We start from the raw sequence: 227,276 nt of genomic DNA, 5'->3' as shown, positions 1-227,276 counted from the left end.
GCGCATCACGCTCGAGACGCGCGTATCGCACGCGCGCGTCGAGCTGTCGGTGAGCGACGAAGGCCCCGGCATCCCCGAGGATCAGCTGCCGCTCGTGATGCGGCCGTTCTACCGCGTCGACACCGCCCGCACCAAGGCGGACGGCACGGGCCTCGGGATGGCGATCGTGCTGCGCCTCGTCGGCCGCTATCGCGGCGCGCTGCGCCTGCGCAACCGTAACCCCGACGCGGGCCTCGAAGTCACGCTCGAATTCCCCGGTGCCGGCAAGGCGCGTGCGACTGCGTGACGCGCTCACGCACGCCTTCCGCGCGCCACACTATCGATCCGGTTGAAAAAAACTATGAAGATCGTTAGTCAAAATCTATTGAAGCGCTTTACTAATAGTGTTATAGTTTTGCCCATGCTGTCACATCATCGTTGCAGCACCGAGGTAGCTTGACTCAGTCTTCTTCCCAACTCATACAGGAGTATCCGCATGAAAACCGTGGGCGATAAACTCGAAGCTTTCACCGTCGTAGCCGCGAAGCCGGGCTTCAACAATCACGAGGAAAACGGCCAGTCGGCGTTCGAGACCGTCACCGAAGCGTCGTTCCCGGGCAAGTGGAAGATCATCTACTTCTATCCGAAGGATTTCACGTTCGTGTGCCCGACGGAAATCGTCGAGTTCGCGAAGCTCACGAAGCAGTTCGAAGAGCGCGATGCCGTCCTGCTGGGCGGCAGCTCGGACAACGAATTCGTCAAGCTCGCATGGCGCCGTGAGCACAAGGACCTGAACAAGCTGAACCACTACTCGTTCGGCGACGTCAAGGGCGAGCTGATCGACCAGCTCGGCGTGCGCGACAAGGAAGCCGGCGTGGCCCTGCGTGCAACGTTCATCGTCGATCCGGACAACACGATCCAGCACGTTTCGGTGAACAACCTGAACGTCGGCCGCAGCCCGGAAGAAGTCCTGCGGATTCTGGACGGCCTGCAAACGGACGAACTGTGCCCGTGCAACCGTGCAGTCGGCGGCGCAACGCTGTAAGCGCATCGATGCACGAAGCCCGCGGCGCACGTCCTGCCTGCGGGCTTTTTTAACGGCCAACCCATAGGAGATATCAATGGAATTCATCGACTCGATTAAGGCACGTATTCCCGACTACGCGAAGGACATTCGCCTGAACCTCGACGGCACGATCTCGCGCTCGTCGCTCGAAGGCACCGACGCGGTCGGCGTCGCGCTGGCGGCAGCGATCGCGGCGAAGAGCACGGTGCTCATCAAGACGATCCGCGAAGCCGGCGTCCTGTCGCCCGAAGAGACGAACGCCGTGCTGACGGCGGCCGCGCTGATGGGGATGAACAACACCTGGTATCCGTATGTCGAGATGGCCGACGACGCCGACCTGAAGACGCAACGCGCCGAGCTGCGGATGGGCGCGTATGCGACGCACGGCGGTGTCGACAAGCGGAAGTTCGAGATGTACGCGCTCGCCGCGTCGATCGTCGGCAAGTGCCACTTCTGCGTGAAGTCGCACTACGCGCTGCTGAAGAACGAGCAAGGGATGACCGTCACGCAGTTGCGCGACGTCGGCCGCATCGCGTCGGTGATCAACGCCGCGGCGCAAGTGATCGCAGCAGAAGGCGAATAAGCGGTACGCCGCTCGGCCGGCCGCCGCGCCGGCCCGGTGGTCGCTCCAGACGAAAATGCCACGCATCCGCGTGGCATTTTTCATTGCTGCGACGCGGCGCGCCGGGCGAACCGCGCACCGCTGCCACCGGGCGTCAGCCGCCCTGCTTCACCAGCAGCGCGGCGGCCTGGGCCTCGATCCCCTCGCCGCGGCCAAGATAGCCGAGCTTCTCGTTGGTCTTCGCCTTCACGTTCACGCGATCGAGCGGCAGCCCGAGATCGGCCGCGATGTTCGCGCGCATCCCGTCGATATGCGGTGCCAGCTTCGGCGCCTGGGCGATCACCGTGCTGTCGATATTCTGGATCGTGAAACCGGCCGCCTTCACGCGCTCGGCGCACGCGCGCAGCAGCACGCGGCTGTCCGCGCCCTTGAACGCCGCGTCCGTGTCGGAGAAATGGCGGCCGATATCGCCGAGCGCCGCCGCGCCGAACAGCGCGTCGGTGATCGCGTGCAGCAGCACGTCCGCGTCCGAGTGGCCGAGCAGGCCGCGCTCGTACGGAATCGTCACGCCGCCGATGATGAGGGGGCGCCCCTCGACGAGCTGGTGCACGTCGTAGCCTTGTCCGATTCTGAAATCCATGCGTGTTCCGATTGAGAGGGGGTGAAAGTCAGGAAGCGTTCGCGGGGCGCGCGAGGATCGCTTCCGCGAGCGCGAAATCTTCCGGGTACGTGACCTTGAAATTGCGCAGGCTGCCCTGCACGACGCGCGGCGTATGGCCGGCCCATTCGATCGCGCTCGCTTCGTCGGTCAGGTCGTGCCCTTCGCGCTGCGCGCGCAGGATCGCCTCGCGCAACATGCCGATGCGGAACATCTGCGGCGTCTGCGCCTGCCACAGCGCGTCGCGCGACTCGGTGCGCGCGATCGCGTCGCCGCCGGCCGGCACGCGCTTGAGCGTATCGGCCACCGGCAGCGCGACGATGCCGCCGACCGGATCGTCCTTCAGCGTCGCGACCAGCGTGCGGATCAGCGCCGGCGTGATGCCCGGGCGCGCGGCGTCGTGCACGAGCACCCAGTCGTGGTCGGTCGCGCCGAACTCGGCCAGCTCGAGCAGACCGTTCAGCACCGACGCCTGGCGCGAGCCGCCGCCGCAGCGGCGCACCGCGAAGCGCAGGCCCGCGAAGCGGCGTGCGTCGAAATGGGAATCGTCGGGCGCGAGGACGACGAGCGTCTGCGCGAATTCGCTGCACGCGTCGAACGCGGCGAGCGTGTAGTGCAGCAGCGCGCGGCCGGCCAGCGTGCGGTATTGCTTCGGCACGGCCGAACCGGAACGGCTGCCCGTGCCGGCACAGGGAATCAGGGCGAAAAGTCGGGGAGTCACGAAGGGAAACGCCGGAAAGATGAAATCGAGAAGCGGATTTTATAATAGGTCTTTCGTCTCGACCGGCGCACCGCGATGCGCCCGTGCACGCCACCCCTGTCGTCCCTATGCCAGATAACGCTTCCACCCCGTCCGCCTCGCCCGTTGCCCGCGTCAAACCCGGCCAGCGTTTCGCCTTCGACGGCGCGCATGGTTCCGCCGACGCGCTCGCCATCGCCCGTTATCTCGCCGACAACCGCCAGGACGTGCCGCTCCTCGCGGTGATCTGCGCGAACGCGGTCGACGCGCAGCGGCTCTCGCAGGAAATCCGCTACTTCTCGCCCGATACGCGCGTGCGCCTGCTGCCGGACTGGGAAACGCTGCCGTACGACACGTTCTCGCCGCACCAGGACCTCGTATCCGAGCGTCTCGCGACGCTGCACGATCTCGGCGAGGGCCGCTGCGACATCCTGCTCGTGCCCGCGACCACCGCGCTGTACCGGATGCCGCCCGCGTCGTTCATGGCCGCGTACACGTTCGCATTCGCACAGGGCGAGCGGCTCGACGAAGCGAAGCTGAAGGCGCAGCTCACGCTGGCCGGCTACGAACACGTGAGCCAGGTCGTGCGGCCCGGCGAATACTGTGTGCGTGGCTCGCTGATCGACCTGTACCCGATGGGCTCGCCGCTGCCGTACCGGATCGACCTGTTCGACGACCAGGTCGACTCGATCCGCGCGTTCGACCCCGACACGCAGCGCAGCCTCTACCCGGTGCGCGACGTGCGCCTCTTGCCCGGCCGCGAGTTTCCGTTCGACGAAGCCGCGCGCACGGCCTTCCGCAGCCGCTGGCGCGAAACCTTCGAAGGCGACCCGAGCCGCGCGCCGATCTACAAGGACATCGGCAACGGCGTGCCGTCGGCCGGCATCGAGTACTACCTGCCGCTGTTCTTCGACGAAACCGCCACGCTGTTCCACTACCTGCCGCAGGACGCGCACCTCGTGTTCGCCGGCGATCTCGAAGCGTCGATCCGCCGCTTCACGGCCGATACGAAGCAGCGCCATGCGTTCCTCGCGCACGATCGCGAGCGGCCGATCCTCGAACCGCAGCGCCTGTTCCTGTCCGACGAGGATTTCTTCGCGTTCGCGAAGCCGTTCGCCCGCGTCGTGCTGCCCGCGCAGCCGGCCGGCGGCTGGGCGACGGCGCTGCCCGAGCTCACCGTCGATCGCCATGCCGACGATCCGCTCGCGTCGCTGCGCACGTTCGTCGAATCGTCAGGCAAGCGCATCCTGCTGACCGTCGAATCGGCCGGCCGCCGCGAGACGATCCTGCAACTGCTCGCCGAACACCATCTGCGCCCCGCGTCGAACGACCACTTCGCGGGCTGGCTCGAGAGCGACGAACGCTTCGCGCTCGGCGTCGCACCGCTCGCAAATGGCTTCGCGGTGCCGGGCGAAGGCTATGCGGTCGTCACCGAAACCGAGCTGTACGGCGCGCTCAGCCGCCGCGCGGGGCGCCGCCGGCAGGAACAGGCCAGCAACGTCGACGCGATGGTGCGCGACCTGTCGGAACTGAAGATCGGCGACCCGGTCGTCCACGCGCAGCACGGCATCGGCCGCTACATGGGCCTCGTGTCGATGGATCTCGGCGAAGGCGAGACCGAATTCCTGCATCTCGAATACTCGGGCGACAGCAAGCTCTACGTGCCCGTCGCGCAATTGCACGTGATCTCGCGCTACAGCGGCGCCGATCCCGACAGCGCGCCGCTGCACGCGCTCGGCTCCGGCCAGTGGGAGCGCGCGAAGCGCAAGGCCGCGCAGCAGATCCGCGATACGGCCGCCGAGCTGCTGAACCTGTACGCGCGCCGCGCGGCCCGCGAAGGCCACGCGTTCTCGCTCGATCCGCGCGACTACGTGAAGTTCGCCGAAAGCTTCGGCTTCGAGGAAACGCCCGACCAGGCGGCCGCCATCGCGGCCGTGATCGGCGACATGACGAGCGGCAAGCCGATGGACCGCCTCGTGTGCGGCGACGTCGGCTTCGGCAAGACCGAGGTCGCACTGCGTGCCGCGTTCATCGCGGTGCTGGGCGGCAAGCAGGTCGCGCTGCTGTCGCCGACCACGCTGCTCGCCGAGCAGCACACGCAGACCTTCGTCGACCGCTTTGCGGACTGGCCGGTGCGGATCGTCGAGCTGTCGCGCTTCAAGACCACGAAGGAAGTCAACGCGGCGATTGCGCAGATCAACGAAGGCAGCGTCGACATCGTGATCGGCACGCACAAGCTGCTGTCGTCGGACGTGCAGTTCAAGCGCCTCGGGCTCGTGATCATCGACGAGGAACACCGCTTCGGCGTGCGCCAGAAGGAAGCGCTGAAGGCGCTGCGCGCGGAAGTCGACGTGCTGACGCTCACCGCGACGCCGATCCCGCGCACGCTCGGGATGGCGCTCGAAGGGCTGCGCGATTTCTCGGTCATTGCAACCGCGCCGCAGAAGCGGCTCGCGATCAAGACCTTCGTGCGCCGCGAGGAAGAAAGCGTGATCCGCGAGGCGATGCTGCGCGAGCTGAAGCGCGGCGGCCAGGTGTACTTCCTGCACAACGAGGTCGAGACGATCGAGAACCGCAAGGCGATGCTCGAGGCGCTCGTGCCCGAAGCACGCATCGTGATCGCGCACGGCCAGATGCACGAACGCGAACTCGAACGGGTGATGCGCGATTTCGTCGCGCAGCGCGCGAACGTGCTGCTGTGCACGACCATCATCGAGACCGGCATCGACGTGCCGAGCGCGAACACGATCATCATGCATCGCTCGGACAAGTTCGGCCTCGCGCAGCTCCACCAGCTGCGCGGCCGCGTCGGCCGCTCGCATCACCAGGCGTACGCGTACCTGCTGGTCCACGATCCGCAGGCGCTGACCAAGCAGGCGCAGCGCCGGCTGGAAGCGATCCAGCAGATGGAGGAACTCGGTTCGGGCTTCTATCTCGCGATGCACGACCTCGAGATCCGCGGCACCGGCGAAGTGCTCGGCGACAAGCAGTCGGGCGAGATCCACGAGATCGGTTTCCAGCTCTATACGGACATGCTGAACGACGCGGTGAAGGCGCTGAAGAACGGCAAGGAGCCCGACCTCACCGCCCCGCTCGCCGCGACGACGGAAATCAACCTGCATGCGCCGGCGATCCTGCCGGCCGATTACTGCGCGGATGTACAGGAGCGGCTGTCGCTCTACAAGCGTCTCGCGAACTGCGAGCACGGCGACGCGATCGACGGCATCCAGGAAGAATTGATCGACCGCTTCGGCAAGCTGCCGCCGCAGGCGCACGCACTCGTCGAGACGCACCGGCTGCGGATCGCCGCGAAGCCGCTCGGCATCGTGAAGATCGACGCGAGCGAGGTTGCGATCGGGCTGCAGTTCGAGCCGAATCCACCGATCGATCCGATGCGGATCATCGAGATGGTGCAGAAGCACCGGCACATCAAGCTCGCGGGCCAGGACAAGCTGCGCATCGAGACGCGCTCGCCCGATCTCGCGATCCGCGTGTCGACGATCAAGGAAACGCTGCGCGCGCTCAGCCCCAAGCAGGGAGCGGCTGCCGCGGTGCGCTGACGCGATACCGGCGGGTGCGGCGTTGCTGCACCGCATCGCGTCCGGCGAAGGCGGGCCGACGCGTTTTTGAGTATGATTTTCCCATTCATCAGACGGAGTTTTGCCATGTCCACTCTCGACGCGACGGCGCCGTCCGCCGCCGACCAAGGCGACGCGTCGCTCGTCAGCCTGCCCTGGATCAAGCAACTGGTGTCGATGGACACGACGAGCCGCGTGCCGAACCTCGGCCTGATCGAAACGGTGCGCGACGCGCTCGCCGCGAAAGGCATTGTTTCGACGATCACGCACGATCCGCGCGAAGGCTGGGCGAACCTGTTCGCGACCGTGCCCGCGCACGACGGCTCGACGAACGGCGGCATCGTGCTGTCGGGGCATACCGACGTCGTGCCGGTCGACGGCCAGCAATGGGACAGCAACCCGTTCGCGCCGGAAATCCGCGACGGCCGCCTGTACGGCCGCGGCACCTGCGACATGAAGGGCTTCATCGGCGCGGCGCTCGCGCTGCTGCCCGAGATGCAGGCGACGAAGCTCGCGAAGCCGATCCATTTTGCGCTGTCCTACGACGAGGAAATCGGCTGCGCGGGCGCACCGCTGATGATCGCCGACCTCGTCAAGCGCGGCGTGCAACCGTCCGGCTGCATCGTCGGCGAGCCGACCAGCATGCGGCCGATCATCGCGCACAAGGGCATCAACGCATACCGTTGCTGCGTGCGCGGCCACGCGGCGCATTCGTCGCTGACGCCGAAGGGGCTGAACGCGATCGAGTATGCGGCGCGCCTGATCTGCCACATCCGCGACATCGCCGACCGCTTCCGTGCCGAAGGCCCGTTCGATGCGCTGTACGACGTGCCGTTCACGACTGCGCAAACGAGCACGATCCAGGGCGGCAACGCGATCAACACGGTGCCGGCCGAATGCCGCTTCGACTTCGAGTTCCGCAACCTGCCAACGCTCGATCCCGAGCAGATCTTCACGCGCATCGAAGCGTATGCACGAGACACGCTGCTGCCGCAGATGCTGCGCGAGCATCCGAATGCCGCGATCGAGTTTTCGAAGATCGCTGCGGCGCCGGGCCTCGACGCCACCGAACAGGCCGCGATCACGCAGCTCGTGCGTGCGCTGACGGCCGACCAGGACAAGCGCAAGGTCGCGTACGGCACCGAGGCCGGCCTGTTCGAACGCGCGGGCATCCCGAGCGTCGTATGCGGGCCCGGCAACATCGAGCAGGCGCACAAGCCGAACGAATATGTCGAGCTCGCGCAGCTCGCCGGCTGCGAGCAGTTCCTGCGCAAGTTCATCCGCAGCATGTCGGTCGACGCGCACTGACTGCCTCCCGCCACGCCGGCCCGCGTGTGCGGGCCGGCCCACTCCGCCACCCGCCACGTCATGTCGACTGAACAACAGGGCATCGCCCATACGACGATCGACGGCGAGCCGATCCCGACGCTCGACGAAATCGCCGCGCAGCATTTCGCGTTGTCACCGTGGGTCGCGCGCACGCCCGTGTTCGAACGCGCCGACCTGCCGTCCCTCGAAGGCACGCACGTCAACTTCAAGTTCGAGCTGCTGCAGGCGAGCGGCAGCTTCAAGGCGCGCGGCGCGTTCACGCATCTGCTCGCGCTCGACGAGGCCCGCAAGAATGCGGGTGTTACCTGCGTGTCGGCCGGCAATCATGCAGCGGCCGTCGCATATGCGGCGATGCGGCTCGGCAGCAGCGCAAAGGTCGTGATGTTCCACACCGCGAGCCCGGCGCGCATCGCGCAGTGCAAGCAGTACCGTGCGGAAGTCGTGCTCGCGGGCAGCGCGTCGCAGGCATTCGATCTCGTGCGGCGCATCGAGGCCGAGGAAGGCCGCTTCTTCATCCATCCGTTCAACGGCTATCACACGATCCTCGGCACCGCGACGCTCGGCTACGAATGGGCGACGCAGACCCCCGACCTCGACGCGGTAATCGTGCCGATCGGCGGCGGCGGGCTCGCGGCCGGCATGGCGACCGCACTGCGGCTCGCGAATCCGCGCGTGCACGTGTATGGCGTCGAGCCGGAAGGCGCCGATGCGATGAGCCGCAGCTTCGCGGCCAATCACACGATCAAGATGAGCGCGATGCAGACGATCGCCGATTCGCTGATGGCGCCGCATACCGAGGAATACAGCTACCAGCTGTGCCGGCGCCACGTCGACCGCATCGTCACCGTGTCCGACGACGCGCTGCGTTCCGCGATGCTGTTCCTGTTCTCGCAACTGAAACTGTCGGTCGAACCGGCGTGCGCGGCCGCCCTCGCCGCGCTGCTCGGCCCGCTGCGCGAAACGCTGCAGGGCAAGCGCGTCGGCGTGCTGCTGTCGGGCACCAATACCGACCCCGGCACGCTCGGCATGCATCTCGCGCACGCGAAATTGCATCCCTGACCCCGCATCGGGCACACGCGGACAAACCTAGGGTTATCCCCAGATTATGTTGACAGCCCTGTTGATAACCCGCCGGACGAGCACGCAAGTGGTTGAGCGCGCAGCGTTTTGCGTGCGCGGAGGTCGATCGACACGAAATGGGCAAATGCAGCCGCCAGCCACATGCGCCGCGACCTGGCGGCACCGCGCGGTGCCCGTGATCGGCGGCGTCGCGATCGCGCTGCTCGCCGGTTGCGCGGCACCGCCCTCGCCCGTCGTCGGCGCACCGTCGGCCTGCACGCAGCCGGGCGAGAACCGCATGCTGCAGGCCGACCTGCTGTTCGGGCGCGACATCGCCGGCCGCGGCCCCGTCACCGATGCGGAACGTGCAACGTTCCTCGCCGACACGGTCACGCCGCGGTTCCCCGACGGCCTCACCTACTGGGACACGCACGGCCAGTGGCGCGACCGCGCACGCGGCGGGATCACCCGCGAAGACAGCTTTGTGATCCGTATCGTTGCCGACGATACGCCCGACACGCGTGCGCGGCTCGCCGCGATCCGGCAAGCGTACACGGAGCGATTCCATCAGCAGGCGGTCGGCATGACGCTCATACCGGCCTGCGCGTCGTTCTGATTCCGCTTCTGCCGCCGTCTGCCGGTGCCGTAAAAACAAACGGGCGCCCGAAGGCGCCCGTCGCATACCGGAACAGCGGCGTGCCGCTTACTTGTTCTCGAACATGTCCATGATCTGCTGCTTCTCCTGCGCCGTCACGGGAGGCGGCGCAAGGCCCGCCGCACCAGCCGAGCCGAGTGCGTCGTTCGCGCTGATCGCGTTCTCGGCCGGGTTGATGTCGACGTTCGCGACGAAGCCGTTGCCCGGCGTGCGATCGGCGTAGTACAGCTCGCCGTCGATCGAGGTCAGGCCGTCCGGCATCGGCATCTGCTGCTCGGGCACGCCGTTCAGCGCGGTGCGCATGTAGTTCACCCAGATCGGCAACGCGAGCTGCGCGCCGAATTCGCGGCTGCCGAGGCTCTTCGGCTGGTCGAAGCCCATCCACGCGACCGCGACGAGCGACTGCTGGTAGCCGGCGAACCAGCCGTCCTTCGCGTCGTTCGTCGTACCCGTCTTGCCCTGCAGGTCGCTGCGGCCCAGTGCGTTGGTGCCCGCGCCCGTGCCGGCCGTCGCGACCGAATGCAGCAGGCTGTTCATCACGTACGCGTTGCGGCCTTCGATCGTGCGCGGCGCCGTGCTGCCCGCGAGCACCGGCTGCGACTTCTGCAACGGCTGGCCGCGTGCGTCGTCGACCTCGGCGATCAGGTACGGATCGACCTTGTAGCCGCCGTTCGCGAACACCGCATAGCCGGTCGCGAGCTGCAGCGGCGTCACGAGGCCCGCGCCGAGCGCCATCGGCAGATAAGGCGGCGTCTTCGCGGGATCGAAGCCGAAGCGCTGCGTCACGTACTGCTGCGCATACTGCGTGCCGATCGACGCGAGGATCCGGATCGACACGAGGTTCTTCGAACGCTGCAAGCCGGTGCGCATCGTCATCGGGCCATCCGGCTGGTCGTCGTCCTTCGGCTCCCAGGCGGTGCCGCCCGGCACGCTCGGCGGGAAATACAGCGGCGCGTCGTTGATCATCGTCGCCGGCCCCATGCCCTTGTCGAGCGACGCCGAATAGATGAACGGCTTGAACGACGAGCCCGGCTGCCGCCATGCCTGCGTCACGTGGTTGAACTTGCTCTTGTTGAAGTCGAAACCGCCGACGAGCGAACGGATCGCGCCATCCTGCGGCGCGATCGCGACGAGCGCGCCTTCGACCTGCGGCAGCTGCACGACCTGCCAGCCCGTCTTGCCGTCCTTCAGCACGCGCACGACCGAGCCCGGCTTGATGCGCAGCGTGTCGTTCGCGCGGGGCCCGAGCGCGGCCGCGACGAAGCGCAGCCCGGCCGGGCCGATCGTCGTGGTCGCGCCGCCGACGAACTGCACCTCGACCGCGCCCGGCGACGCCGACAGCACGACCGCCGACTGCAGGTCGCCGTTGTCCGGGTGATCGGCGAGCGCGTCGTCGATTGCCTCGTCGCGGTCGTCGCCGGCCGCGGGCAGCTTGATCGATGCTTCCGGCCCGCGATAGCCGTGGCGGCGCTCGTAGTCGAGAATGCCGCGACGCACGGCCTGATACGCGGCTTCCTGGTCGGACGAGTTGATCGTCGTCGTGACAGTCAGCCCGCGCGTATAGGTTTCATCCTTGTACTGCTGGTACATCATCTGCCGCACCATCTCGGCGACGTATTCGCCGTGCACCGCGTACTGGTTGCCCGGCGTACGCACGTGGATCTCTTCCTTCACGGCCTCGTCGTACTGCGGCTGCGTGATGTAGCCAACCTCGAGCATGCGCTTCAGGATGTATTCCTGGCGCACCTTTGCACGCTTCGGGTTCACGACCGGGTTGTACGCGGACGGTGCCTTCGGCAGCCCGGCGAGCATCGCCGCTTCCGCGACCGTGATGTCCTTCAGGTCCTTGCCGAAGTACACGCGCGCGGCGGCCGCGAAGCCGTACGAGCGCTGGCCGAGATAGATCTGGTTCATGTACAGCTCGAGGATCTGGTCCTTCGTCAGGGCCTTCTCGATCTTGTACGCGAGCAGCATTTCATAGATCTTGCGCGTGTAGGTCTTCTCGCTCGACAGGAAGAAGTTGCGCGCGACCTGCATCGTGATCGTGCTCGCGCCCTGGCGCGCGCCGCCATGCATCAGGTCGGCGACACCCGCCCGCAGGATGCCGACGAAGTCGACGCCGCCGTGTTCGTAGAAGCGGTAGTCCTCGATCGCGAGGACGGCCTTCTTCATCACGTCGGGAATGTCCTGGAAGCGCACGAGGCTGCGGCGCTCCTCGCCGAACTCGCCGATCAGCACGTGATCGGCCGTGAACACGCGCAGCGGCACCTTCGGCTGGTAGTTGGTCAGCGCATCGAGTGACGGCAGTTGCGGCGCCATCACGACCAGCGCGTAGCCGACGATCAGCGCGCCGACGATCGCCAGCGTCACGAACAGGCCGGCGAACCACAGCACGACGCGCGAGCCGAACGAGCGACGGTGCCCGCCGCCGCCGCTGCGCTGGGTGCGGCGGTCGTCGTCGCGATCGTCGTCATCGGGGTAATAGGCTCCGGACGGCGAACGGCGCAACGTGTAGTGGGGTTCGTTCCTGTCGGAAGAAGAAGGCGGTCGTTTGATAATTGGCATGTCGGAATGGCGGGCGGTCGTGGCGCCCTCGGACGCATGCGGAAATGCAAGCGGATGAATCAGAGCAGGTACAGCGTGATGCGGCTGTCACGTCGACAGACCCCGCCGCGCGGCGATCCGTTCCCGCGACGTGACAGCGCATTTTAATGAAATCGACCGGGTGCCTTCGCGATTTTTTGTAAAAATTCCCGCAATGCCGTGATTTGAGGAACGTATTGTCGGCATCCTCTGCCTATCATGGACACGCAATATGGCGCGCACCGCCGATTTTCTTTCAATCGCGAAAGGTTCGGCATCCTGATGCGCAAGCCGCTTGAACTCGCGCGTTTAAGCCGTATTTAAGTGAACCGGTGGTGTAATATCCGCCGGCTCATGCGGGTCGGAACCGGCTCGCAGCGGGCACTGCCGCGGTCACGCGGCGCCTTTCAACCACGGAGGATTTCATGTCGCTTTTCGACTCTGTTTCGCGCACGATCAAAGGCCTGCTGAACGATGCGGCCGATTCGGTACAGGATCCGTCGCGCGACGCACGGCAGATCGTGCGGGAGCTCGACGACAGCATCGGCCGTGCCGAGAATTCGCTGATCGAGATCGAGGCACAGGTCGCGACCCAGCGCAGCAAGCGCGATGCGGCCGACGACAAGGTGAAGAAGTACGAGGACGGCGCGAAGCGTGCGCTGCAGTCCGGCGACGAGGCACTCGCACGCGAGGCGCTCGGCGCACAGTCGAACGCGGAAGCCGAGCGCGACGCGCTCGCAGCCGAACTGTCGACGCTCGAGCCGTCGGTCGACAAGCTGAAGGGGCAGATCGCCGACATGCGTCAGCGCCGCAACGACCTGAATGCACGCTCGAACATCCTGCAGGCCAAGCAGGAAATCGCGCAGGCGAAGGACGTCGCGGCGAGCGCCCTGGGCGGCATCGGCGGCAAGAACCTGTCCGAAGACTTCCAGAAGCTCGAGGACAAGGTCGCGCTGCAGAATGCGCGCTCGGACGCACGCCTGAATTCGGCCGACACGTCGAGCGGCAAGGCGCTCGACGACAAGCTCGCCGCGTTGAACAAGGGCCCGTCGGTCGAGGATCGCCTCGCCGCGCTGAAGAAGCAGCTCGACACGCCCGCGCAGTAACGGAAATTGCGGGCAACCGCGCCGCCGCCCGCCCCGGGCGCGCGGCGCGAACCGATCGTCAGGAGACGGGCGCCCGCGCCCGGTTCGACCATGAAGAAATCTCTCGCCGCACTCGGCCTCTCGCTGATGTTGCTGTCGTCCGCCGCGTTTGCGGTTCCGTCGCTGCAGCAGGTCGAGCAGTCGATCGCGCAACGCAACTGGCAGCAAGCCGACACGCAGCTGTCGCAAGTCATCGATGCCCATCCGAACAATGCGCACGCGCGCTACCTGTATGCGCAGGTGCTCGACCGTGAGGGTCGCGCGTCCGACGCACTCGCCCAGCTGCAGCGCGCGAAGTCGCTCGATCCGCAACTGAAGTTCACCGACGCGACGCGCTTCGCGCAGACGGAGTCGCGCATCCGCGCCGACGCCGCGCGCGCGAGCGGCAACGTGCCGTCGGCCACGCAGGCCGGCACGCTGCAATCGTCGCTCGCGCCCGCTGTCGCACCGGCCGAGAAACACGGCCCGTCGACCGGCATGTGGATCGGCCTCGGGCTGATCGTCGCGGTGATCGCACTGGTACTGCGCTGGACGCTGCGGCGCGCACGCACGGCCGACGACAGCCGCGCCGACGACGAACGCCGCACGCAGCTCAAGCGCGCCACCGACGTGCTGAACGACATCCGTCCGCTGAAACTCGACGCGAAGCTGTCGACGGCGCCCGGCGCCGCGGCGCTCACGGGTGAACTCGAAGCGATCGAGACCGACGCGCGCACGCTCGTCGAAGCGCTGTCGAACGGCAAGAATCCGGTGCCGCCGTATCGCGTCGATGAACTCGAGCAGCGCCATGCGAGCGTGAAGGCACGCGTCGAAGGCCGTCCCGATCCGGCCGCGCAACCGGCTGCACCGGTGAACGGCAGCGGCTCCGTATACGCACAGGAAGCCGATCGCATGACGGGCGCTCAAGGCCAGCCGTATCCGCAGCCACCCTACCCGCAACAGCAACCGCCTGTCGTGATTCAGCAAGGCGGCGGCGGTTTCGGCGGCGGCATGGGCGGGCTGCTGACCGGCGTCTTGCTCGGCGAGGCGATGTCGGGCGGCCGCGAGCGCGTGGTCGAACGCGACGTGATCGTAGACGGCGAGCGCCGCCGGCAGGAGAACGACCCGGGCTTCGACCTCGGCCGCGGCGACGCGTCGAACTGGAGCGACGGCAACGGCGGCGGCGGCATGGATCTCGGCAGCAACGACGACGGCTGGACCGACGACAACACCTGACGCCACGTAGCGCGTCGATGCACCCGCGACGCGCTGCAACGCACGCCACGCTCCCCTGCATGGCCGGCCGCGCCGACGCGCGGATTTGTCAATCATTTCAAGATGGGCTACCGGCAATGGGGAGCGTTCGCTATCATGCGGCCATCGGCGTGCCACCGACCCTCATTCGACGCTCTGCATCCCTGCGCGTCGCGGCACGCCTCCCCTCGCCCCAACCAGGAGAAAGCCGCTCATGAGCATCATCAAGGAATTCAAGGAGTTCGCCGTCAAGGGCAACGTCATGGATCTCGCCGTCGGCGTGATCATCGGCGGCGCGTTCTCGAAGATCGTCGACTCGGTCGTGAAAGACCTCATCATGCCGGTCATCGGCGTGCTGACGGGCGGTCTGGATTTCTCGAACAAGTTCGTTCTGCTCGGCACCATCCCCCCGACGTTCAAGGGTAATCCCGATTCGTTCAAGGACCTGCAGGCAGCGGGTGTCGCCGCGTTCGGTTACGGCTCGTTCATCACCGTCGCGATCAATTTCGTCATCCTCGCGTTCATCATTTTCCTGATGGTGAAATTCATCAACAAGCTGCGCAAGCCGGACGAAGCCGCACCGGCCGCGACGCCCGAAGACACCGTGCTGCTGCGCGAGATCCGCGATTCGCTCAAGCAGCGCTGATCGCCGAGCGCCCCGCCTGCCAGGCCCGCCCCGTGCGGGCCTTTTTATTGCGCGCGATGCACCGCCGCATGCGGCCTATCTCACTTTTTTGTGACGGGCGAATGCACGCGCGGGAAAAGCAGGTCTATGATGGAGACTAAACGACAGTACGGGCGCCAAGACGCTGGCTGTGTCGATCATGGCGAGCAGGTCGACGGGAGACATTGATCGTCGTACTGCACGAAGGCAGCATTTTCGTGTGCTATAAAGGATCGACATGCGGCGTACATAGCCGGGAGTGGGTCGCATGAAAGTGCCGCATTTCTTGCAATTGTTTTTGAGGCGAGTGTTTATGTCCTTCCCGAAAAAACGTCGGCGTGCCCAGCAGGATGGCCAGGAGTCATTCCTCGCGGTATTGCGCCACTCGAAACCGTTTGCCCAGCTCGACACCAAGATTGCCCGCGCCCGCGCGCAGGACGAACCTGTCCTGTACGCGCATGTGCTGCCCGGTCTCGACGTGCTCCTGTGCAGCGTGCGCGGCGCCCAGCCGCCTTATCCCGCCATCGCCGAGCTGCGCAAGCGCTGCATCGAATCGATCGCCAATGCGCTCGAGCAGCCGCTGGACGGCCTCGAGAACGGCGGTTACTGGTATGAAGCGAACGGCTTCGGCTTCCTCGTGTTCGCCAGCCGTGCGCGTGCGCGCATCCTGCCCGAGTTTGGTGCAGGCACGAAAGCGAGCCTGCGCGGCGGGCTCGGCCGCCAGAACGCCGGCGACACGACACCCCGCTCTCTCGGCTGATCCGCCTGCCATTCGATGGGCCGCCTCCGGGCGGCCATCTGCCATTCACGTACCCTGCTTGCCCGTCACGATGCCTGCTGACGCCCGTTGCCGGGCCGCACGATGTCGATGAACGCGGCGAAATCGGCGCCGGCGAGCCCTTGCGCGGCACCGAGCCGCAACACCTGCTGCACGGTGGCCGACACGGGCATCACCGCGCCCGTGTCGCGCGCCGCGTCGGCGATCGCGTCGACATCCTTCTGGAACGTGCCGAGCGCGCCGATCGGCGCATGACCACCCGACGTCATGCGCGGCACAAACGTCTGCAGCAGCACCGAATCGGCCCAGCCGCCGGCCAGCGCTTCGGCCAGCCGCGCGGCGTCGATGCCGCTCGCCTGCGCAAGACCGACGGCCTCGGCGATCGCGGTCACCGTCGCGGTGACGATCGCCTGGTTGCACAGCTTCGCCGTCTGCCCCGCGCCCGCGTCGCCCATGTGCGTGATACGCGACGCGTACGTGTCGATCAGCGGCCGCACCGCGTCGAGATCGGCCGCGCGGCCGCCGGCCATCACCGCGAGCGTGCCGGCCTGCGCGCCGGGCACGCCGCCCGAGACGGGCGCATCGACCCAGCCGACGCCGAGTGCGGCCGCACGCGCCGCGTAATCACGCGTGGCGGCGGGCGGAATGCTCGAATGATCGACGATGCGCTGCAGGCGGCGCGCAGCGGCGGCGCCGGAGAGCAGCCCGTGCTCGCCGAACACGACGTCGCCCACCGCACGGCCGTCGAGCACGCACATCAATACCGTGTCGACGCGCTCCGCCAGTTCGCGCGGCGTGCCGACCACCTGCGCGCCGTCCTTCACGAGCGCCTCGGCCTTGTCGCGCGAGCGATTCCACACGCTGACCCGATGCCCGGCCGCCAGCAAATGCCGAATCATCGGCGCACCCATCAATCCCGGTCCGCAAAATCCGACTTCCACGATGTTCCTCGTCTCCGATATGGGTTGAACTTGCCGCCCATCATACCTATCACTCAAGAAGCCGGGCACGCGCGGCGCCGCTTCGGGACCACGGCTTGCACCGGCAATCCATACCGATATCCCAGGGAGCGCATCATGAGCGACCACGTGTACAAGATGATCGAACTGACCGGTTCGTCGCAGCAATCGAGCGACGACGCCATCCGCAACGCGATCTCGAAAGCCGGCAAGACGCTGCGCAACCTGCACTGGTTCCAGGTGACCGAAACGCGCGGTCACGTCGAAGGCGACCAGGTCGTTCACTGGCAGGTCACGCTGAAGGTCGGCATGCGCATCGACGACTGACGCGCCCGTCGCATCACCCGCCGCGCCGCGATCCGGATCCACGCAACGCGTGTCCGCGCGGCGCCGCGCGCTTCACTTCGCCCCCCGCTCGGGCCCCTTGTCGCGGCCCGGCCGGCGGGTAGCCGCGGGTATCCATCTCTTGACGCTGATTTTCGTTCATATTAAAAACAATATACCCACCCCATCCCTCGATCAGCCCAGCCATATAACCCGGAGATACCATGAGTCAGCAACGCGAGGCGATCGACACGTACCTCTTGCGCGTCTTGCACACCTTGTTGATGGAGCGCAGCGTCACGCGCGCGGCCGTCAAACTGAACCAGTCGCAACCGGCGATCAGCGCCGCGCTGCGGCGCCTGCGCGACATCACCGGCGATCCGCTGCTGGTGCGCGGCAAGTCCGGCATGGTGCCGACCGAATACGGGCTGCGCCTGCTCGAGCCCGTGCAGAACGCGCTGCGTGAAATCGAGCGCATCAAGTTCCAGCAGCACAACTTCGACCCGGCCACGTCGATCCGCTGCTATCGGATCGGCTGCCCCGACTACCTGAACGTGCTGTTCGTGCCGACGGTCGTCGAGCGCTTCCGCCAGGCCGCACCGAATGCGACGCTCGAATTCCATTCGCTCGGCCCCGCGTTCGACTACGAGCTCGCGCTGGAAGACGGCAAGCTCGACATCGTCGTCGGCAACTGGCCCGAACCGCCCGAGCAGCTGCACCTGTCGAACCTGTTCGTCGATGAAATCGTCTGCCTGATGAGCAACACGCACCCGTTCGCGAAGCGCGGCGGGCTCACGCTCGACCAGTACCTGAACGCACCGCATCTCGCGCCGACGCCTTACTCGGTCGGCCAGCGCGGCGCGATCGACGTGCATCTCGCGCGCGAACGGCTCAAGCGCCACGTGGTCGTCACGCTGCCGTACTTCAACCTTGCGCCTTACGTGCTCGTGAAGTCCGACCTGATCTTCACGACGACGCGCCTGTTCGCCGATCACTACGCGAAGTTCCTGCCGCTGTCGGTCGTGCCGGCACCGCTCGACTTCCCGCCGATGCAGTACTACCAGTTGTGGCACGAGCGCTGCCACTACTCCGATGAAGTGCGCTGGCTGCGCAGCCTCGTCGCCGAAGCGACCCGCACGCTGATCGAGGCGTAACGGCACACGCCGCACGCGCCGTCACGGCGCGGCGCGGCAAGGGCTGGCGGCACGCCCGGCGGCACCGCAGCCGCCGGATCGTCAGTCTTGCTTCAGCGCGATGCCTCGACCAGTGCCTGCGCGAGCGCGTTATGACGCGCGATGACGGGCGGCAGGTCGAGCGTCGCCAGCCGCCCTTCCCGCACCACCACCTTCCCGTTCACCACCGTGTACGCCGTCTGCGACGGCGCGCAGAACACGAGCGCCGCGACCGGATCGTGCAGCGCGCCCGCGAACAGCGGCTGGCGCAGGTCGAACGCGGCGAAGTCCGCGGCCATGCCGGGCTTCAGCGCGCCGATATCGTCGCGGTTCAACACCTTCGCGCCGCCGAGCGTCGCGATCTCGAGCGCTTCGCGCGCGGTCATCGCATCGGGCCCGAAACCGACCCGTTGCAGCAGCAGTGCCTGCCGCACTTCCGCGACCATCTGCGCGCCGTCGTTCGATGCGGAGCCGTCGACGCCGAGGCCGACCGGCACGCCCGCGAGACGCATCTTCTTCACCGGCGCGATGCCCGACGCGAGCCGCATGTTCGAGCACGGACAGTGCGCGACGCCCGTGCCGGTACGCGCGAACAGGCCGATGCCCGCATCGTCGAGCTGCACGCAGTGCGCATGCCACACGTCGTGGCCGACCCAGCCGAGATCTTCCGCATATTCGGCGGGCGTCATGCCGAACTTCTCGCGGCTGTACGCGATGTCGTTGACGTTCTCCGCGAGGTGCGTATGCAGCGACACGCCGTATTCGCGCGCGAGCACGGCCGCGTCACGCATCAGGTCACGGCTCACCGAGAACGGCGAGCACGGTGCGACGACCACGCGCAGCATCGCGTAACGCCCTTCGTCGTGATAGGTCTCGATCAGGCGCTGCGTGTCGCGCAGGATGTCGGGCTCGCGCTCGACGACCGAATCGGGTGGCAGCCCGCCGTCGCGCTGGCCGACGCTCATCGCGCCGCGGCTCGCGTGAAAACGCATGCCGATCCGCTGCGCGGCGCCGATGCTGTCGTCGAGGCGGCTGCCGTTCGGGTAGATGTACAGGTGGTCGCTCGACGTCGTGCAGCCGGACTGCAGCAGCTCGGCCATCGCGGTGAGCGTCGACACCTCGATCATCTCGGGCGTCAGGTGCGCCCAGATCCGGTACAGGTTCGTGAGCCAGCCGAACAGCTCGGCATTCTGCGCGGCCGGCACCGCGCGCGTGAGGCTCTGGTACATGTGGTGGTGCGTGTTCACGAGCCCCGGGATCACGAGGTGGCCGCGCAGGTCGAGCACTTCGTCGGCCGTATCGGGCAGCTCGGCGCTCGGGCCGACCGCGACGATCCGGTTGTCTTCGATGTAGAGCCCCGCGTCGCGCAGTTCGCGGCGCGTGTCGTCCATGGTCACGAGCACGTCGGCGTGCTTGACCAGCAGGGTTTTCGGGCGGGATGAGGAAGGGTTCGGCGCGCGTGCGCCTGCGTGCTGCTCGAGGTTCATGCGTTCTCCGCGTCGGTCTGCCCCCAGGGGCGGATCCTGGGGACGGTCACACAGCCGTTCGAACGCTGAATCGCGGCACGCTCCGGTGCCTGCGTCCGTTCGAACGCCCTGGCCCGGTTACCCGGCGTGCTCGCCGTCTTCGGGGTACGCGCGGGCCACCGGCCGACGCGCACGGCGGGAGGATCGCCCAAGCGCGCGCCGCACACAATGCGCGATCCGGAATACCGCGCTTCACGGTTTCGATATGGTACGCCGCGCAACGCCTCGCCGAGCACCCGAAACGCCCGCCGGAAGCCGTATCCGGCGTGCCGTCGACAGCCGCTCATGCGCGGCGCATTATCTTTGATATCGCGCCCGTATTTGCGCGGGGAACCTTTTTACAATGCCTGCACGGCGCTCGCTTCAATCTCGCCGACGGGTATGTAGCCACGTGACGTGGAGCCTCGATCCGCCGCACAGTCAATGGATCGAGTCGCCGCCGAACCTCGCATTCACACAAGGACAATTGCGAATGGGAAAGCTCACTACCCACGTACTCGATACGGCGCACGGCCGTCCCGGCGCTGCAATCAAGGTGGACCTCTACGCGCTCGACGGCGAATCGCGCCGCGCGATCAAGACCGTGCTGACCAATAGCGACGGCCGCTGCGACGAACCCCTGCTCGAAGGCGCCGCGCTCGCCGCCGGCGAATACGAACTCGTGTTCCATGCCGGCGACTACTTCGCGTCGCTCGGCGTGAAGGTGCCCGAACCTCGCTTCGTCGACCGCGTCGTGCTCCGCTTCGGCATCGCCGACACCGGCTCGCACTACCACGTGCCGCTGCTCGTGTCGCCGTGGTCGTACAGCACCTATCGCGGCAGCTGACATACGCATCGGCGCCCGCATCAAGACAAAATCTGAGTCTGGAGGAGTTTCATGGAAGGCTTCATCACCGACTGGCTGAACCTCGCGCTGCGATGGCTGCACGTCATCGTCGCCATTGCGTGGATCGGCGAGTCGTTCTATTTCGTCGCGCTCGACAACAGCCTGAAACCGCCGACCGACCCGAACCAGCGCAAGCGCGGTGTGTTCGGCGAGCTGTGGCACGTCCACGGCGGCGGCTTCTACAACATGCAGAAGTACACGGTCGCTCCGCCGGAAATGCCGGATGACCTGCACTGGTCGAAGTGGCCGTCGTACACGACCTGGCTGTCGGGCTTCTCGCTGTTCTTCGTGCTGTACCTGCTCGCACCGAACACGTACCTGATCGACAAGAGCGTGCTCGACATGGGCCCGGTGGTCGCCGTCGCCTCCGCACTCGGCTTCCTCGCGGCCGGCTGGATCGTCTACGACTCGCTGTGCCGCATCCTCGGCACCAACGACCGCGTGCTCGGCATCTGCGTGGGCCTCTACGTCGTCGTCGCCGCGTATCTCGCGTGCCACATCTTCGCGGGTCGTGCCGCGTACCTGATCGTCGGCGCCATGCTCGCGACGATCATGTCGGCGAACGTGTTCTTCGTGATCATCCCCGGCCAGCGCAAGATGGTCGACAAGATGCTCAAGGGCGAAGAGCCGAACCCGATCTACGGCAAGCGCGGCAAGCAGCGCTCGGTGCACAACACGTACTTCACGCTGCCGGTCGTGTTCGCGATGCTGTCGAACCACTATGCGATGACGTACACGAACAAGTTCAACTGGGTCGTGCTCGTGCTGATCATGCTGGCCGGCGCGCTGATCCGCCAGTTCTTCGTGATGCGCCACCGCGGCAAGCAGCTGTGGTACCTGCCGATCGGCGGCGTCGCACTGCTGGCAGGCGCACTGGTCTGGACGACGCCGAAGCCGGTCGCGCCGGAAGCGCAGGCCGCGAACGCGCCGAAGGTCGTGATCAACGACATCATGCCGATCCTGCAGCAACGCTGTGTGGAGTGCCACTCGTCGAAGCCGACGCTGATGGGCAGTGCCCCCGCAGGCGTGATGTTCGACACGCCGGACGAAGTGTCGAAGAACGCGCAGCGTATCTACGAACAGGCCGTGCGCCTGAAGGCGATGCCGATCGGCAACGTCACGCACATGACCGACGACGAGCGGACGAAGCTCGCCGCCTGGTTCGAGGGTGGTGCGAACAAGTAAGCCGCCGTGCGCCCGGGGTCGTTTTCCGGCGCCATCCTCTCCGTTCGCGGGCCCGGTGACGGGCCCGTTTTTTTCGTGTTGCTGATGCCCTTCGCGCATCAGCCGCGCATCGCGTCGCGCTGGAGCGCGACGAGCGCATCGAGCGCGCGCGGGCCGTCGTCGAACGGCACGAAGATGTGATCGTGGTACGCGGCCGCCATCACGTTGCAACTGATGCCCGCCGCGCCGAGTGCCCGCGCAAACGCCGCCGTGAGGCCGACCGCTGCGAGGTCGGAATGCACGGTCAGCGTGATCCAGGCGGCGCGGAACAGTACGGGCCAGCCGCGACGTGCGGCCCTCTCCTCGCCGACGACGACCGTCAGCCCTTCCGCTTCGCGGAACGTTGCGATCGCTTCGGATAACGATACATCTGCGTCGGGCGGCAGCGATACGAATGCGAACGCGCCGGGATGCAGTTCGGGCTGCATCGTGCTCAGCAGGACCCCGAGGTCGTTTTCAGGTTGGCTCATCGGAGGAACATGCCCGGAATCGAGCATCGCGCGGTGGAAATGCGGGCACGATAGCATGCGCCGCCACCGCTACGCGCGCATCGTCGCGACTTCGTCTGCGAGCCAGTCGCGCAATGCGACGATGCGCGGATCGCCCTGCATGCGCTCCGGATGCACGACGTGATACGCAAGGCCCGGCGCCACCTCGACGTTCACATCGAACAACTGCACGACGCGCCCTTCCGCGAGATCGCGCGCGATCATGTGCGGCTCCGCCAGACCGACCGCCGTGCCGTCCGTCACGGCCTGCACGACGTGGCTCGAATCCGGAAACGAGACGCACCGGCTGTCGTCGAAACCGTCGACGCCGGCAGCGGCCATCCAGGCCGACCAGCGCGGCCAGGTCACACCGTCGACCTCGCAATCGACGTGGCAAAGCGTGTGGCGCAGCAGATCGCGCGGCTTGCGCAACGGCAACCCGGCCGACAGCAGCGCCGGGCTGCAGACCGCGACGACCGACGTGTCGAACAGACGCTGCGCGCACGCATCGCGATAGCGCCCGGTGCCGAAGCGGATCGCGACATCGACGTCGTCGTCATCGAAATCGCGCAACCGGTCGGTGATGTCGAACGACAGCTCGAACGCCGGATGCGCGGCCCTGAAGCGCGGCAGGCGCGGCAACAGCCAGTGCGCTGCGAAACGCGCGCCGACCGATACACGCAACTCCGTCTGCTCCCGCGCGATGCGCCGTGCCCGCGCCGTCGCGCGCTGCAGGCCTGCCAGCGCATCGGCGGCCGCGGCAGCCAGCACGGCACCGGCCGGCGTCAGCCGGATGCTGCGACTCGTGCGGACGAACAGTTCCATGTCGAGCTGCGCCTCGATTTCCTTGATCTGGTGACTGACGGCTGCCGGCGTCAGTCCGACCTCGTCGGCCGCCCGCGAGAAATTCAGGTGGCGCGCCGCCGCATCGAACGTCCTCAGCGCGCGCGTACCGGGCCACATGCGTTCCATCGATCTTCAAACCGGATTTGATAACCGTTGCAAAATTACTCGTTTTTCAAGATGCCATCAATCGGCAAACAATAGACTTTCTTGAAGATGCCGCGAGCCGCACCGCGCTCGCGACCGAACCCGGAGATCCGCCGATGACCGTTGCCCCGTTCCCGTCCGTCGTCCAGCTCAACGGCGTCGCCGCCACCCCGGACGCGCTCGCCTCGCGCGCGTTCGCGGGCCATGCGCATTTCACCGCGATGCAGGTGCGCGACGGCCACGTGCGCGGCCTCGACCTGCATCTCAAGCGGCTGCGCGATGCGTCCAACACGCTGTTCGGCCAGGCACTGCCCGACGACCAGGTTCGCGCGCTCCTGCGCGCTGCGCTCGAACACGCGCCGTCGGCGCTGTCGCTGACGGCGACCGTGCATGCGACGACCGGCGAATTCGTCGCGCCGCGCGACGACGAAGCGCTCGACGTGCTGGTCCGCACGACCGCGCCGTCGTCGGGGCCGGCGGGCCCGCTCGACCTCGCGCCGTTCGAATACGAGCGCGTGCTGCCGGAAATCAAGCACGTCGGCGAAGTCGCGAAAACGCACTTCCTGCGCCGCGCGATCGCGCTGGGTTTCGACGATGCCGCATTCGTCGATCGCCACGGGCGCATCAGCGAGGGCTCGATCTGGAATCTCGCGTTCTGGACCGGCGACACGGTCGTGTGGCCGGTGGCCGGCCTGCTCGGCGGCGTCACGATGCGCATCGTGCGCCGGCAACTGGCGCGCCTGGGCGTCGCGCAGCACGATCGCGAACTGACGCCGGCCGACCTGCCGTTGATGGCCGGCGCCGTCGTGATGAATTCGTGGACGCCCGGGATCGCCGTGCGCCGGTTCGGCACGGCGACGCTGCCCGACCCAACGTCGTTCGTCGCACTGCTGCATCGTGCGTACGAACAGGAGCCGCCCGTCGCGCCGTGACGCACGCCGCCACGAACCGCGGGCGCCCTGCTCACCCGTCGACCGTCTCCGGCAGCCGCGCGATCACCTTGATCTCGAACTGGAAGCCGTACAGCCAGGTCACGCCGACGGCGGTCAGCGTCGGATGCGGCGCATCGCCCCAGTAATCGGGGACGATCTCCCAGATCCGCTCGAACGTCGCTTCCGGATCGACGAGAAACACCGTCACGTCGACGACATCGTCGAACGTACAGCCGGCCGCGCGCAGCACCGCATTCAGGTTGTCGAACGCGCGGCGGACCTGCGCGCCCAGCTCCGGCTCGGGCGCGCCGTCGTCGCGGCTGCCGACCTGCCCGGACACGAACAGGAAGCCGTTCGAGCGCACTGCCGGCGAATAGCGGTTGCGGTCATACAGCGCCTGGCGACCGGGCGGAAAAACTACGCTACGCTTGGCCATTCAACACCTCCATCGGTCTGCGGGGCGAAACCGCCCCTGTATCAACGATGAAGGCACTTTAAGGACCGTTGCACGGCGGATAAACCGGCAACCTTGTCCAACACTGTTTGCGTACCCCAAACAATGTCCGAGCGACGCGGAGCCCTGACCCGATGGATCGATTCGACGCAATGCAGGCGTTCGCCCGCGTGGTGGAAGCCGGCAGCTTCACGAAGGCGGCCGACACGCTGCACATGAGCCGCACCACCGTCACGCAACTGGTGCAGCAGCTCGAAGCGCGGCTGCGCGTGAAGCTGTTCAACCGCACGACGCGCAAAGTCGTCGTCACGGCCGACGGCGCCGCGTACTACGACCGCGTCGTGCGCTTGCTGGCCGACATGGACGATGCCGAAACGAGCCTGTCCGCTGCGTCGGCATCACCAAGGGGCCGGCTGCGCGTGGACGTGCCGAGCCCGTTCGCGCGCCTGATCCTGATCCCCGCACTGCCCGCGTTCCATGCGCGCTATCCGGATATCCAGCTCGACATGGGCGTGAGCGACCGCGTGGTGGACGTGATCGGCGAGAACGTCGACTGCGTCGTGCGCGGCGGCGAACCGACCGACCGCGCGCTGGTCGCGCGCCGCATCGGCGACCTGCGGCTCGGCGTGTACGCGTCGCCGGCCTATCTCGCACACGCCGGCACGCCGGCCCATCCTGACGAGCTGGAGGACACGCATCACCGCATCGTCGGTTTTCTGTGGGCGCGCACCGGCAAGGCGTTGCCGTTTGCGATGGCACGCGATGGCGAGCAGGTCACCGTACGCGGGCGCTACGTGCTCGCGGTCGACGACGGCAATGCGTACCTCGAAGCCGGCCTCGCCGGGCTGGGCATTCTGTGGCTGCCCGACTATATGGCGGGCGTGCATCGCACCCGCGGCGAACTGGTGCCGCTGTTCGAGCGATGGCAGCTCGAGCCGATGCCGATGTACGTCGCGTTCCCGCCGAACCGGCACGTCAGCGCGAAGCTGCGCGTCTTCATCGACTGGGTCGCCGAGCTGATGGCGCAGCATGCGCCGGTCGCGAACCGGCGCCGCGGCGGCGGCAGCTCGCGTGATACGCGCAAGACCGCGGCGACCTGAATTGCGCGGAACCGGCCGCGCATAAAAAAACCCGCGCACGATGCGCGGGTTTCGCCAGACGCTGGCAGAAACGCGAGCGACTCAGGCGGTCAGCGCGTGCAGCGCGTCGTCGGTGAGCCACAGCGATTCCTGCAGATCCTGCTCGTTCAGGTTCAAGCCGTCACCGCCGCGATCGACGACGATGAAGTCGCTGACGCCGCCGAGCGCGATCAGCGGGTGATGCCATACACCCTTCGCATAGTTGACACCCTGCCACCCGCTCGTCACGAACGCGCGGATCTTCGCCGGATCGAGATCGCCCGCGGGCGCCACGACGACGAGATACGGCTGGTCGTTCAGCGGCACGAAGGCCTGGCTGCCGAGCGGGTGCCGCTCCAGCATCTTCACTTCGAACGGCAGCGTGCGCGGCTGGCCGCGGAACAGGTTGACGAGCGTGCGGCCGTCTTCATCGGTCACGTCGACTTTCGCGAGATCGTGAAAGCGGATCGTCGTGCCGAGGTTGATCGGGATCTGCTTCGCCCCTTCCGTTTCGATCACGTCGCCGAACGGCGCGAACGCCTCCTTGGTCAGCGGCTCGATGGCAAGCGTCTTCATTTGTCGAGCGTCCCCCACAGGCGCAGGCGCGACACGCCGCCGTCCGGAATGATGTTCAGTCGCACGTGCGTGACGGGGCCGAGCGACGCGATGCCCTGTTCGAAGTAGTGCTGCTTGTCCATCTGCAGCTTCTGCTCGCCGAGCAGCACCGGCCAGAACATCGACTGCGTGATCAGCGAGCTGTCCGTGCCGCCCGACACGTACGCGGCCTGGATCGAGCAGCGATCCGGATAGTTGCCCTTGAAGAACGCCGTGTCGACTTCGATCTTGCGGATCACGCCCGGCTGCGCGAGCGCGATGATCGCCCAGTCGTTGCCCGGTTCGCGGCGGCGGCGGGTTTCCCAGCCGTCGCCCATGTTCACACCGCGGCCCGGCAGCAGCAGGTTCGACGCGACGCCGAAGTGCTGGTTGTTCGCGGCCACCACGTAACCGCCGTTTTCCATCGCCGCGAGGTCGAACTGCTCGGTCGCGCTCGCGCCGGCCCAGTCGAGCTGCGGCTGGCCGTACACGCGCAGGCGCGCAATGCCGCCGTCCGGATAGATGTTCACGCGCAGATGCGTGAACGCACGCGCATCGCTCGCTTCGACATAGTGATGGCTGTTGCCCTGCAGCGTCGTCGACGGCACGATCTCGACCCACTCGGTCGCCTGCGTCGGCGCGCCGTCGGCCACGAACGCGGCCTCGATCGACGCGGCCGGCGGGAAGTTGCCGGTGAAGTGGCTCGTGTCAATGTCGAAGCCCTTGATCACGCCCGGGCGCGCGAGCTTGACGATGCACCAGTCGTAGCCCGTCGTGCGCTTGCGGCGCGTTTCCCAGCCGTCCATCCACTTGCCGTGGTCGTCGTACTTGCCGGGGATGAAGACAGCCGGCTCGGGATTCAGCATCCGGTCCTTCGGCGCGAAGAAATCGTCGCTGGCTTCGAGCGCCTGCGCACCGAGACGCGGGTCGGCAAGATTCACGTAGCGCCGCGTGAAGTCGGGTGCGTTGGGATCGAGAAGCGGAACAGCCATGAGGTTTCCTTGTTTCAGTGAGGCGATCGGGCCGCTGCGACGCAACAGGCCGTATTGCGGTGTCAGGCGTCGATCAGGTCATCGAGGCGGAAGCGCGCGATCCGGTAGATCTGGTCGAGGCTCGCGCGCAGCTCCTCGGTGCGCGAATGATTCACGCGCGACTCGAAGTTCGCGATGATGCCGTGCCGGTCATAGCCGCGCACCGCGAGGATGAACGGGAAGCCGAACTTCTCGCGATACGTGCGGTTCAGCGTCAGCAGCTTGTCGAACTCTTCCTGCGTGCACTGGCCGAGCCCCGCGCCGCTCTGCTCGCGCGTCGACTCGGCGGTCAGCTCGCCGCGCACGGCGGCCTTGCCGGCCAGCTCCGGGTGAGCGTTGATCAGTGCGAGCTGGCGCGCTTCACCGCCCGTTTCCACCGCATCCGACATCGTCTTGTGCAGCGCGTCGATGCTCGCGAACGGCCGCTCGCCCGCGGCGGCTTCGGCCACCCACGGCGAATGTTCGAAAATCCCCGACAGTGCCGCAACGAATGCACTCGGCGCCATCGTGTTCAGTTGTTCCAACGTGTAGCGCATCGCCTTCATGCTTTCCCTTCGTTTCGATGATTGGGCTGATACGGATGATGTTCACGCCAGTGACGCGCGATATCGACACGGCGCGTCACCCATACGCGATCGTGCTTCTCGATGTGATCGAGAAAACGCTGCAGCCCGCGGAACCGGCCCGGCCGGCCGAGCAACCGGCAGTGCATGCCGATCGACAGCATCTTCGGCGCCTCGTCGCCCTCTTCGTACAGCACGTCGAACGCGTCGCGCAGGTAGTCGAAGAAGTGATCGCCGGTATTGAAGCCTTGCGGCGTCGCGAAGCGCATGTCGTTCGTGTCGAGGGTATACGGCACGATCAGCTGCGGCGATTTCTTGCCGCCCGACACGTCGACGTCCATCCAGAACGGCAGGTCGTCCCCGTAGTTGTCGGAGTCGTACAGGAAACCGCCGTATTCCGCGACGAGACGGTGCGTATTGGGGCTGTCGCGGCCGGTGTACCAGCCGAGCGGGCGCTCGCCCGTCACGCGCTCGATCGCTTCCATCCCGAGGCGCATGTGCTCGGCCTCGAGTTCCGGCGTCATGCTCTGGTAGTGGATCCAGCGCCAGCCGTGGCATGCGATTTCATGGCCCAGCTCGACGAACGCACGTGCGAGCTCCGGGTGGCGTTCGATCGCCATGCCGACGCCGAATACCGTCAGCGGCATCCCGCGCTTCTCGAATTCGCGCAGGATGCGCCATACGCCGGCCCGCGAACCGTATTCGTAGATCGACTCCATGCTCATGTGGCGATCGGGATACGCGGCCGCGCCGACGATTTCGGACAGGAACTGCTCGGAGCCCGGATCGCCGTGCAGCACGCAATTCTCGCCGCCCTCCTCGTAGTTCAGCACGAATTGCACGGCGACGCGGGCGCGCCCCGGCCAGTTCGCCTGCACGGGATGGCGGCCGTAGCCGATCAGGTCGCGAGGATAGTTGGGATCGAGTGACATGGTTCGAAGTGCGGCGAAAGCTCGCTGAAATAATGGGTTCGCATCGACCGCGCGGGTGCCGGAGGCCGGCTGCGCAAGCCGATGCGATGACGGCCCAGTGTAGCGAAAACGCCCATACGCGCCCATACAGCGGCGCAGATAGTGCATGTCAGACGGTGTGTATGTGCGGTTGCGGCAAATTCGGGACCGGTTCCGCCTCATCCCCGTCCGGCGGGCTGAAGCGGGCGAACGCGCCGTCGTAGCGCTTCGGCAGCGGGCGCGCGTAGTCGCCGCGCTTCGCGGTCGCGAGGCGCAGCGCAACGAGCGCCTCGGCCCACTTGACGGCTGCCGTGACGCCCTCGACCACCGGCGCGCCGATCTGCTGCTCGATCTCGTGCGCGAACTCGGCCATCCCCGCGCAGCCGAGCACGATCGCGTCGGCACCGTCCTCGTCGAGCGCGCGCCGGCATTCATCGACGATGATCCGGCGTGCGGCCGAGCCGGGCCGGTCGAGCTCGAGCACCGCGACATCGGTCGCGCGCACGTTGCGGCAGAACCGCTTCATCCCATAGCGCTCCGCGAGGTGCCACGCCATCCCGCAGGTGCGCGCGAGTGTCGTGACGACCGAGAAGCCCGGCGCAAGCACGCTCGCCGCATGCATCGCGGCCTCGGCAATGCCGATCACCGGCCCGCGTGCGAGCTCGCGTGCCGCGTAGAGGCCGGGATCGCCGAAGCACGCGATCACGTACGCGTCGCAGCCGTCGCGCTCGCCCTGCGCGATCTCGGCCAGCAGCCCGGGCGTCGCGAGCGCCTCGTCGTAATACCCTTCGATCGACGGCGGCCCCATTGGCGGGCTCACCGCCACGATCTCCGTGCCGGCGGCCGCGACCTCGCGCGCGCAGCGGCCCATCGCGTCGGTCATCCGCTGGGTCGTATTCGGATTGATCAGTCGGATCTTCATCGCATGCTCCTCAGGCCTTCGCGCTCACGAGCAGCCGGTAGAACACGAAGCCTAGGCCCGCGCCGATGAACCACGAGAAGTTCGCGACGCCCTGCCAGCCCGGCACCATCACGCACGCGATCGCGATCACCGCGGCCGGCAACAGCGCGGCGAGTGCGCGACGGTTCACGCCGCCCGTGTACCAGTACGTGCCGTTTTCAGACATCGTGTACAGGTCGTCGCGCACGAGGCGGCCGCGCTTGACGAGGTAGAAATCGGCGATCAGCACGCCGTACAGCGGGCCGATGAACGCGCCGAGCACGTCGAGCGTGTAGTGGATCACGGCCGGGTTGTTGAACAGGTTCCACGGCGTGATGAAGATCGATGCGACGGCCGCGAGCATCCCGCCCGCACGCCAGCTGATCAGCCGCGGCGCGACGTTCGAGAAGTCGAACGCGGGCGACACGAAGTTCGCGACGATGTTGATGCCGATCGTCGCGATCGTGAACGTCAGCGCGCCGAGGATCACCGCGGTCGGATGGTCGATGCGGCCGACCGTCGCGACCGGGTCGGTGATCAGTTCGCCGAACACCGGCAGCGTCGCGGCGGTGGTGATCACCGTGACGAGCGAGAACGCGAGGAAGTTGACGGGCAGCCCCCAGAAATTGCCGCGCTTCACGTCGCCGAACGAGCGGCAGTAGCGCGAGAAATCGCCGAAGTTCAGCATCGGCCCGGAGAAGTACGACACGACCAGCGACACGGCCGTGATCATCACGGGAATCACTTCCGCGCCGTGGTACTTCACGCCGCCGAGATTGAGGCCGATGTTGCGCCAGCCCGCGCGCCACACCATGTAGCCGGCGAGGATGAACATCACGACGTACACGGCCGGCCCCGCGAAGTCGATGAACTTCTTGATCGTCTCCATCCCGTTCCAGAACACGAACGCCTGGAGCACCCACAGCAGCATGAAGCCGGCCCAGCCGACCGCCGAGAGCCCGAGGAAGCCGTAGCGATGCACGTCCGCGTAAGGCAGCCATTGCGGGAAGAATTTCAGCACGACGATCACGAGCGCGCTCGACGCGAGATAGGTCTGGATGCCGTACCACGCGATCGCGATCAGCCCGCGGATCACGGCCGGCACGTTCGCGCCGAGCACGCCGAACGTCGCGCGGCACGCAACCGGGTACGGCACGCCGATCTGCTGGCTCGGCCGCGCGATCAGGTTGCACAGCCCGTTCACCAGGCCAATGCCGACGATCAGCGCGATCAGCACCTGCCAGCTCGTCAGCCCGAGCGCGAACAGGCTGCCCGCGAACACGTAGCCACCGACGCTGTGCACGTCCGACATCCAGAACGCGAAGATGTTGTATGCCCCCCACGTCTGATTTTTAAGGGGTGCCAAATCTTCGTTGTACAGACGTTCGCTGTAACCATTCGGCAGTGTCGGGTCGCCGCCCTCGCCGCCTTCTTCCGCCGGATAGGCGCTGTCGTGCGCCACACTGAACTGAGCCATGACTTCTCCTTGACGCGGCCGGCCGGCCGCTCCACCGTCATCGATATCGCTCCGGATCGACGCCCGGAGTCGGACCAGCGGCCCGCGGCAAACACCGCGGGCCTGCATTTCGCTCGTTCTGTGGCGCGCGGCCGGGTTCGCGTCGCCGCTCAGGCGCCGCCGAACACTTCGCGCAAATCGACCTGCCCTTGTGCGGGCCGGTCCAGCATCTTCAGTTCGACATGCTGCAGGTGGTGCGCCATCAGCGTCACCGCCCGCTTCGGATCGCCCGCCTCCAGCGCGGCGAGGATCTCGTCGTGGTCGTCGCACGAGCACGGGCTGCGCCCGTGCGATTCGTACAGCGCCGACATCAGCGTCGAGCGTGCGACGAGCCCTTCGAGGCACTCGCTGAGCGTCGCATTGCCCATCAGCGTGGCAAGCGCCGTATGGAATTCGCCCGACAGGCGGATCCAGGCCGCGAAGTCGTGCCGCTCGAACGCCTTGCGTTCCTTGTCGATCAGCGCGGCGACCCCTTTCAGCCGCTTCGCGCCCGGCCCGGTCGCGAGCCGTTCGACCACGGCAAGCTCGATGATCCGGCGCATCTCGAACACCTCGTGCACGTCCTGCAGCGTCGGGCTCGCGACGAACGCGCCGCGGTTCGGCTCGAGTTCGACCAGCTTGTCGGTCGCGAGCTGCGCGAGCGCCTGGCGGATCGCCCCGCGCTTCACGTTGAACACGTCGCAGAGCTGCGCCTCCGTCAGCTTCGCACCAGGCGCGAGCCGATGCTCGAGGATCGCGGTGCGGATCCGCTCGGCGATCGCTTCGGGACTGGCTGCGCCGGACAGGTGGGAATCAGGCTCGTTCATGATCGGCATCGTGTGATGATCCTCATCCTAGGGCGGACATAAAGATTGTCAACAATTCTTTTCCGGCATTGCGCACAATTGGCGTGCATCGATGCGACCTCGTTCGGTGCACGATGCGTCGAATCCATGCATGGCAAGGCCAATACGTACGACTGAGGCGCTTCTCGTTGTATACCCTTCAGGGAATTTTGTTGACAAAACTGGTGCAAAAATCCGCGCCGATGCGGCTGGCGTCGACGAAAATTCTTGACCGTTAGTTGCGCATTTACATAAAGAAAAAGGCGGGAAACCCGCCTTTCGATCGATCGCTCCCATCTCAGCCAAGGTGCGGATAGTCCGACAGCGTGAGCCGGAAGCCGTGCGCATTCGCGACCAGTTGCGCCTGCGCGCCGAACGGTAGCGTCAGCAGATCGGGCACGTGGCCGAACTGGAGCCCCGTGACGACCGGAATCCCGACCACTGCGCGCACCTGGTCGATCATCGCCTGCATGTCGTAGCCGTTGTCGTACTCGAACGGCCGCGCGCCGGTGAACTGGCCGAGCACGAGCGCCTGCTGGCGCGCGAGCAGCCCCGACAGGTGCAGTTGATAGATCATCCGTTCGATCCGGAACGGCTGCTCGTTGACGTCCTCGATGAACAGGATGCCGCCTTCGATGTCGGGCATGTACGGCGTGCCGACGAGCGACGTGAGGATCGCGAGGTTGCCGCCCCACAGCGTGCCCGTCACGTTCACGCTCTGCACCTGCGGCGCTTCGGCGATGATCGTCGTGCTCGGCTGCGTCAGCGTCTGCCAGAAGTGCTGCATCGTGAAATCGCTCGGCGTTTCCGCGCCGAAGTCGGCGGACAGCATCGGGCCGCCGAACGTCTTGATGCGCGCCTTCGCGTACAGCGCGAGCTGGAGCGCCGTGAAGTCGCTGTGGCCGACTAGCGCGACCGGCTGGTCGCGCAGCCTGCGTTCGAGCCCGCGATAGTCGAGCCCGTGCAGGATGCGCGCGGCGCCGTAGCCGCCGCGCACCGCGAGCGCGATGTCCGGCAGCGGCCGCTCGGGATCGGCAAGACGGTTCAGGTCGCCCGCCCGCTCGCCGTCGGTGCCGCCGAAGCGCTGGAAGCGCCGCTGCGTCGCCTCGATGTTCTCGATGCGGTGCTGCGCGGTGCTGAGGCGCTCGAGCGCGCGATTGATCGCGTCCGGGTCGTGCGGATAGCCGGACGGCGCAAGCAGGCGGATGGTGTAGGACGCAGCGGGCTGGAAGGACATGGTGGAGAAAGGTGTCGGGTCGTCAAACCTGCTTAGAGGGTCCGAACCGTCTCCGGTTCACGAAGCCGTGCGCGCCCGGTTCTCAGGGGGCGACGGGCGCGACGGGCGCGCCTATGACGCGCCGGATTCGGCGTCGCGGGCCAGCCGTGCTGCGCGCAGCGCGCGACGGCGCTCGGCGAAAAACGACTTCAGCGCGGCGCCGCACTCGTCGGCGAGCACGCCGCCGGTCACGTCGGTATGGTGGTTCAGCTGCGGATTCGCGAACGCGTCGATCACGCTGCCGCAGGCGCCCGTCTTCGGATCGGCGGCGCCGTAGACGACCCGCGCGATGCGCGCATGCATGATCGCACCCGCGCACATCAGGCACGGCTCGAGCGTCACGTACAGTTCGCAGCCGGGCATCCGGTAATTCTGCAGATGCTGCGCGGCCATCCGCAGCGCCGCCATTTCCGCATGGGCCGACGGGTCGTGCCCGCCGATCGGATGGTTGAAGCCGCGTGCGATCACTTCGTCGCCACGCACGAGCACCGCACCGACCGGCACCTCACCGGCCGCGCGCGCCTCTTCGGCGGCAGCCTGCGCAAGACGCATGAAATGCAGGTCGCGCGCCGATACGGGCGCGGCTTCGGGAACGGGAGAATCGGCGGCGGGTTCGGCCGCCGGGGCGCCTGCCGACCGGGCTGCGTCGTGCAGCGCGTCGGACGTCACATCGGCCCCGCTTCGGCGGACGCTTCGTCGAGCCCGCGCTCGCACAGGCGCTCCGCGATGCGCCGGCAGTAGTCGCGCGGCATCACCATCGGGCCGCCGCGCAGCGATTCGAGCGCCATGTCGAGCGCGAGGATTTTCGCCTGCAGCCGGCACCGCGCGGCACGGTCGCTGACCGCCTGCACTTCGTCATGCAGGTTGCGCAGCGCGCGCAATTGCTCGACGGCCGGCGGCACAAAGCCCGCATTCTTCAGGATACGGTTGGCCACCCGCACCTCCTCGGGTACGAGCAGGTCGTCATCCAGCGTCTGCGGCGCGCCGGTACCCGGCAAATCGTCGAACTCGCCCCGCGCAGCGGCGGCGGCAATACGTTGTTCGACCAGGGCGTCAAGCAATCTCATCAGTCAATTGGAACAATGCGGCAGGCCGAATTCTAGCAGGGTGACGCGGGTATGACAGGCCCTTCGAATACATGCTCGATATTGCGCTTTTAGGGGCCGAATCGTGACGCATGCGCGCCGATCGGCATCAGTTGCCGCTCTGCTGCGCCGCAGCGGGCTGCGGGCCGTCCGGACACCGGCTAACGCATGCGGTGTCGAGCCCTGTTTTTATCTGCGGCAACGCGAGCCAGGCCGCGCCGATCGGGCGAAATGGAAAGCCGCCCCGCTTCCGTCACGGGTTACGCGGCCACCGCTTCCGGTCGCGTTTTCGCAAACGGGCGGAACATCATCGCCATCAGGAACGCGCCGACGCCGATCGCGAACGAACCGACGTACAACCACCCATAGCTGCCGAACGTATCGATGATCAGGCCGCCGGCCACGGGGCCCGCGGCCATCCCGAGGCTGCCGGCCATCGCGCAGCCGCCGATCACGGTGCCCATCATCCGCAGCGGGAAGTTCTCGCGCGCGAGTACCGAATACAGCGGCATCACGCCTGCATAGATGAAGCCGAACAAGGTCGCGACCGCGTAAAACCCGTCGAGCGTGCGCACGAAGTCGTATCCGAGCGCGCCGAGCGCCTGCGCGAGCAGCCCGGCCACCAGCATGCGCTTCGCGCCGATGCGGTCGCCCAGGATCCCGAACACGATCCGGCCGCCCATGCCGGCGAGCCCTTCGACGCTGTAGATCGACACCGCGACGATCAGCGGAATCCCGCACGTCACCGCGTAGCTGACCGTATGGAAGATCGGGCCCGAATGCGTCGCGCAACAGAAGAAGTTGGTCAGCAGCAGCACGATGAACTGCGGCGAGCGCAGCGCATCCGCGACCGACATTGCTGCGGGTGCGCCGGCGGCCGCAGGCGCCGCGTGCGCGGGTGCATGATCGAGCGCCGGAGCCCGGCGCACCAGCAGCGACGCCGGAATCATCACGACGGCCGCCAGCGCCGCAATCAGCAGCATCGACGTGCGCCAGTCGCGCACCGACACGAGCCATGCGGCCAGCGGGGCCATCGTCATCGGCGCCATCCCCATGCCGGCCGACACGAGCGACACCGCCAGGCTGCGGTGCGTGTCGAACCAGCCCGTCACGCACGCCATCATCGGCGCGAATATCGCGGCCGTCGCGCCGCCGACGGCGAGGCCGAAAGCCAGCTGGAACGCGAGCAGCGACGGCGCGCGACTCGCCAGCGCCAGGCTTGCCGACAGCAGGACGGCGCCCGTCATGACGACCGGGCGCGTGCCGATACGGTCCGACAGGCTGCCCCACCCCATGCTCGCGAAAGCCATCGCGATGAACCCGAGCGTCATCGCGCCGGATATGCCGGTCATCGACCAGCCCGTGTCGCGCGCGATCGCGCGCAGGAACACCGGCAGCGAAAACATCGCGCCGATCGCGATGCAGCCCATCAGGCCGCCCGCTGCGACGATGACCCAGCGGTATCGGGAGTCCGGCATGGGGTGCCTCCTGTTCGTTATGGCGATCCTCGGGAACCGGGCGCCACCTGCGTGGCGCAATGCCCGGTCGACATGGATACGACGGGCGACGCATCGGGAAATCGACATGCGCGGCGCACGCGCCGGCGAATTTTTTCATTGTCCGCCGATCCGCTCTGCCCGCAACGTGCGGATCGTGCCGACACCGCACGCCGGATCGTCCGTTCGGCCGGCCCCCTGCCGCCGCGCTTTTCCGGAATCGGAAAGTAGAAATCAGAAATAGTTGGTTGGGACGCGCGATTGCGCTGACTACACTCGAGCGATCTTGTCATAACAAGTTGATCGATGACCTCACCCAACGTCGTGCCGCTGTCGGCGGCCCCGCTCTACGTGCAGATCAAGGACACGCTGCGCGCGCGCATTCTCGACGGCACCTATGCGCCGCACAACCGGATGCCTTCCGAGCACGAACTCTGTGCGATGTTCGACGTCAGCCGTATCACGGTGCGCCAGGCGCTCGGCGATCTGCAGAAGGAAGGACTGCTGTTCAAGCTGCATGGCAAGGGCACCTTCGTGTCGAAGCCGAAGGCGTTCCAGAACGTGACATCGCTGCAGGGCTTCGCCGAGGCGATGTCGTCGATGGGCTACGAGATCGTCAACCAGGTGCGCAGTTTCCGCACCGTCAAGGCCGACCGCCATCTCGCGACGAAGCTGAACGTGCCCGAAGGCGCGCCGCTCGTCGAGATTCATCGCGTGCGGCTGCTGAATCGCGAACCCGTGTCGCTCGAACAGACCTGGGTGCCCGAAGCCCTCGGCAAGCGCCTCGCGGGCGCCGATCTCGCGACCCGCGACATCTTCCTGGTACTGGAAAACGACTGCGGCATCCCGCTCGGCCATGCCGACGTGACGATCGACGCGATCCTCGCCGACGACGAAATCGTCGATGCGCTGCACGTCGAGGAAAGCAGCCCCGTGCTGCGCATCGAGCGCCTCACGCATGACGCATCGGGCGCACCGATCGACTACGAATATCTCTACTTCCGCGGCGACGCCTTCCAGTACCGGCTGCGCATCGACCGGCAGAAACCGCGCCAACCTGCAAGGAAACAACGATGACTACCCATGTGCTCGAATACGACATCGTCGTGGTCGGCGGCGGCACGGCCGGCCCGATGGCGGCGATCAAGGCGAAGGAACGCGACCCGTCCCTGCGCGTGCTGCTGCTCGAGAAAGCCAACGTGAAGCGCAGCGGCGCGATCTCGATGGGCATGGACGGCCTGAACAACGCGGTGATTCCCGGGCATGCGACGCCCGAGCAATACACACGCGAGATCACGATCGCCAACGACGGGATCGTCGACCAGGAAGCTGTGTACGCGTATGCGACGCACAGTTTCGCGACGATCGAGCAGCTCGACCGCTGGGGCGTGAAGTTCGAGAAGGACGGCACCGGCGACTACGCGGTGAAGAAGGTCCATCACATGGGCTCGTACGTGCTGCCGATGCCCGAAGGACACGACATCAAGAAAGTGCTGTACCGGCAGTTGAAGCGCGCGCGCATCGCGATCACGAACCGGATCGTCGCGACGCGCGTGCTGACCGACGCGCAGGGCCGCGCGAGCGGCGTGCTCGGCTTCGACTGCCGCACCGCCGGGTTCCACGTGATCCGCGCAAAGGCCGTGATTCTCTGCTGCGGCGCGGCGGGCCGCCTCGGCCTGCCGGCCTCGGGCTACCTGATGGGCACCTACGAGAACCCGACCAACGCAGGCGACGGCTACGCGATGGCCTATCACGCCGGTGCCGCGCTCGCGAATCTCGAATGCTTCCAGATCAATCCGCTGATCAAGGACTACAACGGCCCCGCGTGCGCGTACGTGACGGGCCCGCTTGGCGGTTTCACCGCGAACGGCAAGGGCGAACGTTTCATCGAATGCGATTACTGGAGCGGCCAGATGATGTGGGAGTTCTACCAGGAACTGCAAAGCGGCAACGGCCCCGTGTTCCTGAAGCTCGACCATCTCGCGGAAGAGACGATCCAGACCATCGAGCAGATCCTGCATACGAACGAGCGGCCGAGCCGCGGCCGCTTCCATGCGGGGCGCGGCACCGATTACCGCAGCCAGATGGTCGAGATGCACATCTCCGAGATCGGTTTCTGCAGCGGCCACAGCGCATCCGGCGTGTACGTGAACGCACGCGCGGAGACGACCGTGCCCGGGCTCTACGCGGCCGGCGACATGGCAGCCGTCCCGCACAACTACATGCTCGGCGCATTTACGTACGGCTGGTTTGCCGGGCAGAACGCGGCCGACTACGTGGCCGGCCGCGAGCATGCGCCGGTGGACGACGAACAGGTCGCCGCCGAGCGCACCCGCGTGCTTGCCCCGCTGCTGCGCGAGCGCGGCCTGGCACCGGCGCAGGTCGAATACAAGCTGCGCCGCATGGTGAACGACTATCTGCAACCGCCGAAGGTGACGCGCAAGATGGAAATCGGGCTGCAACGCTTTGATGCCATTACTGAGGATATCGAAGAGATCAAAGCAGACCACCCGCACGAACTGATGCGCGCCGCCGAGGTGCGTGCGATCCGCGACTGCGCGGAGATGGCCGCGCGCGCGTCGCTGTTCCGCACCGAGAGCCGCTGGGGGCTGTACCACCATCGCGTCGACTTTCCGCATCGCAACGACGCCGAATGGTTCTGCCACACCTGGCTGCGCAAGGACGCCGACGGTGCGATGCGCAGCGAGAAGCGGCCGGTCGAACCGTACGTCGTGCCGCTTGCCGACGACGATCGCGCCGCCTACACGAAACTGCGTATCCGCGAACCGGCCGCGCTCGCGGCCGCCCTTTGAGGACCCTTGCCATGCCCCATTCCCCGCACGACATCTTCCAGCGCAGCAGCGCGCCCGTCACGATCGACGAGGCCCTGTGCATCGCCGACAAGGGCTGCACCGTCTGCGTCGACGTGTGCCCGCTCGACCTGCTCGCGATCGACGTGACCAAGGGCAAGGCCACCATGCAGTTCGACGAATGCTGGTACTGCATGCCGTGCGAGCGCGACTGCCCGACCGGCGCGGTCAAGGTCGACATCCCTTACCTGCTGCGCTGACCGTGTCCCTCAACGCTTTTTCCCGTCGCCCATGACCGACTCCTCCTTCGCTGCCGCGCTGCCCCGCGCACCCGCCCCCGACGAAGCCACACGCGTCGCCCGCCTCGCCGCGCCCGATGCCTCGGTGCGCCGCATCGCACTGTTCGAACTCGCCGATCTCGAGTTTCCAGCGTTCGTGCCCTTGTTCGTCGCCGCGCTGCGCGACGATCCGTCGGCCGACGTGCGCGGCGAAGCCGCCCGCGTGCTCGGCGCGTGGGAGCAGCCCGACGTCGTCGACGCCCTATGCGTCGCGCTGCTCGATCCGGACGACGGCGTGCGTGCCGCCGCGGCGCAGAGCCTGTCCGAACTGAAGGATGCGGTATCGGGCACCGTGCTGTGTCGTTGGGCTGCGCGGCCCGAGCCGTTCGTGCGCCGTGCCGTGCTGCGCGGATTGCGCGAGTTGCGCGACCCCGACGCATTCGCGCCCGCGCTGCACGCGCTCGATGCCGAACACGCTGCCGTGCGCGCCGAAGCCGTGGCAGTGCTCGGCTGGCTCAAGGATCCGCGCGCGCTGCCGCCGCTCTCGCACATCGCGACAACCGATGCCGCAGCGGAGGTGCGGCGCGCCGCGGTCGGCGCGATCGGGTTCGCGGCACCCGACGATGCCTCCACCATCAACGCACTGTTCGCCGCGCTGCGCGACCGCGAATGGCAGGTGCGCGAGGAAGCGGCCACGACGCTCGGCAAGCTGCACGTTGCGGCCGCGCGCGAACCGCTCGTCGCCGCGCTCGACGACGACTACTGGCAGGTGCGCTTGCGTGCCGCGCGTGCGCTCGGGCAACTGCGCGATGCGGCCGCGGCGCCGGCGGTCGTCGCGCTGCTGTCGCACGCGATCAGCAACCTGCGCAAGGAAGCCGCGCTTGCGCTCGGCGAATTGCGCGACCGCGCGACGTTGCCCGCGCTGACCCGCGCGCTGGAGGATCACGATCCGGAAGTACGCAAGGCCGTGCGGATCGCGATCCGGCAAATCGACGAGGCGTCGCGATGATCTCGCCGATCGAAATCGCACTCGATCATCCGGCACGCACGTTGACCCTCCGCTGGCCGGACGGCCACACGCAACGCATCGGCTATGCACGGTTGCGCAGCGAATGCCCGTGTGCGGAATGCAGAAGGATCCGGCTCGACGGCGGTCGCGTCGAGCCACGGCCCGACCTGACGCTCGACAACGTCGAGGCAGCCGGCTACGGCATCCGCGCCGTATTCGGCGACGGTCACGCGCGCGGCATCTATCCGTGGCCGTATCTGGCGGACATGTCGGTGCGGCCGTGACGTGGCTCCCGCGGGTGCGCGGACGACATAGCAGGCGTGCGGAAACGCTGCGATACTGACGCCCACGATCGTCTCCATCCACCGTGGGAGCCAGAACATGCAAACCGCTGTCGGATTCGTCGGCCTCGGCGTGATGGGCACGCCGATGGCGCTCAATCTCGCGCGGGCCGGCACGCCGCTTGTCGTATGGAGCCGGTCGCACGGCAGCGACGATGCGCTGCGCGACGCCGGCGCACGCGTGGCCGAGCACATCGACGACGCGTTCGCGGCCTGCCGCACCGTGATCCTGATGCTCGCGAACGACGCGGCAATCGACGCCGTCCTCGCGCGCGGCACGCCCGGTTTCGCCGCCCGTGTCGGCGGGCACACCATCGTGAACATGGGCACGAACGCGCCCGAGTATTCGCGCGCACTGGCCGACGACATCGCTGCCGCATCGGGTCGTTACGTCGAAGCGCCCGTGTCGGGGTCGCGCAAGCCGGCCGAAGCCGGGCAACTCGTCGTGATGCTCGCCGGCGCGCCGGACGACGTCGACGCCGTCCGCGCGCTCGTGAAGCCGCTGTGCCGCGACAGCTTCGTGTGCGGCGACGTGCCGTCGGCGCTGACGATGAAGCTCGCCGTGAACCTGTTCCTGATCACGATGGTCACCGGCCTGACCGAAGCCACGCATTTCGCGCAACGCCACGGCATCGATCTCGCCCGCTTCGCCGACGTGCTGAACGCGGGCCCGATGGCGAGCGACGTGTCGCGCGTGAAGCTCGGCAAACTCGTCGCGGCGGATTTCTCGGTGCAGGCCGCGATCACCGACGTGCTGAAGAATGCGCGCCTCGTCGCCGAATCCGCGCGCGGCATCGGCATCGCATCGCCGTTGCTCGACCTCTGCCACGCGCTGTACGGCGAGACCGAGCGGGCCGGCCATGGCGCGGACGACATGGTCGCCGTGATCCGCGCAATCGAGCAGCGCACGCACGACGCGCGATGAATCGTCGCCGGCCGCCCCACCCACTCGAACGCGCCCGCGCGTAGATCGATCATGTCCGATTCACCCCGCTCCTCGGCCACTGTCACCGCCTCCGTACGCGCAGTTCCCGCCGTGATCGGCATCGTCCTGCGGGAACGCGACGTGCTGCTGGTACGCCGCGCCAATCCGCCCGATGCGGGCTGCTGGGGCTTTCCTGGCGGCAAGATCGAAGCGGGGGAATCGATTGCGAACGCGATCGTGCGCGAGATCGCCGAAGAAACGGCCGTCGACGTCGAGGCGCTCGACGTCTTTACCGCGCTGGACGCGTTCGATTACGATGCCGACGGCGACGTGCGTCAGCATTTCGTCATGGTCGCGGTGCTGTGCAGATGGCTGCGCGGCACGCCTGCCGCCGACGACGATGCGCTCGATGCGCGCTGGTTCGATCTCGCGGAACTCGACCGCGATGACTTGCCGATGAGCGCGGGCGTTCGCGATGTCGCACGACGAGCGATCGAGCGCGCGGCGGCCGTTGGCGACGCACGCCGTCCGGCCAATACCTGAACTGAAACACCACCGTCGCTCCCGCCTCCGTTGCGAGGGGCCCGATCGAGGCCATGACGGTACCGGCCACCCGCCGAACTCCAAATGACAAATCAAAGATGGGCCAAACCATGATCAGAATTCGCAAGTCCACCCAGGCCGACGGCGCACGCGTGCTGGATATCTGGCGCAACGCGGTCGACGCCACCCACCACTTCCTGAGCGACGACGACCGTCGCGCAATCGAATCCGAAGTTGTCGCGCTCCTGCCCGGTGCGCCGCTCGATCTCGCCGTCGACGATACCGACCGCGCGATCGGCTTCATGCTGCTCGACGGCAGTCACATGGAAGCGCTGTTCGTCGATCCCGCTCACCATGGCGCGGGTGTCGGGCGCCTGCTCGTGGAAGATGCGCTCAGGCGTCATCCCGACCTGTCGACCGACGTCAACGAGCAGAACGAATCGGCGGCGGGATTCTATGAACGACTCGGCTTCGAGCGCTGCGGGCGATCGGCGCGCGATGGCCAAGGGCGCCCCTATCCGCTGATTCATCTGCGCCATCGCGCGGCGGCGCCCTCCTTGCCGCAGCACGCATGACCGTGGCCGGCGCGGGATATCGCGCCGCCCGCCACGTCATACGCACGGGACACGCGAACCCGGCCGCCTGATACCAAGTCCGCCCTACGCATGCAGCACGCACACCGGTACCCGGCCGCATGACGCGTCATGCACGACGCATCGGCAGCACACGTTCGGCCATAGAAAAAGCGCGTTGCATGAAACCGTTGAACCGGTCGGCATCGCGTCGCAGCCCGGCCTGTTGGCCGCCGATCAGGCACAAGTGCACGGCTTGCCCGACGATCTCGGCATCGCCCGACGTGCGCACCAGCCGGCGCGACGTGTCGATCGCAAACGCGAGTCGCGCGGCGTCGACGCGCTGCTGGAATTCCGCGACCAGCGGATCGTGCAGCGCCCAGGCGCGGATCGCGATTTCACGCCCGGGCCGCTTCTCGGCCGCGACGCGCAGATAGCGCGCCAGCGTGTCGCCGGCACCGCGGCCGCCCGCCGCATACGCCAGCATGCGCGCCGTGTAGTCTGCCTCCCACGCGGTCAGCAACGTCCTGACGAAGTCCTCGCGATTGCGGAAGTGGTGATAGAACGATCCGCGGGTCACGTTCAGTCGTCGCGCGAGGCTTTCGGCTGAAATGCCCGCATACCCTTCCCCGTCGAGGGCATCGAAGCCCGCTGCAATCCAGTCGTTTCGCGTCAGTGTGCTCATCGTCATCGCCATACAGGCTGTGTATGGTGCGGCATGGACAGATAGGCTGCGAACTCTATCACGGCCGCTGCCGCTTCCGGCGTCGCGCCACTCTTCATGGGGTTCGCCTTGAAAGACATCGCGCTCATCGCATTCGACCGGTTCACCGACGTCGACCTGTTCCTGATGTGGGACATTCTCGGCCGCAACAACAACGACTGGCGCGTCCGGATCCTCGGAGCGCAGCCGGTGCTGCATTCCGCACATGGCCTGGCCATCCCGACACACGGCCCGCTCGCCGACGCCAATCGCGCCGACGCTGTCCTGTTTTCGAGCGGCAAGGAAGGCGTACCGGCCGCGCTTGCCCGTCCGGATTTCCTGCCGTCGTTCGATCTTGATCCGGAACGCCAGCTGGTCGGGTCGATCTGCGGCGGCGCCTTCATTCTCGAACGGCTCGGGCTCTTGCCGGAGCGCCGCGCCACCACGCATCCCGACGCGCGAAAGGGTTTGCAGGCACTCGAACTGCAAGTGATGGACCAGCCGCTGGTGTGCCACGGCAACGTCGCGACCGCGGGCGGTTGCCTTGCGTCGCTCTATCTGGCGGGATGGCTGGTGGAATCGATGTTCGATGCGAACAAGCGGCGCGAGACGCTGCTCCCCCTGCTGCCTGCCGGGCAACGAGAGATTTACGAAGACCTGATCGAGTTCAGCATCAGGCAGGGTGCGGGACAAACCACGGGCCCGATCCGGATGGTTGAAGGCGAAAAAGGGCTTGCGGCATGACGCGCGCGCCAATGGGCTGCCGATAGTCGGCGGCCGGCACCCTGTTGCATCGTCGCGCGGCCCGCCGAACCAACGGCGGATCGGGACGAATTCGCGGGCGGCCCGGATCGTCGATCGGGCCGGCGTTCGCCGCACGGATCGTCGTTTCTCGGGCTGAACGAGTCTGTCGCGGGCCTGGAGATGCTAACCTCTCGGCCACTCTAAACGACACCGCGTGAAGCAACAGGATTCGACCATGCAAACCGTTGCGGTACTGGACTTCGAAACAACCGGACTTTCGCCGAATATGGGCGACCGTGCGACCGAAATCGCCGTCATCCTGCTTCGGGACGGACAAGTCGTCGACCGTTTCCAGAGCCTGATGAATGCCGGCAGACGCATACCGTCCGATGTCGTCGCGCTGACCGGTATCACGAACGAGATGATCGCATCGGCTCCCCCGGCGTCGACAGTCATGAGGGAAGCGGCTGCGTTCGTCGGCAAGCATGCGGTCGTGGCCCACAACGCCGGCTTCGACAAACGGTTCTGGCAGGCAGAACTCGGGCTTCTCGGCATGTCGGCCGAGCATGCCTTTGCCTGCACGATGCTCGTCGCGCGCCGCATTTACCCGGACGCGCTGAGTCATCGCCTGTCGAGCCTGGTGGATATGCTGCGGTTGCCCAAATCGGGCCGCGCGCACCGGGCGATGGTCGATGCCGAGATGGCCGGCCATCTGTGGTGCCGGCTGCAGCAGGACATTACGCGGATGTACGGACTGGATCGCATCGATCACGCGCTCATGACACGTGTGCAGGCAACGGCGAAGGCGAAAGTGCCGACGTACTTGCGTTCGCTCGCGCCCTCGCACGCGTGAGAATCGCTCGACGGACGCAAGCGACCGCGATCAGGCATGCGACGGATTGCCGCGTCACGAATGCCGCACAACGTTTCGTGACTCAAGCAACGGGTTAACGAAAAACGGCTTGGCAATCGCCAAGCCGTTTCTTGTCCCGGTCGGCGCCGGAACAGCGAACACGCTGAACCAGCCATCCGCTCACGCCCTATCGCGACATCAACCCATGCGCAACGACGAGAGCGAAATCAAACGCTGATCCAGCACAAACGCTTATTCCCACTCGATCGTCGCCGGCGGCTTGCCCGAGATGTCGTACACCACACGGTTGATCCCGCGCACCTCGTTGATGATCCGGTTCGACGCGCGGCCGAGCAGCGCGTACGGCAGGTGCGCCCAGTGTGCGGTCATGAAGTCGGTCGTCTGCACCGCGCGCAGCGACGTCACGTAGTCGTACGTGCGGCCATCGCCCATCACGCCCACCGACTTGACCGGCAGGAACACCGCAAACGCCTGGCTCGTCAGGTCGTACCAGCTCTTGCCGACATCGGCTTCGCCGCACAGGCCCGCAGCCGCATCCTGCGCGGTCGCGGTCGTGTTGCGCAGCTCCTCGATGAAGATCGCGTCCGCGCGGCGCAGCAGGTCTGCGAACTCGCGCTTCACTTCGCCGAGAATCCGCACGCCAAGGCCCGGGCCCGGGAACGGATGGCGGTACACCATCTCCGGCGGCAGGCCGAGCGCGACGCCCAGCTCGCGCACTTCGTCCTTGAACAGGTCGCGCAGCGGCTCGAGCAGCTTCAGGCCGAGCGTTTCCGGCAGCCCGCCGACGTTGTGGTGGCTCTTGATCGTCGTCGCCTTCTTCGTCTTCGTGCCGCCCGACTCGACCACGTCCGGATAGATCGTGCCCTGCGCGAGCCACTTCGCCTTCGACAGCTTCTTCGCCTCGGCCTGGAACACCTCGACGAATTCGCGGCCGATGATCTTGCGCTTCGCTTCCGGATCCGTCACGCCGGCCAAATGGCCGAGGAACTGCTCGGCTGCGTCGACGTGCACGACCTTCGCGTGCAGGCGGCCCTCGAACATGTCGAGCACCATCTTGCCTTCGTTCAGGCGCAGCAGGCCGTGGTCGACGAACACGCAGGTGAGCTGGTCGCCGATCGCGCGATGGATCAGCGCAGCCGCGACGCTCGAATCGACACCGCCCGACAGGCCGAGAATCACTTCCTCGTCACCGACCTGCTCGCGGATCTTCGCGACGGCTTCCTCGATGTGGTTGCTCATGATCCAGTCGGGCTTCGCGCCGGCGATCTGCAGCACGAAGCGTTCGATGATCTGGCGGCCCTTCACCGTATGCGTGACTTCCGGATGGAACTGCACCGCGTAGTAGCCGCGCGCCTCGTCGGCCATGCCGGCGATCGGGCAGCTCGGCGTCGACGCCATCAGCGCGAAGCCCGGCGGCAGCTCGGCAACCTTGTCGCCGTGGCTCATCCAGACCTTCAGCATCCCGTGGCCTTCGTCCGTCTTGAAATCCTCGATGCCGTCGAGCAGGCGCGTATGGCCGTGCGCGCGCATTTCCGCATAACCGAATTCGCGGTGGTCGCTCCACTCGACCTTGCCGCCAAGCTGCACGGCCATCGTCTGCATGCCGTAGCAGATGCCGAGCACCGGCACGCCGAGATCCCATACGGCCTGCGGCGCACGCAGTTGATGGTCTTCGTACGTGCTCGCGTGGCTGCCCGACAGGATCACCGCCTTCGGCGCGAACTCACGGACGAAGTCGTCGGACACATCGTTCGGATGGATTTCGCAGTAAACGTGCGCTTCGCGCACGCGTCGCGCAATCAGTTGGGTGACTTGCGAACCGAAGTCGAGAATCAGGATTTTGTCGTGCATGGCTGCGGACGGGATGAAGAGAATAAGAAAAGCAGCGCATCATGTGCATCATGCGCTGCGTCAATAGCATGGACAGCGGCGTCGGGCGGAAGGCGGCACGCGCGACGCATGGCCGGTCAATCCTGCATCGGCGGGCGCTCGTCGAGTGCGACGGTGCCTGACGACGATTGGCCGGATGCGGCCGGCGACCGTGCGGCGGGTGCCGCGGGACGGCCGACGACGGGTTCGACACGCTGCGGTGCGGACTGCGACGCGGGCGCCATCGCCGGCTCGACCGGACGCTGCGCCGACGCGGGTGCGGGTGCGCGCGCGTCGAGCGCCTGCGCTTTTTCGCGCCGGCGCACGGCCGATGCGAGCCGCACGCCGCCGAGGCCGAGCACGATCAGCGCGACGCCGGCCACGGCCGACAACACCCTGCCGGCGGCTGCGAGCGCGGGACCGCTGCCGGTGCCGACCGACCAGACGATCGTCAGCGCGCCGGTCAGCCAGTACACGTGGCCGACCGACCGCGCGACCGGCGCCGTGAGATCCCCGTTGAACGCTGCATGAAACGCGAGCCACGCGAGCCCGAGCAACGCGATGCCGAACGCCTGGCCGAGCATCGCCGGCTGGACGTTCGCAAGCTGCAGCGCGTTGAACAGCGACTGCCAGGGCGTCAGCACAAACAGCACGCCGAACGCCAGCAGCAGCACGGCATCGATTATCAGCACGGCTCGCAGCAGCGGTTTCATCGGCGATCAGTCCACGTGGTAGTTCGGTGCTTCCTTCGTGATCTGCACGTCGTGCACGTGCGACTCGCGCATGCCCGCCGCGGTGATCTGGACGAATTCGGCCTTGTCGTGCAGCTCGTCGATCGTCTTGCAGCCGCAGTAGCCCATGCTCGCACGCACGCCGCCGACCAGCTGGAACAGGATCGCGTTGACCGAGCCCTTGTACGCGACGCGGCCTTCGATGCCTTCCGGCACGAGCTTGTCGATGTTCGCCGAGTTGTCCTGGAAGTAGCGGTCTGCCGCGCCGTCCTTCATCGCACCGACCGAACCCATGCCGCGATACGACTTGTACTGGCGGCCCTGGTACAGGAACACGTCGCCCGGCGCCTCTTCGGTGCCCGCGAACATGCTGCCCATCATCACCGCGTTCGCGCCGGCCGCGAGGGCCTTCGACACGTCGCCCGAGAAGCGCACGCCGCCGTCGGCGATGCACGGCACGCCCGTGCCCTTCAGCGCTTCCGCGACGTTTGCGATCGCGCTGATCTGCGGCACGCCGACACCGGCGACGATCCGCGTCGTGCAGATCGAGCCCGGGCCGATACCGACCTTGACGGCATCAGCGCCGTATTCGACGAGCGCCTTCGCGGCGGCGGCCGTCGCGATGTTGCCGCCGATCACTTCGACGTGCGGGAAGTTCTGCTTGACCCAGCGAACGCGCTCGAGCACGCCCTTGCTGTGGCCATGCGCGGTATCGACGACGATCACGTCGACGCCGGCCTGCACCAGCAGCTCGACGCGCTCTTCGTTGTCGGGGCCGACGCCGACCGCCGCGCCTGCGCGCAGCTTGCCGTGTTCGTCCTTGCACGCGTCCGGGTGCTCGGTCTGCTTCGTGATGTCCTTGACGGTCATCAGGCCGCGCAGTTCGAACGCGTCGTTGACGACCAGCACACGCTCGAGGCGGTGGCTGTGCATCAGCGCCTTCGCTTCGGCGAGCGGCGTGCCTTCCTTGACCGTGACGAGGCGCTCGCGCGGCGTCATGATCGACTTGACCGGCTCATCGAGGCGGGTTTCGAAACGCAGGTCGCGGTTCGTGACGATACCGACGAGCTGCGGGCCTTCGACGACCGGGAAACCCGAGATGCCATGCTGGCGCGACAGCGCGATCACGTCGCGCACCTTCATTTGCGGCGGCACCGTGATCGGATCGCGGACGACGCCCGATTCGAAACGCTTGACCTTCGCGACCTCGCGGGCCTGTTCGGCCGGCGTCAGGTTCTTGTGGACGATACCGACGCCACCCTGCTGTGCCATCGCGATCGCGAGGCGACCTTCGGTGACCGTGTCCATGGCGGCGGACACGAGCGGCATGTTCAGGGAGATGTTGCGGGTCAGCTTGGTCTTGAGGCTGGTGTCGCGCGGGAGAACGTCGGAGAAGGCGGGAACGAGGAGCACGTCATCGAAAGTGAGTGCTTTTTGGATCAGACGCATGGCAAATCCTATGGGCGCAAAAGCGAATTATACGCGAAGCGCTGCGAATTTTCACAACACGAACAACGGCTTAGCCGCTTTCCTCCGTTCGGGGGCCGAATCGTTCGGTTCGCCGTTCGGTTCGTTTTCGATCGCCTTTCGTTTCACCGCCGCATCGCGCCATTCGCGCAACCGGCCGCGAAACGGCCCATCCGCCCGTTACGGACCGGCCACGCGGCGGTAGCGGCGACGGCGAAGCGCGGCCCGGCAACGTGCCGAACGGGCCCGCCCTCCCCGCGTTACAGCAGCCCGGCCGCGCGGACGATCATCGCGATGCCGCCTCCGACCGCGACGCAGCCGACGATCCGCGCAACAGGTCCGCCGGCCGGTGCAAGGCGCTCGGCGGCGATCGCCACCGTCACGGCCGCCATCACACGCAGATCCATCATGCCCGCGGCCAGCGCGACGGCCATCAGGTTCCCGCAACATGCCCCGCATCGCACGGCGGCTCGCATGCCGTGCCGCCATGCTGCACTGGCCTCCCCGCGCGGCTGGTGCGCGCAGGTCGCCGCGTGCCGGCAGCACGCCAGCCGGCGCGCCTTCCATCCGGAGAATTGCAGGATGCCTGCAGCCAATACGACCGCGCCGGCTACGAACGGCATCGCGCGGGCGAGCGCCGGCAGCCGTGCTGCGGCGCTCGTCAGTGCGATGCCAGCCGGATACACGAGCGCTCCAAGCGCCATCCACACCGCGAAATACCCGACACCCGCGACGACGACGAGTCGGGCCGAACGCACCGCCGCTTGCGGACCGACACGCTGACGGTATCGCCAGAGCACCGGCGCCAGAACAGGCAGCATCATCGTCACCGTCATCGGGCCCCACATGCCGGCGAACGCCGCGAACGCGCGGCCGGCACGCCATCCGCACGGCCGCGACCATGCCACCGAGGTCACCCAGCCGCCGGGCACCGGCGCGCCGCCCATCGCGGCCATCGACGCGTGCTGCGCCACGGTCGCGATCGCGGCAACGGCGAACGCGGCGACGAGCGCCACCCCGAAGGCCCACGGATCGGGCCTCGCATCGCCGGTCGCAGGCCGTATCATCGCCCGTCCCCGCCCGTCGCCGACACGCTCAGCCGCGCGCGTACTCGTCATGACGGCGCCACCAAGGGCCGGTCTCGTTGCGCCCGCGCGGCGCGCGATCGAGCCACTGGTACATCCCCCACAGCCCGTCGAGCCCGCGCGCATAGGTCGAGTACGTGTGATAGACGGCGCCGTCCTCGCGCACGAACGCGCTCATGCCCGGCCGGTCGAGCGAATACGTGACCGCGTCGGTACCGCACGTCGCCGCGAACTGCACGACGGGTGCCGGCGGCGGATCCATGTCCATCGCGTGGCCCACCCGCGCGTAGTTGTACTCGACGTCGCCCATGCGCTGCTGCGTTTCGGTGAACGACACGTTGAAGTCGAAATTGAAATCGCTGCCGACCGACGACGCCCACGGGAAGCGCCACCCCATCCGCTGCCGGTAAGCGAGCAGCTTCGCGAGCGGCGCGCGCGACACGGCGCCGAGCGTCACGTCGTGGTTCGCCAGGTGTACGGCGAAGCCGTCGAACCCGTCGGCGAGCGCCGAGCACGACGGGCAGCCGGCCTTGTAGTCGGGGCCGAACATGAAGTGATAGACGAGCAGCTGCGAACGGCCGCGAAACAGGTCGTCGAGCGTTGCCTGCCCGTCTTCGGTGTCGAACCGGTAGGTCTTGTCGACGCGCACCCAGGGCAATGCCTGGCGCCGCCGCGCGAGTTCGTCGCTTTGCCGCGTCAGCGCCTTTTCCGCGTCGAGCAGCGCGCGGCGCTCGGCCAGCCATTGGTCGCGCGTTCCGGTGAGATGGGTCGTCATTGCGGGTTCCTCCTTCCGATGGATATCCGGGCACGGCGTCCGGTGCCGTGTGCGTGGTGCTAGATTAGTGGCGGGCATCGGGCCGGAGGGAGTGACAAGTGTGTCGGGATTCGGATGGATTCGCTGATCACGGCGGCCGCGCGCGCGCTCGCGGCCGGTGACGCGCTCGGCGCGCTGAACCGCGTCGCGCTGCGCGACGATGCGCCGGCGCTCGCGCTGCGCGGAATCGCGATGGCGCAGCTCGGCGATTTCGAGCGCGCGCGCACACTGGTGCGCGGCGCCGCTCGCGCGTTCGGCGCCAGGGAGGCCGTGGCGCGTGCACGCTGCGTCGTCGCGGAAGCGGAGATCGCGCTCGCGTCGCGCGACCTGCGCTGGCCGACGCGCGCGCTCGATGCCGCCTGCGCGACGCTCGACGCGCACGGCGACCGCGCGAACGCCGCGCATGCACGCTATCTCGGCGTGCGCCGGCTGCTGCTGATCGGCCAGCTCGACGATGCCGAACGGATGCTCGCGACTCTCGATCCCGCGCCGCTGCCGGCTGCATCGCGCGCCGCCCATGAGCTGATCGCGGCCGGCATCGCGATGCGCCGTATCCGCACGCAAGCCGCCCGCGCGGCGCTCGCCCGTGCGCGCACGGCGGCTCGCGACGCCGGCATTGCCGCGCTGACGGCCGAGGTCGACACCGCGGCGCGCGTGCTCGACGCGCCGGCCGCGCGCCTCATCGCGCGCGGCTTATCGCGGCTCGTGCCGCTCGACGAAGTCGAGACGCTGTTCGCATCGAACGCGCTCGTCGTCGATGCGTGCCGCCATACGGTGCGCGACGCACGCACGACCGTGTCGCTCGCGCGGCGGCCCGTGCTGTTCGTGCTCGCCCGCGCGCTCGGCGAGGCATGGCCGGCCGACGTGTCGCGAAACGCGCTCGTTGCTGCCGCGTTCCGCGCGAAACACGCGGACGAATCGCATCGCGCACGCCTGCGCGTCGAGATCGGCCGGCTGCGCGCGGTGCTGCGGCCGCTCGCGAACGTCATCGCAACACCCCGCGGCTTTGCGCTCGAACCGCTCGGCGTACGCGAGACCGTCGTCCTGGCGCGCCCGGTCGACGATCGCCACGCGGCCGTGCTCGCGCTCCTCGCCGATGGCGAAGCATGGTCGAGCTCCGCGCTGGCGCTGGCCCTCGGCGCGAGCCAGCGCACCGTGCAGCGCGCGCTCGACGCGCTCGCCGAAGCGGACAAGGTCCAGGCGCTCGGCCGCGGCCGAGCGCGCCGCTGGATGACGCCGCCGCTGCCCGGTTTCGCGACGACCTTGTTACTCCCGGCCCCGCTGCCGGGCGATTAGCATGGCTTCACCGAACGACGAGGTGACGAACATGAAACGCTCCAGTGCAGACATCCTTCGCGAATACGGCCCGTTTCCGGGCGTCGACGGCGTACACGGCGTCACGTTCGACGGACAATACGTGTGGTACGCGTCCGGCGACAAGCTGAATGCGCTCGACCCGGAACGCGGCACGACCGTGCGCTCGATCGACGTCGCCGCGCATGCGGGCACGGCGTTCGACGGCCGCCACCTGTACCAGATCGTCGAGGATCGCATCGAGAAGATCGATCCCGAATCGGGCCGCGTGCTCGGGACGATCCCCGCCCCCGGCGGTGGCGGCGATTCGGGGCTGGCATGGGCCGAAGGCACGCTGTGGGTTGGCCAGTACCGCGAACGCAAGATTCATCAGGTGGATCCGCAATCGGGCACCGTGCTGCGCACGATCGAATCGAACCGCTTCGTCACCGGCGTGACCTGGGTCGACGGCGAGCTGTGGCACGGCACCTGGGAAGCCGAACAGTCCGACCTGCGGCACATCGATCCGCACACGGGCCAGGTGCTCGAGCAGATCGACATGCCGGCCGGCGTCGGCGTATCGGGGCTCGAATCCGACGGCCACGACCGCTTCTATTGCGGCGGGGGCAACAGCGGCAAGCTGCGCACCGTGCGTCGGCCCGCGCGGGCACCGGGCAGCAGCGCGGGGGCTACGCCCGATCCGGCTGACGAATGATCCGCCACCTGCATTCGGCGCAGGGCGCAGCACATCACGGCCCCGCCCTGCGCCGAGTGCAGGAATGAACAAGACGCCGCCGCGACGGCGTCACTAAGATGCGCGCACATCAGTCATTTGTTCGGAGCGGTCGATGCAGCGCGGCGTGGTTTATGGTGTTCTGGCAGGTGCCCTGTGGGGCATGGTGTTTCTCGTTCCGCGGCTGCTGACCGACTTCTCGCCGCTGCTGCTGAGCACCGGCCGCTACGCGATGTACGGCCTCGTGTCGCTCGCGGCCGCGCTGCCGGCCGCCCGCTCGCTGCTCGCGCGGCTGACCCGCGAAGATCTCGTCGCGCTGGTGAGGCTCGCCGTCATCGGCAACGTCGCGTACTACATGCTGTTGTCCGGCGCCGTGCACCTGATCGGCATCGCGCCCAGCTCGCTGATCGTCGGCGTGCTGCCCGTGACCGTCACGCTCGCGGGCCTCGGCGACCAGGGCGCCGTGCCGCTGCGGCGGCTCGCGGCCCCGCTCGCGCTGGTGATCGCGGGCATCGTCTGCATCAACATCGACCTGTTCACGTCCGAGGCAGCGCACGCGACGACGCTCGGGCAGAAGCTCGCGGGCATCGCCTGCGCGGCGGGCGCGCTCGCAAGCTGGACCTGGTATGCGGTGGCGAACGCGCGCTATCTGCAGCGCCATCATCATTTCGGCGGCAACGAGTGGTCGGTGCTGTGGGGCGTCGTGACGGGCCTGATCGGCGGGCTTTGCTGGATCGCGATCCTCGCGCTGCCCGCGGGTACGGTGCAGGCGGCTGTCCCGGCATCGCGCTGGCAGCTGTTCTGGCTGCTGAACCTCGTGCTCGCGATCGGCGCGTCGTGGCTCGGCAACGGGCTGTGGAATGCCGCGTCGAAGCGGCTGCCGCTCACGCTGTCGGGCCAGCTGATCGTGTTCGAAACCGTGTTCGCGATGCTATACGCGTTCGTGTACGACCGGCGGATGCCGCATGCACTCGAGATCGCCGCGCTGGTGCTACTGCTCGCGGGTGTCTACGGATCGGTGCGGCAGCACGGCGATACGTCGGGAAGCGCGCCGGCAAACGCGAACGCCGCGGCCCACTGAGCACCGCGGCGTTTGATCAGACGAATCAGGACGAAAGCCCGCGGATCGACCCGCGTCAGCGGGCGTCCTTGTGCATCCACTTGCGCCCCTCGATTGAGCCGTCGCGGCGCGACTTGTCGACGCGCCGCTGGCGCGCGAGCTTCGGATCGACGATCAACGGGCGGTAGATTTCGACGCGGTCGTGGTCGGCAAGCGGCGCATCGAGCGGCGCAAGCTTGCCGTACACGCCCGTCTTCGCGTTCGCGAGATCGATTTCCGGGTGCAGCGCGAGCACGCCGCTCGCGTCGATCGCCGAACGAACGGTCGCCCCTTCGGGCAGCGACAGCGGAATCAGCGTCTGGCGATCCGGCAGCGCATAGCAGACTTCGATCGACAGCATCGCGTCACCCCTTCCCGTAGCGCTGGTCGGCGCGCTTCACGAACGAATCGACAAACGTGTTCGCGATGTGGCTGAACACGGGCCCGATGATCTTTTCGAGCAGGATGCTCGAAAACTCGTAGTGCAGCGCGAATTCGATCTTGCACGCATCGGCCCGCAGTGCCGTGAAGCGCCACGCGCCCGTGAACTTCTTGAACGGGCCGTCCGTGAACTCCATGTCGATCCGCGCCGGGCGCTGCTGCGTGTTGCGCGTCGCGAAATGCTGCTTGATGCCCTTGAAGTTGATGTCGATGCGCGCTTCCATCCCGCTCTCGTCCTGACGGCGAATCTCGACGCCGCCACACCAGGGCAGGAAATTGGGGTAGTCGGCCACGTCGGTGACGAGGTCGAACATCTGTTCCGCCGAATGACGGATCAATACGGTTTTCTGGACATCTGCCATAAATCGCGCGGCATCGCTTAAGGTGAGAACGCAAGCCGGGCGATTCTCGCCCTGCTTTGCTAAAATCGTGATTTTAAACGAGTTGGCCCGATCCTTTCATGAGCATCATCGACAACAGGAAAGCGCACTTCGATTATCACATCGAGGAACGCTACGAGGCGGGGCTCGTGCTCGAGGGCTGGGAAGTCAAGGCGCTGCGCGCCGGGCGCGGCCAGATCCGGGAAGGTTACGTCGTGATCAAGCACGCCGAGATCTTCCTGATCGGCACCCATATCAGCCCGCTGCCCGAAGCTTCGACGCACATCACGCCCGACCCGGTTCGCACGCGCAAGCTGCTGCTGCACCGCGAGGAAATCAAGAAACTGATCGGCAAGGTCGAGCAGCGTGGCTACACGCTCGTGCCGCTGAACTTCCACTACAAGGGCGGTCGCGTGAAGTGCGACATCGCGCTCGCGAAGGGCAAGAAGCTGCACGACAAGCGCGAAACCGAGAAGAAACGCGACTGGGAACGCGAAAAGGCACGCATCATGCGCGCCGGCACCTGACGCGCGCGACGCGCCTCGCAAACGACACGGCCCGCTCGAAGCGGGCCGTGTTGCTTTGGGCTGCAGAAATCGGTGGATACCGGCCGACCGGCAGAGCCTGCCGGCGGGGTTGCCCACGCCGCGCGGCTCGTTTCAGCAAACTTCAGTAGACAATACGCGCCGGCGGCACCCCGCAAGCTTCACCCGCATCAGCGCGGCAGCGCGACGATTCGCCGCATGCCCGTTCGCCCGCGGCGGCCACCTTCGCACCGGACACGCCCGACTCAACCCTTGGCGGGCGTCGACGCGCTCTTGACGATCGTCAGCGCCGACGAGATCGCGGAGCCGAGATCCGACAGGTTCGACGGCACGATCAGCGTGTTGCCCTGCTTCGCGAGATTCGAGAACGCGCTGACATACTGCTCGGCAACCTTCAGGTTCACCGCGTCCATCCCGCCCTGCGATTGCATCGCGTTCGCGATCTTCTGGATCGCCTGCGCGTTCGCCTCGGCCACCGCCAGAATTGCAGCGGCCTCGCCCTGCGCCTGGTTGATCGCGGCCTGCCGCTCACCTTCGGATTTCTGGATCGCCGCTTCGCGCGCCCCCGACGCGAGGTTGATCTGCTCCTGCTTGCGGCCTTCGGATGCGGCGATCAGCGCGCGCTTTTCACGCTCCGCGGTGATCTGCGCCTGCATCGCGTGCAGGATTTCCTTCGGCGGCGTCAGGTCCTTGATCTCGTAGCGCAATACTTTCACGCCCCAGTTCGCGGCAGCGTCGTCGAGCGCCGACACGATGCTGTGGTTGATGAAGTCGCGCTCCTCGAAGGTTTTGTCGAGCTCGAGCTTGCCGATCACCGAACGCAGCATCGTCTGCGACAGTTGCGTGATCGCGAGCACGAAGTTGCTCGACCCGTACGACGCCTTCATCGGATCCATCACCTGGAAATACAGCACGCCGTCCACCTGCAACTGCGTGTTGTCGCGCGTGATGCAGACCTGGCTCGGCACGTCGAGCGGAATCTCCTTCAGCACATGCCGGTATGCGATGCGATCGACGAACGGCAGCACGATATTGAGACCGGGCGACAGCGTCGCGTGATAGCGCCCGAAGCGCTCGAGCACCCACGCATGCTGCTGCGGCACGATCTTCACCGTCTTCGACACGATCACGATCGCGATGACGAGCAGGACAACCCAGATGATCAGCGAATCCATGAAGTATTCCCTCCTTGTTGTATCGGCGGACGATCAGCCCGCGGGTTTCGCCACGACCACGAGACAATTGCCGCGCACGGCACTCACCTGATATACGCGCGCATCGTCGCGCTCGCCGTTCGCGAGCTCGACGTCCCAGTCGGCGCCGCGATACTGCACGCGCGCGCGGCCGTCACGCCACGCGTCGACCGTGACGGTCGCGCCGATATCGAGATTGACGTCGGGATTGGTCGACGTGTCGCGCTTCTGCTTGCGGCCGAGCCCCGAACGCCGCAACGCGATCATCGCGACGATCGCGACCACCGCCGCCGCGCCGAACTGCACGTGCGGCGCGAAACCGGCCAGTTGCAGCAGCCCGCCCGCGAGAAAGCCGAGCGCGATCATCAGCAGGTAGAACGTGCCCGTCAGCAACTCGGCCACGACCAGCACGCCCACCGCGCCCCACCAGAACAGATGCCCCGACATCATTGTGGTCTCCAGAAAAACATCCCCCGCGCTCACTTGCGCTGCATGGAACCAGAGTACGCGTTGGCGCGCAACTCCGGAGCAACATGCCCGTTGCCTCCGAGGGGGCGGTCGGTACGCTTGGGGCGGCCCGGCGCGTACCGACAAACAAAAACACCCCGGTGCCTACCGGGGTGTTTATAACACGAACCTTGCATTTTGCCTTCAACGGAAGCACAGTGCGACCGTGCTTCCGCCGGAGGTGCGTTACCGACCGTTACTTCCGGTTGGCGAGCGCCTGCCACGTATCGATGATCGTGTCGGGGTTCAGCGAGATCGATTCGATGCCTTCGTCCGTCAGCCATTGCGCGAAGTCCGGGTGATCGGACGGGCCCTGGCCGCAGATGCCGACGTACTTGCCCATCCTGCGGCAGGTATCGATCGCGCGCTTCAGCAGGAACTTGACGGCCGGGTCACGTTCGTCGAAGTCGACAGCCAGCAGTTCCATGCCCGAGTCGCGGTCGAGGCCGAGCGTCAGCTGCGTGAGGTCGTTCGAGCCGATCGAGAAACCGTCGAAGTGCTCCAGGAACTCTTCGGCGAGGATCGCGTTGGTCGGGACTTCGCACATCATCACGAGGCGCAGGCCGTTTTCACCGCGTTTCAGGCCGAACTTCTCGAGCAGGCCGACGACGCGCTCCGCCTGCTTCACGGTACGCACGAACGGCACCATGATCTCGACGTTGGTCAGGCCCATTTCGTCGCGCACGCGCTTCAGTGCACGGCACTCCATCTCGAACGCCTGCGCGAAGTCTTCAGCGATGTAACGCGACGCGCCGCGGAAACCCAGCATCGGGTTTTCCTCGTCCGGCTCGTAACGCGAACCGCCGATCAGCTTCTTGTACTCGTTCGACTTGAAGTCGGACAGACGAACGATCACGGGCTTCGGATAGAACGCCGCCGCGATCGTCGCGACACCTTCCGTCAGCTTGTCGACATAGAACTGACGCGGCGACGCGTGACCGCGCGCGACGCTCTCGACGGCCTTCTTCAGATCCTGGTCGATGTTCGGGTACTCGAGGATCGCCTTCGGGTGCACGCCGATGTTGTTGTTGATGATGAACTCGAGACGCGCGAGACCCACGCCGCCGTTCGGCAGTTGCGAGAAGTCGAACGCGAGCTGCGGGTTGCCGACGTTCATCATGATCTTGACCGGAATTTCCGGCAGTTCGCCGCGCTGCACTTCCGTGACTTCCGTCTCGAGCAGGCCGTCGTAGATCTTGCCTTCGTCGCCTTCCGCGCACGACACGGTAACGAGTGCGCCGTCCTTCAGGATGTCGGTTGCATCGCCGCAGCCGACGACTGCCGGCACGCCGAGTTCACGCGCGATGATCGCCGCGTGGCAGGTCCGGCCGCCACGGTTCGTGACGATCGCGGCTGCACGCTTCATCACCGGCTCCCAGTTCGGGTCGGTCATGTCGGCCACCAGCACGTCGCCCGGCTGCACGCGTTCCATTTCCGACGGATCCTGGATCACGCGCACGGGGCCCGCACCGATCTTCTGGCCGATCGCACGACCCGTCGCGAGCACCTGCGACTGGCCCTTCAGCTTGAAGCGCTGCTCGGCCTTGCCGGTCGCCTGGCTCTTCACGGTTTCCGGGCGTGCCTGCAGGATGAAGATCTTGCCGTCGCGGCCGTCCTTGCCCCACTCGATGTCCATCGGACGCTGGTAGTGCTTCTCGATGATGACCGCGTACTTCGCCAGCTCGATCACGTCTTCGTCGGTGATCGAGTAGCGGTTGCGCTGCTCGTGCGGCACGTCGACCGTCTTCACGCGGCCCGGCTCGCCCGGCTGCGTGAATTCCATCTTGATCAGCTTCGAGCCGATCGAGCGGCGGATGATCGGGTACTTGTCCTGGGCGAGCGTCGTCTTGAACACATAGAACTCGTCCGGGTTCACGGCGCCCTGCACGACGGTTTCACCCAGGCCGTAGCTCGACGTGATGAACACGGCGTCCTTGAAGCCCGATTCGGTGTCGATCGTGAACATCACGCCGGCAGCGCCGACGTCCGAGCGAACCATGCGCTGCACGCCGGCCGACAGCGCGACTTCCGCGTGCGTGAAGCCCTTGTGCACGCGGTACGAGATCGCGCGGTCGTTATACAGCGACGCGAACACGTGCTTCATGCGGTCGAGCACGTCTTCGATGCCGACGACGTTCAGATAGGACTCCTGCTGGCCGGCGAACGATGCGTCGGGCAGGTCTTCCGCGGTAGCGGACGAACGCACGGCGAACGACAGCTCGGCCGGCGAGCCGTTCTTCAGGATGTCGAACTGCGCGCGGATTTCCTGCTCGAGACGTGCCTGCATCGGCGCATCGACGATCCACTTGCGGATTTCGGCACCGGCTTCGGCGAGCGCCTTCACGTCGTCGATGTCGAGCGACTCGAGACGCTTGGCGATGCGATCGGTAAGGTCGTTGTGCTTGAGGAAATCGCGGAACGCGAGCGCGGTCGTGGCGAAACCGGTGGGTACGCGAACGCCTGCTTCGGAAAGCTGGCTGATCATTTCGCCAAGCGACGCATTCTTGCCGCCGACGATCTCCACATCGGTCATCCGCAACTGCTCGAACGGAATTACATACGCCTGGTCCTTTGCGACGTTTGCTGCGTTAGTCATACAAGCCCCTAAGTGTGAAAAAAATGCTCGATTGCGCAAGTGGGCTTGGACGCGGGCGCTTGCAAAAAGGCGCGGCGCGTCTTGCGCAACCTGTTAGATAAACAATCGCAGCGGCGGGAAACCATCCGACCCGATTTGCAAAAATCCCGGCAGAAGGGCGATATTTTCAGACAAATCGCCAAACTTGCCGGGAATTTTGGAATCGAGCGGCAAAGCCTGGGGCGCCTTTCGCGCCCTGCCCCCGCAATTGCTTATCCAACAGGTTGCCGCTATTCTACCGTGCCGGCTGCCGGATGTGGCGCGACCTTGTCACTGCGTCTGGAGGCGAGCCTCCAGCCGCCCGCGCAACCGCCCTTCACGTTCGACGCCCAGATTCATGCTGCCTACCGTATTCATCGTCTCCGACGGCACCGGGATCACTGCCGAAACCTTCGCGCACTCGATCCTCTCCCAGTTCGACCAGAAATTCCGTCTCGTGCGCGTGCCGTTCGTCGACTCGCTCGACAAGGCCTATGCGACCGTCGAGAAGATCAACGAGGCCGCCGTGCACGACGGCCGCCGCGCGATCGTGTTCACGACGCTCGTCGACAGCGAGTCGAACGACATCGTCAAGCGCTCGAACGCACTCGTGCTCGACATGTTCCAGCGCTTCGTCGAACCGCTCGAGCAGGAACTGGAACTCAAGTCGAGCCACGCGATGGGCCGCGGCCACCAGAACGCGGACACCGAGGAATACAAGACCCGGATCGAGGCGATCAACTTCTCGCTCGCGCACGACGACGGCCAGTCGAACCGCAACCTGTCGGAAGCCGACGTGATCCTGGTCGGCGTGTCGCGCAGCGGCAAGACGCCGACGAGCCTGTATCTCGCGATGCAGTACGGCGTGAAGGCAGCCAACTATCCGCTGATTCCGGAAGATTTCGAGCGCGGCAAGCTGCCGTCGGCGCTCGCCGCGCACCGCGAGAAGCTGTTCGGGCTGTCGATCGACCCGCAGCGCCTGTCGGAAATCCGCAACGAGCGCCGGCCGGGCAGCAAGTACGCAGCGCCCGAGAATTGCCGCTACGAGATCAACGAGGCCGAAGCGATGATGCGCCGCGAGGGGATCAAGTGGCTGTCGTCGACGCACAAGTCGATCGAGGAAATCGCGACGACGATCCTGCAGGAAATCCGTCTCGACCGGCAGTCGTACTGAAACCGAGCGCTGGCGGCCGTCTGGCCGCCGCCGGAAACAAAAAGGCCGCGTCGAACGCGGCCTTTTTCGTGGTGCAGCGAATGCGCGTGCGCGGCGTCACGCACGCCGCTGCTGACGCACCTGCTCGAACAGGCAGACCGCTGCCGCGGCCGCAACGTTCAGCGACTCCATCCCGCCCGGCTGCGGAATCGTCACACGATGCGTAGCCACCTCGCGCCAGTACGCGGATACACCCGCCCCCTCGTTGCCGAACACCCATGCCACAGGGCCTGACAGGTCGCAGTCGAAGATCGCCTGCGCGCCGTGCGAATCGGTCAGCGCGACCGGTACGTCGAGGCGTTCTGCGAGTGCGCCGGCTTCGACGTCCTCGTGGATCGACAGCAGGAAGTGCGCGCCCATGCCCGAACGCAGGACCTTCGACGACCACGCGTACGCGGTACCCGGCGCACAGAACACGTGGCGCACGCCCGCGGCCGCCGCGCTGCGCAGGATCGAGCCGACGTTGCCGGCGTCCTGCACACCGTCGAGCACGACCGACGTATGCGTCACCCGCGCCGGCAGCGGCTGCGCCGGCCGGTCGACGAGCAGCAGGAAGCCGACGCCGTTGACGACGTTCGACAACTGCCCGAACAGCGTGTCGGGCAACGTGACGATCCGTTGCGCATCGATGCGCGCGACGATCGCCTGGGCCTCGTCGTGGCCGAGTGCGCCTTCGGTCGCCACGCACAGCTCGGGCGTCGCGCCCGTATCGAGGTACGCGCTTGCGAGATGGAATCCTTCGAGCAGCGCCTGGCCACTGCGCCGCTGATGCGGCGTCGAACCCGCGAGCGCCTTCAGGCGCTTGTACAGCGGGTTGTCGCGGGAAGTAATGCTTTTCATCGAATCAGGTCGAGTGCCGCACGAACCGGTGCGAACGAGCGCCGATGCGCTTCGCATGGGCCATGCTCGCGCAGCGCGGCGAGGTGTTTCGCGGTGCCGTAGCCCGCATGCACGTTGAAGCCGTACACCGGGAAGCGGTCGTGCAGGTCGACGAGCATGCGGTCACGCGTGACCTTCGCGAGGATCGACGCGGCCGAGATGCTCGGCACGAGTGCGTCGCCGCTGACGATCGCCTCCGCACGTACGGTCAACGTCGGGCAGCGGTTGCCGTCGATCTGCGCGAGCGTCGGCAGGACCGACAGGCCCTCGACGGCCCGCTTCATCGCGAGCATCGTCGCGTGCAGGATGTTCAGCGTGTCGATCTCGTCGACGCTCGCCGATGCGACGCAATACGACAGCGAGCGCGCGACGATCAGCTCGTACAGCGCATCGCGCTTCTTCGCGGACAGTGCCTTCGAATCGTCGAGGCCGTCGATCGGCTGAGCAGGATCGAGGATCACCGCGGCGGCCACCACCGGCCCCGCGAGCGGGCCGCGGCCCGCTTCGTCGACGCCGCAGACGATCTCGTCGGGACGGCTGAAGTCGAAACCGCCCTGCACGTCGCTCGACGCGCGGCGGCGTGGTGCACGTACTGCGGTCATGCGCGCCCCTTGCGTTGTTCGAGCACGCGCACGACCGCTTCGGCCGCCTTCGCGGCCGTGTTCTGCCGCAGCGAAAGATGCATTTCGGTAAATACTTCGGTCAGCGTGCGGCGGTTCGCGTCGTCGCGCAGCTGCGTGAGCGTCGCATCGGCGAGCGCCTCGGGCGTCGCGAAATGCTGCAGCAGCTCGGGCACGACGAAACGCCCCGCCAGGATGTTCGGCAAGCCAACGTACGGCAGGTAACCCTGCCGGCGCATGATCTGCCCGGTCAGCCAGGGCACCTTGTACGAGATCACCATCGGCTTCTTCAACAGCGCCGCTTCCAGCGTGACCGTGCCGCTCTTCACGAGAATCGCGTCGGCAGCCGTCATCGCAACTTGCGAGCGGCCGTCGGTGATCGTCAGCGCGAGCTGCGGATGCGCATCGACGAGCGGCTGCAGCAGTGCGCGCAGCGCGGGCGTCGCCGCCGGCATCACGAACCGCACGCCCGGCTCGCGCTGCTGCATCAGCGCCATCGCCGCGAAGAACGTCGGGCCGATCAGCGCGATTTCCGAGCGCCGGCTGCCCGGCAGCACCGCGATCACCGGGCCGTCGGCCGGCAATCCGAGCGCGATGCGCGCGCCGTGCGTGTCGGGTTCGAGCGGAATTTCGTCGGCCAGCGGATGGCCGACGTAGGTCGAGGCAACGCCTGCCTTGTCGAGAATCGCCGGTTCGAACGGGAACAGGCACAGCATGTGGTCGACGGACTTCGCGATCTTCTTGATCCGGCCGCCGCGCCATGCCCAGATCGACGGGCACACGAAGTGGATCGACGGGATGCCCGCGTCGCGCGCGGCCTGCTCGACGTTGAAGTTGAAGTCGGGTGCGTCGATGCCGATGAACGCATCCGGACGCTCGGCGAGCAACTGGCGCTTCAGCTCGCCGCGAATCCGCAGGATCTCGGGAATCTGGCCCAGCGCCTCGACATAGCCGCGCACGGTCAGCTTGTCCATCTGCCAGTGCGAGTCGAAGCCCTGCGCGATCATTCGCTGCCCGCCGATCCCGTAGTACTGGGCCGATTCGGGCAGCCGCTCGCGCAGGCCGCCGAGCAGCGACGCGCCGAGCAGGTCGCCCGACGGTTCGCCGGCCACCATCGCGAGCCGGAGCTGAGTGGTCGGAAGCGGCATCGCTTAGCGGATGATGCCGCGTTGCGACGCGTCGATGAACTCGACGAGCGCCTTCACCGGTGCGTCGCCCTCGCCGCCCGTCGCCGCCAGTTCACGCAACTGCACTTTCGCCTCTTCGAGCGACAGGCCGTTCTTGTACAGCAGGCGGTACGCGCTGCGCAGCGCGGAGATCGCATCGGGCGAAAAACCGCGCCGGCGCAGCCCTTCGACGTTGATGCCGTGCGGCTCGGCCTTGTTGCCTGCCGCGATCACGAACGGCGGAATGTCCTGCACGAGCGCCGATGCGCCGCCCAGCATCGAATGCGCACCGATGCGCACGAACTGGTGGACGCCCGACATCCCGCCGACGATCGCCCAGTCGCCGATCTCGACGTGGCCGGCCATCTGTGCGTTGCTCGACAGGATCACGTGGTTGCCGACGGTGCAGTCATGACCGATGTGCACATAGGCCATGATCCAGTTGTCGTCGCCGAGCGTCGTCACGCCGACGTCCTGCACGGTACCCGTGTGGATCGTCGTGAATTCGCGGATCGTGTTGCGATTGCCGATCACGAGCTTCGTCGGCTCGTCCTTGTACTTCATGTCCTGCGGACGACCGCCGACCGACGCGTAATGGCCGATGCGGTTGTCCTCGCCGAGCGTCGTATGGCCTTCGATCACGCTATGCGAGCCGATCGTCGTACGCGCACCGATCGTGACGTGCGGACCGACGATCGCGTACGGACCGATCTCGACCGATTCGTCGATCTGCGCGCCCGGTTCGACAATCGCGGTGGGATGAATCCTGGTCATGCGCCCTTGCCTCTCGATGTGATGTGTCGCGTTGCGTTGCCTGTCCGTGCCGCGTCGCTCAGGGCGCCACGTCGGTCGTCTTGACCGTGCACATCAGTTCGGCTTCCGCCGCCACCTTGCCGTCCACTTCCGCCACCGCCTTGAACTTCCAGATGCCGCGGATGTAGCGTTCGAACGTCACGTTCAGAATCAGTTGGTCGCCCGGCTCGACCGGACGCTTGAAGCGCGCGCCGTCGATCCCGACGAAGTAGTACAGCGTGTTCTCCGGATCCTTCGGCTGCTCTTCCGAGAAGGTCAGCAGCGCCGCGGCCTGCGCGAGCGCCTCGAGGATCAGCACGCCCGGCATCACCGGCCGCTTCGGGAAATGCCCCTGAAAGAACGGCTCGTTGATCGACACGTTCTTCAGCGCTTTGATTCCCTTGTGCGGTTCGAGTTCGAGCACGCGATCGACGAGCAGAATCGGGTAGCGATGCGGCAGCAGCGTGAGGATCTTGTGGATGTCGAGATTGATTTTTTCAGTGCTCATGATGGTTCGTCTCACGCAGAGGCTGCGCGGTGGTGATGCAAAGGCTGAAGCGGGCCGCCGTGCGGCCCAGTCTGGCAAACCGGGCCGGTTGCGCTGGCCGTGCCCGGTTCGAGGTCTCGCATGATGCGCTCAGGCGTCCGTGCCGCCCTGGGCGGCGAGCGCGGCTTCGAGCGCCTTGATGCGCTCGCGCAGCTTGTCGAGGTTGCGCACGAGCGCGGCGCTCTTGTTCCATTCGCCGTGGTCGACGGCCGGGAACGCGCTGGTATAGATGCCAGCCTTCGGCAGCGACTTCGATACGCCCGACTTCGCGGTGATGATGACATAGTCGCCGAGCGTCACGTGGCCGGCGATCCCGGCCGCGCCACCGATCATGCAGTGGCGGCCGATCGTCGTGCTGCCCGCGATGCCCGCGCTGCCGGCGATCACCGTATACGCGCCGATCCGGCAGTTGTGGCCGATCTGGACCTGGTTGTCGATCTTCACGCACTCCTCGATGACGGTATCCGCCATCGCACCGCGATCGATCGTCGTGTTTGCGCCGATCTCGACGTCCGGGCCGATCGTGACGCCACCGACCTGCGGGATCTTCACCCAGCTACCGGTACGCGCGTCGCCGTCGCCGACGAAATCCGGCGCGAAGCCGAAGCCGTCGGAGCCGATCACGGCGCCCGAATGGACGATCGCGCGCGGGCCAACCTTGCAGCCGTGGTACACCGATGCGTTCGGATAGAAGTGCGAGCCGGCGCCGATCGTCGTGCCGCGGCCGACGAATACGTTCGCGTCGAGCTGCACGCCGTCTTCGATCACCGCGCCGGCTTCGACCGTCACGTGCGGGCCGATCACCGCGCTCGCGGCGACCTGCGCGGCCGGATCGATCGTCGCGCTCGGATGCACGCCCGCGGCACGCGCCGGCGCGGCCAGGTCGATGAACATCTGCGCGACGCGCGCGAAGTACGCGTACGGATTCGGCGTCACAATGAAATTGCGGGGGCCGGCCGGGCCGCTAGCGGCCGCGCCCAGCTTCTCCAGATCCTTCGGCGCAATCAGCACCGCGCCTGCCCGGGTCGTCTCGACCTGCGACAGGTACTTCGGATTCGCGAGGAACGCGAGTTGCTGCGGGCCTGCCTGGTCGAGCGGTGCGAGCCCGCTCACCTTGCACTGTGCGTCGCCGGCGATCTCGCCGCCGAACCGCTTTACGAGTTCCTCAAGCGTCAATGCCATTCGTCGTCTGCTCCGTTCAGTTCGTCGAGCCGGACGCGAGCGCCTTGAGCACCTTGTCGGTGATGTCGATGCGCGGGCTGACGTACACGGCTTCCTGCACGATCAGGTCGTAATTCTGCTGCTCGGCGATCTGCTTGATGACCTTGTTCGCCCGCTCCAGCACGGCGGCGAGTTCCTCGTTGCGACGCTGGTTCAGGTCTTCGCGGAACTCACGCTGCTTGCGCTGGAAGTCGGTATCGAGCTGGGCGAGATCGCGCTGCTTCTGCGCACGATCGGCCGCCGACAGCGACGCGCCGTTCTTGTCCAGCGAATCGGACATCGACTTCAGACGCGCGGCCAGGTCTTGCAGATCCTTGTCACGCTTCGCGAACTCGGCTTCGAGCTTCGTCTGCGCCGCCTTCGCGGGCGCCGACTCGCGCAGGATCCGATCCGAATTGACCGCCGCGATGCGGGCGACGTCCTGTGCGTGCACCGTTGCCGCGCCCAGGGCCAGCGCAACGGTCAGCGCGCACATCACTCGTTTCGAAAACTTACCGGTTAGCAAAATTACCCTCTCGTTGCTGTTGTCATGCGTTCGGTCAGAACGCCGTCCCGATCTGGAACTGGAATTTCTGGTACTGGTCGCCTTCGTGCTTCTGCAGCGGGAAGCCGAGGCTCAGCTTCAGCGGGCCGATCGGCGAGATCCACGCGAGACCCACACCGTAGCCGTAACGCAGGCCGTTGGCGCCCGTACTCGTGCCGCCCGGCGCGTTGCCCCACACGTTGCCGCCGTCGAGGAACGTGAACACGCGCAGCGTGCGGTCGTAGCCCGTGCCCGGCAGCGGGAACGTCAGTTCGATATTGCCGACGACCATCTTCGAACCGCCGATCGGGTCGTTCGTCTTCGTGTCGCGCGGGCCCAGCGAGCTCGGCTCGTAGCCACGCACGGAGCCGATACCGCCCGCGTAGTAGTTCTTGAAGATCGGGTACGGGTTGCCGATACCGTTGCCGTAGCCACCCTGCAGGTTCAGGCCCAGGATGAAGCCGCGCGAGAACGAATAGTAGTACTGGGCCTGCAGGTCGGCCTTGTAGTACTGGATCTTGCCGACCGGCACGCCGTACTCCATGTTCGCCTGCGTGAAGTAGCCGCGGCTCGGAATCAGCGCGCTGTCACGCGCGTCGCGCGACCACGCGACCGTCAGCGGCACCGTGTTGGACACGCGGCCGAACTGGTTCACGTAATCCTGGTAGCTCTGCGGCGTGTTCGAATCGACATCGAGACGGTTCTGCTCGAAGCCGGCGCCGAAGTAGACCGTGTCGACTTCCGAGAACGGAATGCCGAACTTCAGGTTGCCGCCCGCACTGATGATCCGGAAGCTCGAGCTCGTCGAATAGTAGAGCGGCTGGTACGTGCGGTAGTAGACGTCCGTGATCCGCTTGATGCCGTCGACCGTGAAGTACGGGTCGACCTGCGTGACGGTCAGCGTACGGTAGCTTTTCGCGGTGTTGACGTTCACCGACAGGCTGGTACCCGAACCGAACACGTTGTCCTGCGACACGCCCGCCGACAGCACGACCTTGTCCGTCGACGAGAAACCGGCACCCAGCGTGATCGCGCCGGTCGGCTTTTCGTCGACCTTCACGTTCACGTCGACCTGGTCGTTCGTGCCGTCGACCGGCACCGTCGTCACGTCGACGTTGGTGAAGTAGCCGAGACGGTTCACGCGATCCTTCGACAGTGCGAGGCGGTTCGAATCGAACCACGAGCTTTCGAGCTGGCGCATTTCGCGGCGCACCACTTCGTCGCGCGTGCGCGTGTTGCCGACGACGTTGATGCGGCGCACGTACACGCGGCGGCTCGGATCGACGACGAGGTTCAGGTTCACCTTGTGGTTCGCCTGGTCGATGTCCGGCTGCGCGTTGACGGTCGCGAATGCGTAACCGTACTCACCGAGCTTGTCGACGATCGACTTGGTGGTCTGCTGCAGCTTTTCGGCCGAGAAGCGGTCGCCCGCCTTGATCTTGATCAGCTTGTTGAGTTCGGCTTCGCGATCGAGCAGGTTGCCCGACAGCTTGATGCCCGACACCGTGTACGGCTCGCCTTCGTGCAGCGTGACCGTCAGGTACATGTCCTTCTTGTCGGGCGAGATCGACACCTGGGTCGAATCGATGTTGAACTCGAGGTAGCCGCGGTTCAGGTAGTACGAGCGCACCGCCTCGAGGTCGCCCGTGAGCTTTTCCTTCGAGTACAGGTCGTTCTTCGTGTACCAGGAGAACCAGTTCGGCGTCGACAGCTGCATCTCGTCGCGCAGCGTGCTGGTGCTGAATGCCTTGTTGCCGATGAAGTTGATCTGGCGGATCTTCGCGCTCGGGCCTTCGGCCACCGCGAACAGGATCGACACGCGGTTCGCGTCGACCGGCGTGATCGTCGTCTTGACCTCGGCCGCGTAGAAGCCGCGCGTGAGGTACTGGCGCTTGAGCTCCTGCTCCGCCTTGTCGACGAGCGCCTTGTCGTAGTAGCGGCCGTCGGCGAGACCGACTGCGCGCAGTGCCTTCGTCAGGTTGTCCTTGTCGAACTCCTTCGTGCCGGTGAAGTCGATCGACGCGATGGCCGGGCGCTCCTGCACCTGCACGATCACGACGTTGCCCTGCGTGGCGATGCGTACGTCGTTGAAGAAGCCCGTCGCGTACAGCGCGCGGATTGCTTCGGATGCCTTGTCGTCCGTGAAGGTATCGCCCTGCTTGATCGGCAGGTAGGCGAACACCGAACCCGCTTCGACGCGCTGCAGCCCCTCGATCTTGATGTCTTGCACCACGAACGGTGCCGCTGCATGCGCCGCGAGGCCGTGCGCGGCGAGCGCGGCCGCTGCAACTGTCTTAGGTACAAAGCGATGAGGTTTGAACAACATGCATCCCCAATATTTAGCTGCATCAAATCAGGCGGCTACCCAGCGGCGGCCGCCTGACGCTTCAGAAATGGATTAACCGAGCCAGATCGTTGAACAGCGCGATCGCCGACAATGCGACGATGCAGATCAACCCGGCTCTTTGCAGAATCAGCTGCCAGCGCTCCGAGACGGCTTTCCCGGTCGCGGCTTCAACCGCATAATATAACAGATGCCCCCCGTCCAAAACGGGAATCGGCAACAAGTTCAGGACGCCAAGGCTAATGCTGACAAGGGCGAGGAACGACAGGAACGCCGATGGACCGAGCCGCGCACTCTTGCCCGCGTAGTCGGCGATCGTCACGGGGCCGGACAGGTTCTTCAGCGACGCGTTGCCCGTGATCATGCGCCCGAACATCCGCAGCGAATACACGGAGATGTCCCACGTGCGGTGCGCGCCGAGCCGCAAGCTGTCGATCGGCCCGTAACGCACGTCGACGGACGGCGCATGCATCGACAGCGCCGCGCCGATGCGGCCGACCTGCTGGCCCGATTCGTCGTCGCGCTGCATCTGCGGCACGATCGACACCGTCTGCGCGGCGCCGTCGCGCTCGATCTGCAGGTCGAGCGGCTTGCCCGCATGGTGTTTCACGAAATCGATGAAGCGCGACGCGCCGCCGATCGGCTTGCCGTCGAGCGCGGCCAGCTTGTCGCCGGCCTTCAGGCCCGCCTGTTCCGCCGCGCTGCCCGGCTGCACCGACGCGACCGACAGCGTGCCGCCGCCGGTCTCGAAGCCCAGGTGGGCCATGAAATCGTCGTCGAGCTGACTTTCGGGAACATTGCGGAGGTCGACGCGGAAGTCGAACGTCGTGTTGCCGTCGCGCGCGCCGAGCACGATCTCGCGGTGATCGAACGCAGCCGCCAGCAGCTTCCAGCGCAGGTCCGACCACGACCGCACCGGCTCGGACTCGCCGCCCTGCGCGTTGCGGATCGACACGATCGTCTCGCTGCCGTCGAAGCCCGCGCGCGCCGCCACCGTGCCGGCGGCCGGCGGCGCGACGATCGCAGCCGGCTCGGTTACGCCGGTGGCAAATACGATCGAAAACAGCGCAATTGCCAACAGGAAGTTCGCAATCGGCCCGGCCGCAACGATCGCGATGCGCTTGTAGACCGACTGCCGGTTGAACGCCTGGCCGAGTTCCTCGGGCGGGATGCCGGAGCCGGGATCGCGCTCGTCGAGCATCTTCACGTAGCCGCCGAGCGGCAGCGCGGACAGCGTCCACTCGGTGCCCGTCCTGCGGCTGACCCAGCGCGCGACGGGCTGGCCGAAGCCGATCGAGAAACGCAGCACCTTCACGCCGCACCAGCGCGCGACGCGATAATGTCCGTACTCATGCACGACGACCAGCACCCCGATCGCCACCGCAAACGCGATCAGTTCGACCAGCACGTTCATGAGCACCCCATTCAGACAGTGCGCTCCACGCGTGGCGCAGGCGCTTTTGCAATGATCTCGGCGGCGAGGCGGCGTGCCTCGGCATCCGCCGCCAGGACATCCTCGAGCCCGTCGGGCGTACGATTCGGCAGTGTGTTGAGCACGGCGTCGACCGTCGCCGCAATCGCCATGAAGCCGATGCGGCGCTCGAGAAACGCTTCGACCGCCACTTCGTTCGCCGCGTTCAATGCGGCGCTCGCGATGCCGCCTTCCTCGAGCGCCTTCAGCGCGAGTGCGAGGCACGGAAAGCGCGCGTAATCGGGCTTCTCGAACGACAGCTGGGCGATCTGCGCGAGGTCGAGCTGATCGACGCCCGCATCGACACGCTCGGGGAATGCAAGCGCGTGCGCGATCGGCGTGCGCATGTCGGGGTTGCCGAGCTGTGCGAGCACCGAGCCATCGCGATACGACACGAGCGAATGGATCACGCTCTGCGGATGGATCAGCACGTCGATCCGTTCGCCCGGCAGCCCGAAGATCCAGTGCGCCTCGATCACCTCGAGGCCCTTGTTCATCATCGTCGCGGAATCGACCGATATCTTGCGGCCCATCACCCAGTTCGGGTGCTTGCACGCCTCGTCCGGCGTCACGTCGACGAGCGTGGCCGGTTCGCGCGTGCGGAACGGGCCGCCCGACGCGGTCAGGATGATCTTCGAGATCCCGCCGTGCTCGGCCGCGTCGCGCGGCATGCACTGGAAGATCGCGTTGTGTTCGCTGTCGACCGGCAGCAGGATCGCGCCATGGTCGCGCACGGCGTCCATGAAGATCGCGCCCGACATCACCAGCGCTTCCTTGTTCGCGAGCAGGATGCGCTTGCCGGCGCGTGCCGCCGCGAGGCTCGGCGCCATGCCGGCCGCACCGACGATCGCCGCGACCACCGTGTCGCAGCCATCGCTCTTCGACACGTCGACGAGCGCCTGCGGCCCGTGCAGGACGGTCGTCTTGCTGCCCGCCGCGCGCAGTTTCGCGTCGACGTGCGCGGCCGTCGCGGCATCGCCGACCACCGCCACTTCGGGCGCGAAGCGCAGGCATTGCTCGACCAGCTTGTCGCCGTTGCGGTGTGCGGTCAGCGCATAGACCGAGAAGCGCTCGGGATGGCGCGCGACCACGTCGAGCGTGCTGTCTCCGATCGAGCCCGTGGAACCGAGCAATGTCAGACGTTTTTGCATAACAGAAATAATGGTTTAACCAAGCAGCAGCATCGCAAGCGGCAGCACCGGCAGCAGCGCGTCGACACGGTCGAGCACGCCGCCATGGCCAGGCAGCAGTCCGCTCGAATCCTTCACGCCCGCCTGTCGCTTCAGCAACGACTCGAACAGGTCGCCGATCACGCTGTATACGACCAGCAGCGTCAGTGCGGCCCACGCGCCGGGCATCCCGTAGCGCACGGCAAATGCGGAAAACAGGGTCGGCTCGAACACATGCGCGGCCATCGCGGCGCCGGCGACGACCATCACGGCGAGCCAGCCACCGATCGCGCCTTCCCAGCTCTTGCCGGGACTGATCGTGATGGCCAGTTTACGCTTTCCGAAGGCCTTGCCCGCGAAGTATGCGCCGATATCGGCGAGCCAGACGACCAGAAGCAGCGACAGCACGAACGGCACGCCCTGCGCACGCGCCGCGACGAGCGCATGCCAGCAGGCCGCAAAGACCACGAGGCCGGCTGCCAACAGGAACGGCCGCCATACGCCGCCCGCAAGCTCGGGCTTGCGCCGCAGCGCGAACGGGCCGACCAGCAGCCAGAACACGCCGGCTGCCATAAAAAGGGGACGGGACGAAGCCGCATCGACGCCGAGCGGTGCCGTTGCCGCGAGCGCAAGCGCCGCGACGACTGCATAGACGACCGGGCCGGCGCCGCCGAGCCTGAGCAGGCGCGCCCATTCCCACGCGGCAAACACGAGCACGACGCCGATCAGCGCGCCGAACGCGGTGAGCGGCGCGAACAGCGTCACCGGCAGCAGCACCGCCAGCATCACGATCGCCGTGATCACACGGGTTTTCAGCATGAAAGAGAGTCGGCGTTCTGCGATTGCGGTTCGAGCTGTGCGCTCGTGCGACCGAAACGGCGCTCGCGCTCCGTATACGACGCCATTGCGTCGGCCAGTGCCGCGCCGTCGAAATCCGGCCAGTATTTGTCGGTGAAATAGAATTCGGCGTACGCGAGTTGCCACAGCAGGAAGTTGCTGACGCGCTGCTCGCCACCGGTACGGATGAAGAGATCGGGCTCCGGCGCATAGGCCATCGCCAGGTGCGGCGCGAACGCGTCCTCGGTCACTTCGACCTCGCGACCCTCGCGCACGGCCTGCTCGACGAGCTTCTTCGTCGCCTGCAGGATGTCCCACCGGCCGCCGTAGTTGGCCGCGATGGTGAGCGTAAGACGGGTATTGCGCGCCGTCTTGGTTTCGGCGCGGCGAATCAGTTCGCGGATGCGCGGCTCGAAACGGTCGAGATCGCCGACGACACGCAGGCGGATCCCGTTCGCATGGAGCTTGCCGACCTCGCGCTCGAGCGCGGTGATGAAGAGTCGCATCAGGAACGACACTTCGTCGTTCGGCCGGCGCCAGTTCTCCGAACTGAACGCAAACAGCGTCAGGTATTCGACGCCGGCGCGCGCGCAGCCTTCGACCACCGCCCGCACGGCATCGACGCCGCGGGTATGCCCCGCGACGCGCGGCAAGCGGCGTTCGGTCGCCCAACGGCCGTTGCCGTCCATGATGATCGCGATGTGACGCGGCACGACACCGACGTCAGGCACGCGAACGGTAGAGCTGGTATAGGTCATGGCCGTTGAGACAGTAATGCGGGAAGAAGGCGGCGCGCGAGGACGGTCGTCAGACCGTCATGATCTCGGCTTCCTTGCTCTGCACGAGCTTGTCGATTTCGGCAACGTGCTTGTCGGTCAGCTTCTGCACGTCGTCGCTCGCACGGCGCTCGTCGTCTTCCGAGATTTCCTTGTCCTTCACGAGCTTCTTGAGCGCTTCGTTCGCGTCGCGGCGCAGGTTGCGGATCGCGACCTTGGCCGTTTCGCCTTCGCTCTTCACGACCTTGGTCAGCTCGCGGCGGCGCTCTTCCGTCAGCGCAGGCATCGGCACGCGGATCAGGTCGCCGGTCGTGGCCGGGTTCAGGCCGAGATCGGCTTCGCGAATGGCCTTCTCGACCTTCGCGACCATATTCTTTTCCCACGGCTGCACGCCGATCGTGCGCGCATCGACGAGCGTCAGGTTAGCGACCTGCGAGATCGGCACCATCGACCCGTAGTAGTCGACCTGCACGTGATCGAGCAGACCGGTGTGTGCACGGCCCGTACGGATCTTTGCCAGATCGTTCTTGAACGCTTCGATCGAGCGCTGCATCTTTTGCTCGACGCCCTTCTTGGTATCAGCGACACTCATTTCAACCTCCGAACCTTCTAACCTTCAAAGAACGCGGGCCCTGCCCGGCGCATCCGGCGCGCCGCGGCCAATGACCCGCATCCGCGGGAGTTTACACGTGGACGAGCGTTCCTTCGTCCTCGCCCAGCACGATGCGCTTGAGCGCGCCCGGCTTGTTGATCGAAAACACGCGAATCGGCAGCTTCTGGTCGCGGCACAGCGCGAAGGCCGTCGCGTCCATCACCTGCAGGTTGCGGCTGATCGCCTCGTCGAAAGTGATCGTCGTGTAACGCGTGGCCGACGGATCCTTCTTCGGATCGGCAGAATATACGCCATCGACCTTGGTCGCCTTCAGCACGACCTCCGCACCCACTTCCGAACCGCGCAGCGCAGCGGCCGTGTCCGTCGTGAAGAACGGGTTGCCCGTACCGGCCGCGAAGATCACGACGCGGCCTTCCTCGAGCTGACGGATCGCGCGGGGCCGGATGTACGGCTCGACGACCTGGTCCATCCGCAGCGCCGACTGCACGCGCGCCTCGATGCCGGCGTGGCGCATCGCGTCCTGCAGCGCCAGCGCGTTCATCATCGTCGCGAGCATCCCCATGTAGTCTGCCGTCGCGCGATCCATGCCGGCCGCGCCACCCGCAACACCGCGGAAAATATTACCGCCACCGATCACAACCGCGAGCTGCGTACCGAGACGCACCACTTCGGCGATATCGGCCACCATCCGTTCGATCGTCGCGCGATTGATGCCGAAGGCATCGTCGCCCATCAGCGCTTCGCCGGAGAGTTTGAGGAGGACGCGTTTATAGGCATTGGACATAGGGGCTTCCGAGCGACGAGAGGATGACAACCACGAACTGTAGGGGCGAAATACTGATTCGGGCAAGCGCCGACGGTCGAACCGGGTTTCCCGGCCAGCCGGCGGCGGCGCCGACCGCGGCGGAGCGGACGCCCGCCGCGGATACTGCCTGACTGCTTACGGCTTACTGCTGCTTTGCTGCTGCGACTTGCGCGGCCACTTCGGCGGCGAAGTCGTCCTGGCGCTTCTCGATGCCTTCGCCGACGACGAACAGCGCGAACTTCTGCACTGCCGCATTCGCTGCCTTCAGCATCTGCTCGATCGTCTGCTTGTCGTTCTTCACGAACGTCTGGTTCAGCAGCGACACTTCCTTCAGGTATTTCTGGACGCTACCGTCGACCATCTTCGCGACGATCTCGGCCGGCTTGCCCGATTCCGCAGCCTTCTGCTCGGCCACGCGGCGTTCCGTCTCGATCAGTTCCGCCGGCACGTCAGCCGACGACAGTGCGACCGGCTTCATGGCCGCGATGTGCATCGCGACGTCCTTGCCGACCTGCTCTTCCGCACCCGTGTACTCGACGATCACGCCGATACGCGCGCCGTGCAGGTACGTTGCGATCTTGTTTGCGGTTTCGAAACGGACGAAACGGCGGATCGAGACGTTCTCGCCGATCTTGCCGATCAGTGCCAGGCGCACTGCGTCGACCGTCGAGCCTTCGAGCGGCAGTGCCGACAGCGCAGCCACGTCGGCCGGGTTTTGCGTCGCGACGAGCTCTGCAACCGTCTTCGAGAATGCGAGGAAGTCGTCGTTCTTCGCGACGAAGTCGGTTTCGCAGTTCAGTTCGACCAGCGCGCCTGCGTTGCCGCCGACGAACGATGCGACGACGCCTTCTGCCGTCACGCGCGATGCCGCCTTGCTCGCCTTGTTGCCGAGCTTGACGCGCAGCAGCTCTTCAGCCTTGGCCAGATCGCCGTCGGCTTCCGTCAGCGCCTTCTTGCACTCCATCATCGGTGCGTCGGTCTTTGCGCGCAGTTCTGCCACCATGCTTGCGGTAATTGCCGCCATCATTCGCTCCTTGAGTCTGTATTCACAACGCCGCCCGCTTGGACGCGAACGGCCGAGATTCGTTTCCGGACCCGCACCGATTCGGCGCGATCAGGTCCGGCGCACAAGCTTAAAAAAAGGGGGCCTGTTGAGAGCCCCCTTTTTGCGCCGGCTCGGGGCCAGTTACGCGTTTTCCTCGACGTACTCGTCGTCGCCGCGTGCAGCCTGGACCACTTCGTTGACCGCGTTCGCACGGCCCTCGAGGATCGCGTCGGCCACACCTTCAGCGTACAGCGCGACTGCCTTGCTCGAGTCGTCGTTACCCGGGATCACGTAATCCACACCTTCCGGCGAGTGGTTCGTATCGACCACGGCGATGACCGGCACGCCCAGCTTGTTCGCTTCCGTGACGGCAATCTTGTGGTAGCCGACGTCGACGACGAAGATCGCGTCCGGAATGCCGCCCATGTCCTTCACGCCGCCGATCGACTTCTGCAGCTTCGCGATTTCGCGTTCGAACAGCAGCGCTTCCTTCTTGCTCATCTTCTCGAGCTCGCCTGCCTCGACTGCCGCTTCCATGTCCTTCAGGCGCTTGATCGAAACCTTCAGCGTCTTGAAGTTGGTCATCATGCCGCCGAGCCAGCGTGCGTTGACGAACGGCATGCCTGCGCGCTGCGCTTCCTGGGCGATCGTGTCACGCGACTGACGCTTCGTGCCGACGAACAGGATCGTGCCGCGGTTCGCTGCCAGCTGGCGCACGTACTTCTGTGCGTCCGTGAACATCGGCAGCGTCTTTTCGAGGTTGATGATGTGAATCTTGTTGCGGTGACCGAAAATGAACGGAGCCATCTTCGGGTTCCAGAAGCGCGTCTGGTGACCGAAGTGGACACCCGCTTCCAGCATTTGGCGCATCGTAACTGCCATGTAAATTCTCCACGAGGGTTGGGTCTTAAGCCGGCTGCCGTACCGCCGCGCGAACCTGCCCCGAAGGGCGCGAATTCCGCGCGGCCGGCACCCTGGTTGCGCCGGCTTGCGATTCGACACGTGCGAAATGCTCGTGCCGCAAGCCTTTCACCGCAATGCCGCCCCAAAACGGGGCACATCGGCATTTGGATATCGACTTAGCCAAAGAGTATAGCACGCCGATTTGTCCGCTCTCAAGTCGCTCACCACTTTCGCTTGCCGCGCGGCAGCGGGCCGGACAATCCGCGAAAACCCGCATCCGCACCGCCGGCAGGGGCTGCGACGCCTGCCAGAAGGTGCGATAATCCGTCAATTCACCGCATTCCAGGCATACCTCGATGGCTATTACGCTCAAAAACGAACACGATATCGCCGAGATGCGCGTCGCCTGCCGTCTCGCGAGCGAAGTGCTCGACTTCATCACGCCGCACGTCGTCGCAGGCATCACGACCGCCGAGCTCGACCGCCTCTGTCACGAGTTCATGCTCAACGAACAGGGCACGATCCCGGCGCCGCTGAACTACCAGCCGCCCGGCTACCCGCCGTACCCGAAGGCCACCTGCATCTCGGTCAACGACGTGATCTGTCACGGCATTCCCGGCGAGAAGGTGATCAAGAACGGCGATGCGCTGAACATCGACATCACCGTGATCAAGAACGGCTACTTCGGCGACACGAGCCGGATGTTCATCGTCGGCGAAGGTTCGATCCTCGCGAAGCGCCTCGTGCAGACCACCTACGAATGCATGTGGCTCGGCATCGACCAGGTCAAGCCCGGTGCGCACCTCGGCGACATCGGCTACGCGATCCAGAAGCACGCGGAAGCGCAGGGCTACAGCGTCGTGCGCGAATACTGCGGCCACGGCATCGGCACGGTGTTCCACGAGGATCCGCAGGTCGTTCACTACGGCCGTCCGGGCACGGGCATCGAACTGAAGGCCGGGATGATCTTCACGATCGAGCCGATGATCAACGCCGGCAAGCGCGACATCCGCACGATGCCCGACCAGTGGACGGTCAAGACGCGCGACCGCAGCCTGTCGGCGCAGTGGGAACACACGGTGCTCGTCACCGAAACCGGCTACGAGGTGCTGACCGTGTCGGCCGGCACGCCGGCGCGCCCCGTGTTCGCGCAACCGGCCGCCGCAGTCTGAGCGCCGTCGCGCCAGCCCGCCCCACCCGCACCTGAACGGCTGCCCATGAGCGCTCACGCTGCCCCCTCGCCCGAAGCGCTGTCGCGGCGCGCCGAATTCAAGGCCGCCAAGACGGCGAGGCTCGAGCGCTTTCGCCGCGCGACGAACGTCGCGTCACTGATGCACGCGCTGTCGAAACTCACCGACGATGCGCTGAAGTGCGTGTGGGACGAATGCGGGCTGCCCGCGACGCTTGCGCTCGTCGCCGTCGGCGGCTACGGGCGCGGCGAGCTCGCGCCCTATTCCGACGTCGACATCCTCGTGCTGCTGCCCGATGGGCACGACCCGGCGCTCGACGCGCGCATCGAGCGCTTCATCGGGATGGCATGGGATCTCGGCCTCGAGATCGGCAGCAGCGTGCGCACGGTCGCGCAGTGCATCGAGGAGGCATCGCAGGACGTCACCGTGCAGACCTCGCTGCTGGAAGCGCGCCGCATCGTCGGCAGCACCGCGCTGTTCGAGCGCTTCACGGTGCGCTACCACGAGGCGCTCGACGCCCGCGCGTTCTTCACCGCGAAGGTGCTCGAGATGCGCCAGCGCCACGCGAAGTTCCAGGACACGCCGTACAGCCTCGAACCCAACGTGAAGGAAAGCCCCGGCGGATTGCGCGACCTGCAGACGATCCTGTGGATCGCGCGTGCGGCCGGTTTCGGCAGCAGCTGGCGCGAACTCGACACACGCGGCCTCATCACCGATCGCGAAGCGCGCGAGCTGCGCCGCAACGAAGGTTTCCTGAAGACGCTGCGCGCGCGGCTGCACGTGATCGCCGGCCGCCGCCAGGACATGCTCGTGTTCGACCTGCAAACGCAGGCGGCCGAGAGCTTCGGCTACCAGCCGACGCAGGCCAAGCGCGCGAGCGAGCAGCTGATGCGCCGCTATTACTGGGCCGCGAAAGCCGTTACGCAGCTCGCGACGATCCTGATCCAGAACATCGAGGCGCAGCTGTTCCCCGCGACGAGCGGCATCACGCGCGTGCTGTCGCCCGACCGCTTCGTCGAGAAGCAGGGCATGCTCGAAATCGTCGACGACGGCGTGTTCGAACGTCACCCCGACGCGATCCTCGAAGCGTTCCTGCTGTACGAGACGACCCGCGGCGTAAAGGGCCTGTCCGCCCGCACGCTGCGCGCGCTGTACAACTCGCGCGAGATCATGAACAACGCGTGGCGCCGCGATCCGCAGAATCGCGACACCTTCATGCGGATCCTTCAGCAACCCGAAGGGATCACGCACGCGTTCCGGCTGATGAACCAGACGAGCGTGCTCGGCCGCTACCTGCTGAATTTCCGCCGCATCGTCGGCCAGATGCAGCACGACCTGTACCACGTGTACACGGTCGATCAGCACATCCTGATGGTGTTGCGCAACATCCGCCGCTTCGCGGTGGCCGAGCATGCGCATGAATATCCGTTCTGCAGCCAGCTGATCGGCAACTTCGAGCGCCCTTGGGTGCTGTATGTCGCGGCGCTGTTCCACGACATCGCGAAGGGCCGCGGCGGCGACCACTCGACGCTCGGGATGGCCGACGCACGGCGCTTCTGCCGCGAGCACGGCATCGCCGGCGACGACGCGGCGCTGATCGTGTGGCTCGTCCAGCATCACCTGACGATGAGCCAGGTCGCGCAGAAGCAGGACACGAGCGACCCCGAAGTCATCAAGCGTTTCGCCGAAGTCGTCGGCAACGAGCGGTACCTCACCGCGCTGTACCTGCTGACCGTCGCCGATATCCGCGGCACGAGCCCGAAGGTGTGGAACACGTGGAAGGGCAAGCTGCTCGAGGACCTGTACCGCATCACGCTCGCGGTGCTCGGCGGCGCGAACCCCGACGCGCATTCGGAGCTGAAGTCGCGGCAGGAGCAGGCGCTCGCGCTGCTGCGCCTCGAGACCGTGCCCGACGACGCGCATCGCGCGCTGTGGGATCAGCTCGACGTCGGCTTCTTCCTGCGGCACGACGCGGCCGACATCGCATGGCAGACACGCGTGCTGTACCGGCACGTAAACGCCGAAACCACGATCGTCCGCGCGCGGCCGTCGCCGATCGGCGACGCACTGCAGGTGCTCGTGTACGTGAAGGATCGCCCCGATCTGTTCGCGGGCATCTGCGCGTATTTCGACCGCAACGGGCTGTCGGTGCTCGACGCGCGCGTCAGCACGACGCGGCACGGCTATGCGCTCGACAACTTCATCGTCACGCAGACCGAACGTGACGTGCGGTATCGCGACATCGCGAATCTCGTCGAACAACAGCTCGCGTCGCGGCTCACCGAAACCGCACCGCTGCCGGAGCCGTCCAAGGGCCGCCTGTCGAGGCTGTCCCGGACGTTTCCGATCACGCCGCGCGTCGACCTGCGGGCCGACGAGCGCGGCCAGTACTACATCCTGTCCGTGTCGGCCAACGACCGGCCAGGCCTTCTCTATTCGATCGCGCGCGTACTCGCCGAGCATCGGATCGGCGTCCACGCGGCGCGGATCAATACGCTCGGCGAACGCGTCGAGGACATCTTCCTGCTTGCGGGCGCCGGCCTGTCCGACAACCGCCTGCAGATCCAGCTCGAAACCGAATTGCTGCGTGCGATCGCAGTCTGAGTGAATTCCAGCGTTTATGCGCACCAAATTAACCGTCAAGAATCCGAAGCCGGCGTCGCCGACCCGCGCCCCTGTCCGCTCCGGCAGCCACGTCGCCCGCAAGGCGGTACGCCCCGCTGCGCCGCCCGCAGGGGACAAGCCGGCCCGCCCGAAGCAGGCGGCCCCGGCCGCCGCCGGCGAACGCACGTTCAAGCCGCGCGCTGCCGCGGGCGCCGAACGCCCGGGTGCGGATCGCGCACCCGCCAAGCGTGCGCCGCGTGACGGCGGTGCCGAACGCAGCTATCGCGGCGCTGACGGCAAACCCGACGCGCGTCCGCCCCGTCGCGACGACGATGCGCGGCCGCGTCGCGCAGGTGCCGGCGAAGGCGGCGCACGTGCGCCGTATCGCGACAAGGCCGCCGGCGAAGGCGCGAAGCGCAGCTTCGGCGATCGCCGCACGTCGTCGGATCGCCCGCCCCGCCGTGATGACGATGCCCGCCCGCGCCGTACAAGTGCCGGCGAAGGCGGCGCACGCGCACCGTATCGCGACAACGCAGCCGGCGAAGGTGCGAAGCGCAGCTTCGGCGACCGCCGCACGTCGTCGGATCGCCCGCCCCGCCGTGATGACGACGCGCGTTCGCGCCGTGCAGGTGCCGGCGAAGGCGGCGCACGCGCACCCTATCGTGACAACGCAGCCGGCGAAGGCGCGAAGCGCAGCTTCGGCGACCGCCGCACGTCGTCGGATCGCCCGGCTCGCCGCAGCGACGACGACGCACGTCCGCGCCGTGCAGGTACCAGCGAAGGTGGCGCACGCGCACCCTATCGTGACAACGCAGCCGGCGAAGGCGCAAAGCGCAGCTTCGGCGACCGCCGTACGTCCTCGGATCGCCCGCCCCGCCGCGATGACGACGCACGTCCGCGTCGCGCAGGTGCCGGCGAAGGTGGCGCACGCGCACCGTATCGCGACAAGGCTGCCGGCGAAGGTGCGAAGCGCAGCTTCGGCGACCGTCGCACGTCGTCCGATCGCCCGCCCCGCCGCGATGACGACGCACGACCGCGTCGCGCAGGTGCCGGCGAAGGTGGCGCACGCGCACCGTATCGCGACAAGGCCGCCGGCGAAGGCGCGAAGCGCAGCTTCGGCGATCGACCTGCTCGCCCCGCCCGCGACGGCGAGCGTGGCAGCGCCGAGCGCCGCTCGTCCGGCGCGGGCCCGAAGACCGCACAACCCGTCAAGCGCCAGGCGGCCGACGTCGACTACGGCGATGAAACGGGCCTGATGCGCCTGTCGAAACGGATGTCCGAACTCGGCATGTGCTCGCGTCGCGAAGCCGACGAATGGATCGAAAAGGGCTGGGTACTCGTCGACGGCGAACGCATCGACACGCTCGGCACCAAGGTCCGCGCTGACCAGAAGATCGAGATCGACGAACGGGCGAGCGCCGCACAGGCCGCGCAAGTGACGATCCTGCTGCACAAGCCGGTCGGCTATGTGTCGGGCCAGGCGGAAGACGGCTACGAGCCCGCGGCCGTGCTGATCACGCGCGCGAACCGCTGGAGCGGCGACCATTCGCCGGTGCGTTTCTCGCCGCAGCACCTGCACGCACTCGCACCGGCCGGCCGCCTGGACATCGATTCGACCGGCCTGCTCGTGCTGACGCAGAACGGCGTGATCGCGAAGCAGCTGATCGGCGAACAGTCGGATATCGACAAGGAGTACCTGGTGCGCGTGCGCTTCGGCGAGCGGCTCATCGACATCGACCAGCACTTCCCCGCGGAATCGCTCGCAAAGCTGCGCCACGGCCTCGAACTCGACGGCGTCGCGCTGAAGCCCGCGATGGTGAGCTGGCAGAACGGCGAGCAGCTGCGCTTCGTGCTGCGCGAAGGCAAGAAGCGCCAGATCCGCCGCATGTGCGAACTGGTGGGCCTCGACGTGATCGGCCTGAAGCGCGTACGGATGGGCCGCGTGATGCTCGGCGCGCTGCCGCAAGGCCAATGGCGCTATCTGTCGGCCGACGAGACGTTCTGACTGCGGGCGCGCCACCTGCGCCATGCAATGAAAAAGCCCGCTTGCGCGGGCTTTTTTGTTTCCGGTGGACGGGATCTCGCGATACGGCGCGTCGGCTTGCCGGCCGCTTCGCCTGCGGATCAGTCGTCGGATGCCGGATCGAGCCCCGGGAACAGCACTTCCGTGAAACCGAAGCGCGTGAAATCGGTGATCCGCATCGGATACAGCTTGCCGATCAGGTGATCGAATTCGTGCTGGACCACACGCGCGTGGAACCCGTCGGCAACGCGATCGATCTTCTCGCCGAACTGGTCGAAGCCGCTGTAGCGCACCTTCGCGTAGCGACTGACGACGCCGCGCATGCCCGGCACCGACAGGCAGCCCTCCCAGCCCTCTTCCATGTCCGGCGGCATGTATTCGACCTTCGGGTTGATCAACACGGTCTCGGGTACCGGCGGCGCGTCCGGGTAACGGTTGTTGTTGCCAAAGCCAAAGATGATGATCTGCTGCCCGATGCCGATCTGCGGCGCGGCCAGCCCTGCGCCGTTCGCATGGTGCATCGTCTCGAACATGTCAGCGACGATCTCGTGCAGTTCGGGGGTATCGAACCGCTCGACCGGCTTCGCGACTTCGAGCAGGCGCGGATCGCCCATCTTCAGGATCTCGCGAATCATGGCGTATTGCCCTCCAGGAGTTGGTGCAGGCCGTCTTCGTCCAGCACGGGGATGCCGAGTTCCTCGGCCTTCGCGAGCTTGCTGCCGGCTTCGGCGCCCGCGACCACGTAATCCGTCTTCTTCGATACCGAACCGGCCACCTTCGCGCCCGCCGCTTCGAGCATTTCCTTCGCGGCATCGCGCGTGAGCGTCGGCAGCGTGCCCGTCAGCACGACCGTCTTGCCGGCCAGCACGCCCTGCGGCGCCTTCGGCGCGGGCGGCCCTTCCGGCCACGTCACCTTGCCCGGCGCGCGCAACTGCTCGATCACGGTCCGGTTGTGCTCTTCCGCGAAGAACTGGTGGAGCGACTCGGCGACGATCGGCCCGACGTCGTTGACTTCGAGCAGTTCCTCGATCGAGGCGTCCATGATCGGCGTCAGCGAGCCGAAATGCTTCGCGAGATCCTTCGCGGTCGATTCGCCCACGTGACGGATGCCGAGCGCGTAGATGAAGCGCGCGAGCGTCGTGTGCTTCGCCTTCTCGAGCGAGTCGAGCAGATTCTGCGCGGACTTCTCGGCGAAGCGGTCGAGCTCGGCGAGCGTCGCAAAGCCGAGATTGAACAGGTCGGCCGGCGTACGCACGAGATTCAGCTCGACGAGCTGGTCGATGATCTTCTCGCCGAGCCCGTCGATGTCGAGCGCGCGGCGCTGCGCGAAGTGCCACAGCGCCTGCTTGCGCTGCGCCGGGCAGAACAGGCCGCCCGTGCAGCGCGCGATCGCCTCGTCCGGCAGGCGCTCGATCTTCGAGCCGCACACCGGGCATTCGGTCGGCATCACGAATTCGGCCGCCTCGGCCGGGCGCCGGTCGAGCAGCGCGCCCACCACCTCGGGGATCACGTCGCCCGCGCGGCGCACGATCACGGTATCGCCGATCCGGATGTCCTTGCGGCGCACCTCGTCCTCGTTGTGCAGCGTCGCGTTCGTCACGGTCGCGCCGCCGACGAACACGGGCTCGAGGCGCGCAACCGGCGTGATCGCGCCCGTACGGCCGACCTGCACGTCGATCGCGACGAGCGTCGTCAGCGCTTCCTGCGCGGGGAACTTGTGCGCGAGCGCAAAGCGCGGCGCACGCGACACGAAGCCGAGGCGCTCCTGCTCGTCGCGCCGGTTGACCTTGTAGACGACACCGTCGATGTCGTACGGCAGCGACTCGCGCTTCTCGCCAATCTTGCGGAAGAAACCGAGCAAGCCTTCAGCGCCATGCACGACCGCGCGCTCGCGATTCACGGGCAGGCCCAGCGACTCGTACCAGTCGAGCAGCGCGCTGTGCGTATCGGGCATCGGCATCCCGTCGAGCACGCCGATCCCGTACGCGAAGAACGACAGCGGACGCTGCGCGGTGATCTTCGAGTCGAGCTGGCGCAGGCTGCCGGCCGCCGCGTTGCGCGGGTTCGCGAATTCGCGCTGCTCGGCCGCACGCTGGCGTTCGTTCAGGCGTGCGAAATCGCGCTTGAACATCAGCACCTCGCCGCGCACGTCGAGCACGGCCGGCACGTTCGTGCCCTTCAGCTTCAGCGGAATCGAGCGGATCGTGCGCACGTTCTCGGTCACGTCCTCGCCCGTCGTCCCGTCGCCGCGCGTCGACGCCTGCACGAACACGCCCTGCTCGTAACGCAGCGAGATCGCGAGGCCGTCGAACTTCAGTTCGCACGCGTATTCGACGGGCTCCGTCACCGAGCCGGCGAGATCGGTCGTCTTGTCGAGCGCGTCGGCGACACGCTTGTCGAACGCGGCGATGTCCTCGTCGGCGAAGCCGTTGTTCAGCGACAGCATCGGCGCGTCATGGACGACGGGCGTGAAGCCGCCGGCCGCCTCGCCACCCACGCGCTGCGTCGGCGAATCGGGCGTCACGAGTTCGGGATGGTCGGTTTCGAGCTGTTGCAGTTCGCGGAACAGTCGGTCGTATTCGGCGTCGGGCAGATCCGGCTGGTCGAGTACGTAATAGGCGTAGTTCGCCCGCTCGAGTTGGTCGCGCAGCCACGCGGCGCGCGCGTCGGGCTGGCTGGCTGGCGGTTCGGCTTGGGTTCGGGCCATGCTGGCAGCAGATTCGTTCTGGGAAAATCGGATGCCCGATTATCTCAGTTTGACGCCGCAGCGGGGCGTGCAATGCACGCCCGATGCGCGTGCTGCAGCGCAAACAGCGAGGTGTGCGCTGCAGCGACGAACGGCGGCACCCAAGCCTGCCCGCCGTCCGTCCGTTCGGCCGTTCGCGTTACTGGCTGAAGAGGCGGCGCGTGACCGGCGAACCGGCCGGGATGCCGGCTTCCTCGAGCTTCGCGTAGAGCTTCATCAACTGCTGCTCGATCGCCAGCAGCGTCGACTCCGGCAGCGGCCGGCGCGAATCGTCGACCACGCGTGCGCCGATCCGTTCGGACAGCGACTTCGCGTAGTCGCACATCAGCCGGAACGGCAGGATGTCCTCTTCGGCGACCGGCACGTCGAGCACCAGCGTGATCATGTTGCCGCCCTTGTACGTGAGGTCGTCACGCAGGAAGTTCGTATCGCCGAACTGCAGCATGAACACGGGGTTCTGCTTCGCGTCGAGCTTCACGAAACGCGTGCCGTCGCGCGACAGCAGCAGCCCGTCCTGCGACGCGACCGCCTGCACGTAGTTCGCCGACCACGGCGCGCCGTCCGACATCACGTTGATCGACAGCTGCGCGTCGCACTGCGCGGCAAACGCGTCGAGCTCGCGCGCCATCGCGACTGTTTCCATCATGTCCGGGAATTCCGGCGCGCCGTCGATCGCGTCGGCGAACTGCTGGACGCCCGTCACGAATTCGGAGAACTCGAGCTCGTTCAGCGCGCCGCTGCGGTTCGCGAGCTGCGCGGCCGCGCGCAATTCTTCGTAGCGCACGCCGTTCTGCAGCAGTTCCCACTGGCCGCCTTCCGGCTTGCCTTCGATATGCACAGGCTTGCTGCCCGCCCGACGCAGCCGCTGCGCGGCCGGCAGGATCTTGTCGCCCGGCAGCGACCCGCCGAGGCGGATCGGCACGATACAGTCGATCCGGCGATCGACGATCGCGGGCGGCGCCGACGAGATCGTCGTCGCGGCCGGCAGCACGGGTTCGGCCGGCTCGGCAGCGTCGGCGGTCGCCTCGTGCGCGACGGCCGGTGCGGCCGCTTCACCGGCAACCGGCTCGACCGACTCGGTCGGCGTATCGACGCCGGTCGCCTCGGCCTGCAGATCGGCCGGCATGTCGGCGGGCGCGGCTCCGCCGAACGTCGGCTCGACGCGCGCGACTTCGGCCGGCGTGCCGGCCGCGGCGGCCGGTGCCGCGGGCTCGCGGCGCACCGGCTGACGCACCGGCTCGATGAACGGCAACTCTTCGTCGCGCTCCGGGCGGTTCATCGCCTCGGCCGCTTCCTCCGGCATCGGACGCGGCATCCTGCGCCGCACCTTCGCGCCCTGCCATGCGTTGTAGACCACGACGCCGCCCACCACGACGGCGCCCGCGCCGATCAAACCGAGTGTCAACTCGTCCATGCACGCTCCATCAGCAATTCTTGTTCGTCGGAACCGCGAACGGGCGCCCATGCGCCGCGCGAACGCGGTCCGGTTTCGTCAAACGTCAATTCTGGGCAAAACCCGCTGCGGTTTCCATGTCCACCGCGACGATCCGCGACACGCCCTGCTCCTGCATCGTCACGCCGATCAGCTGCTGCGCCATTTCCATCGCGATCTTGTTGTGCGAGATGAACAGGAACTGCGTCTTGTCGGACATCGCGCGCACGAGATTCGCGAAACGCTCGGTGTTCGCGTCATCGAGCGGCGCGTCGACCTCGTCGAGCAGACAGAACGGCGCCGGGTTCAGCTGGAACATCGCGAACACCAGTGCGGTCGCGGTCAGCGCCTTCTCGCCGCCCGACAGCAGGTGAATCGTCGCGTTCTTCTTGCCGGGCGGCTGCGCCATCACCTGCACGCCGGCATCGAGGATTTCGTCGCCCGTCATGATCAGCTTCGCCTGGCCGCCGCCGAACAGGCGCGGAAACAGGTCGCTGAAGTGGCGGTTGACCTCGTCGAAGGTGCCCTGCAGCAGCGTGCGGGTTTCCTGGTCGATCTTGTGGATCGCGTCCTCGAGCGTCGTGATTGCGTCGATCAGGTCGGCCGACTGCGCGTCGAGGAACACCTTGCGCTCGCTCGCGGCCTTCAGCTCGTCGAGCGCGGCCATGTTCACCGGGCCGAGCGCGTTGATCGCGTTGTTCAGGCGCGTGACCTCGCCCTGCAGGTACGACGGTTTCAGGTCCGGCGTCAGCTTCTCGCGCAGCGCTTCCTCGTCGACCTCGGCCGTCGTCAATTGCTCGGCGAACTGCTCGACCGACAGGCGTGCCGCCTGCTCCTTCAACTGCAATTCGGTGATGCGGTCGCGCAGCGGCTGCAGCGAACGCTCGGCAACGAGCCGCTGCTCGTCCGACGCGCGCAGCTTCGCGGTCAGGTCGTCGAGTTCGATCCGCGCGGCCTGCAGCGCCTCTTCCTTCACTGCGCGAATCTCGAGCGCGTCCTGCAGGCCCGTGTGCGCGGTCTGCTCGTTGATCGTCTCGAGCTCGGCGCGTGCGTCTTCCAGCGACGCGGCGACGCGCTCGCTCTGTTCGTGCGCGACCTGGATGCTGCGCTTGAGCTCGTCGATCCGGGTCACCGCGTTGCGCGCGGCGAAGCGCGCGTCGTTCGCGCCGCGCTCCAGGTCGCGTGCTTCCTGACGTGCCTGCGTCAGCGACTCGTCGAGCGATTCGAATGCGAGCTGGTTGTCCTCGAAGCGCGCCTGCAGCTCCGCGAGTTCGCCGTCGAAACGTTCGAAATTCGCTTCCGACTCCGCGCGCATCGCACGCTGCTCTTCGATCTGCGCGCCGATTTCCTCGAGTTCCTCGCGGATCTGCGTGCTGCGCTGCGTGTAACGTTCGTGCGCCTGGGCAAGCTTCAGCACATCCATCTGCAGCGCGTGCACGCGCTGCGTCGCACGCTCGGCCTGTGCACGCACGTCGCCGAGCGCCTGCGTAGCCTGCGTGTGCGCGGCTTCCGCACGCACGGCGGCCGTCCGCGCCTCGTCGGCGAGCAGCGCCTGCGCACGCACCTGGCGCGTCAGGTTTTCGATTTCCTGCTGGCGGGCCAGCATCCCGGCCTGCTCCGAATCGGCTGCATAAAGCTGCACGCCGACACGCGTGACGATATGGCCGGCCTTCACGACGAACGCGCCGCCTGCCGGCAGTTGCATGCGCGTCGCAAGCGCCTGCGCGACGTCGTCGGCGACATACACGTTGCCGAGCCAGTCGTTCAGCACCGCGCGGATGCCCGCATCGTCGATGCGCACGAGCGACAGCACCGGACGCAGACCGGCCACGGCCGCGGGCGGTTCGCCGGCCGCGGGCGGTGCATAGAACGCGAGCTTCGCGGGCGGTGCGTCCGTGGCAAAAGCCTTGACCCAGTCGAGATTCGACACTTCGAGCGCGGCGAGGCGCTCACGCAGCACGGCTTCGAGCGCCGCTTCCCAGCCCGCCTCGACATGCAGCTTCTTCCACAGACGCGGCAGCGCACCGAGCTCGTGCTTGTCGAGCCACGGCTGCACCTTGCCTTCGGTCTGCACGTTTTCCTGCAGCTGCTTCAGCGCGGCGAGACGCGCCTCGAGCTGGTGGATCTGCGCGGCTTCGGCCTGCACGCGCTCCTGTGCGGCACGCCGTTCGCCATCGAGGCGCGGCACCGTTTCCTGCGCGTCGGCAAGGCGCGCCTGCGCTTCGGCAAGAATCTCTTCCTGCTCGGCCAGCTGCATGCGCAGCTCTTCGAGCTGTGCCTCGTCCGGCGCATCGAGCCCGCCCGCTTCGCCCTTCAGGCGCTCATGGCGCTGCTGAAGCTGCTGGAGCTGCTGGTCGGCGTTGCGCTGGTGCGCGGCTTCGAGCTTCAGCGACTGTTCGGTCTGCGCAATCCGCGCGCGCTCGTCGTTGAGCTGCGCCTGCGCATCGCGCCATTTCGCTTCGAGCGCCGGCAGCGCGTCGTGCTTCGCGGCTGCGTTGTCTTCGGCGAGCGCGGCCTTCTCGTCGGCCATCGCGCGCGCCTCTTCGGCGTCCTCGAGCTCGTCCTGCGCCTTCTCGGCCTGCGCACGCCATTGCTCGCGCTGGGCATTCAGCGCGGCGATCTGCGCCTGCACGCGATTGCGCGATTCGACGATGAACTTGATCTCGGCCTCGAGGCGGCTCACCTCGGCGTTCGCCTCGTAGAGCGAACCCTGCGCACCCTGCATCGCGTCGCTCGCCGAGTAATGCGTCACGCGCAGCGTCTCGAGCTGCGCCTCGACCTCGCGCAGCTTCGCCGTCTGCGCCTCGAGGTCGATCTGCGCCTGTTCGATCGCGCGCTGCTGCTTCTGCTGCTCGCCGGCGGCCTCGTTCTTGCGCAGCAGCCACAACAGGCGCTGCTTCTCCTCGCCGTCGGCGACGAGTTCCTTGTACTTGGTCGCGACAACGGCCTGCGCCTCGAGCTTCTCGAGGTTCGCACCGAGTTCGCGGACGATGTCCTCGACGCGCGTCAGGTTCTCGCGCGTGTCGTGCAGCCGGTTCTCGGTCTCGCGGCGGCGTTCCTTGTACTTCGACACGCCCGCGGCTTCCTCGAGGAACACGCGCAACTCTTCCGGCTTCGCCTCGATGATTCGCGCGATCATGCCCTGCCCGATGATCGCGTACGCACGCGGCCCGAGGCCGGTGCCGAGGAAGATGTCCTGGATGTCGCGGCGACGCGCCGGCAGGTTGTTGATGTAATAACTCGACGTGCCGTCGCGCGTGAGCACGCGCTTCACGGCGATCTCGCCGTACTGGCCCCACTGGCCGGCCGCGCGGCCGTCGGAGTTGTCGAAAATCAGTTCGACACTGGCCCGGCTGCCGGGCTTGCGGGCGGTCGAGCCGTTGAAGATCACGTCCTGCATCGACTCGCCGCGCAGCTCGGAAGCGCGCGACTCGCCGAGCACCCAGCGCACGGCGTCGATGATGTTGGACTTGCCGCACCCGTTCGGGCCCACCACGCCGACAAGCTGGCCCGGAACCTGGAAATGCGTGGGATCGACAAAGGATTTGAAGCCAGCGAGTTTGATCGAGCTCAGACGCACGGCGGTATCGGATGTGAAGAAGGTGTGAAACGGACGGAGCCGCACTGCGCGAGGCCGGACGGCCCATGTACGCGATGCGTCCCGGAATTCAAAAGCGGGGCCGCGCGCATACAGCGTTGGGCCCCGCAAACGGCTTCCATCATACCATCGCGCGTGCGCCGTCCCGACCGTCGCCGGGTTTGTCCGGTGCCGGCGCGGCACGATGGACCCGGCTCGACAGCAGCGTCGCCAGCACGATGCACGCGCCGCCCGCCCATTCGCGCGCGGTCGGCAGCTCGTTCGCGAACACCCACGCCGACAGCGCGGTGATCACGATCTCGAACAGCATGATGATCGACGCACGGTTCGCCGGCACGCGCGCCAGCCCGTACTGCACGAGCAGGTTGTTCGACGCCATCGTCACGCCGATCGCGACGATGATCAGCGCGGCCGTGCCGAGCTGGCCGCCCGCCGGCGCCGCCGGCAGCCCCTCGAACAGCGACGCGATCGCGCCGAACACGGCCGCGCCGCCGAACAGCGTCGCGGTGCGCATCTCCGCGCGCATCTCCGGCAGCTCGCGGCTCGCCTTGATCACGAGCACGTTGCTCATCGCGAAACTCAACCCGGCCGCGAGCCCCGCCCATTCGGCCGGGCTGGCCGGCAACGGCAGGCCGAGCTTCGGCGACCACAGCATCAGCATCGCGCCGCCGATCGACAGCGCCGCGAGCCCCGCGCCGGCCCAGGTCAGCCGCTCGCGCAACAGGAAGTGCGCGTAGATCGCCGTCCACGCGGGGGTCAGGTAGAACAGCAGCATCACGCGCAGCACCTCGCCGTGGATCGTGCCCCACACGAACCCGAGGTTCGTCACGCCGGCCGTCACCGCGATGCCGGGCAGCACCCAGTGCCAGCGCAGCGTCGCGATCGTGCGGTGCCGCGCGACGATCACGAACAGGAACGCGACGAGGCTCGTCAGCGCGCTCGCCAGCGTGCCCGTCACGCCGAGCGACGCAAGGATCCGCAGCGGATACCAGATCAGGCCCCATACCGACGCGCCGATCAGGATGGCCAGCGTCGGCAGGCTGCCGCGTACCGCGTTATTCATTTGGTTCAATACCCTTTATTCGGCCGGCCCGGCCGCCGTTCCGGCGGGCCGTGACCGCATTCCGCCACGCTATAATCGTCCGTTGCGACCCGCGCGCCATCGGCGCCCGTTCGCAGCCGCGCGGCGCGCCCGCCGCTTCTATTGCTCCAACCGGCCGCGATGGCCGCTTCGCCCGTGAACCCTCGACTCGACTCGCTCCAGCCCTATCCCTTCGAAAAGCTGCGCGCCCTGTTCAAGGACGTGACGCCCTCCAGCGCCCTCAAACCGATCAGCTTCGGCATCGGCGAGCCCAAACACGCGACCCCGGTGCTGATCCGCGACGCCGTGGTGGCCGCGCTCGACGGTCTCGCGTCGTACCCGGCCACCGCCGGCTCGGACGCGCTGCGCACGTCGATCGCGCACTGGCTCGAGCGCCGCTACGGGCTGCCGGCAATCGATCCGGCCACGCAGGTGCTGCCCGTATCGGGGTCGCGCGAGGCACTGTTCTCGCTTGCGCAGACCGTGATCGACGCACGCCCGTCCGAACCGGGCGAGAAGGCGATCGTACTCTGTCCGAATCCTTTCTATCAAATTTACGAAGGCGCGGCGCTGCTGGCCGGTGCCGAACCCTATTTCGCGAACAGCGACCCGGCCCGCAACTTCGCGTGCGACTACGCGTCCGTGCCCGACGCAGTCTGGGCGCGCACGCAACTGCTGTACGTCTGCTCGCCGGGCAACCCGACGGGCGCCGTGCTGACGCTCGACGACTGGCGCGAACTGTTCGCGCTGTCCGACCGCCACGGTTTCGTGATCGCGTCCGACGAGTGCTATTCGGAAATCTATTTCGACGAAGCCGCGCCGCCGCTCGGCGGCCTCGAGGCCGCGCACCGCCTCGGCCGCGGCTTCGAGCGCCTCGTGATGCTGTCGAGCCTGTCGAAGCGCTCGAACGTGCCGGGCATGCGCTCGGGCTTCGTCGCCGGCGACGCGGCGCTGCTGAAGAAATTCCTGTTGTACCGCACGTACCACGGCGCGGCGCTGTCGCCGGTCTGGCAGCACGCGAGCATCGCCGCGTGGAACGACGAGGCGCACGTGCGCGAGAACCGCGCGCTGTACCTGCAGAAGTTCAATACGGTCACGCCGATGCTCGCCGACGTGATCGACGTGAAACTGCCCGACGCGGCGTTCTACCTGTGGGCCAACGTGTCGCGCACCGGGCTGTCGGACACCGAGTTCGCCCGCCGCCTGTACGCCGACTATAATGTGACGGTTCTGCCCGGCTCGTACCTGGCGCGCGACGCGCATGGCACGAATCCGGGCCGCGATTTCATCCGGATCGCGCTCGTCGCGGGCACCCCCGAATGCGTCGAGGGCGCGCAACGCATCGTCGATTTCTGCCGGTCTCTCGCGCGGTAATCGTCCATCCGATCAATTCATCCATCTCCTGCGAAAACGAACATGTCGCAACAACTTCAGCAAATCATCGATACCGCCTGGGACAACCGCGCCGAGCTGTCGCCGAAGGCCGCACCGGCCGACGTCCGCGAAGCCGTCGCGCACGCGATCGAGCAGCTCGACAAAGGCGCGCTGCGCGTTGCCGAGAAGATCGACGGCAACTGGACCGTGCACCAGTGGCTGAAGAAGGCCGTGCTGCTGTCGTTCCGCCTGGAGGACAACGCGCCGATGCCCGCCGGCGGCTACTCGCAGTTCTACGACAAGGTGCCGTCGAAGTTCGCGAACTACACGGCTGAAGATTTCGCCGCGGGCGGCTTCCGCGTCGTCCCGCCGGCCATCGCGCGCCGTGGCTCGTTCATCGCGAAGAACGTCGTGCTGATGCCGTCGTACACCAACATCGGCGCGTACGTCGACGAAGGCACGATGGTCGACACGTGGGCGACGGTCGGTTCGTGCGCGCAGATCGGCAAGAACGTGCACCTGTCGGGCGGCGTCGGCATCGGCGGCGTGCTCGAGCCGCTGCAGGCGAACCCGGTCATCATCGAAGACAACTGCTTCATCGGCGCGCGCTCGGAAGTCGTCGAAGGCGTGATCGTCGAGGAAAACTCCGTGATCTCGATGGGCGTCTACCTCGGCCAGAGCACGAAGATCTACGACCGCGAGACGGGCGAAGTCAGCTACGGCCGCATCCCGGCCGGCTCGGTCGTCGTCGCCGGCAACCTGCCGTCGAAGGACGGCTCGCACAGCCTGTACTGCGCGGTGATCGTCAAGAAGGTCGATGCAAAGACCCGCGCGAAGGTCGGCCTGAACGAGCTGCTGCGAGGCGACTGATGGCAAAGCCGCACACCGTGGTCGTCTACGGCATTCCGAACTGCGACACCGTGAAGAAGGCCCGCGTGTGGCTCGACGATCACGGCGTCGAATTCGAGTTCCACGATTTCAAGAAGCTCGGCGTCAGCGTGCCGCTGCTTGAAGACTGGCTGAAGGACGTGTCGCTCGACGCGCTCGTGAACAAGCGCGGCACCACGTGGCGCGGCCTGGACGACGCAATGAAGGCGGCCGCCGAAACGAAGGCCGGCGCGGTCGCGCTGATGATCCACAAGCCGTCGGTCATCAAGCGCCCCGTGCTCGTGGTCAACGGCCGCGTGAAATCGCTCGGCTTCGTGGCCGATCAATACGCGGCGCTGTTTGCCGCATAGGGCCGCCCGCGCTGCGCCTGTCGGCGCAGCCCGACGTCTTGTCGCTGCCGGCCACCGCGCCGGCATTTTTTATCGAAAGTGGTCCGAACCATGTCCGCCACCCTAGCCCTTACCGAACAGCTGATCGCCCGTGCGTCCGTGACGCCCGACGACCAGCATTGCCAGCAGATCATGACCGAGCGCCTCGCCGCGCTCGGCTTCGAGTGCGAGACCATCGCGTCGCACGGCGTGACCAACCTGTGGGCCGTCAAGCGCGGCACCGACGGCCGCGACGGCAAGCTGCTCGCGTTCGCGGGCCACACCGATGTCGTGCCGACCGGCCCGCTCGAGCAGTGGAGCTCGCCGCCGTTCATCCCCGCCCATCGCGACGGCAAGCTGTACGGCCGCGGTGCGGCCGACATGAAGACGTCGCTCGCGGCGTTCGTCGTCGCGTCCGAGGAATTCGTCGCGGCCCATCCCGGCCACCGCGGCACGATCGCGTTCCTGATCACGAGCGACGAGGAAGGCCCCGCCACCGACGGCACCGTGAAGGTCGTCGAGCTGCTCGAAGCGCGCGGCGAACGCATGGACTACTGCATCGTCGGCGAGCCGACCTCGACCAACGAGCTCGGCGACGTCGTGAAGAACGGCCGCCGCGGCTCGATGTCGGGCGAACTGGTCGTCAAGGGCGTGCAGGGCCACATCGCGTATCCGCACCTCGCGAAGAACCCGATCCACCTGCTCGCGCCGGCGCTCGCCGAGCTTGCCGCCGAGCAGTGGGACGAAGGCAACGAATACTTCCCGCCGACCACCTGGCAGGTGTCGAACCTGCACGCCGGCACCGGCGCGACCAACGTGATTCCCGGCCACGCCGACCTGTTGTTCAACTTCCGCTTCTCGACCGCGAGCACGGTCGAGGGCCTGCAGGCGCGCGTGCACGCGATCCTCGACAAGCACGGCCTCGAATACACGCTGAAGTGGTCGGTAAGCGGCCTGCCGTTCCTCACGCCGCGCGGCGAGCTGTCGGGCGCGCTGGAAAACGCGATCCGTACCGAGACCGGCATCACGACCGAGCTGTCGACGACGGGCGGCACGTCGGACGGCCGTTTCATCGCACGCATCTGCCCACAGGTGATCGAATTCGGCCCGCCGAACGGCAGCATCCACAAGATCGACGAGCACATCGAGGTGCGCTTCGTCGACCCGCTGAAGAACGTGTACCGCCGCGTACTCGAACAACTGATCGCCTGATGGAGCCTCGCATGACGACACCTTTTGCCACTGTTCGCGACCTGCTGCGCTACGCGGTCACGCGCTTCTCGAAGGCGAAGCTCGCGTTCGGCCACGGCTCCGACAACGCGTACGACGAAGCGGCCTACCTCGTGCTGCGCACGCTCGACCTGCCGCTCGACACGCTCGAGCCGTTCCTCGACGCGCGCCTGCTGCCCGACGAGATCGCGGCTGTACTCGCGGTGATCGAGCGGCGCGCGACCGATCGCGTGCCGGCCGCGTACCTCACGCATGAAGCGTGGATGCACGGCCACCGCTTCTACGTCGACGAACGCGTGATCGTGCCGCGCTCGTTCATCGGCGAACTGCTCGACGACGGGCTGCAGCCGTATGTCGCCGATCCCGAGCAGGTCGGCGCGGTGCTCGAACTGTGCACGGGCTCGGGCTGCCTCGCGATCCTGGCGGCGAGCGCGTTCCCGAACGCCGAGATCGACGCGGTCGACCTGTCCGACAAGGCACTCGAAGTCGCCGAGATCAACGTGCGCGACTACGGCCTCGAAGACCGCGTCGCACTGCATCGCGGCGACCTCTACGCGCCGCTGCCCGCGTTCCGCACCGACCCGGGCTCACGCTATGACGTGATCCTGACGAACCCGCCGTACGTGAACGCATCGTCGATGGCTGCGCTGCCGCCCGAATACCGGCACGAGCCGGAGATGGCGCTCGCGGGTGGTGATGACGGGATGGACATCGTGCGACGCATCGTCGCCGAAGCCCATCGCTGGCTGCACGACGACGGCGTGCTCGTCGTCGAGATCGGCAACGAGCGCGAAAACGTCGAAGCCGCGTTCGGCGGCCTCGAACTCACGTGGCTGCCCACCAGCGCGGGCGACGACGCCGTGTTCCTGATCCAGGCGTCGGACCTGCCGCGCAAGGCCTGAGCCTTCCTGGCTCGCCCACCGTGCGGCGCACCGTTGCGCCGCACGGTTGGGTAAGATGCGCGTAGGCGGCCGCCCGGCCGCACGACCTCAGGAGTCCGTCACGCGCCCATGACCCTCGACTGGCTACATCTCGGCACCCTGATCCTGACCATCCACGTGCTCGGGATCGTCGCGGCGTGCCATGCGATCATGAACACGCGCACGTCGCAAGGCGCGATCGCGTGGGCCGTTTCGCTCGCGGCCATGCCTTACCTGACGCTCGTTCCGTACCTGTTCCTCGGCCGCAGCAAGTTCTCCGGCTACGTCGACGCCCGGCGCCACGAGCTGGAAATGTTGCGCATGCACACACCCCGCTCGCCCTGGCTCAGCACCGATGCGACCGACGGGCCGGCCGCCGACGCGATCGGCCAGGCTGCGGTGCTCGCCCTCACGCGGCTCGGCGGCATGCCGTTCCTCGGCGGCAACTCGGTGCGCACGCTCGTGAACGGCGACGCGACGTTCTCGGCAATCCTGGCGGCAATCGACACCGCGCGCAATTACGTGGTGGTGCAGTTCTTCATCGTGCGCGACGATGCGCTCGGCCGGATGCTGCGCGACTCGCTGCTCGCACGCGCGGCAGCCGGCGTGCGCTGCTGCCTGCTGTACGACAGCATCGGCAGCTTCGACCTGCCGCACGGCTACGTCGAGACATTGCGCCGGGGCGGCGTCGAGGTTCATCCGTTCGCGACCAACCGCAAGTTCGTCAACCGCTTCCAGCTCAACTTCCGCAACCACCGCAAGATCGTCGTCGTCGACGGCAATTGCGCGTTCGTCGGCGGCCACAACGTCGGCGTCGAGTATCTCGGCGCGAAGCCACGCCTGTCGCCGTGGCGCGACACGCACATCGAGATCCGCGGCCCGGTGGTCGCGAGCATCCAGTACGTGTTCGCCGAAGACTGGCACTGGGCGACGCAGAAGCTGCCGCCGCTCGCGCTGCCGCCGCCCGCGCAGCCCGGCGACAACATGCACTGCCTCGCGGTGCCGATGGGGCCGGCCGACAAGCAGGAGACGGGCTCGCTGTTCTTCGTCGAGGCAATCAATGCCGCGCGCGAGCGGGTCTGGATCACCACGCCGTACCTCGTCCCCGACGAAGCCGTGATCTCCGCACTGAAGCTCGCCGTGATGCGCGGTGTCGACGTGCGCATCCTGATCCCGAGCCGGCGCGATCACTACGTGGTATTCGAAGCATCGAAGCTGTACGCGCGCGACCTGGTGGACGCGGGCGTCAAGGTGTTCCGCTACCGGCCCGGCTTCCTGCACCAGAAGGTCGTGCTGATCGACCGCATCGCGGCGGCGATCGGCAGCGCGAATCTCGACAACCGCTCGTTCCGCCTCAATTTCGAGATCATGGTGCTGACCGTCGACCGCGCCTTCGCCGACGAGGTCGAGACGATGCTCGATGCCGACTTCACGCAGGCGTACGAGGTCGACGCGAACGAATACCGCCGGTCGCCCGCCTGGCGGCGCATCGCGATGCACGTCGCGCGGCTGTTCGCACCGATTCTGTAACGGCCGGGACGGTGGCGCCCGTGCGATCCGCACAGGCGCCGCGAACGCCGCCAGCGGCCGTCAGAGCAGCTTGTCGATATCCGCGGCGATTTCGTCCGGCTTGGTCGACGGTGCATAGCGCTTGACGATGCGCCCTTCGCGATCGATCAGGAATTTCGTGAAATTCCACTTGATCGCCTTGAGGCCGAGAATGCCGGGCGCTTCGTCGGTCAGGTAGCGGTACAGCGGATGCGCATGGTCGCCCTTCACGTCGATCTTCGCGAACATCGGGAACGTGACGCCGTAATTGCGCTCGCAGAACGCGCCGATCTGTGCGGCGTCGCCCGGCTCCTGCTTGCCGAACTGGTTGCACGGGAAGCCGAGCACATAGAAGCCGCGCGCCGCGTACTGGTCATACAGCTTCTGCAGGCCCGCGTACTGCGGCGTGAAGCCACACTCGCTCGCGGTGTTGACGATCAGCAGCACCTTGCCGCGATACGCGTCGAGCGAGGCCGGCGCGCCGGCAAGCGTCTCTGCGCTGAACGAATACAGGGTGGACATCGGGCACTCCTTTAACGAAACCGGATCGACGTGGAGTCTAGGCGAAATTGCCCCGTTGCGGCATCCGCCGAACGGTCAATGCCCGGCGCAAGCGGCGCGCAGTCTAGAATAGCGGTTTTGGCCAGTCATTTCCGCCGTGATCCGTTTCAATCAGTTCAGCCTTGCGCGCGGCACCAAGCCGCTGTTCGAGTCGACCTCCTTCGTGCTCAATCCCGGCGAGAAAGCCGGCCTGATCGGCGCGAACGGCGCCGGCAAGTCGACCCTGTTCTCGGTCCTGCGCGGCGAGCTGCACTCGGACGGCGGCGATTTCTCGATGCCGCCGTCGTGGCGGATCGCCCATGTGTCGCAGGAAACGCCCGCCGTCGACCGCTCGGCGCTCGACTACACGCTCGACGGCGACGCCGCGCTGCGCGAGATCGAGGCGCGCATCGCCGCCGCTTCCGCCGCGCATGACGGCGCCGCCGAAGCCGACGCGCACGCGGCGTTCGCCGACGCCGACGGCTACACCGCGCCCGCCCGTGCCGAGGCGCTGCTGCTCGGCCTCGGCTTCACGCTCGCGCAGACGCGCGAATCCGTTGCCAGCTTCTCCGGCGGCTGGCGCATGCGCCTGAATCTCGCGCAGGCGCTGATGTGCCGCTCCGACTTGCTGCTGCTCGACGAGCCGACGAACCACCTCGACCTCGACGCGATCGTCTGGCTCGAAGACTGGCTGCACCGCTACCCCGGCACGCTCGTCGTGATTTCGCACGACCGCGAATTCCTCGATTCGATCTGCAACGTCACGCTGCACCTGGAAAACCGCCAGGTGAAACGCTACGGCGGCAACTACTCGCAGTTCGAAGTGCTGCGCGCGCAGCAACTGGCGCTGCAGCAAAACGCCTACGAAAAGCAGCAGAAGACGATCGAGCACCTGCAGAGCTTCGTCGACCGCTTCAAGGCCAAGGCGACCAAGGCCAAGCAGGCGCAGAGCCGGATGAAGGCGCTCGAGAAGATGGAGCTGATCGCGCCCGCGCACATCGCGTCTCCGTTCACGTTCGAATTCCGCACGCCCGATGCCGCGCCGAACCCGATGATGGTGATGGAAGACGTCCGCTGCGGCTACCACGCCGACGGCGGAGCGGAAATCCCGATCGTCGAGCGCGTCGCGCTGTCGATCCAGAACGGCCAGCGCATCGGCCTGCTCGGCGCGAACGGCCAGGGCAAGTCGACGCTGATCAAGACGCTGGCCGGCACGCTCGCGCCGCTGTCGGGGCACGTCCGCGACGGCAAGGGGCTGACGATCGGCTATTTCGCGCAGCACCAGCTCGAAACGCTGCGCGAGGACGATTCGCCGCTCGCGCATCTGGCGCGGCTCGCGCCCGACACGCGCGAGCAGGAGCTGCGCGACTTCCTCGGCGGCTTCAACTTCTCGGGCGACATGGCGACCAGCCCGGTCGGGCCGTTCTCCGGCGGTGAAAAGGCACGCCTCGCGCTCGCGCTGATCATCTGGCAGAAGCCGAACCTGCTGCTACTCGACGAACCGACCAACCACCTCGACCTCGAAACACGCCACGCGCTGACGATGGCGCTCGCCCAGTTTGAAGGCACGCTGATCCTCGTCTCGCACGACCGCCACCTGCTGCGCGCGACGACCGACCAGTTCATGCTGGTCGCGAAGCACCGGCTGCAGCCGTTCGACGGCGACCTCGACGACTACCGCGACTGGCTGCTGCAGCACGCGGCCGAGCAGCGCGCGGCCGCGAAGGCCGACAGCGCGGCTTCGCCGGGCGCGGGTGCCGCGGCCAACCGCAAGGACCAGAAGCGTCAGGCCGCCGAGGAACGGCAGCGCCTGTCGGTGCTGAAGAAGCCGCTGCAGACGCGCATCACGAAGCTCGAAAGGGAAATGGAGACGCTGCACGCCGAGAAGGCGCGCCTCGATGCATTCGTCGCCGATCCGGCGAGCTACGAAGCCGAGCGCAAGACGGCGCTGACCGACGCGATCCGCAAGCTCGGGGACGTCAACACGCGTCTCGAAACGGTCGAGGCCGACTGGCTCGCCGCGCAGGAAGAACTCGAGCAGATCGGCTGACCGCAGCCGCAGCGCGGCCGGCCAAAACACCAATACGCCGGCACGGCGTGCCGGCAGCCTGAGCGCCGCGGTGCCTTGGCATCGCGGCACCTCGACCGATCATCCGGCCCTCCGCAGGCCCGGATACGACAAGGCCGGGCGCGCGGGCCCGGCCTGTTCATTCATTACCGTCGTCACTCGGTTCACCGGCTGCTCGCCGAGCCGCCGGCTCAGCGCCGCGGCAACGTGTCGCGCGGCATCTGCTCGTCGTCACCCATCAGGTACCGGCGCCCTTCGGTCGGCAGCCTGATCGCCGCGGCGACTTCCGCTTCCGTCACGTCCTCGGACACGACCTTGCGCGCGAGGCGCCCCTCTTCGTCGATCCATTCGACGATCCGGCATCCGCCGCCCCAGGGTTGGCGAATCGGCTCCGACACACGGCAGCCACGCAGGTTGTAAAGGCGTCCGCTCGGCGCTTCCCCATACGATTTCAACATAGGATCCCTTCGCATTGCGCGGTTCGACAATCCGGCAAAGGATAGGGAAAAGCAATGTCCGGCGGGTTACAGAACCCTACATATTCTTTACAACGAATTACGCGACAGATCGCCCACGGGCATAGCCCGTATGCCTGCCGAGCCGTTTACTCGAGATCGCGCACGCTGTCGATCGCCTGTTCGATCCGTTCGACGGCCATCACCTTCAGCCCTTCGATCGCCTGCTTCGGCGCATTCGCCTTCGGGATCAGCGCGATCGTGAAGCCGAGCTTCGCGGCTTCTCGCAGCCGCTCCTGCCCCCGCGGGGACGGCCGGATCTCGCCCGCCAGCCCGACTTCGCCGAACACGATCAGCCCCTTCGGCAGCGCCTTGTTGCGCATCGACGAATGGATCGCAAGCAACACCGCGAGGTCGGCGGCCGGCTCGGTGATCTTCACGCCACCGACCGCATTGAGGAATACGTCCTGGTCAAAGCATGCGATGCCGGCGTGCCGGTGCAGCACCGCGAGCAGCATCGCGAGCCGGTTCTGCTCGAGGCCGACCGCGAGCCGGCGCGGGTTCGGCACGTGCGCCGTATCGACGAGCGCCTGGATTTCGACGAGCAGCGGGCGCGTGCCTTCCTGCGTGACGAGCACGCACGAGCCCGGCACGACCTGCTCGTGCTGCGACAGGAACAGCGCGGACGGATTCGCGACGCCACGCAGCCCGCGCTCGGTCATCGCGAACACGCCGAGTTCGTTGACCGCACCGAAGCGGTTCTTGAATGCGCGCACGAGCCGGAACGACGAATGCGTGTCGCCTTCGAAGTACAGCACCGTGTCGACGATGTGCTCGAGCACGCGCGGGCCGGCCAGGTTGCCCTCCTTCGTCACGTGCCCGACCATGATGATCGCGGTGCCCGACTGCTTCGCGATGCGCGTGAGCTGCGCCGCGCACTCGCGCACCTGCGCGACGGAGCCCGGCGCCGACGTGAGCGCCTCCGAATAGACCGTCTGGATCGAGTCGATGACGGCCACGTCCGGCCGTTCCGCGTCGATCGCGGCCTGGATCTTTTCGAGCTGGATCTCGGCGAGCAGCTTCAGTTCGGCTGCCGGCGTGCCGCCATCGAGCAGCGCAAGCCGTTGCGCACGCAACGCGATCTGCGCGGCCGATTCCTCGCCGCTGATATAGAGCGCGCGCCGCTCGCTCGCGATGTCCGCGAGCGACTGCAGCAGCAGCGTCGACTTGCCGATGCCCGGGTCGCCGCCGATCAGCACGACGCCGCCGGCGACCAGCCCGCCGCCGAGCACGCGGTCGAATTCGCCGATGCCGGTCGAGAAGCGCGGCACGTCGGCCGCTTCGATGTCGACGAGACGCTGGACGGGCGCCCGCTTCGCGAGCGACTGGAAACGATGGGCCGACGGCGCCTCGGCAACCGATTCGACCAGCGTGTTCCAGGCCTGGCACGACGGGCATTGGCCCTGCCACTTCGGGGTCTGTCCGCCGCACTCGCTGCAGACGTATACGGTTTTCTGTTTGGCCACGCGCAATGCCCTTATTCCGCGCGCACAGGCACGCGGCCGGCAACCGCGCACATCAGCTCGTAACCGATCGTGCCGCAATGGCGGGCGACGTCGTCGATCGGCAGGGTGTTGCCCCACAGCTCGACGCGCGCGCCGACGCCGGCCTGCGGGCACGGGGTCAGGTCGACGGTGATCATGTCCATCGATACGCGGCCGACGATGCGTGTACGGATGCCGTCGACGATCACGGGCGTGCCTTCGGGCGCGACCCTCGGATAGCCGTCCGCGTAGCCGCACGCGACCACGCCGATCCGCATCGGCGCCTGCGCGGAGAACGTCGAGCCGTAGCCGATGGCCTGGCCCTTCCCGATCGTCTGAACCGCGATCAGCTCGGACGTGAGCGTCATCGCAGGCTTCAGCCCCGTGTCGGCGATGTCGGACGACAGCCCGGACGGCGACGCGCCGTACAGCACGATCCCCGGGCGCACCCAGTCGAAGTGGGTGTCCGGATGCCACAGCACGGCCGCCGAATTCGCAAGGCTGCGCGCGCCGGCAATATTTTCCGCGCCGCGCTCGAACGTCGCGAGCTGCTCGGCGACGCCGCGCTCGTTATCCGCATCCGAAAAATGGGTCATCAACGTGATCTGGCCGATGCCGGGGCACGCGCGGGCACGTTCCCATGCGGCGCGGTATTTTTCCGGCAGGTAACCGAGCCGGTTCATCCCGCTGTTCATCTTGAGCTGCACGTTGACGGGCTTCGACAGCCGCGCCGTTTCCAGCATCCGCATCTGCTCGTCGTTGTGGACGGTCGTCGTCAGGCTGTAGCGGTCGATCACGTCGATGTCGGTCGAGCGGAAGAACCCTTCGAGCAGCAGGATCGGACCGGCCCAGCCGAGCTCGCGCAGCTTGACGGCCTCGTCGAGGTCGAGCAGCCCGAAGCCGTCGGTGCCGCGCAGGCCGGGAAACGCACGCGCGAGACCGTGACCGTACGCGTTGGCCTTGACGACCGCCCAGACCTTGGACGGGCCGGCAAAGCGGCGGACGACGGAGAGATTGTTCGCGAGAGCGGCGGTATGGATGGTGGCGGAGATCGGGCGCGGCATGGGAAATTTACGTAAAGACGCTTGCGAATCATCAGCTTACCGCGCCTTTTGAGCACCGAAGCCGACAATTTGCGGAACGATCGGGGAATCTTGCTAGTCCGAATTGGCGTATTTTCATGTTATAAAGCCGTGCGCACAACCCATTTCGAACGGAATAAGCCGATCGCATACCAGGCGGCCTACGCGGCCCTGCCGCAGCGACGAAAGCATCGCATCAGATGAAAAAAGGTTTTTACACCATCATGGCCGCGCAGTTTTTCTCGTCGCTGGCCGACAATGCGCTCCTCATCGCCGCCATCGCCCTGCTGAAAGACCTTCACGCCCCCAACTGGATGACACCGCTGTTGAAGCTGTTCTTCGTGTTGTCCTATGTGGTGCTGGCGGCGTATGTCGGCGCCTTCGCGGATTCGCGGCCGAAGGGCCGCGTGATGTTCATCACCAACTCGATCAAGGTCGTCGGCTGCATGATCATGCTGTTCGGCGCCCACCCGCTGATCGCGTACGGGATCGTCGGCTTCGGCGCGGCGGCCTACTCGCCCGCGAAATACGGCATCCTCACCGAACTGCTGCCGGCCGACCGGCTGGTCGCCGCGAACGGCTGGATCGAAGGCACGACCGTCAGCTCGATCATCCTCGGCACCGTGCTCGGCGGTGCGCTGATCAGCCCGCATATCGCGTCGCACGTGATCGCGCATACGCCCGCCTGGATCGGCACCCCCGCCGAAGCGGCGATGGCGATCATCATGGCGATCTACGTGATCGCCGCGCTGTTCAACCTGCGCATTCCCGATACGGGCGCCCGCTACCCGAAGCAGGAACGCGGCCCGGTCAAGCTCCTCACGGATTTCGCCGACTGCTTCACGGTGCTTTGGCGCGACAAGCTCGGCCAGATCTCGCTGGCAGTCACGACGCTGTTCTGGGGCGCGGGCGCGACGCTGCAGTTCATCGTGCTGAAGTGGGCTGAAGTGTCGCTCGGCATGTCGCTGTCGGAAGGCGCGATCCTGCAGGCCGTGGTCGCGGTCGGCGTCGCAGCCGGCGCAATCGCCGCCGCCGCCCGGATCCCGTTGAAGAAATCGCTGACCGTACTGCCCGTCGGCATCATCATGGGCATCGCGGTAATGTTGATGGCGTTCTACACGCGCGACCTGTTCCCGTCGCACTGGGCCGTGCACTTCGGCCACCTGCGCATGCCCGTGTACCTGATCATCGCGTACATCTTCCTGATCTGCGTCGGCGCGCTGTCGGGCTACTTCGTCGTTCCGATGAACGCGCTGCTGCAGCATCGCGGCCACGTGCTGCTGTCGGCCGGCCACTCGATCGCGGTGCAGAACTTCAACGAGAACCTGTCGGTGCTCGTGATGCTGTGCCTGTATGCGGTGCTCGTGTGGCTCGACGTGCCGGTCGGCGTCGTGATCGTGCTGTTCGGCACGTTCGTCTGCCTGACGATGTGGCTCGTGATGCGCCGCCACCAGGCAAACCAGCGTCAGTTCGACTCGGTCGCGCTGATCGGCGAATCGCGGCACTGACGCTACACTTCCCGTTTCCGTCCGCCGGCGCCGGTCTTCGAACCGGCGCATTGCCCCGATGACGCACCCGATACCCAACATCCTGACGATCGCCGGCTCCGATTCGGGCGGCGGCGCAGGCATCCAGGCCGACCTGAAGACCTTTTCAGCGCTCGGCACGTATGGCGCGAGCGTGATCACTGCGCTGACCGCCCAGAACACGCGAGGCGTGACGGGCGTGCATGCACCGGATGCCGCGTTCGTGACTGCGCAACTCGACGCGGTGTTCGGCGATATCCGCATCGATGCGGTCAAGATCGGGATGCTCGCGAATGCGGCGATCGTGCAAGCGGTGGCCGACGCGCTGCGCCGTTACGCGCCGCGCTTCGTCGTGCTCGACACGGTGATGATCTCGAAAAGCTCGCACGCGCTGCTCGCGCCCGATGCCGTCGACGCGTTGCGCGATGCGCTGCTGCCGCTCGCGACGGTCGTGACGCCGAACCTGCCCGAAGCGGCCGCCCTGCTGAACGATGTGCCCGCAACGACCGAAGACGACATGGTCCGGCAAGGCCAGGCATTGCTGCAGACGGGCGCGCGCGCCGTGCTGATGAAAGGCGGCCACCTGCCCGACGCGTCCGCGAGCCCCGACTGGCTCGTCGAAGCGACGCGCACCGTGCGGCTCGACGGCGCACGCGTGCCGGTCAGCAACACGCACGGCACCGGCTGCACGCTGTCGTCGGCGATCGCCGCGCTGCTGCCGCAGCAACCTGACCTCGAAAGCGCGGTGCGGGAAGCCAAGACCTACCTGACCGGCGCAATCGCCGCGAGCGGCCACCTCGACGTCGGGCACGGCGTCGGCCCCGTCCATCACTTCCATCGCTGGTGGTAAGCGCCGGCTGACGCGGCGTCAGTGATCCTGCGCCGCGAACGCCTGTGCGCGTACCGGCCAGTCGTCCGGCACGACGAAGCCGCGCGCCCTTTCGCGCCACGTGCCGTCACTGCCCTTTTCATGAATGCCGATCAGCGCGGGGGCCTCGCGTGCCGTCAGCACGGACGGCAGCGCCAGAGCGGCCGCCAGCGGCTCGGGTTCGAATCCGGCATCGGCGGCAGCGCGTCGCGGCGCCAGCCACGCCAGCCTCGGCAATACGCTCCATGCGGTACCGGCACGCTGCGCGGCCGCCCACGCCGGCCACTGCGCGTGCGTCAGCCAGAAACCGCGCGGGTGATCCGGCGCGATTTCCGCGGACACCGGCGGCAACGGCGCACCATGCGGATAGAACAACCAGCCCTTGATGAACATCTGCGCGTCGGACGGCGCGCCATAGCCTAGCCGCGCAAACCCGTCGCGATCGCCGAGCCGCAGTTGATGCTCGAGCAACCGGCTGCGCTTGCGGTCGAACCGGTCGACGAGGTTGGGGCCGACGAAATCGGCAAGCGATGCACCGGCTTGCACCGGCGCGCACAGATAGCACTTCACCGCAAGTTCCCAGTGCAGGCGCCGCCCGTCCGGCGCGTCGACGAGAAAATCGACTTCGCCGAGCGTCTTGCCGTTGCTGCGCAGCGGCAGATTGGCCGCGACGAGGCGCAGCGACGGTCCGTGCATCAGGAAATACTCGAGCAGGCATTCGGCGTAGCGGCCGAGCCGGGTGGGCCGAAACCCGTCGAGCGCGCGACGCAGCGGCTCGGGCTGCGCATCGAGCGCGGCGAGCCATGCTTCGACGGCCGACTGTCCGGTCGCATCCGGCCATGGGCGCGCAAGCGGCGCGTCCGGTACCGCGGTGAGCAGGCTCGGGCTGGCCAGCAGCCAGCCCAGATCCCGAACCGCGACGTCGTGCAGCGTATCGACGAAGGCGAACGCCGCGCCGGTCGTCATTGTCCGGCCGGCCCGTTCGCGCCGGCGCCCTCGGCGCGCCGGAACGTGTCGCGCGCGAGGCACAGGTCGGCCCACGCCTTCGACTTGTCCTGCAGGCTGCGCAACAGATACGCCGGGTGGTAGGTCACGATCACCGGCACGCCTTCGTACGCATGCACGCGGCCGCGCAGCGACGCAATGCTCGCGTCCGTCTTCAGCAGGGTCTGCGCCGCGAAGCGGCCGAGCGCGACGATCAGCTTCGGCTTCACGAGCGCGACCTGACGCTGCAGATAAGGCTCGCAGTTCGCGACCTCGTCCGGCTCCGGGTTGCGGTTGCCGGGCGGCCGGCACTTGATCACGTTCGCGATGTAGACGTTGTCACCGCGCTTGAGCGACAGCGACTGCAGCATGTTGTCGAGCAGCTTGCCGGCCTGGCCGACGAACGGCTCGCCCTGCTTGTCCTCGTTCTCGCCCGGTGCTTCGCCGATCAGCATCCAGTCCGCTTCGCGGTCGCCGACGCCGAACACGGTGTTGGTCCGCTTCTCGCACAGACGGCAAAGCGTACAGTCCGACACGCGCGCAGCCAGCGCGTCCCAGTCGAGCGCGGCAACCGGCGTACCGGCGGGACGCGATTCGGCCGCCGGCACGGGGGCGCCCGGCGGCGCCGCATCGAACCACGCGAAATCGTCGGCGCCGGCAGGCGGCGTGTCGTCCATCGGCGGCATCGTGCCCGTCGACGCGACCGGTGTGACCGATGCAGGCGCGCGATCGCCGTCGTCGACGCGGCGTGCCGGGGCGACACGCTCGCGAGCCGGCGAAGCTTCGATGCTCCGCGCCACTGCCGTCGGCGCCTCGCCTTGCACCGGCGTACGCACGGTGTGCGCAGGCCGCTCGGTCGTGACCGCAGGTGCGTCGTCCGCCGCACCGGTTTGCGCCGCGGCGGGCGCTTCGGCCGCCGCGCCCTCGTCCGCACCTTCATCCGCGCGCTGCCCGCGCCGCACCCAGATCTGCGCGAGGCCCATTTCCTCAAGCGCCGCTTCAGCCCATGCCATGCGCGTCCCCTTCGTCCTTGTTCAGCGTCAGACGCATCACGATCGCGTCCTCCCGGCTGCGATGCTTCGCCGGGTAATAATTCTTGCGCCGGCCGATCGTCACGAAGCCGAAACGCTCATACAGATGGATCGCGCGCGGATTGGACGGCCGCACCTCGAGCAGCACGCCGTCGAGCCGTTCCGCGCGCGAAATGCGCACGGCCTCGCGCAGCAGTGCGAGGCCCGCACCCGCGCACTGCGCGGCCGGTGCGACGCACAGGTTCAACAGGTGCATCTCGTCGACCACGGGCATCAGCACGCAATAGCCGATCAGCGAACCCGTCACGTGCCGCAGGCACACGCCCAGATAGCCGTTGCGCAACGAATCCTCGAAGTTGCCGCGGCTCCACGGGAATTCGTACGCGACGTGCTCGATCGCGACCACCTCGTCGAGATCGGCATCCGTCATCGGCGCCAGATAGCGGTCGCTCAGCAGTACACCCGTCATCCCTTCGCTCCGCCCGTTTGCGCGGCCCGTGCCGCGACCCGCTCGGCGGTCGTCTGCGCAACCTTGTCGCGCACGTACTCCGGCGCGGCCTGATCGGCCGGCACCACACGGCCGGCGCGGAACGCGCGCAGTGCGGCATGGGCGACCGCCAGCGCGTGCGGCATCGCGTCACCATCAATCACGGCCGCGTGCGCCGCGGCCGGCAACTGCGCGCCGAACGCGGCAGCCGCATTGCCCGCGAGCGTGAACGGCGCATCGGGCACGCCGATCGCACCCGGTGTATCGAGCGAAGCCGCATGCAGCGTGCGCCAGTCGCCGGCGCTGTCGTCCCATGCGAAGTCCGCCCAGTACGCTTCATCCATCCGCGCATCCAGCGCGGCAAGCACGCGGGTCGTGCCGGGCGCACGCAGCCGCGCGTGCTCGGCGCACGCGAGCAGCGTGCCGATCGGCACGACCGGCAGCCCGCGTCCGAACGCGAGCCCCTGGGTAATGCCCGTCGCGGTGCGCAGGCCCGTGAACGAGCCGGGGCCCGCGCCGAACGCGATCGCGTCGCAATCGGCAAGCGTCAGCCCCGATTCGGCGAAAAGCTCCTGGATGGCCGGCAGCACGCGCGTGCTCGACACGGCGCCCGTCAGCTCGTGGCGGACCCAGGTTTGCGGGGTGGAAACGGCGTCATCGGCGTGGGCCGAGCGCAGCAGCGCGACCGAGCAGTATTCGGTCGACGTATCGATGGCGAGGAGCACTGTTTGCGTCATGGGCGACATTGTAATGCGGCGCCCCGCTCCCACGGGCGATCGGGCCCGATCCGTGCGCACGCGCAGGCCGAGTGGCGGTTTGGAAGGATCGCTCGACCCCGCGCGGCGGTCCGCTTGTTAAGATCGCCCGACCTGAAACCCTTACGGAGACACCCGATGAGCGAGCTCACCGCCCAATTCGACCAGGCCCAGATCGACGTCAAGCAACTGACGGAACGGCCGGGCAACCTGACCCTGCTGCGCCTGTACGCGCTCTTCAAGCAGGCAACCGACGGCGACGCCCATGGCGACAAGCCGGGCTTCACCGACATCGTCGGCAAATACAAGTACGACGCGTGGGATGCGCTGAAGGGTACGTCGCAGGATGCGGCGAAGCAGCAGTACATCGAACTCGTCGAATCGCTGAAAAACGGCACGGCCTCCTGACCGGATCGCCCGCCTCCGCAATAGGCAATCAAATCAGTGGCGCAGCGCAGCAAATCTCTTTATAATGCTGGCTGCGTCACCTCCCGCGCTCGGCTCGCAAGCCGTTCCGGCCAGACGCCTCGTAGCGTTAAGCTCCAATCCGGTTTAGAACCTGTCCCCTCCTGCTTCGACCTTCGCGGTCGTCACTTATCAGGCTGGCGGCCCCGCTCCTGAAGCGCGCCGCACCCAAAACAGCTTCTAATGCCTCATCCGCCGAAGGTTCGGCGGATTGCACCCCCGTTTCCTGATTTGCTCGCTGAATCCGACGACTTGGGTATGCGCGATTGGCGCCGACGTTTCACCCACTGTGTTTCAAGGATTGTTATGACTTCGAGCATCAACTCCAGCCCGCTCAACGCGATCGCCGACCAGGCGCTCGGTCTCGACGACGCCGCCGCACCGGCCGCGGTCGAACCGGCGTCGGACGAGCCGAGCTTCGCGTCGCTCGGGTTGTCGCCGGAGATCGTCTCCGCGCTGCAGGCCGCCGGCTACGTGAAGCCGACGCCGGTCCAGCAGCGCGCGATTCCGGCCGGCATCGCCGGCCGCGACCTGCTGGTGTCGAGCCCGACCGGTTCGGGCAAGACCGCCGCATTCATGCTGCCCGCGATCGAACGTTTCGCGCAGCTCCAGAAGACGCTGGCGCAGCAACCGCGCGCGCCGCGTGAACCGAACCAGGGCGACCGCCGTGCGCGCCGCCCGCAACCCGTCGCGCGCCCGGGCCTGCTCGTGCTGACGCCGACCCGTGAACTCGCGATGCAGGTCACCACGGCCGCATCGACGTACGGCAAGCACCTGAAGCGCCTGCGCACGGTCAGCATCCTCGGCGGCGTCGCCTACGGCCAGCAGTTGATGCTGCTCGCGAAGAACCCGGAAATCCTGGTCGCCACGCCGGGCCGTCTGCTCGACCACCTCGAGCGCGGCCGCATCGACCTGTCCGAACTGAAGATGCTCGTGCTCGACGAAGCCGACCGCATGCTCGACATGGGCTTCATCGACGACATCGAAACGATCGTCGCCGCAACGCCCGAGTCGCGCCAGACGATGCTGTTCTCGGCCACGCTCGACGGCAAGATCGGTTCGCTGACGGGCCGCCTGCTGAAGGATCCGGAACGCATCGAAATCCAGCAGCGCCTCGAATCGCGTACGAACATCGCGCAGACCGTGCACTACGTCGACGACCGCGATCACAAGGATCGCCTGCTCGATCACCTGCTGCGCGACGACGCACTCGACCAGGCGATCATCTTCACCGCAACCAAGATCGACGCCGACCAGCTGGCCGGCCGCCTCGCCGACGCAGGTTTCGAATCGGCCGCACTGCACGGCGACCTGCCGCAGGGCGCGCGTAACCGCACGATCCGTGCGCTGCGCGAGCGCCGCGTGCGCGTGCTGGTGGCAACCGACGTCGCGGCACGCGGCATCGACATCCCGGGCATCACGCACGTGTTCAACTACGACCTGCCGAAGTTCGCGGAAGACTACGTGCACCGGATCGGCCGTACGGGCCGTGCAGGCCGTTCGGGTACCGCGGTGAGCCTCGTGCACCACGCCGAACAGGGCGCGCTCAAGCGCATCGAGCGCTTCGTGCGCTCGCCGCTGCCGGTCAACGTGGTCGAAGGTTTCGAGCCGCGCAAGGCACCCCCGCGTAATGGCGGCAATGGCGGCCGCGGCCGTCCGGGTGGCGGTACCGGCGGTCGACGTTTCGGCGGCAAGCCGGGTGGCGGCCATGGCGGCAACGGCCGCAGCTACGGCGGCGGCAATGGCGGCGGCTGGAGCGGCAAGCCGGGCGGCAGCCGTGACGGCGGCCCGCGTCGCGACGGCCAGCGCAGCAGCGGCCCGCGCCGCGGCAATTCCGCATCGTAAGCACGCACGGGCGGCCATCGGCCGCCCCACGGATGGCAGCCCCGCGGATAGCCGCCCTGCCCATCCAGCCAACCGGCGCATCTGCGCCGGTTTTTTTTCGCCCTGCCCCACATTTCACGATGCGGAAAATTTTTTTGTGTCGTAAAAAATCATGCTGCGTGGCACAACCCGGGCGATTGCGGGATGGGAAAGAGCATTTCTTATCCCGAAATCATAATTCCAAGGTGTTGATTTAAAACAACTAAAAATTTACCCGCATCCTGGGAAAGCCCCCTGTCTCGCTCCGGTCGATTTGCCTAGACTCTTATACAAGACCTCACGAACCGGAAACACACCGCCCCCGGCTTCGAGAACAGCCTCACACCGTCAGATTCATCCATCAGGCATCGCACCGCATCAAGGAGCTCATCATGTCGCGTCAGCAACAGGCACAGGAACTGCAAAAGCAATGGGAAACCGATCCGCGCTGGTCGGGCATCAAGCGCAGCTACTCGGCTGAGGACGTGGTCCGCCTGCGTGGTTCGATCCCGATCGAGCACACGCTGGCCAAGCGCGGCGCGGAAAAGCTGTGGAGCCTCATCAACAACGAGCCGTTCGTCAACGCCCTCGGCGCACTAACCGGCAACCAGGCGATGCAGCAGGTGAAGGCCGGCCTGAAGGCCATCTACCTGTCCGGCTGGCAAGTGGCCGGCGACGCGAACGTCGCGGGCGAAATGTACCCGGACCAGTCGCTGTACCCGGCAAACTCGGTGCCGCTCGTCGTGAAGCGCATCAACAACACGCTGACGCGCGCCGACCAGATCCAGTGGTCGGAAGGCAAGAACCCGGGCGACGAAGGCTATGTCGACTTCTTTGCACCGATCGTCGCTGACGCGGAAGCCGGTTTCGGCGGCGTGCTGAACGCGTTCGAACTGATGAAGGCGATGATCGAAGCCGGCGCGTCGGGCGTCCACTTCGAGGATCAGCTCGCGTCGGTGAAGAAGTGCGGCCACATGGGCGGCAAGGTGCTCGTGCCGACGCGTGAAGCCGTCGCGAAGCTGTCGGCTGCGCGTCTCGCGGCCGACGTGATGGGTACGCCGACCGTGCTGGTCGCCCGCACCGACGCGGAAGCGGCCGATCTGATCACGTCCGACGTGGACGACAACGACAAGCCGTTCCTGACGGGCGAGCGCACGGTGGAAGGCTTCTTCCGCACGAAACCGGGCATCGAGCAGGCGATTTCGCGCGGTCTCGCCTACGCGCCGTACGCCGACCTGGTCTGGTGCGAAACGGGCAAGCCGGATCTCGAGTACGCGAAGAAGTTCGCGGAAGCGATCCACAAGCAGTTCCCGGGCAAGATGCTGTCGTACAACTGCTCGCCGTCGTTCAACTGGAAGAAGAACCTCGACGACGCAACGATCGCGAAGTTCCAGAAGGAACTCGGCGCGATGGGCTACAAGTTCCAGTTCATCACGCTGGCCGGCTTCCATGCGTTGAACTACTCGATGTTCAACCTCGCGCACGGCTATGCCCGCACGCAGATGAGCGCGTTCGTCGAACTGCAGCAGGCCGAGTTCGCGGCAGCGGACAAGGGCTTCACGGCCGTCAAGCACCAGCGCGAAGTCGGCACCGGCTACTTCGACGCGGTGACGCAGACGGTCGAGCGCGAAGCGTCGACGACCGCGCTGCACGGCTCGACCGAAGACGAGCAGTTCTTCGACGGCAAGAAGGTCGCGTAACACGCACCGCGCGTCATGCCGATGCCCGCCCCGTCTCGCGACGACGCGGCATCGGCCGCCGAATAAAAATCAGGGAGGAGACGGCCGGCGCGCGATCCCGATCGCGCGACCCGCCGCGCGGCCTGCAGGCCGCCAGCAACGACGCGCGCCGGCTCCGTCCGGCGCGCCCTTTTTCCAGGGCGCCGCCCTACCGATAGACGATCACCGGAATTTTCGTATGGGTCAGCACGCGCTGCGTCTCGCTGCCGATCAGCAAGCTGCCGAGCCCGCGGCGTCCGTGGGACGCCATGAAGATCACGTCGCAGCCGCCGCGTTCGGCCGCCTCGATGATGCCGAGATACGGCGACGGATGCACGCTCGTCCAGGTATCGCAGTCGACACCGGCCGCCTTCGCGGCCGATTCGACCTCGTCGAGGTGCGCGCGCGCCTCGCGCTCGCTGCGCGCCCGGAAATCGGCGGGCGGCTCGATGATCACTTCGGAAAACGGCGAGTACGGATACTGCGGCAGGCACGCATAGGCCGTAACCCGCGCGCCGACCGCCCGAGCCAGGTCGATCGCGCCGTCGATCGCCTTCTGCGACAGTTCGGAACCGTCGGTTGGAACGAGGATGTGCCGGAACATCGCGCCCTCCTTCGTCAATCGCACTCCGCGCGCCGCGATCCCATCCGAGCCGGCCGCGACGCGTCGGGCATGCCTGCTACGAGTGTAGTGCGAGAAACCGCCCAACCGGCACCGGCAGCGGGTTCGCCCTCATATCGGAAACGCGCGGGCATGCGCGGCCTACTCGCCCCAATATCCGGGCCGCTCGTAGGTGTGCTTCAGGTAATCGAGAAACAGGCGCACGCGCAACGGCAGGTGCCGGCGCTGCGGGAACACCGCGTGGATGCCGATCGGCGGGGCGGCGAACGCGTCGAGCACACTGACGAGCCGGCCGGCCGCGATGTCCTCGCCGACCTCCCACCACGAGCGCCACGCCAGGCCGTGGCCGGCGAGGCACCACTCGTGCAGCACCGCGCCGTCCGAGCATTCCATCGTGCCGTTCACGCGGATCGACACGACCTTGCCGCCCTCCTGGAACGCCCAGCCGCGTTGCTGGTTCGCGTTTGCCGCCAGCGCGAGGCAGTTGTGCCGCGCGAGTTCCGCGAGCGTAGCCGGCGTGCCGCGCCGCACGAGATATGCGGGAGCGGCGACACACACGCGGCGATTCTCGCCGAGCTTCAGCGACACGAGCGACGAGTCGGGCAGCTCGCCGAGCCGCACCGCGCAATCGAACCCCTCGTTGACGAGGTCGACCATCCGGTCGGACAGGTCGAGCGTGACCGAAACATCCGGATGCCCGCCGCTGAATTCGGGTACGAGCGGTGCGACGTGCCGCCGGCCGAAGCCGGCCGGCGCGGAAATGCGCAGGTGGCCGCTCGCCTTGACGCCGCCGGCCGACACGCTTGCCTCCGCGTTCTGCATGTCGTTGATGACGCGCTGGCAATCCTCGAGGAACGCCGAGCCCTCGAACGTCAGCGTGAGCTTGCGCGTCGTGCGCACCAGCAGCTTCACGCCGAGCCGCTCCTCGAGCGCATCGAGGCGGCGGCCGATGATCGCCGGTGCGACGCCTTCCGCATGCGCGGCCGCCGACAGGCTGCCCTTCGCCGCGACCGCCGCGAACGTTTCGATCTGCTTGAACCGGTCCATGACTCGCACGGGCGGCGCCGCCGCCCTTCAAATAGCTTAAACCGCTCAAGATTAGGTATATGAAAGTAAAAGATCAAGTGATGATTAGCGTCTTTTTTAGCGCATACGATCACGAATAGAATTTACCTGACCTCTGAAACTGGAGTGCAAGGCTATGTCGGCCACAACGACACTCTCCTCTCCCGACGCAATCCTCTTCGACGCATTCGGCACGTTGTTCGACGTGCGTGCGGTCCTGGCCGCGGCAGAGCAGATGTTTCCCGGTCACGGGGAACGGTTGTCGCAGCTGTGGCGACGCAAGCAAATCGAATACTCGCAGCTGCGCACGCTCGCCGATCCGGCCGGCGCCCGCTATCGCCCGTTCCGGGACATCACGCTCGATGCGCTGCGGTTCGCCGCGCGCCGGCTCGGGCTCGCGCTGAACAGCGCGGCCGAGAAGCGGCTGATGGACGAATACGCATGCCTGTCCACCTATCCCGATACGGTGCCCGCGCTGCGCAAGCTGCGCGCGCTCGACCCGCGCCCGCCGCTCGCGATCCTGTCGAACGGCACGCCGCAGATGCTCGATATCGCGATCAAGAGCGCCGGCATGTCCGGGCTGTTCGATCGCGTGCTGTCGGCCGACACCGTGCGCGCGTACAAGCCGAGCCCGGCCGCCTACGCACTCGGCACCGCCGCGTTCGGACCGAACCGGCGCGGCATCGTGTTCGTGTCGTCGAACGCGTGGGACGTCGCCGGCGCGGTCTGGTTCGGCTACACGACGTTCTGGCTCAACCGCACGGGCGCGCCCGCCGAGGAACTCGGCGCGCCGCCCGACGGCACGGGTACCGGCATGGCCGACCTGCTCGCATTCCTCGCCACCCCGGCTCCGTCCGGCAGACCCGCAAACCGCACGCGCCCCGGCCCGGGTGCATGACGTTCGCAGCGCTGCCGCCTTCCCCCTTCACCGAAACCGCAACTGACCGACCAAGGAGATGAGACTCATGAGCACCCCGATCACGCTGCCGCAAGGCATGGCGATCACCGGCGAAATCAAGCCGGGTTACGAAGCAATCTTGACGCCCGACGCGCTCGCACTCGTCGCAGCACTGCACCGCACGTTCGAACCGCGCCGCCAGGCGTTGCTGCAGGCACGCGTCGAGCGCACGCAACGCCTCGACGCGGGCGAGCGCCCCGACTTCCTGGCCGAGACGAAGGCGATCCGCGAAGGCGACTGGAAGGTCGCACCGCTGCCGGCCGACCTGCAATGCCGCCGTGTCGAGATCACCGGCCCCGTCGAGCGCAAGATGATCATCAACGCGCTGAACTCGGGCGCCGATTCGTACATGACGGACTTCGAGGATTCGAATGCGCCGAGCTGGACGAACCAGATCGACGGCCAGATCAACCTGAAGGACGCGGTGCGCCGCACGATCTCGCTCGAGCAGAACGGCAAGTCGTACCAGCTGAACGACAAGGTCGCGACGCTGATCGTGCGTCCGCGCGGCTGGCACCTCGACGAGAAGCACGTGACGGTCGACGGCCAGCGCGTGTCCGGCGGCATCTTCGATTTCGCGCTGTTCCTGTTCCACAACGCGAAGGAACTGCTCGCACGCGGCTCGGGCCCGTACTTCTACCTGCCGAAGATGGAAAGCCATCTCGAGGCGCGCCTGTGGAACGACATCTTCGTCGCCGCGCAGGAAGGCGTCGGCGTGCCGCGCGGCACGATCCGCGCGACGGTGCTGATCGAGACGATCCTCGCCGCGTTCGAGATGGACGAGATCCTGTACGAACTGCGCGAACATAGCTCGGGCCTGAACGCCGGCCGCTGGGACTACATCTTCTCGGCCATCAAGAAGTTCAAGAACGACCGCGACTTCTGCCTCGCCGAGCGCTCGAAGATCACGATGACGGTGCCGTTCATGCGCGCGTACGCGCTGCTGCTGCTGAAGACCTGCCACAAGCGCAACGCGCCGGCGATCGGCGGGATGAGCGCGCTGATCCCGATCAAGAACGATCCGGAGGCAAACGACAAGGCAATGGGCGGCGTACGCTCGGACAAGCAGCGCGACGCGACCGACGGCTACGACGGCGGCTGGGTGGCACACCCGGGCCTCGTGCCGATCGCGATGGAAGAGTTCGTCAAGGTGCTCGGCGACCAGCCGAACCAGATCGCGAAGCAGCGTGACGACGTGCAGGTCGAAGGCAAGAACCTGCTCGACTTCCAGCCTGAAGCGCCGATCACCGAAGCCGGCCTGCGCAACAACATCAACGTCGGTATCCACTACCTCGGCGCATGGCTCGACGGCAACGGCTGCGTGCCGATCCACAACCTGATGGAAGATGCGGCCACGGCCGAGATCTCCCGTTCGCAAGTGTGGCAATGGATCCGCTCGCCGAAGGGCGTACTCGACGACGGCCGCAAGGTCACGGCCGAACTCGTGCGTGAATTCGCGAAGGCCGAGCTCGACAACGTGAAGCGGTCGGTCGGCGGCAACACGCAGCCGTACGAGCGCGCCGCGGCGATCTTCGAGCAGATGTCGACGTCGGAAGGCTTCACCGAATTCCTGACGCTGCCGCTGTACGAAGAAATCTGACGACGCTGCCCGCCTCGATCGGGGCCGGCCCTGCGCCGGCGCCGGTCGAGGCGATGACGGCATCAAAAAGCGCCCCTCGTGAACTGCATCCGAAAAGCCGGATGCGAATCCCACCGTTGGGGCGCTTTTTCTTGTGCGGCAGGACTCGCCGCCGCGCAACCGGTCAGACGGCTTCCCGCTCGCGCCGGTGCTGAACCCAGTCGCCCGACGCAATGCGCGGACGCCCGGCTGTCGCGTGCGCGGCGACCGGATAGTAAAGGCAGGCGTACTGCCGTCCGCCGAGTTCGACGGTCACGTCTTCGGGCTTGAACAGCGAGTCGACGCCCGGATAGACACGCTCGATTTCGTCGAGCACCGGAACGAGCCGGTCGTCGACCTCGTAGACATCGCCCCAGACCAGCGACTTGCCGGCCGGCCCGGCGATCATCCCCGGATACGTACCGAAATCGTACAGTTCGCCCGGCAGCGCGGCCGCGCCGAGCAGCGTCGGCGCGGCAATCCCGTGCCTGGCGGCCGCATGGCCGATGTCGTTGGCCTCCCCGTTTCTCAAGGTGCCGTAGACGAATACGTAACGCATCGTGGTTCTCCTCTTTGATTCGTATGTTGCCGTGCTCGCGTGCGATTCGTGCGATTCGTGCGAAATCGCCCGCGCATCGATAGACCACGATACCGGCCCGATGGTTCGAACCCGCATGCGCGCCCGACCCCGGGCAGTCCCGAAATTGCCGCCCCCCCACACAAAGTTCATTTGAGCGCGGCATGATCGCCCGACAAACCGCCGCATGCGCTTTCGCGGCGCCTTCTACAATAACGGCATCGCCGCCGCGCTGCCCGAATCGTCCATGAATCCGCCCGTCCAAGCCGACGTATCGAACCCGTACGTCATCGACATTCCGCCTGAATTCGCACCGACCGATGTCCATCCGATGCGCGTGCGCGCACGGCAGGTCGACGCCGGGCATCGCATCCCGCTGCACACGCATGCGTGGGCGCAGCTCGCGTACGCGTCGCGCGGCGTGCTGCGCGTCGCGACGACCGGCACGACGTGGATGGTGCCGCCGTCCCGCGCGATCTGGGTGCCGCCGCGCGTGACGCACGAGGTCGTGATCGTCGAAGAGGCGTATTTGCGCACGCTGTATATCGACGAGTCGATCGTGCCGGACGGACTCGACGCGTGCCGCGTCGTCGAAGTGACGGGGCTCCTGCGCGAACTGATCATCGCACTCGGCGCGCGCGACCTGAGCACCACGCGCGAGCGCCTGCTGTGCGGGCTCGTGCTCGACGAGCTGAGCCACGCCGAACCGCTGCCGCTCGCAGTGCCGATGCCCGACGAAAAGCGGCTGCGCATGCTGTGCGAATCGGTACTCGCGCATCCGGCGCATGCGGAGTCGCTCGAACATTGGGCAGGCGAGGTCGGCGCCAGCACGCGCACGATTTCGCGACTCTTCAAGCAGGAACTGGGCGTGAGCTTTTCGCAGTGGCGCCAGCAGGCGCTGCTGGCACGGGCCATCCCGCTGCTGAACCAGGGCCGCCCGCTGTCGCATATCGCGCGCGAACTCGGCTACCAGAGCCAGAGCGCCTTTTCGGCGATGTTCCGGCGTGCATTCGGCGAAAGCCCGCGCGCATTCATGCTGCGCGGCTACGAGCACCGCGGCCCGGAAGGCAGCCTCGCGGACGACGAAACCCCGGACGACGACGACACAGCCGGCGCTGTCCGCTGAATGCCTCGCTTCGGGTCGTCAGAACGTCAGACCGGCCGCACCATGTGGCGGATCGAGCCAAGTTGCGCGAGCCGCGACCCGGCAACCTGATAGCCCATGCGCAAGTAGAGACGCGCGGCAGGATTGTCGACGAACACGCGCAGTTGCAGTTCGTGCAGCCCGCGTGCACGCGCCCAGCGGTGCGACATGTCGAGCATGTAGGTGCCGGCGCCCTGCCCGCGATGGCCGGCCGCGATCTGGACGTCGCGGATGTGCAGCGAGTCGCCTTCCTCGGTCACGCGCAGCACGCCGATGCGCTCGCCGTCGGCCTCGAGGATGAAGTTCTCGGATTCGCGCCAGCTCGCATAGAACAGGTCGCTGCGCCACACGAGCCCATGGCGCTTGTAATAGCCGCCCATGTTGCCGTGCGTCAGCGCTTCGGCAAACGGAAAATCGCCGGCCTCCGCGGGCCGGAGCTGATACAGGAGTCGCAGGTCGGTCGGATCGAGCATCGCGCAAGGGTCAAGGACGCATCCCGCCACGATAGCGCAGTCGCGTCCGGATGCAATCGCGGATTTCTCGTAGCGGCTCGACGCCGGATCACCGGCGGTTACGCGCCCGCCAGCGGGCGCAACCGGAAACGCAAATGAAAAAGCCCGCACAAGGCGGGCTTCTTCATTTTCTGGCGGAGCGGACGGGACTCGCCCACATCCTGCAGGCCGCGGATGCGCGTGCACGCGCATCCCTTCGAGTCCCGCCGGAAGCCGCGCAGGCGGCTTCCTCCGCTCCGCAGTCTCGCGCCCGCCAGCGGGCGCAACCGGAAACGCAAATGAAAAAGCCCGCACAAGGCGGGCTTCTTCATTTTCTGGCGGAGCGGACGGGACTCGAACCCGCGACCCCCGGCGTGACAGGCCGGTATTCTAACCGACTGAACTACCGCTCCAGTCTTGCTGCTTGCCTGGCAGGCGTCGGTTGCTTCCTGCCGGCGCATCGTTTGTTCGAACGACGCCGAAATCTGGCGTCCCCTAGGGGATTCGAACCCCTGTACTCACCGTGAAAGGGTGATGTCCTAGGCCTCTAGACGAAGGGGACAACGTACTGCTTGCATCTTTAATGCAAAAGCCCGTTCAAAAAACGTTCTTTGAACGGGCTTCGTTCTGGCGGAGCGGACGGGGCTCGAACCCGCGACCCCCGGCGTGACAGGCCGGTATTCTAACCAACTGAACTACCGCTCCAGCTTTCTTACTCCCGCCTGCAGGACATCGTCACGTTCCTGCAACCGTTGCGACACTTCTATGAAACGCCGCTGAATCTGGCGTCCCCTAGGGGATTCGAACCCCTGTACTCACCGTGAAAGGGTGATGTCCTAGGCCTCTAGACGAAGGGGACAACGTACCGCTTACATCTTTAATACAAAAGCCCGCTCAAAAACGTCTTGAACGGGCTTCGTTCTGGCGGAGCGGACGGGACTCGAACCCGCGACCCCCGGCGTGACAGGCCGGTATTCTAACCGACTGAACTACCGCTCCAGCTTTCTTACCCTCACCCGCAGGACGTCGGTTACGTTCCTGCAAGCGTTGCGACACTTCTATGAAACGCCGCTGAATCTGGCGTCCCCTAGGGGATTCGAACCCCTGTACTCACCGTGAAAGGGTGATGTCCTAGGCCTCTAGACGAAGGGGACAAAATCTTTTCAGATTTGTCTGACTTTCGCTATTCATTTTTCAATCAACAGCGAAGGCCGAAATTCTAACTGCTTTGAATCATTTTGTGAAGCATTTATTACTACCACTGCTGCTTCGCAAATCAATCCAGCTTGTTCTGATGGTGGAGGTAAGCGGGATCGAACCGCTGACCTCTTGCATGCCATGCAAGCGCTCTCCCAGCTGAGCTATACCCCCTTGCAGAACAGAAATGAGATTATATGGAGCTACTTTGAACTTGTAAATACCCTTTTTGCGATTCGAGCGAATTTTTTTGCGAAGCTGCCGTGATGTCACGCACGGGCAGCTTCGCTCGCCCCCGAACCTCAGGCCAGCGCGGCCTCGATGCGCGACACCACGACGTCGCGACCGAACAGCACGAGCACCGCATCGATCGACGGCGTGTGCGTCGTACCCGCCACCAGCAGGCGCACCGGCATCGCGAGTTGCGGCATCTTCAGCTTGTGCGTGCCGAGCGTCGCCTTCAGCGCGGCAGACACGGCCTCCTTCGTCCAGTCGGCCGCCTTCAGCGCAGCGGCGAGATCGGCCAGCGCCGGCCGCACCGCATCGGTCACATGCTGCGCAAGCGCATCGGCTTCCGGTGCCGGCACGCGGTAGAACATCGCGGCGCCTTCCGCGATCTCCTTGACCGTCGTCGCGCGATCCTTCATCAGCCCGACCACGGCGTCGAGCGCCGGGCCCGTCGCGATCGCCGCATCGTCGATGCCGAGCGCGGCGAGGAACGGCTTCGCCAGCTCGGCGAGGCGCGCGTTGTCCGCTTCCTTGATGTAATGCGCGTTCAGCCAGCTCAGCTTGCTGTGGTCGTACTGCGCGGGCGACTTGCCGAGATGCTCGAGATCGAACCACTCGACGAACTGCTCGCGCGAAAAGATCTCGGCGTCGCCGTGCGACCAGCCGAGGCGCGCGAGATAGTTGACGACGGCTTCAGGCAGGAAGCCCGCGTCGCGGTACGCCATCACGCTCATCGCGCCATGCCGCTTGCTCATCTTCTCGCCCTGCTCGTTCAGCACGGTCGGCAGGTGCGCGTAGACGGGCGCCTCGCCGCCGAGCGCATTCAGGATGTTGATCTGGCGCGGCGTGTTGTTCACGTGGTCGTCGCCGCGGATCACGTGCGTGATGCCCATGTCCATGTCGTCCACCACCACGCAGAAGTTGTAGATCGGCGTGCCGTCCGGGCGCGCGATCACGAGGTCGTCGAGTTCCTCGTTCGAGATCTCGACACGCCCCTTCACGGCGTCGTCCCACACGACCGTACCCGTCAGCGGATTGCGGAAGCGCAGCACCGGCTTCACGCCAGCCGGCGGCTCCGGCAGCACCTTGCCGGGCTCCGGACGCCACGTGCCGTCGTAGCGCGGCTTCAGGCCGGCCTCGCGCTGGCGTTCGCGCAGCGCGTCGAGCTCCTCGGCCGACATGTAGCACGGGTACGCGAGCCCCTTCTCCAGCATCTGCGCGAGCACCTCGCGATAGCGGTCCATCCGCTGCATCTGGTAGATCGGGCCTTCGTCGAAATCCAGGCCGAGCCATTGCATCCCTTCGAGGATCGCGTCGACCGCTTCCTGCGACGAGCGCTCGACGTCGGTATCCTCGATGCGCAGCACGAACGTGCCCTTCATCTTGCGGGCGAATGCCCACGGATAGAGCGCGGAGCGGATGTTGCCGAGGTGGATGAAGCCGGTGGGACTCGGCGCGAAGCGGGTACGGACAGGACGGGTCATAAACGGTAACTCGAACGCCTGGGGCGCATGAATGATTCGACGCGGGATCGACGGCGGCAGCCCGGACAGCAACGGGGCCGGCGACGCCCGGAACGGGAAAGAAGCCGGAATTATACTCGCGCCGGACATCGCGCCAAGCGCGCCGCTTGCATTATGATGTGCGCGCCGCGGCCGCCAGCCGGCGCGGCACCGGCCGCACGGAACCTGCCGCGCGGCCGCTCGGAACCTATCGCCGCCGCGGGCCGTAAAACCCGCCGCCAAGCCGCCGGAGAACCATTCGATGTCGTCCCCTCGCCTGTCGCGCCGCCACTTCACGATCGCCGCTGCGTCCGCCAGCCTCGCCGCCTGCACGTCGTTCGGCGACAAATCCCGCCCCGGCGCAGCACTGCCGCAGGAAAAGCCCGTGAAGATCGGCATCGCACTCGGCGGCGGCGCCGCGCGCGGCTTCTCGCACATCGGCGTGCTGAAGGCGCTCGAGGCGCGCGGCATCCCGGTCGAGATAGTCGCGGGCACGAGCGCGGGCTCGGTGGTCGGCGCACTCTATGCATCGGGCATGAGCGCGCTGCAGATCAACAAGATCGCGCTCGACATGGACCAGGCGGCAATCAGCGACTGGGCGCTGCCGTTCCGCTCGCGCGGGCTGCTGCAAGGCGTGGCGCTGCAGAACTTCCTGAACAAGACGCTGAACAACCGGCCGATCGAGAAGATGGCGAAGCCGCTCGGCATCGTCGCGACCGATCTGCAGAGCGGTCAGCCGATCCTGTTCCAGCAGGGCAACACGGGGCTCGCAGTACGCGCGTCGTGCAGCGTGCCGTCGGTGTTCGAACCGGTGAAGATCGGCAACCGCGAATATGTCGACGGCGGGCTCGTGAGCCCCGTGCCCGCGTCGTACGCGCGCAAGATGGGCGCGAGCTTCGTGATCGCGGTCGACATCTCGGCCCGGCCGGACGGCGCGGCAACCAACAACCCGATCGAGATGCTGCTGCAGACCTTCACGATCATGGGCCAGACGATCAAGACCTACGAGCTCGACAAGTACGCGGACGTCGTGATCCGCCCGAACCTCGCGGCCATGGGCGGCAGCGACTTCAACCAGCGTAACGCGGCAATCCTCGCGGGCGAGGAAGCCGTCGCGCGCATCATGCCGGAACTCCAGCGCAAGCTCGCGGCAGCGCGCGGCGTGGCGGTCGCGTAAGCACGCAATGCGCAGGCCGGCGCGCGCCGCCGGCCTGCCAACGGCGGAACGGCTTTCAGCGCACCGTTTGCACCGCTCCAAAACAAAAAACCCTGCCGCCTTTCGGTGACAGGGTTTTTTCGATCCGGCCGGACTGGCCGCCGAACGTCAGTTGTTGCCGTTCGCCGAATCGTCGCCGATCGTCGCGCGCACGCGCTGACGCAGGTCTTCCGGCTTCATCGGGAACTCCGATTCAAGCCGGCGCGCGCCAGTGAAGCGCTTTTCCCAGTAGCCGCTATCGAGATCGTCGACGCGGATGGTGCTGCCGGTCGACGGCGAGTGCACGAACTTGTTGTCGCCGATGTAGATGCCGACGTGCGAGAACGTGCGGCGCATCGTGTTGAAGAACACGAGGTCGCCCGGCTTGAGGTTGCTCATGCTGACCTTCTCGCCGACGCGGCTCATCTCTTCCGCACGGCGCGGCAGCGACATGCCGAGGGTGTCCTGGAACACGTAGCGCACGAAGCCGCTGCAATCGAGGCCCGAATCCGGCGAGTTGCCGCCCCAGCGATAGCGCACGCCGATCATGTTCAGCGCGCCGACAACCACGTCGCCTGCCTTGCCGGCCATGCCGGCGAGGAACGACTTCGCACCGCCGCTCGACGGCTGCGCGCTGGTCTGCTGGAGGGAGGAATTCGACGCGTTCTGCGTCGAATTCGTGACATTCTGGTTAAAACTGCTGACTTCGTCGGCGAACGCGCCGGGAGCTGCTGCAAACAGGGCGCCGATGAATAGCCCGGCGATGGTGCGCGCGCATGCCTGGGTCAGGGATCGATGCTGCATTGGTCGATGGAATTTGCTTAAAAATCAGCTGATTGGCGGAAAATTTCGGTCGATACTAGCCAGCGCGTAATCGTTTGTCAAAACAAATTAATAAATACAATCGAGATGGTCAGACCATTGGCGGCCTATCACGCTTTCCAGACCGCTTTCAACAGCTTTTGTGTGTAAGGATGTGACGGTCTCGTGAAGATGTCGGCCACCTCTCCCGACTCGACGACGGCCCCGTCCTGCATCACCGCGACGCGGTGCGCCATCGCCCCGATCACCTCCAGGTCGTGGCTGATGAATACATAGCCGAGGTTGTATTTCTGTTGCAAATTCGCGAGCAGTTTCAGCACCTGCTGCTGGATCGACACGTCGAGCGCGGACGTCGGCTCGTCGAGGATCAGGATGCGCGGCTCCAGCACCAGCGCGCGCGCGATGGCGATCCGCTGGCGCTGCCCGCCCGAGAATTCGTGCGGATAACGGTGCAGCACCGTGCGGTCGAGGCCGACTTCGCGCAGCACCGCGAGCGACTTCGCGCGGCGCGCCTCGGGCGTCATGTCCGGGCGATGCAGCTCGAGCCCCTCGCCGACGATCCGCTCGATCGTGTGACGCGGCGAAAGCGAACTGAACGGATCCTGAAAGACCACCTGCATGTTCGAGCGCAGCGCAGCCTGTTCGCGGCCGCGATAGGTCGACAGCGCGCGCCCCTGGAATTCGATCGTGCCGCCGGCCGTCTTCTGCAGGCCGAGCAGCGCCATCGCGAGCGTCGACTTCCCCGAACCCGATTCGCCGACGATGCCGAGCGTCTCGCCCTGCCGCACCGACACCGATACGTCCGCAACGGCCGTCACGGGCACCGAGCCGAACCAGCCCGCGATGCCCGGCCGCTTGCGCGCGAACTGCACGCTCACGTGGTGCGCATCGAGCACGACGGGCGCGATCGGCATCACCGGCGCAACCGCGCGTTGCGGCCGGCTGTTCAGCAGCCGCTGCGTATACGGATGCTCGGGTTCCGCGAAGATCCGCTCGACGGGCCCGCTCTCGACGAGCCGGCCGTGCTCCATCACCGCGACGCGATCCGCGAAGTGCCGCACGAGATTCAGGTCGTGCGTGATCAGCAGGATCGCCATTCCCCGCTTTTCCGCTTCCTCGCGCTGCAGTTCCAGCAGCAGATCGACGATCTGCGCGCGGATCGTCACGTCGAGCGCGGTAGTCGGCTCGTCGGCCAGCAACAGGCGCGGCCGGCAGGCGAGCGCCATCGCGATCATCGCGCGCTGGCGCTGGCCGCCCGACAACTGGTGCGGATAGCTGTCGACCCGCTTCTCCGGCTCCGCGATGCCCGTGCGCGCGAGCAACGCGATCGCACGCTTGCGCGCCTCGACAGCCGATACGCCGTCGTGCAGCACGATCGTCTCGCCGATCTGCACGCCGATCGTATACAGCGGGTTGAGCGCGGTCATCGGCTCCTGGAAGATCATGGCGATGTCCGAGCCGCGCAGCCCGCGCATCTCGCGCTCGCTCTTGCCAGCCAGGTCCTGCCCCGCGAAGCGGATCGCGCCGCTCACGTCGGCGTCGCGCAACAGCCGCAGGATCGACAGCGCGGTCACGCTCTTGCCCGAACCCGACTCGCCGACCAGCGCGACGCGCTCCCCGCGGCCGATCGCGAGCGTCACGTCGTCCACCGCGACCGTGTCGCCGAAGCGCACATGCAGATGCTCGAGCGCCAGCAGCGGCTCGCGCTGCGTCGATACGACCGGTTCGCTCATCGCTGGCCTCCCGCCGCGCGCACCGAATCGGCGATCCGCGTGTCGAGCGCGTTGCGCAGCGCATCGCCCATGAAGGTCAGCAGCAGCAGCGTCGCGACCAGCACGCCGAAGGTCGACAGCGAGATCCACCACGCGTCGAGATTGCCCTTGCCCTGCGCGAGCAGCTCGCCGAGGCTCGGCGTCGGCGGCGGCACGCCGAGCCCGAGGAAATCGAGGCTCGTGAGCGCGAGGATCGAGCCGCTCATCCGGAACGGCAGGAACGTGATCACCGGCGTGAGACTGTTCGGCAGCACATGGCGCCAGATGATCTGCCAGTTCGTGAGCCCCATCGCACGCGCCGCGCGCACGTAGTCCTGCGTGCGGTTGCGCAGGAATTCCGCGCGCACGTAGTCGGCGAGCCCGATCCAGCCGAACAGCGACAGCAGCACGATCAGCAGCAGGAAGCTCGGCTCGAAGATCGACGCGAAAATGATCAGCAGGTACAGCTCGGGCAGCGAGCTCCAGATCTCGATCAGCCGCTGCCCGACGATGTCGATGCGCCCGCCGAAGAAGCCCTGCACGGCGCCCGCGGCGATCCCGAGCAGCGTGCCGATCACGGTCAGGATCAGCCCGAACTCAACCGACACGCGGAACCCGTACACGAGCCGCGCGAGCAGGTCGCGCCCCTGCGCGTCGGTGCCGAGCCAGTTCGCGCGCGACGGCGGCGCGGGGTTCGGCACGTTCGAGAAGTAGTTCAGCGTGTCGTAGTAGTAACGGTTCGGCGGGTAGACGACGAAGTTGCCGGGCGCCTCGAGCCGCTTGCGCACATACGGATCGAGATAGTCGGCCGGCGTCGGGAAATCGCCGCCGAAGGTCGTCTCCGGGTACGCATGGAACATGGGGAAATAGATCTGGCCGTCATAGCGCACGACGAGCGGCTTGTCGTTCGACCACAGCGGCGCCGCCACGCTCGCGGCGAACGCGACGACGAAGATCACGAAGCTCCAGTAGCCGAGGCGCTGCTGCCTGAAGCGCTGCCATACGCGGCGCGCGGGCGACGGCGACACGCGGGCGCGCGCGGCGTCGATACGGGTTGACACGACGGCCCGGTTCATCGCGCACCTCGCCCGGTGACGCCGGGCATGCAGACGGACGGTTTCATGTCAGCGCTCCAGGGTGTCGAATTGAATGCGCGGATCGACCCACACATAGCAGAGATCGGAGATCAGCTTGGTCGCGAGCCCGATCAGCGTGAACAGGTACAGCGTGCCGAGCACGACCGGATAGTCGCGCCGCACGACCGATTCGTACGACAGCAGCCCGAGGCCGTCGAGCGAGAACAATGTTTCGATCAGCAGGCTGCCCGTGAAGAACGCGCCGATGAACGCAGCCGGGAAGCCGACGATCAGCGGCAGCATCGCGTTGCGGAACACGTGCCTCCACAGCACGCTGCGCTCGGAGAGCCCCTTCGCGCGCGCGGTCAGCACGTATTGCCGGCGGATCTGGTCGAGGAACGCGTTCTTCGTGAGCATCGTGATGACCGCGAAGCTGCCGACGACCGAGGCCGTGATCGGCAGCGCGATGTGCCACAGGTAGTCGAGCACCTTGCCGACGAGCGACAGCTGCGCGAAGTTGTCCGACGTGAGCCCGCGCAGCGGGAACAGCTGCCAGAACGAGCCGCCGCCGAACAGCACGAGCAGCAGCACGCCGAGCACGAAGCCCGGAATCGCATAGCCGACGAGCACGACGAGGCTCGTTGCGACGTCGAACGGCGAACCGTTGCGCACGGCCTTCGCGATGCCGAGCGGCACCGATATGAGGTACGTGAGGAAGAACGTCCACAGCCCGATGCTGATCGACACGGGCAGCTTCTGCACGACCAGCGACCACACGCTCTGGTGGCGGAAGTAGCTGTCGCCGAGATCGAAGCGCGCGAAGCGCTTGAGCATCAGCCAGTAGCGTTCGAGCGGCGGTTTGTCGAAACCGTACAGCGCCTTGAGCTGCGCGAGCTGCTGCGCGTCGACGCCGGTGTGCGCACGCATCCCGAACGGCACCGCGCCCTGCTCCGTCGCGCCCTTGCGCAATTCCTGCACGGCCTGCTCGACCGGGCCGCCCGGCACGAACTGGATCACCGCGAACGTGAGGGTCAGCACGCCGATGAGCGTCGGGATCATCAGCAGCAGGCGTTTGAAGATGTAGCTCCACATAGGGCGTCGACTCGCGATCGGTAGGCGGGGTTGGACGTAGGGGCGGCGTGGCTCAGTGATCGGGCTTCGCCCACCAGGTCGACACGACCCAGCCCTCGGCCGAATAGTACAGCGGCAGCGTCTGCGGATAGGCAAGCGTGCGCTTGTACGCGATCCGGTGCGTCGTGCTGTACCACTGCGGGACCGCGTAGTAGCCGTGCATCAGCACGCGGTCGAGCGCGTGCGTCGCGTCGAGCAGGTCTTCGCGCGTCTGCGCGGTGCCGAGCGCGTGCAGCAATGCGTCGACGGCCGGCGACTTCAGTCCGATGACGTTGTCGGAGCCCGGCTCGTCGGCGAATTTGCTGCCGTAACGCGAGAACTGCTCGGCGCCCGGCACCTGTACGCCCGGCAAGCGGATCGTCGTCATGTCGTAGTCGAACGCGTCGAGCCGCTTTTGCAGCAGCGCGAAATCGGCCGTGCGAAAACGTGCGTCGATGCCGAGCTTCGCCAGATTGCGCTGGTACGCCGTCACGATTCCTTCCATCGCCGCACCCGAATCGTCGAGGATCTCGAACGCGAACGGCTCTCCCTTCGCATTGCGCAGCGCGCCGTCGCGATAGGTCCAGCCGGCCTGCGCGAGCAGTGTGCGCGCCTTTAGCAGGTTCGCGCGCAGCGAACCCGGCGGGTTCGTGTCCGGCTGCGTGACCATCGGGCCGAACACGGCCGGGTCGAGCTGCGCGCGCAGCGGCTCCAGCAGCTTCAGCTCGCCGGGGCCGGGCGTGCCGGTCGCCTGCAGGTCGGTGTCCGCGAAATAGCTGTCCAGACGGGTGTAGGCGCTGTAGAACAACTGGCGGTTCAGCCATTCGAAGTCGAACGCGAGGTCGAGCGCCTGGCGCACACGCACGTCGCGAAACAGCGGCCGGCGCAGGTTCATGAAGAAGCCCTGCATGCCCGCGCCGTTGTGCTGGCGGAATTCGCGCTTGACGAGCTCGCCGCTGTCGAAACGCTTGCCGACATCGCGACGCGTCCAGTTGCGCGCGATGTACTCGACGAGCACATCGTATTCGCCGGCCTTGAACGCCTCGAGCCGTGCGACACCGTCGCCATACAGCTTGTAGACGATCCGCTCGAAGTTGTTGGTACCGACCCGCACCGGCAGGTCGGCGCCCCAGTATGCCGGGTTGCGCCGGTAAGTGATCGTCCGGCCGTTGTCGTAGTGCTCGATCAGGTACGGGCCGCTGCCGATCGGCTGCTCGAACGCGAACTGGTCGAACGGGATGCGCGAACCGTCCGCACGCAACCCCCACTTGCGCGAGAACACCGGCACGCCGCCGGCGATCAGCGGCAGTTCGCGGTTCGCGCTGCGGAACTCGAAGCGCACGGTGGCCGGATCGACGACCACGGCCTTCGCGATCTCCGCGAAATATGCGCCGAACTGCGGAGCAGCCTGCTTGCTCTTCAGCGTGTCGAACGAGAACTTGACGTCGTCGGCCGTGACGCGATCGCCGTTCGAGAAGCGCGCGCGCGGATTCAGGTGGAACGTGACCGAACGGCGGTCCGGCGCGATGTCGATGTCGTCGGCGAGCAGCCCGTACGCGGACGCCGGTTCGTCCGAGCTGCCGGTCGCGAGGCTCTCGAACAGCATGTCGATGCCCGGCGCGGGATTGCCGCGCATCGTGAACGGGTTGAACTTGTCGAACGACGTCAGCCGGTTCGGGTTTGCAAGCACGAGCGTGCCATCCTTCGGCGCGTCGGGGTTGACGTAGTCGAAATGCTTGAAACCCGGCGGATATTTCGGCTCGCCGTATTGCGCAATGGCGTAGGCTGCGTGCGCAGCGGTCGCGGCCAGCGCCGCCTGCAGCGCGAACACCGCGGCCGTGCGGCCGGCAGCCCGTACGGCACGGCGGACACGCGCGGCGGTGGCCCGAGGCGAACCCATCGTCATAGAGGCCCTGTCGGTCGATTAAGGGTAGTAACGTGCAACGATTCTACCCATTCAAATCGGCTTCGAGCCATCCAGCGGCTTTTCGTGCCCGGTTTCGTCCCGGAAATCGGGTCGACGGCCAGCCCGCGCCGGTGCATTCAACGGGCCGTCGAGCCTGCGATCGAGGCTCGCATCGCCCGTCATGACGGCCCGACCGATCGCCGGCGAGACCTTCATGCACAAAAAAGCCGCCCCAAGGGCGGCTTCTTCGCGAACGCGCACGCGCACGCAACCGCCGTGCGCGGCGCACTGATCAATGCCAGCCGTTGTGGCGACCGCGATCATGATCCCAGTGACCGCGATCGTCGCCCCAGCCGCGGCCGTGATGGCGGTACCAGTCGTCACGGCCCCAGTAGCGACGGCCGTCCCAGTAGCGGTCGCCATGCCAGCCGATCACGATGGCCGGCGCCGGTGCGTAGACAGGTGCCGGCGCGTAGACGGGCGCAGGCTGATAGACGACCGGCGGAGGCGGCGGCGCATACACGGGTGCGGGCGCGACGTATACCGGCGCCGGAACGCCGAGATTGATCCCGACATTGACGCCCGCCATTGCTGCGCCCGACACGAGCAAGGCCGTCATACCGGTCAAGAGCGAGGCAACACGCAAGGTCTTCATGGATTCCTCTTCTGGTTGTTTCATGTGTGATTCGACTATAACGGCAAGCACCGTCTCCGCATATTTCCACTTTGTAAGAACTGATGCGCGGCATCGCAACGGGAAGCCCGCGCTAACGTCTTGTAACAATCAACGCCCGTTCGGCTGCTCGCGCCCCTTTCCTAAAACATCTTTCATCCTGCCCCGCGCCCCGCGTTAAGCGGCGCCACGCACACTGCGCGAGCCGAACCGGGCTCCCGCCGCGCTTCGGCAATTCGCTGACAGGCCGGCGCCCCGCGCCGGCGGAGACCTCGCCGATGCTGAAACTCGTCCGACTCGCGCTCGCGCGCCCCTACACGTTCATCGTCCTCGCGCTGCTGATCCTGATCGCGGGGCCGCTCGCGGCGCTGCGCACGCCGACCGACATCTTCCCCGACATCCGGATTCCGGTCATCAGTGTCGTGTGGAACTACGCGGGCCTGCAGCCGGCCGACATGTCGGGGCGCATCGTCACCTACTACGAGCGCACGCTCGGCACGACGGTCAACGACGTTGCGCACATCGAGTCGCAGTCGTTCCGCAGCTTCGGGATCGTCAAGATCTTCTTCCAGCCGAGCGTCGACATCCGCACGGCGACCGCGCAGGTCACGTCGATCTCGCAGACCGTGCTCAAGCAGATGCCGCCGGGCACCACGCCACCGCAGATCCTCAACTACAACGCATCGACCGTGCCCGTGCTGCAACTGGCGCTGACGAGCGACACACTGAACGAGCAGCAGCTCGGCGACTACGCGACCAACGTGATCCGGCCTCAGCTGCTGTCGGTCGCGGGTGTCGCAATTCCGTCGCCGTATGGCGGCAAGGTGCGCCAGGTGCAGATCGATCTCGATCCGCAGGCACTGCAGGCCAAGGGGCTGTCCGCGCAGGACGTCGCGACCGCGTTGGCGCAGCAAAACCAGATCATCCCGGCCGGCACGCAGAAGATCGGCGGCTTCGAATACAACATCCGGCTCAACGACAGCCCGCTGACCATCGACCAGCTCAACGCGCTGCCGATCCGGAGCGTGAACGGCGCGGTGATCTTCATGCGCGACGTCGCGCACGTGCGCGACGGCTTTCCGCCGCAGGGCAATATCGTGCGCGTCGACGGCCGTCGCGCGGTGCTGATGAGCGTGCTGAAAAGCGGCTCTGCGTCGACGCTCGACATCATCTCGGGCGTCAAGGCGCAGTTGCCGCGCATCGAGGCAACGCTGCCGCCGTCGCTCAGGCTCGTCGTGATGGGCGACCAGTCCGTGTTCGTCAAGGGCGCCGTCAGCGGCGTGGCGCGCGAAGGCCTGATCGCCGCCGCGCTCACGTCCGCGATGATCCTGCTGTTCCTCGGCAGCTGGCGCTCGACGCTGATCATCGCCGCATCCATTCCGCTCGCCGTGCTGGCCGCGATCGCGGCGCTCGCGGCCGCGGGCGAGACGCTCAACGTGATGACGCTCGGCGGACTCGCGCTTGCGGTCGGCATTCTCGTCGACGATGCCACCGTCACGATCGAGAACGTCAACTGGCACCTCGAACAGGGCAAGGCCGTGCGCGATGCGATCCTCGACGGCGCGTCGCAGATCGTCGCGCCGGCCTTCGTGTCGCTGCTGTGCATCTGCATCGTGTTCGTGCCGATGCTGCTGCTCGACGGCGTGGCCCGCTTCCTGTTCGTGCCGATGGCCGAAGCCGTGATCTTCGCGATGATCGCGTCGTTCGTGCTGTCGCGCACGTTCGTGCCGATGATGGCCCGTTACCTGTTGAAACCGCATGCCGCGCATCCGGCTGCCGCGCTCGCGCCGCACGGCGCGCCGTTCCCGCCGCCACGCGCGCGCAATCCGCTCGTCGCGTTCCAGCGGGGGTTCGAGCGCCGCTTCGCCGCGCTGCGCGCCGGCTACCGCGTCGTGCTCGGCCTCGCGCTCACCCATCGCGCACGCTTCGTCGCGCTGTTCCTCGCGGCGGTCGCGGTGTCGTTCGTGCTGGTGCCGTGGCTTGGCCGCAATTTCTTCCCGTCGGTCGATGCGGGCGAAATCGCGATCCACGTGCGCGCACCGATCGGCACGCGCATCGAGGAAACGGCCGCACTGTTCGACCACGTCGAGCAGACGGTGCGCGGCGTCGTGCCGCCGCGCGCGGTCGCGAGCATCGTCGACAACATGGGACTGCCGAACAGCGGGATCAACCTCACGTACAGCAACAGCGGCACGATCGGCCCGCAGGACGGCGACATCCTCGTGTCGCTCACCGGCGAACACGCGCCGACGGCCGACTACGTCAAGCAGTTGCGTACGGTGCTGCCGCGCGCGTTTCCAGGCGTGACGTTCTCGTTCCTGCCTGCCGACATCGTGAGCCAGATCCTCAACTTCGGCGCGCCTGCCCCGATCGACGTGCAGGTGACAGGCCCCGACCGTGCGGCGAACCGCACCTATGCCACCGAGCTGCTGCGGCGCATCCGCAACGTGCCGGGGGTTGCCGACGCGCGCGTACAGCAGGCGTCGACCTATCCGCAGTTCACGGTGTCGGTCGATCGCACGCGTGCCGCGCAACTCGGCATCACCGAGCAGGATGTCACCAATGCCGTGGTAGCAAGCCTGTCCGGCACGAGCCAGGTTTCGCCGACTTACTGGCTCGATCCACACAACGGCGTGTCGTATCCGATCGTCGCGCAGACGCCCCAGTACCGGATGACGTCGCTGTCGGACCTGCGCGCGCTGCCCGTCACGGGCCGCACGGGCGCTCCGCAACTGCTCGGCGGTCTCGCGACGATCGTACGCGGACAGACCGACGCGGTCGTGTCGCACTACGACATCGCACCGCTGTACGACATCTTCGCGACGACGCAGGACCGCGATCTCGGCGCCGTCAGCGCCGACATCGAGCGCGTGCTGCACGCGAGCGCGGCCGGCTTGCCCAAGGGATCGCGCGTGACCGTGCGCGGCCAGGTACAAACGATGAACGGCGCATTCGGCGGGTTGCTCGCGGGCCTCGCGGGCGCGGTCCTGCTGATCTACCTGCTGATCGTCGTCAACTTCCATTCGTGGCGCGACGCATTCGTGATCGTGAGCGGCCTGCCCGCGGCGCTCGCCGGCATCGTCTGGATGCTGTTCGTCACGCGCACGCCGCTGTCGGTGCCGGCATTGACGGGCGCAATCCTGTGCATGGGTGTCGCGACCGCGAACAGCATCCTCGTCGTGACCTTCGCGCGCGAACGGCTCGCGCATACCCCCGATGCGGCCGTCGCCGCGCTCGAGGCCGGCTTCACGCGCTTTCGGCCCGTGATGATGACCGCGCTCGCGATGATCATCGGCATGGCGCCGATGGCCCTCGGCCTCGGCGACGGCGGGGAGCAGAACGCGCCGCTCGGCCGCGCGGTCATCGGCGGCCTGCTGTGCGCGACCGTCGCGACGCTGGTGTTCGTGCCCGTCGTGTTCAGCCTCGTCCATCGGCGCGATCGCGCGCCCCGTTCCGAATCCCTGCCCCTCACTCCGGGAGAACAGCATGTCCACTGAATTCGATGTCCGCCCCCCTGGCACGCCGCGCTACCTGAAACCGCTCGCGATCGCGGGCGCTGTCACCGCGCTCGCCGTCGCGGCCGCCGGCCTCGTCGCACGCATGCACGATGCGCACGCGGTCGCCGCCTGGACCGTGCAACAGGCGATCCCGACCGTCGCGACGGTTGCGCCGCAGCCGGCCACGGCCGACGCCCTGGTGCTGCCCGGCCGGCTCGATGCGTACGTCGACGCACCGATCTACGCGCGCGTGCCCGGCTACCTGCACGCGTGGTACGCCGACATCGGCGCACACGTGAAGGCGGGCCAGTTGCTCGCGTCGATCGACACGCCCGATCTCGACCAGCAGTTGCAGCAGGCACGCGCCGATCTTCAGAGCGCGAGCGCGAACGAGCGGCTTGCGTCCGTCACGGCTGCCCGCTGGGCCGAGATGCTCGCGCAGGATTCCGTTTCGCAGCAGGAAGCCGACGAGAAGCGCAGCGACCTCGACGCGAAACGCGCGGCCGTCGCGGCGAGCACCGCCAACGTGCGGCGGCTCGAAGCGCTCGAATCGTTCAAGCGGCTCACCGCGCCGTTCGACGGCATCGTGACGGCCCGCAAGACCGATGTCGGCGCACTGATCGACGCAGGCAGCGGCAACGGCGCCGAGCTCTTCACCGTCTCGGACGCGCGACGGCTGCGGCTGTACGTCCATGTTCCGCAAGACGACGCGGCCGCGATCCGCGCCGGCATGCGTGTCGCGCTGACCGTGCCGGAGCGACCCGGCATCACGTTCGACGCCACGCTCGCGGATTCCGCCCAATCGATCGACCCGGCTTCCGGCACGCTGCTCGCGCAATTCTCGATTGCCAACCCGGCCGGCACGCTGTTCCCGGGCGAGTACGCGCAGGTGCGGATCGCGCTGCCCGGCGCCTCGCATGCACTGTCGGTTCCGGCAAGCACGCTGATCTTTCGCCACGACGGGTTGCAAGTCGCCGTGCTCGATGCAACCGGGCATGCGCGGCTGCGCAACGTATCGATCGCGACCGATCTCGGCACGCGCGTCGAGATCGCGTCCGGGCTCGCGGCCGGCGACCGCGTGATCGACAATCCGCCCGATTCGCTCGCGGATGGCGACCCCGTGCATATCGCCGGCACCGCGACGACGGAGCATGCGCATGGCTGACCGTCTGCTCGCTGGATTGCTGGGCAGCGTCGCGCTGCTCGCCGGCTGCTCGTTGGCGCCAACCTATCGCGCACCGGCCGTTCCCGTGCCGACCGCGTTTCGCGAAACGGGCGCGTGGGTCGACGCCGCACCGGCCGATCGCCTGCCGCGTGACGGCTGGTGGCGCGTGTACGGCGACGCGACACTCGACCGGCTCGAACCGCTCGTCATGCGCGCGAATCCCGATCTCGCCGCTGCCGTCGCGCGGCACGACGAAGCGGCTGCGCTGTTCGACGAGGCGCATGCGGCATTGCTGCCGACCGTGGGCATCGATGCGGAGACCGACCGCGACCGCCAGTCCGCGCGCCGGCCGCTGCGCGGCAGCGGCCAGCCCGACACCTATGAGTCGAACACGCTCGAAGCGGGCTTCGGCTACGACGTCGATCTGTGGGGCAAGGTCCGCAACGCGGTCGCGGCCGGCCGCGACGATGCGCAGGCGGCCGACGACGACCTCGCGTCGGTCCAGCTCAGCCTGCAGGCCGGCGTCGCCAGCACCTACTTCGACCTCGCAGGGCTCGACCGGGAAGCGGACACGCTCGCGCAAACGATCGACACGTACCGCCGGGCGTGGCAACTGACGGTCAGTCGCCATCGCGGCGGCCTCGCGTCGGGGCTCGACGTGTCGCGGGCGCAAACGCAACTCGCGCTTGCACAAGCGCGTGCGTCCGACATCGCCGCGCGTCGCGCGCTCGACGAGCATGCGATCGCGGCACTCGTCGGGGAATCCGCGTCGACGTTCTCGCTGCCGCGCGCTGCTGCGCTGCCGGGCGTGCCGTCGATTCCGACAGGGCTCGCGTCGACGCTGCTCGAACGCCGGCCCGACGTCGCCGCCGCGGAACGCCGCGTCGCGGCCGCGAACGCGCGGATCGGCGTCGCACGCGCCGCGTACTTTCCCGACCTGTCGCTCGGCCTTGACGCCGGGTTCCAGAGCGATACGTTTTCACCGTGGCTCGCTGCGCCAAACGAGATCTGGTCGATCGGCCCGCGTCTCGCGATGACGCTGTTCGACGGGGGCCGGCGTGCCGCCGGCGTACGCAACGCGCGTGCGCAGTTCAACGAACAGGGGGCGCGCTACCGCGCGGTCGTGCTCCAGGCATTCCGCGAAGTCGAGGACGATCTTGCGCAGTTGCACCGCCTCGGCGACGAATCCGGCCAGGACGACGCCGCGCTCGTCGCGGCGCGGCATTCGCTTGCACTCGCGATGTCGCGCTATCGCGACGGCGCGGTCAGCTATCTCGACGTGGTCACCGCCCAGACGACCGAACTCGATACGCAGATCGCGTCGCTCGACATCGACGCCCGACGCCTGCAGGCATCCGTCGGGCTCGTGCGCGCGCTCGGCGGCGGCTGGCACGACACCCGTTCATGAACGTTTCTTCATCGGCGCGCCGGGCGCCCGCATGGGCGCACCCGATAACGTGTTTCCGGCTGGCATCGCACCCGCGACACCGGCCTTCGACCTTCGACAAGGATCACGCCATGAAGACATTGATGTTCGCCACCCTGCTCTCCGCCCTCTGCGTCGCGCTGCCCGGCCGGGCCAGCGCAACGCAGCCCGACGCCGCGACGGCGCCGCAGACGTTCGCCGCGGCCGCGGCCGCGCCGTCGTTGTCGTCATCGCAACAGGCATGGAGCGCACGGCCGGCAACGCCGCTGACACGGGCGCAGGTCTATCGCCAACTCGTCCGTGCCGAACGCGACGGCGAGCTCGCGCAGCTCAACCGCGAACTCTATTCACACTGACCGCACGCAATCGAACATGCCGCGCGACGCGCGGCATGCGTACCATCCGCAAGCACGGCGCGATACGGCATCGTTATCCGCCCGCGTCGAACCTGAACCCGAATCGCGCGACCGTTTCGATGCGCGCGGAAAACGCGTGCGCGGCCAGCTTGCGCCTCAACCGCACGACCAGCGCATTGACCGTCTCGGGTTCGACGTCGGCATCGCCCCATGCATAACGCAGCACGGCATCGCGCCCGACCGGTCGCCCCGATTCGCGCAGCAGGCATTCGACGAGACGGAACTCCCGTGTGCTGAGCGCCAGCCTTCGGCCACGCTCCTCGAGTGCACGCGTAGCCGCGTCGAGCCGGACCGACTCGCGCATCGCGATGACGCCCGTGCGGCGCCACAGCGCGCGCAACCGCTCGTGCAGTTCCACGAACGAACACGGATGCGCAAGACATACGTCGCAGCCAGCCTGCAGCATCTGCGCGCGCTGCGCGGGTGTCGTGCCGGCAACGATCGCGGCAATCGTCGCGCCTCCGGCCGATGCGGCGAGTTGCGGCAGCGCATCGTGGATCGCCGGGCCGGCAACCGGGTCGGGCGCAACGATCACAATCGCATCGAACCGCTCCTGGGTCGCCACGAAGCAGCCGTCGCGCCATCCGTCGACGCGTTCGACGCCATGCGTGCTCTCGCGAAAGGCCTTGTCGAGCCGCGCGGCCTCCGGGTTCGGCGGGGAAATCAGCAGGATGCGCATCGACCGTTCTCCGGCGCCGTCATGCGAGCGAGCGCGGCCAGCACTCGACCGTGATCGCCGCACCGGCCAGTGATGAATCGCCGATCTGCAACGCGAAGCCGTGCACGCGCATCACCGCCGAGACGATGCTCAGTCCAAGCCCCGAGCCGCTCACATGGCGCGTGCGTTCGCCACGATAGAAACGCTCGAGCACCGCGTCGCGTTCACTGGGCGGGATGCCGGGCCCGGTGTCTTCGAACCGCACGAGCGGCCCGCTCGGCGTCGCATGGAGGGCGACGCGCACGCGGCCGCCGGGCGGCGTGAACTTGATTGCGTTGTCCGCGAGATTGCTGAATGCCTCGAACAGCAACGCGCGATCGCCATGAATCCGGTCGACCGGTGTCGCGTCGAGTTCGAACGACACGTCGACGGCTTCGGCCAGCGGTTCGTAGAGTTCGCATACGTCGCGCAGCAATGCCGCGACGTCGACCGCGGCAAAGCCGCCGCGCCGGCTCAGCGTGCCGATCTCGGAGATGCGCAGCATCGCGCGAAAGCGCTCGAGCAGCCGGTCGGTCTCGTCGCGCGCCGACGCCAGCAGTGCCGACGATGCAGGGTCGTCCGCGCAAAACGGCTGCTCCGCGAGCCGGGCCAGCATCGTGTGCACGCGTGCGAGCGGCGTGCGCAGGTCGTGTGCGATACCGTCGCAGGTATGACGCACCTCGCCCATCAGCCGCTCGACTTCGTCGAGCATGTGGTTCACGAGATGCGCGAGCAAGTCGAGTTCGTCGTAGCGTCCGACCGGCAGCCGCTTGCCGAGATCGCCCTCGGCGATCTGCCGCGTGACGCGCCGGATCGCGGCGACGCGGCGCATCTGCCGCATGCCGAGCATGCTGCCGCCCGCGATGCCCGCGATCAGGATCATCACGCCGCCGATCACGAGCCCGCGGATCGCGACATCGCGGATCTGGATGAAATGCGACAGGTCGCGCGCGACGACCAGCGTCATCCCGTTGTCGCGGCGCACGGCCATCGCGCGCGTGATCGGCGCGGGCTGGCCGTCGAGCGGCGCGAGCGTGCGATTCAGCGTGCGTCCGTCGCGATCCGTGCGCAGCGCGGGCAGTGTCGCGATGTCGCCGGCCACGCGGCGCCCGGCCGCGTCGAACAACCCGTAGAAACTCGTATGCATGTGCTCGTGCTCGAGCCGCCGGTGGATCGCGAGCGGCAGTTCGGCATCGGGGATCGAATCGAAATAGATCAGCTGCCACGCGAGCACCTCGTCGGTATCGCGCGTCATCGTGTGCGTCGCGGCCACGTTGATCACGCCCGCGAGCAGCAGCAGCGACACCGAGAAGATCGCCGCATACGCGCACAGCCAGCGAAACGTCGTCGTGTGCCAGCGGCGCGTGAAGTTCGCCGCGCGAGCCGCGTCCATTCCCGCCTCCGTCACGCGAGCATGTAGCCCGAGCCGCGCACCGTCTGGATCATCGGTTGCACGCCGGGCGGATCGATCTTCTTGCGCAGCCGGCCCATGTGGACGTCGATCAGGTTGGTGCCGGGATCGAAGTGATAGCCCCATACGGTCTCGAACAGCATCGTGCGCGTAATCGTCTGGCCCGCATTGCGCATCATGAATTCGAGCACGCGGAATTCCGTCGGCAGCAGCGGAATCTCGTCGCCGCCGCGGCGCGCGCAGCGCGAAATGAGGTCGAGTTCGAGCGTGCCGACTTTCAGCAGCGTCTGCTGCGGCACGCCCGATGCCTGCCGGCGGCGCAGCAGCACCTCGATGCGCGCGCTCAGCTCGCCGGAATCGAACGGCTTCGTCAGGTAGTCGTCACCGCCCGCGCGCAGCCCGCGGATGCGCTCGTCGACATCACCGAGCGCGCTCAGCATCAGCACCGGCGTATCGATGCCGACCGTGCGCATCGCGGTCAGGATCGCGAGGCCGTCCGCGCCCGGCAGCATCCGGTCGAGCGTGATCGCGTCGTACGACGCGCTCATCGCGCGCAGCATTCCTTCGCGGCCGTTGTCGATCCAGTCGACCTCGAACCCGCGCGCGGTCAGCTCGCCGACGATTTCGTTCGCGGTCACCGCATCGTCCTCGACCGTCAGTACTCGCATGGTTGCCCTCGCAATGAACGTCATGACGGGCGCACGCAATGCGCCCGCGACTATCGTAGACGCCCCGATCGCCGTCGGGCGTTACATGAAAAATGCTTCATCCGGTGCCCTGGCGCACGGGTGAAACATGTTTCATCCGTGCGTCGCCCGCCCCGTCGTGCACGCCGCCTACGCTGACGTCATGCGGCATCGGGCCGCGCAACCAGGAGCTACCGGATGAAACTGTCGACTACCGTCGCCTGCATGCTGCTCGCATGCGCCAGCACCGCCGCGTTCGCGGCACCTCACCTGACACCGCAGGAATGCAACGCCTATCCGTTCGTCCACACCGGCCACGACGTCACGCATGCGGACCTCGTACGCGAGCTGACCGAACTCGAACAGGTCGGCTACGATCCCGCGCACGCGAGCCCCTACTACCCCGACGATCTCGACGGTGCGAAACATCGGCTCGCCGCCGAGTACCGTGCGGACTGCACGCATGCGCTGACGGCCGACGCGGGCACGCGGCACTGATCCCGCCGACCGGCGCGACGCGGCCGGGAAAAGCAAAAAAGGCGGCACTCGCGTGCCGCCTTTCGTGCATGAAAGCGCATGGATACCGACCACTGCGCCGCGATGCCGCTCAGCGCGACATCATGTTCATGCTGACGTTGTGCATCACCCACAGCGTGCCGACGATCAGGATCGCTGCGGTCAGCACCGTGTAGCTGAACGCCATCACGTTCCAGCGCTGGCCCGACGAGCCGTTCATGTGCAGGAAGTACACGAGGTGCACGACGATCTGCACGAACGCGAGCACGGCAAGCGCGATCAGCGACGCGTGCGGCGACAGCACGCCACCCATCACGAGGCCGAACGACGCGGCCGTGAGCAGCACCGACAGGATGAAACCGGCGACGTAGCCGCCGACACTGCCGTGCCCTTCTTCGAGTTGAGACGAATGCGAATGGGCCATTTAGATCACGCTCGCGAGATAGACAAAGGAAAACACGCAGATCCACACGATGTCGAGGAAGTGCCAGAAGAGGCTCAGGCACGTCAGGCGCCGCAGGTCGCGATCGGTCAGGTCGCCGCCGCGGAACACGATCTGCCCGGCGAGCACGATCATCCACAGCAGGCCGGCCGTCACGTGCAGCCCGTGCGTGCCGACCAGCGTGAAGAACGCCGACAGGAACGCGCTGCGCTGCGGGCCCGCGCCTTCCGCGATCAGGTGCGAGAACTCGCGCAGTTCCATCACGAGAAACGCCGCGCCGAGCACGAACGTCACCGCGAGCCACGCGAGCAGCGCGCCGCGCCGCTGCTTGTAGGCGGCGAGCATCGCGAAACCGTACGTGATGCTCGACAGCAGCAGCGCAGCGGTTTCCACCGCGACGCCCGGAATGTCGAACAGTTCCTTCGCGGTCTGGCCGCCCGCATACTGCTGGCCGAGCACCGCGAACGTCGCGAACAGCGCCGCGAAGATCACGCAGTCGGTCATCAGGTACAGCCAGAACCCGAACACCGAATGCGACGGCGGATGGTCGTCGTGCTCGAGCAGGGTTGCACTCAAGGTTTTCTGCAACATCAGTTGGCCTCCAGTTCCACGTCGTCGACGCGCGCGGCCACGCGCTGCGTCGGCTGCTTGTCCTCGATCTTCCGCACCGTCGACGCGGGGATGTAATAGCCGTCGTTATCGCGCGAGCTGTAGATCACGAGCGTCGCCACGATCCCGATGAGCCCGCCGATCGCCATCCACCAGATGTGCCACACCAGCGCGAAGCCGAGCACCAGGCTGAAGATCGCGACCACAAGGCCCGCACAGGTATTCGACGGCATGTGGATGTCGCGGATCGCCGCCGGGTTGGGCCGGCCTTCGCCGTGTGCCTTCATGTCCGCATACGCGTCGAGCGTGCGCACCTGCGGGATCACCGCGAAGTTGTAGTCGGCCGGCGGCGACGAGGTCGCCCACTCCAGCGTGCGGCCGCCCCACGGATCGCCCGTCGTGTCGCGGTACTCGGGCAGGTTGCGATTGCGGATGCTGACCACCAGTTGCAGCAACTGGCACGCAATGCCGGCCGCGATCAGCACGGCGCCGAACGCGGCGACCAGCAGCCACGGATGCCAGGCCGGGTTGTCGTAGTGGTTGAGCCGGCGCGTCATGCCCATGAAGCCGAGCACGTAGAGCGGCACGAACGCAACGTAGAAGCCGACCTGCCAGAACCAGAACGCAGCCTTGCCGAGCTTCTCGTTCAGCTTGAAGCCGAATGCCTTCGGGAACCAGTAGTTGAAGCCCGCGAGATAGCCGAACAGTACGCCGCCGATGATCACGTTGTGGAAGTGCGCGATCAGGAACAGGCTGTTGTGCAGCACGAAGTCCGCGCCGGGAATCGCCATCATCACGCCGGTCATGCCGCCGAGCGTGAACGTGACCATGAAGCCGATCGTCCACAGCACGGGCGTCGTGAATTCGATCCGGCCGCGGTACATCGTGAACAGCCAGTTGAACACCTTCACGCCGGTCGGGATCGCGATGATCATCGTCATGATGCCGAAGAACGCGTTCACGTTCGCACCCGAGCCCATCGTGAAGAAGTGGTGCAGCCACACGAGGAACGACAGCACCATGATCGCGCAGGTCGCGTACACCATCGTCTTGTAGCCGAACAGCGGCTTCTTCGCGAACGTCGCGATGACTTCCGAGAAAATGCCGAACGCCGGCAGGATCAGGATGTACACCTCCGGGTGACCCCACGCCCAGATCAGGTTCAGGTACAGCATCGCGTTGCCGCCGGCCTCGTTCGTGAAGAAGTGCATGCCGAGGTAACGGTCGAGGCCGAGCAGCGCGAGCGTCGCGGTCAGGATCGGGAACGACGCCATGATCAGCACGTTCGTGCAGAGGGCCGTCCACGTGAACACCGGCATCTTCATCAGCGTCATGCCCGGTGCGCGCATCTTGATGATCGTCACGAAGAAGTTCACGCCGGTCAGCAGCGTGCCGACGCCCGAGATCTGCAGCGCCCACAGGTAGTAGTCGACCCCCACGCCCGGACTGAACTGCAGCTCCGATAGTGGCGGATAGGCAAGCCAGCCCGTCTGTGCGAATTCGCCGATCACGAGCGACACGTTGATCAGGATCGCGCTGACAGCCGTCATCCAGAACGACAGCGAGTTGATGAACGGGAACGCGACGTCGCGCGCGCCGATCTGCAGCGGCACGATCAGGTTCATCAGGCCGACCATGAACACCATCGCCATGAAGAAGATCATGATCACGCCGTGTGCCGTGAAGACCTGGTCATAGTGGTGCGGCGGCAGGTAGCCGGGCCCGTTGTACGCGAGCGCGAGCTGCATGCGCATCATGATCGCGTCGGCGAAGCCGCGCAGCAGCATGATCAGCGCGACGATGATGTACATCACGCCGAGTCTCTTGTGGTCGACCGTGGTCAGCCATTCCGTCCACAGCCATTTCCACCGGCCGGTGATCGTCAGCGCGGCGAGAATGCCCAGCACGACCAGCCCCATGAAGGCGCCTGCCCCCATGATGATGGGCTGATCGAACGGGATCGCCGATAGTGTGAGTTTGCCGAACATGCGTTACCCCTTCGTGCCGCAGGCGGCGTCCTTCAGGTCGAGGACGTGGCCATCGTTGTATTTCGCGATGATGTTGTGGAAGAGCCGCGGATCGACCGACGAGAAGTAGCGCACGGGCGCCTTCTCGCTCGGCTGCGCGACGGTGCCGTACACGGTCGCATCGAGCCGATCCGGCGACGCCTTCACCTTCTGCACCCATGCATCGAACTGTTCGCGCGGCTCGGCGAGCGTGCGGAACTTCATGTCGGAGAAGCCGCGGCCGCTGAAGTTGGCAGACGTGCCCGCGTAGTTGCCGGGTTCGTCGGCGATCAGGTGCAGGCGCGTCTGCATGCCGGCCATCGCATAGACCTGGCCGCCAAGCTGCGGGATGAAGAACGAGTTCATCACCGAATCCGACGTGATGCGGAAGTTCACCGGCGTGCCGACCGGAATCGCAAGCTGGTTCACCGACGCAATGCCGAGTTCCGGATAGATGAACAGCCACTTCCAGTCGAGTGCGACGACCTCGACGTCGATCGGCTTCACCGACGACTCGAGCGGCTTGTACGGGTCGAGCTCGTGCGTGGTCTTCCACGTGAGCACGCCGAGGAACAGGATGATCAGCGTCGGCACCGTCCAGATCACGACCTCGATCGCGGTCGAGTGCGACCAGTTCGGCGCGTAGGTCGCGTTGCGGTTCGACGCGCGGTAACGCCACGCGAACCACAGCGTGAGCAGGATCACCGGTACGACGACGATCAGCATCGCCCAGGTGGACGTCGCGATCAGCGCCTTTTCGGCAGCACCCACGCTTCCTTTCGGATTTAGTACATCTAAATTACAGCCTGACAGGCTCAAAGCCGCGCCGATCGACATCAGCGCCGCCCCGCCTTTTGAAGCTTTTCTTTTCATCACACAGCCCGAGGGTCATTGAATCCGTTTGCGTATGCCCGATGCGCATTCGATCCACGAAAGTGGCCGAATCATACGTCGCGCGAGTGCGATGAAAAACCAGCTAATGCGGAAAATCATCATTGCAGAATCTGCAGTGAGACACATTGTCGCGGGGCAATTTCACGCAGCCGGAAGCCGGCCCGGCGCTGCCTGCGCCAGGCCGAGATCGATGTGCGTGCAACGACTGCACCGCAGTGCGATACGCCCCGTTCGCGGGACGTATCGCAATCAGCCGTGCGTCGACGCCATGTACGACGGCTGCGGCTGCGCAGGGCCGTCCCCTGTCGGCAGCTTCGAATGGCTCGCGTCTTCGATCAGCCTTCCGACGGTCGGATCGATCGCGTCGGTGAACGGCTTCGGATCGATGCCGACCGCCAGCACGACCAGTGCGAGCGACGCGAACATCACGATCTCGCGACGGTTCAGGTCGACGAGCTTCGCGATCCGCTCGCTCGCGACCTTGCCGAACACGACACGCTTGAGCATCCACAGCGTGTACGACGCGCTGAGGATCAACGTCAGCGCCGCGATGGCGCCGATCCAGAAGTTGAAGCGAATCGCGCCCATGATGACCATGAACTCGCCGACGAAGCCCGACGTGCCCGGCAAGCCCACGTTGGCCATCGCGAACAGCACCGTGAAGGTCGCGAAGCGCGGCATCACGCCCGCGACGCCACCGTACGCGGCAATCTCGCGCTGCTTCGTGCGATCGACGAGCACGTTCACGCACAACAGCATCGCGCCCGCGACGAAGCCGTACGACACAAGCTGGACGATCGCGCCTTCGACGCCGATCCGGTTGAACAGGAACAGCCCGAGCGTGACGATCCCCATGTGCGCGACCGTCGAATACGCGAGCAGCTTGCCGAGATCGGTCTGCGCGAGCGCGATCAGGCTCGCATAGACGATCGCGAACAGCGACAGCGCGATCACGGCCGGCGCAAAGAAGTGGCTCGCATCGGGCGTGACCGGCAGCGCGAAGCGCAGGAACCCGTAGCCGCCGAGCTTGAGCATTGCGAGCATCAGCGCGGCGCCCGTCGGGCCGTCCGTGTAGACGTCGCTCAGCCACGTGTGGACCGGCCACATCGGCACCTTGACCGCGAATGCGACGAAGAAACCGAGGAACACCAGCAACTGCGGCGCGAAGCCAAGCTGCAGCGTGCGCCACACGGCCATGTCGAACGTATGCGACTGCGCGTACAGGTACAGCATCGCCATCAGCAGCAACAGCGAGCCGGCGAACGAGATGAAGAAGAACTTCACGGCCGCGTACACGCGACGCTCCCGCCCCCACGTGCCGATCAGCAGGTAAAGCGGGATCAGCGTCGCCTCGAAGAAGATGAAGAACAGCAGCCCGTCCTGTGCGACGAACACGCCGACCATCAGCCCCGACAGGATCAGGAACGACGCGTAGTACTGCGCGACGCGCACCGTGACCGACTCCCACGACGCCACCACCACCACAAGCGTCGTGAACGCGGTCAGCACGACGAGCCACAGCGAAGCGCCGTCGATGCCGACCCGCCATCCGGAATTGAACGCCGCCAGCCAGTTGCGGCTTTCGACGAACTGCATCGCAGCCGAGTGCGCGTCGAAACCGGCGACCAGCGGAACGACGGCCGCAAGCCCCACCAGCGCGCCGACGAGCGCGATCAGCCGCGTTCGACGTGGATGATGGTCGGAACCGGCGCGCAACAGGCACGCGCCGAACAGGATCGGAGCCCAGATGGCCAGGCTCAGGAAGGGGAAATCATGCATGTCAACAAGGCCTTGATGAAGTCGCGCACTGCATCGGGGACAGGCGAGACGAAAGGAACGAAATCAAATCGACAGATAGATTTCGTGAATCGCCAGCGTTGGCAAAATGTAAAGCGGCATCAGCGGAAAACTTGACGCCACTCAAACGCGATCGGGTTAACCAGCATAAGGCGATTGATTATTTTCTGCATCGCAGCAGAACATCGATTTTTGCCGCCGCTCTATATCGCTGATTTTTATGAGTAATATTTCGTATTGACCGACAACGCAGATCGCAAAAATCGACGCAGTGCCGCATTTTTGGCGTCGGCGAACCATTTCGAAGGGTCGGAGCAAGCTGATTGACGCCCGGTGGGAAGGCAAGTGCGCGGCCCTTGAACCTTACAATATATCTTTCATTTTTATTTCATCCCGCCTCGCTCGACGCAGGTCGAGCGAATGGTCGCCCCATTCGCGCGCTTCATGCTCCCGATCGCGCCGCGGATAACTCCGGCGCGCCCCCTATGCGCATCGTCATCGCGCGATCATGGCCGTGTCGCTCGGGAAAATGGACGATGCGGCCGTCACGCACGGATTGGACCGGTGACGACGCGAACGTCATTGCATCGACGATATGGCGCGCGTCGATCATCCCGCTTGCAGCGGGCAGCGCCGACTCCGATGCGGGCATCGCGACGATCGCATCGTAGCCATGCACGACAATCCCGCATCGCGGCGGGTCGAACACGACGGCGGAGAACGGGATCAAGCGTGAGCAGCAAGCGCCCTGCTCCATCGCGACGCGCTGCGTGATGATCACGCGGCACTTGTGCAGGGAGTTGCTGGCGCTCGCCATCCACGCGCATACCGTCGACCGTCGCATACCGGTCACCGTGCAGACGTGCGTAACGCGCGTGGTTGTCGATAAGTCCGTCGACGGGTCGATGAGGGAAGAGAGCCGGAACGGAATGCAGGCTTGCCAGAAGCAGCACCTGGAGTCGCTGCCGGACGATATGCGACGTGTCGCGTACCGTTGCCGCTCGAGCCGGGCAACACGCGCCCGATTCCGCCGGCGGACAAGATCCAGCCGCATCGCGACTCGAGCGCTCGGCGCGCGCGAAAAAGAAAAAGCCCCGCAAGTCCGAGAACTTGCGGGGCTTTGTCACCGCTTTTGGCGGAGACGGAGTCCGACCGACCGCGGTGCTACCAAGCAAGATCAAGGCAATACATTCCTTTAATTTCAATATGTTACGCAACAACATCGTTCATTCGAGCAACATTGAATTCCGATCGATTCGCGTCTAGGGTATAGGTACAGGTGTACGTTTCCAGGGTGTCAGATGAATCTAACCGTAGGGCAAATATCGAAGACCCCGACGAAGCCGGGGCTGCTTGGCGATGGTGGCGGTCTATACCTGCAGATTCGTGAGCAAGCCGATGGTGACTGGTCCAAGACCTGGGTGTTTCGGTACCGCGACCGGGCGGTCGTAGGGAAAGACGGCAAAGGCAAGCTGCGAACCGTTGGCCTGGGCCCGCTTTCGAAGGTGCCGCTCAAGGCAGCCCGCGGCAAGGCCCATGAGCTCCGCAAGCTGCTTGATCAAGGGGTCGATCCGCTGCGGGCCAAAGACGCGGCCAGAAAGCAGGCCGAACTGGCCGCGGCAGCTGACCGAACTTTCGACCAGTGTGCAGCCGAATTCCTTGCCGACAACCCGAAGAACGGAACTGCGTGGCAGAACACGCTCGCGACGCACGTCAGCCCCGTGATCGGCCAACTGCCCGTCGCGAGCATCGACACACCCCACGTGCTCAAGGTGCTGAAGCCGATATGGTGGGAGCTCAACGAGACGGCATCTCGGGTCCGCAGTCGGGTGGAAACAATCCTCGGGTACGCCACAGTCCACGGTTACCGCAAGGGCGACAATCCGGCACGATGGAGGAACCACCTCGCGCTGGTGCTGCCTGCGCCCGCCGACGTCCAGCAAGAGAAGCCGCAGCCGGCCCTGCCCTACACCCGTATCAACGAATTCGTGGTCGCGTTGCGCCAGCGTCCCGGGCTCGCTGCTCGTGCGCTGGAATTGCTGATTCTCACTGCCGTTCGAAGCGGCTCCCTGCGCGCCGCCACCTGGGACGAATTCGATCTCGAGCACGCGGTGTGGACGATTCCCGCCGACCACATGAAGGGAAAGAAGTCGAAGCGCACGGAGTTCAAAGTACCCCTGCCAGCACGCGCGGTTGAGATCGTCCGCGACCTGGCGCGACACAAGCAGGGACCGTATGTGTTCCCAGGCACCGAGCCAAACGAAGAGATGTCAGACGCTACGTTGCTGGCGGTCATCAAGCGCATGAACGGCGAAAAGCTGAAGGATCCGCCGCCGCCGATCTGGGTCGACCCGAAGCAGGACAATCGGCCGATCGTCGTGCACGGCTTCCGCTCGACGTTCAGCGATTGGGCGGCGGAGATGACTGCCTGGCCGCGCGATCTGCGCGAGATGGCACTCGCGCACACGATCGATAACAAGGTGGAAGCCGCCTATCGCCGCGGCGACCTCTTCGAAAAGCGGCGGCGCTTGATGGACGAGTGGGCCGCATATTGCGAAAGCCACGCGCCCGCGTCGGCGGACAACGTGCACGCGATTCGTGCAGTTGGGTGATGTTACGAAAATCGCAACTCGTTTTAAAAAGCCCTTGCCCTGGCTAAAACGTGCGCTCTAAGATGCGTTCATGCCTCGCGTTGCCTGTCCGAGCTGAAGGATAAGGCGGCCGGTCGCCATCAATCTCATACGCCAGAGATTATCGCGAGGCAGCCAGACATATCTGACCTGCCGCCCCCAAGACGCTCCGATAGCGAAGCCGACCATCGGCCACGCATCGGGGCGTTTTCTATTTCCGCCGCCGTTCGCGTCCGCCGAGGTTCTGAATATCGAACCTTGAAGGAATTCCATGAAGATGCTCTCTTCTGCGCAAGTGCGCGCAAAGCTTGGTGGCGTCAGCAAGACGTGTTTGTATGACTATGTGAAGCGCCGCGGCTTCCCCGGTCCCGTCAAGCTTTTCGAGACACGTTCCGTCTGGATCGAGTCTGAAGTCGACGCTTGGCTCGAGGCGCGCATTGCTGAACATCGCGCGGCCACTGCCGCCGGCGAAGTGCCTTTCTCCGTAAAACGCTCGCAGCGAGCACTCGCTGCGCAACATGCGGAGGCGTGACATGACCGAAAAGAAAAAGGACCGACACGCCCTGAATGCGTATCGGCCCCAACAAAAAACAACCTACGGTGATTCAGATTCTATTCGTTGTACCGACGATGTGCAATCCATCCGCCGTTGCATCCACCAGTGGATGATCTATGGGTTGCCGCCGGAGGTCGACGCACTCGACGTTTCGACCTGTGACGTTCCCGCCGGTTGCACTGAACTCCACCTGTTCATCGGCCGATACCGCTTCGACATCAGGATTGCCGGCTGGCGCCCTCTCGTCGATGCGATGCTGGATTTTGACGAACTCGCATGCGTCTCGTCGGACGAAGATATCGAGCACATTTCGCGTCGACGTCAGGATCCGCGGAACTGGATGCGCGCCCTCCCGCCTACGGTCGAGGTTGCTATCGACGCCTGGAAATTTCGCGACGGCGTAAAGGGGGCTAAATGAACCTGCGTGAGCAAGCCCTTTCCCTCGCACAGCATCGTGGGTTCAACGTGTTTCCGCTCGCACCCGGGTCCAAGAAACCGCCGTACGGAAGTAACGGATTCAAGGACGCAACACGTGACGCGCACCTCATCCGCCAGGCGTTCAGCACGGACAATTTCAATATCGGGATCCGGTGCGATGTGTGCAACGACACGAGCATCTTCGTGCTCGATATTGATGGGCCTGAAGGTGAAGCCGCGCTCGCTGATCTCGTCGCGACCAATAAGCCCCTGCCCGCAACGCTCGAAAACAAGACGCGCCGCGGCCGGCACATGATCTTCTACGCAGCAGGCCCAGTTGGCAGCTCGGTATCGAAGGTCGGCAACCACATCGACGTGCGCGGGCACAATGGCTATATCGTGGCGCCGGGTTCGACCGTCGACGACTACACCTATCACTTCGTCGACCCGCACAAGCGTATTCAGCGCGCGCCGGAGTGGCTGTATCGGCTCGTACGCAGCGCCGGGACAGCCGCCGAAGCGGCGCCCGCCGATCGCACGCCACTGCCCGGAGTCGACGCCGATCGCGCGCAGCAGCGCGCCATTACTTACTTGGCGACGGCCCCCGTGGCAACCGAGGGCGAAGGCGGCGACACCATAACCTACAAGGTGGCGGCCAAATTGAAGGACTTCGGCGCGACACAGCAGCAGGCGGTAGAGCTGATGCTTGAGCACTGGAACGAACGCTGCAATCCACCGTGGGACACCGATGAACTGTCGGCCAAGGTGGCGCATGCGTTCAAGTACGGTCAGGAGCAGCCGGGCAGCATGGCGGCCGAAGCCGTGTTCGAGAAAGTCGAACAGCCGACGAAACCGACCATGCCGCCCCTCTACGTGACGCGCGTGGCGGATGTGCAGGCACGCCCTATTGAATGGCTGTGGCCCAGCGTATTCGCGCTCGGCAAGCACAGCATCATCGCCGGGCAGCCCGGGCTCGGCAAGTCACAGCTGTCGATCTATCTGGCTGCGGCAGTGAGCGTGGGGGGCACGCTGCCTGACGGCTCGAAATGCCTGCAGGGTGACGTAGTGATGCTCACGATGGAGGATGACGTCGCGGACACCATTCGGCCGCGCCTGGAAGCCGCCGGCGCCGATCTGAATCGCGTCTACGTGCTCGACGGCGTGCCCGCGAAGCTGAAAAACGGACAGGATGGGATGCGCGCCTTCGACCTGACGAGTGATGTCCCACTGCTCGGCGAATTGGCCGACAAGCTCGCGGACTTGCGGCTGATCATCGTCGATCCGATCAGCGCCTTCATGGGCGAAACGGACAGCCACAAGAACGCCGAGGTACGGGCCGCGCTGTCCATGATCTCGAAGCTGGCCGAGTCGCGCCGCGCCGCCCTGTTGTCCATCAGCCACTTGAACAAATCATCCGAATCGAATGCACTGAGCCGCGTGACCGGCTCCGGTGCGTTTGCGGCGCAAGCGCGCGCCGTCTACATCGTGGCGCGTGATTCGGACGATGACACGCTGCGCACAATGAGCCCTGCCAAGAACAATGTTGGCGACGATCGCACGTCGTTTTTCTTCACAGTCGAAGGCGTGACACTCGGCAGCGGCATCGCCACGTCGAAGGCAGTGTGGCAAGAACGCACCGAAGAACGCAGCGCAGATGAAGCACTCGAGAAAAAGAAAACACGCGACACAGACACTGCCGTGAGTCGGGCAGCGCGATTCATTCACGAGCAACTGCAGGACGGGCCGAAGCCCGGCAAGGAAGTGCAGTCAGCCGCGAAAGATGCGGGTATCAGCGATAAGACGCTGCGCCGTGCACGTGAAGCGCTGGGCGTCCTCACAAAGAAGGCTGAAGGTTCGAAAAACGGTGAATGGATGTGGATTTTGCCGGGCTCAACAGCTGAGTTAGCCAGGGCAAAAACAGCCGGCGACATCTTCAACTGATTACCGATGCGTAGTTTCATAGGCCGCCTTCGGGCGGCTTTTTCACGGTCGCGGCACCCATACGCCCGACACATGGGCAAGTTGGGCAAGTTGACCGCAAACCCTTGCTGGTATTGATACCCACGTGTTGACCATCCTGGGCAACCCGATCGGCGAACCGTGGGCAAGTTGACGACCACGTGTTGCCCTTCGTTTTCGTGTTGCCCGTGAACTTGCCCACCCCCATGACAGCCATGGGCAACACGTAAACACACCACCACACAAGGGTTAGAGAGAGTGTGTGTGTCGTGTTGCCCAACTTGCCCGCCAATCTGGTACGACCCACCCGGGCGCTTCGCCGGGCATCCTGCCGCCCAACGTGGTAGAGGCTGGCATTGCGCCCGCAAAGCACGCCCCGTGCGCGAGGCGGCCTGCGCATCGTTCTAGGCCGGTACGACGGAACAGCCTTCCACAAGCGGTGGCCGATCGGCAAAGCGCGCCGCGCCGCTGGCTTTGTTACCTGCACCTGTACCCACACATCGATGCGCCGAACGCGACCAGTGTGCGACCAGCGAGCGCCCTGCCCTGACCGCAGCGTTGACGCACAAGCCTGTCCAGCCTACGGCTCTCTGATGCTTAATCAAACGCTCTGCCCGTTCGGGTTGCAAGGGCGCGCCGCCCGCCGCACCTTCGACGCTGGGGCATGCCAGCGGGCGTAGATGGGACCCGAAAGCCGACAGGGGGATGGGCGGTGGGGCGGGGCCAGAATTCGGCCGGCCGCGTGCATCGTCGGGGGCAAGTCCCCGCGCGATTTTAGATTTCATCCTGACGGCGAAAAAATTTTGTCAAGTACTCCAAAATTTTTCTTGTTTACGGGGCTGCAAATCGGCATAATGAATCCAGTGAAAGTTGTTTATTTTCAATGTGTTACGAAAATCGTAACAACCAAGGAAACCGCCGATGTTCGGAAAGCAAACCCCGGAAAGGCTCGAGCAGACAATCGCTGCGCTGTCTCACGAGCAGCAGGTTGCCGAGCAGGCCGCCACGGCAGCGCGAGGCGCCTATGCCGAAGCTCTGCTGGAGGACGGCGTTGGCTCGCCTCGGGTCGCTGCCTTGCTGCGTGAGGCCGGCGACGCTCGAGAACGTGCGGACGCATTACGCGGCGCGCTTGCTGTCGCGCAGCAGCGTCACGGCGAAGCGGTGGCCACTGCCCAGGCCGCAGCGCTGAAAAGCCGCAGGAAGGACGCAGCGCGCCTTGCTGCGATTCGGGCCGACAAGATGGTCACGGTTGCTGCTGCGGCGGCTGTGCTTGCGGACGCGTACCGGGAACTCATGAAGGCGAACACCGACCTACACGTAGCACTCGACGGTACCGCGCGCATCGACCTGGAGGCGGCGCACTTGGGTGAGGCGCAGCTCGCAGGCGACGTGCGAACCGAGCTCGCGCGCCTTGGCTGTTCGTGGGCAACGCTGGTTCCGGAACCGCGCCTTGTTGAGGGGCTGGATGTGAAGGCAAAACGCATCGGTGCGTGGCTGCAGACGACTCTGGGAGCCGCGTGATGGACGACATCCAAACGACTGGCACGGAAAGCGCCGAGCAGACGATGGCATCGGCGCTTGTTGACCGCGGCGTGTGGACGCGTGAGCAAGCGGATGCGATGCTGGCCGCGGATGCGGCGGCCGGCCCTGATCAGAGTTTCGATCCGCCCGTCACCGCGCCCAAGTCCGCCGCCCCGCCACCGAGCGTCGACCCGATCGACGCTGCAGTGTTCACCGGTCCCGGCAACGCTGCGGCGTACAACTTCGGCGCCGTCGAGTCCAACGTTCAGGTTGACCAGGCGCAGGACATGGCGGTCCGCCAGTTGTTCGTCAGCGAAGGCGTGCCGGCCAGTATCGGCAACGAGATCGGCCGCTTGTGGAATGCCGCTGCTGCGAACCCTCCCACCGCCGAACAACGCAACGTAGCGACACAGCAGGCGGAGCTCCTGCTTCAGCGCCAGTGGGCGAACGACTACGACACGAATCTGAAGGTGGCGCAGCAGGAAGTGCAACGCATGGCGAAGGCCAATCCGAACCTCCATGACATGCTCGAGGTAAGCGGGCTCGGTTCCAACCCGTGGCTCATCACGACGATCTTCAACTTGGCGAAGGCTCGGGGACGCGCATGAATTGGTACTACCCACGTTGCCAATTCCACGGCGGACGGCTTGAACGTACTGGCCTGCTGGCTTTTTGCGGTGCGCCGTCGGTTCCGGGGTCGTCGTATTGCGGCCTACACCACAAGAGCGTATGGACCCCGATGGCAGATCGTGTCAGCGAACGCGTGGGAGGCTAAGCGTGCCGCGTATTGTGAGGCTTAACGACCGTCATCTGAAATACATCGACGGCCGGATCGCGGGCAAGTCTGGCCCAGTGGCGGCGCGCGAAGCCGGATTCAGTGAAAGCCGGGCCAGTGACCTGGCGCGCAATCCGCTGATCGTGGCAGAACTCGAGCGACGCCGCGCCGAACTGCGCGAGAAGGCCGGTTACGACTTCGATGCAGCGATGAAGGAACTCGCAACGGCGGCCGCGTTTGCGGTGCAGACGAAGAACGCAACGGCACTCGCTAGAGTGACTGAGCTGCGCATGAGACTGGCGGGCCTTATGAAGGACAAGGATCCGAATGCCGGCGCCGGAACTGTGACGTTCGTCATCAACGGAGTTACACCGCAGGCGCCCCGCGCGGAGATTGCACACAATGAATAACCGCGTCGTCTCGTTTGAGCCCCCTGGCCCGAAAGCCCGCGCTTTCATGGAAAGCATGGCCGACGTGCGTGTGCTGATGGGCCCCGTCGGCTCGGCTAAGTCTTCCACCGCGGTAATGACGATCCTGATGTTGTCATCCCTGCAACCGATCGGGCCGGATGGAAAGCGCCGCTCACGGTGGGCGGTGATCCGCCCGACGTATCGGGATCTGGTGGGCGCGACAATCAAGACATGGCAATCATGGCAGCCGCACGACTTCGGCCGCGTGACTATGGGCTCACCGATCGTCCACAACATCAGCACGGTGGATCTGGAAATCGAGGTGCTGTTCTTCCCGCTCGACCGGCCGGAAGATGCGGAGAAGCTGCGCTCGTTTGAGTTCACGGGCGTGTGGTTCGACGAGGTATCCGAGGTTCCGTTCGAGATCATCCAGGCAGCGCTCGGGCGTGTCGGCCGCTATCCGAGCGTGCGCGACGGCGGGTGTTACTGGTCGGGTTTGCTGCTCACGTCGAACATGACCGACCCCGACCACTGGGTACACGAAAAGCTGATGAGCTGCCCGAAGTCGTGGGAGTTCTTCATCCAGCCCGGTGGTATGGAGCCCGACGCGGAGAACGTGGTTAACCTCCCGCGCGGCTATTACCAGCGCCTGCTCGACTCCAACGACGAGGATTGGTGCCGCCGCTTCGTGCATGCGCAGTTTGTTGCGCAGCGGATCGGTAAGGTGGTGTACCCGGCGTTCCGGGACACCTTCCACGTTCCACAGAACGACATCATGCCGGCGCCGAATCTTGGCGTAGTGCTCGGGATCGACTTTGGATTGACACCGGCGGTGGCCTTCCTTCAGCAGCAGCCAGACGGCCGCGTGGTCGTCTTCGATGAATTGGTGGCGACCGACGCGGGTATCAGCCGGTTCGCCAAGACGCTCGACACATACTGGAAGCAGCACTACTCGCACCTGACCGTGATTGGCGCATACGGCGACCCCGCGGGCAGCGCGCGCAGCACGGACACGGAGCGCACCGCGTTCGACGTCCTGAACGCCAACACACCTTGGCGGTGGCGCCCTGCGCGAACGAATGAGATCACGCTGCGCACGGAGGCCGTGACGTTCTTCCTGGAAAAGGCGGTGGACGGATATCCAGGCTTCCAGTTGTCACCCAAGTGCAAGACGTTGCGCGGCGGGTTCAATGGGAAGTATTGCTTCCAGCCGGTGCAGTCGGGCAACGGCACACAATTCCACGATACGCCGACGAAGAACATGTACAGCCACATTCAGGACGCGCTGCAATACGGCGTACTTGGACTGGGTGGCGCGGAGCTGGCGGTCGGCAAAGAACGCCGGCAGGGTCCGCGCACACGACAGGCCGCGGACGTCGACTACTCCCTGCTTGGTGATGATCGTCAACCCGAGCGCAACCCGATGAAAGTCGGTGTTCGCTGGGGCGAGCCGTCGCGCGAAACGTACCGGAATGAACGTGAGAATCGCGAGCACGTCGCACGTTCCACCGATTACGACATCTTCGACTAAGGAGTCCCATCGTGCGAGCTGATTCACAAGTCTATGACCTTGGCGACGGACTGTCGGCCACCGGTAACGGCGTCGCAATCCGCGGCGGCTACTACACTTTTCTGGCAGATGGTATCGCCGGCGGCGCAACGATCAGCCTTCAGATTCAGCATCCGGACGGGACTTGGTGCGACGTCGGGGCGCTGGCAGGAAATGCGCCTGTCAAGACAACCACCCTGCCGTTCACGGTTTCGCCGGTTGTACTGCCGGCGTGCATCGTGCGTGCGGCCATCACCAGCGGCGTCGGGGTGTCCGTGAACGCATCGTTGGCCGGCATAGGCTAATTGGGGGGTGCGATGAGTGACCAAGACAACATGCCTGATCAGGAAATTCCGTCAGGCCTCGCTCAGATCAAGCAGTTTCGAGCCGCAGGATTCAACTCTGACGAAATTGAAGACTGGCAAACGAAGCAAATGAGGCAACTGCATTCTGCAGGATTTTCGACGGACGAGGTCGCGGCTCATTTCGGAGTGAGAGTCCCGCGAGACACCTGGCCAGCGACGTCGACGCGGAACAATGAAATGAGTGTGGGCCAAGCTATTGACGCGGGCTGGCAAAGCTCTGTCACGGGGCTTATATCCCGCGGCAAGGCGCCGGATGTTTCGATGCAACCCGGCCAGCCTTGGTATAAGCGCTTTGCAGCCAACGTCGCGCAGTTCGCCGGCGACGCGCCGGCTGCTATGGTAGGTGCCGCGGGCGGTGCCCTGGGTGGTTCGGAAACCGGCCCTGGTGCGGCGGTTACAGCTATGGCTGGAGCATTCGCCCTGCCTACAGCATTGCGCATGACCTTAATGGATGCTTATGTGAAAGGCGACTTTAAGTCACCTTCTGATTTTTGGGATCGGTTTGAACCCATTCTTGGCGAAACTCTGAAGTCCTACATAACAGGTGCTGCCGCCGGCGCTGCTACTGGAGCCGTTGGAAGTGCGTTAGCGCAATCAGCGCCTGCCGTACGATCGCTTGCACAAAGCGCAGCAACTGTAGGGACGGCAACTACGGTTGGAAAAGCACTCCAACCGAACTCATCGCAACGATAGTTTTCTCTCAACCTGGAGCCCCCAATGGATAAGGCCCGCAGCACGTATAGGACACGATATGACAGTCCAGTCTTCAATCGCGCGGGCAGACTACCGCGGCAACGGCGCTACTACGCTATTCCCAGTGCCGTTCTACTTCCTGGATAACACGCACATCAAGGTGCTGCGCACCGACACCAGCACGACGCCGCCGACCACGGCGATGCTCGTGCTCAACTCCGATTACACGGCGACCGGAGCGGGCGTGGTCGGCGGCGGATCAATCAGCACGACGGTCGCGCCGACCGCCACGCAGACGCTCACCATCCTGCGTAACGTGCCATTCACGCAGCTGGTGCACTACGTCCCGAATGATCCGTTTCCCGCAGCAACGCACGAGCAGGCGCTTGATCAGCTGACGATGGAGTTGCAGCAGCTGAACGAGATCGCCGGGCACGCCATCACGTTCCCGACATACGAACCGCTGCCGCCCACACTGCTGCCGGCGGCCCAGCGCGCGGGGCTGATGCTGGGCTTCGATTCGAACGGCAACCTCACGTATATTCCGCTGCCCGCGTCCGTGGGCGCGGGCGATCTTCGCAACGAGTCATGGACCGCTGGCGTCGATTACACAATCAATTCTTCCACGACGGTTACGCTGTCCCGGGGGTACGGCTCCAAGGGGAATCTCGGCACGGTGGTGATGGATGGCGTGGCGCAAGACCCGGCCACGTATAGCCTGATCAGCAATGGCACGCAGCTGCAATTCAATGCGGCGATTCCTGCCGGCCGCGTGTGGTGCATTGGCGGCACGACGCTTTCCATATTCGCGCCTGCCACAAAGTCCGTGGGGGATTCACAGATCGTCGACGGAAGGTTGCTCCCGTGGAGCGACACGACCGCCACGTATCACATGGTGCATTCCGGTGCCGGCACGATCCCGGTGTTCCAGACCGATTTCACCGAAAGCTTGTCGCCGGGCGCTGGGGTGTTTGTGGACGGCGTTGTGGTCAACCACACGCGTACGAATGGTAACGGGCACCGGCAAGCGTTCACCGCGCAGATCACCAGCAGCGGGGCCAACACCGGCGAATTCCTAGTCGGTTCGTGCGGGTTCGGGTTTCTGCAGAGCGGATCCGGAAACGTATCGGGGATGAATGCTTATGCGCAAGTTCTCGCTGCCGCAGCCGCCACGGCCGAAATGGTCGGCTTCGAAGCAAATACCGACGCGCAACGATCGGTGGTGCGCAAGACAGGCATTCAGATCGTCGACGTTTCCACGAGCACCGCGGACGCGTCCGTGATCAGCGCGGGGCTATACATCGTCAAGCAAGTAGGCGGCGCCGGGTGGCAGAACGGCATCCAGTTCGGGGACGACAGCAACCCGACCGGCATGGCGCCCACCGCTGTCGATTTGATTCGTCTCGCGGGGTCTACGGGTAGCGTGCCCTTGGCTCGAGGCATTGATTTTCGCGCGGGCAATTTCTCCGGGCCGGCCATCGATCTTCCCCCTAACTCGGCGCTTGCTTTCGGTGGGGGCGCTAGCGGGACTATCGGATCGGCGGGAACGGTCCAGAGCGTTACCAGCACCGGCGGCCCCGTTCTTCAGTTCGGGAACCAAGCCGTGGCGATAGTCGACAACGCCCTTACGGCGCAGGCCTTCAGCGTCCTTACTACACCCGGCAGCCAAAGCGTGAGCGTGTACATGCCGGGCGTTGGGTTGCGGCAGCTTCAGGTAGGCGCGGCCAATAGCGGCGGTGCCGGATTCCGTTCTGTTGTGTGCCCTAATTGACAGGGAGAGGACAATGAAGCGCCTCGTAGCATTCACAGCGCTGCTGTTTTCCGCCATTTCGTTTGGCGCGACCACGGTGCCGCCGCCCATGCTCAACCCCACGGGGTCGACCGCCGGGCAAGCGATCGTGTCCACAGGCGCGTCCAGCGCGCCGTCGTGGCAGTCGATCGTGGACTCCATCGTTGCCGGGGCCGGCGTCACGGCGAGCGGCGCCACCGGCAGCGTTACTGTTTCGATCGCTACCAACGCCATCGCTCTCAGCCAGATCGCGCAACAGCCGGCCAATACGGTGCTCGCAAATGCGACCGGCTCGACCGCAAACGTAACGGCCTACAGCATGCCGGGCTGCAGCACGACGTCGAGTGCGCTGAACTACACAAGCGGGACCGGGATCGGCTGCAACGCGTCCATCAATGCGGCGACGCTGGGCGGCACCGCCGCGGCATCCTACGCATTGCTGGCGTCGCCGACTTTCACCGGCACGCCGACCGCGCCGACTACTGCGACAGGGACGAACACGACCCAGCTTGCGACGACTGCGTTTGTCGCCAATACGTTCGCGTCGCCGCCCACTGCCGGATACGGATCATCTACGCCCGAGCCCGTGGCGGCGACGACCATTAGCGCGACGGGGCTTATCAGCCCGACCAGTTCGATCGGAATCAAGGGAACCGCCACCAACGACAACGCACAGGCCGGCAGCGTCGGCGAGTTTCAGAACCCATCGGGCACGCTCACTACATTAACGAACGCGAGCTACACGAATCTGGTGAGTCAATCATTGGCCGCCGGCGATTGGGATGTGCAGGCGATCATCAACTTCGTCCCGGCGGGAACCACCACCGCGACTCAATACATCGCCGGCATCAGTACCACATCTGCAACTCTCGGTGGGTTCGGTTCATATGCACTGTACGGGTCGAATTTTCCGGCCGGCCAAGGGCAATACCTTACCTCTCCCGTAACTAGGATCAGTTTGTCGGCTGCCACGACGGTCTATTGCATTGGCGAAGCCAGCTTCAGCACGAGCACGATGCAAGCGCAGTGTATTTTTCGCGCGCGCCGTCCCCGCTGACGCAGGCACACGTGTGAGGGGCGTAGAACTAGCCCCCTGTTGCTAAATTCGTAACACGTTGCGAACGTAGCAACAAATTCTACAAAATACTTGTATGTTAGAATTTTCTTGCCAAAAAACCTCGACACACCTACAGTTACACCACGGTCACTAGACAGACCGGATAGGCCAATCGGGGGTTGATCATGAAGCGCGAGCAATGGGAAGAAGCCGGCAATTCGTCTGACGAGTTCTATTCGATTGAGGTGTTGGTGGGCGGCTTGTGGACGCGGATCGAGATGGAGCGGATTCACACCGGCGACTGGTTCCGGTACGACGTCCCACGGGAACACGAGTTTTTCGGGTTGATGTTCCAGGCCGCCGGCGACGCCTTCGAGGACCACACGGGAGTTCACGTCAAGGCTGCCAAGGTTGAGCCCGATCGATCGCGCATCAAGGTCGGCAAAGCGTTACCAGACCGTCCGCGCGCCTGGGTGTAGGCGTCGCGTGCGTAACCGTGCCGCGCTGGCTTGAGAGCCCGCGCGGCTTTTCACTTGAGGGGATGGGAAATGGAACGACCGATTAATTTGCTGCCCGAGGAAGCCGCCGAGCGACTCCGGGTTTCGAAGAACACCCTCTCGAACTGGCGTGTGCAAGGCTACGGGCCCAAATTTATAAAGATGGGCCGCAAGGTCTTGTATCCGCTTCCTGAGCTCGAGGCGTTTGAGCGTGAGCATCTGCAGTCGAATACGACTGGCGTTCGGGACAACGTGCGTTGACCGTACGCTTCCGTCACGCGAACGTCCCACAGGCTTGAGTTCACTGACTCACACGGCAAAGAACAACGACTTTCGGGGATCAAGAATGAGAACAACGGGGTTGGCCGCGGTGGCGGCCTTGCTTGTATTGGCAGGGTGCGCGACGAAGAACTATGGGCGGATGGGGAGTCTGACGGACTACGAACGCAACACCATGAGTTGTCGGGAGATCGATTTGGAAATCGCTCGCGTCGACGGATTCGTGTCACATGTCGACAAGGAGAGCGAGTTCGACGGGCGCTCGGTCCTGTCCTTCCTTGGGGATTTCGGGATTGGAAACGTGATGGAGAAGGACGCCGCGATGAAAAGCGCCAGCGATCGGCGCCAGGCGCTCGACAGCCTGCGATCGTCAAAGCAATGCGGATACGCGACAACTACGTCGCAGCCAGCCGTGTCGGCATCTGCGCCCGGCGCTGCGTCTGCTGCCGTGGGGCAATGATGAGCGACGCGCAATATAGGAACTCGGTGGCCGAAGGGCGCGAGCGCGTCGCGCACCTTATGCCAGTACTGCGGCAACCCGATACGCTATGGCACCGAACCGACATAGCTGGGCTTAAATCGATCCTAGCTGACGGAGCAATCCGCCCTAATGACGGCACGATCCCCTCGCAATACACAACTTCGGAGGACGTCGGCCATGCGGGCTATCGCTTCGGTGGTGTGTGTCTGTTCGACTTCCACTCACCCGCGCTAGATGACGTTTATTGGGCAGCGCAGCATTGGCATCAATTCTTCTCGCAGTGCCATCCCCTGACGATCGTATTCGAGATCGCACGAGATCGGTTAAACGAGGCTGCGTTGATTCTGCAGTCAGGAAAGTGCTGGATGCCACCGCTATACCATCCGCCGCGCGGCGGCGCACACTACCCACGTTGGATTCCATACGTCGAGGCTTGGCACCGCGGCCCCATATCGCTGCAAGACGCGCGCCGTATCCTCGCGTTCCGGTCTGGTTCAGACGATAAATTCGACCAGGTGGAGATCGGAACCGAAACCAGTTCCGACGTTGAACGGCTTGCTGCGGAATGGACGGCCTCTTGTGAGGCGAAACGCGCCCGAGCGCTTGCCGAAGGCGGCATCGACCTTGTTGCCGCACTCGCTAAAACCCGAGCTGGGCTGGTACGCCCCGCAAGTAGCTCGGTCAAACACGGGACTAGCCCTACGTTGCCGGACGAGAGCTCTTAGGCGCAACATTAATCAGGCGCATTTTTGAGTTGCCCGGCTCCCGTGTATGCTGCTCTAAACGGTTGCTGCAATTTACTTTTTGTAAGATAAGAAAAATGTACCACCATTACACGAAGCCTCAGGCAGCAGCTAGTATTGTCCTATCTAGCGAATTGTGGGGTAAGACAGCAGGCCCCTTTGGTATTGGTGGCCTGTCCGCCAGGGCTTTTGCAGGGCCGCACGTCCCCAGCAAAGTCAACCAGACTGTCAGTGCAGTGGAATTTGTATCGAATGTAGCCCCGCCGCGCGTGGCCCCGTGGCATGGTTCGACTGCTGTTATGTGGCCAGACGGCACACCCGGCACACGGACGTTCACTCTTCCCACCGGCGATGATGTCGTAGCCGTACCAATTAGCGTCACGGGAGTGTTCCCATGAATATCCGCCCCTTGAGTCCGGAGCACTTAGAATCGCCTGCGGAACTGCAGCCCGCGGTGGCGTTGCGGACCAAACTGCCCACACTGGCGCACAGCCTTCACGGCAAGATCCGCCGGGAAGGGGACGCTCGCGCCCTCTTGGTGGAAATTGATGGCGTTGCATTCGCCTTCGTCTCGTACGATAGCGATCCAGAGGTTGTTCACGTGTTCGTTCCGGATAGCCTCGCAAGACGCAAGAGTCACTTTGAAAGCGTCCTCAAAGCACTGCCCGTTCGCAACGTAGAGGCCGGGTGGTGGAAGCGTCGCGATCAACAGGATTGGCCCGGCAACGACGCCCGATCGTTCGTGATCGGCGGCAGTGGCGCTGTTAGCGCGCACTAGTAGGTGTGGGTATAGGTATAGGTTGAACCCGAGCCACAAAAGAAAAAGCCCCGCAAGTCCGAGAACTTGCGGGGCTTTGTCACCGCTTTTGGCGGAGACGGAGGGATTCGAACCCTCGATCCAGGTTTTGGCCCAGATGCTCCCTTAGCAGGGGAGTGCCTTCGACCTCTCGGCCACGTCTCCCAAACTTTCGCTCGCACCAGGGAGGCAGTGCGACGAGAACGAAATAATATAGGGTTTCGAACCGCACGTCAATTTCCGTGATGCATTTTCTTCAATGCATCACGAAAAATTCACGATGCCTGGTCGAGTTCGAATGCCTTGTGCAGTGCGCGGACAGCCAGTTCCATGTATTTCTCGTCGATCAGCACCGAAATCTTGATTTCGGACGTCGAGATCATCTGGATGTTGATGCCCTCTTCCGACAGCGTGCGGAACATCTTGCTCGCGACGCCCACGTGCGAACGCATGCCGACGCCGACGACCGACACCTTGGACACCTTCGGGTCGCCCTGCACCTGCTCGGCGTTCACGTGGCCCTTCACCTGGTTGGTGAGGATGTCCATCGCCTTCTGGTAGTCGCCGCGGCCGACCGTGAACGTGAAGTCGGTTTTGCCCTGGACGCTCTGGTTCTGGATGATCATGTCGACGTCGACGTTCGCATCCGCGACCGGGCCGAGGATCTGATACGCGATGCCCGGCTTGTCGGGCACGCCCATCACAGCAATGCGTGCTTCGTCGCGCTGGAACGCGATGCCGGAAATGACTGCCTTTTCCATGGTCTCGTCTTCTTCAAAAGTAATCAGGGTGCCCGAGCGCATTTCTTCGTCGAGCGCAATCAGCGGATCGGTCAGGCTCGACAGCACACGCGTCTTCACCTGGTATTTGCCGGCGAATTCGACCGAGCGGATCTGCAGGACCTTCGAGCCGAGGCTGGCCATTTCCAGCATTTCCTCGAACGTCACGCGATCGAGGCGTCGCGCCTCTTCGACCACGCGCGGATCGGTCGTGTAGACGCCGTCGACGTCCGTATAAATCAGGCACTCTTCGGCACCCAGCGCAGCCGCAACCGCCACCGCCGACGTATCCGAGCCGCCACGGCCCAGCGTCGTGATGTGGCCGTCCGGATCGACGCCCTGGAAGCCCGTGATGATCACCACCTTGCCTGCATTCAGATCGTCCTTCACGCGCTCGTCGTCGATCGAGTGAATGCGCGCTTTCGTGAACGCGCTGTCGGTCTTGATCGGCACTTGCCAGCCCGCGTAGCTCACGGCCTCGACGCCGATTTCCTGCAGCGCGATCGACAGCAGGCCGACGCTGACCTGCTCGCCGGTCGACGCGATCATGTCGAGCTCGCGCGGGCTCGGCTGGCTCGAAATCTCTTTCGCAAGACCGAGCAGACGGTTGGTTTCGCCGGACATCGCCGAAGGCACGACCACCATCTGGTGCCCGGCCTGATGCCATTTTGCGACGCGTTTCGCGACGTTCTTGATGCGCTCGACCGAGCCCATCGAAGTGCCGCCGTATTTGTGTACGATGAGTGCCATTGTCGTTCTGAACTGGAGGAGAAACCGCACGGGCGCGCTGGGCAGGCCGCGTAGCCGTTCGGTCACGCGGCTTGTGGCTGTGGACGGACGACGAGAGGGACGGCTGGGACGCAACACGCAAGCGTGACGGATTTTGCCCGGAAGGCCGATCAGGCCGCGCAAACCGGGTACGTCACGCGGAAAACCTGCACAAATCGCTCAAAAATCGAGCCGAGCAAACGACCGAGCGTACCCGATAGAGGCCCGCTTGACAAGCCGCTCGCCGTGCCCGGGGCCGTTCCGGCGCTGTTTACCAAATGGTGAAAATGCGCGCGCCATCGCGCCGCCAGAGGCCTGCTTCCGTCATGCGATCAGCAGGTCGGGACGCCACTCGATCCGGCGCCACGCGCCGTCACCGGACAAGCCGACATCGCGGTTCACGCCAAGGCGCGGCACGTAGATCAGCAAGTCGCCGGCGAACAGCAGCGGCACGTCGCGCTGCCAGGCGGGCACGCCGCGCTCCTGGAACAGGTTCTTCAGCGTGCGGCCCGGGCCGCCCGGCGACGTGCGCATCCGTTCTCCGCCCGCGCGGGCACGCGCTGCCAGCCGTGCGCCGCGCAGCAGCGCCTCCGGCACCGCGTCGGCACTTCCCGCGTCGGCCGGCGCGAACACGAACGTGCCGCGCCAACCCGGCAGGTGCCAGACTTCCTGCCCGTCCCACGCGAGCACCGATTCGGGGTGTAGTAGTGTCCCGGTGCCGTCATCGGCCGGTTCGCTGCTGTCGCCCGCTTCCCAGTAGACGGCATCGCGATAGAGCCGCAGGCATTGCCCCGCGTGATCGACGCGCAGCGCATGCGCATCGTGTGCGGCGCGCAGCTGCCGCATCATGTTCGCAAGCCGGGCGGCCGACGCGCCCGGCAAACCGAGCCGGCGCATCCAGAAGCGCAACAGGTTCGCGCCGCGCGTGTCGTCGAATGCGACCAGCGCGTCGCGCGACAGCGCGCGTCCGTCATCGCGCGAGGCAACGGCGAAGTCGAGTTCAGCCAGGTCGTCGAGCAGCCGCTGTGCGGCGGCCGCATGCTGGGCCGCGCGGCCCAGCGCGTCGCGAAAGCCCGGAAAATGCACGGCCAGCGCCGGCAGCACGTCGATGCGTAGCGCATTACGCGCGTAGCGCGTGTCGCCGTTCGATTCGTCGTCGATCCATGCCAGGTCGTGCTGCGTCGCATAGCGCTCGAGTTGCGCACGCAACAGTCGCAGCAGCGGGCGCACGCGCTCGACGCTCACACCGTCAGGGCGGTAACGCGGCGCCATCGCAGCAAGCCCCGCGATCCCCGCGCCGCGCAACAACTGCAGCAACACGGTCTCGGCCTGGTCGTCCGCATGCTGCGCGAGCCACAGCGCGGCCGCACCGTGGCGTTCGCACATCTCGTCGAGCGCCGCGTAGCGCCGCTCGCGCGCCGTCGCCTCGACACCGAGGCCGCTGTCGCGCGGCACGTCGACGCGCATCGATTCGAACTCGACGCCGAGCCGTGCCGCTTCCGCTTCGGCATGCGCGACCCACGCGTCGGCGTTCGCGCTCAGCCCGTGATGCACGTGCAGCGCGACGCAGCGCGACGCGCCCGCGACACGCACGGCCGCGTCGAGCAGCACCGTCGAATCGAGACCGCCGCTGTACGCGATCGCGATGCGTGCATCGGGCGGCATGCCGGAAAGCGCAACGCCGACCGCGTCGAGGACGACGCGATCGGCGGAGAATTCGGTGGGCGGAATCACGAGAGGAACGCGCGCGCAGCGGCGCGCGAATTGAGGTCGCAGCCGGTCATGCGCCCGGCGTGGTTTCCTTGAACTTGCCGTAGGCCATCAGGCGCTCGAAGCGGCGCTCGCGCAGCGCATCGATGCTCATGCCCTGGAACTGGCGCAGCGAATCGGCAAGCGCGCGGCGCAGCAACGCAGCCATGCCCTTCGGATCGCGATGCGCGCCGCCGAGCGGCTCGTTGATGATCTTGTCGATCAGGCCGAGCGCCTTCAGGCGGTGCGCGGTCAGGCCCAGCGCTTCCGCTGCTTCGGGCGCCTTCGCGGCGCTCTTCCACAGGATCGACGCGCAGCCTTCCGGCGAGATCACCGAGTAGGTCGAGAATTGCAGCATCATCACGGTGTCGGCCACCGCGATCGCGAGCGCGCCGCCCGAACCGCCCTCGCCGATCACCGTCGTGATGATCGGCGTCTTCAGCTCGGCCATCACGTACAGGTTACGGCCGATTGCCTCCGACTGGCCGCGCTCTTCCGCGCCGATGCCCGGATATGCGCCCGGCGTGTCGACGAACGTGAAGATCGGCAGCCCGAATTTCTCGGCGAGACGCATCAGGCGCTCGGCCTTGCGATAGCCTTCCGGGCGCGGCATCCCGAAGTTGCGCGCAGCGCGCTCCTTGGTATCACGGCCCTTCTGGTGACCGATCACCATGCACGGATGGCCGCCGAAGCGCGCGAGACCGCCGACGATCGACAGATCGTCCGCGAATGCACGGTCGCCGTGCAGCTCGTGAAAATCGGTAAACAGTTCCGCAACGTAATCGAGCGTGTACGGACGCTGCGGATGCCGCGCGATCTGCGAGACCTGCCACGGCGACAGGTTCGCGTAGAGGTCTTTCGTCAGTTGCTGGCTTTTCTTCGACAGCCGCTCGATTTCTTCCGAAATGTCGACAGCCGAGTCGTCCTGCACGAATCGCAGCTCTTCGATCTTGGCCTCGAGTTCGGCGATCGGCTGTTCGAAATCCAGAAACGTGGTCTTCATGTGTTCGAATCCTTGGGTCTTGCGGCAGCGCGTATTCTACCCGCGCGGGCGACGCTCAAAACCGGTTCTCAACTATTGATGTTTAAAACCCGATAGCCGCCACTCAGGCGTCGGCGTCGGGTGCATCGAGGCTGCGCCACATGTACCAGGTCGCGACGGTGCGCCACGGTTCCCAGTTGGCCGCGACCTCGCGCGCCTCGCTGCGCGTGACGGGTTCCCCGCTGAAGTAATTGACGCTGATCGCGCGGATCAGGCCCGGGTCGTCGAGCGGCAGGACGTCCGGCCGCGACAGGTTGAAGATCAGGAACATCTCGGCCGTCCAGCGGCTGATGCCGCGGATCTGCGTGAGTTCCGCGATCACGTCCTCGTCGTCCATCGACGTCCATTTGTCGACGTGCAGCGCGCCCGACACGAAATGCTGCGCGAGATCGAGGATGTATTCCGTCTTGCGCTTCGACAGCCCGCACGCGATCAGCTTGTCCGCGCCGAGCCGGATCACCGGCTGCGGTGCGAGTTTCGGACAGGCATCCCCGATGCGCGCCCACAGCGATTGCGCGGACGGCACCGAAATCTGCTGGCCGACGACCGAGCGCGCGAGCGTGACGAACGGGTCGCCGCGCTTCACGAGATGCGCGGGACCGAACTTCGGAATCAGTTTCTTCAGGATCCGGTCGCGCTTGACGAGGTCGGCGCATGCCTTATCCCAGTAAGCAGGACGCACGACGACCTCCTCGCCGTCCGCTTCGGACGCACGGGCCTTGCGGGCCGCATCGGCGGCCGGCAGCGCGGCCGCCGGCTGCGCATGACCGTTGAGCGCGCCGTTCGGCACGGCGCGCGTCGCGTCCGTCTTCGCCGGCGGCACGCGCTTGGCTGCCGGACGTGCGGCGACCGGGGTCGCGCGCCTGACCGGCGCTTTTCTGGCCGTTGCCATCTTGCCTCCTACCTGACGGATCGGTCAGTGGAACGCACCGCGCTCATACGCGACGCCATTCGGTCGATCCGCCCGGTTTGTCTTCAAGTGCGATACCAGTCTCGAGCAGTTCCGCCCGGATCCGGTCCGCTTCGGCATAGTCCTTCGCTTGCTTCGCCGCGACGCGCGCGGCGATCTTCGCTTCGATCTCGTCGGCGGCGAGCCCGCCCGCCTGCGCGGCGCCGGACGCCTGCTGCAGGAACGCGCGCGGTTCGCGGCCCAGCAGGCCGAGCAGGCCCGCCAGTTGTTTCAGTTGCCGCGCGAGCGATGCGTCGCGCGTGCGGTTCACCTCGCCCGCCAGCTCGAACAGCGTCGCCACCGCGACCGGCGTGTTGAAGTCGTCGTTCATCGCGGCCGCGAAACGCTGCGCGTGCGGCTCGTTCCAGTCGAGCGCAAGCGTGTCGGCCTCGACATCCTTCAGCGCGGTATAGAGACGCGTGAGCGACGCGCGCGCATCGTCGAGATGCACGTCGCTGTAATTGAGCGGCGAACGGTAGTGCGTGCGCACGATAAAGAAGCGCATGACTTCCGCGTCGTAACGCTCGAGCACTTCGCGGATCGTGAAGAAATTGCCGAGCGATTTCGACATCTTCTCGTTGTCGACCTGCACGAAGCCGTTGTGCATCCAGTAATTGACGAACGTCTGGCCGGTCGCGCCTTCGCTCTGCGCGATCTCGTTCTCGTGGTGCGGGAATTGCAGATCCTGCCCGCCGCCATGGATGTCGAAATGCTCGCCGAGCAGCGAGCAGCCCATCGCCGAGCACTCGATGTGCCAGCCCGGGCGCCCCATCCCGTACTTCGACGCCCACGACGCGCCTTCCGGATCTTCCGGCTTCGCGCGCTTCCACAGCACGAAATCGAGCGGATCTTCCTTCGCGTCGTTCGCGGCGACGCGCTCGCCCGCGCGCAGATCGTCGAGCGACTTGCCCGACAGCTTCCCGTAGTTCGCGAACTTGCGCACCGAGTAATTGACGTCGCCGTCGGTCGCCTGGTACGCGTAACCGTTCGTCTCGAGCGTCTCGATCATGCCGAGCATCTGCGGGATGAACTGCGTCGCGCGCGGCTCGATGTCGGGCCGCTGGATGCCGAGCGCACTTTCATCGTCGTGCATCGCATCGATGAACCGGTCGGTCAGCGACTTGATCGTCTCGCCGTTCTCGACCGCGCGGCGGATGATCTTGTCGTCGATGTCGGTGATGTTGCGCACATACGTGACCCGGTAACCGATCGCACGCAACCAGCGCTGGACGAGGTCGAACACGACCAGCATGCGCGCGTGGCCCACGTGACAATAGTCGTATACGGTGATTCCGCATACGTACATCCGCACATCGCCGGACTGGCGCGGCACGAAGACTTGCTTGTCACGCGCGAGCGTGTTGTAGATGCGCAGTGATTCCATAGAGATGAACCGTGAGCCGAAGGAAACCGCCCTGGCGAAGCTCGCCCAGCATGCGAAACGGACGGACCATCTGCTGCGGCACCAGGCCGAGCGTCCTCGATATCACATGGGGCGGTCAGGCTGCAAGCACAGCGGTGACGGCCACGAGAGGCTAAGAAAGACTGTCTGCCGCTCGCCGGAACGTGCAGACGTTTTGTTAGAATGGCTCGGAGTATAACATTCCGATTTACGCCTATGAAACCTCATCGCGGCCGCGCGCAGAGCGCTGCGACCCTCGTTGCGACCACCGTCATGGGCGTCGCGCTGACGCTTTTCGCGGCCCCGGCGGCGCATGCGCAGAAAGCCCCGGCTACCGCCGACGGCACGCCCGAAATCGACGCGTCGATCACCGGCAAGCAGTGGAAGCAGGCGCTCGCGCAGCTCGACGCGCGTATCGCGTCGAACCCGCGCGACGTGCAGGCGCAGTTCAAGCGCGGCACCGTGCTGGCCCGCCTGAACCGTGACGACGACGCGATCCAGCAGTTCGTCGCGATCACGCAGGCGTACCCCGAACTGCCCGAGCCGTATAACAACCTTGCGGCGCTTTACGCGAAGCATGGCCGTTACGACGAAGCGCGCACCGCGCTCGTCACGGCGACGCAATCGAACCCGAACTACTCGCTCGCGTACGAGAACCTCGGCGACCTGTACCTGCGCCTCGCGGCCGAGTCGTACAAGCGTGCGCAATCGCTCGGCCGCACGAGCGGCGCGACCGCGCAGCGCCTCGCCGATCTCCAGAAGATCGTGTCGCCGCCGAAGGCCGCGCCGAACGCCCGCGCGGTCGCACCGGCCACGCGTGACTACACCGGCCGCGCAGCCGCGAACGTAAGCACCACCACGCTGCCGATGTCGCCGACGTTCCAGTTCAGCGGCCCGTCCGGCGCACTGGCAGCGCCGTACGTCGCGCCGTCGCAATAAGCGGCGCGGCCTTCTTTCCCTCCCAACCTGAGGATCGCAATGAAACGTCTGTTGCTGGCGCTTGGCGGCGCCGCCCTTCTCGCGACCGCGACCGCACCTGCGTTCGCGCAATCGGCTACCGCGCACCCCGTCGTGCAGCTGAAGACCTCGCAGGGCGACATCCGCGTCGAGCTCTACCCGGAGAAGGCGCCGAAGTCCGTCGCCAACTTCCTCGATTACGTGAAGGCCGGCCAGTACAACGGCACGATCTTCCATCGCGTGATCAAGGGCTTCATGATCCAGGGCGGCGGCTACAAGACCAACTTCGAGGAGAAGCCGACCCGCGCGCCGATCCCGCTGGAGAGCCGCAATGGTCTGAAGAACCAGACGGGCACGATCGCGATGGCACGCACGAGCGATCCGAACTCGGCCACCGCGCAGTTCTTCATCAACACGGTCGACAACAGCGGCCTCGACTACCCGAACCCGGACGGCAACGGCTATGCGGTGTTCGGCAAGGTCGTGTCGGGCCTCGACGTCGTGAAGAAGATCGAAGGCGTGGCGACGACTTCGCGCGGCCCGATGCAGGACGTGCCCGCACAACCAATCGTGATCGAATCGGCCAGCATCGTCTCGAAGTAAGAACCTGCCGGCACGTCCGGCGCCACACGCGGCCGCGTCGCACGACCGGCCGCGTGCCATTTAAACCGCCTCATCGAAGGAATTCATCATGGTTGAACTGCATACGAACCACGGCGTGATCAAGCTCGAGCTCGACGCCGCGAAGGCACCGAAGACGGTCGAGAACTTCCTGAACTACGTGAAGAAGGGCCACTACGACGGCACCGTGTTCCATCGCGTGATCAACGGCTTCATGATCCAGGGCGGCGGCTTCGAGCCGGGCCTGAAGCAGAAGCCGACCGATGCGCCGATCGACAACGAAGCAAACAACGGCCTGAAGAACGACAACTACACGGTCGCGATGGCGCGCACGAACGATCCGCATTCGGCAACCGCCCAGTTCTTCATCAACGTGAACGACAACGACTTCCTGAACCACTCGTCGCCGACGCCGCAAGGCTGGGGCTACGCGGTGTTCGGCAAGGTCGTCGAAGGCCAGGACGTGGTCGACAAGATCAAGGGCGTCAAGACGGGCAACGCTGGTTTCCACCAGGACGTGCCGACTGACGACGTCGTGATCGAGAAGGCCGTCGTGGTCTGACGCGCAGTTACGGAGGCACTTCGATGTTGCAGGAGAGTCCGCCGCGAAGCGTCTCCGCGGGCGTGCCGGGCGAGCGCGAATACGCGCAAGCCGCACGCCCGTTCCTGTTTCTCTCCGATCTGCACCTGAGCGAAGCGATTCCGAAGACGGTCGCCGCGTTCGAGCATTTCGTGAAATACACCGCCGACAGCGCCGACTCGGTGTTCATCCTCGGCGACCTGTTCGAATACTGGATCGGCGACGACATCCTCGACGACGATCCGTTCGCGGCACGCATGGCCGCGCTGATGCACACGTTCTCGGAGCGAGGCATCGCGCTCTACGTGATGCACGGCAACCGCGATTTCCTGCTTGGCCGGCGCTTCATGAAGGCAGCCGGCGCGATGCTGCTGCCCGATCCTTCGCTGATCATGGCGTTCGGCCAGCGCATCGTGCTCGCGCACGGCGACGCGCAATGCACGGCCGACCGCGGCTACCAGCTGTTCCGCCGTTTCGCACGCAACCGCGTCGCACAATGGCTGTTTCTCGCGTGGCCGTTCCGCTGGCGCTGCGCGCTCGCGCAGCGCATGCGCTCGAACAGTGAAGCGGGCCGGATGCGCCCTGCTTCGGCAATCTACGATGTCACGCGCGAAGGGATAGCTGCGCTGTTCCGGAAAAGCCGCGCGAGCGTGATCATTCACGGCCACACGCACCGCCCGGCGCGCCACATGGAACCCGGCGGCATCCGCTGGGTGTTGCCCGACTGGGATCTCGACCACGGCAAGCCGCGTGGCGGCTACCTGCGCGTCGACGCGGAAGGCATCCACGCGATGCCGCTCGACTGACGCCGCGGCCGCCGTCGCACCGACCGGCAGCCTCGGGCATCCATCGCATTACGCCTGGTGTTCGACCGACTTGCCCTCCAGCACGGCCGACAGCCGGCGCAGGTCGAGGCGCGCCGCGTCGGCGCCCTGCAGCGTTTCCAGATGCGTGCCGAGCCGTTCGAGCGCCGCGACGATCTCGTCGACGCGGCGGCTTTCCTTCGCCGCGTGATCGATCAGCCCGTGAATCGCAAGCGACATCGGATCGTCGGCATTCGGCGTGATCCCGTATGCGCAGAACGCCGCGCGTTCGGGCTGCGGCTTCGGCTGCGCCGGCATCACGATGCGCGCCGGATTGCCGACCGCCGTGCCGCCCGCCGGCACCGGTTTCACGACGACCGCGTTCGAACCGATCTTCGCCCCCGCACCGACCGTGAAACCGCCGAGCACCTTCGCGCCCGCGCCGACGATCACGCCGGCCTCGAGCGTCGGGTGGCGCTTGGCGCCGCGCGTGAGCGATGTGCCGCCCAGCGTCACGCCCTGATAGATCGTGCAGTCGTCGCCGACGATCGCCGTCTCGCCGATCACGACACCCATTCCGTGATCGATGAACACGCGCCGGCCGATCGTCGCGCCGGGGTGGATTTCGATCCCCGTCAGGAACCGGCCCGCCTGCGACGCGAAACGCGCGAGCCAATAACGCTTCGCACGCCAGCAGGCGTGCGCGAAACGATGCAGCACGAGCGCATGCAGCCCCGGATAACAGGTCAGCACTTCCCATGCACTGCGAGCGGCGGGATCCCGCTCGCGAATCGTTGCAACGTCTTCGCGCAGTCTCGTGAACATGATGTGGTCTGGGAAAAAGCCGGCGCGCATCGCCGGCAATGACCGGCCGTTATCGCGCCGGGTAATTTACTTATGACGTTCGGCGATTGTAGGGCGAGTCGCGCACGGCCGCACGAGCTCGCGCGTTCACCCCGCCGCCGGCACGGGTATTCGGGCGGAACGCTTGCTGCTCCAGGGTTTGCGGGATGATCGACCGGGTGGAACGATCAGCCCGGCGTTTCCCGCGGCCGACGCGGCACCTGCCCGACGGGGGATTGCCCCGCGCGCCGAGACATCCGGCAGCCAGTGCGCCGGCTGCTTACGCGCCGCCGCCGGGTTTGCCCGATTTCAGCAGGATGTGCTTCGCGACGCCGCGCAGGATATTGACCTCCTCGCGCTCGAGGCCCGTGCGCGCGAACAGGCGCCGCAGCCGCGGCATCAGCTTCTTCGGGTTGCGCGGATCGAGGAAATCGAGCGCGATCAGCGCGTTCTCGAGGTGCACGTACATCCGCTCGATCTCGTCGCTCTGCGCAAGCGTGCCGGCTTCGGCCGACGGTTGCGCCGACGGCTCGCTCGCCTGCTCGAGAAACGCGACGCGCAGCTCGTACGCGAGCACTTGCACGGCCTGCGCGAGATTCAGCGAACTGTAGGCCGGGTTCGCCGGAATGTGCGCCAGCGCGCTGCACTGCTCGACATGCTCGTTCGCGAGGCCGGTGCGCTCGTTGCCGAACACGAGTGCGATGTCGCCCGTGCCGACCTGCGCGCACGCCTGCGTGGCGGCCGCACGCGGTGCGAGACGCGGCGGCCCGTATTCGCGCGTGCGCGCAGTCAGCGCGATCGACCAGTGAACACCGGATAGCGCGTCGCCGAGCGTCGGCACGACATGTGCGGACGCGAGGACGTCGTCCGCGCCGCTGGCCATCGCAATCGCCTCGGGATCGCTCTGGACGTGCGGCACGCGCGGCGCGACCAGCACGAGACGCGAGAAACCCATCGTCTTCAGCGCGCGGGCGGCCGCCCCGACATTGCCGGGATGGCTCGGCTCGACGAGCACGAAACGGGTGGACGTGAAGCCGCCGGACGGCGGCTGGGACGAGGCCGCGCCCGGCTCGGACGGCGCGGCGGTGATCTGCGGGGTTTCCACTACGATACGACTCGGTTCATCAGAATGGCAGTATGGTATCGCCATCGCCGCGGCAAACCCACTCGTCCGGACGGATAGTGGGGGTTTCCCCGTACTCCGGTCGCCTGAAACCGCCAAAAATCGGGTAAAATCATGCCTTTACGCGTCGCGCACCGTGCGGCGCGGGTCGTACCCCGTTCTTTGTCAATTCGCGTCTCACCTCGCCCGCCACGCTTGCACCGTGCCGGGCGGTTGTTCCACTTCGTGGCGGCCCGTGCCGCCGGCTACAGGATCCAGGCTCATGCATCCCATGCTCAACATTGCTGTCAAGGCTGCGCGCCGCGCCGGACAGATCATCAATCGCGCGTCCCTCGATCTCGACCTGATCGAGATCCGCAAGAAGCAGCAGAATGACTTCGTCACCGAAGTGGACAAGGCCGCCGAAGAGGCGATCATCGAGACGCTGAAGACCGCCTACCCCGACCACGCGATCCTCGCGGAAGAATCGGGCGAATCGGAGAACGAATCCGAATTCAAGTGGATCATCGATCCGCTCGACGGCACGACCAACTTCATCCACGGCTTCCCGTACTACTGCGTGTCGATCGCGCTCGAGCACAAGGGCGTCGTCACGCAGGCTGTCGTCTACGACCCGAACAAGAACGACCTGTTCACGGCCAGCCGTGGCCGCGGCGCGTACCTGAACGACCGCCGCATCCGCGTCGGCCGGCGCGACCGCCTGTCGGACGCACTGGTCGGCACGGGCTTCCCGTTCCGCGAAAAGGACGGCCTCGATGCCTACGCGCGCCTCTTCACCGAAATGACGCAGGCCTGCACGGGCCTGCGCCGCCCGGGCGCGGCGGCACTCGATCTCGCAAACGTCGCGGCCGGCCGCCTCGACGCGTTCTTCGAACAGGGCATCAACGTGTGGGACATGGCAGCGGGCAGCCTGCTGATCACCGAGGCCGGCGGCCTCGTCGGCAACTACACGGGCGACGCCGATTTCCTGCATCGCCATGAAATCGTCGCCGCGAACCCGAAGATCTACGCGCAGATGATCCCGATCCTGAAGGGTTACACCCGCGTGCATCCGGCGGCGGAGTAAGCCCCGGCCGCGCCTGCATGGCGCGGCTTTCGCGCACACCGCTCGCGGGCATCGTCATGACGGCGCGGTTCGCCTCCCGGTCGCCGGGAGGCGGGACAATCTTCCCGCACCAGGGCCGCTTCGTGCGCCTATCCTGAAGTTGCTCGAGTTATTCGGGCCGGTCAGCGTACTGACGCTTGCACCGCTTGTCCCGCAATGACAATGAATGGTTTGCGTCCGGCATGCCCGCACGGCGGACAACACCGCCGTGCCTGCCGGCCCCGCCCGTATCAACACCGCCACGACGCCGTGGCAATCGCATCCGAGTCCTCATGTTACGGCTAAGCGAAATTAAACTCCCCCTCGACCACCCCGAAAGCGCGCTCGAGGCCGCGATTCGCGCGCGCCTCGCGGAGCTGGGCGTGGATGCAGACGGGCTCCTCCGTTACACCGTGTTCCGCCGTGCGCACGATGCGCGCAAGCGCGCCGACATCAAGCTCACGTATATCGTCGATGTCGAAGTCACGGACGAAGCGGCCGCGATCAAGCGCATCGCCGGAAAGCCGCATTGCGGCGTGACGCCCGACATGGCGTACCACTTCGTCACGAAGGCGCCCGAGCACGGCAATTTCCTGCGCCCGGTCGTGATCGGCATGGGGCCGTGCGGCCTGTTTGCGGGGCTGATCCTCGCGCAGATGGGTTTCCGCCCCATCATCCTCGAGCGCGGCAAGGCCGTGCGCGAGCGCACCAAGGACACCTTCGGCCTGTGGCGGAAAAGCGTGCTCAACCCCGAATCCAACGTGCAGTTCGGCGAAGGCGGGGCCGGGACGTTTTCCGACGGCAAGCTGTACAGCCAGATCAAGGATCCCAACCATTACGGCCGCAAGGTGCTGGACGAATTCGTCAAGGCGGGCGCCCCGGAAGACATCCTGTACCTGAGCCGGCCGCACATCGGCACGTTCCGCCTCGTCAGCATGGTGGAAAAGATGCGTGCGTCGATCCACGAGCTGGGTGGCGAAGTGCGCTTTGAAACGCGGGTCGACGACATCGAGATCGATCAGGGCAAGGTGCGCTCGCTGACGCTCTCGAACGGGGAAACGCTGCGGTGCGACCATGTAGTGCTGGCCGTGGGCCACAGCGCGCGCGACACCTTCCAGATGCTGCATGATCGCGGCGTCTATATCGAAGCCAAGCCGTTCTCGCTGGGCTTTCGCATCGAACATCCACAGGGGCTGATCGATCGCAGCCGCTTCGGCAAGTTCGCGGGCCACAAGCAGCTCGGTGCAGCCGACTACAAGGTGGTCCACCACTGCAGCAATGGCCGGGCCGTCTACAGCTTCTGCATGTGCCCTGGCGGCACGGTGGTCGCGGCAACCTCCGAGCCGGGCCGCGTGGTCACCAATGGGATGAGCCAGTATTCGCGGGCCGAGCGCAACGCGAATGCGGGCATCGTCGTCGGCATCACGCCGGACGACTTTCCCGGTGGCCCGCTGGCGGGCATCGCGTTCCAGCGCAAATGGGAAGAGCGCGCGTTCGAACTCGGCGGCGGCGATTACCGCGCGCCGGGCCAGCTGGTTGGCGATTTCATCGCAGGCCGGCCGTCGACGTCGCTGGGCGCCGTGGAGCCGTCGTACAAGCCTGGTGTGAATCCGACCGATCTCAGCACCGCACTGCCGGACTACGTGATCGAAGCGATCCGCGAAGCCCTGCCCCAGATCGACAAGAAGATCGCCGGCTTCGCGATGCACGATGCAGTGCTCACCGGCGTCGAGACGCGCACGTCGTCACCGATCCGGATTCGACGCAAGGACGATTACCAGAGCATGAACATCGAAGGCCTGTATCCGGCGGGTGAAGGTGCGGGGTATGCGGGTGGCATCTATTCGGCAGCCATCGACGGGATCGAAGTTGCGCAGGCAGTGGCGCTCAGCATGACGTCGGCGCTCGCATGGCCGCCCGGGAGCGCGATCGGCCAGCGGCGTGAGAACGACCGCCGCCGGTCGCGCAATCTCCGGCAACCTGGCCGAATGGCGAACTTCGCGCCCGCACATGAAGCCACTGGTAAACTCGGGCAACCAAAGCAACAACTTCACGCCTGACTTATGACCACGCTGTCGCCCGAAGCCTTTGCCGGCCACACTCCAATGATGCAGCAGTACCTGCGCCTTATCTGACAAGCCTCGGCACACAAAGCTACGCTACGACCTGCGCTCACCCTGTTTAGGGATCGGCCGTTAGACCGCGACGCCTCAATCAATGACGACATCTCCAGAATTTATAAGGATCGCAATTTCGATGAATATCAATGCGATACCTGAAAGAGCAGATATTGCATGCCAATAGCTGTACTTCCAGATCGAGTGGGCGACCTCATGGCATGAGCCATGTGCGCAAATAAAGTAGTGCAGATCGCGCACATAACCGTTCACGGCGTCGCCGCCCAGGTACACAGCGGCGCACCAGAAAGCGAAGAAGTTGAAAAATGCGAGCACCCCAGTGACATGCAGTATCAACTTGGCACGCCTCGACATTTCTTTGAACTTTACAGTCATGACAAGCCTTCCGACCAAGCACGGGACCTACGCCTGAGGCAGCGCCCATACAGTCACAATCTAGACTGTCAGCCGCAAATGGCATGTCGGGATTAGCACTACGTTGCGAGTTGTGCCCGCAGCTCTACGCCCACGAGCTAGGTGGACAGGCCCCGGTCGCTGCCGATTCCCCCTGCAACTGGCCAACCGGTGAACTTCGCGCAGACGCGTCCGGCCCACTGGTAAACTCGGGCAGCTAAAGCAACTTTTCCCGGTCATGCTGTAGCAAATTTGTAGCACGCAAATAAGCCCGCTCGCAGCGGGCTTTTGCGTTTCCGGCACATCGATTGAGCACAGCGTTCGCAGTCAAGACGGTTTTCGAGTCGCGGCTGCAGACAACTTCTGCGTCATCTTTTTCGTGACGATCGCCGCACAGGTCGCTTGCGCCGCCGGCCGCATCGACCCATCCCCCCACTCCTTACGCGCCGACTTCTCGCACGACGCGTCTCGGGCCTTCTTCCACTTCGAGATTTTCGCCTCAAGCGCAGCCTTGCGTTCCGGATGCGCTTCAATCTGCTTGTCGACGACCTGCTGCAGTTGACGCTCGGCGACGATCTGGTCGCGCCACGCACAAAAGTTCATGCTGGTCTGACTGCCATCGCAATTGTTCAACAGCCCGGCCACTTCACTCGCCGGTAGGCCGCTGCGTGCCGCGATTTCGTCTGCGGGCGTCTGCTCGGCATGTGCGGCAGCCGACACGATCAGGAGCAGCCAAAGGCACTGTTTCCTCATGGCGTCACCTGCGGTTGGAACGGAGCTGCTTCCAATCGCCGCCGGTTGACGAGGCCGCCCGAACGGACCGCGCGAAGCCGACGACCATGCGCATCGCGCGGATGAACGTAGACTCGCTGATTCATGTGGGACACAACGCCGGCATCGTTGCTCTGGTTCGCGGCGTGTAGTGCGTCTACGGCCCCGGTATTGCCAGCGTTGTAGGTGTAGCTGACGAGTTCGTCGAACTGGGCCTGCGTCAACTCTCGCTGGGTGACGGTTCTACGCACCTGGGCTTCCGCTCGGCTCACGCCCGTAGCGAGTTGCGCATTAACCTGCGCGGCAGTAACCGGGCGACGCAGCTCCTCGGGGGTGCAGGGCCCCGTATGCGCAAGCGTCCCCACCCCAAAGGTGCAGTTGTTCGCCTGATCGTTGTAATAGGCCATGACCGCTTGTTCCCGCGTCCGCAGAGCGGCCCAGCCGGCCTCGCTTAACCGCATATTTTCATTTGCCATCGTCGCCCTCTCAAAGCGCATATTCGTATCCCACGACTCCGCGTGGTCGAGGCACTTTACCACTTGCTGAGGACCACAATCGCGAAACCGCAAGCAGGCTAGAGGCGGGACGGCGTAAAAGTCACTTTGGCATCGCTGCCATCTCATCCGCCGGATAGAGATGCAGCATCGTGCGGGCAGCCTCAATGTTCTTCGTGTGCAGCCACTCGTCATAATCAGCTGGGCGCAATATGACCACTGACCTCTTTTCGTCGCCGGGCTTGTGCATGCGCCCCATCACGGCATGTCCGTCCGCATTGACGGTCATCATGCTCATGCCGATCAGCGAGCGGCCGTCATCTCCATCGTAGCGCCGCCAGATTCCAGTGACGCAATACGATTGCCACTCTGTAAGCCCGATCCGGTGCCAGACATTCCGGCCCGTCTCGTAACAAGGCTCGTATATCCACTGGGCCGGGATCAAGCAGCGCTGACCAGCTCGCCACGCCTTGCCATATAACCGGGATTCTCCGACTGTTTCGAAGTTGCGCAGGCAGTGGCGCTCAGCATGACGTCGGCACTCACGGCCTGATATACGAAACGATCGCATGGCCGCCCGGGAGCGCGATCGGCCAGCGGCGTGAGAACGACCGCCGCCGGTCGCGCAATCTCCGGCAACCTGGCCGAATGGCGAACTTCGCGCCCGCACATGAAGCCACTGGTAAACTCGGGCAACCAAAGCAACAACTTCACGCCTGACTTATGACCACGCTGTCGCCCGAAGCCTTTGCCGGCCACACTCCAATGATGCAGCAGTACCTGCGCATCAAGGCCGACCATCCCGACACGCTTGTCTTCTACCGGATGGGCGACTTCTACGAGCTGTTCTTCGAAGACGCGGAGAAAGCCGCACGCCTGCTCGACCTGACCCTCACGCAACGCGGCGCCTCGGCCGGCACGCCGATCAAGATGGCCGGCGTACCGCATCACGCGGTCGAGCAATATCTCGCCAAGCTCGTGAAGATGGGCGAATCGGTCGCGATCTGCGAGCAGATCGGCGATCCGGCCACGTCGAAGGGCCCCGTCGAGCGCAAGGTCGTACGCGTCGTCACGCCCGGCACGCTGACCGATGCCGCGCTGCTGTCCGACAAGAACGACGTCTACCTGCTCGCGATGTGCACGGGCCACAACAAGCGCGGCGTGGCGGTGAACATCGGCCTCGCGTGGCTGAACCTCGCAAGCGGTGCGCTGCGGCTCGCCGAAATCGAACCCGACCAGCTCGCTGCCGCGCTCGAGCGCATCCGGCCGGCCGAGATCCTGACGCCGGACGGCGCAGCCGACGCCGTGCCGGCAGGCGCAGGCGCAAGCAAGCGCGTACCGGCATGGCACTTCGACATCGCATCGGGCACGCAGCGCCTGTGCGACCAGCTCGATGTCGCGAGCCTCGACGGTTTCGGCGCGCATTCACTCACGAGCGCATGCGGCGCAGCCGGTGCGTTGCTGCTCTATGCAGCAGCCACGCAGGGCCAGCAGCTGCGGCACGTGCGCAGCCTGAAGGTCGAGAACGAAACCGAGTACATCGGGCTCGATCCGGCCACGCGCCGCAACCTCGAGCTGACCGAGACGTTGCGCGGCACCGAGTCGCCGACCCTGTATTCGCTGCTCGACACCTGCTGCACGACGATGGGCAGCCGCCTGCTGCGTCACTGGCTGCACCATCCGCCGCGCGCGTCGGTCGCCGCGCAGTCGCGCCAGCAGGCGATCGGTGCGCTGCTCGATGCACCGGCCAACGCAAGCCTCGATGCGCTGCGCAGTGCGCTGCGCCAGATCGCCGACGTCGAACGGATCACCGGGCGTCTCGCCCTGCTGTCCGCGCGTCCGCGCGACCTGTCGAGCTTGCGCGACACGTTCGCCGCCCTGCCGGCACTGCGCGAGCGCATCAGCGCGATCGTCGCGAATGCGGACGCACTCACCCGCGTCGACGCAGCCCTCGCACCGCCGGCCGAATGCCTCGACCTGCTGACCAGCGCGATTGCGCCCGAGCCGGCCGCGATGGTGCGCGACGGCGGTGTGATCGCGCGCGGCTACGACGCCGAGCTCGACGAACTGCGCGACATCTCGGAGAACTGCGGGCAGTTCCTGATCGATCTCGAAGCGCGCGAGCGCACGCGCACCGGCATCGCGAACCTGCGCGTCGAATACAACAAGGTGCACGGCTTCTACATCGAGGTCACGCGCGGCCAGACCGACAAGGTGCCCGACGATTACCGCCGGCGCCAGACGCTGAAGAATGCCGAGCGCTACATCACGCCCGAACTGAAGACCTTCGAGGACAAGGCGCTGTCCGCACAGGAACGCGCACTGGCGCGCGAGCGCGCGCTGTACGACGCGGTACTGCAGGCGCTGCTGCCGTTCATCCCCGAGTGCCAGCGCGTAGCATCGGCGCTCGCCGAGCTCGACCTGCTCGCCGCATTCGCCGAACGTGCCCGCGCGCTCGACTGGGTCGCGCCGACCTTCACCGACGAGATCGGCATCGAAATCGAACAGGGCCGCCACCCGGTCGTCGAAGCGCAGGTCGAACAGTTCATCGCGAACGACTGCCGCTTCGGCACCGAGCGCAAGCTGCTGCTGATCACCGGCCCGAACATGGGCGGCAAGTCGACGTTCATGCGGCAGACCGCACTGATCGCGCTGATGGCGTACGTCGGCAGCTACGTGCCGGCCAAGTCGGCATGCTTCGGCCCGATCGATCGGATCTTCACGCGTATCGGCGCGGCGGACGATCTCGCGGGCGGCCGCTCGACGTTCATGGTCGAGATGACCGAAGCCGCGGCGATCCTCAACGACGCGACGCCGCAAAGCCTCGTGCTGATGGACGAGATCGGCCGCGGTACGTCGACGTTCGACGGTCTCGCGCTCGCGTGGGCCATCGCACGCCACCTGCTGGCGCACAACGCTTGCTATACGCTGTTCGCAACGCACTACTTCGAGCTGACGCAACTGCCGGCCGAATTCCCGCAAGCGGCCAACGTCCACCTGTCGGCCGTCGAGCACGGCCACGGCATCGTGTTCCTGCACGCGGTCAGCGAAGGCCCGGCCAACCAGAGCTACGGCCTGCAGGTCGCGCAGCTCGCGGGCGTTCCGGCGCCCGTGATCCGCGCCGCGCGCAAGCACCTCGCGTATCTCGAACAGCAGTCGGCGTCGCAGCACACGCCGCAACTCGACCTGTTCAGCGCGCCGCCGGTGGCCGTCGACGATCTCGAATGCGCGGACGCGCCGGCGCTGCCCGACACTCCGCATCCGGCGCTCGAAAAACTGCGCGACATCGATCCCGACGATCTCAAGCCGCGCGAGGCGCTCGACCTGCTGTACGAACTGCGCACGCTGGTCCGGTCGCACGATGCCGACGGGCACGCGTAAGCGCATCCCGCGCGGGCTGCCGGCCCGCACGGCCACCGCGCTCGTCGCAGCCGTGCTCGCGCTCGCGCAGGCCGCCGCGCTGGCCGCACCGCCGAAGCGCAGTACCGCGCCCTACTCGTTCGCGGTCGTGTCAGGCGTGATCAACGCCCCGGCGGACGAACCGGCCGCCCAGCGGCTGCTCGATGCGATCGCACGCGAGCGCAACCTCGCGTTCGTCGTCTATGCAGGCGATCTCAAGGGTTCGAAGGAAGCGTGCCGCGATGCACTGTATTCGCAGCGCGGCGCGATCCTGGATGCGGCACGCGTGCCGCTCGTGTTCATTCCCGGCCACGACGACTGGGCAACGTGCAACACCGCGGCCGGCGGCGGCTACGATCCGGTCGAGCGGCTCGACTTCCTGCGGCAGACGCTGCTCGCCGATTCGGCACTGCCCGACCCCGGCGCGCTGCAGATCACGCGGGAAAGCGAAGTCGCACGGTTTCGGCCATATCGCGAAAACGCTCGCTGGATGCGCGACGACATCGTCTACGTCGCGCTCAACGCGCCGGCGCCGAACAACCACTACCTGACGGCCGGCGGCCGCAACGGCGAATTCGAGGATCGCATCATCGCGAACGGTTTCTGGATCGACCACGCGGCCGAATATGCGAAGCGCCGCGAGGCGCGCGCGATGGTGGTGCTGTTCGAAGGCGATCCGCAGTTCGAACGCTACGAACGCGCGGAACGATTTGCATGGCTGCGTTTCAACCGGCCGCGCGTGCGCGACGGCTTCCGTGAGCTGAAACGAACGCTGGTGAAGGCGGCGGCGACATTCCGCGGCCCGATACTCGTGATGCACGCTAGCGGCGAACCGCTTGCGAACGGCTTTCTGATCGATCGTCCGCTACGCACTGACGACGGTGAACTGGTAGGTAACGTGACGCGCGTCGCGATCGGACCGCGCCATCCGGCGAATCAGTGGGTCAAGGTGAACGTGTCGCCGGCACGGCAGACGATCTTCAACGTGAGCCTGCAGGACGTACCGAAGAACCTGCCCGTACCGCCCGCGCTGCCGCTCATGCCGCGCGACGACGTCCCGCTGCCGCAGATGCCGGAAATCCCTGCGTTGCCGGCGTTGCCCGACTCGTCGTCGGTCGCACCGCCACTGCAGGGCGACAGCGCCGCACCCGGCGGCGCGTCGTGGCCTGCACCCGCCCCTGCGTCGGGGCCGGTGCCCGGCCTGCCTGCGAGCTCAGTGCAGGGTGCGCCCTGACGGCGCATCGCCGTCTTCGTCCTCGTCTTCGTCCTCGTCGACAATCTCGAGCCCTTCCGCGCCATGCGCGTGCTCGTGCTCGATTTCGTCTTCGGTTGCTTCGCGAACGTCCTTCACGATGAGGTCGAAACGCAGCGCCATGCCCGCCAGCGGGTGGTTGCCGTCCAGCACGACCTTGTCTTCGGCGACGTCGGTGACCGTGTAGATCAGGGAATCGACTTCCTCGTCGCCGTCTTCCGGCGTGCCTTCGAACTGCATGCCCACTTCGAGCGGCTCGGGAAAACGATCGCGAGGCTCGATCTTCACGAGTTCGGGATCGTAGTCGCCGAACGCGTCCTGCGGTTCGAGCTGAATCTGCGCCTGGTAACCCTGCTCATGGCCGTCGAGCTGTTCCTCGATCTTGGGGAACGTGCCATCATAGCCGCCGTGCAGATAAACCATCGGCTCGTCGCTTTCCTCGATCAGATTGCCCTGTGCATCCGACAGCTTGTAAGTGACCGACACGACGGTGTTTTTTGCGATTTTCATCCAATTCTCCCAAATACAAGTCTCATTATACGATGCGCAACCGGTCTCAAGCCGAACCGCAGGATGCCGCTGCCGCCCCGCTCGGCGCGCCGCCTTCCGATCTTCCCACACCGCTGCTCGGCGGTCTTACGCCGGCGCAATTCATGCGCGGCTACTGGCAGAAGAAGCCGCTCCTGATCCGCCAGGCGATCCCCGGCGTCGCGTCGCCGGTCTCGCGCGACGCGCTGTTCGACCTCGCAGCGGACTATGACGCGGAATCGCGGCTGATCACCCATTTTCGTAACAAGTGGCAACTGGCGCACGGCCCGTTCGAGCCCGGCTCACTGCCTGCCGTCACGCGCAAGGCCTGGACCCTGCTCGTGCAGGGGCTCGACCTGCACGTCGATGCGGCGCGCGCGCTGCTCGACCGCTTCCGTTTCATCCCCGACGCGCGCCTGGACGATCTGATGATCTCGTATGCGACGGACGGCGGCGGCGTCGGCCCGCATTTCGATTCGTATGACGTCTTCCTGCTGCAGGTCGAAGGCCGGCGCCGCTGGCGCGTCGGTGCGCAGAAGGACCTGTCGCTGCAACCGGACGTGCCGCTGAAGATTCTCGAAAACTTCGAGCCGGGCGACGAATGGGTGCTGGAGCCGGGCGACATGCTCTATCTGCCGCCGCACATTGCGCACGACGGCGTTGCCGAAGGCGAATGCATGACCTGCTCGATCGGCTTCCGGGCGCCGTCCGCCGGCGAGCTGGGCGCCCAGTTCCTGTACTATCTCGCAGAGCGTGGCGGCTTGCGCGACGGGTGCGGCGACGACCTCTACCGCGATCCGAAGCAGCCGGCCGTCGACACGCCCGCGCAACTGCCTCCGGCAATGGTCGAGCGCGTTGCCGAGATCGTCGACGCGATCCGCTGGCGCAAGCGGGACGTCGCCGAATTCCTCGGCTGCTACCTGAGCGAGCCCAAGCCGAACGTCGTTTTCGACCCGCCCGCGCGCCCGCTGTCCGAGGCCGCGTTCGTCACGCAAGCGTCGCGTCGTGGCGTGTGTCTCGACAGAAGGGCCGCATTGATGTATAACGCGCGCTCGTACTTCATTAATGGTGAGGAAGGACCGCTCGAGCAGGCCAGCGAATGGCTGCCCGAACTGGCCAATCAACGCCAGATGGAGGCGAAACGGTTTGTAACACTATCGCGGGTTCCCTCAATGACAGCCTTGTTGCACGAGTGGTATCGTGCGGGCTGGATACGGGTCGGAAGCCTGAATTAGTGTGAGTCGCCCCGTATGCCCGTACGGATCAAATTCTGTATGGGAAAGACAACGTATTGACCCCGCATTTGTCGACGGTCGATAGGAAAGTGCATATAATTTCCGCCCAAGCCGTAGGGAAGATTCACGCTCTAGAAGTGCGTCTCCACCAGCGGCCCAGGTCGGTGTTGGAGCACATTACCGGTATTGTTTCGCGCTGTTGCTTACCTTTAACCATAAAAGGACGTGATCATGAAGAAATCCCTCCTCGTAGCTTCCCTGTTGGCTGCTGTTGCACTGGCTGCTTGCAACAAGAGCGCTGATCAAGCTGCTTCGTCGGCTGCAAGCGACGCGGCTGCTGCTGCTTCGACGGCTGCTTCGGCAGTTGCTGGTGCTGCGAGCGACGCTTCGGCCGCTGCTTCGTCGGCAACGGCTGCTGCGAGCGACGCTGCTGCTGCAGTGGCGTCGGCTGCTTCGGCAGCGACGGCTGCTCCGGCTTCGGGCGCAAGCCAGTAAGCCTCAGCGTCAGCTGAAAAAAAACCGGCCCGAGGGCCGGTTTTTTTACGTCTGTCGTTTCCGCGTCAATTGCACGGCAGTCGCACCGGGCCGCCGAGCAGCCCGGCCCCGCTCATCCGAGCGCCAGCCAGTCGAAGCCCGCGTCCTGCGTGGCCACGACCACGTCCTCCCCACTCGTCCCCAGTACACCGCCAAACGCCTGGCGGACCAGTTCCGGCAGGTTGTTCTGTTGGCTCAGGTGCGCCGCGACCAGATGCTGGAGGCGGCTGCGTTCGAGCGACGCGAGGATGTCCGCCGCCGCGTCGTTGCTCAGGTGGCCATGGTTGCCGCCGATGCGCGCCTTCAGCGACTGCGGATAGCGGCTCGAGGCCAGCATCTCGGTGTCGTGGTTGGATTCGAGCACCAGCGCGTCACAACCGCTCAGGACGGCCGTGATGTGCGGCGTGGCCATGCCGACGTCCGTCAGCACGCCGAGCCGGCTGGAGCCGTCCATAAAGACGAACTGGAGCGGTTCGCGCGCATCGTGAGGGACCGTATAGGGCATCACGGCCAGATCGCGTATCGCGGCCGTCTCGTCGCCCCATAGCACGTGAAGATCGACGTCGGCCTCGTCCGCCCCGACCGCGCGCGCAGTGCCCCAGCTCATGTAGAGCGGCAGCGACGCGCGGCGGGCGAGCGTCAGCGCACTGCCGACGTGGTCGCTGTGTTCGTGGGTAATGAGGATCGCATCGAGATCGCCGATGCAGAGATTCAGTCGGCCGAGCCGGCGCTCGACCTCCTTGGCGGAAAAGCCGCAGTCGAGCAGCACGCGGGTGGTCGTCGTGCCGCTCGAGGCCTCGACGACCAGCGCGTTGCCTTCGCTGCCGCTTCCGAGGCTGGCGAATCGCACGCGCTCAGTTCAGCTGCGCGTGGAGCAGCGAAATGATCCGCTGCGCGTCCGACGAGTTGTCGACCTGGCCGTTTGCGCCGACCACCGCGACCTGCGTGCCGCCGTTGCCCTGCGCGCGCACGTTGACCATGAATTCCTTGCCCGGCTTCGCGGCCGCCGGGCCGCCGTAGAACAGCTTGCCGAACAGGCCGTCGCGCTTGAGCTCTTCCATCGTGTTCGCGTAGCGCACGGTGTACACGCCCTTCTCGCGGTCGCGATTGTCGACCGTGAAGTTGGTGCGGTCGAGCGCCAGGCCCACGCGCAGCCATGCGCGGTCGAACGACTCAGCCAGTTGCAGGGTCGCCCCGCCGCTGCTCGTGTCGCTGACCTGCGCCGGTGCCGTGGCGGGACGCGCATCGGTCAGCAGTTGCTTCGCCTGCGCATCGGTCAGGCCGAACTTCTGCATCAGCTTCGACAGGAATACGGCTTCGAGCACCGGGTTGCGCGGACGCTCTTCCCAGCGCGACGACGTGCCGCCCTGCGGGCCGACCATCATTTCCTCCATCGCGCTGTGCGTGATCGAGATGTCGGTGTTGCCTTCCGACGTGCGGTTCACGAGCGTACGGAAGCGGTCGCGCGTGCCGGACGAGTACGCGAAATCGATGACCTTGCCGATCGTGCGGCGGAACCAGTCGTCCGGAATGTTCGCGCGGTTTTCGGCCCAGTCGGTGGCCATGATGCCCGTCGACGGCGCGTCGGTCTTCAGCGAGAAGCCGTTCTCCTGCCAGAACTCCTTCAGGATCGGCCACAGCTGCTCGGGCGTCCGGCCATCGACGACGAGCCAGCGGCGGTCGCCGTCGCGTTCGATGTGCATGCCCAGCGGATCCTGCGCGCTCGGGATGCCGTCGGTTGCGTTGCCGGCCTGCGTCGTGACCCGCGGCGGCAGCGTGCCGAGGCCCGCGTTGCTCGGCGGCGCGACGAACTGCTGTGTCGTCGGCACCGGCTTCAGGTCGCTCGGCACCGCGAGCGGCGGCGCCGAACCGGTGTTCTTGTAGTTGACCCGGTCGGGGGCCAGATAGTCGTTCAGCGTATCGCAGCCGGCGAGCGCGCCCAGCGCCAGCGCCACCACCGACATCTGGATGGCGCGAGAGGAAAAGGCGAAACGTTTCATGAAATCCTTCGTCTTGCTAGAACGCTCGTCAGGAGCGGCGCCGGACGGAGCCGGCCGGTGCGGGGGTTGATCAGGGTTCGAGCCGGCGGCCGCAGGACGCGGCCGCCTCGGCATCAGGCGAGGACGCCGGCCTCGACGAGGGCCGAACGCACGGCATCGTGGCAACGCTCGTCGAGCGCGGTGAGCGGCAGCCGGATGCCGCCCTGCATCTTGCCCATCGCCTGCAGCGCCCACTTCACCGGAATCGGGTTCGCCTCGATGAACAGGTTCTTGTGCAGCGACAGCAGCTTCATGTGCAGCGCGCGGGCCGTCTGTACGTCGCCGGCCAGCGCCGCGCGGCACAGGTCGCTCATCGCACGCGGTGCGACGTTCGCCGTGACCGAGATGTTGCCGTGGCCGCCGAGCAGCATCAGCGCGATCGCGGTCGGATCGTCGCCGCTGTAGATTGCGAAATGCTTCGGCGCAGCCTTGATCAGGTGCGCGGCGCGATCGATGTTGCCGGTCGCTTCCTTCACACCGATGATGCCCGGGACTTCCGCGAGGCGCAGCATCGTCTCGTTCGCCATGTCCGCGACCGTACGGCCCGGCACGTTGTACAGGATCACCGGCAGGTCGACCGCTTCGGCGATCGCCTTGAAGTGACGGTACATGCCTTCCTGCGTCGGCTTGTTGTAGTACGGCACGACCTGCAGCGTCGCGTCCGCACCGACAGCCTTCGCGTGCTTCGTCAGCTCGATCGCCTCGGCGGTCGAGTTGCCGCCCGCGCCCGCAATGATCGGGATGCGTTTCGCCGCATGCTCGACCGCCGTGCGGATCATCAGGATGTGCTCTTCGACGTTGAGCGTTGCCGACTCGCCGCTCGTACCGACCACGACGAGCGCATCGGTGCCTTCCGCGATATGCCAGTCGATCAGTTTGCGAAACGCCGGCAGGTCGAGACTGCCGTCTTCGAGCATCGGGGTGACGATCGCGGGGATGCTGCCGCGGATTTGAATGCCGTCTTGGGTGCCGTTAGCCATGAAACGCGATTGAGATTATGTACCGGTAAACGTTGAGATTGTAGCGGATTAGCCGGGCAGTTCGTAACGTGGAATTCCCGCCCCCGCCTTCGGGGTCGCGCCCTCGCGCACTGCGCAGAGACGCTGGACGAACGCCTCGCGCGGCGCGGCGACGAACCCGTCCTCGTACGCGACCACCCGCAGGCGGCCGTGTACGGCGTCCAGCAGCTCGCCCGGAGCGAGCAGGAACGCTGGGTTGGACGGTTTCCCGACCGTTTCGTTTCCTTGCGCGAAGGTTTCGTAGATGAGCACGCCGCCCGGCGCCACCGCATCGAGCAGATGGGGCCAGAGCGGACGATGCAGGTAATTCGTGACGATCACCGCCGAAAACTGCTGGCCGGCCGGCAACGGCCACGGTGCGCCTTCGAGATCGGCGTCGCGCGCGTCGACGCCCGGCATCGCCCGCAACGCGGCCAGTGCGGCCGGGTCACGGTCGAGTGCGACGACCGGATGCCCGTGCGACGCGAACCAGCGCGCATGGCGGCCGCCGCCCGCGGCGACATCCAGCACCGCGCCGCCAGCCAGCACGAGCCGCGACCATTGCGCGACCCAGCGCGACGGCTCGGCCTGGGCGACGTGGCCGCCCGCGGCGGCGATGACAGATGCGCTCATGTGGTCGATCAGTTGTACGACAGGCCCATCGCGTCGCGCACGTCGCGCATCGTTTCCGTCGCGTACTTGCGCGCCTTGTCGCAACCGTCCGCGACGATCGCTCGCAGCAGCGAAGGATCGTCCATGTACTTCTGCGCGCGCTCGAGCATCGGTTGCTGTTCGCGCAGGATGCCTTCGACGACCGGCTGCTTGCAATCGAGGCAGCCGATGCCCGCCGAGCGGCAGCCCTTCTGCACCCAGTCGTGCGTCGCTTCGTCCGTATAGACCTGGTGCAGCTGCCACACCGGGCACTTGTCGGGATCGCCCGGATCGGTGCGGCGCACGCGCGCGGGATCGGTCGGCATCGTGCGGACCTTCTTCGTGATCGTCTCGGCGTCTTCACGCAGGCCGATCGTGTTGCCGTACGACTTGGACATCTTCTGCCCGTCGAGTCCCGGCATCCGCGATGCCTCGGTCAGGAGCGCCTGCGGCTCGACCAGGATGATCTTGCGTGCGCCTTCGAGATAACCGAACAGGCGCTCGCGGTCGCTCATCGACAGGCTCTGCGACTCCTGCAGCATCGCGCGCGCCTGTTCGAGCGCCTCGTCGTCGCCCTCCTGCTGATAGGCGTTGCGCAGCTCGTGATAGAGCTTCGCGCGCTTGCCGCCGAGTTTCTTCGCGGCATCGAGCGCCTTCTCCTCGAAGCCCGGCTCGCGGCCGTACAGGTAGTTGAAGCGGCGCGCGATCTCGCGCGTCATCTCCACGTGCGGCACCTGGTCTTCACCGACCGGCACGAGCGAGCCGCGATACAGCAGGATGTCGGCCGCCATCAGCACCGGGTAGCCGAGGAAGCCGTAGGTCGACAGATCCTTGTCCTTCAGCTTCTCCATCTGCTCCTTGTAGGTCGGCACGCGTTCGAGCCAGCCGAGCGGCGTGCTCATGCCGAGCAGCAGCGCGAGTTCGGCATGCTCGGGCACCTTGCTCTGGATGAACAGCGTCGCCTGCGCCGGATCGATGCCGGATGCGAGCCAGTCGATCAGCACGTCCCACACGTTCTTCTCGATGACCTCGGGAGTCTCGTAGTGCGTCGTCAGCGCATGCCAGTCGACGACACAGAAGAAGCACGGGTACTCGGACTGCAGCTTCACCCAGTTTTTCAGCACGCCGTGGTAATGACCGAGGTGCAGCGACCCGGTGGGTCGCATGCCGGAGAAAATACGTTCAGGGAACATGATTGTCGTTAGAGAAGCGAGGCGAATGGGGACAGGACGGCGCTCAGGACGGCGTAGCCGACGTTGACGAGCGGACGCAGCCAGAAGTTCGTCAGCACGCCCGTCGCGACCAGCACGAGGACGATGATGAAACCGTACGGCTCGATGCGCGACAGCGCGATCGATTGCTTCGTCGGCAGCAGCGCCGCCAGGATGCGGCCGCCGTCGAGCGGCGGCAGCGGAAACAGGTTCAGCACGCCGAGCACGAGGTTCGCGCTGACGCCGGCAAACGCCATCCGCGTGAAGAACGGCTCGTCGATGCCGACGGCGGGCAGCACGAGGGTCAGCACGCCCCAGATCAGCGCCTGCACGAAGTTGCAGGCCGGGCCCGCGAGCGATACCCACAGGCTGCCCCAGCGCGGATCGCGCAGGTTGCCGAACGAAACCGGCACCGGCTTCGCATAACCGAACAGGAACGCGCCGCCGGTCAGGAAATACATCGCGAGCGGGATCGCGATCGTGCCGAGCGGATCGATGTGACGCATCGGGTTGAACGACACGCGCCCCATCATGTAGGCGGTGTTGTCGCCGAGCAGGCGGGCGGCGTAGCCGTGCGCGGCCTCGTGCAACGTGATCGCGAAGATCACGGGCAGCGCGTAGACGGCGATGGTCTGTATCAGGGAAGCATCCATATCGCGTTATTGTAACAAGCGCACTCGCGCAAAAAATGAACGGCGCGCTTACGCCGCCGAGAGTCCGAACGGTTCGAGCGCGCCGCGCCCCGCGCGCACGAGCTCGGGCTCGTCGCCGGTCAGGTCGATCACCGTCGACGGCTCGCGCGGGCACGCGCCGCCGTCGATCACGAGGTCGACCTGTTTCTCGAGCCGGGCACGAATGTCTTCGGGATCGTTGAGCGGCTCGTCGTCCGGCGCCAGGATCAGCGTCGTGCCGAGCAGCGGCTGGCCGAGCGACTCCAGCAACGCGAGCGTAATCGCATGATCGGGCACGCGCAGCCCGATCGTCTTGCGCGACGGGTGCGACAGCCGGCGCGGCACCTCCTTTGTCGCCTGCAGGATGAAGACGTACGGGCCGGGCGTCACCGACTTGATCTGCCGGTACTGGCGGTTGTCGACCATCGCGAAGTTGGCGAGCTCCGACAGGTCGCGCACGAGCAGCGACAGGTGCTGCTTCTCGTCGAGGCCGCGAATCCGGCGCACGCGCTCGACCGCGTCCTTGTCGTCGAGATGGCACGCGAGCGCATAGCTCGAATCGGTCGGCATCGCGATCACGCCGCCCTTGCTGACGATCTCCGCGGCCTGCTTGATCAGGCGCGGCTGCGGATTATCCGGGTGAATCCTGAAGAACTGGGACATGGGGGGTACGTAAAGGGGGAGAAGTCGGATGCGCACGCCGGCAGCAACACGGACGGCAGGCCGCCGTCGGTGTCAGAGCCAGCGTTCCCAGACTGGCGTCAGGTCGGGCGGCAATGGCGGCAGGCTGCCGAGCTCGACGCGGCCCTCGCCTGGCGCATGGAAATCCGAGCCGCGCGACGCTTCGAAGCCGAAGCGGCGTGCGACGTCCGCGTATTCGCGGTACTGGTCGGGCGTGTGGCTGCCCGTGACGACTTCGATCGCGCGGCCGCCCAGATCGATGAACTCGCCGAAGAACGCATCGAATTCGACGGGCGTATAGCGGTAACGGCCCGGATGCGCGACCACGGCTTCGCCGCCGGCCGCCCGAATCCACGCGACGGCGTCGGGCAATGTTGCCCAGCGATGCGGGACGAATCCGGGCTTGCCGTCGCCGAGCATGCGATCGAACACGTCGGACGTCGAGGCAGCGTGGCCGTTCTCGACGAGAAAGCGGGCGAAGTGCGTGCGCGAGATCAGATCGGGATTCGATACGTACTTCAGCGCGCCTTCGTACGCGCCGGGAATGCCGAGCGTGGCGAGCTGCTCGCCGATTGCCACCGCGCGCGCCGCGCGGCCGTGACGGGTGCGGTACAGGCCGTCGGCCAGCACCGGATTCGCGGGGTCGACATTCAGGCCGACGATGTGCACGGTGCGCGAGGCCCACGTGACCGAAATCTCGACGCCGCTCAGGTAGCGCATGCCGAGCGCTTCCGCTTCGCTGCGCGCCGCCGCCTGGCCGCCGATCTCGTCGTGGTCGGTCAACGCCCACAGGGTCACGCCACCGGCATGGGCGCGGCGCGCGACGTCGGCAGGCGACAGCAACCCGTCGGAAACATTCGAATGGCAGTGGAGATCAGCGTTCATTGTCGGCATGGCAGGTAAGGCTTCATTCTACTGCAACGCGGCAATGCGCCGCCCGCCTGCCCCGCCACCGCCGCTGCGCGCTTACGCGCAGAACGCCTCGATCAGCGCCGCGATCTGCTCGGGCTGGTCGTGATGCACCATGTGGCCGGCATCCTCGACGAGCTTCTCGCGCCAGTCGGGGAACGCGTTGAAACGCGCCTTGAATTCCGGCAGCGGGATGTCGCCGGCGATGTGTGCCAGCGTCGGCGAATTGACGGCCTCGACATGCAGCACCTTCGCGCGCACCTGCGCCCAGGTGGCCATCACTTCGTCGAGCCGGTACAGCTGCGGGCCCGGCATCTTGTGCGCGGGGTCGGCCAGCAGGTGGTACAGGCCGTCGTCGCCGCGCTTCGACCAGTGCGCGGCGAGGAATGCGGCGCGGCGCGGGTCGAGCCGCGGATTGGTCTTGATCAGGCGCGCCGCCACGTCGTCAAGCGACGCATAAGGGCGCAGCGCTGGCGGTTCACGCAACTCGTCCAGCCAGCCGCGCAGCCGGTGCGGCGCCTGCTCGGCCCGCGCGGGCGCGAGCCCGAAACCCTCGAGATCGACCACGCGCCGCACCCGCTCCGGCCGCGCGCCGGCATACAGGCACACGACGTTCGCGCCCATGCTGTGCCCGACCAGGTTGACTTCGCCGGTCGGCGCATAGTGGTCGACGAGCGCATCGAGGTCACCCAGGTATTCGTGGAACCAGTAGTGGCCGCCGCCCTGCCGGGCGACCGGCCAGTCGGACAGCCCGAAACCGCGCGCATCGGGCGCGATCACCTGCCAGTCGCCCGCGAGCGCATCGACGACGAACTGGAACGACGCCGCGACGTCCATCCAGCCGTGCAGCATGAACAGCGTCGGCGCATCGGGCCGGCCCCAGCGCCGGACATGCAGCTGGACGCCGCGCACCGTGACGAAATCGGAAACAGAACTCGAGGCACTCATTGCAGCCGCCAGAAAAAAGAATGGTCGTTCGATTATAGCGGCGACGCCTTCTTTCCGGTGTCCGGCAATCGAGGCACCGCTCTAGCGGCGCCCGCGAGCAAAGGCCGCCGGGAAGCGCCATCTGCCGCGCCCTCGGGACGGCGGCGGCAGTCGAGACGCAGCCGAATGCGAGCCGGCTAGCGTGGCGCGTTGCCGTCCGCCCCGTCCTGCGCGGCCAGTTCATCGAGTTCGGCCTGCTCGAATCCTGCATCGCGGCGCGCATCGAAATTGAACGGGCCGCGCAGCCGCGGCGCATGGTATTGCTCGGCGAGTTGCCGGTAGGTCGGCACGGGATCGCGATCGGCTTCGTCGCACAGATGCCGGAACCAGCGGTTGCCGATCGCGACATGGCCGATTTCATCGCGCAGGATCACGTCGAGGATCGCGGCCGACGCATCGTCGCCCGCCTGCACGAGCCGCGCGCGGATCGGCGGCGATGCGTCGAGCCCGCGGGCCTCGAGCGTGCGCGGCACCAGCGCCATGCGCGCAAGCACATCGCCCTTGGTCCGCTCGCACATCTCCCATAGACCGTTGTGCGCGGGAAAATCGCCGTACGCATGCCCGAACGCCGCCAGGCGGCCGGACAGCAGCGTGAAATGATAGGCCTCCTCGGCCGCCACCTTCAGCCAGTCCGCGTAGAACGCGTCCGGCAGGCCCGCGAAACGCCAGACCGCGTCGAGCGCCAGGTTGATCGCATTGAACTCGATATGGGCAAGCGCGTGCAGCAGCACGGCGCGCCCCTCGGGCGAACGCATGCTGCGCCGCTCGAGCTGGCGCGGCTCGACGAGCGGCGGCCGCGCCGGGCGCCCGGGCAGATCGGCCGGTTCGGGCAATTCGAGCGACGGGGCGATCGTTGCCTGCCCGGTCAGCATCGCATCGTAGAGCGAGCGCACCTGTGCGGCCTTGGCCGCGGGTTCGGCGTCACGCAGCGCGGCAAGCGCGACGCGGCGCACACAGGCAGGCGCATTGCCGAAAGAAGAAAACTCCATGCTCATAAACGGGGACACCCTGCGTGCGCATTGCGGGAGCGCACGCACGCGACGGTTTACAATAGCCGATTGTTCCGCGGCGCAATGCAACTGCGCCGGGCAAACCGGACGCGCCATTCTACCGGCGCCCATCACCGAAGAGACAAGGAGACTCCGTGACGATCTACAAGCTGGGCGATACGGCCCCGACGATCCACGAAAGCGTATTCGTCGCCGATACGGCGGCCATCATCGGCAAGGTCGTGCTCGAGGAGAACGCGAGCGTCTGGTTCGGCGCGACGATTCGCGGCGACAACGAGACGATTACCGTCGGCGCAGGCAGCAACGTCCAGGAAGGCGCGGTCCTGCATACCGACCCCGGCTTTCCGCTGACGATTGCCGAAAACGTGACGATCGGGCACCAGGCCATGCTGCACGGCTGCACGATCGGCGAAGGTTCGCTGATCGGCATCCAGGCGGTGGTCTTGAATGGAGCGGTGATCGGCCGCAACTGTCTGGTTGGTGCCGGCGCGGTCGTGACGGAAGGCAAGACGTTCCCGGACAACTCGCTGATTCTCGGCGCACCGGCGAAAGTCGTGCGCGAGCTGTCGGCGGAAGACATTGCGCGGCTGCGCATGAACGCGAAGACGTACGTCGAGCGGCGTGCGCATTTCAAGGAGCAACTCGTGCGGATCGGGTGATTCGCACGGATTTCAAGGAAGAAGAGTGAGCGACCAGTTACAGAAATTCATGTTCAATGCGGCACCCGTGCGCGGCGAGATCGTTTCGCTGCGCAATACGTGGCAGGAAGTGCTCTCCCGCCGCGACTACCCCGCCCCCGTGCGCACGGTGCTCGGCGAGATGATGGCCGCGTGCGCGCTGCTGTCCGCGAACCTGAAATTCAACGGCACCCTGATCATGCAGATCTTCGGCGACGGGCCGGTCCAGATGCTGGTCGTCCAGTGCAGTTCGGATCTGTCGATGCGGGCCACCGCGAAGTTCGCCGGCGACGCGGCGCAGTCGATCGGCGACGATACGAGCTTCGCATCGCTCGTCAATGCGAGCGGTCACGGCCGATGCGTGATCACGCTCGACCCGGCCGACAAGCTGCCGGGCCAGCAGCCGTACCAGGGCATCGTGCCGCTGAACGGCGTCGACGGCCCGCTCGAATCCGTATCGCAGGTGCTCGAGCATTACATGCATCACTCGGAGCAGCTCGACACGCGGATGTGGCTCGCGGCCGATCGCGACCGCGCGGTCGGCATGCTGCTGCAGAAGCTGCCGGGCGACGGCGGCATCGTGCCGCGCAACGCCGAAACCGATACCGATACGTGGGAGCGCGTCTGCACGCTCGGCGGCACGCTGTCCGCACAGGAACTGCTCGAGGTCGAACCGGAAGTCGTGTTCCGGCGGCTGTTCTGGCAGGAAAACGTGCAGCACTTCGAACCGGCCGGCACGCGCTTCCAGTGCTCGTGCTCTCGCGAGAAGGTCGGTGCGATGCTGCGCATGCTCGGCCGCGAAGAAGTCGACAGCGTGATCGTCGAGCGTGGCCATGTCGAGATCCATTGCGAGTTCTGCAATCAGCGCTATGAATTCGATCCGGTCGATGTCGCGCAGCTGTTCGCCGCACCCGGCGTCGAGACCGGCATCGCGCCCGCGACCGGCCAGCGTCACTGAGGGGCGGCCCGATGCCCGCCATCCGGGCACGGGCGCATAATGACGCACGAGCGTCGCACGCACGGCTCCCGCGCCGAAGTCTCGCACTTCGGCGCAAGCCGCTTCCCGTCGCCGGCGCGCTGCAGGAGAAACACATGAATCGCCCGCTTCATCGACCGTTTCGCATCATCGTCCTGACGAGCGTTGCCGCCGGCACGCTCGCGCTTGCCGGCTGCGCGATGCCGCCGCCGACTTCCACGATCCTGAGCCGCCTGCCCGAACCCGGCGCATCGGGCGGCCAGCCGCACGTGTTGTCGAACGCCGAACGCAAGCGCTACAACGAGATCGACCAGCAGGTGCTGCGCGAACAGAACAACGCGATGGCCGCCGAGGCCGCCGCGCGCGCGTGGGCCTATTACTCGCCGCCGCCCGTGACCGTCTACGGCGGGTATTACGGCGGATGGGGCAATCGCTGGGGCACGGGTATCAGTTACGGCTACCCGGGATGGTGGTGGTGAGCGTGCGTCGCTCAGCCGATTGACTACCGGCAGGAAATAAAAAAGCGCGGCATTTCCCGCGCTTTTTCAATGGGTTCGAGCAGTCGTACTCAGTGATGCGCGGCTTTGCCCTTGTCGCCGCCATGATGCCGCGACGGCTTCGCGATCGACTGCGGATTCGGCACGACACGCACCGGTGCGGCAGATACGGCGCCACGCGTCGACGTATTCGACGGCGTGTTATTCAGCGGCATGGGCGGCGCATTCGGCGACACGAACTGCACGAATACCTCACCGTCCTTCACCATGCCCATCTCGTAGCGCGCGCGTTCCTCGATGGCCGCCGTGCCGCTCTGCAGATCCTGCACTTCGCCTGCGGTACGCTCGTTGCGCAGCTTCTCGTCCGCATTCTTCTGGAGCTGGTCGTCGAGCTGCTGACGCAATTCATGCACCCGCAGCCAGCCGCCGTGTCCCCACCATAGGGGGTACTGAATGAGCGCCAGCAAGGCAATCAGGACGACAGTGACAAGCCGCATGTAAGAACCGCAGATATAAGAAGCGCCGCTTCGCGCGAATGCACGGAGCGGCGTCGAGGTGACGAACCCGATAGTAACGCGTTAGCGCAGGTTATAGAAAGCCGATTTGCCCGGGTAGCTCGCGATATCGCCGAGATCTTCCTCGATGCGCAGCAACTGGTTGTACTTCGAGATACGGTCGCTGCGCGACAGCGAACCCGTCTTGATCTGACCGGCGTTCAGGCCGACCGCGATGTCGGCGATCGTCGAATCTTCCGTTTCGCCCGAGCGGTGCGAGATCACGGCCGTGTAGCCTGCGCGCTTCGCCATTTCGATGGCCGCGAACGTTTCGGTCAGCGTACCGATCTGGTTGATCTTGATGAGGATCGAGTTCGCGATGCCCTTCTCGATGCCTTCCTTCAGGATGCGCGTGTTCGTGACGAACAGGTCGTCGCCGACCAGCTGCACCTTCTTGCCGAGGCGATCGGTCAGCAGCTTCCAGCCTTCCCAGTCGCTTTCGTGCATGCCGTCCTCGATCGACACGATCGGGAACTTGTCGGCGAGCGTCGCGAGGTAGTCGGTGAATTCGGCCGACGACAGTTGCAGGCCTTCGCCCGCGAGCTGGTACTTGCCGTCGTGGTAGAACTCGGAGGCCGCGCAGTCGAGCGCGAGCAGCACGTCTTCGCCCGCACGGTAGCCGGCCTTCTCGATCGCCTGCAGGATCGTCGACAGGCACTCGTCGTTGCTGCCGAAGTTCGGCGCGAAGCCGCCTTCGTCGCCGACTGCCGTGCTCATGCCGCGATCACTCAGGATCTTCTTCAGTGCGTGGAACACTTCCGCGCCGCAACGCAGGGCTTCACGGAACGTCGGCTGACTGACCGGGACGATCATGAATTCCTGGATGTCGAGGCTGTTGTTCGCGTGCGCGCCGCCGTTGACGATGTTCATCATCGGCACCGGCAGTTGCATTGCGCCCGACCCGCCGAAGTAGCGGTACAGCGGCAGGCCAGCCTCTTCGGCGGCTGCCTTCGCGACGGCCATCGACACGGCCAGCATCGCGTTCGCGCCAAGGCGCGACTTGTTGTCGGTGCCGTCCAGCTCGAGCAGCGTCTTGTCGAGGAACGCCTGTTCCGACGCGTCGAGGCCCATGATGGCTTCGGAGATTTCGGTGTTGATGTGCTCGACTGCCTTCAGCACGCCCTTGCCGTTGTAGCGGCCGGCTTCGCCGTCGCGCAGTTCGATCGCTTCACGCGAGCCGGTGGACGCGCCCGACGGCACCGCCGCGCGGCCCATCGTGCCCGATTCGAGCAGCACGTCGCATTCGACGGTGGGATTGCCGCGCGAATCCAGAATCTCGCGGCCGATGATATCTACGATTGCACTCATGGGTTTCCTCTGAGAATGACGATGGATTCTTCAAACTGCGACGGCGCGCGCACCTGAACCGCTTTCGCTACTGACGCGCGAAGCCGTCGCAAGGTTCATTCGATCTTTAATTGAAATCGTTTTCCAGGAACGGATTGCGCTTCACCGCCTGGTCGAGCGTGACGAGGGTCTCCAGCAGCGCACCCATCCGGTTCAGCGGCACCGCGTTCGGGCCGTCCGACTTCGCCTCCGCCGGATTCGGGTGCGTTTCCATGAAGAGGCCCGCGACGCCCGTCGCGACCGCCGCACGTGCGAGCACCGGCACGAATTCGCGCTGGCCGCCCGAGCTCGTGCCCTGCCCGCCCGGCAGCTGCACCGAATGGGTCGCGTCGAACACGACCGGCGCGCTCGTCTCGCGCATGATCGCGAGCGAACGCATGTCCGACACGAGGTTGTTGTAGCCGAACGAGACACCGCGCTCGCACGCCATGAAGCGGTCTTCCGACAGCCCCGCTTCACGGGCCGCTTCGCGCGCCTTGTCGATCACGTTCTTCATGTCGTGCGGCGCGAGGAACTGGCCCTTCTTGATGTTGACGGGCTTGCCCGAGCGCGCGCACGCATGGATGAAATCGGTCTGGCGGCACAGGAACGCCGGCGTCTGCAGCACGTCGACGACCGACGCGACCTGCTCGATCTCTTCGATCGAATGCACGTCGGTCAGCACCGGCAGCCCGAGCTGGCGCTTCACCTCGGACAGGATCCGCAGGCCCTCGTCCATTCCGAGGCCGCGGAACGACTTGCCCGAGCTGCGGTTCGCCTTGTCGTAGGACGACTTGTAGATGAACGGAACGTTCAGCTTCGCGCAGATCTCCTTCAGGCGGCCCGCCGTATCGATCGTCATTTGCTCCGATTCGACGACGCAGGTACCCGCGATCAGGAAGAAAGGCTTGTCGAGACCGACCTCGAAATCGCACAGCTTCATGCTTACACTCCGCGCGCTTGCTTGTTGGCAAACGCAGCTTCGACGAACGACTTGAAGAGGGGATGACCATCACGCGGCGTGGACGTGAATTCCGGGTGGAACTGGACGCCGACGAACCACGGGTGCATCGAACGCGGCAGCTCCATCATTTCCGGCAGATCTTCGCTCGGGGTACGGGCGCTGATGATAAGGCCGCCGGCTTCGAGCTGGGGCACGAAGCGGTTATTGACTTCATAACGGTGGCGATGGCGCTCGTTCACGTCCTTGCCATAGATTTCTTCCGCCATCGTGCCCGGCTTGATCGGGCAGCGCTGCGAACCGAGGCGCATCGTGCCGCCGAGATCGGATTCCTCGGTGCGCGTCTCGACCTTGCCGTCACGGTCGTACCACTCGGTGATCAGCGCGACCACGCGTTCCGGCGTGTCCGGCTCGAATTCCGTGCTGTTCGCCTGCTTCAGGCCGACGACGTCGCGCGCGAACTCGATCACCGCGAGCTGCATGCCGAGGCAGATGCCGAGATACGGCACCTTGGCCTCGCGCGCATAGCGGATTGCCGCGATCTTGCCTTCCGTGCCGCGACGGCCGAAACCGCCCGGCACCAGCACGGCGTCGAGGTGCTTCAGGCTGTCGACACCGTTCGTCTCGATCTCTTCCGAGTCGATGTATTCGATGTTGACCTTGGTCGACGTGTGCAGCGATGCGTGGCGCAGCGCTTCGATCAGCGACTTGTACGACTCGGTCAGGTCGACGTACTTGCCGACCATGCCGATCGTCACTTCGTGCTTCGGGTTCTCGAGTTTCTCGACGAGCTCCGACCACATGGTCAGGTCGGCGTCCTTCGGCGACAGCTTCAGTTCCTCGCAGATGATGCGGTCGAGGCCCTGGTCGTGCAGCATCTGCGGAATCTTGTAGATGCTGTCGGCGTCCCACACCGAGATCACGGCGTCTTCCGGCACGTTCGAGAACATCGAGATCTTCTTCGATTCGTCGTCCGGAATGCGGCGGTCCGCACGGCACAGCAGCACGTGCGGCAGGATGCCGATCTCGCGCAGCTTCTGCACGCTGTGCTGGGTCGGCTTCGTCTTCAGCTCGCCGGCCGTCGCGACGTACGGCACCAGCGTCAGGTGCACGAAGCACGCGCTGTTGCGGCCGAGGCGCAGGCTCATCTGGCGCGCGGCTTCCAGGAACGGCAGCGATTCGATGTCGCCTACCGTGCCGCCGATCTCGACGATCGCGACGTCCGGCTCGCCGCAGGTGGCCGATGCCGCCCCGCGCTCGATGAATGCCTGGATTTCGTTCGTGATGTGCGGGATCACCTGCACGGTCTTGCCGAGATAGTCGCCGCGGCGTTCCTTGCGGATCACCGATTCGTAGATCTGGCCGGTCGTGAAGTTGTTGGCCTTGCGCATCTTCGTGCTGATGAAGCGCTCATAATGGCCGAGGTCGAGGTCGGTCTCCGCTCCGTCTTCCGTCACGAACACTTCGCCGTGCTGGAACGGGCTCATCGTGCCGGGGTCGACGTTGATGTAGGGATCGAGTTTGAGGAGGGTGACTTTCAGACCGCGCGATTCAAGGATCGCGGCGAGGGAGGCGGCGGCAATACCCTTGCCGAGGGAAGAAACTACGCCGCCGGTGACGAAAACATATTTGGTCATCGCTGGATGCTCGCGGGAAAAACGGATTATACCGTAAAGCCCGCCCTTCTCTCAGCAATTGACTCGATGATCGCGCCCTTTCCCGTCGCCCCGCACCCGCCGTGAGCGCCGGGGCGAAGCCGCCGGCCGGGGCCGCGCCCCGGCTGCCAAAACCCTGCGTCAGGCACGCTTCGCGAGCGGCGCGCTACCCTGCGACGCATCGCCCTCCGCCGCCTTCAGCGAATTCAGCATCCGCTGCAATGCGCGGGCGGTTTCGAGCGGCCGCTCCATCGGGAACAGGTGGCTGCCTTCCAGCCATTCGACGCGGCCGCGCGCCGCGCGGCGCGTCGCATCGAGCCCGACCTGGCGCACCTCGCGCGAACGCGTGCCGGCGAGAAAACCCAGCGGCACCGGCGCGCCGTGCGCAAGCCGCGGGCCGAGCGTGTGCGGCAGCGTCCGGTAGATCAGGTATTCGACCTGCCGGTCGAACGCGAGCGCCCGCTCGCCGTCGGCAACGGCCTGCGGAATCCCGTAATCGATGTAGTCGGCCAGCATCCGTTCGTCCCAGCGGGCAAACGCCGGTTTCTCGCGGAAATGCCGCCAGACTTCGTCGCGGCTCACCCAGCGCGTGCGCCGGTTGCGCGTCGCGGCGGCCGGCGACAGCCGCTCGTCGAGCCCCGCCCACTGGCTCGCGCGCAATGCGCCGGCGCGCCAGCCCGCGATGATCGGTGAGTCGATCATCACGACACCGCGCACCCATTGCGGCTTCTTCAGCGCGGCCATCAGCGACAGGTAGCCGCCGAGCGAATGGCCGACGAGCCAGACGGGACGCTCGTAGCGGCTGCCGATATCGTCGAGCAGTTGCTCGACGAGATGCGGCCAGTCGCGCGTCACCGGGTAGCGGCGGTCATGGCCGATCCGTTCGATGTAGCGCAGCTCGTAGTCGTCGGCCAGTTCGGCGAAGATCGTGCGGTACGTCGATGCCGGAAAGCCGTTCGCATGCGAGAAATGGAGGATGTCCTTCAAACGCCGATGTCTCCTTTGTCGACGGGAGTTAGTGCTTTAGCACTTACTCCCGTCCCATGCTTCGCGGTCGACCGGAGTCAGTGCTTCAGCACTTACCCCCGTCCCATGCTTCGCGGTCGACCGGAGTCAGTGCTTCAGCACTTACTCCCGTCCCATGCTTCGCGGTCAGCCGGAGTCAGTGCTTCAGCACCCGCTCCGGTCTCATGCTTCGCGTTCTGCCGAGCCCATGCTTCGGCATTGAGCGCGGGCCCCGGGCCATCTTTCCTGATACGCCGGCCCTCACCGCGCTCATCGATCCATCCAGTACTGTCGCCGAACGTCTCGATGACGCTCGAAGGCAAACCCGCCGTCGGCCGGCGCAACGTCGAACCGCACAGCGCCATCGCGATCGGTGCGCGGCAGCGGAATCCCGCGGGCCTCGTAACGGGCGAGAACCGTCCGGTGCGGATGTCCGAAACGATTGCGATAGCCTACAGGAAATACCGCGACGCGCGGCCCGACCGAATCGAGGAAAGGCTCGACCGACGACGTGCGGCTGCCATGGTGCGGAACGATCAGGATCTGCGCGGCCAGCGTATCGCGCGCGGCGTCCACGAGCCGGCGTTCGCCGCGCGCATCGACATCGCCCGTCAGCAGCGCGGACGTCCCGCCCGCGTCGATGCGCAGCACGCACGACTGCCCGTTCGACGAGCCCGTGCCCGGGCCGCCCTGCGGCCACAGCATCGTGAACGCGACGCCGTCCCACGTCCAGCGCTGCCCGGCCACGCACGGCAGCCGGTCGGCGACACCCGCGGCCGCGGCGTCGCGCCACAACCGGCTGTCCGGCGCGATGCCGGCCAGCAGCTGGCGCACGTCGGCTGCCGCATAGACGGCAGGTGCGCCGCCCGCGTGATCGGCATCCGCGTGACTGAGCACGAGCGAATCGATCGCCGCGATCCCGCGCGCGCGCAATGCCGGCGCGACGATCCGCGCGCCGGCGTGAGTCGACTCCGCGCCCGGCCCCGCATCGAACAGCAAGGTGCGCCGCGCGGTCTCCACCAGCACCGACGCACCCTGCCCGACGTCGAGCACGGTCAGCCGGAAACCGCCCGGCGGCGGCGCATCGGCTGCCGGCGCGACGAGCGGCAGCCACGTGAGCGGGGCCGCCCAGCGCAGCGGCCAGCCACGCGGCATCAGCGCCCATGCGACGCCCACGCAGGCCAGCACCAGTACCGGCCAGTCGGGCATGCGCAGCCAGAACACGCCAGCCGGCCAGTCGGCGAGATATCCGAGCAACGTCATCATCGGTTCGAGCGCCGCGTGCGCAAGCCGGAACGCATACGCATCGAACGGCGCCGGCAGCGCGATGCCGGCCAGCACGACCGGCGTCACGACCGAGCTGACCCACGGAATCGCGAACGCGTTGCCGAACGGGCCCGACAGGGATATCTGCGCGAACCACGCGGCCGTCAGCGGCGCGAGACCGATCGTCACGGCGTACTGCACGCGCGTGGCCTCGGCGATCCGGCGCCCGGCGCGTGCACCCCACGCGCGCAACCGGCGCGACAAGCCTGCCGTGCCGTCGCCCTCCTCGCTTTCCGCATCGGCCTCACGCGCAGCGCGCCAGCCGGCCACGGCCAGCAGGATCACCGCGACCGCCCCGAACGACAGCCAGAACCCGGCCGACAGCACGGCCCACGGATCGACCAGCAGCACGCCGCCGAGCGCCGCGCACAGCACCGCGGAAGTCGGCACGCTGCGCCCGGCCAGATACGCGATGCCGCCGCCCGCGATCATCCACCACGCGCGCTGCGCCGGCACGTTGAAGCCGGCGAGCGCCGCATAGCCGGCCGCGGCCGCCAGCGCGGCGAGCGCGGCTGCGTAAGGTGCCGGCAACCCGAGCGTCGCGGCCCGTGCGCGCCATCTCAGGCGGCGCCAGACCATCGACACGAGCCCGCCCGCGATCGCGCCGACGAGCCCGACATGCAGGCCGGAGATCGCGACCAGGTGGCTCGTGCCCGTGCTGCGCAGCACGCGCCAGTCGTCGTCGCCGATGCCCGACTGGTCGCCGATCGCGAGCGCGGCGACGATGCCGCGATGGCGAGCGTCGCCGCCAAGCGTCTCGCCGATACGTGCCCGCAACGCGTCGCGCAGCCGATCGATCGAGGCACGCCATCCCGATGCGCGCGCATCGAGCAATACCGCCCGCCTGGGTGCGCTGACATAACCGACCGCGCGAATGCCTGCGGCAAGCCACGCCGCCTCGCTGTCGCGCACGCCGGGATTGGCCTCGGCATGCGGACGTTTCAGGCGCACGACGAAACGCCAGCGCTGTGCGGCGCGCAGATCGGGAAGTGGATCGCGTGTCGCCGATGCGCGATAGGCGCGCCACGACAGCCGGATCAGCGGCGGGAAACGGGCCAACCCAGCGTCATTCGACTCGACCGCAAACAGCAGCCGCGCGCCGGTCTCGTCGACCACGGGCAGCCCCCGAATCACGCCGGTGACAACGATGTCGCGCCCTTCCCACTCGACGGGCAGGCTGTCGTCCAGCCGCCATTCGGCCCGCGCGGCCGCGTAGCCGAACCCGACGACGCAGGCCGCGAGCGCGCACAGCATCCAGCCGAACGCGACGGTCGTACGCGTACGCTGGCGACGCCCACACCGCGCACCCAGCACAGCGCAGCCCGCGAGCACGGCCGTACCGATCGTCCATGCGAGCGCGCCCGGCAACGCCGCCTGCCGCTGCAGGACGACCACGCCGAGCGCGAACGCGATCCACCACACGCGCATCGCACCTCCTCGTCGACCCGGCGCCGCCACCGCCAATGCGGCGCCTCCCGGCAACGATTATGCGGACGAAAGTGCGAGTCGCGGCAGCGCGGCGAGCGCGTTAGCCGAAGTGCATAGGGAGAGCGTACCGGCGTCGAGGCCGCGCAGTTCGGCGAGCACGTCGCCGATGCGCGGCACCTGATCGGGCGTATTGCGGGATTTGTACGCCCATTCGGGCGCGATGTCGGGTGCGTCCGTCTCGACGACGATCGCATCGAGCGGCAACTGCGCCGCGAGCCGGCGGATCTGCAGCGCGCGCGTGAAGGTCACGTTGCCGCCGAAGCCGAGATGCAGCCCTTGCGCGAGATACGCTTCGGCCTGCTGGAAACTGCCGTTGAACGCATGCGCAATGCCGCGCCGCACGCCGAATCGGCGCAGCCCGGCCAGTACGCGGTCCTGCGACTTGCGCACGTGGCACAGCACGGGCAGGTCGAATTCGCGCGCGAGCTTCAGCTGCCCCTGGTAGAAGAATTGCTGCCGGTCTTCGTCGAGCCCCGGCACGAAATAGTCGAGACCGATCTCGCCGATCGCGACGAAGTGCGGATCCTCGAGACTCGCCTCGATCTCCATGCGCAGCAGGTCGAGATCCGCGTCGCGTGCGCGCGGCGTATACATCGGATGGATGCCGAGCGCATAGGCCGCGCCCGGCGTGCGTTGCGCGAGCTCGCGCACCGTCGCGAAGTTGTCGCGCCCGACGCTCGGGATCACGATACGCGACACGCCGGCCGCGCGCGCCGCCTGCGCGACTGCGTCGCGGTCGGCGTCGAATTCGGCGGCATCGAGATGGCAGTGCGTGTCGATCCACATGGTGGCGTTCCTGCGCCCTTGTGCCGCGCCGGGACGAACCGGGCGGCAGGCCAAGCGCGTTCGCTTCTTACACCGGCAGTGCCGGCTCCTCGTGCAGCACGCCGTCGCGCAGCCGCATGATGCGGTCGCAGCGCGCGGCGAGATCGGGATCGTGCGTGACGATCACGAAGCTCGTTTCGAGCGTCTCGGACAGTTCGAGCATCAGGTTGAACACCGTATCGGCCGTCGCGCCGTCGAGGTTGCCGGTCGGCTCGTCGGCGAGCACGCACGCGGGCTTCGTAACCAGCGCGCGCGCGATCGCGACACGCTGCCGCTCGCCGCCCGACAGCTCGCCCGGCCGGTGCTTCGCACGCGGGCCGAGACCGACGCGCTCGAGCATCGCCTGCGCCTGCTCGCGCGCGGCCTCGGTCGTCATCCGGCGGATGCGCAGCGGCATCGCGACGTTGTCGAGCGCGGTGAACTCGGGCAGCAGGTGATGGAACTGATAGACGAAGCCGAGCGCACGGTTGCGCAATTCGTTGCGCTCACGCTCGGCGAGTTGCGTGAACGGCTTGCCGAGCAGCGACACCTCGCCCGCGCTCGGCTCGTCGAGCCCGCCCAGCACGTGCAGCAGCGTGCTCTTGCCGGAACCCGACGCACCGACGACCGCGAGCTTCTCGCCGCGCCGCACCGTCAGCTCGGTATTGTCGAGCACCTGCACGTTGAAGCCGCCCTGCACGAACGCCTTCGTGATCCCGCGCGCCTGAAGCACGTATTCCTGCATACCTGCCGAATCCTGTCTGTTGTGTTGTCGTGAATCCGCGAATGCGGTCGCGCGATCATTCATAGCGGAGCGCCTCCGCCGGCTTCACCTTCGCGCCGCGCCAGCTCGGGTAGAGCGTCGCGACCGCCGACAGCGCGAACGCGATCAGCCCGATCCGGATCACGTCGCTCGCAACGAGTTCCGACGGCAGCTCGCTGATGAAGTACACGGACGGCGGCAGGAACTGCACGCCGAACAGGTGCTCGATCATCGGGATCAGCCACGGAATGCTCCACGCGATCAGGCAGCCGAGCGCGACGCCCGACGCCGTGCCGACGAAGCCGATCGTCACGCCCTGCACGACGAAGATCTTCATGATCGACCCCGGCTGCGCGCCGAGCGTGCGCAGGATCGCGATGTCGGCCTGCTTGTTGGTCACCGTCATCACGAGCGACGACACGAGGTTGAACGCGGCCACCGCGATGATCAGCGTGAGGATGATGAACATCATCCGCTTCTCGATCTGCACGGCCGAGAACCACGTCTTGTTCTGCTGGGTCCAGTCGCGGATGTACAGGCTGCCCGACAGCGTGTGCGACAGCTCGACCGCGACCTGCGGCGCCTTCTGCATGTCGGTGAGCCGCAGCCGCACGCCGGTCGGCGCGCTCATCCGGAACAGCGCCTCGGCGTCGCGGATGTTGATCATCGCGAGCGTGCTGTCGTATTCGTAGTGCCCGGACTCGAACACCCCGACGACCGTGAACTGCTTCAGCCTCGGCATCATGCCGGCCGGCGTGATCGAGCCTTCCGGCGCGACCAGCGTGACCTTGTCGCCGACCGTCACGCCGAGGTTGCCCGCGAGCGCATCGCCGAGCACGATGCCGAACTGGCCCGGCACGAGCGCGCCGAGCTGGCCCGCCTTCATGTCCTTGCCGATGTCCGACACCTGCGGCTCGAGCGTCGGCTCGACGCCGCGCAGCATCACGCCGCTCACCGCGTCCTGGCGCGTGAGCAGCGCCTGCGCGTCGACGTACGGCGCCGCGCCGATCACCGACGGATTGCGGCGCGCTTCCTGCGCGGTCAGTTGCCAGTCGGGCATCGAGCCCGTCGGCGAGAACACCTCGACGTGCGCGAGCACCGACAGCATGCGGTCGCGCACTTCCTTCTGGAAGCCGTTCATCACCGACAGCACGACGATCAGCGCCGCGACGCCGAGCGCGATCCCGAGCATCGACACGAGCGCGATGAAGGAAATGAAGCCGTTACCGGTCGTGCGTTTGCCGGCGCGCGTGTAGCGCCAGCCGATCTGCCATTCGTACGGAAGTTTCAAGCGAATCCTTTCTGCTGGTTACGGCGGGGAGGCGCCTCGCGGCCGGACCGCCGCCCGGTGGCGGCCACCGGCCCGGGCACGGTCGAAAAACGGCCGCCGGACGCGAACGGGCCGTCAGCCGGCCCGATCACGCGCGCAGTTTGCCATACAATGCGCACCATCATGCACGACCGACGCCTCCATTTTCTCGTTCCGTTCGCGCTGCCGTCGGCGGCCGATGCGGCCTCGTCCCTGCACACGCTGGACAGCCCCGCGCTCGAAAAGTTGCTCGCCCGCGCCACCCTCGTCGAGCGCGTGGCCGGCGAAGACTTCCAGCGCACCCTGCCGCACGAGCGCTGGCTGGCCCGCCAGTTCGGCGCAACCCAGGGCAACGCCGCGGACGAGGCGCCGCTCGCGCCCTACATGCTGCTGGCAGACGGCGGCACCCCCGGCGCGCACGCGTGGGCCTGCGTCGAGCCCGTCCACGTCGAAATCGCGCACGATCACCTGGTGCTCGTCGATCCGGCGGCCCTCGCGCTCGAAAACGGCGACGCGGCCGCGCTGCTCGCGGTCGCGCGGCCGCTGATCGAGGAACTCGGCGTACGGCTCGAGGCGCCGAACCCGTCACGCTGGTACCTGTCGAGCGAGCAGCTCGCCCGCCTCGCCGGCGCCGCGCCGCTGCGCGCGAGCGGCCGCAACATCGAAATCTGGCTGCCGCACGAAGCGCATACGGGCGAGCGCTCGCGGATGTGGATGAAGCTGCAGAACGAAGTGCAGATGGCGTGGTTCCAGCACCCGGTCAACGAGGCCCGCGAGGCGCGTGGCCTGCCGGCCGTCAATTCGATCTGGTTCCATGCGCAGGGCACGCTGAAGCCGGTCGGCAAGCCTTTCGCGCGCGTGCTGTCCGCGTCGCCCGCGGCGCTCGGCCTCGCGTACGCCGCGCAAGCCGACGCCGGTGCGCCGCCGGCCGCATTCGGCACGCTGCCCGCTGCCGACGGCGCGACGCTCGTCGAGCTGCCGGCGCTGACTACCCCGTTCATCGAGCAGGACTGGGCGCGCTGGCACGACGGGCTCGCCGCACTCGAGCGCGACTGGTTCGCGCCGACCCTCGCCGCGCTGCAGAACGGCGAGCTCGCGAGCGTCGATTTCACGCTGTGCGGCGACACGAGTTCCGTGACGCTGCACGCGACGCGCGGCGACCTGCGCAAGTTCTGGCGCCGCCGTGCGCTTGCCTCCCTGTTCGAATAACAAGCAGACCATGACCCGGATCGTTACCCGCCCCGTCGCGCCCGCCGACGCCGAAGCGCTCGCGCGCCACGGCCTGCATCCCGTCCTTGCGCGCCTGTACGCGTCGCGCGGCGTGCAGTCCCCCACCGACATCGAGACCGCGCTGGCGCGGCTCGTTCCGCCCACCGAGCTGAAAGGCTGCGCCGACGCGGCGTCGCTGCTCGCCGACGCGATCGCCGACAAGCGACGCCTGCTCGTGGTCGCCGACTACGACTGCGACGGTGCAACCGCATGCGCGGTCGCGGTGCGCGGCCTGCGGATGTTCGGCGCGCAGATCGACTACCTGGTGCCGAACCGTTTCGAATACGGGTACGGCCTCACGCCAGAAATCGTCGAACTCGCGGCCGCGCGCAAGCCTGACCTGCTGATCACCGTCGACAATGGAATCGCGAGCGTCGCGGGCGTCGAAGCCGCGAATGCGCGCGGCATCGACGTGCTCGTGACCGACCACCACCTGCCCGGCGACGCGCTGCCCGCCGCACGCGCGATCGTCAACCCGAACCAGCCCGGCTGTGCGTTCCCGAGCAAGCACCTCGCCGGCGTCGGCGTGATGTTCTACGTGCTGCTCGCGCTGCGTGCCGAGCTGCGCCGCCGCGGCGCCTTCGCAAGCAAGGAAGCCGAGCCGCGCCTCGACGGCCTGCTCGATCTCGTCGCGCTCGGCACCGTCGCCGACGTGGTGCGGCTCGACGGCAACAACCGCGTGCTTGTCGCACAGGGGCTGCAGCGCATCCGCAACGGCCGCATGCAGCCGGGCGTCGCCGCGCTGTTCCGCGCCGCCGCGCGAGAAGCGCGCACGGCATCGGGCTTCGACCTCGGCTTCGGCCTCGGCCCGCGCCTGAATGCCGCCGGGCGGCTGTCCGACATGTCGCTCGGCATCGAGTGCCTGATCACCGACGACATCGGCCGCGCATGGGATCTCGCGCAGCAGCTCGACGTGATGAACCGCGAGCGCCGCGAGATCGAAGCCGGCATGCAGCAGCAGGCGCTCGCCGATCTCGCCGACATCGATCCGGCCGACGCGTGCACGATCACCCTCTTCAACCCCGAGTGGCATCAGGGCGTGATCGGCATCGTCGCCGGCCGGCTCAAGGAAAAATTCCACCGCCCGTCGTTCACGTTCGCGCACGCGGATGAGGAAGGCAAGCGGGTCAAGGGGTCGGGCCGGTCGATCGCCGGCTTCCACCTGCGCGACGCGCTCGACCTCGTGTCGAAACGCGAACCGGACCTGATCGTCGCGTTCGGCGGCCACGCGATGGCGGCCGGCCTCACGCTCGACGCCGAGAACGTGCCGCGCTTCGCGGCCGCGTTCGAGGCCGTCGCGCGCGAATGGCTGTCCGACGACGCGCTCGCCCGCGTGATCGAGACCGACGGCGAGCTCGAGGACGCGTACTTCACGCCGCAGTTCGTCGGCCTGCTCGACGAGGCCGTCTGGGGACAAGGTTTTCCGGCCCCGCTTTTCTCGGGCGAATTCGACGTCGTGTCGCAGTCGCTCGTGAAGGAAAAGCACCTGAAGCTGCAGCTCGCACGCGGCCGCCAGCGCTTCAGCGCGATCTGGTTCAACCACACGGAGCCGCTGCCGGCGAGCGCGCTGGTCGCATACCGCCTCGTCGCCGACACGTGGAACGGCGTCACCCGCGTCCAGCTGATCGTCGAACACGCGGCCGGCTGAGCGCGGGCCGCCCGGCCCGCGATGCCCGCCGATGCACGCACGCCGCGCCGGACGGGGCCGCGGCGCGCGTGCAAGCACCGTTCGCGTCACCGGGCAACCCCGCCGATCGGCTATAATTCCGCTTTTTTACGAAGCAAGAATAGCGAGCGACCATGGAAGCGGAACGTCTCAACGCGATCGAAAGCTCCCTGCTCGACCTGCGCAACCGCGCGGGCGAGCTTCGGGGGTATCTTTGACTACGACGCCAAAGCTGCGCGTCTGACCGAAGTCAACAAGGAACTCGAAGACCCGAACGTCTGGAACGATTCGAAGAACGCCCAGGCGCTCGGTCGCGAGAAGAAGCTGCTCGAAGGCGTCGTCACGACGCTCACCGCGCTCGATAGCGACCTGCGCGACGCACTCGACCTGTTCGAGCTGGCCCGCGAGGAAGGCGACGAGGACACCCTCGTCGCGTCGGAAGAAGATGCTGCGAAGCTCGAGGCACGCGTCGGCGACATCGAGTTCCGCCGGATGTTCTCGAACCCGGCCGACCCGAACAACTGCTTCATCGACATCCAGGCCGGCGCCGGCGGTACCGAGGCGTGCGACTGGGCATCGATGCTGCTGCGCCAGTACCTGCGCTACTGCGAACGCAAGGGCTTCAAGGCCGAAGTGCTGGAAGAGTCCGACGGCGACGTCGCCGGCATCAAGAACGCGACAGTCAAGGTCTCGGGCGAATACGCATACGGCTTCCTGCGCACCGAAACGGGCATCCACCGCCTCGTGCGCAAGTCGCCGTTCGACTCGTCGGGCGGCCGCCACACGTCGTTCTCGTCGGTGTTCGTCTATCCGGAAATCGACGACTCGATCGAAGTCGAGATCAACCCGGCCGACCTGCGCATCGATACGTACCGCGCGTCGGGCGCGGGCGGCCAGCACATCAACAAGACCGACTCCGCGGTGCGGATCACGCACATGCCGACCGGTATCGTCGTGCAGTGCCAGAACGACCGCTCGCAGCACCGCAACCGCGCCGAAGCGATGGCGATGCTGAAATCGCGCCTGTACGAAGTCGAGATGCGCAAGCGCCAGGCCGAACAGGACAAGCTCGAATCGAGCAAGACCGATGTGGGCTGGGGCCACCAGATCCGTTCGTACGTGCTCGACCAGAGCCGCGTGAAGGACCTGCGCACGAACGTCGAAATGAGCAACACGCGCGCCGTCCTCGACGGCGACCTCGACGACTTCATCAGCGCGAGCCTCAAACAGGGCGTGTAAGCGCCGCGGCGCGGCCCTGCCGGGTCGCGCCCCCTTGCCCTTCCCGTTTGCGTTGCCGCACCCATTCCGAATTCCGACCATCATGACCGAACCGACCCAAACGCAGCCCGCCGTCACCGCGGACGAAAACCAGATCATCGCCGAGCGCCGCGAGAAGCTGCGCGCCCTGCGCGAGCAAGGCGTCGCCTACCCGAACGATTTCCGCCCGACGCATCACGCAGCCGATCTGCAGGTGAAATTCGCCGACTCGGACAAGGCCGCGCTCGAAGCGAACCCGGTCGAGGTGTCGGTCGCCGGCCGCATGATGCTCAAGCGCGTGATGGGCAAGGCAAGCTTCGCGACGGTGCAGGACGGTTCGGGCCAGATCCAGTTCTTCGTGACGCCGAACGACGTCGGCGCGGAAACCTACGACGCGTTCAAGAAGTGGGACCTCGGCGACATCGTCGCCGCACGCGGCGTGCTGTTTCGCACCAACAAGGGCGAGTTGTCGGTCCAGTGCAAGGAATTGCGCCTGCTGTCGAAGGCGCTGCGCCCGCTGCCGGACAAGTTCCATGGCCTGTCCGACCAGGAAATGCGCTACCGCCAGCGCTACGTCGACCTGATCGTCACGCCGGAAACGCGCGACACGTTCCGCGCGCGCACCAAGACGATTGCGTCGATCCGCAAGTTCATGGATTCGGCCGACTTCATGGAAGTCGAGACGCCGATGCTGCACCCGATCCCGGGTGGCGCGGCCGCGAAGCCGTTCGTCACGCATCACAATGCGCTCGACATGCAGATGTTCCTGCGCATCGCGCCGGAGCTGTATCTGAAGCGCCTGATCGTCGGCGGCTTCGAACGCGTGTTCGAGATCAACCGCAACTTCCGGAACGAAGGCGTGTCGCCGCGTCACAACCCGGAATTCACGATGATGGAGTTCTACGCCGCGTACACCGACTACCGCTGGCTGATGGACTTCACCGAGCAACTGATCCGCCAGGCGGCAATCGATGCGCTCGGCACCGCGACGATCCAGTACCAGGGCCGCGAACTCGACCTCGCGAAGCCGTTCCATCGCCTGACGATCACGCAGGCCATCCAGAAGTACGCGCCGGACTACACCGACGGCCAGCTGTCGGACGACGCGTTCCTGCGCACCGAACTGAAGCGCTTCGGCGTCGACGTGTCGCAGCCGGCGTTCCTGAACGCGGGTACCGGTGCGCTGCAGCTCGCGCTGTTCGAGGAAACGGCCGAAGCGCAGCTGTGGGAGCCGACCTTCATCATCGACTACCCGGTCGAGGTGTCGCCGCTCGCACGCGCATCGGATACGGTGCCGGGCATCACCGAGCGTTTCGAGCTGTTCATGACCGGCCGCGAAATCGCGAACGGCTTCTCGGAGCTGAACGATCCGGAAGACCAGGCCGCGCGCTTCAAGAAGCAGGTCGAGCAGAAGGATGCGGGCGACGAGGAAGCGATGTTCTTCGACGCCGACTACATCCGCGCGCTCGAATACGGGATGCCTCCGACCGGCGGCTGCGGAATCGGCATCGACCGTCTCGTGATGCTGCTGACCGATAGCCCGACGATCCGCGACGTGCTGCTGTTCCCGCATCTGCGCCGCGAAGACTGATCGCCGCGCCCGCGTGTGCGCCGCGCCCTGCGGCGCGCACGCATCAGCGCACGCGTCAGCTTTGTAACGACGCGTAAATCCCGCCAGCCGGCGTCCGCCGGCTTTCGATCTCCCCCCGTTTTATCCCCTCGTCGCGAAGGCCTTCTCCGGGTTTTCCCTGTCACGGCCGCCGGCGCCCCGCTGCAATTCGTTACACCTTGATACGGCGCGCCGCTTGCCGGTGAACGACACTCCTCTTGCGTCACCACGCATGACCGCGGGACCAGAACAAGGCGCAGGAACGCCAAGTCTGCGCGAGCCCGCAGCGTGGGATCCGGCCCGGCACCGCACTGCCGATCCGGATCGACATCGGAGAAAAAAATGGACAACCAGAATCAGACCACGCCGCAAAAGCAACGCCTCCACCCGCTCATCGCCACCGCCGCCGGCGCCGTCATCGTCGCCAGCCTCGCGGCGACGGCAGCGATCACGGGTGTGTTCCCGAAGGCCAGCAGCAACAACGAACAGAACGGCCAGACCCAGGCCGCGCTGATCGCATCGCAGCCGGCCGTCGATACGGCTGCGGCCGCCAGCGCCGCGCTGGCCGCGCAGGCCCAGCAGCAGGCGGCCGAGCAGGCCGCCGCGCAGCAGAAGGCTGCCATTGCGCAGGCCGAGCCGAAGCCGGCGCCGCGCCCGGCTGCGCCGCATCGTCGTCACACCACGGCACCCCAGCCGCCGCAATACGCACAGCAGCCGTCGGCACCCGCGCAGACCTACTGCCAGAGTTGCGGCACGGTCGTCGCGATCACGCCGATCCGCACGGCCGGCCAGAGCTCGGGCATCGGTGCGGTCGGCGGCGCCGCGGCAGGCGGGCTGCTGGGCAACCAGTTCGGCCACGGCAACGGCCGCACCGCGATGACGATCATCGGCGCACTGGGTGGCGGCCTGGCCGGCAACCAGGTCGAAAAGCAGGTGCGCGCGGAAACCGACTACCAGGTGCAAGTGCAGATGGAGAGCGGCGCAACGCGCACGTTCACGTACCACAATCAGCAACCGCCGTTCGGCCAGGGCCAGCGCGTGCGGATCGAGAACGGGACGCTGGTCGGCGCGTGATTGTGTGATCCCCTGCCCGCGTGACAGGCGCGGGCAACCGGCCTGAAAATGAAAACGGCTCGTGAGCGATTGCTCACGAGCCGTTTTCTATTGCCAGCTGTCTGCGCCGTTGCGGCGCCCACCGGGTTCAGTCCTCGTCGTCGAAGTCCGATTCGTCGATCCAGTGTGCCTGGATTGCTTCGAGGATCTTCTCGCCGGAGTGCTTCGGATCGTCGTTGAAGCCGTCGAGTTCGAGCACCCACTGGCGCAGGTCGACGAAATTGATCCGCTGCGGGTCGATGTCCGGGTACTTGTCCGCCAGCGCAATGGCAATTTCACGCGAATCGGTCCATTTCATCGCCTGCCTCCGGTTCCTGTCAGTGGTTTTCCTTTGCGTGGTTGATCGAGTACTTCGGAATCTCGACCACCAGGTCCGAATCTTCCTTCACGATCGCCTGGCACGACAGGCGCGACGTCGGCTCGAGACCCCACGCCTTGTCCAGCAGATCGTCCTCGTCCTCCTCGGACGGCGTCAGATCGTTGAAGCCTTCGCGGATCACCACATGGCACGTCGTGCACGCGCACGACTTCTCGCATGCATGCTCGATCTCGATCCCGTGTTCGAGCAGGTTGTCGCAGATACTCTTGCCGGGCGTCGCGTCGATCACTGCGCCATCCGGGCACAGTTCGACGTGAGGCAGCACCACCAGTTGAGGCATGTCCGTTCCGTCAGTCAGGGTGCGGCGCCTGGCGCCGCACGGTTCATTATCGCGCGGGCCGTCGCCGGCCGATGCGCAGTTCGTGAGTTCAGATCTCGTCGAGCCGGCGGCCCGACAGCGCGCGCTTGATGCTCTTGTCCATCCGGCGCGCCGCGAATTCGTCGGTGCCGTCGGCCAGCGCCTTGGTCGCCGCTTCGATCGCGTTCGTATCGTCGCCTTGCGCCACCGCGCGCAGCGCCGCGGCCAATGTGTCGACTTGCGTGCGCTCGCCTGCGTCGAGCAGTTCGCCGTCGGCCGCCAGCGCGGCCTGCGTCGCTTCGAGCATCCGCTCGGCCTCGACCTGCGCTTCGCGCAGCGCGCGTGCGCGCATGTCGATTTCAGCGGTCTTGAAGCTGTCCTCGAGCATCTTCGCGATGTCGTCGTCGGCAAGACCGTACGACGGCTTCACGACGACCGATGCCTCGACGCCCGACAACTGCTCGCGAGCGAACACCGACAGCAGGCCGTCCGCGTCGACCTGGTAGGTCACGCGAATGCGCGCGGCGCCGGCCGTCATCGGCGGAATGCCGCGCAGCTCGAAGCGCGCGAGCGACCGGCAGTCGGCGACGAGCTCGCGCTCGCCCTGCACGACGTGGATCGCCATCGCGGTCTGGCCGTCCTTGAAGGTCGTGAATTCCTGCGCGCGCGCGATCGGAATCGTCGAGTTGCGCGGAATGATCTTCTCGACGAGGCCGCCCATCGTCTCGACACCGAGCGACAACGGAATCACGTCGAGCAGCAGCCAGTCGTCGCCGGTGCCGCGATTGCCGGCGAGCAGATCGGCCTGGATCGCCGCACCGAGCGCGACGACCTGGTCCGGATCGAGGTTCACGAGCGGCGGCTGGCCGAAATATTTCGCGACCGCGTCGCGAATCACCGGCATGCGCGTCGCGCCGCCGACGAGCACGACACCCTTGATGTCGGCCGGTGTCACCTGCGCGTCGCGCAGCGCCTTGCGGGTCGGCGTGAGCGTACGCTGCACGAGCGGCTCGACGAGCGACGCGAACGTGTCGTGCGAGATCGTCTGCACGAGGTGCGTGCCCCCCGACAGCGTGACGTCGAGCAACGCCTGCGGTGCGGACGACAGTGCTTCCTTCAGCACGCGCACGCGGTCGAGCAGCAGGCGCACGTCCTCGGGCGCGAGCGTCTTCGCATCGATGCCTGCCTGCGCGAGCACATGATCGAACAGCGTATGGTCGAAATCGTCGCCGCCGAGGGCGGAATCGCCGCCCGCGGCCAGCACTTCGAACACGCCCTTCGTCAGCTTCAGGATCGACAGGTCGAACGTGCCGCCACCGAGGTCGTACACCGCGTAGAGGCCTTCGGCTCCATTGTCGAGACCATAGGCAATCGCTGCGGCGGTCGGTTCGTTCAGCAGGCGCAGCACGTTGAGGCCCGCGAGGCGCGCAGCATCCTTGGTCGCCTGGCGTTGCGCTTCGTCGAAATACGCGGGCACCGTGATCACCGCGCCGACCAGGTCGTCGCCAAGCGAATCTTCCGCGCGATAGCGCAGCGTCGCGAGAATCTCTGCCGACACTTCGACCGGGCTCTTCACGCCGTCGATGGTACGGATCTGCACCATGCCCGGCGCATCGACGAATTCGTACGGCGCGTTCGCCGCGCCTTCGACCTCGGCCTTGCCGCGGCCCATGAAGCGCTTGACCGACACGATCGTGTTGCGCGGATCGGTCGCGGCCTGCTCTTTCGCCTCGTGACCGATGCGTCGGCCGCCCTTCTCGAGATAGCGGACCACCGACGGCAGCAGCACGCGGCCCGCTTCGTCCGGCAGGACTTCAGGCACGCTGTTGCGCACGGCCGCGACGAGCGAGTTGGTCGTGCCGAGATCGATCCCGACAGCGAGTCGCCGCTGATGCGGCGCCGGCGCCATGCCCGGTTCGGAAATTTGCAGTAAAGCCATCTTGGTTCGTTCGGGCGCTCGGCCCGTTTGCTGCGCGTGCCGCAAGGCACGCGGTTAAGTTTCGAGGCGCTCGATCTGCGCGCCCACTTCCGACGCGACCCGTTCGATGAACATCAGCTGGCGCACGGCCTCGGCGGCCGCCTGGTCGGCGCCGCTGTCGAGCAGCGTGCCGAGGCGCTCCACACGCACGCGCCGCTCTTCGCGCAGCTCGGCGAGCAGCGCGTCGAGCGCGCCGACGTTGCGGGCGGCCGCGGCATCCTCGATCCCCTCGCGCCACTCCATCTGCTGCATCAGGAACGCGGGCTCCATCGCGGTGTTGTTTTCCGCGCCGATGTCGACGCCGCGCAGCAACAGCAGATACGACGCGCGCTTCAGCGGATCGCGCAGCGTGCGGTACGCCTCGTTCGCGCGGGTTGCCCATTGCATCGCGATGCGCTTCTGCGCATCGCCGGCCGCCGCGAAGCGGTCCGGATGCACCTGCGTCTGCACCGTCCGATAGGCAGCGTCGAGCGCCGTCTCGTCGAGCGCGAATTGCGCCGGCAGGTGAAACAGGTCGAAATGGCTGTCTTTCAGCGAGACCATCGTCGCGTTCAATTCCGGTTCGTCGCGCGGCAAACGCCGCACATTAAAAAGGCGGCCCGTGCCGCCTCTTGCCCGCATCGTGCGGAGATCCGCGTGGTCACACCCGGAACGATTCGCCGCAACCGCACTCGTCCTTCACGTTCGGGTTGTTGAACTTGAACCCTTCGTTCAGTCCTTCGCGTGCGAAGTCGAGCTCCGTGCCGTCGATATAGGCAAGGCTCTTCGGATCGACGATGACCTTCACGCCATGGCTCTCGAACACTTGATCCTCGGGAGCCAGCTCGTCGACATACTCGAGCTTGTACGCGAGCCCCGAGCACCCGGTCGTGCGAACGCCAAGCCGCAGGCCCACACCCTTGCCGCGACGGACGAGGTATTTCTGGACGTGCTGTGCTGCTTTTTCGGTCAGTGTAATTGCCATGATGTCCTTGCCGCGGCGCGCCACCGGGGCCCGCCGCGTTCCGTCTCAAACTGCTCGATGCCGCTCAGGCCGCTGCCTGATCGCCTTCCTTGGTGTCGTGGCGCTTCTTGTAGTCGGCCACGGCTGCCTTGATCGCGTCTTCCGCGAGGATCGAGCAGTGAATCTTCACCGGCGGCAGCGCGAGTTCTTCCGCGATCTGCGTGTTCTTGATCGACAGGGCTTCGTCGAGCGTCTTGCCCTTCACCCACTCGGTGACGAGCGAGCTCGACGCGATCGCCGAACCGCAACCGTAGGTCTTGAACTTCGCGTCTTCGATCACGCCGTCCGCGCCGACGCGGATCTGCAGCTTCATCACGTCGCCGCAGGCCGGCGCGCCGACCATGCCCGTGCCGACCGTGTCGTCGTCCTTCGCGAACGAACCGACGTTGCGCGGGTTTTCGTAGTGATCCAGAACCTTGTTGCTGTAAGACATGACTCAGACTCCTTGACTCGTTACGTCTGCGTGCGCGAATCCGCCCGCGGGTATGTTCAATCCGGCGCTCAGTGTGCGGCCCATTCGATCGTCGACAGATCGATGCCGTCCTGGTGCATTTCCCAGAGCGGCGAAAGTTCGCGCAGCTTCGCGATCTTGCTGTTCAGCAGGTTGATCACGAAGTCGACTTCCTGCTCCGTCGTGAAGCGGCCGACCGTGAAGCGGATCGAGCTGTGCGCCAGCTCGTCGTTGCGGCCGAGCGCACGCAGCACGTACGACGGCTCCAGCGACGCCGACGTACAGGCGGAGCCCGACGACACTGCGACGTCCTTGATCGCCATGATCAGCGACTCGCCTTCGACGAAGTTGAAACTGATGTTGAGGTTGTGCGGGACACGGCGCTCCATGTCGCCGTTCACGTACGTTTCCTCGATCTGCGACAGGCCGCGCAGCAGCTTGTCACGCAGCATGCGGACGCGCTCGTTTTCCGTCGCCATTTCTTCGCGTGCGATGCGGAATGCTTCGCCCATGCCGACGATCTGGTGCGTCGCCAGCGTGCCCGAACGCATGCCGCGCTCGTGGCCGCCGCCGTGCATCTGCGCTTCGATCCGCACGCGCGGCTTGCGGCGCACGTACAGCGCACCGATGCCCTTCGGGCCGTAGGTCTTGTGCGCCGAGAACGACATCAGGTCGACCTTCAGCTTCGCGAGGTCGATCTCGACCTTGCCGGTCGACTGTGCGGCGTCGACGTGGAACACGATGCCCTTCTCGCGGCAGATTTCACCGATCGTCTCGATGTCCTGGATCACGCCGATCTCGTTGTTCACGTGCATCACCGACACGAGGATCGTGTCCGGGCGCAGCGCGGCCTTGAACACGTCGAGGTCGATCAGGCCGTCATCCTTCACGTCGAGGTAGGTGACTTCGAAACCGTCGCGCTCGAGCTCGCGGCACGTATCGAGCACGGCCTTGTGCTCGGTCTTCACCGTGATGATGTGCTTGCCCTTGCCCTTGTAGAAGTTCGCGGCACCCTTGATCGCGAGGTTGTCCGATTCCGTTGCGCCGGACGTCCAGATGATCTCGCGCGGATCCGCGTTCACGAGCGCGGCCACCTGCTCGCGTGCTTCCTCGACTGCACGCTCCGCATCCCAGCCATACGCATGGCTGCGCGACGCCGGATTGCCGAACTGCTCGCGCAGGTACGGCACCATCTTGTCGACCACGCGCGGATCGACCGGCGTCGTCGCGCTGTAATCCATATAGATGGGCAGGTGGAGAGTGTCTTGGGTCATCTGTCGCTCCGGGAATTCTGTGCAGGGACTATGTGCGTTATGGGGTACGGCGTGCGCTTTCGCGCTCACGAACTCGCGATGTTGAACACCGAATTGGGGCCGAGCGGCATCGTGCGCACCGGCTCGGCCGGCGCCGCGACGGGCTCCGGTGTGCGCCGGTCGCGCAGCACCGCGGGGGCGCCCTCGCGAGCGCGCTGCTGATCGACGAGATCCTGCAGCGACACCGAATCGAGGTATTCGACCATCTTCTGGTTCAGCGTCGACCACAGCTCGTGCGTCATGCAATGGCCGTCGGGCTGCTTCGAGCCGTCGCACGTGCCTTTGCCGCCGCACTGCGTGGCGTCGAGCGGTTCATCGACCGCGATGATGATGTCGGCAACGGTGACGTCCTGCGCGCGACGCGCGAGGTTGTAGCCGCCGCCCGGGCCGCGCACGGATTCGACGATTTCATGCCTGCGCAGCTTGCCGAACAGCTGTTCGAGATACGAGAGCGAAATCCGCTGGCGCTGGCTGATGCCTGCAAGCGTCACCGGGCCCTGCTCCTGGCGCAGTGCCAAGTCAATCATCGCCGTGACGGCGAAACGGCCTTTGGTGGTGAGTCTCATGGTGTCTAGGGGACTGCAATCTTGACGATTTTGGTCAAGTATAAATAATTGACGTTTTTAGTCAAGTATCCATGTCTTTGAAAGGGTATTCGCAGACCGCTGAATATCGCGCGATCAGCGCTCCGTGCGGGCCCGGAGCGTCTCCAGCAGGCCCGCGCACGCGCGCTCGACCTGATCGAGCACCTGCTCGAAGCCCTGTACGCCGCCGAAATAGGGATCCGCGACTTCGGTTTCGGTCGAATCCGGCGCGAATTCCATCAGCAGGCGCACCTTGTCGCGATGCTGCGGCGGGCTGCGGCGGCGCAACTCCGCGAGATTCGCCTCGTCCATCGCCAGCAGCAGGTCGAAGCGCTCGAAATCCGCCGCGCTCACCTGGCGTGCGCGCAGTGCCGACAGGTCGTAGCCGCGGCCGCGAGCGGCCGCCTGCGCACGCGTATCGGGCGGTTCGCCGACATGCCAGTCGCCCGTGCCGGCCGAATCGATCGTGATCCGGTCCGCCAGTGCAGCCGCGTCGACCTGGTGACGCATCACGCCTTCCGCAGTGGGCGAACGGCAGATGTTGCCGAGACAGACGAAACAGATCGAAACGCGGGTCATCGCACTATCGGAAAGCCGCGGCGGACCGCGTGGGAAAAGAACGCGCCATTATACAAAGGCGGCCGAAATCGCGCCGCCGCGCAAAGCGACGGCGCCGTGCATTACAGCGCCTTCGGCGCGGCGAGCACCACGTCGCCGGATGCCGCCGGCAACGGCTTCGCCGCGTCGTCGACCAGCCCGAACGACACCGCACGCGCCAGCTCGGCGGATGCCTGGTGAACCGCGAGCGGACCACGCGACGGCGCATCGGCCATCGCATGCAGATAGGCAGCCGCAGCCAGCGGAACGACGATTGCCAGCGGCCAGTACATCGATATTGTCTTTTTCATGATGCGGACCTCCTTGACCTCGTACCCCGAAACCCAATTCCGGGGACTACAGACAAGATTCTATAGACCGCATCTATCGAGATAAATATACAAATAGCGAACGCACTGTTGTCGCCGGATGAACAGTCGTCAGCCGAGATGGCTTTGCGACGCCGCGTACAGTTCGCGGAACGTGCGCCCGGTCGGCGTCGGCATGTCGCGCGTATCCATCCAGCCGCCCATCATCGGCAGGCGCCGCAGCGTGCCGCCGTTGCCGCCCAGCCGCTCGAGGACGCGCACCGCGAGCTTGGTCGTCAGCGCATACAGCATCGGCCGCCGCGCGACGAAGCCCCATGCGGCGAGCGCTGCCCGCTCGCGCCACGGCCGCAGGTGCCGCTCGACTTGCTTCTCGCGCAGCGTGCGCAACAAGTGCGATAACGGAATCCCGGCCGGGCACACGCTGTCGCACTCCCCGCAGAGCGTCGCGGCCTGCGGCAGGTCGAGCGCGCGGTCGAGCCCGACGTAGCTCGGCGTCAGCACGGATCCCATCGGCCCCGGGTAGACCCACCCGTACGCATGGCCGCCGACCTTCTGGTACACCGGACAATGGTTCATGCATGCACCGCAGCGGATGCAGCGCAGCATCTCCTGGAACTCGCCGCCGATCAGCCCGGTGCGGCCGCCGTCGACGAGCACCACGTAGTTGTGCTCGGGGCCGTCCTCGTCGCCCGGCCCGCGCGGTCCGGTCAGCAGCGAGAAATAGTTCGACGTCTTCTGCCCGGTCGCGGAGCGCGGCAGCAGGCGCATCGCGGTCGCGAGATCCTCGAGCGTCGGCAGCACCTTCTCGATGCCCGTCACCGCGACATGCACGCGCGGCATCACCGTGCACATCCCCTCGTTCCCTTCGTTCGTCACGATCGCGACCGAACCGGTCTCGGCAATCACGAAGTTGCCGCCCGTCACGCCCATGTCGGCCGACATGAAATGCGGGCGCAGCACCTCGCGCGCCTCACGCGTCATGTCCGGAATCTCGGTGAGCCGCTCGCGATGATGCGTGCGCGCGAACAGGTCGGCGATCTCGTCCTTGTCCTTGTGCACGACGGGCGCAATGATGTGGCTCGGCGGCTCGTTGTCGTTGATCTGCAGGATGTATTCGCCGAGATCCGTCTCGATCGACTGCACGCCCATTTCCGCGAGTACCGCGTTCAGGCGCATTTCCTCCGACACCATCGACTTGGTCTTGATGACCTTCTTCACGTCGTGACGGCGCGCGATGTCGGCCACGAGCCGTGCGGCATCCGCGGTCGTTTCGGCGAACAGCACCGTCGTGCCGCGCCGCGCCGCCTCGCGCTCGAACGCCTCGAGCCATACGTCGAGGTTCTCCAGCGCACGGTTGCGGCGCGCCTTCAGCGCGGCGCGCGTGGCCGGGAAGTCGATCGCGGTCATCGCGTCGGCGCGCGCGGACACGAACTTCGTCGACAGCTTCTTCAGGTTCTGCTGCAGGCGCTGGTCGGCCAGCTTCTGGCCGGCGCGCGCCTTGAAATGCATCGATTGGACTTGCATCGCGGTATCCGGGAAAAGTGAGCGGAACCGGGCGTCAGACGTCGCCCGCCAGCACCTGCGCGACGTGCAGCACGCGCGTGTCGCGGTCGCCGGTGCGGCGCAACCGCCCTTCGATGTTCAGCATGCAGCCGAGATCGCCGAGCACGACGGCGCCCGTGCCCGACGCGCGCACGTTCGCGCATTTCTCGTCCGCGATGGCCGCCGAAATGTCGCCGTACTTGACCGCGAACGTGCCGCCGAAGCCGCAGCAATGCTCGCAGTCCTTCATCTCGGTGACCGCGATGCCGCGCTGCGCGAGCAGCGCGCGCGGCTGCGCCTTCACGCCGAGCTCGCGCAGCCCCGAGCATGAATCGTGGTAGGTGACGGGCCCGGTGAATTCACCCGGTGCGAGCGAAACCTTCGCGACATTCGCCAGGAAATCGGTCAGTTCATAGACTTTCTGCTGGAACCGCGTGTAGCGCCCCATCAGCTCGGGGTCGTCGCGGAACAGATCGCCGTAGTGCGCGCGAATCATCCCGCCGCACGAGCCTGACGGCGCGACGACGTAATCGAACTGCTCGAACTCGCGCAGCGTCTTTTCCGCGAGATCACGTGCGAGCGCGCGGTCGCCCGAGTTGTAGGCCGGCTGGCCGCAGCAGGTCTGCGCGGGCGGCACGATCACCTCGTAGCCGGCGTCGCGAATCAGCTTGAGCGCCGAAAAACCGATTTCGGGGCGCATCAGATCGACCAGGCAGGTCACGAACAAACCGACTCGCATACGTGCTCCTTCGAGAAAACGGCTCTCATTATCCGCCGTTTGGCCGGCAAGACCAACGCTGGCTCGCGCGCAAGCCCGCACTGCGCGAAACGAGGATTTCCTCGAACGCCGTTCGCTTTTTTCACAATACGAGATACAATCGTTCCAACACCGCTTGACGCGTCAACCGATTTCTCCCCCGACATGAGCCAACCCACCCCGGATTCAAAAACGTCGATCCAGGTGATCGAACGCATGATGCGGCTGCTGGACGCGCTCGCCGCGCACAGTGACCCTGTCAGCCTGAAGGAGCTTGCGCAGCGGACGGAGCTGCACCCGTCGACCGCGCACCGCATCCTCAACGACATGGTGACCTGCCGTCTCGTCGACCGCTCCGATCCCGGCACGTACCGCCTCGGCATGCGGCTGCTGGAGCTCGGCAACCTCGTGAAGGCGCGCCTGTCGGTACGCGACGCGGCGCTGATGCCGATGCGCGAGCTGCACCGTCTCACCGGGCAGACCGTGAACCTGTCGGTGCGCCAGGGCGACGAGATCGTCTACATCGAGCGTGCGTATTCGGAGCGCTCGGGGATGCAGGTCGTCCGCGCGATCGGTGGCCGCGCGCCGCTGCACCTCACGTCGGTCGGCAAGCTGTTCCTCGCGGCCGACGAAACGTCGCGCGTGCGCGCCTATGCGACGCGCACGGGGCTGTCCGGCCATACTCAGAACAGCATCACCGACATCGCGAAGCTCGAGCGCGAGCTGACGATCGTCCGCCAGCAATCGTGCGCACGCGACAACGAGGAGCTGGAGCTCGGCGTGCGCTGTATCGCAGCCGGCATCTACGACGATTCGGGCAAGCTCGTTGCGGGCCTGTCGCTGTCGGCGCCGGCGGATCGTCTCCAGGATGCGTGGCTCGGCCAGTTGAGCCGTACGGCCCTCACCATTTCGGAATCGCTCGGCTACCGGCCGGCGCCCACGAAGGATGCGGACGGGCTGCAGCGGCAGGCGTAAGCCGCTCCAGCGCGCCCAATGAAAAAGCCCCGCAATCGCGGGGCTTTTTTTCGGCCATCGGCGCAGCGGCGAACCGCCACGCCACCGTGCGATCAGGTTCCGCCGTTCGGCGTGTTGGCCGCCGTCAGGCGCTCGCCGCCGCCGGCGTCGAGCCAGTTGCGCAGGCGCGCCGCATCGGCAAAGCGCGAATACTTGCCGAACGAATCGAGCAGCACCATCACCATCGGCTTGCCGTGGATCGTCGCCTGCATCACGAGGCATTCGCCGGCTTCGTTGATGAAACCCGTTTTCTGCAGACCGATGTCCCACGAGCCATTGCCGCGGATCAGCGCGTTCGTGCTGTTGTAGACCAGGTTGCGCTTGCCCGTGTACACCTCGTAGGTGCGGTCGGTCGAGAACTGGCGGATCATCGGGTACTGGTACGCCGCATTGACCATCTTCACGAGATCGCGCGCGCTCGACACGTTCGAGCTCGACAGACCCGTCGAATTCTCGAAGTGCGTATCGGTCATGCCGAGCGACTTCGCCTTCGCGTTCATCGCGGCGATGAACGCCGGACGGCCGCCCGGGTAGTAACGCGACAGCGAAGCCGCCGCGCGGTTTTCCGACGCCATCAGCGCGATGTGCAGCATGTCTTCGCGCGACAGCACCGAGCCGACCGACAGGCGCGACCCCGTGCCCTTCTCGTAGTCGCGGTCTTCGTCGGTGACTTCGATCTGGTCGGTCATCGGCGCCTTCGAGTCGAGCACGACCATCGCCGTCATCAGCTTCGAGATCGACGCGATCGGCACGACGGCGTGCGAATTCTTGTCGAACAGCGGCTCGCCCGAGTTTTGGTCAACGACGTACGCGACGCTCGAACGCAGCGCGAGCGCGTCCGGCGTGTCGTGCAGGCCGAAGGCCTGGCCGACGGTCGGCCGGCGCGGCTGGAACGCGACCTTG

At 66.3% G+C, this 227,276-nt stretch carries 215 protein-coding genes, 8 tRNA genes and 2 pseudogenes (2 of these 225 cut by a window edge); 93 read left to right on the top strand and 132 right to left on the bottom strand.

Translation table 11 applies throughout. The features are described from left to right. From B7G54_RS12765 to B7G54_RS12755, 3 genes are all read left to right on the top strand, one after another. Nucleotides 1-286 carry the 3' end of an ATP-binding protein gene (locus tag B7G54_RS12765; protein ID WP_085039414.1) on the top strand. Its footprint begins 1,076 nt before the window's first position, so 286 of the gene's 1,362 nt are visible here — the last part of the coding sequence; the start codon falls outside the window, past its left edge; it ends in the stop codon at nt 284-286. A gap of 189 nt (nt 287-475) precedes the next feature. Then, nucleotides 476-1,024: a peroxiredoxin gene (locus tag B7G54_RS12760; RefSeq protein ID WP_031399305.1), complete on the top strand. Its 549-nt coding sequence runs from the start codon at nt 476-478 to the stop codon at nt 1,022-1,024. A gap of 76 nt (nt 1,025-1,100) precedes the next feature. Then, on the top strand, nt 1,101-1,628 hold the full coding sequence (locus B7G54_RS12755) for a carboxymuconolactone decarboxylase family protein (protein ID WP_011352388.1): 528 nt from the start codon (nt 1,101-1,103) through the stop codon (nt 1,626-1,628). 133 nt (nt 1,629-1,761) lie between these two features. Here the strand turns inward: B7G54_RS12755 and ispF are convergent, their stop codons facing one another. Both ispF and ispD read right to left on the bottom strand, forming a co-directional pair. Beyond that, on the bottom strand, nt 1,762-2,247 hold the full coding sequence (gene ispF / locus B7G54_RS12750) for a 2-C-methyl-D-erythritol 2,4-cyclodiphosphate synthase (protein ID WP_085039413.1): 486 nt from the start codon (nt 2,245-2,247) through the stop codon (nt 1,762-1,764). Between the two features lie 28 nt (nt 2,248-2,275). Next, nucleotides 2,276-2,986, bottom strand: coding sequence for a 2-C-methyl-D-erythritol 4-phosphate cytidylyltransferase (gene ispD, locus B7G54_RS12745; protein WP_085039412.1), 711 nt, complete (start codon nt 2,984-2,986; stop codon nt 2,276-2,278). Between the two features lie 107 nt (nt 2,987-3,093). Here ispD and mfd point away from each other — a divergent pair, with 107 nt between their 5' ends. The 4 genes from mfd to B7G54_RS12725 all read left to right on the top strand — a co-directional run bounded on the left by mfd (nt 3,094) and on the right by B7G54_RS12725 (nt 9,586). Then, nucleotides 3,094-6,564 (top strand): transcription-repair coupling factor, encoded by a 3,471-nt coding sequence (mfd, locus tag B7G54_RS12740; protein ID WP_085039411.1) that lies wholly within the window; start codon nt 3,094-3,096, stop codon nt 6,562-6,564. Nucleotides 6,565-6,669: 105 nt separating this feature from the next. Continuing rightward, nucleotides 6,670-7,890, top strand: a complete 1,221-nt coding sequence (gene argE / locus B7G54_RS12735; protein WP_085039410.1) for an acetylornithine deacetylase — start codon at nt 6,670-6,672, stop codon at nt 7,888-7,890. A gap of 60 nt (nt 7,891-7,950) precedes the next feature. Then, nucleotides 7,951-8,970: a threonine/serine dehydratase family protein gene (locus tag B7G54_RS12730; RefSeq protein ID WP_085039409.1), complete on the top strand. Its 1,020-nt coding sequence runs from the start codon at nt 7,951-7,953 to the stop codon at nt 8,968-8,970. 145 nt (nt 8,971-9,115) lie between these two features. Beyond that, nucleotides 9,116-9,586, top strand: coding sequence for a DUF3574 domain-containing protein (locus B7G54_RS12725; RefSeq protein WP_244289330.1), 471 nt, complete (start codon nt 9,116-9,118; stop codon nt 9,584-9,586). Nucleotides 9,587-9,673: 87 nt separating this feature from the next. Here B7G54_RS12725 and B7G54_RS12720 read toward each other — a convergent pair whose 3' ends face one another. Further along, a complete protein-coding gene (locus B7G54_RS12720) occupies nt 9,674-12,190 on the bottom strand; it encodes a penicillin-binding protein 1A (RefSeq protein WP_085039407.1) in 2,517 nt (838 codons plus the stop codon). Between the two features lie 443 nt (nt 12,191-12,633). Here B7G54_RS12720 and B7G54_RS12715 point away from each other — a divergent pair, with 443 nt between their 5' ends. The 4 genes from B7G54_RS12715 to B7G54_RS12700 all read left to right on the top strand — a co-directional run bounded on the left by B7G54_RS12715 (nt 12,634) and on the right by B7G54_RS12700 (nt 16,010). Then, nucleotides 12,634-13,314, top strand: a complete 681-nt coding sequence (locus tag B7G54_RS12715; RefSeq protein ID WP_011352396.1) for a PspA/IM30 family protein — start codon at nt 12,634-12,636, stop codon at nt 13,312-13,314. 90 nt (nt 13,315-13,404) lie between these two features. Then, complete coding sequence (locus B7G54_RS12710) at nt 13,405-14,568, top strand: tetratricopeptide repeat protein (protein ID WP_085039406.1); 1,164 nt, start codon at nt 13,405-13,407, stop codon at nt 14,566-14,568. Between the two features lie 232 nt (nt 14,569-14,800). After that, a complete protein-coding gene (gene mscL / locus B7G54_RS12705; protein ID WP_059233903.1) occupies nt 14,801-15,232 on the top strand; it encodes a large conductance mechanosensitive channel protein MscL in 432 nt (143 codons plus the stop codon). Nucleotides 15,233-15,563: 331 nt separating this feature from the next. Beyond that, a complete protein-coding gene (locus B7G54_RS12700; protein WP_027784713.1) occupies nt 15,564-16,010 on the top strand; it encodes a hypothetical protein in 447 nt (148 codons plus the stop codon). A gap of 65 nt (nt 16,011-16,075) precedes the next feature. On the opposite strand, the gene B7G54_RS12695 is transcribed toward B7G54_RS12700, so the two are convergent. Next, on the bottom strand, nt 16,076-16,969 hold the full coding sequence (locus tag B7G54_RS12695; protein ID WP_085039405.1) for an NAD(P)-dependent oxidoreductase: 894 nt from the start codon (nt 16,967-16,969) through the stop codon (nt 16,076-16,078). A 135-nt stretch (nt 16,970-17,104) separates the two neighbouring features. Between B7G54_RS12695 and B7G54_RS12690 the strand changes: the two genes are divergently transcribed. Together B7G54_RS12690 and B7G54_RS12685 are read left to right on the top strand one after the other, a co-directional pair. Beyond that, complete coding sequence (locus tag B7G54_RS12690) at nt 17,105-17,314, top strand: dodecin (RefSeq protein WP_085039404.1); 210 nt, start codon at nt 17,105-17,107, stop codon at nt 17,312-17,314. 221 nt (nt 17,315-17,535) lie between these two features. Further along, complete coding sequence (locus B7G54_RS12685; protein WP_006762467.1) at nt 17,536-18,465, top strand: LysR substrate-binding domain-containing protein; 930 nt, start codon at nt 17,536-17,538, stop codon at nt 18,463-18,465. A 92-nt stretch (nt 18,466-18,557) separates the two neighbouring features. Here the strand turns inward: B7G54_RS12685 and B7G54_RS12680 are convergent, their stop codons facing one another. Continuing rightward, on the bottom strand, nt 18,558-19,970 hold the full coding sequence (locus B7G54_RS12680) for an 8-oxoguanine deaminase (RefSeq protein WP_085039403.1): 1,413 nt from the start codon (nt 19,968-19,970) through the stop codon (nt 18,558-18,560). A 511-nt stretch (nt 19,971-20,481) separates the two neighbouring features. Here B7G54_RS12680 and uraH point away from each other — a divergent pair. Next, a complete protein-coding gene (uraH, locus tag B7G54_RS12670; protein ID WP_011352401.1) occupies nt 20,482-20,835 on the top strand; it encodes a hydroxyisourate hydrolase in 354 nt (117 codons plus the stop codon). Nucleotides 20,836-20,886: 51 nt separating this feature from the next. Then, the gene (locus B7G54_RS12665; protein ID WP_085039402.1) at nt 20,887-22,080 is read left to right on the top strand and encodes a urate hydroxylase PuuD; all 1,194 of its coding nucleotides are present in this window, start codon (nt 20,887-20,889) and stop codon (nt 22,078-22,080) included. 98 nt (nt 22,081-22,178) lie between these two features. On the opposite strand, the gene B7G54_RS12660 is transcribed toward B7G54_RS12665, so the two are convergent. Then, entirely contained in the window at nt 22,179-22,589 is a 411-nt protein-coding gene (locus B7G54_RS12660) for an ACT domain-containing protein (protein ID WP_085039401.1), read from the bottom strand. Nucleotides 22,590-22,658: 69 nt separating this feature from the next. Next, on the bottom strand, nt 22,659-23,579 hold the full coding sequence (locus B7G54_RS12655; protein WP_085039400.1) for a LysR substrate-binding domain-containing protein: 921 nt from the start codon (nt 23,577-23,579) through the stop codon (nt 22,659-22,661). A gap of 134 nt (nt 23,580-23,713) precedes the next feature. Here B7G54_RS12655 and B7G54_RS12650 point away from each other — a divergent pair, with 134 nt between their 5' ends. Next, nucleotides 23,714-24,529 (top strand): aminotransferase class IV family protein, encoded by an 816-nt coding sequence (locus B7G54_RS12650; protein WP_085039399.1) that lies wholly within the window; start codon nt 23,714-23,716, stop codon nt 24,527-24,529. Between the two features lie 31 nt (nt 24,530-24,560). Here the strand turns inward: B7G54_RS12650 and B7G54_RS12645 are convergent, their stop codons facing one another. Next, on the bottom strand, nt 24,561-24,965 hold the full coding sequence (locus B7G54_RS12645) for a RidA family protein (protein ID WP_085039398.1): 405 nt from the start codon (nt 24,963-24,965) through the stop codon (nt 24,561-24,563). A gap of 152 nt (nt 24,966-25,117) precedes the next feature. Between B7G54_RS12645 and B7G54_RS12640 the strand changes: the two genes are divergently transcribed. After that, a complete protein-coding gene (locus B7G54_RS12640) occupies nt 25,118-26,083 on the top strand; it encodes a LysR family transcriptional regulator (protein WP_085039397.1) in 966 nt (321 codons plus the stop codon). Between the two features lie 81 nt (nt 26,084-26,164). On the opposite strand, the gene B7G54_RS12635 is transcribed toward B7G54_RS12640, so the two are convergent. The 11 genes from B7G54_RS12635 to B7G54_RS12585 all read right to left on the bottom strand — a co-directional run bounded on the left by B7G54_RS12635 (nt 26,165) and on the right by B7G54_RS12585 (nt 36,358). Beyond that, on the bottom strand, nt 26,165-26,677 hold the full coding sequence (locus tag B7G54_RS12635) for an ureidoglycolate lyase (protein WP_085039396.1): 513 nt from the start codon (nt 26,675-26,677) through the stop codon (nt 26,165-26,167). Continuing rightward, nucleotides 26,674-27,687, bottom strand: coding sequence for an allantoicase (gene alc / locus B7G54_RS12630; protein ID WP_085039395.1), 1,014 nt, complete (start codon nt 27,685-27,687; stop codon nt 26,674-26,676). Before alc ends, B7G54_RS12635 begins: the two co-directional genes overlap by 4 nt. Before the next feature lie 62 nt (nt 27,688-27,749). Then, nucleotides 27,750-28,271 carry a 2-oxo-4-hydroxy-4-carboxy-5-ureidoimidazoline decarboxylase gene (uraD, locus tag B7G54_RS12625; protein WP_085039394.1) on the bottom strand — a complete coding sequence of 174 codons (522 nt, stop codon included), beginning with the start codon at nt 28,269-28,271 and terminating at the stop codon, nt 27,750-27,752. Next, the gene (puuE, locus tag B7G54_RS12620) at nt 28,268-29,221 is read right to left on the bottom strand and encodes an allantoinase PuuE (protein WP_085039393.1); all 954 of its coding nucleotides are present in this window, start codon (nt 29,219-29,221) and stop codon (nt 28,268-28,270) included. The genes uraD and puuE overlap by 4 nt, the downstream gene beginning before the upstream one ends. A 148-nt stretch (nt 29,222-29,369) precedes the next feature. After that, entirely contained in the window at nt 29,370-30,161 is a 792-nt protein-coding gene (locus tag B7G54_RS12615; protein ID WP_085039392.1) for an aspartate/glutamate racemase family protein, read from the bottom strand. Nucleotides 30,162-30,171: 10 nt separating this feature from the next. Then, nucleotides 30,172-31,656, bottom strand: coding sequence for an NCS1 family nucleobase:cation symporter-1 (locus B7G54_RS12610; protein ID WP_085039391.1), 1,485 nt, complete (start codon nt 31,654-31,656; stop codon nt 30,172-30,174). A 149-nt stretch (nt 31,657-31,805) separates the two neighbouring features. Next, nucleotides 31,806-32,510 carry a GntR family transcriptional regulator gene (locus B7G54_RS12605; RefSeq protein WP_085039390.1) on the bottom strand — a complete coding sequence of 235 codons (705 nt, stop codon included), beginning with the start codon at nt 32,508-32,510 and terminating at the stop codon, nt 31,806-31,808. A gap of 307 nt (nt 32,511-32,817) precedes the next feature. Next, nucleotides 32,818-33,756 carry a muramoyltetrapeptide carboxypeptidase gene (ldcA, locus tag B7G54_RS12600; RefSeq protein ID WP_085039389.1) on the bottom strand — a complete coding sequence of 313 codons (939 nt, stop codon included), beginning with the start codon at nt 33,754-33,756 and terminating at the stop codon, nt 32,818-32,820. Between the two features lie 111 nt (nt 33,757-33,867). Further along, nucleotides 33,868-34,464, bottom strand: a complete 597-nt coding sequence (gene tadA / locus B7G54_RS12595; RefSeq protein WP_085039388.1) for a tRNA adenosine(34) deaminase TadA — start codon at nt 34,462-34,464, stop codon at nt 33,868-33,870. Further along, nucleotides 34,461-34,862 carry a DnaJ family domain-containing protein gene (locus B7G54_RS12590; RefSeq protein ID WP_085039387.1) on the bottom strand — a complete coding sequence of 134 codons (402 nt, stop codon included), beginning with the start codon at nt 34,860-34,862 and terminating at the stop codon, nt 34,461-34,463. Before B7G54_RS12590 ends, tadA begins: the two co-directional genes overlap by 4 nt. Nucleotides 34,863-35,140: 278 nt before the next feature. Further along, complete coding sequence (locus B7G54_RS12585; protein ID WP_085039386.1) at nt 35,141-36,358, bottom strand: MFS transporter; 1,218 nt, start codon at nt 36,356-36,358, stop codon at nt 35,141-35,143. A 324-nt stretch (nt 36,359-36,682) separates the two neighbouring features. Between B7G54_RS12585 and B7G54_RS12580 the strand changes: the two genes are divergently transcribed. The 8 genes from B7G54_RS12580 (at nt 36,683) to B7G54_RS12545 (ending at nt 42,857) form a co-directional block, all read left to right on the top strand. After that, nucleotides 36,683-37,453, top strand: coding sequence for a GntR family transcriptional regulator (locus tag B7G54_RS12580; protein WP_085039385.1), 771 nt, complete (start codon nt 36,683-36,685; stop codon nt 37,451-37,453). Next, the gene (locus B7G54_RS12575) at nt 37,450-39,189 is read left to right on the top strand and encodes a fumarate reductase/succinate dehydrogenase flavoprotein subunit (RefSeq protein WP_085039384.1); all 1,740 of its coding nucleotides are present in this window, start codon (nt 37,450-37,452) and stop codon (nt 39,187-39,189) included. The genes B7G54_RS12580 and B7G54_RS12575 overlap by 4 nt, the downstream gene beginning before the upstream one ends. A gap of 11 nt (nt 39,190-39,200) precedes the next feature. Next, nucleotides 39,201-39,446: a 4Fe-4S dicluster domain-containing protein gene (locus B7G54_RS12570; RefSeq protein ID WP_085039383.1), complete on the top strand. Its 246-nt coding sequence runs from the start codon at nt 39,201-39,203 to the stop codon at nt 39,444-39,446. 31 nt (nt 39,447-39,477) lie between these two features. Beyond that, a complete protein-coding gene (locus B7G54_RS12565) occupies nt 39,478-40,473 on the top strand; it encodes a HEAT repeat domain-containing protein (protein ID WP_085039382.1) in 996 nt (331 codons plus the stop codon). Further along, nucleotides 40,470-40,757, top strand: coding sequence for a gamma-butyrobetaine hydroxylase-like domain-containing protein (locus B7G54_RS12560; RefSeq protein WP_085039381.1), 288 nt, complete (start codon nt 40,470-40,472; stop codon nt 40,755-40,757). Before B7G54_RS12565 ends, B7G54_RS12560 begins: the two co-directional genes overlap by 4 nt. Nucleotides 40,758-40,854: 97 nt before the next feature. Continuing rightward, entirely contained in the window at nt 40,855-41,739 is an 885-nt protein-coding gene (locus tag B7G54_RS12555; protein WP_085039380.1) for an NAD(P)-dependent oxidoreductase, read from the top strand. Between the two features lie 51 nt (nt 41,740-41,790). Further along, entirely contained in the window at nt 41,791-42,282 is a 492-nt protein-coding gene (locus B7G54_RS12550; RefSeq protein ID WP_085039379.1) for an NUDIX hydrolase, read from the top strand. A 110-nt stretch (nt 42,283-42,392) separates the two neighbouring features. Further along, the gene (locus B7G54_RS12545; protein WP_085039378.1) at nt 42,393-42,857 is read left to right on the top strand and encodes an acetyltransferase; all 465 of its coding nucleotides are present in this window, start codon (nt 42,393-42,395) and stop codon (nt 42,855-42,857) included. A gap of 127 nt (nt 42,858-42,984) precedes the next feature. On the opposite strand, the gene B7G54_RS12540 is transcribed toward B7G54_RS12545, so the two are convergent. Further along, a complete protein-coding gene (locus tag B7G54_RS12540) occupies nt 42,985-43,776 on the bottom strand; it encodes a TetR/AcrR family transcriptional regulator (RefSeq protein ID WP_425266477.1) in 792 nt (263 codons plus the stop codon). Between B7G54_RS12540 and B7G54_RS12535 the strand changes: the two genes are divergently transcribed. Then, entirely contained in the window at nt 43,705-44,301 is a 597-nt protein-coding gene (locus B7G54_RS12535) for a DJ-1/PfpI family protein (protein ID WP_425266476.1), read from the top strand. The genes B7G54_RS12540 and B7G54_RS12535 overlap by 72 nt on opposite strands. 235 nt (nt 44,302-44,536) lie before the next feature. After that, nucleotides 44,537-45,154 (top strand): 3'-5' exonuclease, encoded by a 618-nt coding sequence (locus tag B7G54_RS12530; protein ID WP_085039376.1) that lies wholly within the window; start codon nt 44,537-44,539, stop codon nt 45,152-45,154. A gap of 252 nt (nt 45,155-45,406) precedes the next feature. On the opposite strand, the gene guaA is transcribed toward B7G54_RS12530, so the two are convergent. The 5 genes from guaA to B7G54_RS12505 all read right to left on the bottom strand — a co-directional run bounded on the left by guaA (nt 45,407) and on the right by B7G54_RS12505 (nt 51,102). Beyond that, on the bottom strand, nt 45,407-47,026 hold the full coding sequence (guaA, locus tag B7G54_RS12525; RefSeq protein WP_085039375.1) for a glutamine-hydrolyzing GMP synthase: 1,620 nt from the start codon (nt 47,024-47,026) through the stop codon (nt 45,407-45,409). 116 nt (nt 47,027-47,142) lie between these two features. Then, nucleotides 47,143-47,757, bottom strand: a complete 615-nt coding sequence (locus B7G54_RS12520) for an Asp23/Gls24 family envelope stress response protein (protein ID WP_085039374.1) — start codon at nt 47,755-47,757, stop codon at nt 47,143-47,145. A gap of 6 nt (nt 47,758-47,763) precedes the next feature. Then, nucleotides 47,764-49,224: an IMP dehydrogenase gene (guaB, locus tag B7G54_RS12515; protein WP_011352433.1), complete on the bottom strand. Its 1,461-nt coding sequence runs from the start codon at nt 49,222-49,224 to the stop codon at nt 47,764-47,766. Between the two features lie 278 nt (nt 49,225-49,502). Then, nucleotides 49,503-50,309 carry a DUF2182 domain-containing protein gene (locus B7G54_RS12510; protein WP_085039373.1) on the bottom strand — a complete coding sequence of 269 codons (807 nt, stop codon included), beginning with the start codon at nt 50,307-50,309 and terminating at the stop codon, nt 49,503-49,505. A gap of 28 nt (nt 50,310-50,337) precedes the next feature. After that, nucleotides 50,338-51,102 (bottom strand): DUF899 domain-containing protein, encoded by a 765-nt coding sequence (locus B7G54_RS12505; RefSeq protein ID WP_085039372.1) that lies wholly within the window; start codon nt 51,100-51,102, stop codon nt 50,338-50,340. A 114-nt stretch (nt 51,103-51,216) separates the two neighbouring features. Between B7G54_RS12505 and B7G54_RS12500 the strand changes: the two genes are divergently transcribed. The 3 genes from B7G54_RS12500 to B7G54_RS12490 all read left to right on the top strand — a co-directional run bounded on the left by B7G54_RS12500 (nt 51,217) and on the right by B7G54_RS12490 (nt 54,248). Next, nucleotides 51,217-52,437 carry a helix-turn-helix domain-containing protein gene (locus B7G54_RS12500; RefSeq protein WP_085039371.1) on the top strand — a complete coding sequence of 407 codons (1,221 nt, stop codon included), beginning with the start codon at nt 51,217-51,219 and terminating at the stop codon, nt 52,435-52,437. Between the two features lie 31 nt (nt 52,438-52,468). Continuing rightward, nucleotides 52,469-53,149 (top strand): Vgb family protein, encoded by a 681-nt coding sequence (locus B7G54_RS12495; protein WP_085039546.1) that lies wholly within the window; start codon nt 52,469-52,471, stop codon nt 53,147-53,149. Between the two features lie 133 nt (nt 53,150-53,282). After that, a complete protein-coding gene (locus tag B7G54_RS12490; RefSeq protein ID WP_085039370.1) occupies nt 53,283-54,248 on the top strand; it encodes a DMT family transporter in 966 nt (321 codons plus the stop codon). A 55-nt stretch (nt 54,249-54,303) separates the two neighbouring features. Here the strand turns inward: B7G54_RS12490 and B7G54_RS12485 are convergent, their stop codons facing one another. Both B7G54_RS12485 and B7G54_RS12480 read right to left on the bottom strand, forming a co-directional pair. After that, entirely contained in the window at nt 54,304-54,627 is a 324-nt protein-coding gene (locus B7G54_RS12485) for an RnfH family protein (protein WP_039342764.1), read from the bottom strand. Between the two features lie 4 nt (nt 54,628-54,631). After that, on the bottom strand, nt 54,632-55,069 hold the full coding sequence (locus B7G54_RS12480) for a type II toxin-antitoxin system RatA family toxin (RefSeq protein WP_085039369.1): 438 nt from the start codon (nt 55,067-55,069) through the stop codon (nt 54,632-54,634). A 98-nt stretch (nt 55,070-55,167) separates the two neighbouring features. Between B7G54_RS12480 and smpB the strand changes: the two genes are divergently transcribed. After that, entirely contained in the window at nt 55,168-55,614 is a 447-nt protein-coding gene (gene smpB, locus B7G54_RS12475) for an SsrA-binding protein SmpB (protein WP_039342760.1), read from the top strand. Nucleotides 55,615-55,877: 263 nt separating this feature from the next. On the opposite strand, the gene B7G54_RS12470 is transcribed toward smpB, so the two are convergent. The 3 genes from B7G54_RS12470 to ppsA form a co-directional block, all read right to left on the bottom strand. Beyond that, a complete protein-coding gene (locus tag B7G54_RS12470; RefSeq protein ID WP_085039368.1) occupies nt 55,878-56,807 on the bottom strand; it encodes an SPFH domain-containing protein in 930 nt (309 codons plus the stop codon). A gap of 33 nt (nt 56,808-56,840) precedes the next feature. After that, a complete protein-coding gene (locus tag B7G54_RS12465) occupies nt 56,841-57,275 on the bottom strand; it encodes an NfeD family protein (RefSeq protein ID WP_085039367.1) in 435 nt (144 codons plus the stop codon). 253 nt (nt 57,276-57,528) lie between these two features. Continuing rightward, a complete protein-coding gene (gene ppsA, locus B7G54_RS12455) occupies nt 57,529-59,928 on the bottom strand; it encodes a phosphoenolpyruvate synthase (RefSeq protein WP_085039365.1) in 2,400 nt (799 codons plus the stop codon). A gap of 376 nt (nt 59,929-60,304) precedes the next feature. On the opposite strand from ppsA, the gene ppsR reads away from it, so the two are divergent. Next, nucleotides 60,305-61,120, top strand: coding sequence for a posphoenolpyruvate synthetase regulatory kinase/phosphorylase PpsR (ppsR, locus tag B7G54_RS12445; RefSeq protein WP_031399356.1), 816 nt, complete (start codon nt 60,305-60,307; stop codon nt 61,118-61,120). 96 nt (nt 61,121-61,216) lie between these two features. Here ppsR and B7G54_RS12440 read toward each other — a convergent pair whose 3' ends face one another. The 16 genes from B7G54_RS12440 to rpsB form a co-directional block, all read right to left on the bottom strand. Next, nucleotides 61,217-61,999: a TrmH family RNA methyltransferase gene (locus B7G54_RS12440; protein ID WP_085039364.1), complete on the bottom strand. Its 783-nt coding sequence runs from the start codon at nt 61,997-61,999 to the stop codon at nt 61,217-61,219. Continuing rightward, on the bottom strand, nt 61,996-62,640 hold the full coding sequence (gene rnhB, locus B7G54_RS12435) for a ribonuclease HII (RefSeq protein WP_085039363.1): 645 nt from the start codon (nt 62,638-62,640) through the stop codon (nt 61,996-61,998). Before rnhB ends, B7G54_RS12440 begins: the two co-directional genes overlap by 4 nt. Next, nucleotides 62,637-63,806: a lipid-A-disaccharide synthase gene (gene lpxB / locus B7G54_RS12430; protein WP_085039362.1), complete on the bottom strand. Its 1,170-nt coding sequence runs from the start codon at nt 63,804-63,806 to the stop codon at nt 62,637-62,639. The genes rnhB and lpxB overlap by 4 nt, the downstream gene beginning before the upstream one ends. Nucleotides 63,807-63,809: 3 nt before the next feature. Continuing rightward, a complete protein-coding gene (lpxA, locus tag B7G54_RS12425; RefSeq protein WP_085039361.1) occupies nt 63,810-64,598 on the bottom strand; it encodes an acyl-ACP--UDP-N-acetylglucosamine O-acyltransferase in 789 nt (262 codons plus the stop codon). A gap of 58 nt (nt 64,599-64,656) precedes the next feature. Further along, on the bottom strand, nt 64,657-65,124 hold the full coding sequence (gene fabZ / locus B7G54_RS12420) for a 3-hydroxyacyl-ACP dehydratase FabZ (protein ID WP_021159112.1): 468 nt from the start codon (nt 65,122-65,124) through the stop codon (nt 64,657-64,659). A gap of 129 nt (nt 65,125-65,253) precedes the next feature. Further along, complete coding sequence (gene lpxD, locus B7G54_RS12415; RefSeq protein WP_085039360.1) at nt 65,254-66,345, bottom strand: UDP-3-O-(3-hydroxymyristoyl)glucosamine N-acyltransferase; 1,092 nt, start codon at nt 66,343-66,345, stop codon at nt 65,254-65,256. Nucleotides 66,346-66,361: 16 nt separating this feature from the next. Continuing rightward, the gene (locus B7G54_RS12410) at nt 66,362-66,859 is read right to left on the bottom strand and encodes an OmpH/Skp family outer membrane protein (protein ID WP_043190836.1); all 498 of its coding nucleotides are present in this window, start codon (nt 66,857-66,859) and stop codon (nt 66,362-66,364) included. A gap of 64 nt (nt 66,860-66,923) precedes the next feature. Then, nucleotides 66,924-69,233, bottom strand: coding sequence for an outer membrane protein assembly factor BamA (bamA, locus tag B7G54_RS12405; RefSeq protein WP_085039359.1), 2,310 nt, complete (start codon nt 69,231-69,233; stop codon nt 66,924-66,926). A 61-nt stretch (nt 69,234-69,294) separates the two neighbouring features. After that, nucleotides 69,295-70,665: an RIP metalloprotease RseP gene (rseP, locus tag B7G54_RS12400; protein WP_085039358.1), complete on the bottom strand. Its 1,371-nt coding sequence runs from the start codon at nt 70,663-70,665 to the stop codon at nt 69,295-69,297. 11 nt (nt 70,666-70,676) lie between these two features. Then, nucleotides 70,677-71,873 carry a 1-deoxy-D-xylulose-5-phosphate reductoisomerase gene (locus B7G54_RS12395; RefSeq protein WP_085039357.1) on the bottom strand — a complete coding sequence of 399 codons (1,197 nt, stop codon included), beginning with the start codon at nt 71,871-71,873 and terminating at the stop codon, nt 70,677-70,679. A 15-nt stretch (nt 71,874-71,888) separates the two neighbouring features. After that, a complete protein-coding gene (locus B7G54_RS12390) occupies nt 71,889-72,710 on the bottom strand; it encodes a phosphatidate cytidylyltransferase (protein ID WP_085039356.1) in 822 nt (273 codons plus the stop codon). Continuing rightward, the gene (uppS, locus tag B7G54_RS12385; protein WP_006478494.1) at nt 72,704-73,486 is read right to left on the bottom strand and encodes a polyprenyl diphosphate synthase; all 783 of its coding nucleotides are present in this window, start codon (nt 73,484-73,486) and stop codon (nt 72,704-72,706) included. The genes B7G54_RS12390 and uppS overlap by 7 nt, the downstream gene beginning before the upstream one ends. 49 nt (nt 73,487-73,535) lie before the next feature. Next, nucleotides 73,536-74,096 carry a ribosome recycling factor gene (gene frr, locus B7G54_RS12380; RefSeq protein ID WP_085039355.1) on the bottom strand — a complete coding sequence of 187 codons (561 nt, stop codon included), beginning with the start codon at nt 74,094-74,096 and terminating at the stop codon, nt 73,536-73,538. Between the two features lie 91 nt (nt 74,097-74,187). Continuing rightward, nucleotides 74,188-74,901, bottom strand: a complete 714-nt coding sequence (gene pyrH / locus B7G54_RS12375; protein WP_011352459.1) for a UMP kinase — start codon at nt 74,899-74,901, stop codon at nt 74,188-74,190. A 163-nt stretch (nt 74,902-75,064) separates the two neighbouring features. Then, nucleotides 75,065-75,946: a translation elongation factor Ts gene (gene tsf, locus B7G54_RS12370; RefSeq protein ID WP_021159104.1), complete on the bottom strand. Its 882-nt coding sequence runs from the start codon at nt 75,944-75,946 to the stop codon at nt 75,065-75,067. 162 nt (nt 75,947-76,108) lie between these two features. Beyond that, nucleotides 76,109-76,849 carry a 30S ribosomal protein S2 gene (rpsB, locus tag B7G54_RS12365; protein ID WP_006752149.1) on the bottom strand — a complete coding sequence of 247 codons (741 nt, stop codon included), beginning with the start codon at nt 76,847-76,849 and terminating at the stop codon, nt 76,109-76,111. A 377-nt stretch (nt 76,850-77,226) separates the two neighbouring features. Between rpsB and map the strand changes: the two genes are divergently transcribed. The 3 genes from map to B7G54_RS12345 are packed head-to-tail and all read left to right on the top strand — an operon-like array spanning nt 77,227 to nt 82,669. Continuing rightward, nucleotides 77,227-78,042 carry a type I methionyl aminopeptidase gene (gene map, locus B7G54_RS12355; RefSeq protein ID WP_021159103.1) on the top strand — a complete coding sequence of 272 codons (816 nt, stop codon included), beginning with the start codon at nt 77,227-77,229 and terminating at the stop codon, nt 78,040-78,042. Nucleotides 78,043-78,087: 45 nt separating this feature from the next. Then, the gene (locus B7G54_RS12350; RefSeq protein ID WP_085039354.1) at nt 78,088-80,664 is read left to right on the top strand and encodes a [protein-PII] uridylyltransferase; all 2,577 of its coding nucleotides are present in this window, start codon (nt 78,088-78,090) and stop codon (nt 80,662-80,664) included. Nucleotides 80,665-80,680: 16 nt separating this feature from the next. Then, complete coding sequence (locus tag B7G54_RS12345; RefSeq protein ID WP_085039353.1) at nt 80,681-82,669, top strand: pseudouridine synthase; 1,989 nt, start codon at nt 80,681-80,683, stop codon at nt 82,667-82,669. A gap of 119 nt (nt 82,670-82,788) precedes the next feature. On the opposite strand, the gene def is transcribed toward B7G54_RS12345, so the two are convergent. The 5 genes from def to B7G54_RS12320 all read right to left on the bottom strand — a co-directional run bounded on the left by def (nt 82,789) and on the right by B7G54_RS12320 (nt 91,526). Further along, on the bottom strand, nt 82,789-83,322 hold the full coding sequence (def, locus tag B7G54_RS12340; protein WP_085039352.1) for a peptide deformylase: 534 nt from the start codon (nt 83,320-83,322) through the stop codon (nt 82,789-82,791). Beyond that, complete coding sequence (gene ligA / locus B7G54_RS12335; protein WP_085039351.1) at nt 83,319-85,394, bottom strand: NAD-dependent DNA ligase LigA; 2,076 nt, start codon at nt 85,392-85,394, stop codon at nt 83,319-83,321. The genes def and ligA overlap by 4 nt, the downstream gene beginning before the upstream one ends. Before the next feature lie 178 nt (nt 85,395-85,572). Continuing rightward, nucleotides 85,573-86,847, bottom strand: coding sequence for a cell division protein ZipA C-terminal FtsZ-binding domain-containing protein (locus B7G54_RS12330; protein ID WP_085039350.1), 1,275 nt, complete (start codon nt 86,845-86,847; stop codon nt 85,573-85,575). Nucleotides 86,848-86,932: 85 nt separating this feature from the next. Continuing rightward, complete coding sequence (gene smc / locus B7G54_RS12325; protein ID WP_085039545.1) at nt 86,933-90,445, bottom strand: chromosome segregation protein SMC; 3,513 nt, start codon at nt 90,443-90,445, stop codon at nt 86,933-86,935. Nucleotides 90,446-90,584: 139 nt separating this feature from the next. Then, nucleotides 90,585-91,526 carry a DMT family transporter gene (locus B7G54_RS12320; RefSeq protein ID WP_085039349.1) on the bottom strand — a complete coding sequence of 314 codons (942 nt, stop codon included), beginning with the start codon at nt 91,524-91,526 and terminating at the stop codon, nt 90,585-90,587. A 159-nt stretch (nt 91,527-91,685) separates the two neighbouring features. On the opposite strand from B7G54_RS12320, the gene dapC reads away from it, so the two are divergent. From dapC to cls, 6 genes are all read left to right on the top strand, one after another. Further along, a complete protein-coding gene (dapC, locus tag B7G54_RS12315) occupies nt 91,686-92,918 on the top strand; it encodes a succinyldiaminopimelate transaminase (RefSeq protein ID WP_085039348.1) in 1,233 nt (410 codons plus the stop codon). 42 nt (nt 92,919-92,960) lie between these two features. Beyond that, a complete protein-coding gene (gene dapD / locus B7G54_RS12310; RefSeq protein WP_014896723.1) occupies nt 92,961-93,788 on the top strand; it encodes a 2,3,4,5-tetrahydropyridine-2,6-dicarboxylate N-succinyltransferase in 828 nt (275 codons plus the stop codon). Further along, a complete protein-coding gene (locus B7G54_RS12305; RefSeq protein ID WP_085039347.1) occupies nt 93,788-94,156 on the top strand; it encodes an ArsC family reductase in 369 nt (122 codons plus the stop codon). The genes dapD and B7G54_RS12305 overlap by 1 nt, the downstream gene beginning before the upstream one ends. Before the next feature lie 90 nt (nt 94,157-94,246). Beyond that, on the top strand, nt 94,247-95,386 hold the full coding sequence (dapE, locus tag B7G54_RS12300; protein ID WP_085039346.1) for a succinyl-diaminopimelate desuccinylase: 1,140 nt from the start codon (nt 94,247-94,249) through the stop codon (nt 95,384-95,386). A gap of 11 nt (nt 95,387-95,397) precedes the next feature. Beyond that, nucleotides 95,398-96,306 carry a 50S ribosomal protein L3 N(5)-glutamine methyltransferase gene (gene prmB, locus B7G54_RS12295; protein ID WP_085039345.1) on the top strand — a complete coding sequence of 303 codons (909 nt, stop codon included), beginning with the start codon at nt 95,398-95,400 and terminating at the stop codon, nt 96,304-96,306. Between the two features lie 108 nt (nt 96,307-96,414). Further along, complete coding sequence (cls, locus tag B7G54_RS12290) at nt 96,415-97,854, top strand: cardiolipin synthase (protein ID WP_085039344.1); 1,440 nt, start codon at nt 96,415-96,417, stop codon at nt 97,852-97,854. Nucleotides 97,855-97,914: 60 nt separating this feature from the next. Here cls and B7G54_RS12285 read toward each other — a convergent pair whose 3' ends face one another. Further along, nucleotides 97,915-98,394: a glutathione peroxidase gene (locus B7G54_RS12285; protein ID WP_027787077.1), complete on the bottom strand. Its 480-nt coding sequence runs from the start codon at nt 98,392-98,394 to the stop codon at nt 97,915-97,917. Between the two features lie 136 nt (nt 98,395-98,530). Here B7G54_RS12285 and B7G54_RS12280 point away from each other — a divergent pair, with 136 nt between their 5' ends. Continuing rightward, entirely contained in the window at nt 98,531-100,462 is a 1,932-nt protein-coding gene (locus B7G54_RS12280; RefSeq protein WP_085039343.1) for an ATP-binding cassette domain-containing protein, read from the top strand. 209 nt (nt 100,463-100,671) lie between these two features. Here the strand turns inward: B7G54_RS12280 and B7G54_RS12275 are convergent, their stop codons facing one another. From B7G54_RS12275 to alr, 3 genes are all read right to left on the bottom strand, one after another. Further along, the gene (locus B7G54_RS12275; RefSeq protein ID WP_085039342.1) at nt 100,672-100,938 is read right to left on the bottom strand and encodes a DUF2866 domain-containing protein; all 267 of its coding nucleotides are present in this window, start codon (nt 100,936-100,938) and stop codon (nt 100,672-100,674) included. Between the two features lie 146 nt (nt 100,939-101,084). Next, nucleotides 101,085-102,461: a DNA repair protein RadA gene (radA, locus tag B7G54_RS12270; RefSeq protein WP_085039341.1), complete on the bottom strand. Its 1,377-nt coding sequence runs from the start codon at nt 102,459-102,461 to the stop codon at nt 101,085-101,087. A gap of 11 nt (nt 102,462-102,472) precedes the next feature. Continuing rightward, a complete protein-coding gene (gene alr / locus B7G54_RS12265; RefSeq protein WP_085039340.1) occupies nt 102,473-103,543 on the bottom strand; it encodes an alanine racemase in 1,071 nt (356 codons plus the stop codon). 218 nt (nt 103,544-103,761) lie between these two features. Between alr and lplT the strand changes: the two genes are divergently transcribed. Both lplT and thiD read left to right on the top strand, forming a co-directional pair. Then, the gene (gene lplT / locus B7G54_RS12260; RefSeq protein ID WP_085039339.1) at nt 103,762-105,069 is read left to right on the top strand and encodes a lysophospholipid transporter LplT; all 1,308 of its coding nucleotides are present in this window, start codon (nt 103,762-103,764) and stop codon (nt 105,067-105,069) included. 58 nt (nt 105,070-105,127) lie between these two features. Then, a complete protein-coding gene (thiD, locus tag B7G54_RS12255) occupies nt 105,128-105,937 on the top strand; it encodes a bifunctional hydroxymethylpyrimidine kinase/phosphomethylpyrimidine kinase (protein ID WP_085039338.1) in 810 nt (269 codons plus the stop codon). Nucleotides 105,938-105,955: 18 nt separating this feature from the next. On the opposite strand, the gene B7G54_RS12250 is transcribed toward thiD, so the two are convergent. Genes B7G54_RS12250 through tsaB form a run of 4 tightly spaced genes read right to left on the bottom strand, consistent with a single transcriptional unit; the run spans nt 105,956 to nt 109,203 of the window. Further along, complete coding sequence (locus B7G54_RS12250; RefSeq protein ID WP_085039337.1) at nt 105,956-106,921, bottom strand: DUF1853 family protein; 966 nt, start codon at nt 106,919-106,921, stop codon at nt 105,956-105,958. Next, nucleotides 106,918-107,952 (bottom strand): uracil-DNA glycosylase, encoded by a 1,035-nt coding sequence (locus B7G54_RS12245; RefSeq protein WP_085039336.1) that lies wholly within the window; start codon nt 107,950-107,952, stop codon nt 106,918-106,920. Before B7G54_RS12245 ends, B7G54_RS12250 begins: the two co-directional genes overlap by 4 nt. Then, complete coding sequence (rimI, locus tag B7G54_RS12240) at nt 107,939-108,439, bottom strand: ribosomal protein S18-alanine N-acetyltransferase (RefSeq protein ID WP_085039335.1); 501 nt, start codon at nt 108,437-108,439, stop codon at nt 107,939-107,941. Before rimI ends, B7G54_RS12245 begins: the two co-directional genes overlap by 14 nt. Then, on the bottom strand, nt 108,436-109,203 hold the full coding sequence (gene tsaB, locus B7G54_RS12235) for a tRNA (adenosine(37)-N6)-threonylcarbamoyltransferase complex dimerization subunit type 1 TsaB (protein ID WP_085039334.1): 768 nt from the start codon (nt 109,201-109,203) through the stop codon (nt 108,436-108,438). Before tsaB ends, rimI begins: the two co-directional genes overlap by 4 nt. Before the next feature lie 147 nt (nt 109,204-109,350). Between tsaB and B7G54_RS12230 the strand changes: the two genes are divergently transcribed. The 3 genes from B7G54_RS12230 to aceA all read left to right on the top strand — a co-directional run bounded on the left by B7G54_RS12230 (nt 109,351) and on the right by aceA (nt 113,240). Then, nucleotides 109,351-109,620: an acyl-CoA-binding protein gene (locus B7G54_RS12230; protein ID WP_011352486.1), complete on the top strand. Its 270-nt coding sequence runs from the start codon at nt 109,351-109,353 to the stop codon at nt 109,618-109,620. Between the two features lie 363 nt (nt 109,621-109,983). After that, nucleotides 109,984-111,522, top strand: a complete 1,539-nt coding sequence (locus tag B7G54_RS12225; protein ID WP_085039333.1) for a DEAD/DEAH box helicase — start codon at nt 109,984-109,986, stop codon at nt 111,520-111,522. 410 nt (nt 111,523-111,932) lie between these two features. Then, nucleotides 111,933-113,240 (top strand): isocitrate lyase, encoded by a 1,308-nt coding sequence (aceA, locus tag B7G54_RS12220; RefSeq protein WP_085039332.1) that lies wholly within the window; start codon nt 111,933-111,935, stop codon nt 113,238-113,240. A gap of 187 nt (nt 113,241-113,427) precedes the next feature. Here the strand turns inward: aceA and B7G54_RS12215 are convergent, their stop codons facing one another. Both B7G54_RS12215 and B7G54_RS12210 read right to left on the bottom strand, forming a co-directional pair. Next, nucleotides 113,428-113,862 (bottom strand): universal stress protein, encoded by a 435-nt coding sequence (locus tag B7G54_RS12215; RefSeq protein WP_031399397.1) that lies wholly within the window; start codon nt 113,860-113,862, stop codon nt 113,428-113,430. Nucleotides 113,863-114,021: 159 nt separating this feature from the next. After that, complete coding sequence (locus tag B7G54_RS12210; protein ID WP_085039331.1) at nt 114,022-114,927, bottom strand: LysR family transcriptional regulator; 906 nt, start codon at nt 114,925-114,927, stop codon at nt 114,022-114,024. Between the two features lie 154 nt (nt 114,928-115,081). Here B7G54_RS12210 and B7G54_RS12205 point away from each other — a divergent pair, with 154 nt between their 5' ends. Beyond that, nucleotides 115,082-115,843 (top strand): haloacid dehalogenase type II, encoded by a 762-nt coding sequence (locus B7G54_RS12205; RefSeq protein ID WP_021159073.1) that lies wholly within the window; start codon nt 115,082-115,084, stop codon nt 115,841-115,843. Nucleotides 115,844-115,910: 67 nt separating this feature from the next. Then, nucleotides 115,911-117,503: a malate synthase A gene (aceB, locus tag B7G54_RS12200; RefSeq protein WP_085039544.1), complete on the top strand. Its 1,593-nt coding sequence runs from the start codon at nt 115,911-115,913 to the stop codon at nt 117,501-117,503. Nucleotides 117,504-117,666: 163 nt separating this feature from the next. On the opposite strand, the gene B7G54_RS12195 is transcribed toward aceB, so the two are convergent. After that, a complete protein-coding gene (locus tag B7G54_RS12195) occupies nt 117,667-118,080 on the bottom strand; it encodes a gamma-glutamylcyclotransferase family protein (protein WP_085039330.1) in 414 nt (137 codons plus the stop codon). A 265-nt stretch (nt 118,081-118,345) separates the two neighbouring features. On the opposite strand from B7G54_RS12195, the gene B7G54_RS12190 reads away from it, so the two are divergent. Continuing rightward, nucleotides 118,346-119,224 carry an AraC family transcriptional regulator gene (locus tag B7G54_RS12190; RefSeq protein WP_085039543.1) on the top strand — a complete coding sequence of 293 codons (879 nt, stop codon included), beginning with the start codon at nt 118,346-118,348 and terminating at the stop codon, nt 119,222-119,224. 26 nt (nt 119,225-119,250) lie between these two features. Here the strand turns inward: B7G54_RS12190 and B7G54_RS12185 are convergent, their stop codons facing one another. The 9 genes from B7G54_RS12185 to gltX form a co-directional block, all read right to left on the bottom strand. After that, a complete protein-coding gene (locus B7G54_RS12185) occupies nt 119,251-119,715 on the bottom strand; it encodes a GNAT family N-acetyltransferase (protein WP_027787064.1) in 465 nt (154 codons plus the stop codon). Between the two features lie 354 nt (nt 119,716-120,069). Further along, a tRNA-Asp gene (locus tag B7G54_RS12175) sits at nt 120,070-120,146 on the bottom strand. 73 nt (nt 120,147-120,219) lie between these two features. Next, a tRNA-Glu gene (locus B7G54_RS12170) sits at nt 120,220-120,295 on the bottom strand. 66 nt (nt 120,296-120,361) lie between these two features. After that, a tRNA-Asp gene (locus B7G54_RS12165) sits at nt 120,362-120,438 on the bottom strand. Nucleotides 120,439-120,516: 78 nt separating this feature from the next. Further along, a tRNA-Glu gene (locus tag B7G54_RS12160) sits at nt 120,517-120,592 on the bottom strand. A 63-nt stretch (nt 120,593-120,655) separates the two neighbouring features. After that, a tRNA-Asp gene (locus B7G54_RS12155) sits at nt 120,656-120,732 on the bottom strand. Between the two features lie 79 nt (nt 120,733-120,811). Next, nucleotides 120,812-120,887: transfer RNA gene (locus B7G54_RS12150), tRNA-Glu, on the bottom strand. A 141-nt stretch (nt 120,888-121,028) separates the two neighbouring features. Then, nucleotides 121,029-121,104 (bottom strand) — tRNA-Ala (locus B7G54_RS12145). Nucleotides 121,105-121,232: 128 nt separating this feature from the next. Next, nucleotides 121,233-122,642, bottom strand: a complete 1,410-nt coding sequence (gltX, locus tag B7G54_RS12140) for a glutamate--tRNA ligase (RefSeq protein ID WP_085039328.1) — start codon at nt 122,640-122,642, stop codon at nt 121,233-121,235. Nucleotides 122,643-122,922: 280 nt separating this feature from the next. Here gltX and B7G54_RS12135 point away from each other — a divergent pair, with 280 nt between their 5' ends. Next, nucleotides 122,923-123,837, top strand: a complete 915-nt coding sequence (locus B7G54_RS12135) for a patatin-like phospholipase family protein (RefSeq protein WP_085039327.1) — start codon at nt 122,923-122,925, stop codon at nt 123,835-123,837. A 147-nt stretch (nt 123,838-123,984) separates the two neighbouring features. On the opposite strand, the gene B7G54_RS12130 is transcribed toward B7G54_RS12135, so the two are convergent. From B7G54_RS12130 to B7G54_RS12105, 7 genes are all read right to left on the bottom strand, one after another. Next, nucleotides 123,985-124,659, bottom strand: a complete 675-nt coding sequence (locus tag B7G54_RS12130; protein WP_011352498.1) for a C40 family peptidase — start codon at nt 124,657-124,659, stop codon at nt 123,985-123,987. A gap of 128 nt (nt 124,660-124,787) precedes the next feature. Next, nucleotides 124,788-126,410 (bottom strand): ABC transporter ATP-binding protein, encoded by a 1,623-nt coding sequence (locus B7G54_RS12125; protein WP_085039326.1) that lies wholly within the window; start codon nt 126,408-126,410, stop codon nt 124,788-124,790. Next, the gene (locus B7G54_RS12120; RefSeq protein WP_085039325.1) at nt 126,407-127,504 is read right to left on the bottom strand and encodes an ABC transporter permease; all 1,098 of its coding nucleotides are present in this window, start codon (nt 127,502-127,504) and stop codon (nt 126,407-126,409) included. The genes B7G54_RS12125 and B7G54_RS12120 overlap by 4 nt, the downstream gene beginning before the upstream one ends. A gap of 48 nt (nt 127,505-127,552) precedes the next feature. Then, a complete protein-coding gene (locus tag B7G54_RS12115) occupies nt 127,553-128,596 on the bottom strand; it encodes a microcin C ABC transporter permease YejB (protein ID WP_085039324.1) in 1,044 nt (347 codons plus the stop codon). A 52-nt stretch (nt 128,597-128,648) separates the two neighbouring features. Then, entirely contained in the window at nt 128,649-130,520 is a 1,872-nt protein-coding gene (locus B7G54_RS12110) for an extracellular solute-binding protein (protein ID WP_085039323.1), read from the bottom strand. Nucleotides 130,521-130,571: 51 nt separating this feature from the next. Continuing rightward, on the bottom strand, nt 130,572-130,844 hold the full coding sequence (locus B7G54_RS38575; protein WP_133059163.1) for a hypothetical protein: 273 nt from the start codon (nt 130,842-130,844) through the stop codon (nt 130,572-130,574). Further along, nucleotides 130,813-131,175, bottom strand: coding sequence for a hypothetical protein (locus B7G54_RS12105; protein WP_085039322.1), 363 nt, complete (start codon nt 131,173-131,175; stop codon nt 130,813-130,815). The genes B7G54_RS38575 and B7G54_RS12105 overlap by 32 nt, the downstream gene beginning before the upstream one ends. 296 nt (nt 131,176-131,471) lie before the next feature. Here B7G54_RS12105 and B7G54_RS12100 point away from each other — a divergent pair, with 296 nt between their 5' ends. Genes B7G54_RS12100 through B7G54_RS12085 form a run of 4 tightly spaced genes read left to right on the top strand, consistent with a single transcriptional unit; the run spans nt 131,472 to nt 137,637 of the window. Next, on the top strand, nt 131,472-134,690 hold the full coding sequence (locus B7G54_RS12100; RefSeq protein ID WP_085039321.1) for an efflux RND transporter permease subunit: 3,219 nt from the start codon (nt 131,472-131,474) through the stop codon (nt 134,688-134,690). Next, nucleotides 134,680-135,855 carry an efflux RND transporter periplasmic adaptor subunit gene (locus tag B7G54_RS12095; RefSeq protein WP_085039320.1) on the top strand — a complete coding sequence of 392 codons (1,176 nt, stop codon included), beginning with the start codon at nt 134,680-134,682 and terminating at the stop codon, nt 135,853-135,855. The genes B7G54_RS12100 and B7G54_RS12095 overlap by 11 nt, the downstream gene beginning before the upstream one ends. Further along, a complete protein-coding gene (locus tag B7G54_RS12090; RefSeq protein WP_085039542.1) occupies nt 135,848-137,263 on the top strand; it encodes an efflux transporter outer membrane subunit in 1,416 nt (471 codons plus the stop codon). The genes B7G54_RS12095 and B7G54_RS12090 overlap by 8 nt, the downstream gene beginning before the upstream one ends. Further along, the gene (locus B7G54_RS12085) at nt 137,260-137,637 is read left to right on the top strand and encodes a hypothetical protein (RefSeq protein ID WP_244289329.1); all 378 of its coding nucleotides are present in this window, start codon (nt 137,260-137,262) and stop codon (nt 137,635-137,637) included. Before B7G54_RS12090 ends, B7G54_RS12085 begins: the two co-directional genes overlap by 4 nt. Nucleotides 137,638-137,710: 73 nt before the next feature. Here the strand turns inward: B7G54_RS12085 and B7G54_RS12080 are convergent, their stop codons facing one another. The 3 genes from B7G54_RS12080 to B7G54_RS12070 are packed head-to-tail and all read right to left on the bottom strand — an operon-like array spanning nt 137,711 to nt 140,473. Beyond that, nucleotides 137,711-138,376: a response regulator transcription factor gene (locus B7G54_RS12080; protein WP_085039318.1), complete on the bottom strand. Its 666-nt coding sequence runs from the start codon at nt 138,374-138,376 to the stop codon at nt 137,711-137,713. Nucleotides 138,377-138,395: 19 nt separating this feature from the next. Further along, complete coding sequence (locus B7G54_RS12075; protein ID WP_085039317.1) at nt 138,396-139,787, bottom strand: sensor histidine kinase; 1,392 nt, start codon at nt 139,785-139,787, stop codon at nt 138,396-138,398. 11 nt (nt 139,788-139,798) lie between these two features. Further along, on the bottom strand, nt 139,799-140,473 hold the full coding sequence (locus tag B7G54_RS12070) for a response regulator transcription factor (RefSeq protein WP_085039316.1): 675 nt from the start codon (nt 140,471-140,473) through the stop codon (nt 139,799-139,801). Between the two features lie 216 nt (nt 140,474-140,689). Between B7G54_RS12070 and B7G54_RS12065 the strand changes: the two genes are divergently transcribed. Further along, nucleotides 140,690-140,989 (top strand): DUF4148 domain-containing protein, encoded by a 300-nt coding sequence (locus B7G54_RS12065; RefSeq protein WP_085039315.1) that lies wholly within the window; start codon nt 140,690-140,692, stop codon nt 140,987-140,989. Between the two features lie 109 nt (nt 140,990-141,098). Here the strand turns inward: B7G54_RS12065 and cyoD are convergent, their stop codons facing one another. The 6 genes from cyoD to B7G54_RS38570 all read right to left on the bottom strand — a co-directional run bounded on the left by cyoD (nt 141,099) and on the right by B7G54_RS38570 (nt 147,809). Further along, entirely contained in the window at nt 141,099-141,431 is a 333-nt protein-coding gene (gene cyoD, locus B7G54_RS12060; protein ID WP_011352504.1) for a cytochrome o ubiquinol oxidase subunit IV, read from the bottom strand. Next, nucleotides 141,432-142,040 carry a cytochrome o ubiquinol oxidase subunit III gene (cyoC, locus tag B7G54_RS12055; protein WP_085039314.1) on the bottom strand — a complete coding sequence of 203 codons (609 nt, stop codon included), beginning with the start codon at nt 142,038-142,040 and terminating at the stop codon, nt 141,432-141,434. It abuts the gene before it with no gap. Continuing rightward, nucleotides 142,040-144,046 carry a cytochrome o ubiquinol oxidase subunit I gene (cyoB, locus tag B7G54_RS12050; protein WP_085039313.1) on the bottom strand — a complete coding sequence of 669 codons (2,007 nt, stop codon included), beginning with the start codon at nt 144,044-144,046 and terminating at the stop codon, nt 142,040-142,042. The genes cyoC and cyoB overlap by 1 nt, the downstream gene beginning before the upstream one ends. A 3-nt stretch (nt 144,047-144,049) precedes the next feature. Continuing rightward, a complete protein-coding gene (gene cyoA, locus B7G54_RS12045; protein ID WP_085039312.1) occupies nt 144,050-144,937 on the bottom strand; it encodes a ubiquinol oxidase subunit II in 888 nt (295 codons plus the stop codon). 270 nt (nt 144,938-145,207) lie between these two features. Beyond that, nucleotides 145,208-146,737: a complex I subunit 4 family protein gene (locus B7G54_RS12040; protein ID WP_085039311.1), complete on the bottom strand. Its 1,530-nt coding sequence runs from the start codon at nt 146,735-146,737 to the stop codon at nt 145,208-145,210. A gap of 460 nt (nt 146,738-147,197) precedes the next feature. Next, the gene (locus B7G54_RS38570; RefSeq protein WP_133059162.1) at nt 147,198-147,809 is read right to left on the bottom strand and encodes a hypothetical protein; all 612 of its coding nucleotides are present in this window, start codon (nt 147,807-147,809) and stop codon (nt 147,198-147,200) included. A 247-nt stretch (nt 147,810-148,056) separates the two neighbouring features. Here B7G54_RS38570 and B7G54_RS12030 point away from each other — a divergent pair, with 247 nt between their 5' ends. The 17 genes from B7G54_RS12030 (at nt 148,057) to B7G54_RS38560 (ending at nt 163,254) form a co-directional block, all read left to right on the top strand. Further along, on the top strand, nt 148,057-149,367 hold the full coding sequence (locus B7G54_RS12030; RefSeq protein WP_085039309.1) for a tyrosine-type recombinase/integrase: 1,311 nt from the start codon (nt 148,057-148,059) through the stop codon (nt 149,365-149,367). A 289-nt stretch (nt 149,368-149,656) separates the two neighbouring features. Then, entirely contained in the window at nt 149,657-149,917 is a 261-nt protein-coding gene (locus tag B7G54_RS12025) for a helix-turn-helix transcriptional regulator (protein ID WP_085039308.1), read from the top strand. Between the two features lies 1 nt (nt 149,918). Next, nucleotides 149,919-150,359 carry a hypothetical protein gene (locus B7G54_RS12020; RefSeq protein ID WP_133059161.1) on the top strand — a complete coding sequence of 147 codons (441 nt, stop codon included), beginning with the start codon at nt 149,919-149,921 and terminating at the stop codon, nt 150,357-150,359. Further along, nucleotides 150,356-152,299 (top strand): AAA family ATPase, encoded by a 1,944-nt coding sequence (locus B7G54_RS12015; protein ID WP_085039306.1) that lies wholly within the window; start codon nt 150,356-150,358, stop codon nt 152,297-152,299. Before B7G54_RS12020 ends, B7G54_RS12015 begins: the two co-directional genes overlap by 4 nt. Nucleotides 152,300-153,238: 939 nt before the next feature. Further along, nucleotides 153,239-153,838, top strand: coding sequence for a hypothetical protein (locus tag B7G54_RS12010; protein WP_085039305.1), 600 nt, complete (start codon nt 153,239-153,241; stop codon nt 153,836-153,838). Further along, nucleotides 153,838-154,446 carry a hypothetical protein gene (locus tag B7G54_RS12005; protein WP_085039304.1) on the top strand — a complete coding sequence of 203 codons (609 nt, stop codon included), beginning with the start codon at nt 153,838-153,840 and terminating at the stop codon, nt 154,444-154,446. The genes B7G54_RS12010 and B7G54_RS12005 overlap by 1 nt, the downstream gene beginning before the upstream one ends. Nucleotides 154,447-154,615: 169 nt before the next feature. Beyond that, complete coding sequence (locus tag B7G54_RS12000) at nt 154,616-155,023, top strand: terminase small subunit (RefSeq protein ID WP_133059160.1); 408 nt, start codon at nt 154,616-154,618, stop codon at nt 155,021-155,023. Continuing rightward, nucleotides 155,016-156,554: a hypothetical protein gene (locus tag B7G54_RS11995; RefSeq protein WP_133059159.1), complete on the top strand. Its 1,539-nt coding sequence runs from the start codon at nt 155,016-155,018 to the stop codon at nt 156,552-156,554. The genes B7G54_RS12000 and B7G54_RS11995 overlap by 8 nt, the downstream gene beginning before the upstream one ends. A gap of 11 nt (nt 156,555-156,565) precedes the next feature. Then, nucleotides 156,566-156,877 carry a hypothetical protein gene (locus tag B7G54_RS11990; RefSeq protein ID WP_085039301.1) on the top strand — a complete coding sequence of 104 codons (312 nt, stop codon included), beginning with the start codon at nt 156,566-156,568 and terminating at the stop codon, nt 156,875-156,877. Nucleotides 156,878-156,889: 12 nt separating this feature from the next. Next, a complete protein-coding gene (locus B7G54_RS38565; RefSeq protein ID WP_133059158.1) occupies nt 156,890-157,630 on the top strand; it encodes a hypothetical protein in 741 nt (246 codons plus the stop codon). A gap of 58 nt (nt 157,631-157,688) precedes the next feature. Further along, nucleotides 157,689-159,401 carry a hypothetical protein gene (locus B7G54_RS11985; protein ID WP_133059157.1) on the top strand — a complete coding sequence of 571 codons (1,713 nt, stop codon included), beginning with the start codon at nt 157,689-157,691 and terminating at the stop codon, nt 159,399-159,401. A 13-nt stretch (nt 159,402-159,414) separates the two neighbouring features. Next, nucleotides 159,415-160,476, top strand: a complete 1,062-nt coding sequence (locus tag B7G54_RS11980; protein ID WP_085039299.1) for a hypothetical protein — start codon at nt 159,415-159,417, stop codon at nt 160,474-160,476. 185 nt (nt 160,477-160,661) lie between these two features. Continuing rightward, a complete protein-coding gene (locus B7G54_RS11975; RefSeq protein ID WP_085039298.1) occupies nt 160,662-160,955 on the top strand; it encodes a hypothetical protein in 294 nt (97 codons plus the stop codon). Nucleotides 160,956-161,024: 69 nt separating this feature from the next. Continuing rightward, a complete protein-coding gene (locus B7G54_RS11970; protein WP_085039297.1) occupies nt 161,025-161,234 on the top strand; it encodes a helix-turn-helix transcriptional regulator in 210 nt (69 codons plus the stop codon). 85 nt (nt 161,235-161,319) lie between these two features. Further along, nucleotides 161,320-161,712 (top strand): hypothetical protein, encoded by a 393-nt coding sequence (locus tag B7G54_RS11965; RefSeq protein ID WP_085039296.1) that lies wholly within the window; start codon nt 161,320-161,322, stop codon nt 161,710-161,712. Continuing rightward, complete coding sequence (locus B7G54_RS39020; protein WP_165765573.1) at nt 161,712-162,458, top strand: hypothetical protein; 747 nt, start codon at nt 161,712-161,714, stop codon at nt 162,456-162,458. Before B7G54_RS11965 ends, B7G54_RS39020 begins: the two co-directional genes overlap by 1 nt. 412 nt (nt 162,459-162,870) lie before the next feature. Continuing rightward, the gene (locus B7G54_RS38560; protein ID WP_133059156.1) at nt 162,871-163,254 is read left to right on the top strand and encodes a hypothetical protein; all 384 of its coding nucleotides are present in this window, start codon (nt 162,871-162,873) and stop codon (nt 163,252-163,254) included. 89 nt (nt 163,255-163,343) lie between these two features. On the opposite strand, the gene B7G54_RS11955 is transcribed toward B7G54_RS38560, so the two are convergent. The 6 genes from B7G54_RS11955 to cysS all read right to left on the bottom strand — a co-directional run bounded on the left by B7G54_RS11955 (nt 163,344) and on the right by cysS (nt 169,943). Then, nucleotides 163,344-163,437, bottom strand: a tRNA-Ser gene (locus tag B7G54_RS11955). A gap of 110 nt (nt 163,438-163,547) precedes the next feature. Further along, nucleotides 163,548-164,801 carry an aspartate kinase gene (locus B7G54_RS11950; RefSeq protein ID WP_085039294.1) on the bottom strand — a complete coding sequence of 418 codons (1,254 nt, stop codon included), beginning with the start codon at nt 164,799-164,801 and terminating at the stop codon, nt 163,548-163,550. 342 nt (nt 164,802-165,143) lie between these two features. Next, complete coding sequence (gene tilS / locus B7G54_RS11940) at nt 165,144-166,553, bottom strand: tRNA lysidine(34) synthetase TilS (RefSeq protein WP_085039293.1); 1,410 nt, start codon at nt 166,551-166,553, stop codon at nt 165,144-165,146. Between the two features lie 46 nt (nt 166,554-166,599). After that, nucleotides 166,600-167,571, bottom strand: coding sequence for an acetyl-CoA carboxylase carboxyltransferase subunit alpha (locus B7G54_RS11935; protein WP_006478433.1), 972 nt, complete (start codon nt 167,569-167,571; stop codon nt 166,600-166,602). A 103-nt stretch (nt 167,572-167,674) separates the two neighbouring features. Further along, nucleotides 167,675-168,502 carry a DNA-3-methyladenine glycosylase family protein gene (locus B7G54_RS11930; RefSeq protein ID WP_039364698.1) on the bottom strand — a complete coding sequence of 276 codons (828 nt, stop codon included), beginning with the start codon at nt 168,500-168,502 and terminating at the stop codon, nt 167,675-167,677. Between the two features lie 43 nt (nt 168,503-168,545). Continuing rightward, a complete protein-coding gene (cysS, locus tag B7G54_RS11925; protein ID WP_085039292.1) occupies nt 168,546-169,943 on the bottom strand; it encodes a cysteine--tRNA ligase in 1,398 nt (465 codons plus the stop codon). Nucleotides 169,944-170,177: 234 nt separating this feature from the next. Here cysS and B7G54_RS11915 point away from each other — a divergent pair, with 234 nt between their 5' ends. The 4 genes from B7G54_RS11915 (at nt 170,178) to B7G54_RS11900 (ending at nt 172,925) form a co-directional block, all read left to right on the top strand. Beyond that, nucleotides 170,178-170,900 (top strand): tetratricopeptide repeat protein, encoded by a 723-nt coding sequence (locus B7G54_RS11915; RefSeq protein ID WP_085039291.1) that lies wholly within the window; start codon nt 170,178-170,180, stop codon nt 170,898-170,900. A 39-nt stretch (nt 170,901-170,939) separates the two neighbouring features. Beyond that, the gene (locus tag B7G54_RS11910) at nt 170,940-171,521 is read left to right on the top strand and encodes a peptidylprolyl isomerase (protein WP_085039290.1); all 582 of its coding nucleotides are present in this window, start codon (nt 170,940-170,942) and stop codon (nt 171,519-171,521) included. 88 nt (nt 171,522-171,609) lie between these two features. Then, nucleotides 171,610-172,101 (top strand): peptidylprolyl isomerase, encoded by a 492-nt coding sequence (locus B7G54_RS11905; RefSeq protein WP_006478428.1) that lies wholly within the window; start codon nt 171,610-171,612, stop codon nt 172,099-172,101. Between the two features lie 23 nt (nt 172,102-172,124). Continuing rightward, nucleotides 172,125-172,925 (top strand): UDP-2,3-diacylglucosamine diphosphatase, encoded by an 801-nt coding sequence (locus B7G54_RS11900; RefSeq protein WP_085039289.1) that lies wholly within the window; start codon nt 172,125-172,127, stop codon nt 172,923-172,925. A gap of 48 nt (nt 172,926-172,973) precedes the next feature. Here B7G54_RS11900 and cysE read toward each other — a convergent pair whose 3' ends face one another. Then, the gene (gene cysE / locus B7G54_RS11895; RefSeq protein WP_085039288.1) at nt 172,974-173,777 is read right to left on the bottom strand and encodes a serine O-acetyltransferase; all 804 of its coding nucleotides are present in this window, start codon (nt 173,775-173,777) and stop codon (nt 172,974-172,976) included. Between the two features lie 268 nt (nt 173,778-174,045). Then, the gene (locus B7G54_RS11890) at nt 174,046-174,870 is read right to left on the bottom strand and encodes an RNA methyltransferase (protein WP_085039287.1); all 825 of its coding nucleotides are present in this window, start codon (nt 174,868-174,870) and stop codon (nt 174,046-174,048) included. Between the two features lie 280 nt (nt 174,871-175,150). Between B7G54_RS11890 and B7G54_RS11885 the strand changes: the two genes are divergently transcribed. After that, nucleotides 175,151-175,954, top strand: a complete 804-nt coding sequence (locus B7G54_RS11885; protein ID WP_085039286.1) for an inositol monophosphatase family protein — start codon at nt 175,151-175,153, stop codon at nt 175,952-175,954. A 311-nt stretch (nt 175,955-176,265) separates the two neighbouring features. Next, nucleotides 176,266-177,882, top strand: a pseudogene (locus B7G54_RS11880) (NAD(P)/FAD-dependent oxidoreductase); the annotation flags it as partial. 300 nt (nt 177,883-178,182) lie between these two features. Here the strand turns inward: B7G54_RS11880 and B7G54_RS11875 are convergent. The 4 genes and pseudogenes from B7G54_RS11875 to B7G54_RS11860 form a co-directional block, all read right to left on the bottom strand. Beyond that, the gene (locus B7G54_RS11875) at nt 178,183-178,485 is read right to left on the bottom strand and encodes a hypothetical protein (RefSeq protein ID WP_133059155.1); all 303 of its coding nucleotides are present in this window, start codon (nt 178,483-178,485) and stop codon (nt 178,183-178,185) included. Nucleotides 178,486-178,830: 345 nt separating this feature from the next. Continuing rightward, nucleotides 178,831-179,256: a lysozyme inhibitor LprI family protein gene (locus B7G54_RS11870; protein ID WP_085039284.1), complete on the bottom strand. Its 426-nt coding sequence runs from the start codon at nt 179,254-179,256 to the stop codon at nt 178,831-178,833. After that, complete coding sequence (locus B7G54_RS11865; protein ID WP_085039541.1) at nt 179,253-179,750, bottom strand: glycoside hydrolase family protein; 498 nt, start codon at nt 179,748-179,750, stop codon at nt 179,253-179,255. The genes B7G54_RS11870 and B7G54_RS11865 overlap by 4 nt, the downstream gene beginning before the upstream one ends. A 121-nt stretch (nt 179,751-179,871) precedes the next feature. Then, nucleotides 179,872-180,270, bottom strand: a pseudogene (locus B7G54_RS11860) (SOS response-associated peptidase family protein); the annotation flags it as partial. Between the two features lie 221 nt (nt 180,271-180,491). Here B7G54_RS11860 and mutS point away from each other — a divergent pair. Further along, nucleotides 180,492-183,149 (top strand): DNA mismatch repair protein MutS, encoded by a 2,658-nt coding sequence (mutS, locus tag B7G54_RS11855; RefSeq protein ID WP_085039282.1) that lies wholly within the window; start codon nt 180,492-180,494, stop codon nt 183,147-183,149. After that, complete coding sequence (locus B7G54_RS11850; protein WP_175130462.1) at nt 183,130-184,401, top strand: hypothetical protein; 1,272 nt, start codon at nt 183,130-183,132, stop codon at nt 184,399-184,401. The genes mutS and B7G54_RS11850 overlap by 20 nt, the downstream gene beginning before the upstream one ends. On the opposite strand, the gene B7G54_RS11845 is transcribed toward B7G54_RS11850, so the two are convergent. Continuing rightward, on the bottom strand, nt 184,381-184,929 hold the full coding sequence (locus tag B7G54_RS11845) for an FKBP-type peptidyl-prolyl cis-trans isomerase (RefSeq protein WP_085039281.1): 549 nt from the start codon (nt 184,927-184,929) through the stop codon (nt 184,381-184,383). The genes B7G54_RS11850 and B7G54_RS11845 overlap by 21 nt on opposite strands. Nucleotides 184,930-184,961: 32 nt before the next feature. Between B7G54_RS11845 and B7G54_RS11840 the strand changes: the two genes are divergently transcribed. Genes B7G54_RS11840 through B7G54_RS38080 form a run of 3 tightly spaced genes read left to right on the top strand, consistent with a single transcriptional unit; the run spans nt 184,962 to nt 186,677 of the window. Next, entirely contained in the window at nt 184,962-186,182 is a 1,221-nt protein-coding gene (locus B7G54_RS11840) for a cupin domain-containing protein (RefSeq protein WP_085039280.1), read from the top strand. 56 nt (nt 186,183-186,238) lie between these two features. After that, nucleotides 186,239-186,484 carry a hypothetical protein gene (locus B7G54_RS40220; RefSeq protein ID WP_011657350.1) on the top strand — a complete coding sequence of 82 codons (246 nt, stop codon included), beginning with the start codon at nt 186,239-186,241 and terminating at the stop codon, nt 186,482-186,484. After that, nucleotides 186,414-186,677, top strand: coding sequence for a hypothetical protein (locus B7G54_RS38080; RefSeq protein ID WP_041493100.1), 264 nt, complete (start codon nt 186,414-186,416; stop codon nt 186,675-186,677). The genes B7G54_RS40220 and B7G54_RS38080 overlap by 71 nt, the downstream gene beginning before the upstream one ends. Nucleotides 186,678-186,789: 112 nt before the next feature. On the opposite strand, the gene B7G54_RS11825 is transcribed toward B7G54_RS38080, so the two are convergent. From B7G54_RS11825 to B7G54_RS11780, 10 genes are all read right to left on the bottom strand, one after another. Continuing rightward, nucleotides 186,790-187,566, bottom strand: coding sequence for an MBL fold metallo-hydrolase (locus B7G54_RS11825; RefSeq protein ID WP_085039278.1), 777 nt, complete (start codon nt 187,564-187,566; stop codon nt 186,790-186,792). A 4-nt stretch (nt 187,567-187,570) separates the two neighbouring features. After that, complete coding sequence (bamC, locus tag B7G54_RS11820) at nt 187,571-188,716, bottom strand: outer membrane protein assembly factor BamC (RefSeq protein ID WP_085039277.1); 1,146 nt, start codon at nt 188,714-188,716, stop codon at nt 187,571-187,573. 113 nt (nt 188,717-188,829) lie between these two features. Then, the gene (gene dapA / locus B7G54_RS11815; protein ID WP_085039276.1) at nt 188,830-189,735 is read right to left on the bottom strand and encodes a 4-hydroxy-tetrahydrodipicolinate synthase; all 906 of its coding nucleotides are present in this window, start codon (nt 189,733-189,735) and stop codon (nt 188,830-188,832) included. 48 nt (nt 189,736-189,783) lie between these two features. Beyond that, nucleotides 189,784-190,386 (bottom strand): class I SAM-dependent methyltransferase, encoded by a 603-nt coding sequence (locus B7G54_RS11810; protein ID WP_085039275.1) that lies wholly within the window; start codon nt 190,384-190,386, stop codon nt 189,784-189,786. 8 nt (nt 190,387-190,394) lie between these two features. Further along, the gene (locus B7G54_RS11805) at nt 190,395-191,597 is read right to left on the bottom strand and encodes a tryptophan--tRNA ligase (protein WP_011352534.1); all 1,203 of its coding nucleotides are present in this window, start codon (nt 191,595-191,597) and stop codon (nt 190,395-190,397) included. A gap of 8 nt (nt 191,598-191,605) precedes the next feature. Further along, complete coding sequence (locus B7G54_RS11800) at nt 191,606-192,268, bottom strand: site-2 protease family protein (protein ID WP_085039274.1); 663 nt, start codon at nt 192,266-192,268, stop codon at nt 191,606-191,608. 48 nt (nt 192,269-192,316) lie between these two features. After that, complete coding sequence (locus B7G54_RS11795) at nt 192,317-192,949, bottom strand: L-threonylcarbamoyladenylate synthase (RefSeq protein WP_085039273.1); 633 nt, start codon at nt 192,947-192,949, stop codon at nt 192,317-192,319. Between the two features lie 72 nt (nt 192,950-193,021). Further along, nucleotides 193,022-193,852: a 3',5'-nucleoside bisphosphate phosphatase gene (locus B7G54_RS11790; RefSeq protein ID WP_085039539.1), complete on the bottom strand. Its 831-nt coding sequence runs from the start codon at nt 193,850-193,852 to the stop codon at nt 193,022-193,024. 81 nt (nt 193,853-193,933) lie between these two features. Next, a complete protein-coding gene (locus B7G54_RS11785; protein ID WP_085039272.1) occupies nt 193,934-194,824 on the bottom strand; it encodes an alpha/beta fold hydrolase in 891 nt (296 codons plus the stop codon). A 176-nt stretch (nt 194,825-195,000) separates the two neighbouring features. Continuing rightward, nucleotides 195,001-195,858: a ferritin-like domain-containing protein gene (locus tag B7G54_RS11780; protein ID WP_085039271.1), complete on the bottom strand. Its 858-nt coding sequence runs from the start codon at nt 195,856-195,858 to the stop codon at nt 195,001-195,003. 149 nt (nt 195,859-196,007) lie between these two features. Between B7G54_RS11780 and B7G54_RS11775 the strand changes: the two genes are divergently transcribed. The 3 genes from B7G54_RS11775 (at nt 196,008) to B7G54_RS11765 (ending at nt 198,005) form a co-directional block, all read left to right on the top strand. Next, nucleotides 196,008-196,532, top strand: coding sequence for a gamma carbonic anhydrase family protein (locus B7G54_RS11775; protein ID WP_085039270.1), 525 nt, complete (start codon nt 196,008-196,010; stop codon nt 196,530-196,532). 25 nt (nt 196,533-196,557) lie between these two features. Further along, the gene (gene hslO, locus B7G54_RS11770) at nt 196,558-197,508 is read left to right on the top strand and encodes an Hsp33 family molecular chaperone HslO (RefSeq protein ID WP_085039269.1); all 951 of its coding nucleotides are present in this window, start codon (nt 196,558-196,560) and stop codon (nt 197,506-197,508) included. Nucleotides 197,509-197,642: 134 nt separating this feature from the next. After that, on the top strand, nt 197,643-198,005 hold the full coding sequence (locus B7G54_RS11765; RefSeq protein WP_085039268.1) for a hypothetical protein: 363 nt from the start codon (nt 197,643-197,645) through the stop codon (nt 198,003-198,005). Nucleotides 198,006-198,094: 89 nt separating this feature from the next. On the opposite strand, the gene ftsB is transcribed toward B7G54_RS11765, so the two are convergent. The 9 genes from ftsB to B7G54_RS11720 all read right to left on the bottom strand — a co-directional run bounded on the left by ftsB (nt 198,095) and on the right by B7G54_RS11720 (nt 209,196). Further along, nucleotides 198,095-198,520 (bottom strand): cell division protein FtsB, encoded by a 426-nt coding sequence (ftsB, locus tag B7G54_RS11760; RefSeq protein ID WP_085039267.1) that lies wholly within the window; start codon nt 198,518-198,520, stop codon nt 198,095-198,097. Between the two features lie 81 nt (nt 198,521-198,601). Further along, a complete protein-coding gene (gene eno, locus B7G54_RS11755; RefSeq protein WP_011352544.1) occupies nt 198,602-199,885 on the bottom strand; it encodes a phosphopyruvate hydratase in 1,284 nt (427 codons plus the stop codon). Nucleotides 199,886-199,991: 106 nt separating this feature from the next. Further along, nucleotides 199,992-200,846, bottom strand: coding sequence for a 3-deoxy-8-phosphooctulonate synthase (gene kdsA, locus B7G54_RS11750; RefSeq protein WP_085039266.1), 855 nt, complete (start codon nt 200,844-200,846; stop codon nt 199,992-199,994). Nucleotides 200,847-200,848: 2 nt separating this feature from the next. After that, complete coding sequence (locus B7G54_RS11745; RefSeq protein ID WP_085039265.1) at nt 200,849-202,501, bottom strand: CTP synthase; 1,653 nt, start codon at nt 202,499-202,501, stop codon at nt 200,849-200,851. Between the two features lie 159 nt (nt 202,502-202,660). Next, nucleotides 202,661-203,506 carry an alpha/beta fold hydrolase gene (locus B7G54_RS11740; protein ID WP_085039264.1) on the bottom strand — a complete coding sequence of 282 codons (846 nt, stop codon included), beginning with the start codon at nt 203,504-203,506 and terminating at the stop codon, nt 202,661-202,663. A gap of 288 nt (nt 203,507-203,794) precedes the next feature. Next, the gene (locus B7G54_RS11735) at nt 203,795-206,278 is read right to left on the bottom strand and encodes a DNA internalization-related competence protein ComEC/Rec2 (protein ID WP_085039263.1); all 2,484 of its coding nucleotides are present in this window, start codon (nt 206,276-206,278) and stop codon (nt 203,795-203,797) included. 57 nt (nt 206,279-206,335) lie between these two features. Further along, entirely contained in the window at nt 206,336-207,124 is a 789-nt protein-coding gene (locus tag B7G54_RS11730; protein WP_085039262.1) for a TatD family hydrolase, read from the bottom strand. Between the two features lie 67 nt (nt 207,125-207,191). After that, nucleotides 207,192-207,950 (bottom strand): lipoprotein-releasing ABC transporter ATP-binding protein LolD, encoded by a 759-nt coding sequence (gene lolD / locus B7G54_RS11725; protein ID WP_425266473.1) that lies wholly within the window; start codon nt 207,948-207,950, stop codon nt 207,192-207,194. Continuing rightward, nucleotides 207,943-209,196: a lipoprotein-releasing ABC transporter permease subunit gene (locus tag B7G54_RS11720; RefSeq protein ID WP_085039260.1), complete on the bottom strand. Its 1,254-nt coding sequence runs from the start codon at nt 209,194-209,196 to the stop codon at nt 207,943-207,945. Before B7G54_RS11720 ends, lolD begins: the two co-directional genes overlap by 8 nt. Before the next feature lie 162 nt (nt 209,197-209,358). Between B7G54_RS11720 and B7G54_RS11715 the strand changes: the two genes are divergently transcribed. The 5 genes from B7G54_RS11715 to B7G54_RS11695 all read left to right on the top strand — a co-directional run bounded on the left by B7G54_RS11715 (nt 209,359) and on the right by B7G54_RS11695 (nt 216,089). Beyond that, nucleotides 209,359-210,423: a regulator gene (locus B7G54_RS11715; RefSeq protein ID WP_106408971.1), complete on the top strand. Its 1,065-nt coding sequence runs from the start codon at nt 209,359-209,361 to the stop codon at nt 210,421-210,423. 10 nt (nt 210,424-210,433) lie between these two features. Further along, nucleotides 210,434-212,131 (top strand): single-stranded-DNA-specific exonuclease RecJ, encoded by a 1,698-nt coding sequence (gene recJ / locus B7G54_RS11710; RefSeq protein ID WP_085039258.1) that lies wholly within the window; start codon nt 210,434-210,436, stop codon nt 212,129-212,131. Nucleotides 212,132-212,283: 152 nt separating this feature from the next. Next, nucleotides 212,284-213,388 (top strand): peptide chain release factor 2 gene (prfB, locus tag B7G54_RS11705; RefSeq protein WP_105392842.1). Its coding sequence is split into 2 segments (ribosomal slippage): nt 212,284-212,364 and nt 212,366-213,388, totalling 1,104 coding nucleotides; the frame shifts between segments, so codons are not numbered across the junction. A gap of 82 nt (nt 213,389-213,470) precedes the next feature. Beyond that, a complete protein-coding gene (gene lysS, locus B7G54_RS11700; RefSeq protein WP_085039257.1) occupies nt 213,471-214,997 on the top strand; it encodes a lysine--tRNA ligase in 1,527 nt (508 codons plus the stop codon). A 360-nt stretch (nt 214,998-215,357) separates the two neighbouring features. After that, nucleotides 215,358-216,089, top strand: a complete 732-nt coding sequence (locus tag B7G54_RS11695; protein WP_085039256.1) for a glycine zipper 2TM domain-containing protein — start codon at nt 215,358-215,360, stop codon at nt 216,087-216,089. Between the two features lie 127 nt (nt 216,090-216,216). Here B7G54_RS11695 and iscX read toward each other — a convergent pair whose 3' ends face one another. From iscX to B7G54_RS11635, 12 genes are all read right to left on the bottom strand, one after another. Further along, nucleotides 216,217-216,426, bottom strand: coding sequence for a Fe-S cluster assembly protein IscX (gene iscX / locus B7G54_RS11690; RefSeq protein ID WP_031399466.1), 210 nt, complete (start codon nt 216,424-216,426; stop codon nt 216,217-216,219). A gap of 19 nt (nt 216,427-216,445) precedes the next feature. Next, nucleotides 216,446-216,787: an ISC system 2Fe-2S type ferredoxin gene (gene fdx / locus B7G54_RS11685; RefSeq protein ID WP_011352558.1), complete on the bottom strand. Its 342-nt coding sequence runs from the start codon at nt 216,785-216,787 to the stop codon at nt 216,446-216,448. An 88-nt stretch (nt 216,788-216,875) separates the two neighbouring features. Then, on the bottom strand, nt 216,876-218,744 hold the full coding sequence (hscA, locus tag B7G54_RS11680) for a Fe-S protein assembly chaperone HscA (RefSeq protein WP_085039255.1): 1,869 nt from the start codon (nt 218,742-218,744) through the stop codon (nt 216,876-216,878). Between the two features lie 54 nt (nt 218,745-218,798). Further along, on the bottom strand, nt 218,799-219,326 hold the full coding sequence (hscB, locus tag B7G54_RS11675; protein WP_085039538.1) for a Fe-S protein assembly co-chaperone HscB: 528 nt from the start codon (nt 219,324-219,326) through the stop codon (nt 218,799-218,801). A 97-nt stretch (nt 219,327-219,423) separates the two neighbouring features. Continuing rightward, nucleotides 219,424-219,747 (bottom strand): iron-sulfur cluster assembly protein IscA, encoded by a 324-nt coding sequence (gene iscA, locus B7G54_RS11670; protein ID WP_014896627.1) that lies wholly within the window; start codon nt 219,745-219,747, stop codon nt 219,424-219,426. 64 nt (nt 219,748-219,811) lie between these two features. Continuing rightward, the gene (iscU, locus tag B7G54_RS11665) at nt 219,812-220,219 is read right to left on the bottom strand and encodes a Fe-S cluster assembly scaffold IscU (RefSeq protein ID WP_006481982.1); all 408 of its coding nucleotides are present in this window, start codon (nt 220,217-220,219) and stop codon (nt 219,812-219,814) included. 68 nt (nt 220,220-220,287) lie between these two features. After that, entirely contained in the window at nt 220,288-221,511 is a 1,224-nt protein-coding gene (locus B7G54_RS11660; RefSeq protein ID WP_085039254.1) for an IscS subfamily cysteine desulfurase, read from the bottom strand. Between the two features lie 65 nt (nt 221,512-221,576). Next, nucleotides 221,577-222,116, bottom strand: coding sequence for a Fe-S cluster assembly transcriptional regulator IscR (gene iscR, locus B7G54_RS11655; RefSeq protein ID WP_009691731.1), 540 nt, complete (start codon nt 222,114-222,116; stop codon nt 221,577-221,579). A 114-nt stretch (nt 222,117-222,230) separates the two neighbouring features. Then, nucleotides 222,231-222,713, bottom strand: a complete 483-nt coding sequence (locus B7G54_RS11650; protein ID WP_085039253.1) for a low molecular weight protein-tyrosine-phosphatase — start codon at nt 222,711-222,713, stop codon at nt 222,231-222,233. 101 nt (nt 222,714-222,814) lie between these two features. Next, nucleotides 222,815-223,042, bottom strand: a complete 228-nt coding sequence (locus B7G54_RS11645; RefSeq protein ID WP_069744827.1) for a hypothetical protein — start codon at nt 223,040-223,042, stop codon at nt 222,815-222,817. Nucleotides 223,043-223,171: 129 nt separating this feature from the next. Further along, nucleotides 223,172-224,584, bottom strand: coding sequence for a lactate utilization protein B (locus tag B7G54_RS11640; protein ID WP_085039252.1), 1,413 nt, complete (start codon nt 224,582-224,584; stop codon nt 223,172-223,174). 34 nt (nt 224,585-224,618) lie between these two features. Next, a complete protein-coding gene (locus B7G54_RS11635) occupies nt 224,619-225,341 on the bottom strand; it encodes a (Fe-S)-binding protein (protein ID WP_069248359.1) in 723 nt (240 codons plus the stop codon). A gap of 183 nt (nt 225,342-225,524) precedes the next feature. Between B7G54_RS11635 and B7G54_RS11625 the strand changes: the two genes are divergently transcribed. Continuing rightward, nucleotides 225,525-226,334: an IclR family transcriptional regulator gene (locus B7G54_RS11625; RefSeq protein ID WP_027786965.1), complete on the top strand. Its 810-nt coding sequence runs from the start codon at nt 225,525-225,527 to the stop codon at nt 226,332-226,334. Between the two features lie 92 nt (nt 226,335-226,426). Here the strand turns inward: B7G54_RS11625 and pbpG are convergent, their stop codons facing one another. Next, a protein-coding gene (pbpG, locus tag B7G54_RS11620) for a D-alanyl-D-alanine endopeptidase (protein WP_085039250.1) crosses the window boundary here: on the bottom strand, nt 226,427-227,276 show its 3' portion. 317 nt of this gene lie beyond the right edge of the window; the window shows 850 of its 1,167 coding nt (coding positions 318-1,167); the start codon falls outside the window, past its right edge — the gene reads right to left on this strand; it ends in the stop codon at nt 226,427-226,429.

This window comes from Burkholderia puraquae, from assembly GCF_002099195.1.
GTDB lineage: Bacteria > Pseudomonadota > Gammaproteobacteria > Burkholderiales > Burkholderiaceae > Burkholderia > Burkholderia puraquae.
The sequence above is the reverse complement of the archived record's forward strand: the minus strand, read 5'-3'. Positions and strand labels throughout refer to the sequence as shown.

Coding starts and splice junctions, on each gene's coding strand:
- B7G54_RS12760 (WP_031399305.1), top strand. CDS start 476: ATGAAAACCGTGGGCGATAAACTCGAAGCTTTCACCGTCGTAGCCGCG.
- B7G54_RS12755 (WP_011352388.1), top strand. CDS start 1,101: ATGGAATTCATCGACTCGATTAAGGCACGTATTCCCGACTACGCGAAG.
- ispF (WP_085039413.1), bottom strand. CDS start 2,247: ATGGATTTCAGAATCGGACAAGGCTACGACGTGCACCAGCTCGTCGAG.
- mfd (WP_085039411.1), top strand. CDS start 3,094: ATGCCAGATAACGCTTCCACCCCGTCCGCCTCGCCCGTTGCCCGCGTC.
- argE (WP_085039410.1), top strand. CDS start 6,670: ATGTCCACTCTCGACGCGACGGCGCCGTCCGCCGCCGACCAAGGCGAC.
- B7G54_RS12730 (WP_085039409.1), top strand. CDS start 7,951: ATGTCGACTGAACAACAGGGCATCGCCCATACGACGATCGACGGCGAG.
- B7G54_RS12725 (WP_244289330.1), top strand. CDS start 9,116: ATGCAGCCGCCAGCCACATGCGCCGCGACCTGGCGGCACCGCGCGGTG.
- B7G54_RS12720 (WP_085039407.1), bottom strand. CDS start 12,190: ATGCCAATTATCAAACGACCGCCTTCTTCTTCCGACAGGAACGAACCC.
- B7G54_RS12715 (WP_011352396.1), top strand. CDS start 12,634: ATGTCGCTTTTCGACTCTGTTTCGCGCACGATCAAAGGCCTGCTGAAC.
- B7G54_RS12710 (WP_085039406.1), top strand. CDS start 13,405: ATGAAGAAATCTCTCGCCGCACTCGGCCTCTCGCTGATGTTGCTGTCG.
- mscL (WP_059233903.1), top strand. CDS start 14,801: ATGAGCATCATCAAGGAATTCAAGGAGTTCGCCGTCAAGGGCAACGTC.
- B7G54_RS12700 (WP_027784713.1), top strand. CDS start 15,564: ATGTCCTTCCCGAAAAAACGTCGGCGTGCCCAGCAGGATGGCCAGGAG.
- B7G54_RS12690 (WP_085039404.1), top strand. CDS start 17,105: ATGAGCGACCACGTGTACAAGATGATCGAACTGACCGGTTCGTCGCAG.
- B7G54_RS12685 (WP_006762467.1), top strand. CDS start 17,536: ATGAGTCAGCAACGCGAGGCGATCGACACGTACCTCTTGCGCGTCTTG.
- B7G54_RS12680 (WP_085039403.1), bottom strand. CDS start 19,970: ATGAACCTCGAGCAGCACGCAGGCGCACGCGCGCCGAACCCTTCCTCA.
- uraH (WP_011352401.1), top strand. CDS start 20,482: ATGGGAAAGCTCACTACCCACGTACTCGATACGGCGCACGGCCGTCCC.
- B7G54_RS12665 (WP_085039402.1), top strand. CDS start 20,887: ATGGAAGGCTTCATCACCGACTGGCTGAACCTCGCGCTGCGATGGCTG.
- B7G54_RS12660 (WP_085039401.1), bottom strand. CDS start 22,589: ATGAGCCAACCTGAAAACGACCTCGGGGTCCTGCTGAGCACGATGCAG.
- B7G54_RS12655 (WP_085039400.1), bottom strand. CDS start 23,579: ATGGAACGCATGTGGCCCGGTACGCGCGCGCTGAGGACGTTCGATGCG.
- B7G54_RS12650 (WP_085039399.1), top strand. CDS start 23,714: ATGACCGTTGCCCCGTTCCCGTCCGTCGTCCAGCTCAACGGCGTCGCC.
- B7G54_RS12645 (WP_085039398.1), bottom strand. CDS start 24,965: ATGGCCAAGCGTAGCGTAGTTTTTCCGCCCGGTCGCCAGGCGCTGTAT.
- B7G54_RS12640 (WP_085039397.1), top strand. CDS start 25,118: ATGGATCGATTCGACGCAATGCAGGCGTTCGCCCGCGTGGTGGAAGCC.
- B7G54_RS12635 (WP_085039396.1), bottom strand. CDS start 26,677: ATGAAGACGCTTGCCATCGAGCCGCTGACCAAGGAGGCGTTCGCGCCG.
- alc (WP_085039395.1), bottom strand. CDS start 27,687: ATGGCTGTTCCGCTTCTCGATCCCAACGCACCCGACTTCACGCGGCGC.
- uraD (WP_085039394.1), bottom strand. CDS start 28,271: ATGAAGGCGATGCGCTACACGTTGGAACAACTGAACACGATGGCGCCG.
- puuE (WP_085039393.1), bottom strand. CDS start 29,221: ATGTCACTCGATCCCAACTATCCTCGCGACCTGATCGGCTACGGCCGC.
- B7G54_RS12615 (WP_085039392.1), bottom strand. CDS start 30,161: ATGAAGATCCGACTGATCAATCCGAATACGACCCAGCGGATGACCGAC.
- B7G54_RS12610 (WP_085039391.1), bottom strand. CDS start 31,656: ATGGCTCAGTTCAGTGTGGCGCACGACAGCGCCTATCCGGCGGAAGAA.
- B7G54_RS12605 (WP_085039390.1), bottom strand. CDS start 32,510: ATGCCGATCATGAACGAGCCTGATTCCCACCTGTCCGGCGCAGCCAGT.
- ldcA (WP_085039389.1), bottom strand. CDS start 33,756: ATGTCCTTCCAGCCCGCTGCGTCCTACACCATCCGCCTGCTTGCGCCG.
- B7G54_RS12590 (WP_085039387.1), bottom strand. CDS start 34,862: ATGAGATTGCTTGACGCCCTGGTCGAACAACGTATTGCCGCCGCCGCT.
- B7G54_RS12585 (WP_085039386.1), bottom strand. CDS start 36,358: ATGCCGGACTCCCGATACCGCTGGGTCATCGTCGCAGCGGGCGGCCTG.
- B7G54_RS12580 (WP_085039385.1), top strand. CDS start 36,683: ATGACCTCACCCAACGTCGTGCCGCTGTCGGCGGCCCCGCTCTACGTG.
- B7G54_RS12575 (WP_085039384.1), top strand. CDS start 37,450: ATGACTACCCATGTGCTCGAATACGACATCGTCGTGGTCGGCGGCGGC.
- B7G54_RS12570 (WP_085039383.1), top strand. CDS start 39,201: ATGCCCCATTCCCCGCACGACATCTTCCAGCGCAGCAGCGCGCCCGTC.
- B7G54_RS12565 (WP_085039382.1), top strand. CDS start 39,478: ATGACCGACTCCTCCTTCGCTGCCGCGCTGCCCCGCGCACCCGCCCCC.
- B7G54_RS12560 (WP_085039381.1), top strand. CDS start 40,470: ATGATCTCGCCGATCGAAATCGCACTCGATCATCCGGCACGCACGTTG.
- B7G54_RS12555 (WP_085039380.1), top strand. CDS start 40,855: ATGCAAACCGCTGTCGGATTCGTCGGCCTCGGCGTGATGGGCACGCCG.
- B7G54_RS12550 (WP_085039379.1), top strand. CDS start 41,791: ATGTCCGATTCACCCCGCTCCTCGGCCACTGTCACCGCCTCCGTACGC.
- B7G54_RS12545 (WP_085039378.1), top strand. CDS start 42,393: ATGATCAGAATTCGCAAGTCCACCCAGGCCGACGGCGCACGCGTGCTG.
- B7G54_RS12535 (WP_425266476.1), top strand. CDS start 43,705: ATGTGGGACATTCTCGGCCGCAACAACAACGACTGGCGCGTCCGGATC.
- B7G54_RS12540 (WP_425266477.1), bottom strand. CDS start 43,776: ATGCAGCACCGGCTGCGCTCCGAGGATCCGGACGCGCCAGTCGTTGTT.
- B7G54_RS12530 (WP_085039376.1), top strand. CDS start 44,537: ATGCAAACCGTTGCGGTACTGGACTTCGAAACAACCGGACTTTCGCCG.
- guaA (WP_085039375.1), bottom strand. CDS start 47,026: ATGCACGACAAAATCCTGATTCTCGACTTCGGTTCGCAAGTCACCCAA.
- B7G54_RS12520 (WP_085039374.1), bottom strand. CDS start 47,757: ATGAAACCGCTGCTGCGAGCCGTGCTGATAATCGATGCCGTGCTGCTG.
- guaB (WP_011352433.1), bottom strand. CDS start 49,224: ATGCGTCTGATCCAAAAAGCACTCACTTTCGATGACGTGCTCCTCGTT.
- B7G54_RS12510 (WP_085039373.1), bottom strand. CDS start 50,309: ATGATACGGCCTGCGACCGGCGATGCGAGGCCCGATCCGTGGGCCTTC.
- B7G54_RS12505 (WP_085039372.1), bottom strand. CDS start 51,102: ATGACGACCCATCTCACCGGAACGCGCGACCAATGGCTGGCCGAGCGC.
- B7G54_RS12500 (WP_085039371.1), top strand. CDS start 51,217: ATGGATTCGCTGATCACGGCGGCCGCGCGCGCGCTCGCGGCCGGTGAC.
- B7G54_RS12495 (WP_085039546.1), top strand. CDS start 52,469: ATGAAACGCTCCAGTGCAGACATCCTTCGCGAATACGGCCCGTTTCCG.
- B7G54_RS12490 (WP_085039370.1), top strand. CDS start 53,283: ATGCAGCGCGGCGTGGTTTATGGTGTTCTGGCAGGTGCCCTGTGGGGC.
- B7G54_RS12485 (WP_039342764.1), bottom strand. CDS start 54,627: ATGCTGTCGATCGAAGTCTGCTATGCGCTGCCGGATCGCCAGACGCTG.
- B7G54_RS12480 (WP_085039369.1), bottom strand. CDS start 55,069: ATGGCAGATGTCCAGAAAACCGTATTGATCCGTCATTCGGCGGAACAG.
- smpB (WP_039342760.1), top strand. CDS start 55,168: ATGAGCATCATCGACAACAGGAAAGCGCACTTCGATTATCACATCGAG.
- B7G54_RS12470 (WP_085039368.1), bottom strand. CDS start 56,807: ATGGATTCGCTGATCATCTGGGTTGTCCTGCTCGTCATCGCGATCGTG.
- B7G54_RS12465 (WP_085039367.1), bottom strand. CDS start 57,275: ATGATGTCGGGGCATCTGTTCTGGTGGGGCGCGGTGGGCGTGCTGGTC.
- ppsA (WP_085039365.1), bottom strand. CDS start 59,928: ATGACTAACGCAGCAAACGTCGCAAAGGACCAGGCGTATGTAATTCCG.
- ppsR (WP_031399356.1), top strand. CDS start 60,305: ATGCTGCCTACCGTATTCATCGTCTCCGACGGCACCGGGATCACTGCC.
- B7G54_RS12440 (WP_085039364.1), bottom strand. CDS start 61,999: ATGAAAAGCATTACTTCCCGCGACAACCCGCTGTACAAGCGCCTGAAG.
- rnhB (WP_085039363.1), bottom strand. CDS start 62,640: ATGACCGCAGTACGTGCACCACGCCGCCGCGCGTCGAGCGACGTGCAG.
- lpxB (WP_085039362.1), bottom strand. CDS start 63,806: ATGCCGCTTCCGACCACTCAGCTCCGGCTCGCGATGGTGGCCGGCGAA.
- lpxA (WP_085039361.1), bottom strand. CDS start 64,598: ATGACCAGGATTCATCCCACCGCGATTGTCGAACCGGGCGCGCAGATC.
- fabZ (WP_021159112.1), bottom strand. CDS start 65,124: ATGAGCACTGAAAAAATCAATCTCGACATCCACAAGATCCTCACGCTG.
- lpxD (WP_085039360.1), bottom strand. CDS start 66,345: ATGGCATTGACGCTTGAGGAACTCGTAAAGCGGTTCGGCGGCGAGATC.
- B7G54_RS12410 (WP_043190836.1), bottom strand. CDS start 66,859: ATGTGCGCGCTGACCGTTGCGCTGGCCCTGGGCGCGGCAACGGTGCAC.
- bamA (WP_085039359.1), bottom strand. CDS start 69,233: ATGTTGTTCAAACCTCATCGCTTTGTACCTAAGACAGTTGCAGCGGCC.
- rseP (WP_085039358.1), bottom strand. CDS start 70,665: ATGAACGTGCTGGTCGAACTGATCGCGTTTGCGGTGGCGATCGGGGTG.
- B7G54_RS12395 (WP_085039357.1), bottom strand. CDS start 71,873: ATGCAAAAACGTCTGACATTGCTCGGTTCCACGGGCTCGATCGGAGAC.
- B7G54_RS12390 (WP_085039356.1), bottom strand. CDS start 72,710: ATGCTGAAAACCCGTGTGATCACGGCGATCGTGATGCTGGCGGTGCTG.
- uppS (WP_006478494.1), bottom strand. CDS start 73,486: ATGACCTATACCAGCTCTACCGTTCGCGTGCCTGACGTCGGTGTCGTG.
- frr (WP_085039355.1), bottom strand. CDS start 74,096: ATGAGTGTCGCTGATACCAAGAAGGGCGTCGAGCAAAAGATGCAGCGC.
- pyrH (WP_011352459.1), bottom strand. CDS start 74,901: ATGTCCAATGCCTATAAACGCGTCCTCCTCAAACTCTCCGGCGAAGCG.
- tsf (WP_021159104.1), bottom strand. CDS start 75,946: ATGGCGGCAATTACCGCAAGCATGGTGGCAGAACTGCGCGCAAAGACC.
- rpsB (WP_006752149.1), bottom strand. CDS start 76,849: ATGGCAGTTACGATGCGCCAAATGCTGGAAGCGGGTGTCCACTTCGGT.
- map (WP_021159103.1), top strand. CDS start 77,227: ATGGCTATTACGCTCAAAAACGAACACGATATCGCCGAGATGCGCGTC.
- B7G54_RS12350 (WP_085039354.1), top strand. CDS start 78,088: ATGAGCGCTCACGCTGCCCCCTCGCCCGAAGCGCTGTCGCGGCGCGCC.
- B7G54_RS12345 (WP_085039353.1), top strand. CDS start 80,681: ATGCGCACCAAATTAACCGTCAAGAATCCGAAGCCGGCGTCGCCGACC.
- def (WP_085039352.1), bottom strand. CDS start 83,322: ATGATTCGCGAGATCCTGAAGATGGGCGATCCGCGCCTGCTCGAAGTC.
- ligA (WP_085039351.1), bottom strand. CDS start 85,394: ATGGCCCGAACCCAAGCCGAACCGCCAGCCAGCCAGCCCGACGCGCGC.
- B7G54_RS12330 (WP_085039350.1), bottom strand. CDS start 86,847: ATGGACGAGTTGACACTCGGTTTGATCGGCGCGGGCGCCGTCGTGGTG.
- B7G54_RS12320 (WP_085039349.1), bottom strand. CDS start 91,526: ATGAATAACGCGGTACGCGGCAGCCTGCCGACGCTGGCCATCCTGATC.
- dapC (WP_085039348.1), top strand. CDS start 91,686: ATGGCCGCTTCGCCCGTGAACCCTCGACTCGACTCGCTCCAGCCCTAT.
- dapD (WP_014896723.1), top strand. CDS start 92,961: ATGTCGCAACAACTTCAGCAAATCATCGATACCGCCTGGGACAACCGC.
- B7G54_RS12305 (WP_085039347.1), top strand. CDS start 93,788: ATGGCAAAGCCGCACACCGTGGTCGTCTACGGCATTCCGAACTGCGAC.
- dapE (WP_085039346.1), top strand. CDS start 94,247: ATGTCCGCCACCCTAGCCCTTACCGAACAGCTGATCGCCCGTGCGTCC.
- prmB (WP_085039345.1), top strand. CDS start 95,398: ATGACGACACCTTTTGCCACTGTTCGCGACCTGCTGCGCTACGCGGTC.
- cls (WP_085039344.1), top strand. CDS start 96,415: ATGACCCTCGACTGGCTACATCTCGGCACCCTGATCCTGACCATCCAC.
- B7G54_RS12285 (WP_027787077.1), bottom strand. CDS start 98,394: ATGTCCACCCTGTATTCGTTCAGCGCAGAGACGCTTGCCGGCGCGCCG.
- B7G54_RS12275 (WP_085039342.1), bottom strand. CDS start 100,938: ATGTTGAAATCGTATGGGGAAGCGCCGAGCGGACGCCTTTACAACCTG.
- alr (WP_085039340.1), bottom strand. CDS start 103,543: ATGCCGCGCCCGATCTCCGCCACCATCCATACCGCCGCTCTCGCGAAC.
- lplT (WP_085039339.1), top strand. CDS start 103,762: ATGAAAAAAGGTTTTTACACCATCATGGCCGCGCAGTTTTTCTCGTCG.
- thiD (WP_085039338.1), top strand. CDS start 105,128: ATGACGCACCCGATACCCAACATCCTGACGATCGCCGGCTCCGATTCG.
- B7G54_RS12250 (WP_085039337.1), bottom strand. CDS start 106,921: ATGACGACCGGCGCGGCGTTCGCCTTCGTCGATACGCTGCACGACGTC.
- B7G54_RS12245 (WP_085039336.1), bottom strand. CDS start 107,952: ATGGCATGGGCTGAAGCGGCGCTTGAGGAAATGGGCCTCGCGCAGATC.
- rimI (WP_085039335.1), bottom strand. CDS start 108,439: ATGACGGGTGTACTGCTGAGCGACCGCTATCTGGCGCCGATGACGGAT.
- tsaB (WP_085039334.1), bottom strand. CDS start 109,203: ATGTCGCCCATGACGCAAACAGTGCTCCTCGCCATCGATACGTCGACC.
- B7G54_RS12230 (WP_011352486.1), top strand. CDS start 109,351: ATGAGCGAGCTCACCGCCCAATTCGACCAGGCCCAGATCGACGTCAAG.
- B7G54_RS12225 (WP_085039333.1), top strand. CDS start 109,984: ATGACTTCGAGCATCAACTCCAGCCCGCTCAACGCGATCGCCGACCAG.
- aceA (WP_085039332.1), top strand. CDS start 111,933: ATGTCGCGTCAGCAACAGGCACAGGAACTGCAAAAGCAATGGGAAACC.
- B7G54_RS12215 (WP_031399397.1), bottom strand. CDS start 113,862: ATGTTCCGGCACATCCTCGTTCCAACCGACGGTTCCGAACTGTCGCAG.
- B7G54_RS12210 (WP_085039331.1), bottom strand. CDS start 114,927: ATGGACCGGTTCAAGCAGATCGAAACGTTCGCGGCGGTCGCGGCGAAG.
- B7G54_RS12205 (WP_021159073.1), top strand. CDS start 115,082: ATGTCGGCCACAACGACACTCTCCTCTCCCGACGCAATCCTCTTCGAC.
- aceB (WP_085039544.1), top strand. CDS start 115,911: ATGAGCACCCCGATCACGCTGCCGCAAGGCATGGCGATCACCGGCGAA.
- B7G54_RS12195 (WP_085039330.1), bottom strand. CDS start 118,080: ATGCGTTACGTATTCGTCTACGGCACCTTGAGAAACGGGGAGGCCAAC.
- B7G54_RS12190 (WP_085039543.1), top strand. CDS start 118,346: ATGAATCCGCCCGTCCAAGCCGACGTATCGAACCCGTACGTCATCGAC.
- B7G54_RS12185 (WP_027787064.1), bottom strand. CDS start 119,715: ATGCTCGATCCGACCGACCTGCGACTCCTGTATCAGCTCCGGCCCGCG.
- gltX (WP_085039328.1), bottom strand. CDS start 122,642: ATGACCCGTCCTGTCCGTACCCGCTTCGCGCCGAGTCCCACCGGCTTC.
- B7G54_RS12135 (WP_085039327.1), top strand. CDS start 122,923: ATGTCGTCCCCTCGCCTGTCGCGCCGCCACTTCACGATCGCCGCTGCG.
- B7G54_RS12130 (WP_011352498.1), bottom strand. CDS start 124,659: ATGCAGCATCGATCCCTGACCCAGGCATGCGCGCGCACCATCGCCGGG.
- B7G54_RS12125 (WP_085039326.1), bottom strand. CDS start 126,410: ATGAGCGAACCGGTCGTATCGACGCAGCGCGAGCCGCTGCTGGCGCTC.
- B7G54_RS12120 (WP_085039325.1), bottom strand. CDS start 127,504: ATGAACCGGGCCGTCGTGTCAACCCGTATCGACGCCGCGCGCGCCCGC.
- B7G54_RS12115 (WP_085039324.1), bottom strand. CDS start 128,596: ATGTGGAGCTACATCTTCAAACGCCTGCTGCTGATGATCCCGACGCTC.
- B7G54_RS12110 (WP_085039323.1), bottom strand. CDS start 130,520: ATGACGATGGGTTCGCCTCGGGCCACCGCCGCGCGTGTCCGCCGTGCC.
- B7G54_RS38575 (WP_133059163.1), bottom strand. CDS start 130,844: ATGATCGCGGTCGCCACAACGGCTGGCATTGATCAGTGCGCCGCGCAC.
- B7G54_RS12105 (WP_085039322.1), bottom strand. CDS start 131,175: ATGAAGACCTTGCGTGTTGCCTCGCTCTTGACCGGTATGACGGCCTTG.
- B7G54_RS12100 (WP_085039321.1), top strand. CDS start 131,472: ATGCTGAAACTCGTCCGACTCGCGCTCGCGCGCCCCTACACGTTCATC.
- B7G54_RS12095 (WP_085039320.1), top strand. CDS start 134,680: ATGTCCACTGAATTCGATGTCCGCCCCCCTGGCACGCCGCGCTACCTG.
- B7G54_RS12090 (WP_085039542.1), top strand. CDS start 135,848: ATGGCTGACCGTCTGCTCGCTGGATTGCTGGGCAGCGTCGCGCTGCTC.
- B7G54_RS12085 (WP_244289329.1), top strand. CDS start 137,260: ATGAACGTTTCTTCATCGGCGCGCCGGGCGCCCGCATGGGCGCACCCG.
- B7G54_RS12080 (WP_085039318.1), bottom strand. CDS start 138,376: ATGCGCATCCTGCTGATTTCCCCGCCGAACCCGGAGGCCGCGCGGCTC.
- B7G54_RS12075 (WP_085039317.1), bottom strand. CDS start 139,787: ATGGACGCGGCTCGCGCGGCGAACTTCACGCGCCGCTGGCACACGACG.
- B7G54_RS12070 (WP_085039316.1), bottom strand. CDS start 140,473: ATGCGAGTACTGACGGTCGAGGACGATGCGGTGACCGCGAACGAAATC.
- B7G54_RS12065 (WP_085039315.1), top strand. CDS start 140,690: ATGAAACTGTCGACTACCGTCGCCTGCATGCTGCTCGCATGCGCCAGC.
- cyoD (WP_011352504.1), bottom strand. CDS start 141,431: ATGGCCCATTCGCATTCGTCTCAACTCGAAGAAGGGCACGGCAGTGTC.
- cyoC (WP_085039314.1), bottom strand. CDS start 142,040: ATGTTGCAGAAAACCTTGAGTGCAACCCTGCTCGAGCACGACGACCAT.
- cyoB (WP_085039313.1), bottom strand. CDS start 144,046: ATGTTCGGCAAACTCACACTATCGGCGATCCCGTTCGATCAGCCCATC.
- cyoA (WP_085039312.1), bottom strand. CDS start 144,937: ATGAAAAGAAAAGCTTCAAAAGGCGGGGCGGCGCTGATGTCGATCGGC.
- B7G54_RS12040 (WP_085039311.1), bottom strand. CDS start 146,737: ATGCATGATTTCCCCTTCCTGAGCCTGGCCATCTGGGCTCCGATCCTG.
- B7G54_RS38570 (WP_133059162.1), bottom strand. CDS start 147,809: ATGCGGCTGGATCTTGTCCGCCGGCGGAATCGGGCGCGTGTTGCCCGG.
- B7G54_RS12030 (WP_085039309.1), top strand. CDS start 148,057: ATGAATCTAACCGTAGGGCAAATATCGAAGACCCCGACGAAGCCGGGG.
- B7G54_RS12025 (WP_085039308.1), top strand. CDS start 149,657: ATGAAGATGCTCTCTTCTGCGCAAGTGCGCGCAAAGCTTGGTGGCGTC.
- B7G54_RS12020 (WP_133059161.1), top strand. CDS start 149,919: ATGACCGAAAAGAAAAAGGACCGACACGCCCTGAATGCGTATCGGCCC.
- B7G54_RS12015 (WP_085039306.1), top strand. CDS start 150,356: ATGAACCTGCGTGAGCAAGCCCTTTCCCTCGCACAGCATCGTGGGTTC.
- B7G54_RS12010 (WP_085039305.1), top strand. CDS start 153,239: ATGTTCGGAAAGCAAACCCCGGAAAGGCTCGAGCAGACAATCGCTGCG.
- B7G54_RS12005 (WP_085039304.1), top strand. CDS start 153,838: ATGGACGACATCCAAACGACTGGCACGGAAAGCGCCGAGCAGACGATG.
- B7G54_RS11995 (WP_133059159.1), top strand. CDS start 155,016: ATGAATAACCGCGTCGTCTCGTTTGAGCCCCCTGGCCCGAAAGCCCGC.
- B7G54_RS38565 (WP_133059158.1), top strand. CDS start 156,890: ATGAGTGACCAAGACAACATGCCTGATCAGGAAATTCCGTCAGGCCTC.
- B7G54_RS11985 (WP_133059157.1), top strand. CDS start 157,689: ATGACAGTCCAGTCTTCAATCGCGCGGGCAGACTACCGCGGCAACGGC.
- B7G54_RS11980 (WP_085039299.1), top strand. CDS start 159,415: ATGAAGCGCCTCGTAGCATTCACAGCGCTGCTGTTTTCCGCCATTTCG.
- B7G54_RS11975 (WP_085039298.1), top strand. CDS start 160,662: ATGAAGCGCGAGCAATGGGAAGAAGCCGGCAATTCGTCTGACGAGTTC.
- B7G54_RS11970 (WP_085039297.1), top strand. CDS start 161,025: ATGGAACGACCGATTAATTTGCTGCCCGAGGAAGCCGCCGAGCGACTC.
- B7G54_RS11965 (WP_085039296.1), top strand. CDS start 161,320: ATGAGAACAACGGGGTTGGCCGCGGTGGCGGCCTTGCTTGTATTGGCA.
- B7G54_RS39020 (WP_165765573.1), top strand. CDS start 161,712: ATGAGCGACGCGCAATATAGGAACTCGGTGGCCGAAGGGCGCGAGCGC.
- B7G54_RS38560 (WP_133059156.1), top strand. CDS start 162,871: ATGAATATCCGCCCCTTGAGTCCGGAGCACTTAGAATCGCCTGCGGAA.
- B7G54_RS11950 (WP_085039294.1), bottom strand. CDS start 164,801: ATGGCACTCATCGTACACAAATACGGCGGCACTTCGATGGGCTCGGTC.
- B7G54_RS11935 (WP_006478433.1), bottom strand. CDS start 167,571: ATGAAGACCACGTTTCTGGATTTCGAACAGCCGATCGCCGAACTCGAG.
- B7G54_RS11930 (WP_039364698.1), bottom strand. CDS start 168,502: ATGGCAACGGCCAGAAAAGCGCCGGTCAGGCGCGCGACCCCGGTCGCC.
- cysS (WP_085039292.1), bottom strand. CDS start 169,943: ATGGAATCACTGCGCATCTACAACACGCTCGCGCGTGACAAGCAAGTC.
- B7G54_RS11915 (WP_085039291.1), top strand. CDS start 170,178: ATGAAACCTCATCGCGGCCGCGCGCAGAGCGCTGCGACCCTCGTTGCG.
- B7G54_RS11910 (WP_085039290.1), top strand. CDS start 170,940: ATGAAACGTCTGTTGCTGGCGCTTGGCGGCGCCGCCCTTCTCGCGACC.
- B7G54_RS11905 (WP_006478428.1), top strand. CDS start 171,610: ATGGTTGAACTGCATACGAACCACGGCGTGATCAAGCTCGAGCTCGAC.
- B7G54_RS11900 (WP_085039289.1), top strand. CDS start 172,125: ATGTTGCAGGAGAGTCCGCCGCGAAGCGTCTCCGCGGGCGTGCCGGGC.
- cysE (WP_085039288.1), bottom strand. CDS start 173,777: ATGCGCGCCGGCTTTTTCCCAGACCACATCATGTTCACGAGACTGCGC.
- B7G54_RS11885 (WP_085039286.1), top strand. CDS start 175,151: ATGCATCCCATGCTCAACATTGCTGTCAAGGCTGCGCGCCGCGCCGGA.
- B7G54_RS11875 (WP_133059155.1), bottom strand. CDS start 178,485: ATGACTGTAAAGTTCAAAGAAATGTCGAGGCGTGCCAAGTTGATACTG.
- B7G54_RS11870 (WP_085039284.1), bottom strand. CDS start 179,256: ATGAGGAAACAGTGCCTTTGGCTGCTCCTGATCGTGTCGGCTGCCGCA.
- B7G54_RS11865 (WP_085039541.1), bottom strand. CDS start 179,750: ATGGCAAATGAAAATATGCGGTTAAGCGAGGCCGGCTGGGCCGCTCTG.
- mutS (WP_085039282.1), top strand. CDS start 180,492: ATGACCACGCTGTCGCCCGAAGCCTTTGCCGGCCACACTCCAATGATG.
- B7G54_RS11850 (WP_175130462.1), top strand. CDS start 183,130: ATGCCGACGGGCACGCGTAAGCGCATCCCGCGCGGGCTGCCGGCCCGC.
- B7G54_RS11845 (WP_085039281.1), bottom strand. CDS start 184,929: ATGAAAATCGCAAAAAACACCGTCGTGTCGGTCACTTACAAGCTGTCG.
- B7G54_RS11840 (WP_085039280.1), top strand. CDS start 184,962: ATGCGCAACCGGTCTCAAGCCGAACCGCAGGATGCCGCTGCCGCCCCG.
- B7G54_RS38080 (WP_041493100.1), top strand. CDS start 186,414: ATGAAGAAATCCCTCCTCGTAGCTTCCCTGTTGGCTGCTGTTGCACTG.
- bamC (WP_085039277.1), bottom strand. CDS start 188,716: ATGAAACGTTTCGCCTTTTCCTCTCGCGCCATCCAGATGTCGGTGGTG.
- dapA (WP_085039276.1), bottom strand. CDS start 189,735: ATGGCTAACGGCACCCAAGACGGCATTCAAATCCGCGGCAGCATCCCC.
- B7G54_RS11810 (WP_085039275.1), bottom strand. CDS start 190,386: ATGAGCGCATCTGTCATCGCCGCCGCGGGCGGCCACGTCGCCCAGGCC.
- B7G54_RS11805 (WP_011352534.1), bottom strand. CDS start 191,597: ATGTTCCCTGAACGTATTTTCTCCGGCATGCGACCCACCGGGTCGCTG.
- B7G54_RS11800 (WP_085039274.1), bottom strand. CDS start 192,268: ATGGATGCTTCCCTGATACAGACCATCGCCGTCTACGCGCTGCCCGTG.
- B7G54_RS11795 (WP_085039273.1), bottom strand. CDS start 192,949: ATGTCCCAGTTCTTCAGGATTCACCCGGATAATCCGCAGCCGCGCCTG.
- B7G54_RS11790 (WP_085039539.1), bottom strand. CDS start 193,852: ATGAACGCTGATCTCCACTGCCATTCGAATGTTTCCGACGGGTTGCTG.
- B7G54_RS11785 (WP_085039272.1), bottom strand. CDS start 194,824: ATGAGTGCCTCGAGTTCTGTTTCCGATTTCGTCACGGTGCGCGGCGTC.
- B7G54_RS11780 (WP_085039271.1), bottom strand. CDS start 195,858: ATGAGCATGGAGTTTTCTTCTTTCGGCAATGCGCCTGCCTGTGTGCGC.
- B7G54_RS11765 (WP_085039268.1), top strand. CDS start 197,643: ATGAATCGCCCGCTTCATCGACCGTTTCGCATCATCGTCCTGACGAGC.
- ftsB (WP_085039267.1), bottom strand. CDS start 198,520: ATGCGGCTTGTCACTGTCGTCCTGATTGCCTTGCTGGCGCTCATTCAG.
- eno (WP_011352544.1), bottom strand. CDS start 199,885: ATGAGTGCAATCGTAGATATCATCGGCCGCGAGATTCTGGATTCGCGC.
- kdsA (WP_085039266.1), bottom strand. CDS start 200,846: ATGAAGCTGTGCGATTTCGAGGTCGGTCTCGACAAGCCTTTCTTCCTG.
- B7G54_RS11745 (WP_085039265.1), bottom strand. CDS start 202,501: ATGACCAAATATGTTTTCGTCACCGGCGGCGTAGTTTCTTCCCTCGGC.
- B7G54_RS11735 (WP_085039263.1), bottom strand. CDS start 206,278: ATGCGCGTGTGGTGGATCGCGTTCGCGCTCGGCGTGGTCGTCCTGCAG.
- B7G54_RS11730 (WP_085039262.1), bottom strand. CDS start 207,124: ATGTGGATCGACACGCACTGCCATCTCGATGCCGCCGAATTCGACGCC.
- lolD (WP_425266473.1), bottom strand. CDS start 207,950: ATGAATGATCGCGCGACCGCATTCGCGGATTCACGACAACACAACAGA.
- B7G54_RS11715 (WP_106408971.1), top strand. CDS start 209,359: ATGCACGACCGACGCCTCCATTTTCTCGTTCCGTTCGCGCTGCCGTCG.
- recJ (WP_085039258.1), top strand. CDS start 210,434: ATGACCCGGATCGTTACCCGCCCCGTCGCGCCCGCCGACGCCGAAGCG.
- lysS (WP_085039257.1), top strand. CDS start 213,471: ATGACCGAACCGACCCAAACGCAGCCCGCCGTCACCGCGGACGAAAAC.
- B7G54_RS11695 (WP_085039256.1), top strand. CDS start 215,358: ATGGACAACCAGAATCAGACCACGCCGCAAAAGCAACGCCTCCACCCG.
- iscX (WP_031399466.1), bottom strand. CDS start 216,426: ATGAAATGGACCGATTCGCGTGAAATTGCCATTGCGCTGGCGGACAAG.
- fdx (WP_011352558.1), bottom strand. CDS start 216,787: ATGCCTCAACTGGTGGTGCTGCCTCACGTCGAACTGTGCCCGGATGGC.
- hscA (WP_085039255.1), bottom strand. CDS start 218,744: ATGGCTTTACTGCAAATTTCCGAACCGGGCATGGCGCCGGCGCCGCAT.
- hscB (WP_085039538.1), bottom strand. CDS start 219,326: ATGGTCTCGCTGAAAGACAGCCATTTCGACCTGTTTCACCTGCCGGCG.
- iscA (WP_014896627.1), bottom strand. CDS start 219,747: ATGGCAATTACACTGACCGAAAAAGCAGCACAGCACGTCCAGAAATAC.
- iscU (WP_006481982.1), bottom strand. CDS start 220,219: ATGTCTTACAGCAACAAGGTTCTGGATCACTACGAAAACCCGCGCAAC.
- B7G54_RS11660 (WP_085039254.1), bottom strand. CDS start 221,511: ATGACCCAAGACACTCTCCACCTGCCCATCTATATGGATTACAGCGCG.
- iscR (WP_009691731.1), bottom strand. CDS start 222,116: ATGAGACTCACCACCAAAGGCCGTTTCGCCGTCACGGCGATGATTGAC.
- B7G54_RS11650 (WP_085039253.1), bottom strand. CDS start 222,713: ATGACCCGCGTTTCGATCTGTTTCGTCTGTCTCGGCAACATCTGCCGT.
- B7G54_RS11645 (WP_069744827.1), bottom strand. CDS start 223,042: ATGAAAAAGACAATATCGATGTACTGGCCGCTGGCAATCGTCGTTCCG.
- B7G54_RS11640 (WP_085039252.1), bottom strand. CDS start 224,584: ATGCAAGTCCAATCGATGCATTTCAAGGCGCGCGCCGGCCAGAAGCTG.
- B7G54_RS11635 (WP_069248359.1), bottom strand. CDS start 225,341: ATGCGAGTCGGTTTGTTCGTGACCTGCCTGGTCGATCTGATGCGCCCC.
- B7G54_RS11625 (WP_027786965.1), top strand. CDS start 225,525: ATGAGCCAACCCACCCCGGATTCAAAAACGTCGATCCAGGTGATCGAA.